General features: G+C 43.1%; 156 protein-coding genes, 4 pseudogenes and 3 riboswitches. Of the genes and pseudogenes, 63 read left to right on the plus strand and 97 right to left on the minus strand.

The features are described from left to right. Positions 1-1,013, plus strand: a pseudogene (locus AS888_RS15310) (IS1182 family transposase); the annotation flags it as partial. Between the two features lie 101 nt (positions 1,014-1,114). On the opposite strand, the gene AS888_RS15315 reads toward AS888_RS15310, so the two are convergent. After that, entirely contained in the window at positions 1,115-1,696 is a 582-nt protein-coding gene (locus AS888_RS15315; protein WP_061143023.1) for a GNAT family N-acetyltransferase, read from the minus strand. A 96-nt stretch (positions 1,697-1,792) separates the two neighbouring features. Between AS888_RS15315 and AS888_RS15320 the strand changes: the two genes are divergently transcribed. Beyond that, on the plus strand, positions 1,793-1,981 hold the full coding sequence (locus AS888_RS15320; RefSeq protein WP_061143024.1) for a hypothetical protein: 189 nt from the start codon (positions 1,793-1,795) through the stop codon (positions 1,979-1,981). Positions 1,982-2,033: 52 nt separating this feature from the next. Here AS888_RS15320 and AS888_RS15325 read toward each other — a convergent pair whose 3' ends face one another. Then, complete coding sequence (locus AS888_RS15325; RefSeq protein WP_061143025.1) at positions 2,034-3,212, minus strand: putative glycoside hydrolase; 1,179 nt, start codon at positions 3,210-3,212, stop codon at positions 2,034-2,036. A gap of 571 nt (positions 3,213-3,783) precedes the next feature. Here AS888_RS15325 and trpS point away from each other — a divergent pair. Then, positions 3,784-4,770, plus strand: a complete 987-nt coding sequence (gene trpS, locus AS888_RS15330; protein ID WP_061143026.1) for a tryptophan--tRNA ligase — start codon at positions 3,784-3,786, stop codon at positions 4,768-4,770. A 581-nt stretch (positions 4,771-5,351) separates the two neighbouring features. Here the strand turns inward: trpS and AS888_RS15335 are convergent. The 4 genes from AS888_RS15335 to AS888_RS15350 form a co-directional block, all read right to left on the minus strand. Then, positions 5,352-6,107 (minus strand): YjbA family protein, encoded by a 756-nt coding sequence (locus AS888_RS15335; RefSeq protein ID WP_061143027.1) that lies wholly within the window; start codon positions 6,105-6,107, stop codon positions 5,352-5,354. Positions 6,108-6,224: 117 nt separating this feature from the next. After that, complete coding sequence (locus AS888_RS15340; protein ID WP_081092477.1) at positions 6,225-6,983, minus strand: DUF2268 domain-containing putative Zn-dependent protease; 759 nt, start codon at positions 6,981-6,983, stop codon at positions 6,225-6,227. A 115-nt stretch (positions 6,984-7,098) separates the two neighbouring features. After that, on the minus strand, positions 7,099-8,337 hold the full coding sequence (gene fabF / locus AS888_RS15345; protein WP_061143028.1) for a beta-ketoacyl-ACP synthase II: 1,239 nt from the start codon (positions 8,335-8,337) through the stop codon (positions 7,099-7,101). Positions 8,338-8,386: 49 nt separating this feature from the next. After that, positions 8,387-9,322 (minus strand): beta-ketoacyl-ACP synthase III, encoded by a 936-nt coding sequence (locus AS888_RS15350; RefSeq protein WP_061143029.1) that lies wholly within the window; start codon positions 9,320-9,322, stop codon positions 8,387-8,389. Positions 9,323-9,646: 324 nt separating this feature from the next. Between AS888_RS15350 and AS888_RS15355 the strand changes: the two genes are divergently transcribed. Further along, on the plus strand, positions 9,647-9,886 hold the full coding sequence (locus AS888_RS15355; RefSeq protein ID WP_061143030.1) for a hypothetical protein: 240 nt from the start codon (positions 9,647-9,649) through the stop codon (positions 9,884-9,886). Between the two features lie 44 nt (positions 9,887-9,930). Here AS888_RS15355 and AS888_RS15360 read toward each other — a convergent pair whose 3' ends face one another. The 3 genes from AS888_RS15360 to AS888_RS15370 all read right to left on the minus strand — a co-directional run bounded on the left by AS888_RS15360 (position 9,931) and on the right by AS888_RS15370 (position 12,009). Beyond that, positions 9,931-10,113: a ComZ family protein gene (locus AS888_RS15360; protein ID WP_034314525.1), complete on the minus strand. Its 183-nt coding sequence runs from the start codon at positions 10,111-10,113 to the stop codon at positions 9,931-9,933. 246 nt (positions 10,114-10,359) lie between these two features. Further along, on the minus strand, positions 10,360-11,262 hold the full coding sequence (locus AS888_RS15365) for a Rossmann-fold NAD(P)-binding domain-containing protein (protein ID WP_221408610.1): 903 nt from the start codon (positions 11,260-11,262) through the stop codon (positions 10,360-10,362). Between the two features lie 24 nt (positions 11,263-11,286). After that, positions 11,287-12,009 (minus strand): alpha/beta hydrolase, encoded by a 723-nt coding sequence (locus AS888_RS15370; RefSeq protein ID WP_061143032.1) that lies wholly within the window; start codon positions 12,007-12,009, stop codon positions 11,287-11,289. Between the two features lie 295 nt (positions 12,010-12,304). Between AS888_RS15370 and AS888_RS15375 the strand changes: the two genes are divergently transcribed. Next, positions 12,305-12,499, plus strand: a complete 195-nt coding sequence (locus AS888_RS15375) for a YjzD family protein (RefSeq protein WP_061143033.1) — start codon at positions 12,305-12,307, stop codon at positions 12,497-12,499. Positions 12,500-12,579: 80 nt separating this feature from the next. On the opposite strand, the gene clpB is transcribed toward AS888_RS15375, so the two are convergent. From clpB to argC, 10 genes are all read right to left on the minus strand, one after another. Next, on the minus strand, positions 12,580-15,168 hold the full coding sequence (clpB, locus tag AS888_RS15380; RefSeq protein WP_061143034.1) for an ATP-dependent chaperone ClpB: 2,589 nt from the start codon (positions 15,166-15,168) through the stop codon (positions 12,580-12,582). A 464-nt stretch (positions 15,169-15,632) separates the two neighbouring features. Then, entirely contained in the window at positions 15,633-16,580 is a 948-nt protein-coding gene (locus AS888_RS15385; protein WP_061143035.1) for a fumarylacetoacetate hydrolase family protein, read from the minus strand. A gap of 280 nt (positions 16,581-16,860) precedes the next feature. Next, positions 16,861-17,040: a YjzC family protein gene (locus AS888_RS15390; RefSeq protein ID WP_061143036.1), complete on the minus strand. Its 180-nt coding sequence runs from the start codon at positions 17,038-17,040 to the stop codon at positions 16,861-16,863. 132 nt (positions 17,041-17,172) lie between these two features. Beyond that, positions 17,173-18,132 carry an ornithine carbamoyltransferase gene (gene argF / locus AS888_RS15395; protein ID WP_061143037.1) on the minus strand — a complete coding sequence of 320 codons (960 nt, stop codon included), beginning with the start codon at positions 18,130-18,132 and terminating at the stop codon, positions 17,173-17,175. Next, positions 18,129-21,248: a carbamoyl phosphate synthase large subunit gene (locus AS888_RS15400; protein ID WP_061143038.1), complete on the minus strand. Its 3,120-nt coding sequence runs from the start codon at positions 21,246-21,248 to the stop codon at positions 18,129-18,131. Before AS888_RS15400 ends, argF begins: the two co-directional genes overlap by 4 nt. Continuing rightward, positions 21,241-22,323, minus strand: a complete 1,083-nt coding sequence (locus AS888_RS15405; RefSeq protein WP_061143039.1) for a carbamoyl phosphate synthase small subunit — start codon at positions 22,321-22,323, stop codon at positions 21,241-21,243. The genes AS888_RS15400 and AS888_RS15405 overlap by 8 nt, the downstream gene beginning before the upstream one ends. A gap of 84 nt (positions 22,324-22,407) precedes the next feature. Then, a complete protein-coding gene (locus AS888_RS15410; protein ID WP_061143040.1) occupies positions 22,408-23,559 on the minus strand; it encodes an acetylornithine transaminase in 1,152 nt (383 codons plus the stop codon). Then, positions 23,556-24,329, minus strand: coding sequence for an acetylglutamate kinase (gene argB, locus AS888_RS15415; RefSeq protein WP_061143041.1), 774 nt, complete (start codon positions 24,327-24,329; stop codon positions 23,556-23,558). The genes AS888_RS15410 and argB overlap by 4 nt, the downstream gene beginning before the upstream one ends. 15 nt (positions 24,330-24,344) lie before the next feature. Further along, entirely contained in the window at positions 24,345-25,577 is a 1,233-nt protein-coding gene (gene argJ, locus AS888_RS15420) for a bifunctional ornithine acetyltransferase/N-acetylglutamate synthase (protein WP_061143042.1), read from the minus strand. Positions 25,578-25,593: 16 nt separating this feature from the next. Continuing rightward, on the minus strand, positions 25,594-26,640 hold the full coding sequence (gene argC, locus AS888_RS15425; RefSeq protein WP_061143043.1) for an N-acetyl-gamma-glutamyl-phosphate reductase: 1,047 nt from the start codon (positions 26,638-26,640) through the stop codon (positions 25,594-25,596). Positions 26,641-26,873: 233 nt separating this feature from the next. Here argC and AS888_RS15430 point away from each other — a divergent pair, with 233 nt between their 5' ends. Continuing rightward, positions 26,874-27,563: a Crp/Fnr family transcriptional regulator gene (locus AS888_RS15430; protein WP_061143044.1), complete on the plus strand. Its 690-nt coding sequence runs from the start codon at positions 26,874-26,876 to the stop codon at positions 27,561-27,563. A gap of 208 nt (positions 27,564-27,771) precedes the next feature. Here AS888_RS15430 and moaA read toward each other — a convergent pair whose 3' ends face one another. From moaA to AS888_RS15445, 3 genes are all read right to left on the minus strand, one after another. Then, the gene (gene moaA / locus AS888_RS15435) at positions 27,772-28,785 is read right to left on the minus strand and encodes a GTP 3',8-cyclase MoaA (protein WP_061143045.1); all 1,014 of its coding nucleotides are present in this window, start codon (positions 28,783-28,785) and stop codon (positions 27,772-27,774) included. A 106-nt stretch (positions 28,786-28,891) separates the two neighbouring features. Next, positions 28,892-29,200 carry a metal-sulfur cluster assembly factor gene (locus AS888_RS15440; protein WP_061143046.1) on the minus strand — a complete coding sequence of 103 codons (309 nt, stop codon included), beginning with the start codon at positions 29,198-29,200 and terminating at the stop codon, positions 28,892-28,894. Positions 29,201-29,324: 124 nt separating this feature from the next. After that, on the minus strand, positions 29,325-30,113 hold the full coding sequence (locus AS888_RS15445) for a prolyl oligopeptidase family serine peptidase (RefSeq protein WP_061143047.1): 789 nt from the start codon (positions 30,111-30,113) through the stop codon (positions 29,325-29,327). A 190-nt stretch (positions 30,114-30,303) separates the two neighbouring features. Here AS888_RS15445 and AS888_RS15450 point away from each other — a divergent pair, with 190 nt between their 5' ends. The 3 genes from AS888_RS15450 to AS888_RS15460 all read left to right on the plus strand — a co-directional run bounded on the left by AS888_RS15450 (position 30,304) and on the right by AS888_RS15460 (position 31,567). After that, entirely contained in the window at positions 30,304-31,119 is an 816-nt protein-coding gene (locus AS888_RS15450) for a Cof-type HAD-IIB family hydrolase (RefSeq protein ID WP_061143048.1), read from the plus strand. Positions 31,120-31,223: 104 nt separating this feature from the next. After that, positions 31,224-31,370: a hypothetical protein gene (locus AS888_RS15455; protein WP_057912450.1), complete on the plus strand. Its 147-nt coding sequence runs from the start codon at positions 31,224-31,226 to the stop codon at positions 31,368-31,370. Beyond that, a complete protein-coding gene (locus AS888_RS15460) occupies positions 31,370-31,567 on the plus strand; it encodes a DUF3813 domain-containing protein (RefSeq protein WP_061143049.1) in 198 nt (65 codons plus the stop codon). Before AS888_RS15455 ends, AS888_RS15460 begins: the two co-directional genes overlap by 1 nt. 37 nt (positions 31,568-31,604) lie before the next feature. On the opposite strand, the pseudogene AS888_RS15465 reads toward AS888_RS15460, so the two are convergent. Both AS888_RS15465 and AS888_RS15470 read right to left on the minus strand, forming a co-directional pair. Next, positions 31,605-31,856 (minus strand): annotated as a pseudogene (locus AS888_RS15465) (KGG domain-containing protein); the annotation flags it as partial. A gap of 139 nt (positions 31,857-31,995) precedes the next feature. After that, positions 31,996-32,838 carry a YitT family protein gene (locus AS888_RS15470; protein WP_061143051.1) on the minus strand — a complete coding sequence of 281 codons (843 nt, stop codon included), beginning with the start codon at positions 32,836-32,838 and terminating at the stop codon, positions 31,996-31,998. A gap of 155 nt (positions 32,839-32,993) precedes the next feature. Between AS888_RS15470 and AS888_RS15475 the strand changes: the two genes are divergently transcribed. The 5 genes and pseudogenes from AS888_RS15475 to AS888_RS15490 all read left to right on the plus strand — a co-directional run bounded on the left by AS888_RS15475 (position 32,994) and on the right by AS888_RS15490 (position 36,682). Continuing rightward, positions 32,994-33,860: a DegV family protein gene (locus AS888_RS15475; RefSeq protein ID WP_061143052.1), complete on the plus strand. Its 867-nt coding sequence runs from the start codon at positions 32,994-32,996 to the stop codon at positions 33,858-33,860. Between the two features lie 68 nt (positions 33,861-33,928). After that, positions 33,929-34,060, plus strand: coding sequence for a DUF3941 domain-containing protein (locus AS888_RS25155; protein ID WP_081092478.1), 132 nt, complete (start codon positions 33,929-33,931; stop codon positions 34,058-34,060). A gap of 117 nt (positions 34,061-34,177) precedes the next feature. Further along, a complete protein-coding gene (locus tag AS888_RS15480; RefSeq protein WP_061143053.1) occupies positions 34,178-34,669 on the plus strand; it encodes a YajQ family cyclic di-GMP-binding protein in 492 nt (163 codons plus the stop codon). 235 nt (positions 34,670-34,904) lie between these two features. Continuing rightward, a complete protein-coding gene (locus tag AS888_RS15485; protein ID WP_061143054.1) occupies positions 34,905-35,774 on the plus strand; it encodes an SDR family oxidoreductase in 870 nt (289 codons plus the stop codon). 168 nt (positions 35,775-35,942) lie between these two features. Continuing rightward, a pseudogene (locus tag AS888_RS15490) lies at positions 35,943-36,682 on the plus strand (MBL fold metallo-hydrolase). 39 nt (positions 36,683-36,721) lie between these two features. Here the strand turns inward: AS888_RS15490 and AS888_RS15495 are convergent. From AS888_RS15495 to AS888_RS15510, 4 genes are all read right to left on the minus strand, one after another. Continuing rightward, on the minus strand, positions 36,722-37,768 hold the full coding sequence (locus AS888_RS15495; RefSeq protein WP_061143055.1) for a LacI family DNA-binding transcriptional regulator: 1,047 nt from the start codon (positions 37,766-37,768) through the stop codon (positions 36,722-36,724). 319 nt (positions 37,769-38,087) lie between these two features. After that, positions 38,088-39,737 (minus strand): glycoside hydrolase family 13 protein, encoded by a 1,650-nt coding sequence (locus tag AS888_RS15500; RefSeq protein WP_061143056.1) that lies wholly within the window; start codon positions 39,735-39,737, stop codon positions 38,088-38,090. Between the two features lie 69 nt (positions 39,738-39,806). Next, the gene (locus tag AS888_RS15505; RefSeq protein ID WP_061143057.1) at positions 39,807-41,342 is read right to left on the minus strand and encodes an alpha-amylase family glycosyl hydrolase; all 1,536 of its coding nucleotides are present in this window, start codon (positions 41,340-41,342) and stop codon (positions 39,807-39,809) included. 150 nt (positions 41,343-41,492) lie between these two features. Then, positions 41,493-42,740 (minus strand): extracellular solute-binding protein, encoded by a 1,248-nt coding sequence (locus tag AS888_RS15510; protein ID WP_061143058.1) that lies wholly within the window; start codon positions 42,738-42,740, stop codon positions 41,493-41,495. Between the two features lie 378 nt (positions 42,741-43,118). Here AS888_RS15510 and AS888_RS15515 point away from each other — a divergent pair, with 378 nt between their 5' ends. Next, positions 43,119-44,870 carry a glycoside hydrolase family 13 protein gene (locus tag AS888_RS15515; protein ID WP_061143059.1) on the plus strand — a complete coding sequence of 584 codons (1,752 nt, stop codon included), beginning with the start codon at positions 43,119-43,121 and terminating at the stop codon, positions 44,868-44,870. A 42-nt stretch (positions 44,871-44,912) separates the two neighbouring features. Here the strand turns inward: AS888_RS15515 and asnB are convergent, their stop codons facing one another. After that, positions 44,913-46,760 carry an asparagine synthase (glutamine-hydrolyzing) gene (asnB, locus tag AS888_RS15520; RefSeq protein ID WP_061143060.1) on the minus strand — a complete coding sequence of 616 codons (1,848 nt, stop codon included), beginning with the start codon at positions 46,758-46,760 and terminating at the stop codon, positions 44,913-44,915. A 321-nt stretch (positions 46,761-47,081) separates the two neighbouring features. Here asnB and AS888_RS15525 point away from each other — a divergent pair, with 321 nt between their 5' ends. After that, on the plus strand, positions 47,082-47,648 hold the full coding sequence (locus AS888_RS15525; RefSeq protein ID WP_061143061.1) for a DUF2777 domain-containing protein: 567 nt from the start codon (positions 47,082-47,084) through the stop codon (positions 47,646-47,648). A 51-nt stretch (positions 47,649-47,699) separates the two neighbouring features. Here the strand turns inward: AS888_RS15525 and AS888_RS15530 are convergent, their stop codons facing one another. The 3 genes from AS888_RS15530 to AS888_RS15540 all read right to left on the minus strand — a co-directional run bounded on the left by AS888_RS15530 (position 47,700) and on the right by AS888_RS15540 (position 50,672). Beyond that, on the minus strand, positions 47,700-48,047 hold the full coding sequence (locus tag AS888_RS15530) for a YisL family protein (protein ID WP_061143062.1): 348 nt from the start codon (positions 48,045-48,047) through the stop codon (positions 47,700-47,702). Between the two features lie 134 nt (positions 48,048-48,181). Then, a complete protein-coding gene (locus AS888_RS15535) occupies positions 48,182-49,363 on the minus strand; it encodes a DUF418 domain-containing protein (RefSeq protein ID WP_061143063.1) in 1,182 nt (393 codons plus the stop codon). A gap of 34 nt (positions 49,364-49,397) precedes the next feature. Beyond that, on the minus strand, positions 49,398-50,672 hold the full coding sequence (locus AS888_RS15540; protein ID WP_061143064.1) for an MFS transporter: 1,275 nt from the start codon (positions 50,670-50,672) through the stop codon (positions 49,398-49,400). 330 nt (positions 50,673-51,002) lie between these two features. Between AS888_RS15540 and AS888_RS15550 the strand changes: the two genes are divergently transcribed. From AS888_RS15550 to AS888_RS15575, 6 genes are all read left to right on the plus strand, one after another. Beyond that, a complete protein-coding gene (locus AS888_RS15550) occupies positions 51,003-51,224 on the plus strand; it encodes a spore germination protein (protein ID WP_061143066.1) in 222 nt (73 codons plus the stop codon). A 23-nt stretch (positions 51,225-51,247) separates the two neighbouring features. Continuing rightward, a complete protein-coding gene (locus AS888_RS15555; RefSeq protein ID WP_061143067.1) occupies positions 51,248-51,460 on the plus strand; it encodes a spore germination protein GerPB in 213 nt (70 codons plus the stop codon). 76 nt (positions 51,461-51,536) lie between these two features. Beyond that, positions 51,537-52,148 carry a spore germination protein GerPC gene (gene gerPC, locus AS888_RS15560; RefSeq protein WP_061143068.1) on the plus strand — a complete coding sequence of 204 codons (612 nt, stop codon included), beginning with the start codon at positions 51,537-51,539 and terminating at the stop codon, positions 52,146-52,148. Next, positions 52,138-52,317, plus strand: a complete 180-nt coding sequence (locus AS888_RS15565) for a hypothetical protein (protein WP_057912469.1) — start codon at positions 52,138-52,140, stop codon at positions 52,315-52,317. The genes gerPC and AS888_RS15565 overlap by 11 nt, the downstream gene beginning before the upstream one ends. Before the next feature lie 5 nt (positions 52,318-52,322). After that, a complete protein-coding gene (locus AS888_RS15570) occupies positions 52,323-52,730 on the plus strand; it encodes a spore germination protein GerPE (RefSeq protein WP_061143069.1) in 408 nt (135 codons plus the stop codon). A 23-nt stretch (positions 52,731-52,753) separates the two neighbouring features. Next, positions 52,754-52,972, plus strand: a complete 219-nt coding sequence (locus tag AS888_RS15575) for a spore germination protein (RefSeq protein WP_061143070.1) — start codon at positions 52,754-52,756, stop codon at positions 52,970-52,972. A 621-nt stretch (positions 52,973-53,593) separates the two neighbouring features. On the opposite strand, the gene addA is transcribed toward AS888_RS15575, so the two are convergent. From addA to AS888_RS15595, 4 genes are all read right to left on the minus strand, one after another. Further along, positions 53,594-57,322 (minus strand): helicase-exonuclease AddAB subunit AddA, encoded by a 3,729-nt coding sequence (gene addA, locus AS888_RS15580; RefSeq protein ID WP_061143071.1) that lies wholly within the window; start codon positions 57,320-57,322, stop codon positions 53,594-53,596. Beyond that, complete coding sequence (addB, locus tag AS888_RS15585; RefSeq protein ID WP_061143072.1) at positions 57,315-60,812, minus strand: helicase-exonuclease AddAB subunit AddB; 3,498 nt, start codon at positions 60,810-60,812, stop codon at positions 57,315-57,317. The genes addA and addB overlap by 8 nt, the downstream gene beginning before the upstream one ends. Positions 60,813-61,004: 192 nt before the next feature. After that, positions 61,005-61,568, minus strand: a complete 564-nt coding sequence (gene lepB / locus AS888_RS15590; RefSeq protein WP_061143073.1) for a signal peptidase I — start codon at positions 61,566-61,568, stop codon at positions 61,005-61,007. A gap of 32 nt (positions 61,569-61,600) precedes the next feature. After that, positions 61,601-62,215 (minus strand): TVP38/TMEM64 family protein, encoded by a 615-nt coding sequence (locus tag AS888_RS15595; protein WP_061143074.1) that lies wholly within the window; start codon positions 62,213-62,215, stop codon positions 61,601-61,603. A gap of 293 nt (positions 62,216-62,508) precedes the next feature. Between AS888_RS15595 and AS888_RS15600 the strand changes: the two genes are divergently transcribed. Next, complete coding sequence (locus AS888_RS15600) at positions 62,509-62,880, plus strand: YhjD family protein (protein ID WP_061143075.1); 372 nt, start codon at positions 62,509-62,511, stop codon at positions 62,878-62,880. Between the two features lie 413 nt (positions 62,881-63,293). On the opposite strand, the gene AS888_RS15605 is transcribed toward AS888_RS15600, so the two are convergent. Further along, positions 63,294-63,854 (minus strand): competence protein ComK, encoded by a 561-nt coding sequence (locus AS888_RS15605; RefSeq protein WP_061143076.1) that lies wholly within the window; start codon positions 63,852-63,854, stop codon positions 63,294-63,296. Between the two features lie 299 nt (positions 63,855-64,153). On the opposite strand from AS888_RS15605, the gene AS888_RS15610 reads away from it, so the two are divergent. Next, complete coding sequence (locus AS888_RS15610; protein ID WP_061143077.1) at positions 64,154-64,390, plus strand: IDEAL domain-containing protein; 237 nt, start codon at positions 64,154-64,156, stop codon at positions 64,388-64,390. A 151-nt stretch (positions 64,391-64,541) separates the two neighbouring features. On the opposite strand, the gene AS888_RS15615 is transcribed toward AS888_RS15610, so the two are convergent. From AS888_RS15615 to AS888_RS15645, 7 genes are all read right to left on the minus strand, one after another. After that, positions 64,542-65,351 (minus strand): YitT family protein, encoded by an 810-nt coding sequence (locus tag AS888_RS15615; RefSeq protein ID WP_061143078.1) that lies wholly within the window; start codon positions 65,349-65,351, stop codon positions 64,542-64,544. A 144-nt stretch (positions 65,352-65,495) separates the two neighbouring features. Then, complete coding sequence (locus AS888_RS15620; protein ID WP_061143079.1) at positions 65,496-66,761, minus strand: M48 family metallopeptidase; 1,266 nt, start codon at positions 66,759-66,761, stop codon at positions 65,496-65,498. A gap of 246 nt (positions 66,762-67,007) precedes the next feature. Continuing rightward, positions 67,008-67,691, minus strand: a complete 684-nt coding sequence (locus tag AS888_RS15625) for a LuxR C-terminal-related transcriptional regulator (RefSeq protein WP_061143080.1) — start codon at positions 67,689-67,691, stop codon at positions 67,008-67,010. Between the two features lie 176 nt (positions 67,692-67,867). Further along, positions 67,868-68,395 carry an HD domain-containing protein gene (locus AS888_RS15630; RefSeq protein WP_061143081.1) on the minus strand — a complete coding sequence of 176 codons (528 nt, stop codon included), beginning with the start codon at positions 68,393-68,395 and terminating at the stop codon, positions 67,868-67,870. 174 nt (positions 68,396-68,569) lie between these two features. Next, a complete protein-coding gene (locus AS888_RS15635; RefSeq protein ID WP_061143082.1) occupies positions 68,570-70,114 on the minus strand; it encodes a fatty acid--CoA ligase family protein in 1,545 nt (514 codons plus the stop codon). A 179-nt stretch (positions 70,115-70,293) separates the two neighbouring features. Beyond that, the gene (locus tag AS888_RS15640) at positions 70,294-71,283 is read right to left on the minus strand and encodes a lipoate--protein ligase (protein ID WP_061143083.1); all 990 of its coding nucleotides are present in this window, start codon (positions 71,281-71,283) and stop codon (positions 70,294-70,296) included. A gap of 45 nt (positions 71,284-71,328) precedes the next feature. Further along, positions 71,329-72,063, minus strand: a complete 735-nt coding sequence (locus AS888_RS15645; protein WP_061143084.1) for an MBL fold metallo-hydrolase — start codon at positions 72,061-72,063, stop codon at positions 71,329-71,331. A 169-nt stretch (positions 72,064-72,232) separates the two neighbouring features. Between AS888_RS15645 and yhfH the strand changes: the two genes are divergently transcribed. Beyond that, positions 72,233-72,361 carry a protein YhfH gene (yhfH, locus tag AS888_RS25160; protein WP_081092480.1) on the plus strand — a complete coding sequence of 43 codons (129 nt, stop codon included), beginning with the start codon at positions 72,233-72,235 and terminating at the stop codon, positions 72,359-72,361. A gap of 142 nt (positions 72,362-72,503) precedes the next feature. Here yhfH and AS888_RS15650 read toward each other — a convergent pair whose 3' ends face one another. The 3 genes from AS888_RS15650 to hemE all read right to left on the minus strand — a co-directional run bounded on the left by AS888_RS15650 (position 72,504) and on the right by hemE (position 75,302). After that, positions 72,504-73,079, minus strand: coding sequence for a TetR/AcrR family transcriptional regulator (locus tag AS888_RS15650; protein ID WP_061143085.1), 576 nt, complete (start codon positions 73,077-73,079; stop codon positions 72,504-72,506). A gap of 187 nt (positions 73,080-73,266) precedes the next feature. After that, a complete protein-coding gene (gene hemH, locus AS888_RS15655; RefSeq protein WP_061143086.1) occupies positions 73,267-74,202 on the minus strand; it encodes a ferrochelatase in 936 nt (311 codons plus the stop codon). Between the two features lie 56 nt (positions 74,203-74,258). After that, on the minus strand, positions 74,259-75,302 hold the full coding sequence (gene hemE / locus AS888_RS15660; RefSeq protein WP_061143087.1) for a uroporphyrinogen decarboxylase: 1,044 nt from the start codon (positions 75,300-75,302) through the stop codon (positions 74,259-74,261). A gap of 297 nt (positions 75,303-75,599) precedes the next feature. Here hemE and AS888_RS15665 point away from each other — a divergent pair, with 297 nt between their 5' ends. Further along, positions 75,600-76,115: an antibiotic biosynthesis monooxygenase family protein gene (locus tag AS888_RS15665; RefSeq protein ID WP_061143088.1), complete on the plus strand. Its 516-nt coding sequence runs from the start codon at positions 75,600-75,602 to the stop codon at positions 76,113-76,115. A gap of 351 nt (positions 76,116-76,466) precedes the next feature. Here the strand turns inward: AS888_RS15665 and AS888_RS15675 are convergent, their stop codons facing one another. Beyond that, the gene (locus tag AS888_RS15675; protein WP_061143090.1) at positions 76,467-77,081 is read right to left on the minus strand and encodes a phosphatase PAP2 family protein; all 615 of its coding nucleotides are present in this window, start codon (positions 77,079-77,081) and stop codon (positions 76,467-76,469) included. Between the two features lie 87 nt (positions 77,082-77,168). Between AS888_RS15675 and AS888_RS15680 the strand changes: the two genes are divergently transcribed. Then, complete coding sequence (locus AS888_RS15680; RefSeq protein WP_061143091.1) at positions 77,169-78,380, plus strand: M20 family metallopeptidase; 1,212 nt, start codon at positions 77,169-77,171, stop codon at positions 78,378-78,380. A 29-nt stretch (positions 78,381-78,409) separates the two neighbouring features. On the opposite strand, the gene AS888_RS15685 is transcribed toward AS888_RS15680, so the two are convergent. The 3 genes from AS888_RS15685 to AS888_RS15695 form a co-directional block, all read right to left on the minus strand. Beyond that, the gene (locus AS888_RS15685; RefSeq protein WP_061143092.1) at positions 78,410-79,114 is read right to left on the minus strand and encodes an EcsC family protein; all 705 of its coding nucleotides are present in this window, start codon (positions 79,112-79,114) and stop codon (positions 78,410-78,412) included. A 104-nt stretch (positions 79,115-79,218) separates the two neighbouring features. After that, positions 79,219-80,427 carry an ABC transporter permease gene (locus AS888_RS15690; protein ID WP_061143093.1) on the minus strand — a complete coding sequence of 403 codons (1,209 nt, stop codon included), beginning with the start codon at positions 80,425-80,427 and terminating at the stop codon, positions 79,219-79,221. Further along, the gene (locus AS888_RS15695; RefSeq protein ID WP_061143164.1) at positions 80,420-81,163 is read right to left on the minus strand and encodes an ABC transporter ATP-binding protein; all 744 of its coding nucleotides are present in this window, start codon (positions 81,161-81,163) and stop codon (positions 80,420-80,422) included. The genes AS888_RS15690 and AS888_RS15695 overlap by 8 nt, the downstream gene beginning before the upstream one ends. A 654-nt stretch (positions 81,164-81,817) precedes the next feature. Between AS888_RS15695 and AS888_RS15700 the strand changes: the two genes are divergently transcribed. From AS888_RS15700 to AS888_RS15710, 3 genes are all read left to right on the plus strand, one after another. Beyond that, a complete protein-coding gene (locus tag AS888_RS15700) occupies positions 81,818-82,240 on the plus strand; it encodes an HIT family protein (RefSeq protein WP_061143094.1) in 423 nt (140 codons plus the stop codon). Positions 82,241-82,468: 228 nt separating this feature from the next. Beyond that, entirely contained in the window at positions 82,469-83,572 is a 1,104-nt protein-coding gene (serC, locus tag AS888_RS15705) for a 3-phosphoserine/phosphohydroxythreonine transaminase (protein ID WP_260320229.1), read from the plus strand. A 126-nt stretch (positions 83,573-83,698) separates the two neighbouring features. Further along, positions 83,699-84,217, plus strand: coding sequence for a tryptophan transporter (locus AS888_RS15710; RefSeq protein WP_061143096.1), 519 nt, complete (start codon positions 83,699-83,701; stop codon positions 84,215-84,217). A 92-nt stretch (positions 84,218-84,309) separates the two neighbouring features. Here the strand turns inward: AS888_RS15710 and AS888_RS27215 are convergent, their stop codons facing one another. Next, a complete protein-coding gene (locus AS888_RS27215; RefSeq protein ID WP_100533774.1) occupies positions 84,310-84,513 on the minus strand; it encodes a hypothetical protein in 204 nt (67 codons plus the stop codon). A gap of 293 nt (positions 84,514-84,806) precedes the next feature. Between AS888_RS27215 and AS888_RS15720 the strand changes: the two genes are divergently transcribed. Together AS888_RS15720 and AS888_RS15725 are read left to right on the plus strand one after the other, a co-directional pair. Next, entirely contained in the window at positions 84,807-85,169 is a 363-nt protein-coding gene (locus AS888_RS15720) for a YtxH domain-containing protein (RefSeq protein WP_061143098.1), read from the plus strand. 190 nt (positions 85,170-85,359) lie between these two features. Then, positions 85,360-85,938: an HTH-type transcriptional regulator Hpr gene (locus tag AS888_RS15725; protein WP_061143099.1), complete on the plus strand. Its 579-nt coding sequence runs from the start codon at positions 85,360-85,362 to the stop codon at positions 85,936-85,938. Here the strand turns inward: AS888_RS15725 and AS888_RS15730 are convergent. After that, positions 85,935-86,267, minus strand: coding sequence for a DUF1878 family protein (locus AS888_RS15730; RefSeq protein WP_061143100.1), 333 nt, complete (start codon positions 86,265-86,267; stop codon positions 85,935-85,937). The genes AS888_RS15725 and AS888_RS15730 overlap by 4 nt on opposite strands. A 394-nt stretch (positions 86,268-86,661) precedes the next feature. On the opposite strand from AS888_RS15730, the gene AS888_RS27165 reads away from it, so the two are divergent. Both AS888_RS27165 and AS888_RS26865 read left to right on the plus strand, forming a co-directional pair. Then, positions 86,662-87,048, plus strand: a complete 387-nt coding sequence (locus AS888_RS27165; protein ID WP_397251954.1) for a DUF3267 domain-containing protein — start codon at positions 86,662-86,664, stop codon at positions 87,046-87,048. An 81-nt stretch (positions 87,049-87,129) separates the two neighbouring features. Then, positions 87,130-87,339, plus strand: a complete 210-nt coding sequence (locus AS888_RS26865) for a hypothetical protein (RefSeq protein WP_397251956.1) — start codon at positions 87,130-87,132, stop codon at positions 87,337-87,339. A gap of 116 nt (positions 87,340-87,455) precedes the next feature. Here the strand turns inward: AS888_RS26865 and AS888_RS15745 are convergent, their stop codons facing one another. Both AS888_RS15745 and AS888_RS25165 read right to left on the minus strand, forming a co-directional pair. Next, the gene (locus tag AS888_RS15745; protein WP_034314699.1) at positions 87,456-87,539 is read right to left on the minus strand and encodes a YjcZ family sporulation protein; all 84 of its coding nucleotides are present in this window, start codon (positions 87,537-87,539) and stop codon (positions 87,456-87,458) included. Between the two features lie 184 nt (positions 87,540-87,723). Further along, positions 87,724-87,807 (minus strand): YjcZ family sporulation protein, encoded by an 84-nt coding sequence (locus AS888_RS25165; RefSeq protein WP_081092482.1) that lies wholly within the window; start codon positions 87,805-87,807, stop codon positions 87,724-87,726. Between the two features lie 200 nt (positions 87,808-88,007). On the opposite strand from AS888_RS25165, the gene AS888_RS15750 reads away from it, so the two are divergent. Beyond that, a complete protein-coding gene (locus AS888_RS15750) occupies positions 88,008-88,874 on the plus strand; it encodes a peptidylprolyl isomerase (protein ID WP_061143103.1) in 867 nt (288 codons plus the stop codon). Between the two features lie 46 nt (positions 88,875-88,920). Here the strand turns inward: AS888_RS15750 and AS888_RS15755 are convergent, their stop codons facing one another. The 8 genes from AS888_RS15755 to cysK all read right to left on the minus strand — a co-directional run bounded on the left by AS888_RS15755 (position 88,921) and on the right by cysK (position 97,984). Next, positions 88,921-89,103, minus strand: coding sequence for a sporulation YhaL family protein (locus tag AS888_RS15755; protein WP_053344914.1), 183 nt, complete (start codon positions 89,101-89,103; stop codon positions 88,921-88,923). 98 nt (positions 89,104-89,201) lie between these two features. Next, positions 89,202-90,140: a 3'-5' exoribonuclease YhaM gene (gene yhaM / locus AS888_RS15760; RefSeq protein WP_061143104.1), complete on the minus strand. Its 939-nt coding sequence runs from the start codon at positions 90,138-90,140 to the stop codon at positions 89,202-89,204. Positions 90,141-90,298: 158 nt separating this feature from the next. Further along, positions 90,299-90,994 (minus strand): (2Fe-2S)-binding protein, encoded by a 696-nt coding sequence (locus AS888_RS15765; protein WP_061143105.1) that lies wholly within the window; start codon positions 90,992-90,994, stop codon positions 90,299-90,301. After that, on the minus strand, positions 90,987-91,811 hold the full coding sequence (locus tag AS888_RS15770) for an ABC transporter ATP-binding protein (protein WP_061143106.1): 825 nt from the start codon (positions 91,809-91,811) through the stop codon (positions 90,987-90,989). The genes AS888_RS15765 and AS888_RS15770 overlap by 8 nt, the downstream gene beginning before the upstream one ends. A gap of 380 nt (positions 91,812-92,191) precedes the next feature. Beyond that, positions 92,192-92,599: a hypothetical protein gene (locus AS888_RS15775; protein WP_260320230.1), complete on the minus strand. Its 408-nt coding sequence runs from the start codon at positions 92,597-92,599 to the stop codon at positions 92,192-92,194. A gap of 41 nt (positions 92,600-92,640) precedes the next feature. Next, positions 92,641-95,658, minus strand: coding sequence for an ATP-binding protein (locus tag AS888_RS15780; RefSeq protein WP_061143108.1), 3,018 nt, complete (start codon positions 95,656-95,658; stop codon positions 92,641-92,643). Between the two features lie 20 nt (positions 95,659-95,678). Next, the gene (locus AS888_RS15785; RefSeq protein ID WP_061143109.1) at positions 95,679-96,887 is read right to left on the minus strand and encodes a metallophosphoesterase family protein; all 1,209 of its coding nucleotides are present in this window, start codon (positions 96,885-96,887) and stop codon (positions 95,679-95,681) included. Between the two features lie 173 nt (positions 96,888-97,060). After that, positions 97,061-97,984 carry a cysteine synthase A gene (gene cysK, locus AS888_RS15790; protein WP_061143110.1) on the minus strand — a complete coding sequence of 308 codons (924 nt, stop codon included), beginning with the start codon at positions 97,982-97,984 and terminating at the stop codon, positions 97,061-97,063. Between the two features lie 331 nt (positions 97,985-98,315). Between cysK and AS888_RS15795 the strand changes: the two genes are divergently transcribed. Then, positions 98,316-98,504, plus strand: coding sequence for a YhzD family protein (locus tag AS888_RS15795; protein ID WP_061143111.1), 189 nt, complete (start codon positions 98,316-98,318; stop codon positions 98,502-98,504). Positions 98,505-98,578: 74 nt separating this feature from the next. Here the strand turns inward: AS888_RS15795 and AS888_RS15800 are convergent, their stop codons facing one another. Both AS888_RS15800 and AS888_RS15805 read right to left on the minus strand, forming a co-directional pair. Then, the gene (locus AS888_RS15800) at positions 98,579-99,370 is read right to left on the minus strand and encodes an enoyl-CoA hydratase (protein WP_061143165.1); all 792 of its coding nucleotides are present in this window, start codon (positions 99,368-99,370) and stop codon (positions 98,579-98,581) included. Positions 99,371-99,473: 103 nt separating this feature from the next. After that, entirely contained in the window at positions 99,474-101,090 is a 1,617-nt protein-coding gene (locus AS888_RS15805) for a long-chain fatty acid--CoA ligase (RefSeq protein WP_061143112.1), read from the minus strand. A gap of 161 nt (positions 101,091-101,251) precedes the next feature. Here AS888_RS15805 and AS888_RS15810 point away from each other — a divergent pair, with 161 nt between their 5' ends. Further along, positions 101,252-102,115, plus strand: coding sequence for a dimethylarginine dimethylaminohydrolase family protein (locus AS888_RS15810; protein ID WP_185113111.1), 864 nt, complete (start codon positions 101,252-101,254; stop codon positions 102,113-102,115). A 78-nt stretch (positions 102,116-102,193) separates the two neighbouring features. On the opposite strand, the gene AS888_RS15815 is transcribed toward AS888_RS15810, so the two are convergent. Further along, a complete protein-coding gene (locus AS888_RS15815) occupies positions 102,194-102,592 on the minus strand; it encodes a hypothetical protein (RefSeq protein ID WP_061143113.1) in 399 nt (132 codons plus the stop codon). Between the two features lie 240 nt (positions 102,593-102,832). On the opposite strand from AS888_RS15815, the gene AS888_RS15820 reads away from it, so the two are divergent. Continuing rightward, positions 102,833-103,285, plus strand: a complete 453-nt coding sequence (locus AS888_RS15820) for a DinB family protein (protein WP_061143114.1) — start codon at positions 102,833-102,835, stop codon at positions 103,283-103,285. Between the two features lie 384 nt (positions 103,286-103,669). Here AS888_RS15820 and AS888_RS15825 read toward each other — a convergent pair whose 3' ends face one another. From AS888_RS15825 to AS888_RS15835, 3 genes are all read right to left on the minus strand, one after another. Beyond that, positions 103,670-103,924, minus strand: a complete 255-nt coding sequence (locus tag AS888_RS15825; RefSeq protein ID WP_057912515.1) for a transcriptional regulator SplA domain-containing protein — start codon at positions 103,922-103,924, stop codon at positions 103,670-103,672. Between the two features lie 127 nt (positions 103,925-104,051). After that, a complete protein-coding gene (locus tag AS888_RS15830; protein ID WP_061143167.1) occupies positions 104,052-104,918 on the minus strand; it encodes a Cof-type HAD-IIB family hydrolase in 867 nt (288 codons plus the stop codon). Positions 104,919-105,039: 121 nt separating this feature from the next. Then, the gene (locus AS888_RS15835) at positions 105,040-105,396 is read right to left on the minus strand and encodes a YlbF/YmcA family competence regulator (protein WP_061143115.1); all 357 of its coding nucleotides are present in this window, start codon (positions 105,394-105,396) and stop codon (positions 105,040-105,042) included. A gap of 434 nt (positions 105,397-105,830) precedes the next feature. On the opposite strand from AS888_RS15835, the gene AS888_RS15840 reads away from it, so the two are divergent. The 6 genes from AS888_RS15840 (at position 105,831) to AS888_RS15865 (ending at position 111,389) form a co-directional block, all read left to right on the plus strand. Beyond that, a complete protein-coding gene (locus AS888_RS15840; protein WP_061143116.1) occupies positions 105,831-107,192 on the plus strand; it encodes a YheC/YheD family endospore coat-associated protein in 1,362 nt (453 codons plus the stop codon). Positions 107,193-107,223: 31 nt separating this feature from the next. After that, a complete protein-coding gene (locus tag AS888_RS15845) occupies positions 107,224-108,279 on the plus strand; it encodes a YheC/YheD family endospore coat-associated protein (RefSeq protein WP_221408612.1) in 1,056 nt (351 codons plus the stop codon). Further along, a complete protein-coding gene (locus tag AS888_RS15850) occupies positions 108,276-109,649 on the plus strand; it encodes a YheC/YheD family endospore coat-associated protein (protein ID WP_260320231.1) in 1,374 nt (457 codons plus the stop codon). The genes AS888_RS15845 and AS888_RS15850 overlap by 4 nt, the downstream gene beginning before the upstream one ends. Further along, positions 109,646-110,842 carry a YheC/YheD family endospore coat-associated protein gene (locus AS888_RS15855; protein WP_061143118.1) on the plus strand — a complete coding sequence of 399 codons (1,197 nt, stop codon included), beginning with the start codon at positions 109,646-109,648 and terminating at the stop codon, positions 110,840-110,842. The genes AS888_RS15850 and AS888_RS15855 overlap by 4 nt, the downstream gene beginning before the upstream one ends. Before the next feature lie 63 nt (positions 110,843-110,905). Beyond that, the gene (locus AS888_RS15860) at positions 110,906-111,109 is read left to right on the plus strand and encodes a YheE family protein (RefSeq protein WP_061143119.1); all 204 of its coding nucleotides are present in this window, start codon (positions 110,906-110,908) and stop codon (positions 111,107-111,109) included. A 91-nt stretch (positions 111,110-111,200) separates the two neighbouring features. Next, positions 111,201-111,389: a hypothetical protein gene (locus tag AS888_RS15865; protein ID WP_061143120.1), complete on the plus strand. Its 189-nt coding sequence runs from the start codon at positions 111,201-111,203 to the stop codon at positions 111,387-111,389. A 25-nt stretch (positions 111,390-111,414) separates the two neighbouring features. Here the strand turns inward: AS888_RS15865 and AS888_RS15870 are convergent, their stop codons facing one another. The 4 genes from AS888_RS15870 to AS888_RS15885 form a co-directional block, all read right to left on the minus strand. Further along, positions 111,415-111,654 (minus strand): hypothetical protein, encoded by a 240-nt coding sequence (locus tag AS888_RS15870; protein WP_061143121.1) that lies wholly within the window; start codon positions 111,652-111,654, stop codon positions 111,415-111,417. 162 nt (positions 111,655-111,816) lie between these two features. Next, positions 111,817-112,015, minus strand: a riboswitch (cobalamin riboswitch). Positions 112,016-112,076: 61 nt separating this feature from the next. Beyond that, the gene (locus AS888_RS15875) at positions 112,077-114,164 is read right to left on the minus strand and encodes a CDP-glycerol glycerophosphotransferase family protein (RefSeq protein ID WP_061143122.1); all 2,088 of its coding nucleotides are present in this window, start codon (positions 114,162-114,164) and stop codon (positions 112,077-112,079) included. Continuing rightward, the gene (locus AS888_RS15880) at positions 114,146-117,553 is read right to left on the minus strand and encodes a CDP-glycerol glycerophosphotransferase family protein (protein WP_061143123.1); all 3,408 of its coding nucleotides are present in this window, start codon (positions 117,551-117,553) and stop codon (positions 114,146-114,148) included. Before AS888_RS15880 ends, AS888_RS15875 begins: the two co-directional genes overlap by 19 nt. Before the next feature lie 659 nt (positions 117,554-118,212). Continuing rightward, positions 118,213-119,037 carry an MBL fold metallo-hydrolase gene (locus tag AS888_RS15885; RefSeq protein WP_061143124.1) on the minus strand — a complete coding sequence of 275 codons (825 nt, stop codon included), beginning with the start codon at positions 119,035-119,037 and terminating at the stop codon, positions 118,213-118,215. A gap of 213 nt (positions 119,038-119,250) precedes the next feature. Next, positions 119,251-119,357: riboswitch (SAM riboswitch) on the plus strand. Positions 119,358-119,426: 69 nt separating this feature from the next. Between AS888_RS15885 and AS888_RS15890 the strand changes: the two genes are divergently transcribed. From AS888_RS15890 to AS888_RS15915, 6 genes are all read left to right on the plus strand, one after another. After that, positions 119,427-120,443, plus strand: coding sequence for a methionine ABC transporter ATP-binding protein (locus AS888_RS15890; RefSeq protein WP_061143125.1), 1,017 nt, complete (start codon positions 119,427-119,429; stop codon positions 120,441-120,443). Beyond that, positions 120,430-121,098, plus strand: coding sequence for a methionine ABC transporter permease (locus tag AS888_RS15895; RefSeq protein ID WP_061143126.1), 669 nt, complete (start codon positions 120,430-120,432; stop codon positions 121,096-121,098). Before AS888_RS15890 ends, AS888_RS15895 begins: the two co-directional genes overlap by 14 nt. Positions 121,099-121,155: 57 nt before the next feature. Continuing rightward, on the plus strand, positions 121,156-121,977 hold the full coding sequence (locus tag AS888_RS15900; RefSeq protein WP_061143127.1) for a MetQ/NlpA family ABC transporter substrate-binding protein: 822 nt from the start codon (positions 121,156-121,158) through the stop codon (positions 121,975-121,977). 76 nt (positions 121,978-122,053) lie between these two features. Next, a complete protein-coding gene (locus tag AS888_RS15905; protein ID WP_061143128.1) occupies positions 122,054-123,160 on the plus strand; it encodes an iron-containing alcohol dehydrogenase family protein in 1,107 nt (368 codons plus the stop codon). A gap of 325 nt (positions 123,161-123,485) precedes the next feature. Continuing rightward, on the plus strand, positions 123,486-124,373 hold the full coding sequence (locus tag AS888_RS15910) for a PucR family transcriptional regulator (protein ID WP_061143129.1): 888 nt from the start codon (positions 123,486-123,488) through the stop codon (positions 124,371-124,373). 127 nt (positions 124,374-124,500) lie between these two features. Further along, complete coding sequence (locus tag AS888_RS15915) at positions 124,501-125,646, plus strand: ABC transporter ATP-binding protein (protein ID WP_061143130.1); 1,146 nt, start codon at positions 124,501-124,503, stop codon at positions 125,644-125,646. 66 nt (positions 125,647-125,712) lie between these two features. Here the strand turns inward: AS888_RS15915 and AS888_RS15920 are convergent, their stop codons facing one another. Next, entirely contained in the window at positions 125,713-125,955 is a 243-nt protein-coding gene (locus tag AS888_RS15920) for a hypothetical protein (RefSeq protein ID WP_061143131.1), read from the minus strand. A 110-nt stretch (positions 125,956-126,065) separates the two neighbouring features. After that, a complete protein-coding gene (gene fumC, locus AS888_RS15925) occupies positions 126,066-127,448 on the minus strand; it encodes a class II fumarate hydratase (RefSeq protein ID WP_061143132.1) in 1,383 nt (460 codons plus the stop codon). Positions 127,449-127,771: 323 nt separating this feature from the next. Next, a riboswitch (SAM riboswitch) is annotated at positions 127,772-127,884 on the plus strand. Positions 127,885-127,969: 85 nt separating this feature from the next. On the opposite strand from fumC, the gene AS888_RS15930 reads away from it, so the two are divergent. Together AS888_RS15930 and metC are read left to right on the plus strand one after the other, a co-directional pair. Next, positions 127,970-129,082, plus strand: coding sequence for a methionine biosynthesis PLP-dependent protein (locus AS888_RS15930; RefSeq protein WP_061143169.1), 1,113 nt, complete (start codon positions 127,970-127,972; stop codon positions 129,080-129,082). Further along, complete coding sequence (metC, locus tag AS888_RS15935) at positions 129,079-130,260, plus strand: cystathionine beta-lyase (protein WP_061143133.1); 1,182 nt, start codon at positions 129,079-129,081, stop codon at positions 130,258-130,260. Before AS888_RS15930 ends, metC begins: the two co-directional genes overlap by 4 nt. 92 nt (positions 130,261-130,352) lie before the next feature. On the opposite strand, the gene AS888_RS15940 is transcribed toward metC, so the two are convergent. From AS888_RS15940 to AS888_RS15950, 3 genes are all read right to left on the minus strand, one after another. Then, positions 130,353-130,601, minus strand: coding sequence for a type B 50S ribosomal protein L31 (locus AS888_RS15940; RefSeq protein WP_061143134.1), 249 nt, complete (start codon positions 130,599-130,601; stop codon positions 130,353-130,355). A gap of 123 nt (positions 130,602-130,724) precedes the next feature. Next, complete coding sequence (locus AS888_RS15945; protein WP_061143135.1) at positions 130,725-132,743, minus strand: ABC transporter ATP-binding protein; 2,019 nt, start codon at positions 132,741-132,743, stop codon at positions 130,725-130,727. Continuing rightward, a complete protein-coding gene (locus AS888_RS15950; protein ID WP_061143136.1) occupies positions 132,740-134,491 on the minus strand; it encodes an ABC transporter ATP-binding protein in 1,752 nt (583 codons plus the stop codon). The genes AS888_RS15945 and AS888_RS15950 overlap by 4 nt, the downstream gene beginning before the upstream one ends. Before the next feature lie 515 nt (positions 134,492-135,006). Between AS888_RS15950 and AS888_RS25840 the strand changes: the two genes are divergently transcribed. The 4 genes from AS888_RS25840 (at position 135,007) to AS888_RS15965 (ending at position 139,230) form a co-directional block, all read left to right on the plus strand. Next, a complete protein-coding gene (locus AS888_RS25840) occupies positions 135,007-135,180 on the plus strand; it encodes a hypothetical protein (RefSeq protein ID WP_155645517.1) in 174 nt (57 codons plus the stop codon). A 103-nt stretch (positions 135,181-135,283) separates the two neighbouring features. Then, positions 135,284-136,399, plus strand: coding sequence for a DUF2515 family protein (locus tag AS888_RS15955; RefSeq protein WP_061143137.1), 1,116 nt, complete (start codon positions 135,284-135,286; stop codon positions 136,397-136,399). Positions 136,400-136,467: 68 nt separating this feature from the next. Beyond that, positions 136,468-136,830 (plus strand): hypothetical protein, encoded by a 363-nt coding sequence (locus AS888_RS15960; protein ID WP_221408613.1) that lies wholly within the window; start codon positions 136,468-136,470, stop codon positions 136,828-136,830. A 285-nt stretch (positions 136,831-137,115) separates the two neighbouring features. Beyond that, positions 137,116-139,230, plus strand: a complete 2,115-nt coding sequence (locus AS888_RS15965) for a peptidoglycan D,D-transpeptidase FtsI family protein (protein WP_061143139.1) — start codon at positions 137,116-137,118, stop codon at positions 139,228-139,230. Positions 139,231-139,279: 49 nt separating this feature from the next. Here AS888_RS15965 and AS888_RS15970 read toward each other — a convergent pair whose 3' ends face one another. Next, entirely contained in the window at positions 139,280-139,747 is a 468-nt protein-coding gene (locus tag AS888_RS15970; protein ID WP_061143140.1) for a CBS domain-containing protein, read from the minus strand. A gap of 214 nt (positions 139,748-139,961) precedes the next feature. Between AS888_RS15970 and AS888_RS15975 the strand changes: the two genes are divergently transcribed. After that, the gene (locus AS888_RS15975; protein ID WP_061143141.1) at positions 139,962-140,753 is read left to right on the plus strand and encodes a TIGR00266 family protein; all 792 of its coding nucleotides are present in this window, start codon (positions 139,962-139,964) and stop codon (positions 140,751-140,753) included. Positions 140,754-140,884: 131 nt separating this feature from the next. On the opposite strand, the gene AS888_RS26465 is transcribed toward AS888_RS15975, so the two are convergent. Together AS888_RS26465 and AS888_RS15985 are read right to left on the minus strand one after the other, a co-directional pair. Further along, positions 140,885-141,052, minus strand: coding sequence for a hypothetical protein (locus AS888_RS26465; protein ID WP_221408614.1), 168 nt, complete (start codon positions 141,050-141,052; stop codon positions 140,885-140,887). Then, positions 141,049-141,798 carry an SDR family NAD(P)-dependent oxidoreductase gene (locus tag AS888_RS15985; RefSeq protein ID WP_061143143.1) on the minus strand — a complete coding sequence of 250 codons (750 nt, stop codon included), beginning with the start codon at positions 141,796-141,798 and terminating at the stop codon, positions 141,049-141,051. Before AS888_RS15985 ends, AS888_RS26465 begins: the two co-directional genes overlap by 4 nt. A gap of 198 nt (positions 141,799-141,996) precedes the next feature. On the opposite strand from AS888_RS15985, the gene AS888_RS15990 reads away from it, so the two are divergent. Together AS888_RS15990 and AS888_RS15995 are read left to right on the plus strand one after the other, a co-directional pair. Further along, complete coding sequence (locus AS888_RS15990) at positions 141,997-142,299, plus strand: phasin family protein (protein WP_061143144.1); 303 nt, start codon at positions 141,997-141,999, stop codon at positions 142,297-142,299. Between the two features lie 15 nt (positions 142,300-142,314). Next, on the plus strand, positions 142,315-143,985 hold the full coding sequence (locus AS888_RS15995) for an ABC1 kinase family protein (RefSeq protein ID WP_061143145.1): 1,671 nt from the start codon (positions 142,315-142,317) through the stop codon (positions 143,983-143,985). Between the two features lie 50 nt (positions 143,986-144,035). Here AS888_RS15995 and AS888_RS16000 read toward each other — a convergent pair whose 3' ends face one another. From AS888_RS16000 to AS888_RS16030, 7 genes are all read right to left on the minus strand, one after another. Then, positions 144,036-144,968, minus strand: coding sequence for a catalase family peroxidase (locus AS888_RS16000; RefSeq protein ID WP_061143146.1), 933 nt, complete (start codon positions 144,966-144,968; stop codon positions 144,036-144,038). Positions 144,969-145,194: 226 nt separating this feature from the next. Continuing rightward, entirely contained in the window at positions 145,195-145,737 is a 543-nt protein-coding gene (locus AS888_RS16005; RefSeq protein ID WP_061143147.1) for a glutathione peroxidase, read from the minus strand. A gap of 110 nt (positions 145,738-145,847) precedes the next feature. Further along, positions 145,848-146,162 carry a YbjQ family protein gene (locus tag AS888_RS16010; RefSeq protein ID WP_061143148.1) on the minus strand — a complete coding sequence of 105 codons (315 nt, stop codon included), beginning with the start codon at positions 146,160-146,162 and terminating at the stop codon, positions 145,848-145,850. Next, positions 146,143-146,361 carry a hypothetical protein gene (locus AS888_RS16015; RefSeq protein ID WP_061143149.1) on the minus strand — a complete coding sequence of 73 codons (219 nt, stop codon included), beginning with the start codon at positions 146,359-146,361 and terminating at the stop codon, positions 146,143-146,145. The genes AS888_RS16010 and AS888_RS16015 overlap by 20 nt, the downstream gene beginning before the upstream one ends. Next, positions 146,354-146,701 carry a YxlC family protein gene (locus AS888_RS16020; RefSeq protein WP_061143150.1) on the minus strand — a complete coding sequence of 116 codons (348 nt, stop codon included), beginning with the start codon at positions 146,699-146,701 and terminating at the stop codon, positions 146,354-146,356. The genes AS888_RS16015 and AS888_RS16020 overlap by 8 nt, the downstream gene beginning before the upstream one ends. Continuing rightward, positions 146,655-147,218: an RNA polymerase sigma factor SigY gene (gene sigY / locus AS888_RS16025; protein WP_061143151.1), complete on the minus strand. Its 564-nt coding sequence runs from the start codon at positions 147,216-147,218 to the stop codon at positions 146,655-146,657. The genes AS888_RS16020 and sigY overlap by 47 nt, the downstream gene beginning before the upstream one ends. Positions 147,219-147,304: 86 nt before the next feature. Continuing rightward, positions 147,305-147,736: an Lrp/AsnC family transcriptional regulator gene (locus AS888_RS16030; RefSeq protein WP_061143152.1), complete on the minus strand. Its 432-nt coding sequence runs from the start codon at positions 147,734-147,736 to the stop codon at positions 147,305-147,307. Positions 147,737-147,854: 118 nt separating this feature from the next. On the opposite strand from AS888_RS16030, the pseudogene AS888_RS16035 reads away from it, so the two are divergent. Then, positions 147,855-148,252 (plus strand): annotated as a pseudogene (locus AS888_RS16035) (carboxymuconolactone decarboxylase family protein). 83 nt (positions 148,253-148,335) lie between these two features. Here AS888_RS16035 and AS888_RS16040 read toward each other — a convergent pair. Continuing rightward, entirely contained in the window at positions 148,336-148,779 is a 444-nt protein-coding gene (locus AS888_RS16040; protein ID WP_061143153.1) for an Lrp/AsnC family transcriptional regulator, read from the minus strand. A 171-nt stretch (positions 148,780-148,950) separates the two neighbouring features. Here AS888_RS16040 and hisC point away from each other — a divergent pair, with 171 nt between their 5' ends. Continuing rightward, on the plus strand, positions 148,951-150,063 hold the full coding sequence (gene hisC / locus AS888_RS16045; protein WP_061143154.1) for a histidinol-phosphate transaminase: 1,113 nt from the start codon (positions 148,951-148,953) through the stop codon (positions 150,061-150,063). A gap of 65 nt (positions 150,064-150,128) precedes the next feature. On the opposite strand, the gene AS888_RS16050 is transcribed toward hisC, so the two are convergent. From AS888_RS16050 to iadA, 6 genes are all read right to left on the minus strand, one after another. Then, positions 150,129-151,508, minus strand: a complete 1,380-nt coding sequence (locus AS888_RS16050) for an amino acid permease (RefSeq protein WP_061143155.1) — start codon at positions 151,506-151,508, stop codon at positions 150,129-150,131. 346 nt (positions 151,509-151,854) lie between these two features. After that, positions 151,855-153,279 (minus strand): dihydrolipoyl dehydrogenase, encoded by a 1,425-nt coding sequence (gene lpdA / locus AS888_RS16055; protein WP_061143156.1) that lies wholly within the window; start codon positions 153,277-153,279, stop codon positions 151,855-151,857. After that, a complete protein-coding gene (locus tag AS888_RS16060; RefSeq protein WP_061143157.1) occupies positions 153,279-154,553 on the minus strand; it encodes a dihydrolipoamide acetyltransferase family protein in 1,275 nt (424 codons plus the stop codon). The genes lpdA and AS888_RS16060 overlap by 1 nt, the downstream gene beginning before the upstream one ends. A gap of 27 nt (positions 154,554-154,580) precedes the next feature. Further along, a complete protein-coding gene (locus AS888_RS16065; RefSeq protein ID WP_061143170.1) occupies positions 154,581-155,564 on the minus strand; it encodes an alpha-ketoacid dehydrogenase subunit beta in 984 nt (327 codons plus the stop codon). Further along, positions 155,564-156,676: a pyruvate dehydrogenase (acetyl-transferring) E1 component subunit alpha gene (gene pdhA, locus AS888_RS16070; protein WP_061143158.1), complete on the minus strand. Its 1,113-nt coding sequence runs from the start codon at positions 156,674-156,676 to the stop codon at positions 155,564-155,566. The genes AS888_RS16065 and pdhA overlap by 1 nt, the downstream gene beginning before the upstream one ends. A gap of 543 nt (positions 156,677-157,219) precedes the next feature. Next, positions 157,220-158,395 (minus strand): beta-aspartyl-peptidase, encoded by a 1,176-nt coding sequence (gene iadA, locus AS888_RS16075; protein WP_061143159.1) that lies wholly within the window; start codon positions 158,393-158,395, stop codon positions 157,220-157,222. Positions 158,396-158,594: 199 nt separating this feature from the next. Between iadA and AS888_RS16080 the strand changes: the two genes are divergently transcribed. Continuing rightward, positions 158,595-158,903, plus strand: a complete 309-nt coding sequence (locus AS888_RS16080) for a hypothetical protein (RefSeq protein ID WP_061143160.1) — start codon at positions 158,595-158,597, stop codon at positions 158,901-158,903. A 226-nt stretch (positions 158,904-159,129) separates the two neighbouring features. On the opposite strand, the gene AS888_RS16085 is transcribed toward AS888_RS16080, so the two are convergent. Continuing rightward, positions 159,130-161,124, minus strand: a complete 1,995-nt coding sequence (locus AS888_RS16085; protein WP_260320232.1) for a transglycosylase domain-containing protein — start codon at positions 161,122-161,124, stop codon at positions 159,130-159,132. Between the two features lie 278 nt (positions 161,125-161,402). Here AS888_RS16085 and AS888_RS16090 point away from each other — a divergent pair, with 278 nt between their 5' ends. After that, positions 161,403-161,927 carry a universal stress protein gene (locus AS888_RS16090; RefSeq protein WP_061143162.1) on the plus strand — a complete coding sequence of 175 codons (525 nt, stop codon included), beginning with the start codon at positions 161,403-161,405 and terminating at the stop codon, positions 161,925-161,927. A 180-nt stretch (positions 161,928-162,107) separates the two neighbouring features. On the opposite strand, the gene AS888_RS25170 is transcribed toward AS888_RS16090, so the two are convergent. Beyond that, positions 162,108-162,255 (minus strand): transposase (locus tag AS888_RS25170; RefSeq protein ID WP_185113112.1); only part of this gene is annotated, 148 nt, incomplete at its 5' end.

Genomic DNA, 162,255 nt, shown 5'->3' on the forward strand with positions numbered 1-162,255 from the left:
AGATACAGACCTGTTTGAACAGATTTTCTGTCGCATTTTAATGACAGCTGCTAATAAAAAGTTAATAAGTGTAGAACACGTTTTCGTGGATTCCACACATATGAAAGCCAGTGCGAATAAACAGAAATTTGAAAAGAAAATCGTTCGTAAAGAAACACGAGCGTATCAAGGACGTCTTCAAGAAGAAATCAATCAAGATCGTGAAAACCATGGAAAGAAGCCTTTTCCACCAGATAAATTTGATAAGGAAGAAACCAAAGCAATTAAAGAAAGTACTACGGATCCTGAGAGTGGCTACTATGTGAAAGATGAACGAACAAAACAGTTTGCCTATTCATTCCATGCGGCCGCAGACGGCAACGGTTTTGTATTGGGAACGATTGTAACACCTGGTAATACACATGACAGTCATATTTTGGAGCCACTTGTTGAGCAAGTGATTGAGAAAGTTGGAAAACCAGAAGCAGTTGCCGCAGATGCAGCTTATAAAACACCAGCGATTACAAGCTACCTATTTAACAAAGAAATCACACCTGCCTTTACCCTATACACGTCCTTGTACAAAAGAAGGATTCTTTCGCAAACGTGACTATGTTTACGATGAACACTTTGATTGTTACCTTTGCCCTTCGGGAGAAACTTTAAAGTACTCAACAACAAATAAAGAGGGCTATCGCGAGTACAAATCGCCCAAACAAATTTGTGCAACATGCTCATTTTTATCACGGTGTACGGAAAGCAAAGACCATCAAAAAGTAGTGACACGGCATATCTGGCAAGCATATGTGGAAGAAGCAGATCATCTGCGTCATCATCAAGAGGTAAAACCTATATATGCGAAACGCAAAGAAACGATTGAGCGTGTATTCGCAGATGCAAAAGAAAAGCATGGTATGCGTTGGACTAATTTAAGGGGACTTAAAAAATTGTCGATGCAGGCAATGCTTACTTTCGCTGCCATGAATGTAAAGAAGATGGCCACTTGGACATGGCAAGGTCCTAAAACGGCTTAACATAGTGGCTCGAAGAGCCCAAATCTCGTAACCTTTGGTCAAAATTTCAAAGGAATTTCAAAGGAATTTCAAAAGGGCCGGTGAATGACCGGCCCTTGTTTTTATACTTCCATCTCTTTAAAAATATTCGTTTCCTGCTTGGCATTCAGGCTCAGGACGTCCTCGACATTTTGATAAGACTTGCCGTAAAGGTCGTCATCTTTGTAGGTATGGATTTCAGAATAAATTTCTTTCATGAAATCGAATACGTCTTCCTCTCCAACTGAGGGATCTGACGGCCAATATAGGATTTCCATCGGGGTATTCTCCATGGTGGCAAGCGATTTCCTGCTGTAGGTGATCGAGGAGGCATGTTCGAATCCTTCCCTTTTATAAAACCGCAGCCTTTTAAAGGAATCGTCATCATTTTCTTGGATTGGCTCGACTTCCAATAAAATCGTTTTTTCTTTCGCTTGCAGTTTTTGAATCAATTTCCTTCCCAATCCCTGCCCCCGTGAATTCTTGGATACAAATAGATAATCGATGAATATAAACTCTTCTCCTTCAACATATAATAAAACATGGTCAGGCCCTTCATCTTTTATATATATTTCTTTCTTATCCTTCAATAGGACGTCTATATGCTCTTTGGACTTCATTTCCTCGATAGGGAAATATTGATTTAATTTTTCATACCAATTCATGATTCCATCTCCTTTTCACTTGTTTTTACTTTCAATGCTTTCTCTTATCCACTACAATAGAATCAATAACAACTTGAAAATATTAGGAGGGATGTAATGATCAGTTACTTTACGGACTTTATTTTGGTCGCCGCCTGCGTTATTGGCATTACGGCAGTGAATGGCGTTGTGACGAATGCTGTCGGCGAAAAATGGTTTGGCGGGAAACGTCACTCTCATATTTTCGATCAATCGAAACGAATTCAGTCAGGGTGGAATAAAGTTGGCGGGAATAAAAAGCGGTAATCCAGAGAGAAAAAGGGATGACCGAAATGCTTTCCTTCCGGTCATCCAATTTTCATGGGGTATAGTCGACTCCCTTTGTATAGCGATTTGCTGCATTCCACAATAGATATTCATTAATACCGTTATCGTTCAATGCTTTTATTTGGGCCTCGACTTCTTCCTTGCCATACTTTTGATAATTTCCTTCTCCTAAATAGGAAGCGGTGAAATCTTGAAGCCACGGCCTTGAAGTAGGTGGGGTTTTCAATTCCTTCAGCTTCCCTTTCTCCAATTTCGCATATTCCGTAACGAGGTCATAAGGCTCCAGGTCAGGTTTATCTATGCCAAAATAAGATGTCCAATGACTTGGATAGATCATTGAGGAAATGACATCGACATTCTCGGAGATTTTCGTGAAGTTTTGGCCGATACCTGGTGCTTCAGGCAGGGTAGCGGTATATCCGAAAATATCCACCGATACCTTCACTCCATATGGCTCCAAACGCTTCTTCGCATAACTTACGAAATCCGTCACGGCCTGAACACGTTTAGCTGTATGATTCACTTTCGCCTCATCATATTCACCCATATCATACTTCAAGTCGTCTTCCTTATTCTCGAACCCTTCAGGAAACCGGACATAATCGAATTGGATTTCCTTGAAGCCTATCTTTGCCGCTTCAATGGCAATGCCGACATTATAATCCCATACCTCTTTTAGGAAAGGATTAACGAAGGCCTCGCCCCGGCCATTCTTCCATACCTCTTCACCATCTTGAAAGGACCATTCGGGCTTCTCTTTAGCCAAAAGGGAATCCTTGAAGACAACGACCCTGGCAATCGGATATATTTTTTTATCCTCAAATTTCTTCAGCATTGCCTTTGGATCTTTTATGTAGTCTTTACCAATTCCAGCATATGGAGAATCGGAATCTTTGGCTTTATACGTAATGTTACCCCAGTCATCCTTAATATCAACGACCATCGCATTCAAATCGGTTTCATCTACATATTTAATAAGTTCGTTCAGTTTACTGCCGCCCGCTGCCGGTCCGGTGACATATATTCCTCGCACTGCATCCGGATAATCGAATTTCAAACCCGAATCAAAAACAAAACGAGGTGCATTCACAGGCAATTCTTTCGTTTCTAATGCCACCTGCCTCGTTTCATTCACGCTTTGTGCATGGACAGGCTGTTGAACCAGGAAAAGGCAAACACCTGTCATCAACCATTTACTCATTGTTTTCATATCCTCCACCTCACTCGCCATCAATCTCAATTTTCTACAAAAACAAAAGACCCCTTTCTTTAATACCACAATGATTCAACATTACTCCTCTATATTATAAAAAATTAATAAAACTCTGCCATACAAAATTACCCGCCTATAAAAATCCAACCCTCCACAAGATGGAAACTTCGCATGAAATGCGTTCTCTTGTGTGTAGCCTTCCCTAAAATCATCCTGACATTGTGCAATACAGAAAACGGTTTGATTTTCCTTTAATTCTGCAAATTATCAAATCGAAATAGGATGAACATAAATTAAAACTAAAATCATTTGCCAAGATACTTCTTGCCGATTGGATTATACATTTACTATGAATAAATGCTAAAATACAGGTATAGTGGACATTTCGTAATCTCAGAAATAGCATCGATACAGGCCTAATGGCCCTCCACGAGATTTAAATGATCGTTTCCCTTCATGGACGGCCATTTCTTTCAAAGAAATGTGGATTCATTTTCTATTTATCCTTACAATAATGAAGAGCGAATATCCATTTATCAATAAACGCAATTAGAGGAGTGACTAGCAGTTGAAAAGGATTTTCTCCGGCATACAGCCATCAGGTTCGGTAACGTTAGGTAACTACATCGGAGCCATGAAACAATTCGTGAAACTACAAAATGAATATGAGTGTTTCTTTTGTATAGTTGACCAGCATGCCATAACCGTTCCACAAGATCGCCTTAAATTAAGGCAAAGCATTAAAACATTAGCTGCTTTATACTTGGCCATTGGCCTTGATCCTGAAAAGAATACGATCTTCATTCAATCAGAGGTGCCAGCACATGCTCAGGCAGGCTGGATTTTGCAAAGCATTTCCTATATCGGGGAACTGGAGAGAATGACACAATTCAAGGATAAATCATCTGGCAAGGAAGGGGTATCGGCTGCACTGCTTACATACCCGCCACTGATGGCTGCCGACATTCTCCTTTATGGCACCGATGTTGTTCCGGTCGGAGAAGATCAAAGACAGCATCTTGAATTGACACGGGATCTGGCTGAAAGATTCAACAAAAAGCACAACGAGATTTTCAAGATCCCTGAAATAAGCCTGCCTACAGAAGGGGCACGAATCATGTCGCTTCAAGAGCCATCCAAGAAAATGAGCAAATCCGATCCCAATAAAAAGGCTACAATTGCTTTATTGGACGATCCGAAGCAAATCGAAAAAAATATTAAGAGCGCAGTTACCGATTCCGAAGGTATTGTCCGCTATGATAAAGAAAACAAAGCAGGAGTTTCCAACTTGATGTCGATTTACTCCATCTTCAGCGGGAAAAGCTATGCAGAGATTGAAGGGATGTACGAAGGGAAAGGGTATGGCGACTTCAAAAGCGATTTGGCTGAAGTGGTTCTCGCCGAGATCCTTCCCATCCAAGAACGTTTTAATGAATTGATCGATTCACCTGAATTGGATGAAATCCTCGATCGCGGAGCAGAAAAAGCGAACAAGGAAGCCAATAAAATGATCAGAAAAATGTATAATGGCATGGGACTTGGCAGAAAAAGATAAAAAAACAAGACGATCGTCCCTGTCTGTAGACAAAAAGGTTTCGGAATGATATCATTCCGAAACTTTTTTGTTTTTATTAGAGAGGGTTGGTCATACACATGGTGATACTTTCGAAGAATCCTTCATTTGTTCAAAGTGGTGTATGGGGGGGCTGATCCAGCTTGAATGGAAAGGCAACAACTTTGGAATTCCAGGATTCCCAGGCACCTGTTCAACTAAAAAGAGATGCTCATCATGTGTAATTCTAGATGTTACTAACTACACTAACCCGTTGCTGTTTAGTAACGCATATAATCAAAAAGCGCATGCCTCCTGCCTAGAAATGCGGGTCTACGTGGGACCCCGCAGGCAATAAAATTGAAGTGCACCCCCATTGTTGGACACATATCTAACAATGGGGGTGTACGTCAAAAGCCGCGGGGGCTCACGGACCGCCCACGGAAAGCGAGCAACTGCAGTGCCATGAAATGCTCATTGTACAAATCACTAAAATTGTAGGCAATGACAATACTAGCTTAGTGTTCACTCAAAGTGCAATAAAAAAAAGACGATCCGCACCGGATCGTCTTCTTGAAGTATTTCTATAAAATCGATGGGCTATCGCCAGCCTCGACTTGCCAAAGCTTTTCAAAAAAAGGCTGCCCCTTCACCAAGTTCTCGCAAAGTTGAAGGTGCTTATCCGACCAGCCCTCCTTCATTTCTTCATATAACTCAAGCCACGCTAGTTGAAACTCCATCTCTTGAATGCTCTCATATTTTTCAGGAGCCCATTCTGTATACCAATAACGAATTTCAGCGGTGTTTTTCGCCGTAAATAATTGATCCATCGCCATGAAAAGTAATTGTTTCAGCTGTCTTTCCTTTCTAGTCAAACCATTCATGAATAAAGGTGACGGCGATAAAATGTGATATTCTTTTTCAGATGTAGGTTTTTCAGTAAATGTGTAATCCAGGACATCATGATTTTCTATCATGTCATAAACAATTTGTTCCTGGCGGGGAATAATTCTGCTTTTCCTGATCGGAATATGATAACCTATCGTATCAACAGCTAGAATCCCATTTCCATCAGTTACGATAAAACAATAGTCAAGCTGAATTCGTTCATGATTTTTTCTTGCATATGCTTTTTGATACACATCATTCAGCAACGGCTTAGGCAATTCTGACAAGTCATTTTCTATGTAGTCGAACAATGTTGCCGACACTTTCAACAAAGGAACTTGATCTAACAGTTCAATCCCATCATCCTTCCTCCATTCGTGAAAATGGCAAATGTTATAGCCGTTTTCTTCTCCTTCAAACCAGTTAACCCATACATCATGAAGATATAGCATCATTCATCCCTCACTTAAACAAATTTCTGTTTGTCACTCAGTATAGGCAGGAATCATACAATTTATTCCTATTCCAAAAAAACAGCTTAAAGAAAAAAGAACGGATAGATTCGTTCTTTATAAGAATTCTTCAGATTGAACGATGAATGATTTTTTCACAGAACGTTTTTCGGATTTCCCCACTAAATAAAAGCCGCTGCAGTATCCTAGCATATGCGGGTATTCTTTTTGGCCAAGCAGAAGGACATCATGCAGGGGGTCCGTGCGCTTTATCGTGTGTTTCCCTTCCAGATGCTTGCTCCAAAACCCTTGCAGTTTATCTTCCTGATATAACTTGGTCCATCTAGCTAAATACTTTGCACCCAAATATCTCTCGACTGTTCGTTCAGCGAGCCCTTCCATGATCATCGTGTCCAGAAGCGTAAATTCTTTCTGTTCCTTCTCTAAATGATGCAATCGGCAGATATGATGATATTCATGAATCAGCACAGCCTCCATTTCCTTGTCTTCTATATCTAGGTCATAAAAAAGAAACAATTTATCTTCAAATGCCAACCCTGATTTCGTTTCATTCTTTTTCTTCCACATCCCGGAAGACATCAGCGGAAAAATATATATGGGCACATCTGGCCCTCCCCACATCTTCTTATAAGTTGTAAATAGATTTTGAGTTTTTTTCCACGAATCATTATCTTGTAAAAATTCCAAGGTCGCTTTAGTCCTTTGATTTGGAGAATACATGCCGTGCTTCAATAAGTGCTGATAAATCACCTCTCCATCAATCGAATTGCGGAACGTACTTTTAAGTCTTTCCATTATCTGTATCGGGCGGTTGAAATCCTTCTTCAGCCATTCATCTGTTGAAATAACTCCCATTTTCCTGCCCTCCGCTTTTTTGACTATCTTATGATTTCAAAAAGCGGTTGACACCCCTTCGCATTTACGACTGTACAAAAAAAGAGCAGATCTAAAAAGATCCGCTCCACTTCAATTATTGATATTTCTTAAAAAGAATCGTGGCGTTATGTCCACCAAATCCAAGGGAATTACTGATTGCAGCATTAATTTCGCCTTTTCTTGCTTCATTCGGAATATAGTCCAAATCACATTCAGGGTCTGGCGTTACTATGTTGATGGTTGGCGGCAGAATGCTATCCCTGATCGCTTGAATCGTGAATATTGCCTCCACTCCACCTGCTGCCCCTAACATATGGCCCGTCATGGACTTTGTTGAGCTGATCGCAAGTTTATATGCATGATCGCCAAAGACTTCCTTGACTGCCATCGTTTCATATTTATCATTATACGGTGTACTCGTTCCATGGGCATTTACGTATTGGATGTCTTCCGGGTTCAAACCTGCATCATCAATCGCAATTTTCATCGCTCTTGCCCCGCCTTCTCCACCAGGTGCCGGAGCCGTAATATGGAAGGCATCCCCAGTGGAACCATAGCCCGCTATCTCGGCATAAATCTTCGCCCCTCTGTTCAAGGCATGTTCCAAATCTTCCAGAACGATAATGCCTGCTCCTTCACCGATTACGAATCCATCACGATTCGCATCGAATGGACGGCTAGCCGTTTGCGGATCAGGATTGGTCGATAACGCTGTGTTTGCACAGAAGCCTGCAACCGACATCTTCGTGATTGGCGCTTCCGCTCCACCTGTGATCATTGCATCGGCATCGCCCCGTTGGATGGCCTTAAATGCATCACCAATCGAGTTCGTTCCAGTTGCACAGGCTGTTACCGTACATGAATTGATTCCTTTTGCTCCAAGCAGGATAGATACCTGGCCAGCTGCCATATCCGGGATCATCATTGGTACGAAGAAGGGGCTGACACGCTTATATCCCCTGTTTATAAAGTTTTCATGCTGTGTTTCCAATGTCTCCAGTCCGCCGATGCCAGAACCGATCCATACCCCTATACGTGCAGCATTTTCATCGGTTATTTCCAGCTTACTATCATTATAAGCCATTACGGATGCGGCAATGGCATAGTGCGTGAACCGATCCATCTTGCGCGCTTCTTTACGGTTAATATAAGTTTCGATATCAAAGTCCTTGATTTCCGCTGCCACTTTAACGGGGAAATCATCAGCGTTCAAGCGTGTTAATGGCCCTACACCCGATTTTCCCTCGATTATATTCTTCCAGCCTGTTTCTGCATCATTACCAACTGGAGAAATGGCTCCAATACCTGTTACTACTACACGACGATTCGTCATTCGAAATGGCTCCTTCCAATATTAAAAAGTTCGTACGTTTATTTGTCTTTTATTTCCCCCATCTAAGGGCGATCGCTCCCCAAGTTAGGCCTCCGCCAAAACCGACCATGATGATCAGGTCATTGTCCTTGATCCTTCCCGCTTCCATTTCTTCCACAAGGGCAATCGGAATGGACGCTGAAGAGGTATTTCCATATTTATGAACCGTTTTTGTCATTTTTTCAACCGGGAGTCCAAGGCGTTCCCTTGAAGCTTCCATAATGCGGATGTTCGCTTGATGAGGGACAAGTAAATCTACATCCTCTTTTGTCAATCCCGCTTTATCCAGTACGTTCAGGCTGGATTCCCCCATTTGGCGCACAGCGAATTTAAACACTTCACGGCCATTCATGCTGAGGAATTCTCCTTCCTGCATTAAGTACTTCCCGCCAGATCCATCTGCCCCTAATTCGAAGGAAAGGATTCCTTTTCCTTCTGACACAGGTCCAACTACAGCTGCACCTGCACCATCACCAAAGAGAACGGCCGTATTGCGGTCTTCCCAATTAGTTATTTTCGAAAGTTTCTCGACTCCTACGATCAGCACATGCTTGTATGCACCCGTTTGAATGAATTGCTGTGCCATAATCATTCCATACATAAAGCCCGCACATGCAGCACTTACATCCATGGCAGCTGCCTTTTTCGCTCCTAATTTCTCTTGGATCATGCAAGCAACAGTAGGGAACGATTGATCCGGCGTCACTGTAGCTACAAGAATCAAATCTATGTCTTCAGCTGAAATTTCCGCATTTTCCAATGCAGCTTTTGCCGCTTCATAAGCCATATCAGAAGTATTTATATCATCATTGGCAATTCTTCTTTCCTCGATACCCGTCCTTGTCCGGATCCACTCGTCAGAAGTGTCCATCATTTTCTCTAAATCCGCATTTGTTAAGATTTTTTCGGGTAAGTAGCGGCCAAGCCCTAATATTCCAGCGTTCATATTGCCATCCCCTTATATTTAATGAGTTATTATAATCATCTATTATTACCTGGTACTAATTTTATATAAAAAATCACTTCCTTGCAAGAGCTAACAGTTTGAAAGTATAAAAGAAACGGATTCCGAGTTCGGTTATGAGCCTATTCCAAGGCGATTTGGGGACATACATTAATAAGGGAAGGCTCATTTCGAAAAGATTGTTGTTTTTATACGAAACGATCTAAGGTTGATTGGAGGAGAAACCAACCACACCGCTTTACGGTGAAAAGCAACAAAGGATGCGAAAACACCCTTAATAATTAATCTGGAAAGGGGGGAATGATTATGGATATCTTCAACCGCAACAATCATAGGACCGAGGATGATCATTTTTCGAATTTGATGTTCGGCAGCAGGAAAGCAGAACCGGAGAAAGATGAATTAAAAGAAGGTGAATCCAGTGTTGATTACCTGAAATTGATGCAAAGCGTCGAAACATTGATGGGTTTATACGGGCAATACAAGCCAGCCATCGAGAAACTGAACCTGAGTCCAATGATCGACAAGTTCTTGAAAAAGGAATAAAAAAAAGCAAGGCTGCCGGTAAATCCGGACAGCCTTCCTTTTAATTAACGTTGGGCATCTTGCTTGCCAAGCTCATAGGCCTCTTGCATGACGCTTTTGAAAAGCTCCATGAACGGCTCTGCCATCTCCATTGAGAAGGGAATCCCGCTCGCTTCAAGTTTCGCTTTAGCCTCAGGGAAGTACTTCATTGCTATCCCCATAAATTCAAGTGTTTTGTCTGAACTCATTTCCGTTTCCTCCTTACTTTTAAAAAATTCATTGATCGTTGTGATGCCTAAAGAAAGCTCAATATTATCATAATTCGCCATGTCCCTTTCGTAAAGGGCGTAAATTAAATATCAAAAAAAATAGAAGTTCATGGATAAGGTATCCATGAACTTCTATGGTACTCGACAAAAAGGCGTGAGGCAAATATACCGTTCGTTCCTTTACGAATAATGAAAGCCTTCGCCTCCGGGAATTGCTTTAACACTTCATTCCGCTTTTCTCCACTTTTTAAGTAAGCTTAATCGTTTATTATGTTTTCTTTGTAAGGCCACGCCTTCCTGCGGATCCGTGTTGCATTGCACCTCAACTAAGCTGCCTTTGTTGATTTCGGGTGTTGGGGCAAATGAAGAAGCGATTTCTTCATCAAAAACATGCGCCGCACATTTATTCCAGTGATCGGCTATATTGCTTGATAATTGAATGCTCCTATCCGAAGAAGCAAGTACTCCTTCCAAAGCACTCACGAAATCAGAAACGAAGAGGGCATCCCCCGTATATTCTTTAGCAATGGCCGCTTCGATGACAGACGATCCTTGTTGATTGATTCCCACTTCAAAACTCATTGCTTCCGATTGCCAAGGTCCATAAACCGTCGGTAAATATATGATTTTGGCAGAGTCGATGCCTTCTATCGCGGATATGATGGATTGAAACAAACTCTCTTCTGCTACTGGCATGAACAGAACAATATTTGGCGTTTCGCTCAGACCTTTCTTTTTGCATTTTTCAATGAACGAACCGATTTCACTTAACAGTAATTCAGTATTACCATATTTCCCGTGATAAATATCGTAACAAGATATGAACACCGTGTCCTGACGAGCAATATCCAATAACTTAAGTTTATTTACCGGAAAGTATATATAGTTGGCGCTTCTGCCTATTTCAAGTTCCTTTTCTTCCATAATATACGGGCTGTCATCCTTATCAGCCCAATCTATCCCAATAACCTCTTCACCTTGGTTCAAAAAATATTGAGTCACATAGAAACCTATGAATTGATAAGTGCCTATCACAATATATGTCTGCATCAATACAGCCTCCTCGTATGCCATCAAGCCTGCTTCATCCGGCACGTCTAGTTTTTTTAGATGCTGTATCGTATGCAAACCATTGTGTAAATATATCCAAACTCACAAATCCTCTTCATTTTGATTGAAAAATTTTTGGATTTGAGATGGGATTTTATAACGTTTTTCGGGCAATAAATACGTCAGCTGCAAGTCGGCCTTTCTGGCTAGCTGTATTTGTCTGTAAAGGGAGGCTTGCTCTTTCCGCATGCTTCCAAAAACCTGAATTACCTTCATCGGGATTTTCTCCGGGATTACAGGTTCTTCGGATTTCAGAATATAGCTTTCACATTCTGCTGGCTCGAGCTCATATGCAGCTGCCACCTCGGACAGCCATTTTTTATAGAAAAATTTATTTTCCTTTTCTTTTTCAAGCTGCGCTTTCAAGGAGAAAACCGGATCGATCAATACGACAGATCGGATATTATTGCCAAGTTCATTCATTAGCTTCAAGGCGAGGAGCGCGCCTGCACCCTCTGCCAATACATGAACCCTTTTATTGACTATTTCCTTTTTCATGAAAAGTATATATAAGTTAAGGGAAAGATCCATTGCTTTAGGACTGCCCCAGTTGGCTCCATATAGATTGGATGAAAATAACGTGTATCCGAATCCCTTTAAATATTCCAATATTTGCAGCCTGCCGGGGTGCTGAAGCCAAAAGCTGCTGTCTTTTTCGACAAAATGACTGCGATCTCCAATAACCAAAACGGAAAAACCACTGGGCCGCTCTGGATAATAGATGATATTCCATTGGTCGTCAATTTGAAAAGTTCGTTGTTCCATCGGTCTAACTCCTTTAAGGAATATTACTACTACTATATTAATTTATGACGTAAAATAGAAAGGGTCAGTGGAAACGCCTAACTTCTTAGCTTAAATTAACCAAGCAGGGAGGATTTTTTCATCCATGGACCGCAATGATTTCCGTGATGACCTTTGATATCGACCCGCTTGGCCTGGAAGGTTCCTATCAGTGAATGCACTGAATTATTTAACGGGTATTATTAAAAACCCGTTTTAACTGCATATTAATTATGGTAAGATAAAAATGAATGTAGTGGAATGAGGTGAAATTTCGATGCGTTATGCTTGGACAATTTTTTGGACATTCTTATTAGTGCATATGACTGTATATGTTGTTTCTTCCATGATGGGAGTTTCATACGATGCTGCACAGGGATCGATTCTAGGAATAGCAGCTTCTATCCTGATCTTAATCATCCCTGCTATTTTGCCTGCTGGGCCAACAGAAGAAGACTCCCATCAGCATTAAGAAGCAAAAGAGGACATCCTATTTGGATGTCCTTTTTGTTATACCGCCCTTTTCTTTCGATTAAACTGAATTTCATATATTTAAAGGAGAACCAATTCATCATCATTAAGATCGATCGTTATCCCTTCTTTTAGACCGTCCGTCCCGGCTATGATTTGACGGGCGATTTTTGTTTCCAGATGCTTTTGGATGAATCGTTTCAAAGGCCTTGCACCATATACCGGATCATATCCTTGTTCGGCAATGAATTCCTTTGCGGCTTCAGTGACATTCAATCGAATATTCTGCTCGGTTAATCTCACTTGCAATTGCTGAACCATTTTTTCTACGATTTCAACGATTTCCTGTTTTGTAAGAGGTTTGAATAAAACGATGTCGTCTACGCGATTCAAAAATTCCGGGCGGAAATGCCCTCTTAATTCTTTGAACACTTGATCTTTGATTTCCTCTTCGATGCCGCCATCATTCCTGCTGGACTGCAACAAGAAATGGGAACCTATATTTGAGGTCATGATGATCACCGTATTTTTACAGTTGATGGTTCTACCTTGGGAATCGGTAATCCTTCCATCATCGAGCAGTTGCAGCAAAATATTGAATACCTCAGGATGGGCCTTTTCGATTTCGTCCAATAATACGACTGAATATGGATTTCTCCTGATAGCCTCTGTTAGCTGGCCGCCTTCCTCAAAACCGACATATCCAGGAGGGGCTCCAACAAGACGGGAAACGGAATGTTTCTCCATATATTCGGACATATCGATTCTAATCATATGTTCTTCACTATCGAATAACGTTTCTGCCAGTGCTTTCACCAATTCGGTTTTTCCCACACCGGTCGGTCCGAGGAAAATGAACGAGCCGATGGGCCTGTTTGGATCCTTGATTCCTGCCCTTGCCCTTAGAACTGCGTCAGAAACAAGTTCAACCGCTTCCCCTTGACCAATTACACGTTCATGGAGGATATCCGATAGACGAAGCAGTTTCTCCCTTTCGCTTTCCACCAGCTTGCTGACAGGAATGCCCGTCCACCTTGCCACGATCGAAGCAATTTCTTCTTCCGTTACTTCTTGGCGAAGTAATCGTGACTCCTGTTTTTCTTGTTCCAATTCATCCTCCATCGCTTCCAATTCTTTTTGAAGCTCGGGAATCCTTCCGTGCCGGAGCTCCGCTGCCCGATTAAGGTCATAGTCATTCTCGGCCTGTTCCAATTCATGACGCAGCTTCTCCAGTTCTTCACGTTGATCCTGAACCTTTTGAAGCGCCGACTTCTCCATTTGCCATTTGGATTTCATTCCATTCGCCTGATCTTGAAGTTCCGAAAGTTCTTTTTGCAGCACTTCCAGCCTTGCGATACTTTGAGGATCTTCTTCATTCTTCAAGGCCGCTTCTTCAATCTCTAGCTGCATGATCTTTCTCGTGATTTCATCCAGCTCCGATGGCATTGAATCGATTTCCATCCGGATCATGGCACAAGCTTCATCAACAAGATCGATTGCTTTATCCGGCAGGAACCGCTCCGTTATATATCGGTTGGAGAGAACGGAGGCTGCCACGATCGCCCGGTCATGAATCCTGACACCATGGTGAATTTCAAACCGTTCCTTCAGCCCCCGCAAGATGGAAATGGTATCTTCCACATCGGGCTCTGGCACGAGTACCTGCTGGAAACGACGCTCCAGAGCTGGATCCTTTTCGATATATTTTCGATATTCATCCAAGGTAGTTGCCCCGATGCAATGAAGCTCGCCACGTGCAAGCATAGGCTTCAGCATATTACCGGCATCCAATGCCCCATCCGTTCTGCCTGCGCCGACGATGGTATGCAATTCATCTATGAATAACAAAATTTTACCATCACTTTTCTTAATTTCATTCAATACGGCTTTTAGCCGTTCCTCAAATTCGCCACGGAATTTTGCGCCTGCGACAAGCGCGCTCATATCCAGTGAAAAAACGGTCTTGTCCTTCAATCCTTCCGGGACGTCCTTCCTGACGATCCTTTGGGCCAGCCCCTCGACAATCGCGGTTTTTCCAACCCCAGGCTCACCTATCAATACGGGGTTGTTTTTTGTTTTACGTGAAAGGATTCGAATGACGTTTCGAATTTCCGTATCACGTCCTATGACAGGATCGACCTTCCCCGTTTTAACTTCAGCAACGAGGTCTCTGCCGTATTTTTTCAATACTTCATATGTGCTTTCAGGATTTTGACTAGTCACTCGCTGATTCCCCCTTATATCCTGTATGATCATTTTCGCTTTATCGTAATCCATTCCAAATGATGAAAAAAGCTTGATAACATTCGCTTTACTGCCTTTCAATACTGCAAGCAGGATATGTTCGACTGATAAATATTCATCCTCCCACACCAGCATTTCCTTTTCGGCGGCTGTCACGATCTGCTGAAGTGAAGGTGACATGTAAATCTGGGAAACACCCCCGCTTACTTCCGGCAAACGATCGAGCTCCTTATTCAGCTCCATTTCAAATTGATCAAGCGATTTATCGGATTCCGATAAAATCCTGACCAATATACTATCATCCTGCCCGAGAAGATTCTTCAATAAATGAAGCTCCGTCAACTCCGGATTCCCTCTCTCGCTGGCTACCTCTTGTCCCCCGATGAATGCTTGCTGGGTTCTTTCGGTCATTCTATTCATATCCATCCTGAATACCTCCCATCTATTACATGACCGATTTAAGTTTGACCAATTTTGACCTTTATATTTTTATTATACTTCTAATTTTCCCCATGTAAAGAAAAGTTAACATGAATCCACAATGCAAGTTAAAAAAAAGGAAAAAACCTTTCTCCATGACGAAGAAAGGTCAGACTGTAGACAAACTCGATGAAAATCGAATTTGTCAATGTTTATGAGTTGTACAATGTGGCCGTTGCTTTCCTATCGGGTCACTCGCTTTCCGCCTGCGGGATCTCCCGTTACTCGCATTCCCCTCAGGAGTCCCGTACCCTCCGTTCCAATCAACTTTGTTTTACCTTCTCGATAAATCAAGTTTGCCTAGATTCATGTTTGTTTTTAAATAGAAGGAGTAAAGCTTGCAACGAGACCCATGGAAACGTCAAATTCGGAAATTGCATGAGGTGACTTCCGAATTTCCCTAACCAGTCCTATTTCCCCTCACCAACACGCCTCACGCGGTTTTCAAGGTAGCCGATTTTATCGATTTCGATCTTGACCACATCCCCATCTTTCAGGAACACTTGCGGGCTGCGCGCAAATCCCACTCCACCAGGCGTTCCAGTGAGCACGATGTCTCCTGGTTCGAGGGTCATTAAATTCGATAAAAATTCAATTAAATATTTCACATCAAATACGAAGTTGGATGTATTCGTTTTTTGCCGTTCTTCTCCATTCACCGTTAATCGAACATGTAAACCGGATGGATCGGGCAGCTCGTCGGAAGTCACCAACCAAGGTCCCATCGGAGCGCTTCCATCTACCGTTTTGCCTTGAAGCCACTCGATTGTACGCCGTTGGATGTCGCGATACGTAACATCATTGGCAATCGTATAACCTGCTACATAATCGAGAGCATCTTCTTGTGACACTTGGCGTGTCCTTTGTCCGATGACAAATGCGAATTCAGCTTCATAATCAAGCTGTTCAGAGATCGGGAAGAAGGGAATGTCATCCTGGGGTCCGATCACTGCATTCGTGTACTTGGCGAATACAACCGGAAAAAGTGGCAATTCTCGCCCCATTTCTGCAATATGCTCACGATAGTTTTGGCCAACACAGATGATTTTTCCTGGATTTTGGACAGGTGCCTCAAGTTTTATATCCTCCATGGCATGTATCAATTTATGTCGAAATGAATCACGATTATCGATTGCATAGTCAGCCGCCTTCTTGGCAATGGCCATGCTTTCCTTGCCCCCCTGTAAAAAATCGACCATCGATGAGGGGACATACGCGTTTGCAATTTGTACACTGCGCAGTTTCCCTTCACTTTCAAGAAATGATTGATAAGCATAATTCAAGTCCACTATTTCATCATTGGGGTAAAGCGCTCCAATCCGTTTAAACCCTTCATTACTGAAAGTCACTAATTTCATATCCCATTCTCCTTTACTAATCACTTTTATTGGTGGTTGCTCATGGACGCAGCCAAACCCACTTCTTTTGTTTATGTATAAATGATTCAATATTCGGAAATTCACTTATTTTCTATATCATTATAAAACTCCCATAATCCACATGGCAAATGGATGATATGCAAGACTATCAATCTTTTTATTCGGGAATAAAAACAAGGCAGGGAAATTGCTGAGTCAAATTATATTAGGAAGATAAGGAAAAGGAGTTATTCCCTCCTTTTCCCTGCTTTAAGTTTTTTCAAGGCTTCCGCTGATAAGTCCATATCCGGTTATGATTGGATGTTTCAGGAAAGGAATCTCCTGCATCGAGTTTTACCATTTTCGGATTAACAACCGTACTGCCCGTTTCACCAATCTCTACGTAGGTCCCATTATTAGGTGCCTTCTGACCTGGCTTGAATTGACGATTTTGCCCCATAGATTTCACCCCTTTACATGCTTTCCTTGTTATTATTGCCAGGATTTTTCCTTTCATGTCTGAAAAATTAAGGACAAAAAGGAAATCCGCAAATAAAAAAGGCGTCCGCTCAGTGAGCGGACACCTCATAGGTTAAGACATTAAATCCACTAAAACCGCTTTCTGCGCATGAAGACGATTTCCAGCTTGATGGAAAACGACGGAATTAGGTCCATCGATGACTTCACCGGTTACTTCCTCTCCCCTATGTGCAGGAAGACAATGCATGAATAAATAGTCGTCTTTAGCCAGTTTGACTAGTTCATTGTTGATTTGATAATCCTTAAACGCTTCCAAGCGGATTCCATTCTCGATTTCCTGCCCCATGGACGTCCAGACATCGGAATACACGATGTCCGCATTTTGTATCGCTTCCTGGGCGGATGTCGCCACAACAATATTACTTCCCGTCTTTTCTGCCACTTTTTGCGCATAGCTGACGACTTTTTCATCAGGCTTGTAGGCCTCTGGGCATCCAATGGAAAAGTCCACACCCATTTTTGCACAGCCGACCATCAAGGAATTGGCGACATTATTGCCATCTCCGATATAACTCATCTTCAAACCTTTTAGCTTCCCTTTAATCTCGATGATGGTCAAGAAGTCAGCCAGCACCTGACACGGGTGGGCAAGATCAGTTAGTCCATTGATGACCGGAATGGACGCATTCCCCGCCAATTCCAGGATTTTTTCATGTTCGAACGTACGGATCATGATGCCATCAATATATTCCGAAAGGACTTTAGCCGTATCGGAAATGGTTTCACCGCGACCTATTTGCAGATCATTTCCACTTAAGAACAAGGCGTGTCCGCCAAGCTGCATCATGCCCACTTCAAAGGATACACGGGTTCTGGTCGATGATTTTTCAAAAATCATCCCAAGCGTCTTTCCTTTTAAAGGTGTATATTCCTCGCCAGCCTGTAATTTACCCTTAATCTCCTGAGCCAGCTTTAACAGTTCTGCTATCTCTGTAGGTGTAGACTCTTTCATCGTCAAAAAATCTTTTCCATTTAAAATCTTGGCGCGTTCCTGTACTATAATCGGGCTCATGCGTGTGACACTCCTTTCGAATAGGTTACAAGCCAATCCTGAAGCGAGGTTACTTCTAGGTCAGCATTACCTGCCGATTGCAGATATGCCTTGAAGGTCTCTTCTTCCGTAAACGCAAGCAACCGGTATTTTGCGGCCATAAGCCTTAGCTTCTTATCTTCTGCCGTTGTTCCATAAGCCAAGACGATTGCGGCATTCCCGTCTTTCAGCCATTTTTCAAAGTCCGTGTCACACAGGATCAAACCGGCTTCCGTGATTTGCTCAAGCAATCCTGCACTTAGCTGGACTGAGTTGGATTGGTAAACTCCTGAAGCATGTTTGGCTTTTTGAGCATGGAATACTTTAGCCAAAGCTTCTTTAACCGTTTTACCAACGGCAATTCCCTCACCTGTCGATTTCATTTCCGGACCTACCTTGGAGTCAAGCCCGCTTAAGGCAAACGTTGAGAATACTGGGTATTTGACGACTTTATACGGAATGTCTTCCATTAATCCCGTTTTTTCGAACACATTCGACAATAAATATTTCCCAAGCAATATTTTTGTTGCGACTTGCACTAAAGATACATCTGTGACTTTACTGATGATCGGAATTGTCCGGCTTGCACGCGGATTTACTTCCAATACATATACGCTGCTTCCTTCAATCACATATTGGATGTTCATAAGTCCTTTATAACCCAGCTCTGTAACTAGCTTTTGGGCATAAAGGGTCATTTTCGCTTTCATTTCATCACTTAAGGTTTGTGCCGGCAATAAGGCCATGCTATCTCCTGAATGGACGCCTGCCTTTTCAACATGTTCAGCAATGATTGGGATATATAGATCCACTCCATCCGCAATCAAATCAATTTCCGCTTCTTTCCCTGGTATATAGGAATCGATCAGCACGGGGTAAACGAGTGCGGCCCCATTTTTCATTCTTTGGATCAAGCCTTCCTTCGAACGGATTATTTCCATGCCTTGGCCGCCAATTACATAGGATGGGCGCAATAGGACTGGAAAGCCGATTGCCTCGGAACGCTCCATTAACTGCCGTTCATCATTCGCCATCGAACCTGGGACATGCGGGATCTCCAGCTTTTGCAGAAGTTGATAAAAACGATCGCGATCCTCCAATTGATCAAGTGTATCGAAGGTGGTGCCCAACAAGTTCACACCGTAATCTTCAAGACCCTTTGCCAAGTTTATCGCGGTCTGTCCTCCGAATTGGACGATGACATCGTCGATATCCTCCACTTCAATTACATTAAGCACATATTCCAATGTTAACGGCTCGAAGTAAAGGCGGTCTGCGGTGGCAAAATCGGTACTTACCGTTTCCGGATTATTGTTGATCATGATGGTTTCAACATTTTCATCCTGGAGTGCATAAACTCCATGCACGGAACAGTAATCGAATTCAATTCCCTGTCCGATCCGGATAGGCCCGCTGCCAATCATCAATACCTTCTTTTTATTGGTTTTCTTCTGCTCATTCTCACCGAAATATGTCGAATAATGATAGTTCGTATGTGAACTGAACTCGGCTGCACAAGTATCGACCGTTTTGTATACAGCGGTGACTCCAAGCGCTTTTCGATGTGTCCTCACTTCCATTTCACTTACATTCCACACGGACGCAAGGTAACGATCGGAGAAACCCTTTTCTTTGAATAACTGAAGTTCTTCTTTTGTTACCGATTTGATTGACTTGGACGTGATTTCAGTTTCCTTGGCGATAAGCGAAGCGAAGGAATGAAGGAAGAAATAATCAATGATCGTCGCTTCGTGGATTTCTTCAACGGTCACACCTTTACGAAGCATCTCGAATATGACGAAAATTCGTTCGTCGGATTTTTCGGCAAGTTTTTTCCACAGTTCTGGAACGGATTTATCCCTCAACGATAAAAGCTGCAGGCCATTCGTTTTTAGTTCCAATGAATCGACGGCCTTTTGAACCCCGCCCTCAAAGCTGCGGTGTAAAGCCATCACTTCACCCGTTGCCTTCATCTGTGTTCCCAATTTTCTGTTTGCGGCCGTGAATTTGTCGAATGGCCACCTTGGGAACTTCACGGCTACATAGTCAAGGGCAGGCTCAAAGCTTGAATATGTACTTTTCGTTACAGGATTGATTATTTCAGATAAATGATAGCCGACGGCGAGCTTTGCGGCGATGCGGGCAATGGGATATCCTGTTGCCTTGGAAGCCAATGCCGATGAACGGCTGACGCGCGGATTCACTTCTATCAGATAATATTGTTTGCTATGTGGATCAAGTGCGAATTGAATGTTACAACCCCCGATGATGCCTAAAGCAGAGATGATCTTGATCGATGCGGCACGCAGCATCTGAAACTCATCGTCCGATAAGGTCTGAGAAGGTGCCACGACGATGGAATCGCCTGTATGGATACCGACGGGATCGATATTTTCCATATTGCAGATGGTGATGCACGTATTGTTGCCATCGCGCATGACCTCATATTCGACTTCTTTATACCCAGCTATGCTTCTTTCAATCAAGCATTGTGTAATCGGGCTTTCTTGAAGGCCGCCCCGAACTAGTTCCTTGAATGTCTCCAAACAATCAGCAATTCCGCCACCTGTCCCGCCAAGTGTATAGGCAGGCCGGACGATGATGGGAAAACCGATTTTATCCGCGAAAGCCTGCGCCTCTTCCAATGTATGAACGATTGTACTGTCCGGGACAGGCTCATCAATTTCAAGCATCAGCTCACGGAACAATTCACGATCTTCACCCTTTTTGATCGAGTCGATCGGTGTACCTAATAGTTTCACATCATACTGCTTGAGTACTCCTGCATCATCCAATTGATAGGCAAGATTCAAACCTGTTTGGCCCCCTAAAGTAGCGAGCAGGCCATCAGGCTTTTCTTTGGCAATGATTTTTTCCAGCACATCCACTGTCAACGGTTCAAAATAGACAGCATCCGCATTCATGTCATCCGTCATGATCGTTGCCGGGTTATTGTTCACAAGAATGACCTTATATCCTTCTTCTTTTAAAGCTAGGCAGGCTTGTGTACCTGCATAATCGAATTCGGCAGCCTGCCCGATGACAATCGGCCCCGAACCAATCACTAAAATCGTCTGTATCGTGTTGTCCTTAGGCATAGGCTTTTTCTCTCCCGCTATAGTCATTTATCATTTGTAAAAAGTCATTGAATAGTTGTGAACTCTCGTTTGGTCCTGGATTTGCCTCAGGGTGGTACTGGGTAGTGAAAATTGGCAGGTCTTCATGCATAAGGCCCTCAACCGTGCTATCATTGACATTCCTGAAACGAACTTGAAGCGATGTCCCCTGTAAGCTTGTTTCATCCACCTCATAACTATGATTTTGAGAACTCATATACACCCTTTTCGTTTTCAAATCGACCACGGGCTGATTCGCACCGCGATGTCCAAACAGCATTTTTTTTGTATTCCCACCGAAGGCAAGGGCCGTTAATTGATGACCGAGGCAGATGCCCATCGTCGGGAATTTCGTAATGATCTTTTTTAAGTTCCCTAAAAGATATTCCAGCTGTTTTGGATCCCCAGGCCCATTTGAAAGCAAAATCCCATCCGGCTGCAGCTCCTTGATCTGTTCGAATCCAGTGTCAAATGGTACGACCGAGACTCTGCAGCCTTGCTCAACCAACGAGTCCAAAATGGATTTCTTATATCCGAAGTCCATCATCACTACGTGCTTGTCACCTTCTCCAAAGCTCTCTACCACCTTTGTCGATACTTCGGCGACATGGGCTGCCAAATCATTCTGGCTTGGTTTGACCGTGAATCCTTCTTCCGCTGTGATGACGGCCTGCATCGAGCCTTCCTGTCTAATGTTTTTAACGACCGCCCGTGTATCAACATGGCTTAACAGCGGAATGGCCCATTTTTCTAAATATTCCCCAAGTGAATATTTTGCCTGATAATGGGAATGGCTCATATTCCCTTCATAAACAATGACGCCAGCAACATGCGGCTTTTTGCTTTCAAAATCATTTTCATTAATTCCGTAATTTCCAATGAGGGGATAGGTGAAAATGACAATTTGGTCCTTATAGGAAGGATCGGTCAATACCTCTTGATATCCGGTCATTCCCGTAAAAAAGACAATCTCTCCACAGGTTGCTTTTTCAGTGGGTCCAGTAAGCAGTTCCCCTTCAAAAACGGAACCATTCTCTAAATATAGATAGTTTTTCATGTTCTTCACCTCTGTAGTGGACTGCGTATATTTATATATACAATAGCATAATTATTCATTTTACTCTATAAAAATTCAAGCAATTCAGACAGTTTGCTTGATTGCCAGTACTTTTTCTATTTTCTTAACCGCGATATCAATTTCTGTTTCTGTGACTGTAAGCGAAGGGAGCAGCCGAAGAACCTTAGGTCCTGCGCTCAATACAAGTAAGCCTTCTTCTTGAAGCTCAGCCAGGAATTCCTGAACATCTTGTTCACTTTCAATCCCGATCATCATTCCAAGCCCGCGGATCTCCTTCACTTTGACAGAATCCTGCAATGCCTTTGCCAATGCACTCCTAAGATATTCAGCTTTATTCACGATTTCTTTTAAAAACCCTTCTTTGAAAATTTCCTTTAAAACAGCCTCCGCTGCCGAGATGCTAACAGGGTTGCCGCCAAAAGTTGAGCCATGGCTTCCCGGATTGAAATGCTCCGAAAGCATTTCACGTCCAATCATCGCGCCGATCGGCAGGCCATTTCCCAGACCCTTTGCCGAGGTGATGATATCCGGTTGGACATTATAATGCTGAAAGGCAAATGGTTTTCCCGTCCGTCCTATCCCAGTCTGTATTTCATCAATGATTAATAGAGCCCCATGTTTTTTGCAGTGTGTCTGGATCGTGTCCAAATACGATTGGTTTATGACATGGATGCCGCCCTCTCCCTGAACGATTTCAATCATGACAGCGGCTGTCTTCTCATCAATCGCCGCTATCATGGCATCATCGTCATTAAACGGGACATATTCAAAGCACTCAAGCATCGGCCCGAATCCAGTCTTGATTTTTTCCTGTCCCGTTGCTGCCATCGTTGCAAATGTCCGTCCGTGGAAAGACTGCTGGCATGTGACGATTTTACTTTTCCCGGTAGCTTTACGTGCCAGTTTGATGGCAGCCTCATTCGCTTCCGCACCACTGTTGGCAAAAAACACCTGACTTAAACCGGAGGCATCCGCCAGCATTTTTGCCGTGCGCTCCTGAATCGAACTCTGAAACATATTCGATACATGCCAATATTTATTTAGCTGTTCCGTGACGGCCAACTTTACCGACTCATGGCAATGTCCAAGATTCAAAACCCCGATTCCCGACGTGAAATCCAGATACTCTTTACCTGTCGTACTTGTAATCTTCACTCCTATCGCTGTATCCGGCTCAATGTGCCACCTTGCATATGTAGGAAATAAATAACTCATTGAATGACCCCCTCTTCCTGAAGAAATTTCGTGCCGATGAACTGTCCAGCTTCATAAAAATGATCTTTCCCGCTAACGATCATCACTTCCCCAACCCCCTTATTGAGCACCGACAGTGCTGTATTGACCTTTGGGATCATTCCGCCATGGATGCTCCCATCCAAGATCAAGCCCAATGTTTCCGTTTCAGTCAAACTCTCAATGATTTGCTCATCCTTTAAAACCCCTTTTACATCGGTCACAAATAAACACATTTCTGCAGAGAGTGCCTTCGCTACAGAGCCTGCAGCCATATCGGCATTCACATTCAATTTGGTGCCCTCACCCGTTATCGAGATTGGTGTCAATACCGGACAATACCCCTTTTCCAATAAAATCCCCAGCAATTCCGGATTGACTTGCTGTATCTCTCCAACAGCTCCCAGTTTTTGTTCATCGATAAACCCGCCTGTAAGAATCCCGCCATCCGATCCATTCAAGCCCACTGCCCGAATTCCGTGCGTTTCCAGTTTATGAACGAGACTTCGGTTCGATTTGCCAGCCAGCATGAGTTCGACGATTCCCAATACTTCCGCGGTCGTCTTTCTTAACCCGTCCTCAAAGATTGGCTCGATCTCGAATTTTTCCATCATCGAATTGATATCAGGACCGCCGCCATGAACAAAGACAATATGATAGCCGCGATCCTGCAGCTGATTGACACTATGGAAAAAAGACTCCGATAACTCATTAATGATGCTGCCCCCGCACTTGATGACCAATATATTCATCCTTGTCAACACCCCTTAAGAACGATAGCTTCCGTTTATTTTTACGTAGTCATATGTTAAATCACAGCCCCATGCCGTTCCTATTTCCTGCCCATCCTTCAAAAAGACATGAATGATGATATTTTCATTTTCAAGGTAGGCCTTTGCTTCTTCCTCAGAAAATAGGACCGGTTCACCATCTTTAAGTACGACAATATCACCAAATACGATCGTTGCTTGATCAGGCTGGAATTCCACTCCGCTTCTTCCCATCGCCGCTATGATTCGTCCCCAGTTCGCATCAGCGCCAAACGCTGCCGTTTTCACTAGATTCGAACCCACGATCGTCTTCGCCATCATCTGGCAATCTTGCTTTGTATGCATCCCATGGACATTCACTTCTATCAGCTTCGTGGCCCCTTCCCCGTCTTTGGCGATTTGTTTGGCCAGATTTTCGGAAGTTTGTTTCAGTAATTCCAAGAAAATGGACCATTGATGATGTGTGGGTGTCAAAGGTTCATTATTCGCCTCTCCATTCGCCAGCACCAATACCATGTCATTCGTGGAACAATCGCCATCGACCGTGATTTGATTGAAGGTATCATTCGTAATGGAGGACAAGGCAAGCTGTAAGTCCGCAGATTCGATGACAGCGTCCGTTGTTATGAAACCGAGCATGGTGGCCATGTTTGGATGAATCATTCCCGACCCTTTCGCCGCTCCGCCCATTTTCACGGTTTTGCCGTCGATGACCGTTTCATAGCCGCAGCTCTTGGTTACGATATCCGTTGTTAAAATGGCAGTTCCAAAATCTTCAGCAGCCCCGGGTGTATGATTTGGCTGCAATACGTCTATGCCTTTTTTCACTTTTTCCATTTCCATGTATTCTCCGATGACACCGGTAGAAGCGACTGCGAATGCATGATCCTCCAAGCCGAATTTTTGCGCCGCCAGCTTTCTCATTTCCTTTGCATCCTTTATGCCTTGTTTTCCAGTACAAGCATTCGCACATGCACTATTGACCACGATACCGTGAAGTTTCCCTGTAGCCGCAATGCTATCCTTGGTTACATCGATTGGAGCCGCTTGAACTAAATTTTGGGTATAAACCGCAGCGGCTGAAGCTGGTGTCTCGGTAAAAATGATGCCAACGTCTTTTTTTGAGTACCGCAATCCAGCATGGACCCCTGATGCCTTGAAGCCTTGTGCAATTAAGATGTTTCCGTCTTTAATCTGTTTGATTTCTTCAACTGTCTGTAATGTATTCATTTTTCTCCTCCATATTTTAAGGATAAAGGGGACTGTTCCAAAGCCCTGCCGTTTCTTCCAGTCCCATTAATAGATTGGCATTTTGAATGGCCTGGCCTGCAGCACCCTTCATTAAATTATCAATGACCGAAACCACCGTTACTTTACCAGTTCTTTCATCATGGGCGACACCGACATCACAGAAATTCGATCCGTACACCTGTTTCGTGGATGGAAATTGAGCGAGCGGCTGTACCCGGACAAATGGATGATCCTCGTAAACTGTTTTGTATAAGTCGACCAATTCCTCCGATGAGGTTTGACGATCCACCTTTATATACATCGTTGCCATTATGCCCCTAGTCATCGGAACGAGATGGGTATTGAAGGTAATGGGTTGTATAGGCTGCATCCCCGGCGACCATCGCCCAAGCTGCTGTTCGATTTCCGGTATATGTTGATGCTGATTCACTTTATATATTTTGAAGTTCTCATTCATTTCGCTAAAATGTGTTACGGCTGAAGGGGATTTACCCGCTCCGGAAACTCCGGATTTCGCGTCGATTACCACATCTGAAGCTGCGCCAGCCAACCCTTCCGTATACAAAGGAGCAAGGCCTAGAAGTGATGCCGTAGGGTAGCACCCTGGATTGGCAACAATATTCGATTTCTTTATCGCTTTTGCATTCCATTCAGACAATCCGTATACGGCTTCTTCAATGATGGGCTTTGGCGCTGCCGGTTTCTTATACCAGTATTCATATTCACCCGGGGTTTGAAGCCTAAGATCACCGGATAAATCAATCACCTTAATATCAAGGTCTGAAAATTCGGAAATCAATCGCGAAGATACACCTGAAGGGGTGGCAAGGAATACAATATCCGAGTGTTTAGCGATCGCCTCCGGATCAATTTTTTCCAATTTGTCTTTCATATGCATTAAATGTGCATTTTCTTCATGTAAACTTCGACCAAATTGGGATGAAGTATGTAATGATTTAATTTTGAATTGCGGATGATTATTCAAAATCCTGATTAATTCCAGCCCTCCATAACCTGTGGCGCCTACAATTGATACAAACACATTAACCAACTCCTGTATTTTTTTGTCCCTGTCATTATTTGATTCTATTATTATATGACTGAATAAAAATAAAATCAAATGTATTTTTATAAAATTTCAGTCTTTAATTCCAAGAGGCAATTCCTCTTCAGCTAAATTCTACATTTATCCATATATGTTGACCGCTAGTTGTTTTTCCGTTTAAATCAAAGGTAGTAATTGGATATCCCTTCACTTGAAAGGTGGTTATTAACATGAATGGATCATCGTTATCAAAACGGTTGCATGCCCTTTTAGATAATAGACGGCACATTAAACATATGGAAAAAGGATGCTTCCTTTTTCAGGAAAGCACCCCCGCAAATGATTTATATTACATATTGAGCGGCAAAGTGGAGCTGAGCAAGGTTGTTCCAGACGGACGGGATTTAACTTTGCGCATTTGTTCGGAGAATGACTTGGTTGGAGAAACCATCCTTTTTTCTCTTAATCCAAAATATATGATGAATGCAAAAATGTTGGAAGATGGCAATGTGGCGGTTATATCAAAAGAATCGCTGGAACAGAAAATTTCCTCCGATAGCAGCCTTGCAATCGAGATGATAACTTGGTTGTCCGCTCAAAACCGCAAAAATCAGGCGAAATTCCGCGATATGCTCCTGCACGGAAAAAAAGGGGCATTTTACTCTACCCTCATCCGTTTATCAAATAGCTATGGGAAGGAAGTTGAAGATGGCAAAGTCATCAATTTTCCCTTTACAAACCAAGAACTCGCCAATTTTTGCGGGTCATCACGTGAGGTGGTCAATCGATTGCTCTCTCATTTAAGGAAAAATGATGTCGTCTCCATCAAAAAGGGGATCATTACGATTCTTGACATTGATTATTTAAAACAAGAGATCGATTGTGAAAACTGTCCAATCGAAATCTGCACGATCGATTGAAGCCGCCTCCCTAAAACAGACAATGCATAAGACCATACTCATACATCCCCACCGGGACCATGGCCTTATTTTCCTTGCTGCGGGTTCGTTAACAATATCTTTCCCCATCAAAAAAAGTTGCATAAAAATTGTATAAAAAAAGATGAATGCTATTGGCACTCATCCTCGGTGTTTCACATATACAGATTAAATTCGGGATGGCAATCGGTTAACCTCCGATGAAGGACATCTCGATTTTTTCCTGTCCTTTCAAGGTTCCCGCTGCCCGTTCATCTGAATAGCGGTCATCCCTATCATTCCACAATGAAAGGATGAGCTCGGTCAAATCCTCATCCGTCATGTCAGAACGGAGCACGGACTTCAAATCGTGGCCCTTTCCATTGAACAGGCACGTGTATAAACTTCCATTGGCAGATAAGCGGGCACGTGTACAACTGGAACAAAAAGACTCGGATACGGATGTTATGAAGCCCACTTCCGTATTCGTTCCTTTATGACGGAAGCGTTTTGCGACTTCTCCATAATACTCTTCTTCCACAGGCTCCAGGTCGAATTCAGTTTGAAGCATTTCAAGCAATTCCATTTTCGTTATCACATTCTTCAATTGCCAGCCATTTGTATGACCAACATCCATGAATTCGATAAACCGTAAGGTGATGCCCTCTTCTTTACAAAAACGGGTCATGGGAAGGATCTGAGATTCATTGGTTCCTTTTTTCACCACCATATTCACTTTAACGCCAAGACCGGCTTCTTTGGCAGCTCTTATGCCACAAATAACCGGCTCGATTCCGATCCCCCTGCCATTCATCTGCTTAAACAGTTCATCATCGAGGCTGTCCAAGCTGACATTCACTCTCTGTAAACCAGCCATCATCAACTTCTCGGCATGTTTTTTCAAATATACGCCATTCGTGGTCAATCCAATATCTTCTATCCCTTCAATGTTAACGAGCGCAGCTATCAGTATAGGAAGATCCTTCCGCAACAATGGTTCCCCGCCCGTCAATCTGAGCTTTTTAACTCCTAAGTCAGCAAATATCTGCGAAACCCTCACGATTTCCTCATAAGATAGCAGTTCACTTTTTGGGAGGAATTGAAACGAATCATCAAAAATTTCTGCTGGCATGCAATATTGGCAGCGGAAGTTACACCGATCGATGACGGATATCCTTAAATCCCTCAATGGTCTGCCCAATGAATCTTTTATAGGTTTATTCAATTAACCACCCCTAACCCAGCGTATCAGAAAAAACCAGCCCACAAAAAGTTTCACCCTTATAAAGGATTCACTATGCGACTGGTTTCCCATTTTTATTCCTTGTCGATTATTTGATACCCAATGCGATTTTGGCATATCTGGACATTTTGTCTCTGGTCCATGGCGGACTCCAGACAATCTTCACATCTGTTTCCTTAACCTCCGGGATATCTTCAAGAACCAACTTCACTTGATCGACTATCGTCCCAGCTAGCGGACAGCCCATTGCGGTCAACGTCATCGTAACTGTAGTCAGACCTGCTTCATCCATGTCCACATCATATACCAAACCTAAATTCACGATATCTATACCAAGCTCAGGGTCAATGACCTGCTCCAAAGCTCCAAGAATAACGTCTTTTGTATCTTGATCCACACCAATCACTCCTTCTATGAAAAATCTCTTCGTTTCTAAAATTTATCGGTTTCATCGCAAACTGTCCCGATTTAGACTTTACACTGCGTCTGTATTAGAATCATAACAGATTTTGCGTGAGTACTTAAGCTTTTTGCACAGTTGGCAGCAAATGTTTCTCGAACCAGCCTGCTGTCATAAGCACTCCTTCTCTGCTGACCTTATGGCCAGCCTTTGGGTCGAGGATGAACTCGATTTTCCCTTCTGCCCCATCATACCCCGCTTTGACTCCTTCAAAAAAGCGATACGCATGCTGATAAGGGACGACCGGATCTTTAGCTCCATGCCAAAAAAGAAGCGGGCGGCTGGCAAGCCTGTCTGGATTGAGACTCAAGTCGTACGGTTTAAGATATTCCATCACTTTGCCGGCTTCCTCATCCGTTACAGGGAAGGGCAATTTTCTTTTCTTAATTTCTTCGATTTGGAGCTCTGCATACGCGACATATGATGGATTCCCCATCAGACTGACTCCGGCCGTTATCCATTCATAAGCGGCAAGTGCCCCGTTCGTCACGATCCCCCCCATTGATGTACCCGCTACGCCAATCCTGTCAGGGTCAATTAATTTTCTCCTTAATAATTCATCCTTCATCTCAGATAATTCTTTTATCGTTTGTAAAACCATTTCCCAGAAAAGGGGCATCATTTCGGAATCGCTTAAACCAGAATCCCTTTCCCCATGATGATTCACATCGGGAAGAAGCACCCGGAAACCCTTTTCAGCCAATAAATAGGCATAGTGAAGATTATGTTCTTTCGCACTTTGAAAGCCATGTATAAAAATGATGAGCGGCAATTCCTGATGGAATGTGGTCTGCTCACTCAAGTGTAAGGCAGGAATTTGTCCTATTTGTTCTTTTTCGATTATTATCAAGTTAACCCCTCCGAATATTTTCACCCTAAAATGATTCCCGTTGTCTCCATACTCGCTCTAAGTATTATAATCCTGGATATAGTAATATCATACAGGAATGCATAAAGAATGAAAAAGATTTACATTTACTTTAAAATAGGCTTAACAATATTTGCATATAATGAAATCAAAAAGAACAGAAGGTGTGTACATGGCTGAGAAACATTTAATCGTATTGGATCTTGATGGAACTTTACTTACCGATAAAAAAACCATTTCTGCAAAGACTAAACAAACATTGCTTAAATTAAAAGAGGATGGACACGAAATCATGATTGCCACCGGTCGTCCGTTTCGTTCAAGCGAACTGTATTACCGCGAATTGGGCTTGACTACACCAATCGTCAATTTCAATGGAGCTTTCGTCCATCATCCATTACAGACAAGTTGGGGGGTATATCACTCTCCGCTTGATATAAGCGTTGCGAAAGATATCGTGGAGGCTTGTGATCAATTTAAATACCATAACATCATCGCTGAAGTCCGTGATGATGTCTACGTCCATCATCATGACCAGAAATTGATGGACATGTTCAATCTAGGCGATCCAACCATGACGACGGGTGACTTGCGCAATTTCCTTCAGGATTCCCCCACATCGATGCTCATCCATACAGACAGTGAATATGTAGGATCGATTCGCCAGCATTTATCCGATGTGCATGCAGAATTGGTCGATCATCGCCGCTGGGCGGAGCCTTTCCATATCATCGAAATCATTAAAAGCGGGTTAAGCAAGGCGGTCGGCCTAAAACGCGTTTCCAACTATCTAGGAATCCCCCAAGACCGGATCATTGCATTCGGGGATGAGGACAACGACTTGGAAATGCTTGATTATGCAGGAACCGGCGTTGCTATGGGAAATGCCATCTCGCCTGTTAAGACGGTGGCAAATATGACGACTTTGACGAATGAAGAGGATGGAATAGCTGTCTTCCTTGAAGAAAAATTCAATATAAAGTTCTGATGCGGCATTTTTTACCTTCATAAAATCTCCTATCGAAGCCAAACTAATATCGACAACAGATTTGCTTCTGTTGTTCACAACGCTCAGAATCGGAGGAGATAAGCATGGGTAGTAAATCTAAACGATTTGTACAGCAGGGCAAAGAAAGTGTTGCCAAGCATGCCGAAAGGATCCCTTATCACACCACGTTTGAACAGGCTGAAAAAGACAGGTTGAGAATCATGTCTGAACAAAGCTATGGTGGCTTCTAATGGGAAACAAATTATTCCAGAAAGCTAGAGAATTTGTTGAAGAAGCCCTTCACTCTGAGCATGACCATGACGGTGACCAGCACAACACCGAGGATATCGCTAAAAACGCTCTTTCATCCGCCTTTGCCAACTCGACCGAGGCTGAGAAAGAACAATTGCGGGAATTCCAGGAAGAGTTGGAAAACCACACGAAATAAGCGAAAGCCTCCAGGATATCCTGGAGGCTTTTGTTCAATTATTATCCTTTCGGGCTTTTCCGCCCTTTTCCCCAATCTCCTTATAAAATGACTTGCCATGAGAATCGGAAGTGGCCTCTCCGCCCTTCTGCCCAATTTCCTGATAAAAGTCCTTATTATGGTTATTGGATGTTGCTTTGCCGCCCTTTTGTCCAATTTCCCTGAAAAATTCCTTGTCGTGATTTTTTGAAGTGGCTTCCCCGCCTTTACGTCCTGCTTCCTGCCTGCTCATTTTTTCATCGTTAGCCATTTTTCATCACTCCTTCGGTAGATTTTTGAATTGGCGCTACACTATATGAAGTAACCGCTTTGAACAAGCAGTAAACAGGAAATGCCAACAAAACTCCCATCTGTAAACGAAGTGTAATGGTTTTAATTTGCCGTTAATATCATTCCCTCCTGAATGTGCCAACGATTCCTGAAGTTTCGATAATGTTCGTGAAGGCTTGAGGATCCACTTCTTTAATGATACGTTCCAGGTCATAAAGTTCATATCTGGTAATGACAATCAATAACATTTCCTTATTTTCATTAGTGAATGCACCTTTAGCCGGAACCCTCGTGATTCCACGGACAAGCTTGGCATGGATGGCTTGTTTAAGTTCTTCGCTTTTCTTTGTAATGATCATGGCCGTAAGCTTTTCATGGCGTGTATGTATCGCGTCCACAACACGAGTAGATGTGTATAAGGTGACCAATGTATACAAAGCTTTTTCCGGTCCGTATACCGCTCCGGCCGTTACGATGATCACACCATTGAGCAGGAATAAATAAGTGCCAACAGGTTTATCCTTTTTCCGCGACAGCAGCATGGCAATAATATCCATACCACCTGTCGATGCACCATACTTCAAGGTGATTCCGACGCCCACAGCAGCTATGACACCGCCAAACACGGCATTCAATAATATGTCAGGAGACCATCTTGTAATGGGGATCACTTCCATAAAGAGTGTCATCAAAGCAACGCTAAGAAAACTATAAAAGGTAAAGGACTTTCCAACTTTCCGCCATGCGATGATGGTTACGGGAATATTCAATAACAGCAATAAAATCCCTGTAGAAACATTAAAAGGAGCAAAGGACCCAATCATTCGCGATAGAAGCTGAGCCACTCCCGTAAAGCCGCTTGCATAAACATTTGCCGGTATTAGAAAAAAGTTCATCGCGATGGCATTCAAGAATGCCCCGACCACAACTATGATGATTTTCTTCATTTCGCCACTATACATCATAAAACCTCCATTTCACCCTTATCCTATTATCTTTTTACCCATAAATATTTATTCTATTTACGTATGGATTGAAATTTTGCGTTTACGTGCTACACTAAAAAGTGGAGTGAACTCTCATTTTCTAAAAACTGTAAAAAGAAAGCAGGTGTATTATGGCTATCACAATTCTTGCAGATAGTGCATGTGATTTGCCATTGTCTTTCTATAAGGAAAACAATGTCTCATTGATCCCTTTACAAGTCCACCTTGATGGGAAAAACTATGAAGATTTGCTTACCATTAATTCTAAAGAAGTCTATCAGGCGATGATTGACGGAAAAGCGCCGAAAACATCCCAAGCTTCCCCGGAATACTTAATAGAACTTTTCAGGCAATTTGCCAAGGAGGAAAAACAGGGGATTTATATTGCCTTTTCCTCTGAGCTATCCGGAACCTACCAAACGGCTGTGATGATCCTTAATCAGGTGAAGGAAGAATATCCTGCTCTTGATATTGAAATCGTCAACACAAAATGCGCTTCGATGGGTGTCGGCTTAATCGTCAAGCAAGCCGCCGAATTAGCGGCAAACGGTGCATCGAAAGAAGAAATCCTGGCTGATATCGAATTTCGCACCCGCCATATGGAGCATCTGTTCACGGTGGATAATCTTGAATATTTGGCACGCGGAGGCCGCATCTCCAAAACTTCTGCCCTTGTTGGCGGATTATTAAACATTAAACCGTTATTACACGTTGAAGATGGGAAACTGGTCCCACTGGAAAAGATTCGCGGCAAAAAGAAATTGATTAAACGTGTCATTGAATTAATGCATGAAAGAGGCAAAAACTTAACAACCCAAACGATTGCCATCAGTCATGGCGATGATGAAGAAACGGCATTGGAGTGGAAAGAAGCCATCCAAAATGAATTCGGGACGAGCGATTTCATGATCCACACGATCGGCTCCGTCATTGGCGCTCATGCAGGCCCTGGCACAATTGCCCTTTTCTTCTTAAACGATACCCCTGAGAAATCATAAACATACATACTTCCTCCCATCATTGTGAATCATAATATTGATCATGATTATGGAAGGGAGTTTTCAGTATGTCCAAAACCACTGATAACAATAAAAGACCGAAAGACAATCAAGCGATCAATGCCGAAAAAAATATCGCTTATCAGGAAAACCTCACTGCAGGTAAACACTCCTATTCGAAGAAAACGGATCATAAATGAAGCGTAGGGGCTTGCCCCCTCGCTTTTTTAGTCATGCAGCCATTTACGGTCAATTTGGTTGTCTTCCTTGCACACTTTCTCTATAATGAAGGAAATAAACCCTGCTGGAGGTAAGTGATGGCAAAGGAAAATTCATTTGATATAGTATCCAAAGTAGACTTTTCGGAAGTGACGAATGCAGTGACCATGGCTATGAAGGAAATTCAGACACGCTATGATTTTAAAGGGAGTGTAAGCAGCATAACCCTTGAAAAGGAAGACCTCGTTTTAGTGTCTGACGATGAATATAAGCTTGAACAATTAAAGGATGTCCTTATCAGTAAACTCGTGAAACGGGACGTACCGATCAAGAATTTGGACTATGGCAAATTGGAAGGTGCGTCTGGCGGAACTGTTCGCCAACGGGCCAAGCTAATTCAAGGCATTGATAAGGAACAAGCCAAAAAAATCAACACGATCATCAAAAATAGCGGTCTTAAGGTGAAAAGCCAAATACAAGATGACCAAATTCGCGTTACCGGGAAAAACAGGGATGATTTGCAAGGAATCATTTCAGCCATCAGGGGCGCCGATCTCTCGATTGACGTCCAATTCCTGAATTATCGCTAATTAAGATAGACCTTACCCGTCGGGGTGGGTCTTTTTTTGGCCTCTCATACAGGGCTTTACCTTCTCACTTTGAATGAATTTGCTTCATTGAACATGGTAAGACTAAGGATGTTGCATTCTTGAACTTTCAAGAAAAATTTACGGCAATTTATTATGGAATGTTTTGCCATGTTTTCTTTTTCCAAGAACAAGGAATAGAAATGGTGTAGATCATTAATCAGGAGGCGTTTTAACTTTGACTAATCAAAACGAAAGCAAACAAGGATTTCCCCCTCAGCATCAGCAACACCAACCTGGCTTGGAAACAAAAATGGAACCGAACCCAGAATCGGTTAAATCCTCTTATAAAGGCAGCGGAAAATTGAAAGGGAAAACCGCTATCATCACGGGAGGAGACAGCGGTATCGGCAAATCAGTGGCCATCTATTATGCAAAAGAAGGAGCAAATGTCACAGTCGCGTACTTGGATGAACATGAGGATGCCAAGCAGACAAAAGAATTGATTGAAAAAGAAGGGCAAAAATGCTTACTCATTTCCGGAGATATTGGTAATGAAGCCTTCTGCCAGGATGTCGTCAAAAAAACGGTGGATGAATTCGGCGGTTTGGATATTCTGGTGAACAATGCCGGTGAGCAGCATGTACAAACAAGTATCCTTGATATTTCCGCTGAACAATTGGAAAAAACGTTCCGCACCAATATCTTTTCGATGTTCCACTTAACAAAGGCTGCTTTAAAGCATCTAAAAAAAGGCAGCAGCATCATTAATACAACCTCTATCACCGCCTATCAGGGCAATCCGAAATTAATCGATTACTCTTCTACAAAAGGTGCCATTTTAGCCTTTACGAGGGCTCTTTCCAACTCCATTTTAAAAGATGGCATCAGAGTGAACGGTGTTGCACCGGGTCCAATCTGGACGCCCCTGATCCCTGCTTCATTCGGTGAAGAGGATGTTGCCAAATTCGGCCAGGATACACCAATGGGCCGCGCTGGACAGCCAGAGGAATTAGCACCAGCCTATGTCTATTTGGCCAGTGATGATTCTTCCTATGTCAGCGGACAAGTCATTCATGTAAACGGCGGAAATGTTGTAAACGGGTAAAATCATGAACTACAGCTGCAGTGGGTTTCTTTTGAAATCCGCTGTTTTTCCTTTTTCATGCAGGATATTGCCGGTCCGCACCGTATAAGACCGTAGTAAGATGGAAAGGAATGATATGATTTGAACAAGATTGCCCACCCTTGGTTCACCGTTCAGGAATTGGACGCAATGACGTTTGCGATAAGTGAATATGGTCATTGGGAGAAAGTGCATTCTTTTTTACTAATTGGCAAGACCAGGGCTGCGTTGATTGATACCGGGCTTGGCATCGATTCGATCAAGCGGATCACGAACCAACTAACGGACCTCCCGATCATCGTCTTGACCACACACGTGCATGTGGATCATATCGGGGGACATGGGGAATTCGATATGAGTTATGTTCATGGGGCGGATGCCGATTGGCTCATTAATGGCATCAAGGGCTTGTCTTTGAACCAAATAAGGAAAGACATGGCCAGGGATATAACAAAACCTTTGCCTGAATCATTCGACCCTGCAACATATAGACCATATGTAGGAACCCTGACGGACTCCTTGCAGATGGGGATACGGTCGACCTCGGGAATCGGAGTTTAAGCATCTATCACACCCCTGGACATTCACCGGGCCACATCTCCATATTGGATCATGATAGAGAGTATTTGTTTACAGGTGATTTGCTTTATTCGAATACTCCCATTTACGCATTTTATCCATCCACAAATCCTATAGACCTTGTGAATTTATTTGAAAGAATCGCCAAAATCCGCAAAGTTTCGAAAATATACGGCAGTCATAACCAGCTGGGACTGGAATCGTCCATTCTGGAGGAAGTGTTGGCAGCCGCCAAATACCTCAAAGACAATGATTTGGCCAGACATGGTACAGGCATCCATACGTTCAAGGGCTTCAGTGTCCAATTCTAGCAAAAGGGCATTGCTTATGAGCAATGCCCTCCCTTTCGTTTAATAGTTCATGGCCACCATCGCACCCTGCTTGAGTGATCTGCAAGAGTGCCTTTCCACGAAATGATGTGGAATGATGGCACCAGCAGGAGCATCTCCAGTTTGCAGCATCTGAATGATGCCCTTGGCCGCCTGATAGCCTAAATCGAAAATATTAATATCCACTGAGGTCAGGGCAGGTAAAGATAATTCCGAGAAAAGCACATTATTGAAACTGACGATGGACATTTCTTCCGGCGTGCGAATCCCCATCTCCCGAAGTGACTGCACGACGCCTAGTGCCATAAGGTCATCACTGACCACCAAGGCTGTTGGAGGCTCGTCAACGGAAAGCAGCCTTTTCGCCGCTGCCTGTCCACCTTCATGCAAGAAGTCTTCATGTAAGGTATATTCATTCCTCGGAACGATGCCAGCCCTTTTCAGCGCTCGTTCAAACCCTGACAAACGATCGAGTGTCATCACAAGGGTTGCATCTCCTCCAATGAAGCCGATTCTTTCATGTCCGAGCTGAATGAGGTAATCTGTTGCCTGTTCTGCAGCGAGGACATTATCATTATCTACATACGTTAGCTCCTCGATGAAATCGTAAGGTTTCCCGATGATGACGAAGGGAAATCCCCTTTCTCTCAAATAGGTCAGAATATGATCATTCAACCTTGAATACATCAAGATGATTCCATCAACCATCCCGCCCTGCACCATATTTACGACTCCATTGTAGATTTCGTCTTCTGTTTTCCCCGTACTAAGCAAAAGTGAATAGTGGTTTTCCTGAGCTCCCTCACTAAGGCCTTGCAATATCGTCGGAAAAAAAGGATTTTGATAAAATTCTATTGATGAGCTTGGCAGTACCAAGCCAATGATCCTCGTTGTCTGATTAGCAAGGCTGCGTGCAATGAAGTTTGGGTGATAGCCTAGTTTTTTCATTGCCTTTCGCACACGCACTTTCGTTTTTTCACTTATCCGAGGATTATTCGCGATCACCCTGGATACCGTTGAAGGTGCAACTTTCGCTAACTGTGCCACATCTTTTATCGTGATTGCCATGTCGTTCCCCTCTCCCCTCTTTAGCCTTAATTGACTTCATTTATAAATGCCCATGAATACTTCTTGAAATTATTTATATTTATACATTTGTATGTATTCATAATACACTCAGTCCAACAGTTATATCCATACTTTTTTTATGGTCATTTGCTTTTTTTCAGAAAATACTAACTATTCCTCTTTTTATCTTTTTCAAATAAAAAGAAGCTGATTTTCGGATCAGCTTCTAAAAAAAAATGTAAGGGCATTGGGGGAAGGAAAGGTCAGACGACTAACCATATGTGGATATAGAGTCACATTCAATGATTTTCCATTTGGTTCAATAACGATAAATCCTTGTTTCATATGGCCGTAAACCAATAATGGAACCTTCCGGACAATCATCATAGTTAGCAAGCAATAGCTCCATTTCCCCCCAAGGGGAAAGATCGATTTGATGGTGATTCATGCTGAAATTACATACTACCTTGACTGAATCACCATTCATACTTCTTGTATAAATATAAAGATCCGGGTGATCTTCCCATAATAATTCGTATTCTCCGTAAACTAGGACCTCATGTTTTTTTCTTAGCTGAATCATCTTTTTATAAAAATGGTAAATCGATGAAGGGTCTTCCTTCTGCCGTTCGACATTAATCGCCCGATAATTGGAATTGACCCTCATCCACGGCGTCCCATTAGTGAATCCGCCATTATCTTGTTCACTCCATTGCATCGGGGTCCTTGAATTATCACGGCCGCTATGCCATATGATGTGCATGATTTCGTCATGCGGGCGGCCTTTGGAGGTCTCAATGCGATAGAAGTTTTTCATTCCGACATCATCATAATCATCTATCGAGTCAAATCGGACATTCGTCATGCCTATTTCCTGACCTTGATAAATGAAAGGGGTCCCTTGCATGAAAAAGTATAGAGCCCCAATCATTTTTGCGCTCTCCAGCCAATATTGATGATCATTTCCCCATGTCGATACACTTCTGGGTTGATCATGGTTTTCAAAAAATAAGGCATTCCAGCCTTTATCCTTTAGGCCCTTTTGCCATTTGGTCATGGCGCGTTTAAGCCCGATTACATCCACATGCTGATTTTGTCCTCGATTCCAAAGTCCAAGGTGTTCGAATTGAAAGATCATATTGAACTTCCCATTCGCTTCCCCGACCCACTCTTCAGCCTGCTCGATCCTGACGCCATTGGCTTCCCCGACCGTCATGATATCATATTGGGAGAAAGTTTCCTCTTTAAGCTCTAGCAGGTAATCGAGTATCCCATCCTGGTTCGTGTGCATTTCAAACGCAGGTACATACTGATGCCAATAAGGGTTTGCCATATCCGGCAGGCCCTCCCGCTTATGAATGTGCGTGATCGCATCAATCCGGAAGCCATCAATCCCCTTATCAAGCCACCAATTGACCATTTTATACAGGGCTTTCCGCACATCAGCATTTTTCCAATTTAAGTCTGGCTGCTTTTCGGCAAAAAGATGTAAATAGTATTGATGGGTACCTTCATCGAATTTCCAGGCACTTCCTGAAAAAATACTTTCCCAATTATTCGGCTCGCGGCCGTCATGACCATCCCTCCATATATACCAATCGCGTTTCGGATTATCTCTGGACGACCGTGACTCAATGAACCAAGGATGCTCATCACTCGTATGGTTCAACACAAGATCGAGGATCACCTTCATGCCGCGCTGGTGAACATCTTTCAATAGTAGCTCGATATCATCGATTGATCCGAACTCTTCCGAAACTGCTTGATAATCACTAATGTCATAGCCATTATCAGCATTGGGAGATTTATAAAATGGACATATCCAAATGACGTCGATCCCTAAATCCTGGAGGTAATCGAGTTTGGAAATCACTCCTTTTAAATCTCCCACTCCATCACCATTACTATCCATGAAGCTGCGTGGATAAATTTGATAACAAACGGCTTCTTTCCACCAAGTCTTGATCATGATGAATCCCCCCGAACCTGTTTTCACAAAGCCTTAGGGACATAGTTTTCAGCCAGCTACAAGAGGTGATTATTTTGGTTGGTTCCTTTTTGACCGTTTAATGACCAAAGCAATGAATATAGCAAAAATGACAAGAACCAATCCTATAACGATCAGGTAAGGGATATTGATGATGGACTTAGGTGACAGTGTGTAGACCTCTGTCGTCTCCCTGTCGATTACAATTGTGTAACTGTTGCCCTTACTGCGCACCAGATCGCCATTCAGCATGCCTCTTAGCTCTTTGTTCTTTTCCAGTTGCTTATCGGAAAGCTTTATCGTTTGGGTCCCAGACGTATTGTTCATGACGACAACCATCGTCTCCTTGCCATGAACACGTTTGAATACCGAGGCTCCCCCCTGTTCATATAAAATTTCCATATCCCCCTTTGTCAAAGCAGGGTGCATGTCTCTAAGATCAGAAAGCTTCGTAATGTATTCCACCAGCTCCTGTTCTGTCTTAAAATTCATCAATTTATGATTGTCAGGAGCCAAATTGCCATTCAAAGCAATTTCGGAGCCATAAAATACGATTGGCACTCCTGGCATCGTATAAAGATAGGACAACGCCATTTTCCATCTGGAACCCGGATTTTCATTATGATCGGCTGCATCCTTGGTAAAACGCGGCATACTCTGGGTATCCATGAACAATGCTTGGGGGGCCTTACCGCCGAACTTCGCTTCACTGTCCTCGAATGCATTAAAAACCGGCTTCAATTCTTTGTCGGGAGCGGAAAACGCTTCCCTTAATGCACCATTTTGCGGATAGGCCATAAAGGCATCCATTCCCGTTTCCTTGTAGCTTGAAATCGTATCGGCATCACCATTTACACCGCCGATTGTATAGAAATTTGATTTTTCAGATTTGACTGCATCCACAAATTCCTTCCAAAAATCTTTTCCCACGTATTGGACTTTATTTAAACGGTACCCATCAATATCAGTTTCCGTTATCCACCATTTTGCAGCATCAAGTAGATATTCCCTTGTTGCCTCATTGTCTTGATTCAAATCGGGAAGACCGTCGTGCCAGCCTGTTTCCATTAGCTTTTGGTCGCCGTCATTGGAGATTTCTTTTTTATCATGGAACCATCCTTGTTTATCTTCCTCATTCAGCCAAGATGAATGAGGTCCCACATTATTGGCCTGAAAATCAAGAATCACTTTCATGTCAAGATCATGGGCCTCATTCACGAGCTTTTTAAATTCTTTCATTGTCCCATAGTGTTGATCCGTTTTATAAAAATCGGTCACCCAATCCCCATGATAGCCCTTATCTTCATTAGCAAAAATCGGTGAAAGGATGATAGCGGTATAACCCATGTCCTTTAAATAATTCAGTTTCTTCGTGACACCTTCAAAATCCCCGCCATTAAACGCAGAAGGGTCATTTACATTCGCATCACCATTATTTTTGGTGTTGCCATCGAAAAATCGGTCCACCATTAATGAATATACGATTTCATCCGTCCAAGTTCGTTGTTCTTTTTCAGCTGCTCCTACTGGAATGGCGTAAAAAAGAAGCAACGGAATTAAAGCGAGTGATAACACTCCATTTCTCATATCCGCTCTCCTCCTAGCTATCTCTTTACGCCTTTAAGATTAGCCTTTTGACCACTTCTCGTCAAATCCAAATTATAAAAAACTTTACACTTAAGGGACAAATTGGGCATGGGGGAGGAACGCAATGAAATCGAACAGGGAACGCGAAAATCATTCTTTTTTTATCGCCTTCACCGCTTCATCCAACGTCCTTTTCGGTTTAGCTTTTTCCATCGTTATCCGATTCATGGCAGAATCCATCGGTCTCCATACTTTGTTCATTTCCGGAATATTCGGCACAGGTTCAGCGTATTGTAATTGTATGCTTAAGGCTTGTGCCCTTTCATTTTCTTTAATCAATTTATTATGACTGAACGATTTGTTCGGCGGGACATCACCAGTTGTTTCATAACGTTGGATTGCCTGTTTGTCACTTGTCAGATACTCGACCAATTTTGTAGACCAGTAAGGATGTTTCGTGAAGGCCGTTACATGCCAGCCTTTGACTTCCAGGAATGATTTCATCGGCATGCCATTCGGCAATTCAGGCAAAGGCGCCATTCCTGTTTCCTTTTTCCCGGAAAATGAGTTTGCGTCCCCAAGGAATGAAGCCAATTCCCCTTGACTATACAGCTTTTCGATCGCAGCCCCGTCGCCTTTTGGGATCAAATTCGTTTTATACCATTTTTGGATATAGGCAGCTGCTTTGATGGCATGCTTATCATTCAAACCAATGTCCGAAGGGTTGAAATTCCCGTTTTCATCGTGGAATACGTAGCTTCCCATTCCTGCCATCACGCCATACGCATCATGAAATCCATTCCATTCGGCGTGAAAACCATAGGCGTTCTCTTTTCTTAATTTCTTCGAGATTTTATATAAGTCATTCATCGTTTCGGGAGCTTTAGACAGTATTTTTTTATTGTAAATCAATACGGAGGTGTTTACCGATTTCGGCAATCCAAATACCTTATCTTGATACATTTCAGCCCGGATCGAAGATTCATGGAAGGCATCCGTTACCTCATCCTCCACCTTCACTTCCTGAATCAGGCCTTCCTTCACGAGCTGACCGACTTGCCGATGAGAAAATGTTACGACATCCGGGGCTTTTCCGTTTCCGATTGGGCCATCACGGCGCAGGCGGTCATGCATTTCTTCAGCAATTTCCAGTTCTTCATGTACAACTTTAATGCCATATTCTTTTTCAAAGCCTTCGATAACTGGCTTTAGGGCCTCAGCTTTACCTTTTTCCTCCCAAATGACCATTTTTTCCGGTTTCGCTTCTTCGGTGGTTTCTTCCACAGTTTTCTTATTATCCTTGACGATTCTATTTTCCTTATCTGAATCAGTACCACAAGCACTTGCCATCATGATCAAAAATATGGACATGAACAAATGAAATATCTGCTTCTTCAATTTCATTCTCCTTTTTAAAATGTTTATTCTATCATGTCCAAAAGCGCCGAATTGTTTACAGTGCTTGTTTTTCAGTTCAATAAATCGGACGAAGCCCCAAGAATGAAAGCGATGCCAACTCTGTTGTTACCATTATATGAACGGCTTTCATTTTTACAACATGTTCCTCTTTGTATTTATTTCCTTGTCGAGATGAATAATTTTTGTTATTTTTTAATTAATTCCCGCTTTTTTCAATTATTATCGGGTATATAACCATATTGAAAAATACATGTTCCGGCTGTACCCAATTATACTGACTCTTCCACATTCATAGCCTGGCGTTCCCTTTTTCAATTCACTTCCTCAAATACACTTATAGAATTGGAGTGATCATTGTTGGAATTTTCTTCGATACACCATAGACCTACTGACAATTTCGCCTATACCATCGACAAAGAAACTCTACATATCCGCCTGCGTACGAAAAGACAAGATATCTCCTCAGTAGGATTGATTTTTGGGGATCCATACATATCGGATAAAGGACAATGGCTATATGAGGAGAAAGCGATGAGCCTATCCGGACGCGATGCCCATTATGATTATTGGGATGTGTATGTGTTGCCCCCATACCGAAGAATTCGCTATGGCTTCAAGATCCGTTCAGGAGATGATATGGCCATCTACACGGAAAAGGGTTTTTTCAAAGAAGTTCCAAGGGACCCAGGAAGCTATTTCGCCATTCCCTATCTGCATCAAAATGAAATATTCGGTGCTCCTGAATGGGTAAAAGATACAATTTGGTACCAAATTTTCCCAGAACGATTTGCGAACGGCAACCCTGATAACGACCCAGAAGGTGCAAAGCCTTGGGGGAGCGAAGAACCGACCGTGGATAATTTTTTTGGCGGTGACTTTGAAGGGATCATTGAACATTTAGATTATTTGGAAGGGCTTGGCATTAACGGGATCTACTTCACGCCAATCTTCGAGGCCCATTCCAATCACAAGTACGATACGATCGATTACCGGAAAATCGACCCTCAATTCGGAACCGAGGAAACATTGAAGACACTCATACAGGAGTGCCACAAGCGTGGTATCCGCGTCATGCTGGATGCCGTTTTCAACCATAGCGGCTACTACTTCCCACCTTTCCAGGATTTACTCGAGAAGGGAGAGGAATCAAAGTATAAGGACTGGTTCCACCCCCATGATTTCCCCCTTCATGGAGGGGAAAGGCCGAATTATGAAACATTCGGTTTTTTCGAATCGATGCCGAAATTGAATACAGCGAATCCGGAGGTAAAGGAATACCTGCTTGAAGTATCGACCTATTGGATCAAGGAGTATGATATAGATGCGTGGCGGCTGGACGTAGCCAATGAAGTCGACCATCCCTTCTGGCGTGATTTCCGAAAAGCGGTCAAAGAAATCAAGCCAGACCTATATATCCTTGGAGAAATCTGGCACGACTCCATGCCTTGGCTGCGCGGCGACCAGTTTGATGCCGTGATGAATTACCCGTTCACCAACCAAGTTTTTCGCCTGGTGGCTTCGCAAACCATCAATGCTCGCGAGTTCATCGAGGAAATGACAGCCATTTATCAGAGCTATCCGACCAATGTTTTTGACGTAACGTTCAATCTGCTCGGAAGTCATGATACACCGCGGATTTTCACCGATTGCGGCGAGGATTTGGCCCGAGCCAAACTAATCCACGCCATCCTGCTGACCTTCAATGGCAGCCCCTGCATTTATTATGGTGATGAGATCGGCTTGACAGGCGGCATGGATCCAGGATGCCGAAAATGCATGGTTTGGGAAGAAGAAAAACAAAACAGCGAGCTTTTAAATGAAATCAAGGAATTGATTCGGTTAAGGAAAGAAGAACGGTTATTGGCAAATGAAGGGATGTTCAAATTTTTGGATACTAGCGGAAACGAAGATATCGTTGCTTACTTAAAATATAATCAAGATCGTTCCGTGGTGGTCCTCGTTAATCCAACCGAGGCTTTCCAATCCTTCCCCCTTCCTTTTGACTTGAGGGGACGGACCGTTACGGATTTAAGAACGAAAGCAGCCATTAAGGAACGGCAAATTGAATTGGGTAACTATGAATATAAAATCTTGGCATTCGATCATTGAGGCAAGGAAAAAGGGGCAAGGAAAATTTTCCTGCCCCTTTTTTCATTCAATGATTTGGATATCATATTCTTTGAACCATACATGGGTCTGTGCCAAGTGGGCAAGTAACTGCGGACCCGACATTAATTGTCCGAACCATGGCACCTTAAATGCGGCCCCTTTGGAGTCGACAATGTCATTTAACTTCTGTTTATCGAAAAATTCGTGCAGGACGGAATTTTTGTCCCTCAGCAGCTCTTTTAGCCAACCCTGCACACGGTCTGTGTATTGAGGGTTATGAGTTTTGGGGTAGGGACTTTTCTTACGATACAATACCTCATCAGGCAACAGCCCTTCCAGCGCTTTCCTTAGTATACCCTTTTCGCGGTTCCCCTCCATTTTCATATCCCAAGGGATGTTCCACGCATATTCGACAAGGCGGTGATCGGCAAATGGTACCCGCACCTCCAGGCTTGCTCCCATGCTCATCCGGTCCTTGCGGTCAAGAAGCGTGGTCATGAACCATAATAAGTTCACATAGAATAGCTCCCGGCGCTTTGCTGCTATACCATTTTCGCCATCCAATTTAGGTGTTTCGGCAAGGGTGGTCAAATAGGCTTCCTGTGCGTATTGCTCCAGTTTCAGCTTGTCACGCCAGCCCCCCTTCAATAAAGATACTCGTTCATCCGTAGACCTCATCCAGGGGAACCCTGCCCGATTCAAATCGTCCTCGCGGTGAAACCATGGATAACCGCCGAAAATCTCGTCCGCACACTCGCCTGATAGGCCTACGACGAAATCCTGCTTGATTTCCTTACAAAACCAAAGTAAGGAAGAGTCGACGTCCGCCATGCCCGGGAGGTCCCTTACAAGCACCGCTTCCGTCAGATGATCCGTTAGCTGTTCCTGGGTGATAATCGATGAATGGTGAACCGTATTGAAGGTATCCGACATTTTTTTTATCCAATAACCATCGGAGTTGGGCTGAAAATCATTCGCCTTGAAATAGCGTTCATTATCTTCATAATCAATCGAATACGTATGGAGCCGTCCTTTTCCTTCTTTTTGATAGGAGTTGGCAGCAATGGCCGTAATGGCACTTGAATCAAGCCCCCCTGACAGGAAGGTACACAGTGGAACATCGGATACAAGCTGCCTCGTCACTGCATCCTCGACAAGAAAACGGACCTTCTCGGCCGTTTCATCGAGGGAATCCCTATGCTCTTCACTTTTCACATTCCAATAGCGCCAAATCCTGAGCCCCTTCCTCGATAATGTAAGGGCATGGGCGGGCCTTAATTCGTGAATATTACGAAACACACCCGATCCCGGCTTTCGGGAAGGACCGACACCAAAAACTTCAGACAGTCCTTCACGGTCAATCTCCGTCTTTACATCCGGGTGGGCTAATATCGCCTTCAGTTCAGATCCAAAAATGAACCCGCCATCCTTTTCCGTGTAAAATAATGGTTTTACCCCCATCCGATCTCTTGCAACGAATAATTTTTGCTCCTTTTCATCCCAGATTGCAAACGCAAAAATCCCATTGAACAAGTCAATGCATTTTTCTTTCCATTCAATATAAGAAGTTAGTAAAACTTCTGTATCAGAATGACCCTTAAAGGAATATCCTTTTAATAATAGCTGTTTACGAAGATCTTCGGTGTTATATAGCTCCCCATTGTAGCTTAGCGTATATCTGCCGTCTTGTTGATTTTTCGTCATCGGCTGTTTTCCGCCTTCCGCATCTACAACCGTCAATCGTTTATGGCCAAAGGCGACATGGGCTTCGCTCCAGACATTATCCTCGTCAGGCCCCCGCTTTGCCAATGTTTTCGTCATGCTTTCCAGTGTTTTCGTTTCAGTTCGTAAATCTTTTCGAAAATGCACCCAGCCTGTTATCCCACACATTTTACACTTCATCCTTTCCATCGGGACTACTACAGAATATTGGCTCCTGTCTAAAAAAGATTTACCGTCCCTTATTTCCTAATTCGAAGACATGCACAACAAAGTTTAAGTATCGATCAGCGTCATTCGTAGGATCCCTGCCCTCGAAACGCCCCCCTTTATTGATTACGAAGTGGTGAGCAAAGCATCCCGTGTTTAAACATAGCCTATGCAAAGACGGAAAGATGGTTATTTGTCCATAATATTTTAAAATATACCGTTATATTTTCATTGGATTTTGACTAAAAAGTAGGTGAGGATTCCACTATTGGAGGTATATGTATGAGTCAGCAACAACGAACCAAACTAATGAACAGGCAAACGAGAGCTTTTACCGAAGGAACAGTGGAAAATATCAATCAACAATGGATTTTCTTCGATGATGAAACAGATGAGGCCTGCTCCATCGAAGACCATGTTGATAGCGTCATTGAAGTATACAGGGGTGGGCGTTGGCAGCAAGGAGTGGTCGAGGAAGAGGGAAAAATCCTGCTTCACCGGGAGATCACCTTCCTAAAGGAAAACGAACCCATCCGGATTCGCAAAAAGCTGCTCTACTCTTTTGAGCGTTTGTTGGAAGAATTGAACGATGATTCGTTTTTCCAATTTGTAACGACCTTGAATTCTCTTGATTTTTCCATTTATGATTGTATATATAGCTATAATCAGCTCACGTTTTTAAGGACCGTCCCGAACCAGTCCGGCGTGAATTTCTTCACCTTCGATAACGAGAATCAAATATGTCTCGTCCAGCACCATTTTTCTTATGGGAAAAAGGATCATGATCGCTTCGAATTCACCTTGAACACCGGGAAAAGGATCGTCATTGAAAAAGTGAATTCCCAATAGCAGGAAAAAAGCGGGTAAATGAGATCAGCTCATTTACCCGCTTTTCCATTCCTATTTAAAGAGGTAAAGTCCTTGTGGCAGGGAAAGTCCCAAATACACGACGAACACTAATGCAACGGCGAATAAGATCCACATGGCACTCGTGCCTTTTCTTTTTTTCGTACGGACCAATACCATTTCCATCGCAGCAATCACGATGATGCCGACGATCATTTTAACGGCATAGGCACCAAAATCCGTGATCAGCATTCCGCCAGTCAAAATAATTAATAGATAGAATAACCTTGTAATCATATGTAGCATTTTCGCTTTCGGATTTCCACTTTTATACATCGAATATGTGACAAAGAAAAGGATGATTCCGATTACCCACGCTGTAATATGCAAGTGTGTAGTCATTTTATTGCCCCCTCGTTCAGTTTCTCTCTCATCATATCATAGGCTTTTATATAAAAACAAAGCTAAGATGCCACCTGGGTGGGGAAAAATCAACAATTTAATGAACATCATGTACCATTCCCCTCCACTGTGCCCTACCTACGCATAAGCGGCCTTTTTCCATATGTAACAAAACGCCAGATATATTCAACCGGGCCATATTTATACAGGCTCATCCATAAGCGGGATAACAGGAGTTGCAAGCAAAACAGAGCGATTAGCAAAATGAACCCTGTCGTGTAAGAAATCGATCCGTATAAACCAAGGCCGTATGAATAGAAAATCGAGGTGCAGACAATCGATTGGAATAAGTAATTGCTCATCGACATCCTGCCAACATGGGAAAGGGGCATCAACAACCGGGAAAATCCATTTTTTTCCACAATAAGCGTGACGGCTGTAATATAAAATATCGTCAATAACGGCCCGCCAAAATAATCCTGTACGAAAATCGTGCCAAAATGGTATACCGCCACATATGGTAGAGTTTTGATCGCCAGACCCAATAGCAGGCTTACGATCATGATTGCTTTCAATTTCTTCCTATATTGCACCGGGTTTAGCAAATAGCCTTGCTTGGCAACACCTGCCCCGATCAAGAAAAACGGAAAAATCGATAAAAAAAGGATGCCGGAATTCGCGAGATTATTCACCTTATACCAATCTAGCGCCCTCTGATTGACGATTTGCAGAAATGTGCTTGATTGATAAATTTCCAAAGACCGCTTCATCATCGTCGAATCTGTCTGTATCGCCAGCCCCTCGCTATCGATGCTGCCCATAACCAGGAGAAGCGCACCCAATATGGCAAAGGGCAGAACATAACACACCGTGCCCACTAAAATTAACGTCTTTCCCTTCATCTGATAAAAAAACAATAAGGCAAACCCGAACACAGCATAATTAATAAGGATATCGCCATGCCAGATGAAAAAAGCATGAATGCACCCAAGAACCAGCAGGAAGGATAGCCTTTTCGTAAACAGGACAGGAAAGGCTATCCCCTTTTCTTCACTCCTGATGGCCAGGATAATCGCACCGAAACCGAATAAAAATGCAAATAACGGATAAAAGCTGGCCTGGGCCATGACATCACTGAGCCTGTATAATATCCCGTCCCAGCCCCCGGGCCATCGCCTTGCACCATCGATGTACAAGAGCGGGGAGTGGAAAGCAGGCATATTCACTAAAAAAATCCCTAAAATGGCCAAGCCTCGTAATATATCGATGCTAACGATCCGTTTATTTTCCTGCAATGATATCATCGTTCCGTTCAAGAATGTCCCCCCTTTCCGCTACAGAATTTCTTCTTTATGGACTCACTGCACCATTTTCCACAATGGAAACCGCTTTTTTCCTCTTTATCAATATGACGAACAAGCTTCCCAATAAGCAGAAGATCCCCGCAAGGAAAAATGCCCATGTATAGGAGTTGAAAACCTTGAAAATCAGGCCACCGCCGTATGCCGCCACCGCAGCACCGGCCTGGTGGGAAGCGAATATCCACCCATAGACAATCCCGCTTTTCTCCACCCCGAAGACTTGCCTTGAAATGCTGATGGTCGGGGGAACCGTCGCTATCCAATCCAATCCGTAAAATACGGAGAAGAGGATCAACAGGGTGATCGTACCCTCTTTGAGGGCAAAAGGAAGCAATACTAGGGAAGCTCCCCTTAAGCCGTAATACCAAAACAGCAGCCAGCGGTTATCAAAACGGTCCGATAACCAGCCCGATAAGGTTGTGCCAATCAAATCGAAGATACCCATGAAAGAGAGCAATGATGCTGCCATAACGACCGGCAAACCGAAACTGATGCAGTAAGAAATGAAATGTGTCCCGATCAACCCGTTCGTTGAAAGTCCGCATATGAAAAAGCTACCTGCCAATAACCAGAATTCCTTGACCCGCACCGCTTCATTTAAAGATCGAAAAGCCATGCCAATGGGATTCTTCTTTTGAACCGCAGCTTCCTCCTTGATTTCTTCTTCCGTCCCATACGGAAGGAGGCCAACTTCCTTCGGCGTATTTTTCATGAAAAACAGGATCATCAGCAGCATGATCAAGCTCAGGAAAACGATCAATCCAAGCGCCCATTTAAAAGAGTAATTCTCTATGATGATGGCTAAAGCCGGCAGCAAAATGAGCTGACCTGTAGCCGTGCTGGCTGTTAATATCCCGACTGCGAGCCCCCGCCGCTTTTCGAACCAACGATTCGCCACATACGGGCTCAATACAGTCAAAAACACGCCCGAACCCAGTCCTATGATCATCCCCCAGATAAGCATCAGCTGCCACTCATGCTCCATGAAAAATGTGAGGCATATGCCTGCCAATAAAGTCGACATGCCAAGTACCATCATTTTCTTTAATCCAAGCACTTCAATCAAGGCAGCCATGAAGGGCCCCGATAATCCATAAAGAAATAGACTTACCGCAAATGCCAAGGAAATGATGGAACGGTCCCACCCATATTCATTTTCAAATGGTACGATGAATACGCCGGATGAGGACCTAATGATCCCTGCTACAATAATTGAAAAAAATGTAAGGATTAAGATGACCCAGCTATAATGAATTCGTTTCAATGCCCTCCCCCACTTCTACTAATCATGAAATACGCCATGAAAAAAAGAAAAGTATCATGATGTGAAATATTTTATAATCGTACCACTTATTATTAAAATCCGTAGCCCTTTTATTGAAAAATTCCGTTATTTCCTCTTTCTTCCTCCGCACACTTCCGGCTTCCTTAAAAACAGGGCCATCAATTGGAAAATGAAAAATCTTCAATGCCAGATTCTTTTTGATCAATCACATCGATCCTGGGTAAACATACAATACGATGAAACTCCCTACTGCAGCAGGCCCGTCGCCTCTGTCCCAGGGAAAAACCGAATGAAAAAAGGGTGATTTTCTTGCCGGCCATTGTAGGTATCGTTCAAGTCATTAACGTCGGTAGCAGTGGCGTTGTCCATATTGGTGACGTCTTTAAAATTAATCCATACTCCACTTCAAAAACATTTGCAGGTGCTGGTTCGTTCAATACAGGTGAATCCATTTCACTTTATAATGCCTATAGCACCACAAATACAAATGATACAGATGGTGTTGACCAGCCAATGGTCTTAAATCTCTAATGGTTGTATAGAAAGGAGTCATCATGATTTTCAATATTCACCAAACCATCCAAATCAATATGATCAAAATTGAAAGCATCGCAAACTCCTCCGTTTTTCAAATCGGGAGTGCAGGCGTGATCAAACCATATTCCACATTGGCCAATACCGGCGGCTTCACTGAGCCAGCACCGGAAATCGAAACTGATATAGCACCATTGTCCACCATCGTTCCATTTACTCCTCCTAGTTCATAGGCATTCACCTACCGCAAACTTTTTCATATACTGTCATATATGAAAATATATCTTGGTGAAGGTGAGGTGTTGAATCGTGAATCAGGATCTTTATTCGTACTCCATGCAAATGCAGCGTTATCTAGAAGCCCAGGATAAGCGGATCATGAAACTTGAACACGAACTCAAACGCCTGACGGATGAACTTGCCGAGCTGAAAAATAGGCCGCCAATCCATGTTGATAGAATTGAATATAAATTCGATCAATTAAAAGTCGAATCACTGGACGGTACGTTGAATATCGGTTTAAATCCGAATGATCTAAACAACATTGATGAATTCGCCGTTAATAACCAACCCGTTCAGCCTGCTCCAAATTTATTTCCAGGCCGGGAACTCGTTGTCCAGGAAATTCATAACGACATTCTTTCAGACTTGGAAAATATGATTCACGATACGGAAAGCCAGCTGAAAATTTCATTGGAGCCTTCTTATCATGACTTCATTAAACAAGACGTTGAACGTCAGCTCCATCAACGGATCAATATGTATTACGATAACCTCTCTTACCCGGAACGTGCACCGCAGCAACGTGATAACGTTAAGGAAAAGGTCAAGGAAAGGGTGAAATCCGATATTCAAGCGGCATTGTTTCAATTCATCACACATTCACAAGCAGAAACAGGAGGAAATGTAAATGGAGTTTAACGTAACCAATCACCAGCTTTGTGTAGGTGATATAAAAATCACCGGTGTAGCCAGCTCTGCTTTATTTCTCATCGGGGATGTCCAAACGGTGCAACTATCTTCCGCATTCGATACCCCGCCAGAATCCCTTATCATCGGTCCATTCGTACCGGTTTCCCCGGAAGGGTAACCAACATGTTCTCTCGAATATCGAAAGTGAAATCCATATTATCCGATACGGTCTCATTCTGCTCGACCATGCAAATCGGGGACACTTCCTATATAGACGGAAATGCCCTTGCATTAGCCGTTCAAAAGAAAAGCGAGACTTTTGGTTCAGTGGACATTCAATTCAAAGACTATGACATTTTTAAGCGGCCCATTTATATTCCGAGATTGTATGAACCGGTCTACTCAACATTTGCAAATTCGAATCCCTTCATACGTGTCGGCCATATCAATATCATCGGGATATCATCCTCTTCCGTGGTTGGCGTGGGCAATGTCGGCCACATACGTATGGAATCCAGGGTGAAGCACATTCGGCAGGTCCCTAAAAAGGTCGAAGAAACATCCGTTGAGGATTCAACAAACAATACTTGATTTTTTAAGAAGGAGGAGTTCATATGCCAGCCATAGTCGGCCCAATTCAAATATTCAATGTAGGGGAAGGAAATCTATTATTCGGTGATGCAGCGGTCATTTCTCCAAAGTCATCCTCCAAATCGGTCACAGGATCAGGTTCAGCGAACACAGGTGCCATCGTTTTTACCGCCAACGGACTGAATGGAAGCAATGTCCTTGATATCAATGGAATCGACCAACCCATTGCAGGGAATAATTAACGAAGGAAAAGGCTCCCGCTTCTTATATGTGCCCTATAGAGTAGACACGAAAAGTCTACCCTATTGGGCACATTTGTTTAAAATAAAAAAACGTCGGATGAACCAGTGGAAAACTGCCGGTTTTTATTAACTCCAGGTTTGAAAATGCAGATGAAATTTCGACTGTCCACAACTTTGGAGAGGTCGGACTTCGGCCTTTGCTTTTCGCGGGCGGTCCGGGAGCCGCCTTGGCGCTTTATGACTCAAATAGAATAGATAAAACGAAGATTTTTTTTAATTATGAATGATGGATGAGGCAGCCTTACAATTAAGCTGGTTGATGCGTGAGTCAGGATCATCCAAGTCACATGGGGAAACTGTAGAGATATACCCGACAAGAACCATTCTTCCGTCATTTTATAAAATTTGGACGGGTACGATAAAATTGGAGGATTGATTACAACCTCTATCGTGGACAGTAAAACCATAAAAAATGCCGCCTGTAAAATACAGACGGCCTTCCCTTCAAGCTGCGTAGCTTTATTTTCAATACCCTTTACGAAACTTACACTTTACTTCAGAGATACTTTCAAATTCATCCAGGTTTCCCAGCAGGCTTGCTCGATTGATCCTACCTACCCCTTAAACTTCCAATAAATGTGACCCATCAAAGAAAAACAAGTAGCGGTTGGTTACTTTCTTATTCAGTATCCCTTCAACAGCCCTCGTATAAAGCTGGAGCTGCATCCGGTATCGATCGGCAAGGATTTCTTTAGCTCCTTCAAACCCATTGGCAAATCGGCCGTTTATCGTATCCGTTTTATAATCCAGCAGGACAAGGCCCCGTTCATCCTCAAAAATACAATCAATCACACCTTGAATCAGGATTTCCTCTTCACCGGAAGCCCAATCGGCGTAAGCTTCCTTTGCCGGCAATGACATCGTGAATGGCACTTCCCGGCGAATGTTCAGCGACTTTTGCATTCTTCGCCCGATTTCACTGTCAAAGAAAACGACAATCGTCTCCGGGTCCACAGCTTCTTTCTGTTCCTCTGTCAACAGTTCACGTTGTATCAAATCCACCATCAATTCTTGGACCGCTTGAACGGTAATCTGCTGGGATAAATTAATATGCTGCATCACTAGATGGGTAATCGTCCCCCTTTCCGCAGGGGTAAGTGATTTTTCCTGCATGAAAGTCGGGCGCTTCGTGATGGGACGCTGAAATTTACGCAATAATTCCGTGGAGCCCGTTTCGTCCTTCAATTCATATTGACGCTTCAGCTCAGAAACGGATTGCTTCGAACGATGCACGGAAGCCTCATATTCCGGGTACTCCCATTCAAGCTGTGCTTTAATATCTTCATAAAACTCGGAAACGATTCCGACCTTCTCCGATTTCTGGACATGTTCAAGTAATTGCTCCTGTACAATTGCCTCTTCTTCATCCAGAACGGCAAGCTCCTCACTTGGAACGATCGAAATCGACCAGTTCGATGGATGCGACTCCATTTCCAGGCCTTGGCCTTCCATAAGTGAATCGCGATGGCGGACAAGGGCTGGGCCAATCCAATCAAGATAGCTTTTGGCACCTGCCCGTACATAGTCCTTTAATAACCATTCTCCATGCGCCGCATTGCTTGCCCAGTCTTGCTGCGTTTTTTCCGCATCATTGATGCTGGCAATCAAATAAAGCTTTTCCTTAGCTCTTGTCAGTGCCACGTAGAGGACCCGCATCTCCTCGGCAATCAGTTCAAGCTGCTTCTTTTTCTTAAATGCCAACTGGGGCAGGGATGGATAAGTGATCCGCAATTCGGGATTGACGTACTTAGCTGCGAATCCATAATCCTTATCAAGTAAATACGATTTGCGGATATCCATCCTATTGAATTGTTTGGAAAGTCCGGCAATAAACACGATCGGGAATTCCAAGCCCTTTGAGGAGTGGATCGTCATCAAGCGGACTACATCTTCCTGTTCGCCTAAAGCCCGAGCCGCCCCTAAATCATCTCCGCGCTCCTGCATCCTTTCGATGAACCGCAGGAAACGGAACAATCCGCGAAAGGAGCTTGCTTCATATTGCCTTGCCCTGTCATACAATGCCCTCAAATTGGCCTGACGCTGTTTGCCGCCAGGCATCCCCCCTGCAAAATCGTAGAACTGGGTTTCGCGGTATAACAGCCAAATTAAATCTGATAATGCTTCCTGCCTGGCAAGCTTTCTCCACTTGACCAGTTTTTTATAAAAAGCCGAAGCCTTATCATAAAGCGCTGGGTACTCTTCCCGATCACTCTTCCTGTAAAAATCAGCTAATGCTTCGTAATAACTCCCGGTATGGAATAATCGTACCTGTGACATTTCTTCTTCATCCAACCCGACGATGGGGGAACGAAGAACGGATGCCAAGGGGATATCCTGCTGCGGATTATCAATCACCTTCAACAGGGAAATCATGATCGCAACTTCTGTCGCTTCAAAATACCCTGTCGATAAATTGGCATAGACTGGAATCCCTTGCTTTTTAAATTCTTCCATGATTTGCGGTGCCCATGGCATCGAACGCAGCAGGATGACCATATCCCGATAAGTGGCCGAACGGTACTGTTTGGTCTTCGTATCATATATCGGATGCTTTTCACTTATGGCCTTTTTAATGAGCTTGGCCATCTGCCTTGCTTCTAGCTGCGCTTTCTCAAGCTCCTCTGCCTCAAATCCGTCCTCCGCCGCCGTATCCGCATGTGCATTTGGATCAGCTGCCCCATCAATCAAATGGAGTTCAATCGGATTGGGGACGTCTTCGGGATAAGGCGCACCTTTTTTCAATTGAGCATCCTCATCATAATCAATCTCACCGACTGTGATGCCCATCAACTGCTGAAACAAGAAATTCGTTCCATCCAGAACCTCTTTACGGCTTCGGAAATTGCGGTTCAAATCAATTTTCAGCCCAGAATCAATTCCATCATGAGTAAAGCGGGTGTACTTTCCAAGGAAGAGATTCGGTTCGGCAAGCCTGAACCGGTAAATGGACTGCTTGACATCACCAACCATGAAAAGATTTCCATCATATTCACCATCGGCCGTCACCAGTTTTAAAATCGATTCCTGAACAAGGTTCGTATCCTGATACTCATCGACAAGCACCTCTTTGAACTGGTTCCTGTATTCGATGGCAGCCTCCGATGGTTTTCGTTCACCCGCTACGGTTTCACCAGTCAGGATTTGCAGGCAATAATGTTCCAAATCAGCGAAGTCGACCAAGTTCTTTTCTGCTTTGGCCGCGAAGAATCGTGCATCGAATCGTTTCACCAGCAGGATGAGTGTGTCTACATATCCCTTGAGCTCCCTTATGTCGCGCAGGTAGCTTTCCGGCTTACGGGAAAACAACTCTTCCTGTAACGCTTTGATGATTTTCTTCGCCTTATCACGATATTTCGTGGCCTCATCCGATATTTCCTTGATGAAATCTGCACCAGTGCAGCGTTTTGCCGTTCCGAATTTCACGTTTTGGATTTCTTCGTAAAGCGCATCCCAGGATTGCTCTTTCACTTCCGACAGTTTGGCAACCATGGCAAGGTCAGCCAAATAGTTTTCAGCCCTTGGCGCCGGTCCCCCCGGCACTTTTGTCAACGCAAGCGAGCGTTCCAACAAATCCCTTGCCGTGTCCAGCTGCAACCCAATATCAAATTTCAATGAAGCGATGAACGAAAGGTCGTCAATGCCCTCACCATCAGCCAACTCATACATGCTGGCGGCCCCATCGAGCCATCGATCGGGATCAGGGTTCGATTGCGAAAAATCGTGGAGCGATCGAACGATATCCTGAAGTGCATCATCGTTTCGATCGCTCGTGAATGCATCAACCAATTGAAAGAACGTTTCATTATCACTTTGTCCGTACTGCTCCTCGAAAAGCTCTTCCATTACTTCATCACGAAGCAGCTGGACTTCTGTAGAATCGGCTATCCTGAAAGCCGGGTCGATATCCGTCAGATAGTAATACTTCCGGATCACCTCTAAACAAAAGGAATGCAGGGTCGATATCGAGGCACGATTAATCAAGCTCAGCTGCTTACGAAGATGCTGTGACTGCGGATTATCAGAAATCGCTTGTTCCAATGCCTCACCTACCCTATGACGCATCTCGGCAGCCGAAGCATTGGTGAATGTTACGACGAGCAGTTCATCAACATCGATCGGCTCATCTTCCGATATCACTTTTTGAATGATCCGATTGACAAGCACTGCCGTTTTCCCGGAACCGGCAGCGGCCGCAACCAAAATGTCCTGATCCTTGGCCCATATCGCCTTCCATTGGTCTTCGGTCCAGGTCACATCTGCTGGAAGAGCAGGTATTATCGTTTTACTCATCGCTCTCCCCCTCCCCTCTCAATAGATCAAGAACATCATTTTGTTTCTTTTGTGCTAAATTCCTAAATTGATTTTCCTCTAGGGACTGGTCGAATTGGCATACCGATTTAAAGGAACAGAAGGTACAAGGCGTTTTTTCCTTTAATTTATATGGCGTTATATCCACATCACCATCAACCATGCGATCACCAGCTTCCTGATAAATGCGGCGAACGTGGCGATTCAGCAATGAAAACTCTTCCCTGCTGGCAACTTTGGAAGCGGCGAGGAGCGATCCATCCTTTTTGAATCCTGCCGGAATGATATCGGACTTACCCGAGCTTTCGATATCAAGCGATTGATCCATCATCTGGATGACATTCGAATGATCCAGTACAAGGCCATTCATTTTAAAGCTTTTATATATCTCTTCCTCAATTTTATCCAAACTGAGCATGCCTTTTGATTTGACCACCGGGTTATGCACATGAAAATACAAAACGCCGGCCGGAATCGCTTCCTTGCCAATCAGCGAATTCGAATGAGTAACGACGATATCAAGGTAGGTCAGCATTTGCAGGGCAAGTCCATAATATACTTCACTCATGTTCAGTTCCTTTTCACTCGACTTATAATCGAGCACACGCAAATAGACTCCTTCCCCTTCCTCCGCTTTATCCACGCGATCGATCCGGCCGATCAATTCCATCTTCGTACCGTTCTTCAAGGTGAAAGTTAGCGGCGGCAGCTCTCCACTTTTCCCGAACCCAAGTTCCAAACCAACCGGAGCAAAACCGCTCACCTTGGCATGCTCGCTTAAAACCATCGAGGCACGTCCGATCACATGCTCCAATTTCCTGCGTAAATAGTGATGCCGGTTCGTACTTAACAAAATTTGATTTTGCAATTTAGGAGCGAGTCTTTCCACTGCCATTCTGGCAAGTTCCAGGCATTGTTCAGTCGTCAATGCAGACCAAGCGATATCATGCTCCTTTAAAAAATCCGAAATCATTTTCAACGCTCCATGGAACATCTCTCCGATATCCGGTGCATCCAAACGGAAAATTTGCCTTTCCCTCAATTTCAAGCCATGGGCTGCATAATGGGAAAACGGGCAGCTATTGAACATTTCCATTCGCGAAACACTCGTAAGTATGCTTTCTCCATACAATTGCTTACTGGTTTCTTCGGATAATTTCTTCGTTTTGTTCTGGTAAAAAAGGCTTGATAACACCTTAGTCGCAAAAGGTCCGGCCATTTCATCCTCTATGATGATATTATATACATCCCACCATAGCGGATGAATTGGATAGTTCCTTTTTTTGAGCTGTAATTGGGCAGCCAGATACGAGAGGGCCACATCATTATTCGCGGCATATTTCAACTGTTCCCCAGCAGGCAGATCGGATGGACCATTCATGTAATGCACATCGGAAACGTTAGGCAGCACATCCCTCACCCGCTTTAAGTAGGAAGATGGCAGCAGAGCCTTTCCTTCCTCATCGGCAAGCGGATATGATAAATAGAGGGACTCTGCAGGTGTCGTGAAAGCTTTGTACGCGGTGAACTCCTCATCAAGGAGGCGCACCTTGGAGCTTGGGGCGACGTCAAATCCACCAGCCAAAAGAACCTCGCGATCACTATCGGAAAAGACCCCCTCGGAAACAGCCTTGCCCGGCAGGACCCCTTCATTCAGGCCGATAACAAAAGCCGTCTTCACATCGTCAAGCCGGGATAGATCGAGATTGGCGACAAGAACTTGGTCAATGGCAGGCGGCACTAAAGAGAACTCAAGCGATTCCAGCCCGGCTTCAATGATTGTCGCAAATTGCTTCATGGAAAGCTGTTCCTCGCTTAAAAGCTCGACGAATTGGTCCAATAGGTCGACAATCGCATTCCATGCTTGTTCATGCTCTCTTGCCGAAACCAAATCGCCGGCATCTTCCGCGTCCTGTTTCAGCTTTTCCAACTTTTCCGATACATGCAATTCTTCAAGATATAAATAAAGGGCTTCGCATAATTCCCTCCCATTTTCAGCCTTCTTAACACGCTTGGAAAGCTTCAAGATGGGCTCGGTAAATAATTGCTTCATCTCATTCAGCTCTTGCTCAAGCTTCATTTCCTTATCCGTTTGGTTCCGGTCCTCCAGTTCCAGACCACGGAAGCGCCTGTACGTCCAACGATCTTTTGAAGTCCATCTGCTCCCTTTGATCCCACGGGACAATACATAGTTCTCCAGCTTATCCACCTGCTCGCGCATCCTGTCATGATTATTTTGCAGCGGAAAGAGCAGCTCCGTCTTGATTGCGCGAAATACCGGTTCATAACGCCAATATCCAGTGATGATCTCCAATGTGGATCGAATCAATTCGATTAAAGGATGATTCAGCATCGTCCGTTTCGAATCGACGAACAAGGGAATTTGATAATCGCGGAAAACGGTTTGTAAAATATCAGAGTACGCTTCACCGTTCCGGACTAAAATCGCAATATCACGGAAACGGTGCCCCTTCTGCCTGACAAGCATCAAGATATCCCGGGCAACACCTTCAATTTCTGCCCTGCGGTTAACGGCCTGTGCAATCGCTACATCCGGTAAGTGCTCAAACGTCCGTACAGGACGAATTGCAAAATAAGTTTCGAGATGATCCAGTGCCGGACTCTTCCCAAACCTTTCCGTTCCCGTTAAGATCTTATCGTCTGAAATTGGGATGTCATTCCTCAACCCTGCTTGATAAAGATGATGATACAGGTTTCCCGTTTGCCTGAACAATTGCAGGTCATCCGGTGCATATTGCCTATAGGGCCGATCCAAGGTAAGTGAAACCGTCACATTCTTGCACAGCTTCATCATTTCTTCGACAATCAATAATTCCTGGGGCGTCAAGCTATAAAAGCCATCGATATAGATCTCCGCATTCTTTATATATGAAGACTCAGCCATTTTTTCGATCAGTAAAGTGAAATAGTCTTCGGAGTCGAGATATTTGCCGACCATTTCATCCTCAAACGCCTGATAGATCAATTCAAGGTCATGAAGTTTATCCTGGATGCCGCTTGCTGCCTTTGATGCTTCAGTCAAGTAGTTTTGAATATCCCGCGGCTCGATGCAATACTGCTTGAACTCAGCCAGCATTAGTTCCATCTGGGCAATGAAACCCTGCTTATCTGCAGACCGGCGAAACAGCTTGAACTCCTCTTTTTTATCATCCATTATTTTCCTTATCAGCATATTCACGCCAACACTATCCAAATGGAGGCGGCTCATTCCCCCGGTTTCCTGTAGAACCCGCCAAGCCAGCCTGCTAAAACTGAAAACCTGTGTCCGGATCATGCCGGCAAGACCTGGCGTTTTAATTAATTTATATTCAGATAGAAACGTCATCTGATCAGGAACGAGATAGATGATCGGATTGCCTTCGGGATCTTCTGCCAGTTTGGAGCGGATTTCGCCCAATACATTCGAGGTTTTCCCTGTACCTGATCTTCCCAGTAAAAAACGGAGTGACATCTCTTTTTCCCCCTTATACACCAACATTATGTCTAGATCTATCATACCAGAAAATCCTTCAACTTTTTGATGAGGATCCTTTCCAGTCAAGGACCACTTTCTATCATTTTACTGTTTCCCAATCCAAAACACCAATCGTACGTTCGCGTTTCCCCAAAAGAAAAAGCCCTCTGCTTTCTCGGGCTTTGCCAGTCATTCACCTGTAAATCTATAATTGAATTCTTTGAGCGGCCAATATCGAACATCCACCTTACCGACGACATTTTCCACTGGTATAAAGCCAAAGTGGCGGCTGTCCGCACTCTCAAGACGATTGTCACCCATGACAAAAAGCTTTCCCTTCGGAACGGTGGTCTCGTCCGTCAATTCCTTTAATGTGAAATCCCCCGTAAAATCCTGATCTGGGAATCCTTCCTTCCATTTCTCGAGATAAGGCTCATCCACTTTCCTGCCATTTACGTAAAGCCAATCATCCTTGTAACGGATGCGGTCACCTGCAATCCCGATCACTCGTTTAACATAATCTTCTTGTGAATTCGCATGAAAAACAATAATGTCAAACCGGTGAATATCGTGAATCTGATAATTGATTTTATTCACAACAAGTTTGTTGCCATCTTCTAGGGTCGGCTGCATCGACTTCCCTTCAACGTCATAGCTTGAAAAGAAAAATGTACGGATCAAGATGTAAATAACAAAAGCTATCATGGCTGCTTTTATCCAATCGGATAAAGAATTCTTGTTTGTTTTTCCCATCTCGTCAACCCCTACTACATTTATATTCTAACTTATTGTCCTTCTTCCCTCTTCATGCTTTTATTTAATCGGACTTCCAGTCTTTTTCCTACATACCAAAGGACGAATATGACGACCCCGATAATGATCGTGCGTATTGGCTTATGTATTAATGATACTAAATCGTAGCCTACGAAGCTAATCGTGAAAATCATCACCGCTTTTCCTCCTACGACCGCAAGTCCATATTGCAACGGACTGACCTTTGACAATCCCGCCACGATATTCACGATGGCCGAAGGTGTAAAAGGGAAGCAGAGCAGGATGAACAAAGGTCCGAATCCATGACTTTCCACCCAAACCATCAAACGCTGAACCTGCTTATGTTTTTGTAAAAACCGAAAAAACCTCATTTGACCATATCTTCTAATGACTAAAAAGATCAAAAATGACCCCGCTACCGCACCAATCCAGGAAAATAAAAATCCCCACCAAAGGCCAAAAGCGGTTGCATTAGCCAACACGAACACCACTAAAGGTAAAAAGGGCAAGAACGCTTCCAGCATCGGCAGTAAGATACCGGGAATCGGGCCGAATGAGCGATATTGCTGAATAAGCCCCGAAATATGATCAAGTGTAAACCACTCACGTATTGTCTCCAAGTCCATAATTATCTCCCTCGACATGCTGCCGTCAAAGCAGCATAAACTTATTAAAAAGATGTTTATTTTAGATATATCACTTTCTTCTGAAATTGCAAGAATTATTATCCATATATCTTCATACTTTCCCTATCTCAGGAAATCATAATCTTGTTAATGAAATTTTCACCATTTTTTAAAACAGCTTGCATATCGATTGAAAATACATTAGGATAATCAAACAAGAACAAATGTTCTATGTGTTATAAATGTTACATATTCATAGTAAAAAAGTGTTTTGTCAGAAAGGGGCGGTCATGATGACCCGCATTCCAGAGGATGACCGGAATATGATCGAAAAAGCCATCTACCTACCGATGGTGATTACAGTCTTAAACCGGGATCTCAAAGTCATCGAAATCAGTCCGTTTAAATTAAGAAGGCCCTATTCCGAGCTAGTCGAGCACATCCTAAAAATCGTTCAGGACGATTTTGCCGAGGTTCGTCGATATCTGCGCAAGGAAAATATTAAGGTAAGTGAAATCAAACGCGATGAATCCTTCACGATGTATTGTTTTTTATACAAAGGATACGAGGAACATCATAATTATTTCAATCCGCGCCTTCGCAACAAAACCGAAGACCTGTTATGTTATTACTTTTTCGAGAGAAGCCACCGTTCTACGAATTAGCGGGTTACAGACATACCTATCCTGTAGATGCCGAATATTTAGGGTGGAGGAAATGAATGTAAGTAAATAGTATCATAAATAACTCCCTTATCTTTTTCTGATAAGGGAGTTCATTTTGATGATTATAATCTATTCACTTCACACGCCTCCATCGCCGATTTAAAAATGACCTAGAAATAAAATCCATTAAATGATAGATTTCCCAATCCGATATCGGTGACTTATTCACGTATAAGCATGGGTCTGGATAAACCCACTTGAACGGGGGGGACCTGATATGATAAAACGGCAGTTTCAATGGAACCGTACCCCATTTAGCACTGTAGCGATTAATAGTAAGAAACTTGTTCCATTCATTTTCATCCATTTTCTTTACATTCGATTAGCCTTTCCTTACATTCACTTTTCCTCCTCTAACGTGGAATATACTTTGAATTCAACTCTGAAGCCTTGGCTCCATTGGCATCGGTGAATAAATAGAAAGACTTTCTCTTGGTTTCCTCAATCCTCTGGATCAGTTTCGTTTTTAAAAAGGATGTCCGGTGCAGCTGATTTTCGAACGAGCTGTACGATACCTCTAAGTCGATCGATTGTTTATTCCGGAATGTAACGGTTGTATGTTTGGAGTCCAGGCGATCATAGGCTACGACATGCTCATGTGATAACCAGATGCATGGTAGACGCAGCGGAGATGTAGTTGGAAAGAAGAAAATCGAACTGGTCGGATCAATCGCGATCGGTGCTTTATGCGTGATGTTTATGAGCTGCTTAGTGCCTTGTCTACGCCCTTCGTAGCTGGATCCGAAGAATTCACAGCTTCTCTTGATAATTTCCAACGGCTTGAAAGGGGATATGAACTCGTCCTCCATTTCAACGATACGGGCATAAATTTTACTGCCATAGTTGAGCGGTGCAACCATAAGTGTTTGGGGCGTTATTTCATATTCCTCTATGATTCCCTCGTTGTGTTGCATCAATTTTAACCCACCTCTTCCTCATTGCATTAGGATTCAACGTTTTACTAAAGGCATTCGTCCCCTTTCACCGACAATTGGTGAAGAGTACCAGTCCATATAAGTAAATTTCCTCACTATAATAGCACAATAAATTATGAGAAATTTAAAGTTCACAAAAAATTAAAAATTCTTTCAAAAAGCGGTCGTTCCGCCATCTATATGACACATTTTCTATTAATATTAGAATTTTTTAAATTTTCAGTTGATTTTATCCGCGCAAATCCATATACTAATAAAAAGGGTCAGGGGTGGTAACTTTGAAAAATGAAAAATCTTATTCAGAGTCAGTGAAGTCCTTATCAATGAGCGAGATGAAAAACGATGCCGTGGTTCAGGAAATGTTGATTGATATGATTATTCTGGAAGCCGTCCTTACTACCAAAAAGAATATCCTTGCGAAGCAAATTGATGAAGCCTTGGATATGAAAAACAAACCTTTATTTCTGAAACTTAGTTCTGAAATGAACGTTTTACTAGAACAATTTGGAAATTAACACCCGCGATTAAATGACAACCGAATCATCAAAAAAGCCTCCCTTCATGAGGGAGGCTTCAGTTTGTAGACAAAAGTGGTCCTACTCACGTGTTTGTAACAATGTGACACCGGGAGCGCCGGCACATGGGAAACGTCAAGGGCTTTGCTGATCATTCCTTATGAAACATTCCCATGACCTCGGCTGTTTCCGTTATATTGACAAAGGCATTTGGGTCCACTTCTTTTATCATCGTTTTGACGTCGGTTAATTGGTAACGGGTGATGACCGTCATCATCACTTTACTCTTTTCCCCCGAGTATGCACCTTCACCATCCATGACTGTAATCCCGCGATATAAGTTGGTCAGGAGCTTCGTTTTCATCTCATCACTCTTTTTCGTAACGATCATCAAAGTTAATTTTATGTGGTTGGAGTGAATCGTATCGATAACTTTTCCAGCTGCATATATGGAAATCAATGTATATAGTGCAGCATCCCAGCCAAAAATGAAGCCTGAAATGACCACCACGACTGCATTCATCACCGATAGTAATGAACCAAGCGGGAAGTCGCTCTTCTTAGCCAAAAGCATGGCGATGATATCAAACCCGCCGGAGGAGCCTGAAGCACGGAAGATGATCCCGATACCGAACCCGGAAATGATTCCGCCGAATAAAGAGGACAAAATCGGTTCAGTGGATACTCCATGAATGGGGATCAGGTATAAACTGATGGAAATTACGACAACTGACAATATCGTATATGTGATGAACCGCCTTCCCAATTTGAGGTATCCGAGAATCAGCAATGGCAGGTTCAACAGAAAATTCAATATACCTGTATTCACTGGAGTGATGATTCCCAGCATGATCGCAATTCCACTAAGTCCGCTGCTTAAAATTAAATGAGGTATCAAAAATAAGTTATAGGCAACTGCAACAAGCACTGAGCCTAAGGTGATGAGAAGTACATTATACATAACCGATCTCCTTAATCGAGCTGAGAATTTAATTAATTATAGTGGAGAACATCAGCATTTATAAAATAAAAGTTTTTTCTGATAAATCCCGGCTATCCGTATCCTCAGATCATATAAAAAAACCAGCTGTTCTTCAGCTGGCTTTCAATCACCCTTTGCATTTGCCTTTTCGATTGTGGAAATCCGTTCGAGCATGGTTGGATGTGAATACCGCAGCCATTTCACCAAAAATGGCGGGTTCACCTGACTTAACCCAGATCTGGTGAGTTCCTGAAATGTGGTAATTGCCGATTCTTTATCCCCGGTCATTTCGATGGCATACCGGTCTGCCCTCGTTTCTTCGTATCTGGACACGAAATTCGAGAGCGGACTGGAAATAAAAAGCAGCATGGCCGTGATCAAAAGAAATAAGGGCAATGAAGAAATGCTGCCTACCGAATGCACCTTTAACAGATGACCCCAGCGCTTAATGACATAATTCATGATTCTCGAGGTCAGCCACAGCCCGATCAAGGTCATTCCTAGATAACCGGCAATGCCGAAATAGATATGCTTTTCTACATAATGAGCCATTTCATGTGCCATGATGAAAAGGATTTCGTCTTCCTTCAGTTTGTTCAAGGTCGTATCCCAAAGGACGATTCTTGAGTTGGAACCTATACCTGTCACATAGGCATTCAATGAATTCGTCTTTTCCGCCATATTAACTTCATACACGTGCTCAGCCGGAATTTCCGCCTGTGCGGCGAGTGACAATATTTCCGTTTCCAACTCTTTATTTTTGAGCGGATAAAATTCATTGTACAGAGGATCGATCAATACAGGCTGAACAAACATCAAGAACAGCGTAAATGGGATCGATAGCATCCAAGCATAGAGCCACCACTTTTTTGCACTTTTCTTCATTAACCAATATAGGACGGATACAATGATGAACATCATTCCGAAATTCACCCAGAATTCAATGATTCCATCCTTCATCCATGAGGTGAAGCTTTGTGTACTGATATGGTAGTTCTTACTAAGCCAATAGCCAATGAAGCTTATTGGAAAAAGTGCCAAATAAGAAATGATGGAAAGCCAGAATAAATAAATGCCTGTTTGGATCACTTTTCGCTTTGTAACGGCCGATGCCGACTTTTCAAATGCCCTGGATATGCCAAATAATAAAACGAAAAAATACAGCAGCCATTCATATGGTGTGGAAACGAAAAATATGAAATTCCGCAATCCTGAATATTCTTCGCTAAGCTTTAATTCCCTTGCATTCAGGAATGTAGCAGGATCTGCTGCAGTACCTCGCAATGCATCGGGAATCGCAGTATTTGCCCCATAAAAAATATACCAATACATCACTGCTACATAAAGGATATATACTAGAATAGCTCTCCCAGCCCATTTTCTAACCATGATGCCCCTCCTTCGAATCTCTCCCTCATAATAGTTTAATCCAAAACGGACAGGTTAGAACCGCATTTCCATCCAATATTATTCATTCCGTCAAGCCTTATTGCCGTTAACCATCTCTGGACCATTCGACAATGACATACAGCATTAAACACATATGAGTGCAAATGAGCGGGGTGCAGTAAAGCTCCGGCAGCTAACAAGCATGGCACAGGCCCTTGTTGATCAAAGTTTTGACTGGTCAGCCCTTCATGTCCTATTTTGAAATTTATACAAAAGCGCCATAAGTTCCGGACGATTGCTCACATTCATTTTTTTATAAAGCCGGCTGATATAATTTTTGACCGTTCCTATGGATAAATATAGTTTTTTGGAAATCTGCTGATTCGTTTGTCCTTCGGTGAGGAGAATGAGCAGTTCATACTCACGTTTGGAAAAGGAGCCCAATTTTTCGATTGCCTTTTCCAAGGCCGCATTCCCCTGCCCCACCCCTTCCTGCTGAAGCTTCTTCATCAAAAAAGATTTAACAGTGGCAGGATAGACGATTTGCCCGTTGGCGCATTGCCGGATCGCTGCCACTACTTGCTCCATTCCGCCATCCTGTAACACGTAACCTGCTGCGCCATGGGATATCGCTTCAATGAGATAGTGATTCTCGGGATAGGCAGCACGGATGACTATCGGGATGGAAGGATGTTTTTCCTTCAGCATCACCATCATTTCCTGTCCATGTGTCCATGATGAGCGGACATCAAAAAGAATGACATCAGGCATGACTGCCGCAGTAACATCAAGGCTGCGCAATTCCCTTTCAGTTTCAGTGGCTCCAATGACCGTAATGTCTTCCTCCTTTTCGATGATTCCCTTAAGCCCCCCTTGTTTACTGACTAACAATAGCTTAATCAACTTCATATCTTCACCTGTTCTTTTCATTATTGGCTACATTTTTTCATGGTTTCATCAAGTAGTTCATTTGAACTATATTTTACTTCTTAATTCACTTGATAACAATATAAGTCAATTATATGTAAAATCCAAATTTAAACTGTAAGAACACGTAAAAAAAGATAGTTCCCTGAATATAAATAATGCTATCAACCCGTTTGCCTTCAGGATGATAGCCTTTTTCTTTGTTCCTCATCAATAAGTTTGTCAAGGTTCATGATGCTTTCCTTTGCCCTGAGGAAATCAATTTTGCGGTAATGGTGCTTTCCGCCCTCTTCTTCATCTTTTTCGTCTGCCCATTTGACGACCTGCTGCAGTGGGGTCCGGATAATATCATTTGAAGGTAAGAATGAATCGGTGTGAAATAATATGGCGAGGGAAATGGTCTTTGCCTTGATCGGATTTTCACCGAGGCGGATTAACAATTTATGTGCTCTTTCCGCGCCTTTAATCGGATGGATATCATTTTGCTTGTACAGGTCATAATCCCATTTTCCATTGCGGTACCAGGTGAAGTGACCCATATCATGCAAAAGACCTGCCTTGGCCGCAATATCCGGATCGATGTTATATTCGTTGGCAAGGTGAAACGAGTGGTATGCCACCGCAATCGCATGGGCAAGTCCTGAGCGGTTCAAGTATTTTTGAGCAATGGGATGTGTAAAAACATCTAACAGCTTTACATCTCTCATCTAACCCCTCCTTACAATTATGTGGAAATTTTTAATGTCAATCATAACTCTTTTAGAATAAAGAATCAATACTTAAAGCTTACCTCATATATATTTTATGCAGCGCATTACGCTTTGTTTGTACAAAAAGACGACCATCGCCGGTTTGGCAATGGTCGCCCTTGATCGATCCTTTTAGTTTTGGGTAACATGGGTTTTTAAAGATCGCCTTAAAATTTTTCCTGTTGTGTTTTTTGGCAGTTCATCCAAAAATTCAATCTTTGCAGGAACCTTATATTTAGCCAAGTGCTCCAGGCAATAATCCAGGAGATCTTCCTCTGTCAATGCTTCGTTTTTCTTGACCACGAAGCATTGAACCACCTCTCCCTGATTTGGATCGGGAACGCCAATCGCTGCTGCCTCAACTACTTCAGGGTGGGCATACAGAACTTCTTCGACTTCCCGTGGATATACGTTATATCCACCGACAATGATCAGTTCTTTTTTGCGATCTACGATGAAAAAGTACCCTTCATCATCCATCCGGGCTAAATCACCTGTATATAACCAGCCATCTTTCAACACAGCTGCCGACTCTTCAGGCATCTTATAATACCCCTTCATGACATTAGGACCCCTGACAATCAATTCTCCGACCCCATTTGGCGGCACCTCTTCACCCAGCTCCGTGACGACCTTGTTTTCCACTCTGAGGATGGATGTTCCTATCGATCCCGCTTTCCTAGGGCGATCAAGAGGATTGAAGCATGTAACAGGAGAAGCTTCGGAGAGGCCATAGCCCTCTGAAACCCTAACATTGAATTTTTGCTCGAATGATTCAAGCAGAGATATCGGCATGGCTGATCCGCCTGAAATACAGATACGCAATGACCTTAAATCGTCTTTGTGCCCCTCCGGATATTGGAACAGGAAATTATACATGGTAGGCACGCCAGCAAAAACGGTTGCATCATATTTTTTGACTTGCCTGAATATTTCCTTCGGACTGAATTGCGGCACAATTAAAAGCGTACCTCCTTGCAGCAATGGTGCATTCACGACGACCGTCAAACTGAAAACATGGAACATGGGCAAGGTGGTAATGACACGGTCATTTTCGGAAATCTTCAAGTATTCGCCTACATCATTTGCATTGGAGTAGATATTGGTGTGTGAGAGCATCGCCCCTTTAGGTTTTCCTGTTGTACCGGAAGTATAGAGGATGATGGCCGTATCGTCGGAATCCAATTCCGGGCCTTGGAAGCTCGCATCCCCCGCTCCAACCATTTTTGTAAACGATTTCATTTTTTGATAAATGCTCAGTTCACCACGATCCCCTTTATCGGGCTCAGTCTCACATATAACATAGTAATCTACATTTGAAAGAATTGGGTCCATTTTCTCAAATAAGGGTATCAGTTTATCCAATGCCACGACAACCTTTACATCGCCGCTGTTCAGGATGTATCCAATTTCATCAGGTGTGTAAATTGGATTTACGGGTATTACGGTAGCTCCTGCTCGTATGGCTCCATACAATGAAATGATGAAATGTGGAGAATTCCCTAAAACCAGCGCAACATTATCACCTTTCGAAACACCAAGCTTATGTAGTTCATCGGCAAACTTTGTAACGGCGCTGTCCAATTCCCCATACGAGGTTGATTGGTCCATAAAATAATAAGCTGGCTTTTCAGCCTGCCTTAAAGCCGTTTGATGAAGCTTTTCGGATAAATTCATCGTTCTCCCTCCCCAGTTTACACCATGAATGAATAGTCATTCATTTTTATATTAAACTAAATACCTTTTTATTATATTAAAAGAAAATGATTACAGCAACAATTTTATCCATATTCAAGCAATTACTGTCATTATCAGACACAAAAGCCGTCCTATTAAGACAGGACGGCTTTTCAGGCTTAATAGATTAAAGCCAATATTTCCTCTTTCGTTACATTGCCAAAATAATGTTGAACATCTACCTCATCCAAAACCTCACTGATGGCGTCCCTTTCATAGCGTATCCCCGTAAGTTTTCGTTCTATATCCGCAACCTCTCCGACCCCAAAGAAATCACCGTAGATTTTACAATTTTCAATGATCCCCCTGTTCACTTCCAGACGGATATCAACTGACCCCACAGGAAATCTATGCGAATTCTGCAAGTTGAATTTCGGCGATTTTCCATAGTTCCATTCCCAGCTTTGATACCGTTCTTCCGAAATCTTATGGATTTGCTCCCAATCTTCCTCCGTTAGAACATACTCGGTGACCTCACCGCTATCCTTGAATATATTTTGCAGAAGGAATGAACGAAATTCCTCTATAGACATTGGTTCTTTGAGGAATTCAGCAATATTGGCGACTCGGCTTCTTATCGATTTAATACCTTTAGACTCGATTTTATCTTTTTTCACTTTTAAAGCGGATACAATATGGTCCATTTCCGATTGGAACAACAAGGTTCCATGACTGAACATTCTGCCCTTCGTCGAAAACATCGCGTTACCCGAAATTTTCTTCCCTTCAGCCAGGATATCATTACGGCCGCTTAGCTCAGCATGGATTCCCAGTTTCTCAAGGGTTTCCACGACAGGCTGGGTGAATTTCTTAAAATTGTGGAAACTGTCACCATCATCCTTCGTGATGAAACTGAAATTGAGATTACCTAAATCATGATAAACCGCACCGCCTCCGGAAAGCCTTCGAACAACAGTAATGCCATTTCCATCTACATAATCGGCATTGATTTCTTCAATCGTATTTTGATTTCTCCCGATGATGATTGAAGGCCGATTAATGTAGAATAGAAGATAGGTTTCATCAATATTCAGATGTTTAAGCGCATATTCTTCAATGGCAAGATTAATTCTCGGATCCGTAATTCCCTTATTATCAATAAAAAGCACAGTTGTTCCTCCTTGTATGCTTCATTCGCATCATTAATTTTCCCATCATAGCTGGAATTCGAGATTGGTTTTCGCCACAGCTATTTCCCGTTTGAATACCTCTGATGCTTCTTTCTTCAATTGATTGATATCTCCGTAATGGGGGAGATGAGTTAACAGCAAAAGCTGCACGTCTGCCCTATCTGCTAGCATGCCCGCTTCCCTAGCCGTCATATGTCCCGCCTTTGAACCATCCATATCACTGTAAAAATTGCTTTCGCACAATAAAACATTTGCATCCTTTGCGAAGTCCGCCAGCTCATCCATATAAGAACTGTCACCTGTGTAAACGATCGAATGATTTTCAGCTTCTATCCTCATCGCAAAACAAGGGACTGGATGCTTCGTTTTCATGAATGTAAAGGTGCACGGTCCAATGGTCAAGGGTTCATCGGCAGAATAAGCAATTCCCTTTGTCACATCTTTATACGTTAACTTTCCAAATTCGGCTTCATCTAAATCATGGCCATAGATGGGAATGGCCCTTTTTTCGCTGCCCAAAATCTGCTGGATGAGTGCAGCGTGCTGCAGGACACCGACATCCGCTACATGATCCGGATGATAGTGGGATAAAACGACTGCACCGAGGTCTTCGGGCTTCATATGATTTTGGAGCTGTGATAGTACACCGCTGCCACAATCAAGCAAAATGCGAAAATCTTCATATTCAAGCAAATAGCCAGAGCTTGCCTCATTTTTAGCTGGATATCCGCCCCAGCAGCCAATTACGGTGATTTTCATGCATCGGCACTCCTTTTTATCTCTCAATGACTTCCCCATTAATATAAACTATTCCCGCCTTTATTTCACCTTTTTTACTTATGTTATAAAACATAATTGACAATTATAATCTGTTATAATACAATACAGATACAGAAAAAAACATAAAAAATTTCAGGAGATGATGTTCATGATTCAAAGTAGCGTCGAGTTCTTCAAAAACCTGCCTCCTAAACAATGTGTGGAATGCGGAAAAAAAATCGATGAACAGCACGAATGTTATGGAATGCACTGTGACCATTGCCTTTCTGGAGAGTAATCAGTAAGTGTTGCACCATCCGCTTCCCCAAGAGCAGGATGATCTCATAGTCGCACAGCTTGAAACACATCGCCATATAAAAAGAAGAGATGCCGTTGAACGAACGGCATCTCTTCTTTTTATATGATCTGGTTCACTGTAGTTAGAAAACGGATAAACCTTTGAATAAGTATATCTTGAATAGTTCAGCAATTTCTTCTTTCCCTAATGGATCATGATTCCTCTCCCAATCAAAGATAAGGGCGAGGTACATTTTCAGCATCAGGAAAGCTGTTATCTCTGGATCGCAAGGCTGGATATATTTCTTGTCGATCGCTATTTTTAGTTTTTCCTTAATGTAGGATACGATGGCCTCTTCCATTTCATTGACCATTTCCTGAACGGCCGGGGTACCAATCTCCCGCTCTTCTTGAAGGAGCTTTAAAGATAATTGATGCTCCTGCCTGAACTCGAGGATTCGATAGACGGCCCTGTGCAGATTTTCAAAAAAGGAAAATTGCTCGTCCAAAGATTGTTCAGCCTCATATTTCATTTCCTCGATCATCCGCTGAACGATTTCCTTAAACAGCTCTTCCTTATTTTTATAAAAAGTGTAAATGGTCCCTTTACCCACATTGGCAATTTTAGCGACTTGATCCATCGTCGTTGCCTTGTAGCCAAAAAGTGAAAAAGATTTGGTCGCAGCTTCCAAAATTAATTTTTTACGATCAACAGACATTTCCCACCCCGATTCTGACCAAACGGACAAAATAGTCAATAATATCTTACCAAAAATATTCAGTCTTTTCAATCATTTTTTCGTTATCTGCAGAAAAAGATGGCTGCCCAATATCTGGGCAGCCATCTTTTCCAAACCAAGTATTCAATTTAAGCCATTAAGCCCCGTTGTTAAATGAACAGACTAATCAATTTTCCTGCAGGCGGTTCAAGACGATTGTCGCCAACGCATCGATGAATTCCGGCTTTACATTAGGCATATCCGGACGATAGTATGCCGCACCGATATCATCCGTCACCACTTTACATTCATAATCATTATCATAAAGAACTTCAAGATGCTCAGCTACAAATCCAACCGGAATATATATGAAGGCTTCATAGCCTTTCGCTTGATGAAGGTTTCTCGTTAAATCCTGCACGTCTGGTCCTAACCATGGTTCTGGCGTTTGTCCCGCGCTTTGCCAGCCAACTGCATAATGGGAAACTCCTGCATCTTTTGCAATCATCTCAGCCGTTTCCTTCAGTTGATCTGGATAAGGATCACCCAGTTGCAATATCTTTTCTGGAAGGCTATGCGCCGACACGATCAAAGCATAATTATCGCGTTCTTTTGAAGTCATCCTTCCAATCACTGCTTTTACTTGGTCCACCCAATATTGAATGAATTTGGGCTCATCATACCAGCTCTCGACGGAAGTGATCGTCATATCACCGAATTTAGCGGCCTCGTCCTGTGCACGTCCATTATAAGACTTGACACTGAAGGTTGAAAAATGCGGAGCCAATACAATACTGACCGCTTCCTTGATGCCATCATCATGCATCTGTTTCACTGCATCTTCAACAAAGGGTTCAATATGTTTCAATCCTAAGTATGCTTTGAATTCGATTTCTTCTTGAATCGAATTCAATTGCTTTTCAAGCGCTTCAGCTTGCCCAGCCGTTATTTTTGCCAGTGGGGACAAACCGCCAATCGCCTCGTAACGCCCTCTCAAATCGGCAATCAATTCGTCGCTCGGCCTTCTTCCATGACGAATATGTGTATAATACCTTTCAATATCCTCTTCTGTGTATGGAGTCCCGTAAGCCATGACGAGGAGGCCCATTTTTTTTCTTGACATGAATTTACACCTCATTTAAAAATTTCGTATTTTCCACCCATTAAAGGTTTTTTCGGTTACTTCATTTTTGATGAATATTCATGAATGAAGGAAGTCAACCTCTTCAGTGTTTCCGGATTTACGGAAGGGAAAACCCCATGTCCTAGATTGAAGATGTAGCCGTCCTGTTCCATGCCCTGATCAAGGATCCGTTTCGTCCGCTCTTCAATGACATCCCATGATGATAATAGCAGGGCAGGATCAAGATTGCCTTGCACCGGCTTTTGGATACCCATCTGTCTTGCTTCAGCGATTGGAAGCCTCCAATCCAGTCCGACTACATCGATCGGCAGGTCATTCCATTCAAGTGCCAAGTGACTTGCACCGACACCGAACATGATTAGGGGCACATTCTCTTCACGCAATGAAGAAAAGATGCGATTCATGACCGGCTTGATGAATACACGATAATCTTCAACGTTCAATGCCCCGACCCATGAATCAAAAATTTGGATGGCCTTGACACCTGCTTTAATTTGGGACTTTACATAAACAATGATCATATCCGCTAATTTATCCATCAGTGCAAACCATGCCACAGGCTCGGAGTACATGAAGGCTTTTGTCCGATTGTAGTTTTTCGAAGGGCCCCCTTCGATCATATAGGAAGCGATCGTGAATGGTGCGCCAGAAAATCCGATCAAAGGCACGGACAACTGCTCCGTGGTCAATAATTTGATCGTGTCAAGTACGTAAGGAATGTCCGCTTCTGGGTTCAATTCCCCCAATTTCTCAACATCTTTGATTGATTGGATCGGGTTCGAGATGACTGGACCGATTCCCGACTTAATCTCTACATCCACACCGATGGCTGGTAGCGGTGTCATTATATCTTTATATAAAATGGCTGCATCCACGTCATATTGCTCTACGGGCAATCTAGTCACATAAGCACATAATTCGGGCTGATGGGTAATTTCAAAAAGGGAGTACTTCTCTTTCAATTTACGATATTCCGGCTGTGATCGGCCAGCCTGACGCATATACCAAACAGGCACATGATCCGTTTTTTCTCCTCTAGCAGCTTTTAGAAATGTATCATTCGTAATTTCCTTAGACATTAATATCCACCTTTCAAGCAATCACGTTTCTATTTTCATTCATTCCTTAAATAGAATATCAGAAGGATGTTGAATTTCAAATTGAATCACCTTCAACTATAGCTTTTTCTATAATGGAAGTATAGCCAACCTATATATTTGTCAGAAATTCGACTTTTTTGTCTAGTTGCAAAAACGAATTTCCACCTAGTCTGGATAATGGACTTGAAAATATTCAGTAAAATGCAAATGGTAAAAGCGCTATTCATTGGGTAAAATGGGTATACAGGTACTATATAGGAATTGGAGGGGAAATAAATGAATGTATACATCACGTCCGGCACTTACGAATTTATGAAAAATAAGAAAGAGAAGCATCCGGATGAAAAGATATTACTGATGCAAAATTTTGAATCTACCGTCCTTTTACATGAAACTACAGGTAAAACGCTCTTTAGCTCCCCACGAAAGTATGAAGTCGTCGATGGGAAGGGAAATCTTCAGGATCGTGGTTATGTAGTCATGAACAATATCCCGGTCAGTGAAGAAGGACAGCCTGTATTTGAACATCAGTTTAAAAACAGGGCAGGGCTCATAGAAAATGAACCAGGTTTCGTCGCTCTGCGCATCCTGCGGCCGCTAAATTCCGAAACGTATGTCATTTTGACGATTTGGGAGAAACAGGCTGATTTTACGAACTGGAAGAAGTCCGCTTCCTTCCAGAAAGCGCATGACAGCGGGGTTAAACCTGCCGTTACGAACTCCAGTCAGAAGCTGTTTACTGGTGATGCCTATGTAACACAATATACATTGGTACAAGATTCGGAAGAATAGTTCCTTTCGATGCAGAATGAGGCCCGTTCTATTAAGAACGGGCCTCATTCTGCATGACTTGAAGAAATTCAAAGATCATCTGCAGTTTTTCTGGTTCTAGAATTGCCCGTTTCTTTCCACTTCGAACACTCGCTTATCAAGTGGCGGTCTGCCCTCGGAGCTTTTTCCGCTGGATTTCCTAGGATTTCATTTAAAAAGCAGGAGTCTTGCACTCCGTTCCAATCATGTTGGTTATGATTTTCTAAAGTCTTCATCGTTTTAGGTGAATGTATCATCCATCCGACAAATTCCTTGTTTATTTCCAGGGAAATGCAACGGATGTTTACAAATATTTCAGTTTGTGATCCATTTTTAAATGAATCTCCCCAGCAGCTTATATAAGTTACACCAGATTAGGGTGAATGCGATACCCAATGAATACCCAGCCAATATATCTGTTGGAAAATGGACATTCATGGCAATCCGACTGAGTCCTATCAAAAGGATGAGGAAAAAGAAGCCGATTCCCACCACCCATTTCAATGAGTTTCGCTTAACTTCTATTATGATGAAATAAGCCAAGAGACTGAAGAATATCAGCCCAACCATGGCATGGCCGCTTGGAAAACTGAATCCGGATGCATCCACAAGCTGATCGTCAGGCCGTTCTCTTTTGACTTGATTTTTTATCCTCCTATTTATTATATCGGCTCCCCCCATTCCGATCGAGAATAGGGCCATCTTTAAGTAATCCTTCTTAACGATCCATAAATAGAGAACAACCAGTATGCTTCCAAAACCAATGACCATGGACTTCCCAAGATAGGTGATGTACCTTAAAAACGAGAACGACAATGTATGTTCAGCAACGGCAAAGTCCAAGTATGTATCAAGCGCCAAGGTCCGCTCACCCAGAACCTCATGCACTAGCAAAAAGAATAGCAATAAGCACAGCAAAACTATTGCAATCCATGAGTGTTTAATCATACAAAACTCTCCTCAGCGACTATTTTACTCTGATTATTCAGAATATGATATACTATTCAACATTAAACCAAGCATGGGAGGTACAATATGATACACCAATTACACGCCCTTCTGGAAGGTTCTTACGATGAAATGGTTTCCATCAGAAGGTATCTTCATCAGCATCCCGAGCTTTCGTTTCATGAAACAAAAACTGCCGGCTTCATCGCTAACTATTATGAAAAACTGGGAATCGAGCACAAAACCAATATAGGCGGAAATGGGATCATCGCAACGATCACTGGCAGCAAACCCGGTAAAACGGTGGCATTGCGTGCTGATTTCGATGCCTTACCCATTCAAGATGAAAAAGAGGTTTCCTACAAATCCACCGTACCAGGCGTCATGCATGCCTGTGGACACGATGGCCATACTGCGGCACTCCTTGTCCTAGCTAAAAACCTGAATGAGCTGAAGGATGAGCTCGAAGGCCGCTATGTATTCATCCACCAGCATGCTGAAGAATATGCTCCAGGTGGCGCCAAGCCAATGATCGAGGCTGGCTGCCTTGATGGGGTGGATGTCATTTTCGGTACCCACTTATGGGCTACGGTGCCGACTGGAACTGTTCAATACACCTACGGACCGCTTATGGCTGCTGCTGACCGTTTTGAAATCCTCATTCAAGGACAAGGCGGACATGGAGCACAGCCACATAAAACCCGTGATGCAATCGTCGCCGGCTCCCAGCTAGTCACGAACTTGCAGCAAATCGTAAGCCGCCGCCTTAATCCGATAGATTCTGCAGTCATCACCATCGGTTCCTTTGTAGCTGATAATGCCTTTAATGTCATTGCTGATAAAGCCAGAATAATCGGGACAGTCCGGACCTTCAAGGAGGACGTCCGTTCATTTATCAGCGAAGAGATAGAGCGGGTTGTTAAAGGAACCTGCATGGCTGCGGACTGTACCTACGATTATCAGTACTTCCAAGGGTATCCGGCTGTTATCCCGCATGACGAGGAAACGAAATTCCTTATCGAGAGCACCAAGGCCATCAAGGAAGTATCGGTTACGGAACAAATTGATCCGGATATGACAGGAGAAGATTTTTCTTATTATTTACAAAAGGTGAAGGGAACATTCTTTTTTACAGGTGCCAGGCCAAATGATGCACAAACGTACCCCCATCATCATCCCTTATTTGATATGGATGAAAAGGCCATGCTCATTGCTGCAAAAATTTTAGGCACGGCAGCGGTAACTTATCATACTAAGGATCAATCAGCACTCAATGCGAACGAATCTTTATTACGGTAAGGGAAAAGGGACGGGTTACTCCCGTCCCTTCAATCTTTAAGCAGCCTGATTCGATAACAATTGACAGCCGTCTCCCCGAGCTGCTCCAGTAAATGATGGTTAGCATATGCACCGACAGCGGCGCCCAATCCCGGCACGAGCTGGAACATCTTGATGACATCGATATGATCGCGATATTCCTGCTGAAGCTCTTGCCAATTAATTTCAGGTACATCACCCAACCCCCATTCTTCTATCACATGTAATATCTCCAACCGTTTCTGCTCGCTTGAGAATGCCATCTGGAAAATATGGAGGATAAACAAACGTTCCTCATATTTATTGGGATCGAAACCATATAAACGGGATATTTCAAATAGTAACTTCATCTTGATGCTTAACAGTAAAGGGAAATCAGCCAGACCTATCAAGAGCCCTGCCGCACCTGTTCCCACACCCTCTATAATCGCCGTTTTGCGATGTGCCGCGACCGTTTCCGTAATCCATTCTTCTTTTTGCTGTAAGGAAAGGAGCATTACATTCTTCTCTTTGGACATATATTTAGATCCTGATAATACTGCCTCGATCATGCTCTTAATGCTATCTGCAATCATTTTGTGCACACGGTCCGGAATGAAACCATTCACTTTCGTTTGCGCCTTTTTTGACATGCGTTCGAACTTGCCTGATTTCTTGGTCATCTTCTTTTTCCATGTAACTAGCTCCGCTAAGGCCCTTTGTTCATACTCATTCATTTAAGCACCCCCGTTATGTATGTATATACTTTTCTCAAGGTTTTTAGTGTTCATTTCCTTTTCTTATACGAAAAAGCTGATTTTATGAAAAATCAGCTCCCCGTTCAAAAGTTTTTAATTTTCCTTGTTGCGTAAATTTTAAAGCCGACCAAGAAAACAAGACCTAGCACCAAAGCGGCCAAAGCAGACATCCATTCCCCATTCACAAGCAGGACGATACTAAAGACAAGGTCCTCAAATAATAAGAAATATGAAATGATCTTAATGACTGCAGACTCTCTCATTTTTGCCGGCAATGGATACAGCGAAACCCACACTTTCCATTCATGAATCTTCCAGACCGGCAGCAGCTGCAGGGCTGTCATGAATAGGAACAAAAAAACGACGATCAAGTGGGCCCAGATATTCATGAATACGCTTAAGATGACCGATCCTATGATGGTTAAACGCAAACAAAGCCCCACGTAATCATTGGACCGCAGCAGGGTGCGGGCATATAGAAAGGTATAAGTGGACTTTTCACCATATGGAATGAATGATAAGAGCCAGTCCATCCATTTCCTTCTTGCCACCTTCCCTTTTAGATGGGGAACATCCGTAAACATGTTTGCTATTCGATAAAACGAATTCATCCGTTTATTTTCCAGTTCAACAAGACGCTCCCACTTCAAGACAAAATCTTTGGCTGCGCTTCGGTAATACATGTAGAGCCCGATCAATATGAGCATCGTAATGAGCGCAAAAAGGATATTTGCCCCTGAACAGACGAAATAGAGCATCACTCCATTAAGTATAAAGCGGATAAGTGAGTCCCAATGGCTGACTGAAGGATCCTGATATTTCAATACGTTCCAGCGAATGATTAAATTAACAAACTTCAAAATCAGCAAAACAGCGAGAATGATTCCAAAATCCCTGCCGCCGGCATCGGTGACCTTCGTATACATCGGTATGAATGCAATTAGGACAACAAGCAGGATAAAGCCTTGCATAACCCAACTCAAGCGCAGCGAATTGTTAAAATAACTTTTCAGCTTCGTTTCAAGCGGTAGCAAAAATACGGTATCGGGTTCTTTCAAAAAGGTATTTATCGGACTTCTTGTGACAAGGATCGAAAAAACAACGGCCATGATCCATTCGGCCGGGAAGTCACCGTCCAGCGTCTTCACCCAATCACTGTAATAATAAGCCAGACCACCTAAAACCAATACCATCACAAAAACCAGATGTCCGTTAAAAATATAACGAAGGTATTTTTGCGTTTCATTTATATAGCCCAGATATCTTTCCTTCCAGAGATTTTGACTATTCATGTCCGATTTCTTCTTTCGTCAATTGAATGTACAAATCGTCTAGCGTCGCTCCCGGCATCGCAAATTGCTCGCGAAGCTGCTCAAGGTTGCCCTTTGCACGGATTTCTCCATTATGCAGGATGATGAAGGAATCACAATACCGCTCCGCAGTTGCCAATATGTGGGTGGACATTAATATCCCCGCTCCGCTTTCCTTCATTTTCCTCATTAAATCAAGCAATGATTGGATGCCCAATGGATCCAGGCCCACGAATGGTTCATCCACGATATATAAGGAGGGCTGCACCAAAAAAGCGCACATGATCATGACTTTTTGTTTCATCCCTTTGGAGAAGTGGGCCGGAAACCATTTAAGTCTTTTCTCCATACGGAACTCCTTAAGCAAGGCATCCATTCTTTCTTTGTATGTCGCTTCCGCCAAACCATGCGCCATGGCCGTCAGCTTTAAATGCTCCTCAAGTGTCAGCTCATCATATAAGATGGGCGTTTCAGGAACATATGTGAATTGTTTTCGATATGTATCAGGGTCCTGCGCAAGCGTTTTACCGTGTATCGATACACTCCCGCCCTTTGGCTCCATCAGTCCGATGATATGCTTGATCGTCGTACTTTTCCCAGCGCCATTGAGCCCGATCAACCCCACCAGCTCATTGGGTTGAATGTCAAAACTTATCCCTTTCAAAACGGGCGTTTTCGTGTATCCGCCTACTAATTGCTTTATTTCCAATAAGGACATATTAACGATCCTTTCTATTATAGAGGTTCTTATTTCCATTTTAACAAATTCTCCTGCATTTATATAGTCGAGTGTTCCCTGAAGAAAATTACCAAAAATAACTAATTATATTTTTCCTGCTTAGTGGCTATCATAAATAAGGAAGAAGGGGTTAGTCATTACGTGTGATTCACATCATAATGTAAATGAGGTGTCAGTTAAAGACGTATTACACTGAAATGCCCAAATGTTTTATTACAAATGATTCATATCATCTTGTAAATGAGGTGTCAGTTAAAGACGTATAACTGAATTAAACCAGAAGCTTCATAAAAAATCGTTTCGAGCAAGGAGATGGTTCTCTTGCACGTAAAAGCAGAAAAATCATTCAATGATTATCAATTATGCTTTATAAGTTGATGAAACTTTAAAGATATAGGAGATGGTTGCTTTGAATGGAAAAACTCTAACCAGATAACCGTATTTTACTTTATTGTAGATGAGGTGTTTGTCGCAGAGAATTTATGCTAATGCGAATTTTGAAGCAAAACCCCCTTTTTCTAGGACAGGGTGCAACTCAATGTTGCATCCTGTTTTTATGATTTTTTCTTTTCGCAACGATTGATGCTATGGTACGATTAACCAAATACACTAACTACCAAAGGAGCGGTTTTGATGAGCGATTGCATTTTTTGCAAAATAATCGATGGGGAAATTCCGAGCACCAAAGTATTTGAAAATGAACATGTATTGGCCTTTCTCGATATCAGTCAAGTAACGAAAGGGCACACGCTGGTAATTCCTAAAGTACATAAGGAAAATCTTTATGAATTGACACCGGAAATTGCGAAGAATTTATTTGAAGTCGTACCGGAGATCTCCCGAGCGATGAAACAGGAATTCAACCCCGTTGGCCTTAACCTCTTGAATAATAACGGCGAAGCGGCAGGACAATCCGTTTTCCATTTTCATATGCATCTAATTCCGCGACATGGAGAAGGTGATGGCTTTGGGGCAGTCTGGAAAACGAATGCCAGCGCTTATTCGCCTGATGACCTGAAGCAGATTGCCGATTCCATTGCCCAGCATATTGAATGAAGGGATAACCTCTGTTCGGAAGGCATCCAGAGATCGTGTTGCAGTGAATAAAATGAATATCGATCGGGTCCACACTTAAAAGGTGCTGGGCCGTTTTTCTTTTGTGATTCATTTCAGCGGAATCATCACTTAAAATTCTAAAAATTCCTCCAATTGAATTTCAATTTCTGTTAGGATAGATAAATAGATGTAATGACTTTAACACACTATCGTATAGGAGGAAAAAAATTGAAACGTGCACGCAATTTTAACGCTGGGCCGGCTGCCCTGCCCTTGGAAGTTTTACAAAGAGCCCAAAACGAATGGTTGAATATCGAGGATTCCGGCATGTCCGTCATGGAATTAAGCCACCGGAGTGCAGAGTTCGAAAAAATCCATAACCGTGCCATCCAATCATTAAAAGAGCTTATGGACATTCCTGAAAATTATGAGGTCCTTCTGCTGCAAGGCGGGGCAAGTCTTCAATTCTCCATGATACCGATGAACCTCTTGCCTGAGGGAAAAAGGGCTGATTATGTCCTCACTGGCTCTTGGTCGGAAAAAGCATTAAAAGAAGCCAAAAAAGTTGGAGAAACGGCAGTGGTAGCTTCATCAAAAGCAGATAAGTATACATTCATCCCTAAAGTGGAAGATATCGAATTGAATGAGGATTCTGCTTATCTTCATATTACAAGCAATAATACGATCTATGGAACTCAATGGAAGGAATTCCCTGAAACAGGTAACGTTCCTTTAGTGGCGGATATGTCCAGTGATATACTCAGCAAAAAAATCGATGTAAGTAAATTCGGCCTCATCTATGCAGGAGCACAAAAAAATCTTGGCCCATCAGGAATCACGTTAGTCATCATCCGTAAAGATTTAATAAAGGATATGGACAGCATTCCATCCATGTTGAACTATTCCATTCATGCAAAAAATAATTCTTTATACAATACGCCACCGACATTGGCCATTTATTTATTGTCGCTTGTATTGGATTGGGCAAAAGAACAAGGCGGAGTCGAGAAGATCGCTGAAAACAACGAGGCAAAAGCAAAAGTCATTTACGATGCCATCGACGGAAGCGATGGTTTTTATAAAGGCCATGCCAAACCTGACAGCCGCTCTTTCATGAACATAACATTCACACTTCCATCTGAAGAAGCTGAGGCACAATTTCTAAAAGAACTGAAGCTGGCCGGTTTCGTCGGATTGAATGGTCACCGTTCCATCGGTGGCTGCAGGGCTTCCATTTATAATGCCGTGCCCCTATCCCATTGCCAGGAACTTGCGGCTTTCATGAAAAAATTCCAGCAAGCACATCACGCGAAGGAAGCTCATACTCTTTAATTGTGTACAAATATTACTTCTAAAAAAATAGGTCTTATGGTATACTATCTTATACTTCTTGCAACAAGCAACAGTGCATTGTTGAAGAAAAGATGTTAGTCGAGATGAGAATAGGAGAGATGAGTAATGAAAACGAAAACCCTTGTATCACTGTCCCTATTAATTGGGATCGGGGCTGCCCTGCATTTTATCGTTCCAGGCTTCTTCCTTGGAATGAAACCGGATATGATGCTGTTGATGATGTTTTTGGCGATTACCCTGTTTCCTGAGAAAAAGAATGTATTCATTGTTGCCTTGGCTGCTGGAGCCATCTCTGCCATGACAACCACATTTCCTGGAGGACAGATTCCAAATATCATAGATAAATTGGCAACAGCCTTTCTGTTTTACCTTTTATTCATCAGTCTTAAGAAGTTTTCAACATCCGTTGTGACGGTAAGTGTCTTGACTGCCGTAGGAACAATCATTTCCGGCGCTGTCTTCCTTGGATCGGCATATTATCTCGTATCCCTTCCAGGTCCTTTCGTTGCCCTTTTCGGAGCTGTTGTGCTTCCTGCCGTACTGCTAAATACAGTAGCGATGGTCATCATTTATCCAATCGTGAACGGCATCGTCAAAAAATCGAATGTAACCATTAATGCTTAAACCAGCTAAATCATCATACTTAAAAAGCACCGGAGCAGAGTCCGGTGCTTTTTTTTCCACACTATGGATCTGGAATAAGCCGCCCTCTGCAATCAATGAATGAACAGCCACATCAACCAAATGAAAAGCAGCAAGCCCCCGGGCAAGGCAAAAGCGTAGGCTCTAGCCTGGAGCACCCTCTTAGGCGGATAGATTCCTGGAGTCTTTGCTTTTCTTAGGAAATACCCCATCCCGCACAGGCATACCAGGCCTAACAAAAAAATGATTTTCATTAATAACCCACCAGTGCCATCCATATTCCGACAGCTTGTTTTTACTATCTATATGCTCCTCTTTCCTTTATATGAAGCGTTTTCTATAAAACTCCAAGTTATTTTTAAATATTATATATTGACTGCTTAAGTTTAAGAAAATATTTTTGTGATATAAAGATAAAATGGTAGATACTCTTCCATAGGAAAGAAAATTATGGTATTTTGTTATCAATAGCATTTACAACCCTATTTATCAAAATTTCCAATTGAGTTTTTTTTCAGCAGGGAATCAGACCATGTAACGCGAAAACAATATTATTAATGAGGTGATCCTAATGAAAGCAAAATCATTACTAATTGGCTTTTTAACCGGAACAGTCGTAGCGGGTGCCGCAACTTTGCTTGCAGCGCCGAGCTCTGGCAAGGACTTGCGGAATCGCATCAAAACGAATGCGGAAGAAATGAAGACTACCATTGATGAACTGAAGGTAAAGATGCAAAATATTAAAGATGACTCGCTGGAAGCCACTCAAATCAGCAAAGAAACGGTAAAAACCTTCATTTCTGACGTGCAGGTGGTCATCGAGAACTGGAAGCAGGAAATCGAACCGAATAAGAATGAATTACTGAAGAACGTTCAAGAAATTGAAACTTCATTAAAACAGTTAGAAACGGCCATCCCTGCTTCTAAAAAATAATAGCTAAACGTGGTTGCACAAGTCGAATTCTCCATTTTTCCCAATAAATAACATTATATACAAAGGGAAAATGGAGAATCGATTAAAAAAACTAAAATTTTCTAAAAATTTTGCAAATATTATCTTTATTAATTTTTATTTTATTGTCATAATAAATATACAGAATCTTATAAGTAGGTGAGCCCATAATATGCAGAATAAAAATTATTCTATGAAAGAAGCAATGATTTTTAGTCAAAGAATTGCACAATTAAGCAAAGCATTATGGAAATCGATTGAAAAAGATTGGCAGCAATGGATTAAGCCCTATGATTTAAATATCAATGAGCACCATATACTTTGGATTGCCTATCATCTTAATGGCTCTTCCATTTCAGACGTTGCAAAATTTGGGGTCATGCATGTTTCTACGGCATTTAACTTTTCAAAGAAATTAGAGGAACGCGGGTTTTTGACATTTTCAAAGAAAGAAAATGACAAGAGGAATACGTATATTGAGATCACAGCTGAAGGAGAAAAGATTCTTCTTGATCTGATGGAGACTTATGACCCCAGTAAAAATTCAGCTTTCTCAGGTGCACTTCCACTTCGTGAGCTTTATGGTAAGTTCCCCGATATGATAGAAATGATGGCCGTCATCCGTAATATATACGGGGAAGATTTCATGCAAATCTTTGAGAGGTCCTTCGATAATATTGATCAGGAGTTTACTGATGTGGAGGGTAAAATCACAAAAAAAAAGATAGAGAAAGAAACTGAGCCAGTTTAGCCCCACACTCTATCCATTTCCCTCATGAAGGATACATATAAACCTTGTGAGAGGCATGCGTCAATGCATTCCTTTGTCGTTATTTTTGGATTGACCTTTCTTTCAAATTGGTTAAAAAGCGGTCGAAAGTTCATGTATCCTTCCGCTTTTTCTATTTCATAGCGTTTGCTCAAAATATCACATAACTCCAGCAGCGCTTCCGCCTCCTGCTTCGTGAAATTTTTTTCCACAAACAAAAAGTCCAATCTTGCCTCTGGATTGCGTATCAGGTTCAGTAAAAGCCCCTGATGAAAACGGAGTATGTCTATTTCTTCATTTATATTTCTCATACAGCATTAGTCCCCAATCAATCATTCATATTTAACCTTAATCGCGCAAAAACGTTAGTGATTTCTCATTCAGAAATTGTCCTCCCAGTGGACAGTCGCCGCCAATCATCACCTTTAGTCTTTGTCCATTCTGTGGTAATTATTATCTTATAACTAAATCCCAGAATTCTATTGCTTTTTCCATCCATTCATCGTAATGTATGTAAGTAAATTCAACGGTCTTTGGAGGGCTGATTTCAAAATGAACTCGTGGAAAACAATTGACGTGGCAAAACAATATGGGAATTGCCGTCTGATCTTTTTTTCAGTTTTTACTATATTGATGTCTTTTGTTTTGATCTATACATTATTAAGTGCCGTTTCATCCCGGGTTGTTTTGTATGACGATCAAACAATGCTTTTTTTTAGCCTATTAGTCTTATTATATCCTGTTCACAAACTATTACACTATTTACCTTTACGATTATTATGCAAAAAAGTAAAAACTTCTTGGTCCATTAAGTGGAAACTTGTGCTTACCTGCAATGTAAATGTGCATTATCCGATACGAAAGCATCTATATCTCTTGACCCTTGTCCTACCCTTCTTCATTATGTCGGTCTTATTAATCGGTTGTGCACTTGGTTTTCCGCATTATATCCATTATTTTACCATTTTATTATCCCTGCATACCGGATTATGTGTATCGGATTTCATTTATATAAAGAACCTGGTTGGTTCACCAGGACATTCATTTATTGAAGAACATCGGGAAGGATACGACATCCTTATCCAAAAGTAATTCCATTTCATTTCGCAAAGGTGACTGAAAAGATTTTTAAGTATCTTTTTTCATTATAATTTGGTATCGTATTTATACATGATGTTTTGCAAGGAGGGATTTTCAGTTTTGATCTCATTCTGGTTTATTGTCGTTGCCATTTTGATTCTTTATAATATTAATAGAATGACCAACTCTTTATGTATCCAAAAAGAAATTGCTGAAGACCGGCAGCCTAAAGTATTCAGGACCATTAATGTATTAATTACTATTATGTTATTATCCTCCTATATTGAAATTTTGTATACGTAGAGATGAGCAACAAATGATCGACCATCATTTGTTACATACATTGGTGATAACCGGCGCATTATTCAAATAATAAAGAAAAAGGGCGAAGCGATAAGCTTCGCCTTTTGTTTATGCATTTATAACCAAGAAGCTCCAATGATGACTAACAGGATGAAAAGAACGACAATTAGAGCAAAGCCTCCACCTATTCCTCCAGACATTGATCTTCCTCCTTTCCATTCTTAAGTAATAGCAGTTTCATGCACACTCTTATATCCGCCAAAAGGAATTCATCCCTTTCGTAGCTTGATAAACACTATATTCTTTATTGTTGAGCGGCTACCCTATCCTATTCAACTCCATGGCAAAAGGAGTGGGCACTTTCCATTATAATTTTGCAATTGTTTAGCAATAGGCTGCTCCCACAATTATTAATAAAATGAATAACACTACTAACAAGGCGAAACCTCCGTTAAATCCATTACTCATTATACTACCTCCTTTTGGTGTCCTCGATTTATCATATGTAGATGTTCATGATCTGGGTAGGTATCTGCCCATTTTTCAAAAAATTCTTATTCATACATCAATATATTATTTTTTGTAAAGTAACCAGAATATGTTATAGTTAATTTTGTGGAAATACGAAGATTAGTAAACCAGAAACTTAAAATTAGGAGTTGTTCTCAATGAGGAAATGGGCATTATCAATTGCTGTGACTGCAGGGCTGATTGGACTTACAGCATGCAACAGCGACAAAGAGGCAGTCGTGGAAACGAAAGCGGGGGATATATCGAAAGAAGAATTTTACAATGTCATGAAGGACCGTTATGGTGACACCGTTCTTCAGGAACTTGTTTATGAAAAAGTTCTTTCTGAAAAATATACAGTAACGGATAAAGAAGTTAAGGCTAAAACGGCAGAACTTAAAGAGCAAATGGGTGATAATTTCCAAACGGCCCTAGCCTCTTCCGGATATAAGAGCGAAGATGATCTTAAGCGTGCACTTAGGATCGGCATGCTTCAAGAAAAAGCTGCCGTTGCTGATATTACAGTCAAAGAAGCTGATGTGAAAAAAGCATATGAAGACTACAAACCACAAATCAAAGCTAGGCATATTCTGGTAAAAGACCAAAAAACAGCTGATGAAGTGAAAGCTAAATTGGATAAAGGTGAAGACTTCGCCAAACTTGCTAAAGAATATTCAACAGACACTGGGTCTGCTGAAAAAGGCGGCGAACTTGGCTGGTTCGGAAAAGGTGAAATGGTTCCTGCATTCGAAGAGCAAGCCTACAAGATGAAGAAAGACGAAATCAGTAAACCGGTTAAATCGGATTATGGCTACCACATCATCCAACTTGAAGATATGAAAGAAAAGAAATCGTACAAGGATATGAAAAAAGATCTAGAATATGATTTGAAAGTCGCGCAAATCGACCAAACCAAGGTTCAAGATATTTTGAATGCTGAAGTGAAAAAAGCTGACGTGAAAATTAAAGATAAAGACCTTAAAGACGCCATCACTTCTGGTGACGCAACCAAAGCCGAAAAATAATCGGATAAGCAAAAGCGACAGGACTTGGTCCTGTCGCTTTTTTTAGTTAAGCTCCCTGATTGATATCCTTTTTACGCCTCTCACGCTCTTCTTCCATACGTTCAATGTACTTCTGGCCTTCCTTCTCTATCCAAGCATCATCTATGAGGCGCTCCTGCCTAGCTGTCCAAATTGACATGACTGCACTGACAATTATTCCAATAAACACGAACCAGATCCAAATTGGCATGTCCATTACCTCCCAAAAAATCTACTATTCATTTACTAGAGAATATGCGTGAACAAAAAAAATATGCTTCTTTCTCCAACGGAAAGAAGCATATTTTTTTAAAATGTAGGTTTATAAAATGAGCGATTATCGAGCGCGAAGACTCTTTCCGTGAATTCACCCGGCTTCACTTTCTCCAAGGCCCGGTCCATCATATTGATCTTGGCATCCATGTTATCGATGTAATGCAGCACTTCAGCTTCCCTCACCATTGGCGGTTTGGGGCTGCCCCACTCCGCTTTGCCATGGTGGCTTAATATCAAGTGCTTGAGGATCATGATTTCTTCTGCTTCAATCCCTAACTCCTCTGCTGCTTTACCGATTTCATTCACCATGATGGTTATATGGCCCAATAAGTTCCCTTCCACCGTGTAAACGGTCGACACAGGTCCAGATAGCTCATGTACCTTCCCTAGATCATGCAGTATGACTCCTGCATACAAAAGGTCACGATCGAGCGATGGGTAAAGGGTTGATATCGCTTTGGCCAGACCCAGCATCGATACTACGTGATAAGCGAGACCCGACATATACTCATGATGGTTCTTCGTCGCTGCAGGAAACGTCAAGAATTCATTCTGATATTTCTTAATAAGATGTCTAGTCACCCTTTGGATATTCGGATTCCTCATTTCAAAAATGAATTGAGTGATCGTTTCCATCATTTCTTCCTGACTTAAAGGTGCCGTTTGAATCAGATCGGCTTTTGTTACGCCATCAGCATCAGATGTGATTCTTATATTGCGGATTTTCAATTGGCTTCTGCCCCGGTAATTCTGGACTTCACCTTGAACTTTCACGGTAGCTTCGGCACTGTACGTTTTCTCATCAGCCTCGGAGACATCCCACAGCTTCGCCTCGATCTCCCCGGTTTTATCACACAAAATCAATGTTAGAAACGGCTTTCCATTACTTGCAACCGCCTTTGTACTCGTTTTTATATACATATATATATCTACAACTTCACCAATTCCATAGTGAATGATCCCATTTCCCATGCGACTGCCCCCGTTCGATTAAATATCAACATTATAACATATGAACCCTTTCAGTGCGTTTAGTTTTATCAATCGTGCTGGACATATTAAGGAAACGAAGCTATGTACAAGCAAAAAAAGCCAGCCTCTTACCAAGCCTGGCTTTCCATTCCATCTGATTAACTGTTTTTATTCGGACAATACGCGCATTTTTCCTGTCCATCAATCCGGTAATATAAACAGCATGTCATTCGTTTATAAGGATTCATCGACTCGGGGATCGTTTTCCCCCCTAAAAATCGCTTAAATGGTGAACGCCTTTCAATATTCAGCCATATTTCATCTTCCAGCAGACAATTTATGTCCGTTTCAACACGTGCCTTTATATCAGGCAGTTTCAATAACTCGCTGTACATCCATACCGCATAGCTCCAAATCGTTTCCCACAGTACATGTTTCGATATTTTTGTGGTTTTGGAAACCGGGGCGATGGCATCCGCACCAAACCTGCTTAATATCGTCTGGAGGGCAGCGGAGCTTTCCTTCTCCGGGACAATTCCCCACCGGTTTGTTTTCAATAAAAAATCCGGCAGCCAATGTTCATCTTCCGGATCATCCAAAACTCCCATGTCCCCCAGTGTGCCCTCCCAGGCAAGCCGATGCTTGCTGACCATGTACAATTGTGCCGTAACAAAAAAAGCATATCGTCTGAACCACATCGACATGGCTATTTTTGACGTCTCCGCTCCTGTCCGGGCTTGTGCATACGAAATTAGCTCTTCAACATTACGAATGGTCTTTGAGTCTTCGTTTCCACGTATCGATACGCGAAAGCCTTGCAGCTCTTTTTCCATGGTTGGTGTGAGCTTAACCATTGGCCATCGCTTTCATCCGGCTTTGTGCGTAACGCCCCTTCCCATACGGGATGCACATGGGACTGCCGAAAATCGGATCAAAGGAGATATGGCATTCCATCCCGAATACTTGTTGAACCAACCCGGGCGTGATGATTTCCTCTGGTCGTCCTTCTGCATGTATCGACCCGTCTTTAACCGCAACCAAATTATCCGCATAACGGCATGCCAAATTCAAATCATGAAGAACCATAACGATCGTTCGATTCTCAAACTCATTCAAATCGAACAATAAGTCAAGAATCTCGATTTGATGGGTCATATCGAGATATGTAGTCGGTTCATCCAGCAATATGATGTCCGTATCTTGTGCCAACGTCATCGCGATCCATGCCCGCTGCCTCTGCCCTCCCGATAATTCGTCGACAGCACGTTCCTTCAATTCAGACAGGTTCGTTGCTTCGATCGCCTTCTGAACTTTCTCTTCATCCTCGGTACTCCACTGTTTCAACCAACTTTGATACGGATACCTTCCTTGTTTCACGAGCTGATAGACGGTAAGACCTTCAGGAGCTGTCGGCGATTGTGGAAGAATCGCCATTTTTCTTGCTACCTCCTTGGATGACAAAGACGATATCGCCTTGCCTTCAAGCACGATCGAACCCGCTTGCGGCTTCAACAAGCGTGCGACCGATCGCAGTAGTGTTGACTTCCCACAACCATTGGCACCGATGAAAACAGTGATCTCCCCTTTGGGTATATCCAAATTCATATCATTTATTATTAATTTATCACCATATCCGAGCGATAAAGACTGTGTGTTAATAACTGGTCGCATAAAAATACTCCCCTTATTATGTTAATAATCTAAGTTTAATGAAAATGATTATCACTGTCAATCTTAATGAGCATATTGAACCAAAAACATCCTGCAAATAAGTCACTCATTGGCGGACATTCAAGTAAAGATATCAAGTGCTTTTTTTCCGATACATGAAAAATATGGTATCCACACTTCACCCTGATGCTTTTTGCTCGGCTGTTCAAATACGTGGAGTGGAGCGGAAGACGCGTGACTATACGGGAAAGACGTTTCAAGGGCAAACAAGTGCCTGCATTGGCAAGCAACGTACAAAGGGAAAACACAAAAACTGCAGACAAACTCCCTCATTATCGAGAGTTTATCTACAGTATGTCAGCCCTCCCTATGAAAGGACGTTAACCTACGAGCAGGCGTTTCGTACAATGTGCCAGAGATTCATCTTTGATGAAAGTAAATAAATCCCGATTGACCAAAGGCATTATTTCAGCTGCGATATTCCAGGCGTTGACCTCAATTTGATAAAGGATTTCCGAGCTGCCCGTATTCCAAAGCTCCTCACTCAGCATAGCTAGCTCTGTATCCAGCGCATGCCCCATTTCATGCGCAAGGATGACCCATGTATATTCCTCAAGCGCATCAAGCGAACCTAGAAAACGCTCACACTGAATTTCGATATCTTTCTTATATAAAGTGATCGTATGATCTTCGGCAGAATATTTCCCCCCCACACATCGTATTCCAGGGAACTCGTTTTCGACGATTAATCGTAATGACGAATCATGCCGGCTTACAAACTCATTCATATCCAATGCCTTCACTCTCTTTATTCATAGTTTTCACTCGATTATATTCCTCGGATGATCAAATCATTATCTTTTTTCAATATGGAATTGGATAGATGAATCACTTGCTTCTCCGTGAAATCCTCCATTACATGTCGATGGCAGGTAAAAAAGAAGATTTGCCGTTTGAGAGAAATTTTTTTCAATAATTCAAGCATCCTTTTTGTCCTTGTTGCATCAAAATTGACAAAACCATCATCGATGATAAGCGGGAAAGAATCATTTTCAAAAGTATGATCGGCAAGGGCGAGCCTTAGGGAAACATAAATTTGCTCGGCTGTCCCGCGGCTTACCTCTTCCACCCCGAATCTCAAGCCGTCACTTCGCTGTACAAAAATCCCTTCTCCTGAATGATCAAGGATGATTTTCGAATAGCGCCCATTCGTCAAAAAGGCAAAGTGTCGCTCGGCATCTGCGATGACCTTGGGCAGACGTTCCCTTTTATATCGATCCAAAGTTTTATTCAATAAGCGTTTGGCTATGGCCAATTTCGCCCATTCTTTCGCTTCTTCATTGAACGCCGCTTTTTCTTCATAAAACTTATTAAGTAAATCGTCATAAACACCTGATGATTCAAGACGTTTTATCTGATGCTTCGTGTCAGTCAGTTTTTCCAGTAATGCTGATTTCACTTTTACAGCATCCTTTTGTTTGCGCTCTAAATCTTCAAATGCATAAGTGGTGATCCGTTGTTTAACATACGTTTGTATTCGTTCAGGGAGCATTCTCGATTGCTCAATTTGAATCGCAATCAACCCGAGTTGATTTTGCAGGGAGCCTTTCTTTTCGGACAAGGCAGCGTGATGTCTGAACTCTTCCTCAGCATTGACCTTCGCTAATCCAAAAAGCTGCTCGATTTCGGCATCAAGATACTCTTTTTCCATCGTCAGCTGCTCGATTTCATTCCGCAAACGGATTCGTTCCTGCAGCCACTGCGTGCGCTGGACGGATACCTCCAAAGCATTGTTCAATTCCCGCTTTAAAAGGCCGATCGCTTCACGCCAAGTAGATGGCTCAACATCAAGGCTGTGGGCAAAATGTAATAAAACCTTCGCTTTGCTATCAAATTCTTCATTTAAATATTGATGCCGCTTGATCGCTTCATATTTCCTTTCAACGGCAGTTTTCCAATCTTCAAGCATTTCAAATACAGACTCAAGATTGATTTCCATGCCAGGAAAGGACATGCCCCATCCGTTCAGGATGCTTTTCATTTCTTTATCCAATTCGTCCCTTCCAGCTTCCCAAGCCGCATACTCCTGAATGGTCGCTTCGAAAGCCTCCTCCCGTTCCCCATACTTGAACCTTTCCGTTTCCAACTGCCTTTGGAGACGGTCATCCAATTCCAGCAATTGTCCCATCGACTCTCCATCATGATCCAGATTGGCTTCACTGCCAAGTGCCGACCTTTTTCGTTTCATGTCATCCAATTGCCGGATATGCCCTGATAATATCATTTCTCCTTTGGAAAGATATCTGGAAACCACAAACAGGACCGCCGCGGCCAGAAGTATCATGGAAAGCAGCAACTGTTCACTGAAATAACAGCTGATCGCACCTAAACATAGCAGTGCTACTATACTTCCATTCATGATTAGGGAACGTTTGCGATCCTGAGCCTCCTGCTTCTCCTGTAGGGCCAATTGCTTCTCGAGTTCAAGTATTTGCTCATCAAGAATGAGCCTTTTGACCGTGTTAAATTCACGGTTATGTTGCTTGTTGTATAAAGATTCAAGCTTGCTTCGTTTTTCCACGGACATTACCTGGGATGCTATCTCCTTCAAGCGGGCTTCTGCCGTCTCCAAACTGACCTTTTGCAGCCCATATTTCTCATCCAGCTGTTTTTTAGCATTTTGGAGTTGATGCTTATCCCTCTCCATCCGCTTGACCTTTTCCTTCATGAATGCACTGATATCGAGATTGCTCAATTCATCATCGGGTTCATCGAGGAATAGGTCCTGCTTCACCTTTTCGATATACTTTTCTTCCATCAGGCATTCGTGTTCCGCCCTCCGAAGGTCCAGCTCGAGCTTCTCCAATAAAGTGCCTTGGTTGACTGCAAGTTCGATCTGCTCTTTGTGCACCTTGATGAACGGTTTTATTTCGAATTCAACGAGATTCCCTTCAAGTTTGTTCAGTTTTTCTGTCAATGCTGCTAATTGCGCCTTCATCGGCATTGCCACTGCTTGGAGCTGCTCAAGTCTTTTTAAACCATCAACAGGAAAACTTACATCCTTGATATTGCTTATCTCCGATTCAATTTTCGCCTGCTCCTCAATCAAGGGCTTGATTCTCAGGAACGTACCCACATCCATAAGATCGTTTTCTATCTCTTGGATAGCTTCCGTAATTTCAGCAAGCCTCTCCTTAAGTTCTTTCTCTTCCTGCAAAAATGCGGTATATGACTGCTGCTCCTGTTCTGATGCCTTAACCTTTTTCTGCAATTCCTTAAGTTCTTTTATTTTTACATTCAAAAGGGGTTTTTGGCCTGATGGCTTGAATAGCCGATCGAGTTCTTTTTGCAATTTCGTCTCTGCTTCAAGAAGCTTATCATTCCCGACCAGTCCAGCTGACAACAGATACTTGCTCATGGTTCCTTCACTTAGCGTATGTAAACCTTGAAGTCCTTGAAGGTCGAAAGAAAAAATGGCTTGGTAGTAGTTTTTATCTACGCCATGGAGAATTTCATTAAGCTCCTTTTCACCCGCGACCCTCCCATCTTCGAAGGTGATCGATACATCCCCAGTTGCCTTTCCCTTCACTCGCTCAATAACGATTTCCCCATGTTTTTTTGTTAAAAGAGTGAGCCTTCCCCCATATTTGGCATGCATCTTAGGCTCGTAGCGCGGTTCATTTTGAACTCTTGTCGGAAACCCAAATAAAATACTATGCATGAAAGACATGATGGTCGACTTGCCAGATTCATTTTCGCCAAAGAATACCTGCATCCGGCCCAGTTCCGGGAAATGCTGGTTTTCCAGTTTGCCATAACCATAAACATGGAGGTCCTTTATGATCAACGCTTCTCCTCCTCCCTTACCTATTCGTTCGTTTCAAACACCTTCAAAAGCCATCTTTCCGCTTCATCCAAAAGTGACTTCTGCTCTTTTGGTTCCATCGAATCAAGAAACCTTCTTGCAATCGGGTGATGATAAAGAGCGGCAGAGGCCGCCTCCGTATCCTCAAACTCGGAAGCAAGCTCTGAAATCTCAGCCACAAATGGAGATACCTTGCTTGACCTTATCATCGGCATTGTCTGGATGAGCTTGATTTTATACACCCAGACAAACGCTTCCGCTTGCTCTTCTTCTTGTAAAATCCGGGTCAATTCGTCAAGATATTCCGCAATTTCCCCTGCATATGCCCCGGCATCCAACTTTAGTTCCAAAAGATAGCTTCTTCCATCCAGGCATTTTTGCTCAATGAGTTCCTGGCATTGCTTGAAGATTGCATCAAAACCCCCATCTGCTGTTACTTGGATTGTTTCACTATGCCATATCACCCCAGAGGTCCCTATGAATAAATGTCGTCTCAAGTCACCATCGAGTTCGATCAGCATGCATCCCTTTTCTCCAGATTCCTTGCGGTTCCTGCCTTGGATATTTCCGGAGTAAATCACCAGGGGGTCCTCTGAAACCACCTGATGCTTATGGATATGCCCCAGCGCCCAATAATCGAAATCCTTGTCAGCCAGTTCCTTCAGGGAAAAAGGGGAGTAGGGGTTATGTTCCGCGTTGCCTTCCAAATTTCCGTGAAGCAGCCCTATATGATAATCCGCGCCTTCAGCTTTCATGTAGGTTTCAATCATCCTCTCCTTTACGTGGCGGCGAGGATAACTGAACCCATACAAGTGGACGCTTGTCCCATCCGCTTTTTCGAACAGTTTCACTTCCGTTTGCCCTGAAAATATGTGGACATTTTCCGGGAGCTCCACAGTAATCCATGTTCCGCTGAGATGATCATGATTTCCGTGAATGATATAGGCAGGTATCTGATGTTGCCGTAACTTTTCCATTTCAGTCCGAAAGCGCACCTGTGTCCGGAGACTGCGATTTTCACCATCAAACAAATCACCAGACAGGACGATGAAGTCAACCTGATGGAAAATGGCCTCATGAATGATCTTTTGAAAGGCTTTGAATGGACTTTCTCTTAATTCCTTTACTATCCTTGACGGCAAATCCTTCAGCCCTGTATATGGGCTATCCAGATGGAGATCCGCCGCATGAATGAATTTCACGCTGCTCATTGCTTCACCTCGGTATTTCATTTCTTTCACTTTAACATAAACAGAACATACTTTCCCGCCAAATATCAGAATTGTCGCGTCGATTTATGTTATAAACAGTATCGCCACAATCTTAAATAAAAAGACCGAATGGCTGGTACATTGTCGCATGCACCGCGTTCGGCCTTCTACTTTTATTGGAAAATATCCATGCTTAAATAGCGTTCACCATTATCAGGGGCAATGCATAGGACACGTTTACCTGCACCAAGGCGCCGTGCCTCCTTGAGCGCAGCCCAGACAGAAGCGCCGCCTGATGGTCCAATTAGAATCCCTTCCTTTGCCGCCATATCCTTCATCGTTGAAATCGCATCCTCATCGGCTGCTTGGACAATTTCATCGAACACATCCGTGTTTAAAATGCTTGGCACAAAACCGGGACTGGTTCCGACCAACTTATGCGGACCAGGCTTCCCGCCTGAAAGAACCGGCGAGCCTTTAGGCTCGACCACGACGACCCTTAAATGCGGCAGCTGTTCTTTTAAGACTTCACCTGTTCCTGTTATCGTCCCACCTGTACCGGCAGTCGCCACAAACACATCCAGCTTTCGATCCATCTGTTCCAAAATCTCGACAGCAGTCGTCACTCTATGAATATCAGGATTGGCTTTATTTTCGAATTGTTGAGGGATAAAGCTGTTCGGAATCTTTGCAGCCAGTTCCTGAGCTTTGCGAATGGCACCTGGCATCCGCTCCGCAGCTGGAGTGAGGACAACTTCCGCGCCATACGCCTTTAAAATATTGATTCTTTCCTTTGACATATTATCCGGCATGACCATGATGGCCCTGTAGCCTTTTGCCGCTGCATTCATCGCAAGTCCGATGCCTGTATTGCCTGAAGTCGGCTCGATGATCGTGGAATCAGATTGAATGACCCCATCCAGCTCCGCTTGCTTTATCAAGTTAAACGCAGCCCGATCCTTCACACTTCGGCTCGGATTGAAATACTCAAGCTTTACAAAGACTTCCGCATCATCCCTCCCTGTTAAATGATGAATCCTTACAACTGGTGTATCTCCTATCAATTCCGTTATATTATTCACGATTTTCACCGTCATTCCATCTAACTCCCTTCGGCCTATACACACACTTCATATACTTTTCTCCTACTCTATTATATCATTTATGAATTTCTATTTTAATGATGGGATTCCGCTCGTTACAATCGTTTTTTTTAAACTTCCACGCTAAAGAAAACAACACTTAAAGTTTGTTCGATATAATTTTTCCCGATCCTATTCTTATAAAATCCCGCTATACTTCAATATCTTTTAGTTTCCTATATTTCTTTCAGATAATAATAGTCAAAATTGACAGATAATGATAGAATTTTCTTAGCCGTTTCTATCATGATCAACTATACAAATTCGAAAAGGGAGTTTTTTGAACATGAGCAAACTATACAAGCTAACCGTATTTGAACCTTCGGGGGAAAAATTATTGGATGAATCGTTTACCGCCGAAAATGATGAAAATGCAAAAGAATTAGGTCAAAAGCTTTTGATCGAAAAAAACTATCAAGACCAAACACACCGATGCGTATCCCCAGCAGGAGCACTCTTGCTTTTTCACCGCTGACAATATTGGAAGCGCACTCATATAATTGAAGAGGCCGTCACAATGGCGTGACGGCCTCTTCTGATTCATATTTGTCATTTACCGGTGAAATTCGGTTTTCTTTTCTCGACGAAAGCTTTTATTCCTTCTTGATGATCCGCCGTTTGACGCATTTTCATTTGTGCCGCTTTTTCTATCTCAAGCATTTTAATCAATAATGGCCGATTTTTTTCACTAAGGATTTTTTTCGTTTTAATCATGGCAGTAATCGGGCTTTGCAGCCAAGCTTGCACTTTTCTCTCCACCGCCTGTTCCAAGGTTTCGTCTGCCACCTCATGAATGAGGCCCTTTTCTTTAGCCTCGAGCGCCGTAAGCACCTTGCCTTCCCAAATCAATTCCTTTGCGCCCACTTCACCAAGACGGCGCTCAAGGAAGAAATGTCCTCCGCCGTCCGGAATCAGTCCGATTCCGATAAAATTCATCGCAACCTTGCTTTCCGAATCTGCAATAAGGTGATCCGTTGCAAGAGCTATACTCAAACCGAGCCCTGCTGCAGCTCCATGAATGGCGCTAATCGTCAATTTAGGCATGAAATATAATGTGGTCACCAATTCACTGATGCCATCCATCAAATTGTCGAAAGCGTTTTCCTTTCCGGGAGAGAGCATCATCTTGATATCTCCGCCCGCGGAAAAGGCTTTCCCATTCCCTTTTAAAATGACGACGTCCACTGCTTCATTATCACTTACCTCCTTAAGCGCGGTAATGAAATCATGCAGCATTTCCGGATTTAACGCGTTCATCGCCTCTGGGCGATTCATGGAAACTGTAGCTATCCGGTCTGAATAAGTGACTAATACAGTACCTGCAGCTGATGTCGAATCTATACTCAATTTTTCTTCCTCCTTCTTCTTATCCCATGAATTAATTATATATCCCCAACAATTATCGGAATAGGGCGAAAAGTTATAATTATATGAAATCAGTTCATTAATTCTTTATATATTTATCCTGAAGCTGATCTCGCAAGGCCCGCTTCAGAAACTTTCCAACCCCCGTTTTTGGAATCTCATCCAAAAAGACCACTTCATCCGGCAGCCACCATTTTGCAAACTGCGGCTTTAAAAATTCGATGATGTTTTCCTCGGTCACTTGCCCTTTATATGCATCTTTCAAAACAACGCAGGCAATCGGGCGCTCCTGCCATTTTTCATGAGGAACCGCAATGACCGCCGCCTCAAAAATCCCTTCATGGGCCATTAATGCATTCTCCAGATCGACCGAAGAAATCCATTCCCCGCCGCTCTTGATCAGGTCTTTGGTCCGATCGACGATCTTCACGAATCCCTCCTCATCTATCGTGACGACATCACCTGTATATAGCCATCCATCCTTGAACGTATCCTCTGTACGTTCATCTTGAAAATACTCGTCTGCAATCCAAGGTCCCCTTATCAGCAATTCGCCCATTTCTTTTCCATCAGGTGATACTTCCCCGTCAGGACCGACCACTTTAATTTCGATCATTGGCGCGACAAGGCCTTGCTTAGCCTTCAATTCATAAAGCTCATCTTCAGGCAGGCCTTCCTGATAGCTTTTTGGTTTGGAAATGAAAACGAGCGGGCTTGTCTCCGTCATCCCATAGGCATGCAGAAACGGAATTCCAAGTTTTTGTTCAAATGCCTTAATCATGCTTTTTGGTGCAGCCGAACCTCCGCATAACACGGCGCGAATGCTGCTCGTGTCATGGCTGGTTTCTTCAAGCTCCTTCAACAACCCAAGCCAGATCGTCGGTACCCCGGCCGCAATGGTGACCTTCTCCGCTTCTATCAGCTCCGCCAATATCTTCGGTGTGAAATACGGTCCAGGCAAAACCATCTTTGTCCCGAACCATACACTGGCAAAAGGCATGCCCCAAGCATTGACATGAAACATGGGCACGACTGGAAGGGCGACATCCCTTTCACTGATGGCAGTGGAATCGGCCAGCCCCAGTGCAATCGCATGCAGCAATATCCCGCGATGTGAATAAACCACACCTTTTGGGTTCCCTGTCGTGGCGGAAGTGTAGCATATGCCCGCAGGAGCGTTTTCATCCAAATCCTCGATGAATGGCTGTTTTGGATTCCCTTCGGCCAATAATGTTTCGTAATGGTATAAAGGTGACAGGGATGTTTCGGGAAGCTCCGCTTTATCGGTCATAACGATATATCCTTCCACGGTCGGCAGCTCATCTTTAATCGCTTCCAATAAAGGAATCACATCGGGATCAATCAATAATAACCGATCTTTTGCACTATTAACGATATAAGAAACGTGTTGAGGAGAAAGGCGCATATTAATGGTATGGAGGACAGCTCCAGAGCAGGGAATAGCAAAGTAAGCCTCCAGATGCCTATGATGATTCCAGGCAAGCGTCCCGACACGATCGCCCGTCTTTATTCCGAATTTGCCCAATACACTTGCAAGTCTTCTTGTGCGTGCTGCAATCTCGGCATATGTAAAAGTATGGATTCCACCATCCGTACGCGAAACTACTTCTTTTTTCGAAAAATATTTTTCCGCTCTTTCAATGATTTGAGTCATGATCAACGGAGTATCCATCATTACAATCTCCCCCTTATATGAAAACGCCTTCATTTATATATTCGACCAGAAAAAAAATAATCCTTTTTCCCTAGAGGTTTATTTTGAATGAATTTTTATGTTTCTTTGTAGAAAAAAAAGGTAATAGTAAAGATACAATTATATTTAGAGGGAGCTCACTGATGGTAAATAGAATAAACGAAGAATTAGAGGCGTATTGTGCGAGTGAATATTCAAAGCTATCACGGGTGATTGTCTGTGAACCTCGTCATATGGCGATTCGTGACATCATTAATGAAACGCAAAAGGAGTTCATGGAGGAAAATATAGATCAAGCACGCGCCGTGGAGCAGCATGCCAATTTTACCAAGGCACTTGAACGAGAAGGAATTGAGGTCATTAAACTGCCTCCAGAAAGTACATATCCAGAACAAGTCTTTACAAGAGACATCGGATTCACTCTCGGCAACACAGTTTACGTAGCAGAAATGGCTACAACTATCAGACAGGGCGAAGAACTTATCTTGAAATCCTGGCTCGAAACGAATGATATTCCGTTTTTCAACCTTCACAAAAATCATATTGAAGGCGGCGATGTCATCATTGATGGCCGAACGATCTATATCGGGGTCAGTGATCGGACGGACGAAACATCCATCCAGCACCTTCAGTCCTTGTTACCGGAATATGATATTATCGCCATTCCCTTCATTGAGAAGTTCCTTCACTTAGACTGTGTTTTCAATGTGATTTCACCGACAGAGGCCCTGATTTTTCCTGAAGCCCACACAAAAAAAGAGTTGGATTTATTAGCTTCGCGCTATGACTTAATTGAAGTGACAAAAGAAGAACAATTCACATTGGGAACCAACGTACTTTCCATTGGAAATAAAAAATTATTCAGTCTGCCTTGTAATGAACAAGTCAATCGTCAGCTACGTCAACGAGGATATGAAATCATTGAAGTCGATATAAGTGAAATCATCAAGTCAGGAGGCTCTTTCCGCTGCTGTACCATGCCTCTACTGCGGACAACGAAAAAATGACAGGACTTGCCTAGCATGAAACCCTGCTCTTCACCGGACATCCCAATCAGGAAGTCCGGTTTTCCTTTTGCGGGCCATTCATTCGTTTAGCAAATCTAATATGGTTTTTGAATCATCACGATTCAATTTAACGTGTTTTTTATGCTGATCCCGCGTCAATTCAGTTACATGATCATCGGGATTAACCCAAACATAATACACCGCTATATTCCCTTCATTTTTATCATCATTAAAATAAAAGATAAAATCCGCCTTAGGATGGTCTTTCTCCAACACGTATTCACGCCAATCCGCATTCTTCAAAATTCCCTTTGCTTTTTCTGCATCTCTCGTTTCTATTTCTTGTTTATAGGCCTCGAAATGGTAGGTTTTGTTTTCAAGTTTTTGGATCGAAATATGTTCCTCCTTTGTTGAACACCCTGTCACTAACACCATGAGCAATAAGCTAAGTGCTAGTATAAATGGCTTCTTTTTCATCCATGTCATCTCCCTATACAGTAGTGGATTAATTATCCATATTATTTTTCATTATACTATTCCTCACACATTAGCAATAGGCGGAGTTAGCGGGACGGAATAAATTCGGGCTTTTCGCTTTGGATTTAGCCCAACCTGCAATCCGACATGGTTTCCAAGGAAGGAAAATTGATTATGTACCAATAACCTTGTTATACTTCTATAAGTTACCTAGAAAATAGATTGAAAGGGGAATGTAAAATGAATTATGTAAAAAACCAACTGACAATGATGCGCAAAAGTCTTTTGAAAGAAATCGAGGGAGTCACTCCAGAGCTTATGGATGTACAGCCTGAAGGTTTTAATAATACCATCCACTGGCATCTAGGACACGTTCTTACCGCAGCGGAAAAGTTCCTATTGGATGATAGCAGCACTTTGCCTGCCAATTACAGCCAGCTATTCGGATATGGCTCAAAACCTGCCGCTTGGACCGGCGATGTACCTTCAGTCGATACACTGACACAACAATTACAAGAACAATTTGGCCGCCTGCTTGAAATTCCCGAAGAACGCCTGACAGAAAAAGCAGCACAACCTTTCATGGGAATGGAAACTATAGGCGAATTCATTAATTTCGTAGTCCAGCACGAAGTTAATCACGTTGGCCAAATTCACGCAATGAAGCGCATCATTCAATCAACTAATCAATAATTCTACCAGCTGTCACTCCTTTTCTTTAAATGGATGACAGCTTTTTTATTATTTTCCTCGCGAGTTTTGGGGTTTTACCCGCGAGTTTGGCCCTTTTACTCGACAGTTCCGGAATTTCACTCGTGAATTTCGGGCTTTTTCTCACGAGTTACAGGCTTTTATTCGCGAGTTAGGCCCTTTTACTCGTGAATTTTGGGCTTTTACCCGCGAGTTAGGCCCTTTTACTCGTGAATTTTGGGCTTTTACCCGCGAGTTTGGCCCTTTTACTCGACAGTTTTGGGCTTTCACTCGTGAGTTTGGGCTTTCATTCATGAGTTTGGCATTTGCGAGGAAATTCAAAAGCAGCCCCCGCTAAGGAAGCGGGGGCTACTTTTGGGTGAGTCTTTACGTTAACTGATCCTGGTTTTCAATAAAGTCATTATATGCTTGTTCGGCTGCGGCTTCGGAGGAGAATAAGGCATCATCGTCCTCGATTGTATGGAATGTATCGTTAAGGAATAAAGCGACAGCATTAGGGTCCTTTGGATGGGGAACGATTTCCGCGGCCCTTATATTGGAAACGGTTGGGACATGGGGATTATTATAGATCACAAATACCTCGTCTCCTACTTGTACTTCTTTCGCGTTGATTACTCCCATTTTATCCTTCCTTTCCTTTGCTGGTTTTCTATAGTTTACGGAAAGATGCGGAGAATTATTTATGAAATGATGCTAAGTCCCAAAAATCGTGAGGCTCCCTCTTTAATGAATGAAGGAGCCTCATGTTTCATTTAAGCATATTCATCTTCTGCAAAAATTCGATGGGATGCTGCTTGCGGAAAAATTCCTTCAGCATATATGCAACGCCGTCTTGGTCATTGGAGCGAGTGATCCATTTGGCCACATTCTTCACTTCCGCATCCGCGTTGCCCATGGCAACTCCCAGCCCGGATCCGGCAATCATCTCCATATCATCCAATCCATCTCCTATCGAGACGATTTCCGTCCTTTTCACCTCTAAACGGTCGGCTAAATAAAGCACGCCACTCCATTTCGAAACCCCCTTCGGAACAATCGTCATCTTTTGGCCCGGGTGTAGAACCGCGTCCACCTCAGGGAACATTTCCTTTATCAATTTCAGCATATCGCCTCGATCACTTTGTTCTGAAAATATAATATCCATTTTCGTTGGTGCCATTGGCTTATCAATCAGCTCTTCACTGATATCATCCACATAATTTTGAGCATAGAAGTTTTGATCATTCAAATACATGACCGTTTTGCCAAGCAAATTCTCGGGGAGGTTCACCCGATTGCCAAGCGAGTATTTTTCATGAATGAGCATAATTTGACACACGGTTTTTTCAAGCATTTGCACGAGCTCTGCGGTCAGTTCTTCTGAGATTCTTTTTACCATCATGGGCTTCTCGATGGAAGCTCCCACAAAAGCTCCTTGTTGGGCAACGATCATCGGATTTATTTTTAGGGCTTTGGCCACTTTTTTTGCTGAGTGATAGTTTCTTGACGTCACTAGTGCAACATGGACACCCTTTTGGTGCACATAGTCGATTGCTTCTTTAGTCGATTTATTTAAACGGCCATTAGACTGGAGCAACGTCCCGTCGATATTGACCGCAAGTAGACGATATACCATGCTGATCTCCCCCATCTGTAATATCCTCTTTAAAATTTATGACTAAAATTTACAGAGTAGAACAAATAGTGGTCCATATAAAAAAACTCCCAACCACTTTGAGGCTGGGAGTAACAGTAGCTTATTGCTCTTGTTCAGGCAAGCCGTATAAATCTTCAAGCGGCTTCATGATTATTTTATTGAGGTCGGCGATGACCATGCTCATCCGTTGCTCAGCTTCCATCAATTGAGAGATGGTTGGGTTTTGTTGGACTAGCTGTACCGTCTTTTGTGCTTGTTCCACTTCTTCAGGAGCGATCTCCTGGCCCATCATTTGTTTTTGCTGCAATGACATTTGCAGATTGCGGAAGTTTTCAAACATTCCTTTTGTTGCTTCATCGGAATTGACAAGATCATATAATCGTTGCAAGTCAGCATATTCATTGCTTGCCCGAATTGCCTTTTCCATTTCATACGCTGCATCATATACGTTACTCATGTATTTCCCCTCCCGGTATCATTGTATTCCTACACCTTTTCCACTATAACAAATCCGCTTGCGAAATACACGTCTTCCTTATCAAACAGTTTGATAATCGTGGAATTCGACATTATCTAAGCAGCAGCCACTTGAATATTCAAGAATATCGAACGAGTTTTTTTCTCGATTGATGGCATTGCTTCAACCATCATTAAGAGGGATTTTTTTCTGTTGTAACCGTTCTTTACTTCTGTCTGAACGGAAATTTTCATATTCTGTAAGTAACACCGCTACTTGATAACATACATTGAATGACTGACATGTGATTTATATTGTATGAAACGATGGCATCATGACACCTTCTACTCTCAAAAACATAGAATGTGTTATCCACTTTTGCCCATCATTTAATTGGAAAGGGTTAACAAACTTAGTGCAAACGGGGAATTGATATGAATATTAACCATCAGAAGGTTTTCATTACGGTAAACCCTGCAGTGACTAGAAAGAAGGCGCTCCTGTTTATCGAAGAAAAGCTATTTGGGGAATGGGGCCTTCATTTCGGAGAACCCGTTACGATCATGGCTGGATGCCGATCCGTCCCTGTCCTTGTGCAGCCATTCCCTTCATCAGGGCCTACATTGAAACTTTCATATGATATGAATCAATTTTTATCACTGCCTGCCTTTTCAGATCCGATATCCGTTTTTTTTCATCCGGAAGAAAGGAACATTCAAATAGGCCCTTCCTTCGCTGCTCTCATCAATCAATCTCCTTTGCAAGACGGAACATTCGGGGAGATGGAAAAATTCTATCAGGAAATGACATCATATTGTAATCAGCAAGGCATCCCCTTCTATTTAGTGAAAGTGCAGTCTCTTCAAGAAGGGATAATCGAAGCATTTGTCGGGGAACAAAAAGGCTGGCAAACCTTGACTATCCCGATTCCTGATGTGTTTTATAACCGGATACATTCACGAAAGCTTGAAGCATCGCCATCATTCGAGCTGTTTAAAACCGAACTCAAGACACAATCCATACCGATGTTCAACGGTAGGTTCCTTTCCAAATATGATGTTCATCAGCTTCTGAGCTTAGAAAATGAGCTGTTGCCAAATTTGCCTGATACGATACTTTTTGGCGAACAGGAGGCATTCTTGACCTTCATAGAAAGACATTCGATTATCTATTTCAAACCTGTATCAGGCAGTCAAGGTAAAAATATATGCAGATTAACGCAAGTATCTGGAAAATGGAAAATCGAGCCCTCCGGAAAAAAACAGGAACTGCTTTTTGCCGACTCAGATGAGCAATTGTTCCATACATTAAAAAAACTATCCAGAAAGCAAGCCTTCATTCTGCAACAAGGGATTTCCTTATACGAAACCGATCAAAGAAAGGTGGACTTCCGCATCCTTCTTCACCAAAACGAACTGCTAAACTGGAAGGTTTCATCAATGGTTGCACGGATAGGAGAACAAGGTGCCATCGTTTCCAATCTTGCACAAGGCGGTTTGATGAAAAACGGCTCGGATTTCCTCAAGGAAGCATTCGATTACCCCGATTCTGGTCGTTTGTATCAAAAACTGATACGACTGGCTAAAAACACGGCAAAGGCAATTGTTGAACACCATGACGAATCTTTCGGGGAGCTGGGCATCGATTTAGCACTTGATGTCGATACAAATCCATGGATCATCGAGGTGAATTCCAAACCTTCGAAAAAATTTCAGGGCAATTATGAAACCTTTCGCCCATCAGTAAAATCCATCATAGATTTCATGCTGACCCTCAACAGCGAAAAACATCGATAAAAGGAGTTGCTAGCACGTGTTAATCGGATTAATGGCAACGTCGGATTCACATGAAAACCACTACTTCACCGAAATAGCTAAAACGGCAAAACCCTTCAATATGAACGTTTGTAAATTCACGCCCGAAAATATTGATAGTGACCTTAAGAAAGTGCGGGGCGAACGGTTTGATCAAGAAAAGGAGACGTGGATTGCTGCATCTTTTAATATACCTGATTATATTTATGATCGCTGTTTCCATGGGCTATCGCGTCAACCATCGGAAACACGAAATAAAATCAATTGGTTAAAAGAACATTCTAGCTTCTTAGGGCTCGGGCTTCCTGGTAAGTGGGAAGTTTATCAAACCCTGAAAAAACACCCCCTTCTTCAAGCTTTTTTCCCAGAGACCGTCCAAGTATCCACATCTGAAGATATTATCGGTCATTTGGAGCGCCTGGATCGAATCATCATCAAGCCTGAATTCGGTGCAGGCGGTACGGGAATTTACCTTCTTTCCAAAAACGATGACGGCACTTTGGTATCCATGACAAAAAAAGGCAACAAATATGACCGCCAATTCACTTCTACATCACAGCTGAACAAATGGCTGCAGCATTTATTGAATCGATACAAATACCTTTGCCAGCCATATTTGGAACTTTGCAACCAAGAACATGAACCGTTCGATTTACGCATCCTGCTGCAAAAAAATGAGAGGAACCAATGGGTGGAACGGGGCCGTGGGATTCGTACCGGCCAAAAGGATGGAATCACCTCAAATTTGGCAACAGGCGGAGAAGCCATAACATTGGATGCCTTCATCAAAAAAAATCCGGAAACCATTTCGATTGCCGTCGAACAAAAGATCCAGCATATACTCCGTACCCTGCCTGCCGAAATCGAGGCTGTGTTTGAAAGACTATTCGAATTGGGCATCGATCTGGGCATCGATAAAAAAGGCCAGTTATGGATAATGGACATTAATTCAAAACCCGGAAGGAAAATCATCCAGGCACTGCAGCCGGAGAACATGAAGGATATTCATCGGGCACCGCTGCAATATAGCCAATATTTAGCCAATCATCTTCAGAAGGCAGGTGAATGAAAGTGAGAAAGACTTTTCCTGTCGAAATCGCCGTCATCCCTGGCAACGTTCTCTTTTACCCTTCAGAACTTGGAGATCTGGAAGAAATCGAATTGATCTATTTCGGACAGCATTCATGTCCTGCCAGTGTGAAACAAAACCCGGCCATCAATCAATCCATCGTCCTATCGGAAAGTCTCGCGGAATCGTTAAAATTCGATTTGACCGATATCCCCCTTCATTTATTCATATACGGCAAGACCATCCATATCGGCCCTTTGGTAGGTATTTTTTCTTCAGGTTTCACTGGCCTGTCAAACAAACCTCTAGGTGAAAGATCGCCATTTTTCTCAAAGCTTCTTTCCCTTAGCCGGACTACAGGCTGCATCCCCTTCATTTTTGGGGAGAATGTCATCAATTGGGATGAAGAAACAATCAAGGGCTATGTGTTCGAGAATGATAATTGGCACATTCAGGAATTCCCATTTCCTAACGTCATTTATGATCGGCTTCCCAACCGGCTGACCGAAAATCGCGACGGCCCTAAAGAAGTGAAGCAGAAATTCCAAAAAGACTATACCATTCCTTGGTTCAATCCGGGGTTTTTCAATAAATGGGACGTAAATGAAAGATTATGTGCAGATGAGCAGGCACTGCCATATCTGCCTGAAACTTATCCATTTCAATCCATATCCGTGGTAGAGACGCTTCTTTCCCATTATCGTCAGGTTTATATCAAGCCCATTCATGGCAGCCTCGGCCTCGGCATTCACCAGATCCTTTATGATAAGCATGAGAATGTTTACTATTGCCGCTATACAAATGAAGCAAGGGAGAATAAATTACAAAAATTCTCCACACTGGAATCAATCGTTAAACACCTATTTCATGACCGACCGCTAGAGAATCTTATCGTCCAGCAGGGCATCTCACTCATCCGTTCCGAAAAAAGACCAGTCGATTTCCGGGTTCATACTAACAAGGACAGTAATGGCGTATGGCAAGTAACCGCAATTGCTGCCAAAATTGCCGGCGCAGGCAGTGTTACAACCCATATTAAAAGCGGCGGGGTCATCAAAACGGTTGCCGAACTGTTTGGAGATGACGATGAGGCAAAAGAAGTGGAACGCAAACTATCTGAAGCAGCACTGTTATTAAGCGAAAGCATGGAAAAGCATCTGGATGGCATCATAGCGGAAATCGGATTTGATTTTGGGTTGGATAAGAAAGGGCAGGTTTGGATGTTTGAAGCGAATTCCAAGCCAGGACGCTCCATCTTCTCCCATCCCAAACTGAAGGAATTCGAATTGTTGACCAGAAAGCTCAGCCTCGACTATGCCATTTATTTGACTGAACAGACGATTACAAACGCCATTAGTGTGCAGCGATGAATATTTTTTATGATAGCGTTTCGGAATCTTGGTGCCATGATCAAAAGGATACAGTACTTTTTGCAGGTGCTGCAGATGAAGAGATAAACTATAGCAATGAGCTTTCAGGTCAAAGACTCTTCCCGATCACCGAATTTCCCGGAAGCCGGCTGCTCCTTGTTGGAATAATGACTTCGTTCAATCCGAAAAAGGAAACAGGGTTGGGCGGTAACTTGGCCCTTTTTCAGGATTTATCATTGTATCTTTTCCAACATGGGATTTTACCCTATGCATTCACGGGAAAGGACTTTGCTTCCGGTTCAATGAGAGGTTATGTATTTTCATCCGATACAAACAAGTGGATCGAGTGTAAGGTGCCGCTTCCTGATATCGTTTATAATCGTATACCCTCCAGGGGCTATGAGGCTTCGGCAGAATTCCAATCACTCATGAGCCATTTCAATGAGCACCATGTGAACATTTTCAATCCAGGTTTCCTGGATAAATATTTAATGTTCGAAGCTTTGATGGGTGATGGTTCCCTCACCAATCACCTGCCGGCAACAGCGCGCCTGCAAAATCGCGAATGTTTGGAGTCATTCCTTGATACACATCGGCACATCTACTTAAAACCTTGTAAAGGAAGCCAGGGAAAAGGCATTTACACCCTCCGCAAAAATCCTGATGATACACTTTTGTTCAACAGCCTGAAATACAGCGAGACTTTCTCGAATTTCGCTTCTTTCTGGGAAACGAAAAAAAAGGACTTAATAAAAAGAAATTACCTGGCTCAGCGGGCGGTCGTACCAAAAAAACTCCTTGGTCACCGTTACGACTACAGGGTTCTCGTCCATTATGAAAAAGGATTTTATAAAGTAACGGGCAAAGCTGTACGAATGTCACAACTGCAGGAAATCACTACACACACTCCTCGAGGCGGTAAGCTTTATCCCTATCAAAACCTGCAATCAAAAAGGCTGAATCTAACATTGGCTAGAATCGCCCAAAAATGCGGAGAAATTCTTTCAAAAAAAATAGGCTTTCTCGGCGAATTTTCGATTGATATCGGTGAAGACGAATCGGGCTCGCTCTTCATTTACGAAGTGAACTCCAAGCCCATGCAGTTCGACGAAGAGGAAATCGAAGCTAATCGGCTTTTACATTTAAAAAACCTTTTCATAGAATTAACTTTTTCCAACAGGAAAATAAAATAACACCTCCTGCTGCCGTTTTCCATTATAATGTAATGTGAGACAGCATATATGGAGGTAATACATATGATCAGTCATTTTCAATGGGCACCGCTGCATAAGAATCTGCCAGGGTGGAAAATTTCCTTTTATTACAATAGACAATCCATCCAGGCTTTCTATCATAAAGATGGAACCATCGAATGGACAGCCAACCCACCTGCAACGGAAGATGAAATGAAACTCAAAACCATGATACATGACTTGATGGTCTATCATGTTTATGAATAAACCGTATCGTCCAATTGCTTTTAGGAAAGCTTGAAAAGAATAAAAATCCCTCTAATGCCTATACTAATGAAAAGGTTAGGAGGGATTTATTTTGGACAAAGAAAAAATGACTTTTTTAAAGGATAGCGAGTATGATGGACGGGATTCCGCCTTCCTTGACATCGATCGCTACATCAATGAAGGTTTGGCAGGCGGCAATGTATATGAGGCCGCTGATCTTCGGAACATTGAAGAAGCCCATGATTTCTATGACGAGACCGATCCTAACATCAATAAATAGACGACCTTATTGCCAGGGCTCTCTTTTAGGAGAGCTCTTTTTGGAGCAGGACTGTTTCCCCGAACATTTCTCGAACCACACTCTCATAGGCGACTTCCAGATTACGGGAAAACAATTCCTTTTCAGCGGAACTTATTGCTTGCCCATTGATTTCCTCTGTAAGTTTTTCACGATTTCCGCTTAAAGAAATCGTTTCCCCTCCCGAAAAATTGTACATAACCTGGGTTTTAAGATGATCCGTGAAATATTTAACCGTTCCAAACATTTGTATTCCCCCTTAAAAAATAAAAAAACAACTTCCCGGAAGGAAGCTGTTTGAATGCATAACGAAGCATAACAAAAATAAACATGTTTTTTCATTTTTAAAAATGAAAGCATGCTTTTGCCAATTTTCGCACGTAACATCCCCTATCCTCGTAGGCATTTGATGATGTGCTAAAAACAGGCAGGTATCCTGGCTCATGGTCAACGCTTTTCGAACCTTCCCATTCCCTTTTGCAGAAAACAGTGGCATCACTCGAATCGCTCACATATACAGTTGCGGGACAGCGCCGGATTCCAACCGGCTTCCCTTTTAAGCGGATAAATCGATGTTTCATATCCGCACCCGTTTCTAGACTTATTTAGTTTTCCATTTAAATGTATCAAATTATTTCCTGGATTACAATCCGCTCACGCGATGAACGATCATCTCGCTTTCAGCCTTATGGTTTCCGCCATTCCCTTAACGAAGTTGAAACCGTTGAATTTTCTCCAAAGTGAACGTACAAAAGGGTTATTCGAAATCCTTGTAATCAGCTGCTTGCGTTTAATTTTTTTCAACAGACCTTGCTTTGCATGAATTTGCTCATAGACCCGGCGGCTATTGGAATGATCGATATATGGAAGATATGTTTTCCTTAACTGGCCAAATGCTTCTTTTTCCGCAAAACCGGTTTCGGCATAGGCGTTAATCGTCGAAATCAACTTTTCTGTAGTGAAAACCTGATCACCAAATAATTGATTATCCATATTCATATAACTTCCTTGATACTTATTGTACGTCTCGAGATCGAATTGGTAAAAAACAACAGGTTTTTTTTGGTAAAACATATCCCAGGCGACACTCGAGTAATCCGTAATCAACATGGATGCCTCCATCAATAAGGCATTCAAGTCTTCTTCATTGGAAATCGTGAACCGCTGATTATCAATGGAAAAATGTTCGATAAAGTCCTTGAATTTTGGATGCAAATAAAAATGCAGCGTCAAATCATGCTGCTCCAATAGCCTGCTCAATTCTTTTGATTGTAAAAAAGTCTTGAATACTTGTACATACTCACTCTTTTCCACTTCCTCAAAAGGTAAGTTTTCAAGCCATACGCGCCATGTCGGCATCACTAAAATCCGTTTTCCGTTCGATCTATTTTCAATGACATCCCAGCGGGGAAGGCCGCTGACAATCAGTTCGTTTTTGTTATAGCCGAAATGATTCTGGATGATCTTGCCTTCCTCGGGTGAGGAAACGACAAAAAGGCTTGGTGCGTTAATGCTGGATTTTTTAAAGATGCTGTTAAGTTTTTTTAATCCGATAACGCCATGCTGCAAAAAGACAAGCGGCTTATAATTCATCGCTTTTCTAATCCTGCCCTTTTGAATTCTTATGTCGTATGCATGCCCTTTAGTTTCGGAGGATACCAATAGCTGTGCGGCAAACATGAACACCATATATTTAAAGCTCATGAATTCAACGACTCTATTTTTCATGTTTTCCAATTTCGGGTAATCTTCCGAATCAGGTTTAATGATGTAATATGCTTGTTGACGGTTATGATTTTCATAGATGTATTTAAAGAAGTAGTATCCGTTATCTTGGGCCCTGTCAGCGGTTTTCTCGTAAATCAGCCAAATGTTTTTCTTTTTATAATAGGGGAGCAGCAGTCTATAAACCCATGAAGCCAGAACTTCTTTAAAAAAGTGCTTGTTCGTCTCGTACTCGGTTCTTTCCTTATAAGTCAGTGCCACAGTGCCTGATGCGGTCAAATATGGATACACCCAATATCCGTTATCAAAGGTGTACGACATGCCAAATAGTCGTTTATTCAACTTTCTCAAGGCCATGCACGTAGGGTTCTTCAAACGAATATAGTGGTCCTTCCCCCCAACCCTGACCATTAAATAGAAATCATAATAAAAAGGACGCCATTCCATCGACTTAACATCGATTGTAAAAGACAGTTTATGACCCTTTCCTTTAACAGGGAATATATACTGCGTGTTATCCGAAACATCCCTCTGCTTTAGGACCATACCAACCAGTTCATATTCCTCTTTCAATTCAAGGCGTACGGAACCCGTCAGGATAGTACCTTTAAAACGCAAGGATTTCAGTGTTAGTTTTGCTGACAGTACCTCATCCGACAGGTGGATCGGTTGTTTGATGACAATGCTCAGCCCGCCTGATGCCGTAATATAAGGGGTGATCACTTGAACGCCAATAGAGGGGATCGAATGGAAATACTCATTCTTTCCCCCGCTAATTTGTATTCGATGCAGTTCGCCACTTGCTTCCATATACAAATCCCATCTGGATGCCGCTTGATAATATTCCTCGGAAAAATTTTTCAGGTGGATGACGATCTTGGAATCGATCATTTCCGTATCGAAGGTCCATCTGATTTTCATGGTTTTTTCAATGCCGATGATTTTCAGTGATTTCGGGTCCTTGCATTGAAAGGAAATTTTTTCGTCTTCACTTATGAGATTATCCACCGTGATTATCTTCTTCTGTTCCATAGGCCGCGTGTCCCCCTTCCATTCAGATTCATTAAATGATCTCTTAATGAAAAAGCCAGCTTCCTAGTTACTTTCCCGCGCTTCGCCAAGCGCCACAATTTTCTCAGCACGGTCACCTTTGAGAGTTTTTTATAGAAGGAAACTCTCCTTGGCCTCAATCTTTTTTCATTTTTAACAATATTATCATATATACGTTCGCTATTTTTATTGTCGATATTAGCAAAATAATGGCTTCTTTTCTCCTTGAAGATATCTTGTTCCTCAAAGTTGTTACGCACACTATTTTCAATCGAAGTGATCAATTCATCCGGATCAAGTGCCTGATCACCGAATAACTCCTTGTTCATATCCATGTAGCTTCCTTGTAATTCCGTATATTCTTCAAGATCGAACTGATAAAAAATTGTCGGTTTTTCAAGATAGTACATATCCCAAGCTACACTTGAGTAGTCTGTGATCAAAAGCGCCGATTCACGAATCAACTTGCTGATATTGACATCCCCGAACTTGATGATCTCGATCTGGTCACAAGTTGTATGGAATTGATCGATAAATGGCTGGAATTTGGGATGGACATAAAACTTCAATTCGACATCGTGCATCCGAAGTAAATCCATCAATTTCTCGGAATTCAATAAACCGATATAATTTTTAAAGTAATTCGATTCGATGAATTCTTCGTTTGACACTTCATTAAGCCAATTTCTCCAAGTAGGCATCAAGAATATTTGGCGTTTTATCGGAGTTTCTTCTTTGTTTACGTCATCCCAGCGACTCAAACCGGTGACGATGATATCCTTCTCATTATATCCAAAATAGTTTTTCACGATTTCTTTTTCGAAATCTGAAGACGTAACGAACAAATCCACTTCCTCTGAAGATCCCTTATTTAACGTACTGTCTATTTTCTTTAAACCAAGAACTCCGTGTTGCAGGAAGACAATCCGCTTTCTTCTCAGATACTCCATCACTTTGCCCTTTTGTACACGCCACACATAGGAATGGCCCTTGGTTTCAGAAGCGATGAGCAATTTGGAAGCGAATAAGTACACCAAGTGTTTAACGCTCATGAAATGGATTACACGGTCCTCGAACCCTTTAAGATTGGCCAGATCAGGAGAATCTTTCTTAATGATATAAAAGACATTTCTTTCCGGTTTTTCGTTGTAGCAATATTTAAAGAAGTGGTAGCCATTATCTTGTGCAGTTTCGGACATCTTCTCGTACACAAGCCAGATATTTTTATGATCATAATACCTATTAAGCATTTGATAAATGATGTAGGAAAATTTTTCTTTCCACTTGTAGATTGGCGCTTCATATAAGCTTTTCATTCTATATGTTAACGCAAGGGAGTTGCTCCTTGTAATGTAAGGGTATACGACATGATCGGCATCCTTTTGGTATGAATGATCCCTGATTGTCCCATTCAATTTTTTCCGGACATGGTCTGTTGGACGCTTAAGCTTAATTTCGTAGTCCTCGCCTTCAACGTCGACCAATACGTAGAAATCCCAATAAAATTGTTCAAATTCATGTTCGGCCAAATTGACTTTGGCTAGTATGCTCTTCTTCTTTACAGTCACCGGGATCTGCGCAAATGCTTCATTATTACGATGCCTCAGTAGCATTCCCTTCACTTGATAACTTTCAGCGTCTGGCAAGGAAAGCGTTATTTCGATTTCAAGTATCGATTTTTTTAGAGACACATTCTTAATTAGAATTTTTGACTTTAATTTTTCATGCCGAAGCGCAAACTCTGTACCGATAACAAAAGAGAGTTCATTCCGTGCTGTTAAATACGGTGTAAAAACATTCTCCTCATCGACCTCGACCGAACGTAAATACCTTTCTTCCATCGGAAGTTTCTTTTGATCGTAAAAACCAACCCGATTCACTTCCATAATATTCGCATACGTTATCTCAATGGAAACGTCCCACCTAGATGGGGTGATTCCGCATCTAATGAACGATTCCAAATTTGAGTAGATTCCAATATTCCGGGAGCTTTTGTTCACGGTAGCCGGCACCCGATGAATTTCACCGCTTTGTCTATTTTTCATCACAATCTGCACGGAGTTTATATCGGCATCTTGGATATTTTCTATCGAAAAAGACAATTCATATTTATGAAAGCTTAAGTCATGCATGGGCAGCCTATTTTTCGTAATATAGAAACTCGCATTATTGATTTTTTCTTCACTTTTTCCTAATAATATTCCCAACTCTGCTTTAGGCGATATATAAGCCATTGCCTGGGTTTTTATGTCTTCAAGAGGCACCTGTCCCATTTGAGGAGCTTTAGGTGCTGAAAAGTGCTTTAATTTCCTTACCTGCACTTCCCCGGCCACAACCTCTTTGACATAAACCTTCCACTTTTGACCCTCTTTAAAGAAACGATCATTAAATATTTTTTTCAAATCAATGATCAATCGTTGCCCATCCTGTTTGAATTCGTGCGTTTGTATCCACTCCGCCGATGTACTCTTTTCAAAAACGACGGAAGCGGACTGACAGGAAGGTTCCATCAAACGAACTTGAAGATGGTCACCCATTATTTCAAATTCATCAAAGTACAGCGTCTTTTGGCTTTCGGTCGCATCACTTAGAGAATCCATTTCGTAAAAGGAGAGCTCACGATGGGTCTGAACAAGGTTTGGATGGAACAGAAGCTTAAATGACTTCAACACCTTGCCGACTTTCGCTTCCACATACACATCGGCAGCCGTAGGAATTTCAGCCAGCTTGGATACATCCACTTCCAGTGAATTCTTTTCGCCCTGCACTGCTCCAATCGCTGAGGTATGCTTGGTGACCGGATCATATATAGTGAGTAATGCCTTACCTAACTCCCCTTCTTCATGGAAAAACCTTGCCTTAACTCCTGCCACTTCCATCTCTGTAATATGTAAAGTATCTGAAACCACTTTACAGGAGGCACGGAATACGCTTGCTGAATTACCGTACATTATACTTAGGGTATTTTTTTTGTTCAGGAAGATGGTCGCAGTTTCCGTTTGTGAAATTTGATAATAAGAGCGGGCGAACAATCGATTCTTCAATCTTTTAATTGTAGGCTTTGTCAGTCTGAACAACTCTTCGTTCATTTTAAGCAAAATGGTATACGTTGTCCTATGGACATCTGGCCAGTTCATATTATCAAGTGTGATGGTCAAACGGGTTTCTTCGTTCAAACTTTCACAATTTACATGCTCGTAAATATGTTCTTCCTTTGTATCATTATTTCGAAATATCAAGTTGGCTGATTCTATAATTCCATTCAGGATTATTTCAATCTTTGAGCCATTTAAATTAAAATCGGTTGCATGAATCGCTTCCACTAGTTGATCACCTTTTTTTCCATGTAATGTAGCACTTTGTTTGTTCATTCTCTTTGACTAACATCCCATAAGAGAACAGTCGTTATTTTTATTGTACATGACAATCCCTTGCTTAAAATATATTCTAATAATTCCATAAATTAAGATATTGTGGTTCTTTTTATTATTTAGTAGATTGCATGCTTCTAAACATAAAATTATACCAAATCATGCGAATAACATCAAAACTTCATGAGACCAAAGTGGGTGTTTTTTCCTTATTTTAGAAAATCAATTTTGTTCACCTGATTAATTTTCACTCCCCTTCTTTTAGGTGATTATTCCTGATCCATATGCTTCAACCCCCTATAATAAAGGGACTCGGACCTACTACCTTCTGTACTTGTCCCTAACCAGCTTACATGCACTCACACAAATTCTTAGATCCGTTCGCGCAAAAAAATATTTTTATCGAGTTGAAAACAGCTAGGAACGGACCGCTCGCGGATAAGCGAGTGCATGAAGCGGAAAGGAACGATCGCAGTCCAACCTCTTAATCATGATTACGGCCTCATCAACAAAAATAACTGTAAGCAGCCTCCATTATTTGCGAGTTTGCCTACAGTCTAAATGGCTTATTACGCTTTTTACAAGCATGAAAACCTCTCACTCTTCCTTCCATCAGTCAATTGTCAGGAACTGATTACGTATTCTCTTGACAATATACCCTACTTCCTTGTTTTCTCACTTGCATCCAGAACATTTTCTTTCAATATCGATGTAATGATATGCTCCGAATCCCATTCATGCTCCGATATTTCGATAAGGGGGTATCGATGGGGTAAAACGAGATGCTGAATCTCACGCACCGTTCGTCCTTGTTCATGCAAAAGCAAAATTTCACCACGGAGGTTTTCCAAATAATCGAGTTTTTTTCTGAACATATCCTTTCCATTCGGAACATGCCCGGCATGGCAACAAAACATCTCCCCAAAGTCATAGTGAAGCAATCTTTTTATGGAATTAATGATTACCGGAACGGACTCTTCCCGCAGAACAAGTTTTGTTTTTGGAGTGACGAAAAGATCGCCTGAAAAAAGCATGCCGGTATTGCGATTCAAATACACCATATGGTCATGCGCATGACCGGGGGTGTAAATCGGCTCCCATGCTTGGCTTCGGGAATGAACGGCCTCCCCAAGCGGCTCAGCTTTGAAAGCATCCCTCCTTCCCCAAAACATTTTACGATAAGCGGGATATTCTGCATCTTTCGCACAAGCCTCAACCGACATCGTATGAATGAATATCGGAACCTTTTTATGTTCCTGAATCCAGGCGGCTCCTCCCGTATGGTCTTCATGATAATGCGTAAGGGCCACCGAATCGAAGTCGGCTGACTCAAAGAAAGGAATGAGTCCATCCATTAAAATCTGGGCGCCCGTATCAATCAGAAGACCGTCCGTTAGAAACACATAAACGCTCATCCCCGACCTGGCTCCCCCCGGAATTCCGTGCACACAAACCACATCATTTACCGTCTTAACCTCTATCATGAACCTGCACACCCTTCATATTATAAGATAGCTACACTCCACGTTTTTTCTATTTATTACAATAAATGTATTACCATCCCCCCCCATTTGACAAGGAATTAATGGAACAAGCAAAAAAAATTATTCTAAAATCACAGAATTCATTGACAATGAGGTGATTAACAAATACTATAGAATATATTAAAAAAATTGAAATATTCCAAAATAATAATTTACTTATCAAGAGTGACGGAGGGATCAGGCCCTGTGATGTCCGGCAACCGCCCCAATCGGGAACGGTGCCACTTCCTGCAGAATGATTGCATTCTGAAAGATAAGACGAGATATAATTTCGCTGCCTCTTTCTGAATGATAGAGACAGTTTTTTTTATGCTTAAGGGGGTTGGCTCATGATTGAAATCCGTTCAGTCAGGAAGGAATACATATCGAAGAAAAACCGAGTTATCGGAGTGGATAACGTATCTTTAACCATTCAAAAAGGGGAAGTATATGGAATTGTCGGCTACAGCGGAGCAGGCAAAAGCTCATTACTTCGCTGCTTGAATTTGCTTGAACGTCCGACAGCAGGAAATATCATCATTGACGGAACTGACTTAACCTCTTTATCTAGCAAGGAGCTGCGTAAGCAACGTCAAAAAATCGGAATGATCTTTCAGCACTTTTCCCTGGTCAGTTCCAAAACCGTTTTTGAAAATGTGGCTTTTGCCTTGAAGGCAGCGCATCAATCGAAGGGAGCCATTACGTTACGTGTTTTACAACTGTTGGATATCGTAGGACTCAGCGACAAAAAGGATGTTTATCCCGCCCAACTTAGCGGCGGCCAGAAGCAGCGGGTCGGAATCGCTCGTGCATTAGCCAATGATCCCACTGTATTGTTATGTGATGAGGCGACTTCAGCCCTTGATCCCACCACGACTAAAGCCATCTTACAGCTACTGAAGAAAATCAGTCGCGAACTTGGCATCACCATCGTATTGATTACACATGAAATGGAAGTGGTCAAGGAACTATGCCATCGGGTCGCGGTCATGCAGGATGGGCGGGTGATAGAAGAAGGTTCTGTTTATGAAATATTTTCACAGCCTAAAGAGGAGTTAACGAAAAAATTCATTAGCAGTGTACTGGATTTTGAGCTTCCCTCACATTTGATTGAGGAAAGTGAAGGCACGATCATAAAAATTCAATTCGAAGGGCAAACGGCAGGTGAATCGATTCTCTCCGATACCCTACAATCTTATTCGGTAAAGGGTAATATCCTGCACGGGAAAATCGAGTATATTCAGGATATACCTTTAGGGATATTGATCATCGAATTGAATGGCGATGCTGCTGAAATCCATTCGGCATTAGCCTATATAAAGAATCGTACCAGCTCTGTGGAGGTGCTAAAACATGTCACTGCTTGATTCCATCATCAATATCCTGCCTGACCTTAATAAAGCATTCATTGAAACGATTTATATGGTGGGTGTCTCACTGGCGGTTGCCCTTCTTATCGGCTTGCCGCTTGGCGTATTACTGTTTACGACAACGAGGAACTTGTTCTTCGAAAATAGTGTCTTGAATCGTTCTCTCGGCTTCGTAGTCAATATTGTCCGTTCCATCCCATTCATCATTCTCTTGGTCGCCCTCCTTCCTTTAACGAATTTGCTTACGGGATCGACGATAGGACCAAAGGCTGCTTCCGTATCCCTCTCCGTTTCCGCGATACCTTTTTTTGCAAGGATCGTTGAATCGGCATTGCGCGAAATAGACAAAGGGGTGATTGAGGCGGCAATCGCCGTCGGTGCCACGCCGTGGATGATCATAAAAGATGTACTTCTGCCTGAGGCAAAACCGGGTATCATCCAAGGACTTACATTAACGACCATTTCCCTTATCGGTTATTCCGCCATGGCAGGAACGATTGGGGGAGGCGGAATTGGTGACCTGGCCATCAGGTTCGGATATTACCGCTATGATAATACGGTCATGATCACGACGATCGTCGTCTTGATCTGCCTTGTACAAATCATCCAAATGCTTGGTGACAAGGCGTCATATTTAGTCAACAAACGATAGAATCTTTCTTTTACCCATGATTCAAACCATACATAACATTTTTAGGAGGAAGTTTATATGAAGAAAATAGCTTCGTTATTATCGGTATGTGCCCTTGCCCTTGGGTTGACGGCTTGCGGAAGCGACAATGCATCCCCAAAAACCGAAGACAAAAAAGAATTGAAGATCGGGGCGACCACCGGCCCATACGCCGATATGGTCAATGAAGCCATCAAACCAGGTCTGGAGGATCTCGGCTACAAGGTGGAAATCGTTGAATTCACTGATTATATCCAGCCGAATAAGTCGCTTGGCAACGACTCGATCGACGCAAACCTATTCCAGCATAAAGTGTATATGGAAAACTTCGCTAAAGAAAATAATCTAAAGCTCTCTGACCTTATCATCGTTCCTACAGCACCGATGGGGATTTACTCGAACAATTATAAATCGTTAAAAGACATTAAAGACGGCGCATCCTTGGCTTTGCCAAATGATCCGGTCAACCTTGCACGTGCACTTAAAGTATTGGTCGATGAAAAGTTGATTGAAGTCGATCCAGATGTCGATCCTTTAAAAATTTCTGAAAAAGACGTAACGAAAAACCCTAAAAATATCCAATTCAAGCCATTGGAATCCGCCCAATTGCCTCGGGCAACGGAAAGTGTCGATCTATCCGCGGTGCCAGGCAATTTCGCGCTTGCAGCAAAAATGAAGCTTGAGGACGCCCTTGTATTGGAAAATATGCCAGATATGTATCGAAACGTCGTCGCTGTGAATACAAAAGATGTAGACGCTCAATATGCCAAGGATATTAAAAAAGTGGTAGAGTCCTCCGAGTTTGAAAAAGTGATCGATAGCCATTTCGTCGGTTTCGGAAAACCTGATTGGATGAAGTGATCGACCAAAAAACTTAAATTCGAGGCCTGCGTCCCTTTTTGTGGAACAGGCCTTTACATGAAGGAGAAAAAAAACGATGAATACCCTACTGGAAGTCCGCAGCGGTCCCTCCTACTATGCCTGCATGGCTAATATTCTCGATACGCTGGAAACAAAACTAAATAAAGCGAACATGCGTAAAGTGCTTGTTATTCACGGAGACAAATCGTGGGAAGTGGCTGAACCCTTCTTTCCTGCATTAGAAAATGTCGAAACGAAACTTTTAAAATATAATGGGGAGTGCAGTGATCTTGAGATTGAGCGTGTGGTTAAGTACGCACAGGAAGAAAACGTGGATGTCTTAATCGGAATTGGCGGAGGCAAGCTGCTCGACCTTGCCAAATCAGCGGGAAACTCCATTGGAAAGGAAATCATCCTCATTCCGACCCTCGCTTCCACTTGTGCCGCTTGGACACCATTAAGCGTCATTTATGATCGTAACGGTTCATATGTGCGGTTCGATATTCATGAAAAAAGCGCCTGGATGTTACTGATCGAGCCAGGAATACTGCTGGACTCGCCTATTGCCTATCTCCGGGCAGGAATCGGTGATACATTGGCGAAATGGTATGAGGGCAATGCACTCGTAGAAAAAATTGCGACCAAGTCCACCTGCATTGAATTGGCACACATAGCCGCGAAGCAATGCCAGGAAGTTTTATTGACACATGGAGAAGAAGCCCTGGCGGATTTGACAAAGGGAAAATGGACGGATTCCCTTCAGCGTGTAATGGAAACGAATATCGTCACGAGTGGCCTAGTGGGAGGCTTTGGTGACCAGTTCCTGCGAATTGCAGGTGCCCACTCCATTCATAATGGCATGACCTCCCTTGAACAAACTCATCATTTACTGCATGGGGAAAAAGTGGCATATGGCATTTTAGTGCAGTTATTGCTAGAAGGAAAATTCTCGGATATCAAACAGCTGCTCCCCATCTACGAATCTCTTAAGCTGCCGAGGACTTTATCCGAAATTGGCCTTACCTTGGAGCATAAAGCGGAACTGGAGCAAATGGCCGCCCTATCTGTAATGGAGGGTGAAGCCATCCACCTCCTTTTCCCTGATATAACCATGGAGAAAGTGGCAGCTGCCATGCAAAACCTTGAAGTCCTTACAAACCCCGCGAGCAAATCCATGAACTAATAGGAGATCCACGACCCACATCGTAAAAGCCATAAAAATAAAGGGTGAGGCATATTATGATTGCAAAATATGCCTCACCCTTTTACTTCTTGTACATTCATTTATTAAAAACGGCCCCAGCCAAAATGATGACGAGCCAAAGCACAATCACTAAACACAGCATAGTGGGCAAGATAGGAATAAACGTTACGAATATTTGTAATTTTTCTTTGAACTCCCTTTTAGAACCATGAGTTTCCTTTTTTGAAAAACATCTGTTACATCCTATTCTTTTGAACTTTATTTTTTTTCGCTATAATGATAGGGAGAAAGAAGGTGAAGAAAAGTGCTTGAAAATCTTAAACAAAAGTTCCCCAACGCGATTTATAATAAAGCCGATACAGATGACATCTCTGAATTTGTTTGGTTCGAGGACTCAATGGGAAGCATTCTCGGCATCCCCCGCTTTGAAATCACAGCCGAGGAAACCCGTTTATTGGAGCTGCTTTTTCCGTCTTCCTTGGACCATACCCCTTTCACCACGTTTTCGGAACCATCTTGGAATGCTTTTTTAACCGAACCTAATGCACCCCTGCCTTTGACAAGCTGGGAAAACGTGCGCTTCATTCACTTCAAGCTGAGTCATGCCGATTTTTCCCGGCCTGATTTTGAAGATGCCTGCCTTGCTTTCGTGCCATCCGACGCAGCCTTGATCTGGGACAATGAGACGGAGGGAATCCTGATTGAAACGGACAAGGGTGAGGCATTATCGAATAACGACCTGCTCGCCATCTCCTCTACACTGGAAAGTGATTTTTATGTAAAGACGCGGATGTTCACCGGGCGCTTTCACCTTGTCAGCCAAGACCTTCATAACCACAGGCTTCGGGAGAAAAAATGTTTTGCCTTGGCACAAGCTGAGTTGCCGGATTTGAAGGTGACCGATTTGGCCGATATCATCCCCTACATACTATTGAATCGGCAATCTGATGCGAATACGCAGTGGTATATCAATCAGATTCTTGGCAAGACCAGGAAGGATACGGAGCTTATCAATACGATCAAAACCTATATCGAGTGTAATTCCAATGCCACACATGCCGCCAAACAGCTTTATATACACCGGAACAGCCTGCAGTACCGGATAGACAAATTCACCGAGAGGACAGGACTCGATATAAGAAACTTTCGGCACGCATTGACTGCTTACTTGCTTATGTTATTGAATGATTGACTTTCCGTTTGCAAGAAAAGGATCATTATCCATTTTTGTGCAATGTGCACATACTTTTTTCTAAACTGATAGCTTAGACTATAGTTAATTGGTACAAGTAATCAGTAGTGTAAAAGGGGGATTTTTCATGGCAGAGCTAGTATTGGATCATATTTTCAAGATTTATGATAAAAAGGTGACGGCTGTTAAGGATTTTAACCTTCATGTTGCCGATAAGGAATTCATTGTGTTTGTAGGACCTTCCGGCTGCGGGAAATCGACGACTTTACGGATGATTGCCGGCCTTGAGGACATCTCACAGGGTGATTTATATATCGACGGCAAACGAGTCAATGATGTACCGCCAAAAGATCGTGATATCGCTATGGTTTTCCAAAACTACGCATTATATCCCCATATGTCCGTCTATGACAATATGGCATTCGGATTAAAACTGAGGAAAACGCCAAAAGCGGAAATTAAGCAAAGGGTCACTGAAGCGGCAAGGATCCTTGGTCTTGAAGAATATCTAAACAGAAAACCTAAAGCGCTTTCAGGCGGGCAGCGCCAACGTGTGGCACTTGGCCGTGCAATAGTAAGGGACGCAAAAGTTTTCTTGATGGATGAGCCGTTATCCAATCTTGACGCAAAACTCCGGGTCCAAATGCGCGCGGAAATAGCCAAGCTACATAAACGACTTGATACAACGACGATATATGTCACACATGACCAAACGGAAGCGATGACGATGGCGACAAGGCTTGTCGTCATGAAGGATGGCATCATCCAACAGGTCGGTGCCCCAAAAGACGTCTATGAGAAACCGATCAACGTTTTCGTCGGAGGTTTTATTGGATCACCTGCCATGAACTTTTTCAACGGGACATTAAAAGAAGGCTTCATCAAAATGGGTGAGCAAACGTTTGAGATACCTGCAGCGAAAATGAGAATGTTGCGTGATCAAGGCTATGTTGGAAAAGATATCATCCTTGGCATCCGGCCGGAGGATTTCCATAATGAAGGTGAATACTTCACGGATTCCCCGAATGCCCTATTCAAAACCCACATCGATGTGGCAGAACTCATGGGGGCGGAAATCATGCTTTACTCCACGCTTGAAGGACAGGACTTCGTTGCACGGGTAGATGCCAAAAATATCATTCATGCAGGCGAAAAAATCGAGCTTGCCCTCGATATGAATAAAGCCCACTTTTTCGATAAAGGAAGCGAACACCGCATTTTTGTCGAAGAGGACGAACAGATGCAGGAAGGTTTGAAATTGTCTGCTAACTAAACATAAAAAAAATACCCGTTCATGAACGGGTATTTTTTTATGTTTAGCCGGGATTCAAGGACTCTCCTATTCCTGAACCAATACCACTTCATCATGTCCGCATTCAGGGCATTTCATAAGGTGTGGACATTGGCCTTTTTGTAAGGATTGGGGGTAGCCGTCATTTAGCTTAAGTGTATCGATATCCATATAAGCACTGTATTCATCAGCGTAATCCATGAATTTCCCTTTATCGTCAAGATCATTGCCGCATTCGGGGCAATTCACATGGATTTTTCTCAGACCGTTGCAAAGCGGGCATAAAGACATTGTGTTTCCTCCTTTTCCAGCCTTTGATCCTTAGTATTTGTTGATAGGATGATTTTAACACATTGAAACACCCTCCCCAAAGAAACCAGCGGGAGGGCATTCTTCTGCTATTATTTATTGACCATGTTAGCTGGGTCGACCCATGCATTGAATTCATCTTCCGTCAGGAATTCCAATTTCAACGCCGCTTCTTTAAGGGTTGAGTTGTCCTTGAATGCAGTTTTGGCAATTTTGGCCGCTTTTTCATAACCTATGTGCGGGTTCAACGCCGTAACAAGCATTAGCGAACGATCTACATTTTCTTTGATTTTATCTTCATTGGCAGTGATGCCGACTGCACAGTTATCGTTGAAGGAATGAATGCCGTCCGTCAATAATTTAACCGTTTGCAGGAAGTTGTAGATGATGACCGGTTTGAATACGTTCAATTCGAAGTTCCCTTGGCTGGCTGCAAAACCAATCGTGGCATCGTTACCGACAATTTGTGTTGCAATCATGGTAAGCGCTTCACTTTGGGTTGGATTCACCTTCCCTGGCATGATGGAGCTTCCTGGTTCATTTTCCGGGATGGCAATTTCACCAATTCCGCTTCTTGGGCCACTTGCCAGCCATCTGACATCGTTGGCAATTTTCATTAAATCCGCTGCCAAGGCTTTCAGTGCGCCATGGGCGTACACGATTTCATTATGGCTTGTCAGGGCATGGAACTTATTATCCGATGTGACAAAAGGATGTCCTGTATCCGCAGCGATTTGTTTTGCGGAAAGTCCAGGGAATTCTTTTTTTGTATTGATTCCGGTTCCAACAGCCGTTCCGCCCAGCGCTAGGTTCAATAATTTTTGGCTGCTTTCCTCAATCATCTCCAGGTCTTTATCAAGCATCGCTTTCCAACCGGATATTTCTTGTCCTAAAGTTAACGGGGTTGCATCTTGAAGATGTGTACGGCCAATTTTCACGACATCCCAAAATTCTTTTTCTTTTGCATCGAATGTATCTCTTAGTACTTTGATGGCAGGGACCAGCTTTTCAGCAACTTCCATGAAGGCCGCAATATGCATGGCAGTAGGGAATGTATCATTGGAGCTTTGGGCTTTGTTAACGTCATCATTCGGATGCAGGGCAACGGATTCCCCTATTTCTTTTAACCATTCATTTCCTTTGTTAGCGACCACTTCATTCACGTTCATATTACTTTGCGTGCCGCTCCCCGTTTGCCAGACAACAAGCGGGAAATGTTCATCAAGCGTACCTTCGAGGATCTCACCGCATATCTTGACGATGGCATTCTTTTTCACTTCCGATAAATCACCAAGATCATAGTTCACCTTCGCTGCAGCCTGCTTAACGTATGCAAACGCACGCACCAATTCAATCGGCATTCTTTCGTTACCGATTTTGAAATTGTTCCGGCTTCTCTCGGTCTGTGCTCCCCAATATTTATCAGCAGGCACTTTCACTTCACCCATCGTATCTCGTTCGATTCTGTATTCCATGTGTTCTCCTCCTATGGTTGCACTATTCATCGAAGATCTTATGTATTAATAAATGAATAATGTCGTAATATTCTTTCTCTCCATCCATTGTACAAACATTATTATTTTAAAGCAAAAAAAACCGGTCAGGCCTGCTCTTTTTTCTAAAGGGATCATTCAGGGTTCACTTGAAGGCTACTTCCCCTACATTTCCAGTTTTTTTTATTAACGTAAAACGTTGCCGCGCTGGGTTTCAATAGGTACATCCATGCAATCCCTTACCAAATTCTCCTTGACAGTATTTTGTATATATAGTAAATTCAAAAGAAATTTAATAATCTAAACTCTTATCGAGAGAGGTAGAGGGAATGGCCCGATGACACCTCAGCAACCTTCATTTGTTCCAACGAATGAAAAGGTGCTAATTCCACAAGTTTTTGAACTTGGAAGATAAGAAGAATGACTCGTCCCCATTTAATCAAAGTCTTCTTCTTAAAGAAGACTTTTTTTTATTTTTATTACGCAAAGGAGCAGTGAAAATTATGTACAAAACCGAAACATCTCTTGCTCAATTAGGAAATCGCAGTGAAACGGCGACAGGAACGGTCAATCCTCCCGTCTACTTCTCGACAGCCTTTCGTCACGAAGGGATTGGCCAATCGACTGGCTTCGATTATACAAGGACAGGTAATCCCACACGCCAACTATTGGAACGTTCGATCGCCGATCTCGAAAAAGGCGATCAAGGTTATGCCTGCAGCTCGGGGATGGCCGCCATTTCTACGATACTGGCGCTTTTCAAATCGGGGGATGCTTGGATTGTCAGCGAAGACCTTTATGGCGGTACATATCGTCTCTTGGAACAAGGCTTTAAGAAATGGGGATTGAAGTGTGACTATGTAAACACATGTTGTTTGGAGGATATCGAGAATGCCATCACTCCTCACACGAAAGCCATCTTCATCGAAACTCCCACTAATCCCCTTATGCAGCAAACGGATATTGGCGCCATTGCCGCATTGGCCAAACGATTCAATGTATTGCTGATCGTCGATAATACTTTTTACACGCCTCTCATTCAACAGCCCATCCTGCTTGGCGCCGATATCGTGATTCACAGCGCAACCAAGTATCTCGGCGGCCATAACGATGTACTCGCCGGACTGATCGTGGCTAGCGGCGCGGAATTATGCGAATCACTAGCCTTCCATCATAATGGCACAGGAGCTGTGTTGAGCCCCTTTGATTCATGGTTGTTGATGCGCGGAATGAAAACTCTTGCACTTCGGATGGAACGCCATGAAAAGAATGCGAAAATACTTGTAGATTACTTGTCGGAGCATGATTGTGTATCGGACGTATTGTATCCCGGAAGAGGCGGCATGATTTCATTCCGGATCATCGATGAAGACGCTGTCAACCCATTTTTACAATCGCTCTCCCTGATTTCGTTTGCGGAAAGCCTTGGCGGTGTTGAAAGCTTCATCACGTACCCGGCCACACAAACACATGCCGATATACCTCTTGAGGTCAGGACGGCGAACGGGGTTTGTAATCGCCTCCTCCGCTTTTCCGTAGGTATCGAAGACAGCGGAGATTTGATTTCCGACTTGCAGCAAGCATTCGCGCATGTAAAAAGGGAGGCCCTCCGATGACAGATCATGATTTTAGCTTTGAAACCAAATTGCTTCATAATCAACATAAATTCGATGCAACGACTGGCGGTGTGAGCGTTCCGATTCAGCACGCCTCCACTTTCCATCAATCCGATATCGATCAATTCGGCAAATATGATTACAGCCGAAGCGGGAACCCGACTCGCGAGGCGTTGGAAGAAATCATTGCCGAACTTGAAGAAGGCACACATGGCTTCGCCTTTTCCTCAGGTATGGCGGCCATTTCAACAGCTTTTCTGCTGTTATCTGCCGGGGACCATATCATCATTTCCGAAGATGTGTACGGGGGAACGTTCAGGATGGTGACCACAGTCCTGACCCGTTTCAAAATTGAACATACTTTCGTTGATATGACGGACCTCGAAAGCATCGAAGCGGCCGTTAAGCCAAATACGAGGGCCATTTACGTCGAAACGCCTTCAAACCCATTGCTGAAAGTGACCGATATTTCCGCCGTATGTGATATCGCCAAAAAAATTGGTGCCTTAAGCTTTGTCGATAATACATTCTTGACGCCAGCGCTGCAAAAGCCTTTAACACTTGGCGCTGATGTTGTCCTTCATAGTGCGACGAAGTTCTTGTCCGGGCATAGTGATGTAGTAGCTGGGCTTGCAGTGGTAAAGGACCCTATATTGGCGCAAAGGCTCGGTGCCCTCCAAAACTCCTTCGGGGCCGTTCTTGGTGTTCAGGACGCCTGGCTTGTGATGAGGGGGCTGAAAACCTTGTCCGTAAGAATGGATCACTCCCAAAAAGGGGCTGAAAAAATGGCCGCCTACTTGAAGAATCATCACTTGGTGAAAAAGGTTTATTATCCTGGACTTGCGGATCATCCCCAGCATGCCATCCAGAAAGGTCAATCGCTTGGGGCGGGAGCGGTCCTTTCCTTTGAATTGGCAAGCGAGGAAATTTTCCGTTCGTTCGTGAACACCGTTGAACTCCCTGTCTTTGCCGTAAGCCTAGGCGCGGTGGAATCGATATTATCCTATCCCGCTAAAATGTCACATGCTGCGATGCCTGCTGATGAAAGGGATAAACGGGGCATCACCAACAGCCTGCTACGTCTCTCCGTGGGACTTGAAAATCCGGATGATCTAATCAAGGACTTCGATGCTGCACTAATCAATATCGCCAAAGGGGAAGTTCTAGCTGCAAAATGATGAAAGGTCGCTCCCCCATATTTCAATGGGGCACCCTTTATTTCATTCCATAACAATGGATAAGGACCATCGATCGCTCGATGGTCCTGCTATCATTTCTTCATATTATATTTTTCAAGAAAGCGATCGACTCTTCCGCCTTTTTCAGCGAACTTTTGCTTTCCTGTATAAAAAGGATGCGTATCTGAGCTTATCTCCACTTTTAATAATGGATACGTTTGACCGTCTTCCCACTCGATTGTTTCGTTCGACTTTTTCGTTGAACCCGTCAAAAATTTATATCCGCTGTTCGTATCCATAAATACTACTTGTTGATAATCAGGATGAATATTTTGTTTCACTATTATCACCTCATTGTTAGGATAACTATATCTTAAACGTAATGATTACTATTATCAAGTGATATGCTTGAGTGTGCCAAATTGGCACACTCATTATTATTTGTACATTCGTTAATGATTACTTCATCCTGCCATCCCTTTATGGGGACCAACCTGCAGTTCATACATTTGATAATATTTCCCTTGCAATCCCATTAGCTCCTCGTGTGTCCCCTTCTCGGCAATCCGCCCTTTATCGAGGACGAGGATTTGATCGGCATTTTTGATCGTGGAAAGTCTATGGGCAATGATGAAGGTCGTTCTGCCTTTTTTCAGCACTTCCATCCCCTGCTGGATAATCGCCTCTGTTTCGGTATCGATGCTTGCCGTTGCCTCATCCAAAATTAAAATCGCTGGATTGAATGCCAGGGCTCTGGCGAAGGAGATTAGCTGACGCTGTCCGGAAGACAGTGTTCCGCCTTTTTCGATTACCGGTTCATCCAGTCCTAAAGGAAGATGCTTCAGCACTTTGTCCCCGCCCACATCCTTTAATGCCTTTTCGACCATTTCCCTCGTGATGCCATCATGATCGAGGCTGATATTGGAAGCGATGGTGCCCGTGAACAAATAAGGATCTTGAAGGACGATTCCCATATGCTCCCTAAGGGTTTGATGCGGAATATCCAAAATATCCTTTCCATCTATTTTGATTTTCCCTTCACTGCTGTCATAAAAACGGAACAATAAATTCATGATCGAGCTTTTTCCTGAACCTGTGTGACCCACCAAGGCGACAGTTTCCCCTTGTTTAGCCGAAAAGGTAATGTCTTTTAACACATATTCATTTTCCTTATAACCGAAAGAAACGTGTTCGAAATCTACATTTCCTTTGTATCTGGCTCTGCTTTCATCACGGACAGCCACCCCCTGCTCATCCAATAAGCTGAATGTCCGTTCTCCTGCAACGAGCGCCTGTTCGAGGCTGGCGAATTGATTGACGATGCCATGAAGTGGATGGAGCAGGCGGCTGATCAAATCGACAATCGCATACATCACCCCTAAGGAAATCGCCGAGCTCGCTGTCATGGATATCCCACCGAAATACCAGACGAATGCGATTAATGCCGAAACCTTAATGACTCCGATCAAATTCCCGCCCGTCAATGAATTTAAATGCAACATTTTATTTTGATAGGAATAATGCTCCCGGTTCAAATCCTCAAACGATTGCTTCGTTTCCTTTTCACGTCCAAATGCCTGGATGATGCTCATTCCGGAAATGGATTCGTTGATCATCCCATTGATATCACTAATCCGCTCCCGGATGATATGATTATATTTCGAAGCGAATTTACGGTATACCTTGGTCCAGATAACGATGATCGGTATAAGCAAAAGGCCCATCGCCCCTGCACGTGAATCCAGGATGAACAAAGCGATGAGAACGCCAATGATGTTGATCGTACTCGAAAAGAAACTGGCGAGCACCGTGACATACAATTCCCTGATCGCCTCTGTATCATTCGTTACCCTGGCCACCACTTTCCCCGCTGGCATATTATCGAAATACCTGATCGGCAAACGGGATATATGCGTAAAAATATCGTTTCGCATTCGTTGAATGATCCTGTTTGCCGCTTTCTGCAAATAAAAGCTTTGCCCATATTGAAAAATCGATGAAAGGATGACAAGCCCAAAGTAAAAAGCGACTAGCTTAATGATGCGTGGGATTTCAGGCTGGTAAAATCCCATCACTTCCTGACTCTTCAATCTCTCTATCTGAGCTTGGTGCTCCTTCCCGTTTTTATTGATGATTAATGTTTGGCCTTCCAAGGTCCTGCGCCCATCCATAGGTACTGCTTCATTTACGAAGACAAATTGATTACCCACCTGGAAAACGTGAACCTCCCTGCCTTTTTTCTCACCTTCAGTAAAGTAATCTGCACGTTTGTACCAATGATCATCATACTTAACAGCATCTTTTCCTTTTTCCGTTTCATACCAGGACGTTTCGATGCCGAGTATATGTGAATCGATGATTTTCTTTGCGACAAACGGACCCGTTAAATCTGCCGCTACAGATAGTGCCAGCATGATCAATGCACAAATGATCAATTTTTTATAAAGGGCTGCATAATGAAATAGTTTTTTCACGACCGTCATGCCCTCACCCCCGTTCCTTCGTCAACCTGCTGCCGCTCGTATTGCTCCCTATACCAGCCATGTTGTTGCAGTAAATTTTCGTGTGTACCTTCTTCGATGATTTCCCCGCTATCCAAAACGATGATCACGTCGGCGTGCTGGACGGCTGATAAACGATGCGTCGTGATGATGGTCGTTTTCCCTGCCCGTTCTTTTTGAATGTTTTCGATGATCGTCGTTTCCGTTTTTGCATCCACGGCAGATAACGAATCATCCAAGATAAGGATCTCCGGATTTTTAATCAAAGCCCTGGCAATAGATATCCTTTGCTTTTGACCTCCAGAAAGAGCCACCCCCTTTTCACCAACAAGTGTCTCAAGCCGATCGGGAAGCATCATCAAGTCCTTCTCAAAGTCGGCAAGCCTGATTGCTTCAGCCAGTTCTTCTTCAGTTGCATCCATCTTACCGAATAAGATATTTTCCCGCACAGACCTTGAGAATAAAAAATGGTCCTGTGGAACATAGCCGATCCACTTGCGGATTTCTTCAAGATCCAATTGCTCCAACGGTATGCCGGAAAAAGCGATTTCACCTTTACCTAAAGGATATTCCCTGAGCAATTGCTTCACGAAAGTCGTTTTTCCGCTTCCTGTTTTTCCAACGATCCCTAACGTTTGCCCACGTTCAAGTTGCACGGAAACATTGGCTAGATTCATGACCGATGAAGATGGATATGTAAAAGACACTTTTTGAAAATGAATATCTTCCGGGTTCGGAATACTCTCCAACCCCAATGGATTTGTCACATCCCTTTCATATGAAAGCGTATCTTGAACACGGTCAAGCGAGGCATTTCCCCGTTGCATGACATTGATCAGTTCACCCACTGCGATCATCGGCCAGATTAGCATGCCAAGGTACACATTGAACGATACAAGCCCGCCAAGAGTTATCGACTGCTGGAAAACAAGATAGGCTCCATATCCCAAACCGATTAAATAGCTGATGCCGATGATGATTGAAATCGTCGGATCGAAGAGGGCGTCGATCCTTGCCACGGCAAGGTTTTTACGATAGACATCCTCGGTCATTTCATCGAATCTCTTTTCATCCTGCCGCTCCTGGACGTAAGCCCGGATGACGCGGACACCAGAAATCGATTCCAGAACCTTGTCATTCAACGTACCAAAGGCTGCCTGTGCATCGGTAAAGCGCTTATATATTTTCTTCACGTAGATTTGCATCATCACTGCCATGATCGGCAGCGGCAGCACCGCCGCAATCGTCAATTCCCAGCTGATGGTTGCGCCCATCATGACGACGACCGTTATGGTGAAAAGCACCGAGTCGACAAGGGTCAATATTCCAAAACCAGCTGTAAGCGATATTGCCTTTAAATCATTCGTAGCCCTGGCCATTAAATCCCCTGTCCGGTTTTTCTCATAAAAAGTCGGCGTCATTTTCAGTAAATGGCCCATGAACCCAGACCTTAGTTTTCGTTCAACCAAGTTCCCGCCGCCGAATAACAGATAACTCCATAAGTACCCAAACAGGTAGCTGCCGCACAGTACCAGCAGCAAATAAATCACGTATTTCATGATTGCTTCTTGCGTCATATCGCCGTTATTCATATCATCGATGGCGTTCCCGACGAGCTTTGGCGGGATAACCTCCAAAATATTCACCAGGCACAAAAATAAAATGGCCCAGGTATAGCGCTGCCATTGTTCTTTAAAGAACCAGGACAGTTTCTTAAAAATTGCAAACATGAATTCCCCTCCCTTTTGTTCAAAACCTTTTTCGTAGCTAACCGCTTTCCGGATCTCCTGGCTGCTGCATGACTCCCAAACTATTTTGTCTCATCGTGCTTCCCCCTATCTATCAAATGGAAAGGATGCTTATGCTCCTTAATTCCCCAATGCCAAAAAGCCTCCGCCTTTTAGCGGAAGCTTTTTTAGATGCGTAAGAACACATATAAAGGCGCAGGCCGCGAAAAATCCACAACCTGCGCTTTGGAATGATCAATGGTTTTCATTTTGAGCTTTGCCTAGAAAGGCATTTGATCAAGGCAGGCGGACGTATGAACATATTCAATTGAAGTTTTTATTTGCTTAACTGATTTAGTCATGACGTTCGCCTCCTTTTCCATAAATAATGGTAATTTCCAACTCGTGTTTAAAGATTACTACGGGAGTATATTTTTGTCAATTGTGACTTTTCTAGATTATTGCGGTATTATCCTTTATTCTTATAAGAATGACATAACGTAAGGAGGTTTAAGCATATGGATTGGAGAAAATATATACTCTTGGCGGTACCGTTTTTATTTCTATCCATTTTCATCTTGTTTGCCGTACCGGTCCAATATAGGACGTTATCTTTTATCCCCGTGTTACTTTTCTGGATAGTTTATTATATTTTATTGAGCAGGGAAAAGAAGAAGAAAAATAAAAAATGAAGGAAAATTTTCATCACCAATCAATTTGAAGGGCGTTGCAAATGCAAAGCCCCTTTCTTGACCTCTCTGCATATAATGGCTGAAAAACACGAGTGGTGATCGCATGTTTTCCCAACTTGCACAAAAGCTGTTAGGCACATCCCCTGTCAAGACCAAGCCTCTCATCGATTCTGAAAGATTCGTCCTGCTAAAAACTCAATTACGAAAAGAGCTATTTCAGCCTGACGAGGAGTCTAAGGCATTTTTCCCCGAGGAAACCGCTCTTGTAAAAAGGATCCGAACCGAAACGGCAGCCTTGAACCGTAATAATATGACGAGAACGCATGCTTATCTTGCCTATTACCGCCGTAACCCCGAGGTTCATTGGGCCCTTTTGGCACATATGGTTTCGAGGAATGGCGGATACCATATGACCGACCTGAAAAGCTCGTCCATGACCCAACTGCTCAGCCAAGAAGAACGGCGGAAATTCTTCCTTTTCCTGGAGCGCGCCAATTCAGCCATTTTTGCCGATGCCTTTCCTCAGCTCCTTTTATATGAACATTCTAAACATAAGGAACTTCGCTTAAGAAAGTATTTCCCCATTTTCCATATATCAAGATTCATGGCCCCGATTTGGGAATCTTTCATCCAAGAACCCCATTCCCCCCTTTTGACGACAGCCCTTATCATCAATGAGCAAAGCATGATTCAAGAACGGGTGTTGAAACGTACCCGTCATGGTGAAATCCTCCTAAGGCTTGATTTTCAGCTGCAGGAATTTTTAGGCTTCACGAACGTAATCTTCCCTTTTGTAAATAAGCAAGACGGAATCCGTTCCTTAACCGGCCTTACCGTTGAACGCTTTGCCGATCCAAAACGGCGAATTGAAACGGGAAAATTCCTGTATGAGCTCCTTTTTGAGCACCCTGATGTTTTTCATGGCGTTGGAGAGTTCACGAACGCGGTTCCACACACGGGCTCAAGGATGGATTACTGGGAAAGCATTTATACCTCCGATCCGTTTGCAAATAATGACAAAGTCTATAGCCCTTCCCTTCTAGATGCATGGGCAGATCATCCTTTCTTTCCTCCCCCACCGATCGATTGGTATACAAATGAAAGCTTCATCGGGCATTTACAAGACTCCCCACTCATTAAAAAGGTGGATTTGACCAAAAAAGTGCTTGAAAATGTCAAACATCTCAAAGCCATCAACGAACTGAAAAGCCTATTCTAGCAGGACGAAGCCTCTTATTCTGAATATCCCATCCTCCATTTGGCAAGAATGGATAGCAAAAAGAATGGGTGAAGCCAATGAGAGGCATCGTACTATTGAATCCGAACTATTCGATCGGGGAATTACATATGAAGGATAGCTTTACAATCCAACAGATCGTGACGAACAAGTATATGGAAGAAAACAATATTTCCCCGGTCATACTAAATCCTTATCAGCTCAATCTCCATTACACGATCCCGCATGAACTGCTATACAATTTACAGAATAAGAAAATCGATCAAATCGATTGCCTGGTCCTGCACTCCATGGAAACGTTGGAGCGGTTCATCTATATCTACCCTGAAAAATGGCTCGCGTTATCCGGATATTTCAAAGAGATCATCCCCGTTACCACTCAGACGCCCGTCAAGAAATATGAAGCCCATTAATTTTTGGAATCCGTTGGCGCGGATCATTCATTTCACCTACAAAAGCCCCCTTTTAAGTGTCTGCCGCGCTTATCGAATCCATCAGTATCTTTCCACATCTTCAGACATTACAATTATAGTAATTTTCCCAATCATAAGATTACGAGGTATTTTCTAACTATATAACAATCTTTTGGAAATATAGATAAAATTACGGATAAAGCATAGAAAAATAAGTTAATTTTATATATCATTGGAGATAGGAATTTTCTTATTTTTTACTTTTACTAGAAAGGAATGTTACTGATGGCCAAAGAGAAAAAGAAAAAAACCCCAATTCCTTTCCGACTGAACTTCATGTTCTTTTTAATATTCATTTTATTTTCAAGCTTAATAATCCGGCTTGGCATCGTCCAAATCGTATATGGAGATGATTACCTTCGCGAAGTCGACCGGACGGAAAACGATGTGGCCAATACCCCTGTTCCACGTGGGAAGATGTATGACCGCAACTTCAATCCCGTCGTCGATAATGAGCCGCGCAATGCCATTACTTATACGAAATACCCAAATACAAAAACCGCCGATATGGTGAAGACGGCGGAGATTCTTGCTACCTTGATCGAAAAAGATACGAAAAAGGTAACGATTCCGGATAAAAAGGATTTTTGGATCTTAAAGCATCCGAAAGAAGCCGAGGCGTTGATCACCAAGGCCGAGAGGCAGAAGATTGCCGAAAAGAAATTAGAGCAAAAGGATTTATACAAGCTTCAGTTGGAGCGTGTCACCGAGGAGAATATCAAGGAGTTCACCAAGGATGAATTGGAAGTGATAGCCATATTCCGGGAATTCAATAGCGGCTATGCCCTCACTCCGTCGATCGTGAAGAACAAAGATGTCTCCACAAAAGAATTCGCGAGGGTTAGTGAGCATTTGGATGAAATGCCGGGCTTGGACGTCACGACGGACTGGGAAAGGACCTATAAGTATGACGAAACCCTTCGCTCGGTCCTTGGCAAGGTCTCTTCCTCCGAAGAAGGAATTCCCAGTGAGAATATCGACTATTACCTGGCACGCGATTACACCAGAAATGATAGGGTCGGTAAAAGTTATATTGAAAAGCAATATGAAGATGTGCTGCGTGGTCATAAGACGCGGGTTGAAAATGTGATGAGCAAAGGGGAAGTCATCCAAACGAATACCCTCACGGAAGGGCAAAGCGGAAAAGACTTGATCCTGTCAATTGATATGGAATTGCAGCAAAAGGTCGAAAAAATCATCGAGCACGAATTAAGGCGGGCGAAGGCCAGGGGGAATACCTACCTTTTGGATCGCGCCTTCGTCGTCTTGATGGACCCGAACACAGGCGAGGTGCTCACGATGGCCGGCCGGCAATATGGACCTAACAGTAAAACAGGCTTGACTGAAATGAACGATTTCGCCCTCGGGAACATTACGACCTCCTATACGATAGGATCATCCGTTAAAGGGGCCACGGTATACACGGGCTACCAGACGGGAGCCATTTCACCGGGGTCTGCTTTTTTTGACAGAAAACTCCATTTAGCAGGGGCCCCACCGAAAGGCTCTTATAGTGATTTAGGGTATGTAACGGATGTCTCCGCGTTAAAGAAATCGTCGAATGTCTATATGTTCATGACCGCCATCAAGATTGCCGGCGGCCATTATATTCCCAATCGGCCGCTCGGGATCAACCGGGAAGCTTATGCGATCATGCGCAACCATTATGCCCAATTCGGATTGGGCGTCCGTACCGGCATCGATCTGCCGAATGAATCGGTCGGGTTTAAAGGAGTCGATATGTCAAAAGACGGATTGCTGCTGGATTTATCGATCGGGCAGTATGATACGTATACGCCGATGCAGTTGGCACAATACGCATCGACGATTGCAAACGGCGGGAAAAGGCTGGAGCCGAGGATGGTCAAGGAAATCCGGAACCCTTCCGACGAGCACAATCAGTTGGGCAGCGTCTTTAAATCGATGAGCCCGAAAGTGCTGAACGAATTAGGCGGTAAGGATGTTTGGATTCAGCGTGTCCAGGAAGGTTTCCGGCAGGTTGCCCAGGAGCCAGGTGGGACGGCGTATAAGTATTTTGGCGGGAAACCGTATCGGGCTGCAGCGAAAACGGGAACAGCCGAGGCCTTTTACGACGGACCGCGGAGGAGTCAATATAGTGCTCCCGTCCCGACCATCAATCTGACGCTTGCAGGGTACGCACCTAACAATAATCCGGAAGTGGCATTCTCTGTCGTCGTGCCATGGGTATATCAAGGCAAGCCAGCTGACGATATCAACAAACGGATCGGAGAGCAAGTAATGGACGCCTACTTTAAATTAAAGGAAGATCGAGCAAAAGGTAAGTCCGATTCAGACAAGAAAGCAGAAGACACTCAATAATCTAGCTGGGCCTGCTCGATTTCGAGCAGGCCTTTTCATGCAAATTGCCCTATTCCAGCTTGTGAACGAACTCCTTATATAGGGCCCTTAGTGCATCTCCCCTGCTGATGATGCCGACGACTTTATCATCTTTGTCGACGACCGGGATTTTCTTGAAATGATGCTTGGAAAGCACCTTTATCATTTCATCTAAAGGATCTTCCATAGACAGCTTTGTGATCCTTTTATTTCTTATGATTTGTGAGGCTTTATCGTTCATTTTGGATCGCACCTTTTCATCCAGTTCCTCACCTGGAATGACTGTGATATATGTGAAATATCCCTTGATGGCTTCTTCTGCAGGTGTCAGATAACGAAGGATGTCCCCATCCGTCACCATTCCCAGTAGCTTATCGTGTTCATCGACGACCGGTACCCCGCCCACTTTATTTTCGATCAAGGTTCGCAAAATTTCCTTCAAGGTAAAATCAGGACGGGCAACGTAGACTTCCCGGATCATGAAATCCTTCACTAACATATTAAACACCCCTTTTTTAAGTTTGTTCCTATATCCATCTCTTCTTTCTATTAATACCCTACCTTATTCTATTTAAAAACCCTTGAGTTCTGAACTGCCTTTTACCAGCCTTGAGATGGATTTCATTTATAATCTTGCGGGTAAACTTGAAAAATATTGGCAGGTTGCAAGATTATCTTTTACAATGAAACAAGAATGATGGGAGGAATGGCCAATGAATAATCATGAAATCGATTTTAAAATATATGGTGACGACATGCAATTCGTCGAGGTGGAATTGGATCCACAGGAAACGGTGGTGGCCGAAGCTGGAAGCTTGATGATGATGGAAGATCAAATCAAGATGGAAACCATCTTTGGTGATGGGTCACGAAATAGTGACGGCGGGATGATGGGCAAATTATTTGGTGCGGGCAAAAGGCTTCTTACCGGGGAGAGCCTGTTCATGACGGCGTTCACGAATGAAGGAAGAGATAAACGGCATGCCTCCTTCGCCTCACCCTACCCGGGAAAAATCATTCCATTGGACTTAAGCGAACTGGGCGGTAAAGTCATTTGCCAAAAGGATGCCTTTCTGGCGGCAGCCAAAGGAGTATCGATTGGAATCGAGTTTCAGAGAAAAATAGGAACGGGCTTTTTTGGCGGCGAAGGCTTCATCATGCAAAAGCTCGAAGGGGACGGAATGACCTTCGTCCATGCTGGGGGCACGATCCATAAAAAAGAATTGGCTCCAGGTGAGATCCTCCGGGTCGATACGGGGTGTTTAGTCGCCATGACGGGCGGGGTAGATTATAATATCGAATTCGTAAAAGGCGTGAAGACCGCTTTATTCGGGGGCGAAGGGTTATTCTTCGCCACATTGAAAGGACCTGGAACCGTCTGGGTGCAATCATTGCCTTTCAGCCGCCTTGCAAGCCGCGTCTTTGCAGCAGCGCCGCAAAACGGGGGATCTTCTGAAGAAGGCAGCGTAGCTAAGGGTTTATTCAATTTATTCAACGATAAATAAGGTCCGATCGATGGCTGCCATCAAGGCAGCCATCGATCGATTCCGTAAAAGGAGTTGTCTATTTGCAGCTTGTTAAATGGTCCTACATGCGACGATATAATATCAAGGCAACTTTTGATCGATTCCCGAACTCACCCGTCATTTTCCGAAAGATAAGAGATTACTATTTTGTTTACACCATTCACTGGACAGCGGCCGATGACCCAATCGGCATTGAAGAGCTCGAAGAAATGGAACGGCTGCTCAACAGGGAGCTTGGCACTGAACTGCAATATCTCTACCGGAGAAAATGAACTCACTCTTCGTACATCATTTTTCTTGTCATCCCACCATCGACGATAAGATTAACCCCAGTAACGAAATCATTTTCAGCTGCCGTCAAATAAAGACAGGCCCTTGCTATATCTTCCGGTTTACCGACCCGATTGGAAAAATGCTGTTGATGATCCTTCTCCCTAAGCGCATCATAATGGTCCGTTTCAATCCATCCGGGGGAAATCGAATTAACGGTAATTTTCTCGTTGCTTAAAGAGGCGGCAAGTGCATGGGTCAGGGAAACGATTCCTCCTTTCGTCGCAGCATAAGATTCAGAATCAGGCTCTGACATGAGGGCTCTCGTGGAAGCTAAATTGATGATCGCCCCGCCCGTTTCATTTTCCCGCATCGCTTTAGCCGCTTCCCTGGAGCAAAGAAAAACACTGCGTAAATTCGTATTCATCATATCGTCCCATTCCGCAAGCGTCAGTTCATATACTGGTTTGAATAAAGCCTTTCCGGCATTGTTGATTAATATATCTATGGTCTTATAGGCTTTTAGCGTCACATCCATCAAATGACGGATCTCAGCCTCATTCCGAACATCGGTTTTAACGAACATAGCTTCATGCCCGTTACCTTTAAGCTCCTCTGCATACCGAAGGCCCTCCTGCTCGTCCGTATCCGCCAGAACGACCGATGCACCACTTTGTGCATATCCCTTTGCCACGCCCCTCCCTATTCCATTTGAAGCGCCTGTGACGATCACTGTTTTATTTGAGAAGCCCATACTTTCATCCTTCCTTTCGCTAACTTACTTTTCCCTATCATAATATCCAATCCCCTTCACTTCAAACGCTGGCTTCCGTGGTTCTCTACAATCTGGGGACCCATTATATTTTTGAAGTGGCCTTGAATGATGTATGATAAAAGAAACGACAAGAATGAATCAGGCCCGCAAAGTAAACAATTCACGGAGGGATGAAAAATGGACTTATTAAAAAATGTGTTCTCTTTAGGTTTGGGAGCTGCCGCTGCTACGAAGGAACAAATTGAAAAAGCAGTGGACTCGCTTGTGAAAAAAGGCGATATCAGTAAAGAAGACTCCAAGGTTCTGATTAAGCAGTGGGTGGAAAAAGGGGAACAAGCACAAAAACAACTGGATGAATCCGTCAAGCTTAAAGTCAATCAAGCAATCAACGGACTAAACTTAGCAACGAAAGAAGAAGTTCGGGAATTGGAGCGTCGCATTACCATTTTAGAGCAACAAAACCAAAAGACACAACCATGACCTGGAGGTACTTGAATGTTTGGCAAACGACTGAAACACGCACATCGTTACCAAGAAATCATTAATGCCTTTTTGAAAAATGGCTTTGGATACTTCATCTACCGTCTCGGGTTATCGGAAAGCAAGGCAGCATCGAACCTCCAGCCCGATGAAAACCTGAACCTCCGCTCGATTGGTGAGCGGTTGCAGACGATATTACAAAGCCTTGGTCCCACTTTCATTAAACTTGGACAGATTGCAAGCACTCGGCGTGATTTCGTTCCGGAAGAAATTGTCCGCGAACTGGAAAAACTGCAGGACCAGGTTACCCCCTTTCCTTTTGATAAGGTACGCAAAATAGTTGAAGCAGAATTGGGTGACTCTTTGGAAAACCTTTTTCTTGAATTCCAACAAAAACCGCTTGCAACCGCATCGATTGGACAGGTACATGCTGCACGGCTTCCGTCACAGGAAGTCGTAGCGATCAAAGTCCAGCGTCCCGATATTTTGCCGAAAGTGGAAACGGATTTGGAAATCCTCGATGATTTGGCAAGACTGATGGAAGCGCGCATTTCCTGGGCAAGGCGCTACCAAATCAGGAAAATGATTGATGAATTCGCTAAATCACTTCGCGCAGAACTCGATTATAATGCAGAGGGCCGCAATGGGGAGAGAATAGCCAAGCAATTCAATCATGATCAAGGCCTGAAGATACCAAGAATTCATTGGGAGTATTCGACGAAAAGAATCCTGACGATGGATTTCATCCAGGGAATTAAGATCAATCACTATAAACAGCTTGATGAGGAAGGGTATGATCGACGGATAATCGCTGAAAGATTAGCGAATTCACTGCTTCAGCAAATTTTGATCGATGGTTTTTACCACGGTGATCCCCACCCTGGCAATATCATCATTTTGCCAGGGAATGTCGTCACACTCATGGATTTTGGAATGGTGGGACGATTGGAGGACGATATGAAGTATCAATTTGCCTCGCTTGTCATCAATCTGAAACGAGGAAGCACCAATGGACTGATCAAAACGCTTGCCGACATGGGGCTTCTGACGGACGAAACCGATATGGCTTCATTAAGGGCGGATATCGATGAACTGCGAAATAAATATTACGATATCCCATTAAGTCAAATCAGCTTAGGCGGAGCGGTCAATGATCTGTTCACTGTTGCCAATCGGCATCATATCCAAATCCCCCCGGAATTCACCATGCTCGGTAAGGCTTTACTTACGATGGAGGCCATAGTCGAGGAGCTGGATCCGCATTTCAGCATCATGAAAGCAGCCGAACCTTTTGGACAAAGGCTTTTCAAGGAACGCTACAATCCAAAAAACATCGCAAGGAATACGTGGAACCAATTCATCGAATCGGCTGAGGCGATGGCTGAACTTCCGAAGGATATCAAGGAAGTAACGGGGATCATCAAAAAAGGAAAATTGCGCTTGGATATCAACATACCTGAGCTTCAGGTTTTTTTACATAAGCTTGATCAAATCTCGAACCGCCTTTCCTTCAGTATTATCCTGCTTGCCTTCAGCATCATCATGGTCGGTCTTATCATCGGTTCGGCGATAGGCGGGGAAACGCTGCTACTCTGGAAAATCCCGGTGATCGAAATTGGATTTGTCGTTGCCACCTTGATGTTTTTGCTCATGCTTTACACCATTTTCAGATCGGGGAAAATGTAATCGTACAAAAAAAGAGCAAAACCCTTGATTTTGGGTTTTGCTTTTTCCATTCATTGGCCATGTGTGCGCCGCTCATACGAAACGGCATAAGCGCGATGGCGAAAATGCAGGATCGGATCATTCGAACACTCAATTCCTTCAGGGGTATTGGTTGGATCGAACAGCAAATGATCTGCAGTCGTGTCCACCTTATCAGTGATCATTAAATGCCCGACCGTGATTACCTGTGTGCCTTCCGACCAAGCGATGGTCGGATCGTCAGCTGGGTCATTTTCGCCTCCAATTTGAATGTTCAATTTAAAACCTACTGGTCCCTGCTTAAGCCTTTCTTCCATTTCTTCTTTCAAATAATCTGCAGGGTGCTCGGCTGCCTCCTTTTTCTCCAGCATGCTGAGTCCGGAATCCGGCACCCATTCATACTTGATGGCCTGACGCCTTCCTTCTGCGTTCATGAGGTAGAAAGCATGTATCGAGTAATATTGACACGTTGCGAAACTTGCCGGAGAACGCATTTCCTTAAGCATTTGCAGGCCTGCCTTACTCTCCGGGTATTTCAACAAAATACCCCCCAATTCTTTCAGATTGGGAAAACCGTCTTTTGCAGATTTGATGAAGTGAGCAATCTCGACGAAAGCTTCAGGTGTTTTCGCAAAGAAGAGCGGAATGGTCACCGCAATGAGGTCAGTTTCCTCTCCACCTGGCAATCGAAACTTGACGGCCATGCCCTTTACAGGTGAATCGGCATCAGGATGGGTCGGGACCGGTGAGCTATTCGAAAACCGAATGACCGCAGGCACGGCTTCATCCTGAAGATGGGCAGCCACCGTTAACGGCGAAGCTTTTCCGTTCGGGGTAAAAACCCCCTTATACACATATCCCCTCGCATGTGCCCGACGGTAGCCTGGATATGTTCCAACTACTTTTTCAATCGCATCCACTGCTTCACTGGCTAGTTCAGGTTTTAAGCTCTCGTTTCCCTCCATTACATGTCACCCCATCTTTTTAAATTCATTATTACCTGTACCCATTAATTCATAAGCCTATTCAAGGAAAACTTGCATTCAAATGATTTTCACGGAGGAACGGACAATTTCCAACCTAAAAAAATATCCCGTTCATGTTGGTTTTGTACCTGACATGTACGGGATATTTCTAGTTTATCTTTAGCTTGTCGTCGTATAAAATCCAGATTCAGTTACATACCAAGGTCTATAAAAGCGTTTCAATATCCCGTTCCATTTCAAAAGGTGCTTCGATTGATTCAAAGCGCTTCACGACATTACCATCACGATCGATCAAAAATTTAGTGAAGTTCCACTTAATTGAATCATCTATCAAGAATTCCGGATGTTCCGTTTGCAGCATCGCCTGCAGCATTTTCCCGCCAGGTTTATTGTCAAGTCCAGTAAATGGGGCTTGATCGGTTAAATATTGAAATAAAGGGTGTGCCTGGCTTCCTCTTACATCGACTTTATTGAACAGAGGGAAGCTAACGCCATAATTCAATTGGCAAAACGTCTCTACTTCTTCATTTTGCCCAGGTTCTTGACCACCGAACTGATTGCATGGAAAGCCTAAAATATTGAGGCCTTTATCTTTATATCGATCATAAAGCTTTTGAAGATCTTCATATTGCGGAGTGAAACCACATTCACTTGCCGTATTGACCACAATGAGAACCTGTCCTTTATATTGTTCCAAAGAAACTTCCTTGCCATTGATCCGCTCTGCTGAAAAATCATATATGCCCACGCTTCATTCCTCCTTATGTCTTGCTCAGGAATTATACGGTAAATAATTAGCGAAAAAAAGGAATATGCTCAATGAACCAAGACTTATGACCCTGTTTTGATCATTTCATGTCAATCCACATGAACGGCAGTGCCATAGGCGATGATTTCACAAGTGTTCTGCATGATAGCTGAAGTTTCCAAACGCATGGCCACAATGGCATTCGCCCCTCTTTCCTTCGCTTCTTCCACCATCCTGCCAATTGCTTTTTGCCTCGCCTCTTTCATCATTTCGGTATACTCATTGATTTCGCCACCGACAATGGTTCTTAATCCAGCAAGGATATCTTTTCCGATATGTTTGGATTGAACACAGTTTCCCTTAACAAGCCCCTTTAAATCTTTGATTTCTTTACCAGGAACAGTATTAGTAGTCACGATAATCATATAGTTCATCCTCTTCCTTTTTTCTGATTTTCTTAACGATCATATAAAAAATGATCGGGAACGGGGCTTGAATCAACCCAAGAATCCCCCACATCCATTGGTTGAAGCCATTCTTCCTGGCATCGATGAATAGAAAAATGCTTTGGGTCAGTAAAATCAGCCCACAGACCATCAAGGCAAATATCTCAAGATTACTCATGACTCACCTTCACCTTCCTTTTCACATGTACCGTATAGCAACAAATGAACACCACGGTCAGCACCTGGAGCATTATGAACATTACCGGCTGAAGGTACAGCGCCAAAAACAGGAAAGATAGGATGACTGCAGCGGTTATTGTAAAGATAAGCAGTTCTCGCAGCCGCCTATTTTTAGTCTCTGCACGCTGAATTTTAATTTTCTCTTCAAAAAACGACGGATGTGGAATCTCAAAAGATATCGACTCATCAAAATTCTCCAGGCTCCTATTCAATTGGTCGACAACAACAAGATCATTCTTGGCTGAGTGTTTTGGATATCCTGACTGATCCTTCTTCATTCGGTGCCAGCTCCTTTCTTATGGTTTTGATGCCCTTATGGACACGGGATTTTACCGTCCCTTCCGGAATGCTGATTATCGCGCCTATTTCTTCGTAAGAAAAACCATAGTAATGCTTCAATATGACAGGAACCCGTAAACCATCGTTCAACTGTCCTAACGCTTCCAACACATCATCCCATACTTGGTTATTGCTTTGTGCCTCCCATTTCAGCTTGCGTAGTGACTGCTCTTGTTTCAACCAATTCAATTCACGTTTCCTCCTGCGTTGCTGATCCAAATATAGCCGTGTTGCTATGGAAATCAACCAAGTGGAAAATTTGGAAGTCCCCTTGAACCTTGAAAGATTCTCGATGGCCTTCGAATAGGTCTCCTGAACCAAGTCCTCTGCATTTTGGCGATTATAGGTCAATTTCAATAAATATTTAAGCAGAAAAGGATAGGAACTTTGAAACAATTCCGCCAAAGCTCCGTCATCCCCATTTTTTGCCGCTTTAACCAGATTTTTTTCGCCCATCCATTGATCACCCACTCTCATTTCCCAACCTTTATATTTATTTGACGTTTGGAATGAAGGATTCGTTCACAAGCGATGAAAAAAATCTATCTTTCATGCTTCCGCTCAACTTCAGAGAGGATCACATGTGTCACCGTTGCTGCAAAGGGAATGGTTTGATTAATGAATTCCTCCACTTTTTCCAGACTCTCACTGCGAATTTTGAGCATAAAGCAGGCTTGCCCGGCAATTCGATAGCAAAAATTAACATTCGGCAGCTTGGAAATATACATTTTGAATTTTTCATATTCCCCATTTTTTATCGTTGCTTCCACGATACACTCAATCGGAAAACCGATCTTTTTGTGGTCAATTTCGGCAACGTATCCCTTAATGATGCCGAACGACTCCATTTGCCGGACCCGTTCGGTAACAGTGGGAGCGGAAAGTCCTACCTTCTTTGCCAATTCCCTCATTGAGACCCGGCTATTCAACGTTAATTCAGCAAGGATGTCCCTATCTTTATCATCAATTTTCATTCGAATAACATTCTCCTTCTTTTCCTTACATTCAATAAACATTGAATAGATATACTTTGCGAACGCAATTAAAAATGCTCGTTTTTTATATTAAGATTATCTCAAAGGAGTAATGAACATGACAAGAATAAAAAATTCGGAGCTTGGGTCCAGTCCCTTTCAGCGGTTATTTCATTCCGAAGAGATTTTGCAAAAATGGTCAGACCTTTCAGAGAGTGTGTGTGCAGATGGGAAACTATCGAAGGAATTAAAGGAAAATGTCAGGAGGGTCCTGGCCTTGGGCAACGGCTGTTCTTACTGTCAGGCAAAAGGTACTCCACTAAAGCCAAGCGAAGTAAAAGAAAGCTATGCGATTGGGTTTGCAGAAGTATTCCTAACCCAGCGTGAAAAACGGGGGATCCATTTTTCCACGTTTTGAAAGAAGCGCTTACGGATGAAGAAATTTCGGAACTATTGGCCTTCATTTGTTTTACTACCGCCCAGCAATATTTCGGGGCACTGATGAACTTGAAGTGACACCAAAAAGGAACAGTGGACCTGCACTGTTCCTTTTTGACGTCTTTCTTACGCCAAGTGCTGCATCATGGCTGGCGACCTTATCATTCACTGACCTTTGGAAGGATGGAACGCGAAGGTACAGGGGATGTCAAGACTATGGAAGTATTCAGGTGGCCATAGGGTATCAATCGATCGATAAGTAATCTCATGCTGTCCATATCAGCTAAAGCCGCCTTAAGAAAATACCCCACTGTCCCCGTTACGCGATGGCATTCGATAATATCCAAATCATTTATCACTAATTGCTCGAAATCGGAAACGGAAACCTTAAGTTCACTCACTTGAATGAACACGAGCACCGCTCTTCCGATTGCGGTCGGTGAAACCCTTGCACTGAAACCCTCGATGATTCCCTTTTCCTGGAGGCGATACATGCGTTCAGAAATGCTTGGTCGACTTAAGGCCAATTTCTTTGATAGTTCACTTATCGTCATCCTTCCATTCATTTGTAAAAGCTCCAGTAAACTGACATCTATTTCATCCATGAAACGACCGCCTTTCATAATGAAGGATTATAAGGCTATATTTCTTTAATATGGTGGATGGAAAGCTGTAAATACGTTCTTTTTTGTATGTAATTTTGACAGTTAATATTCTATCATTAAAATTACCATAGAAAAAGAAAATTCAGAATCATATAAAAGGAGGAACCTGCATTGACCTATAGTAAAATCCCGGTGCGAAAAAAGATTGAGGAATTAAGTCCTTATGTATCCGGTAAACCGATTGAAGAAGTGCAACGCGAATTAGGCCTGGAAACAATCGTCAAATTGGCCTCCAATGAGAATCCATACGGCTGCTCATCTCTAGCAAAGGAAGCCATGATCGTCGAAATGGAGCAAGCATCTCTTTACCCTGAAGGGATGGCCCCTTCATTAGCGGCAAAGCTAGCCAGGAAATTATCCATTAAACAAGATCAAATCATCTTGGGGAATGGATCGGATGAAGTGATTCGCCTATTGACAAGAACGTATATCCAAGCAAAGGATGAGGTCATCATGGCTGATGTTACCTTTCCGCGCTATGAAACGAATGTTTTGATCGACGGCGGTACGCCTGTCAAGATCCCTCTCATGAATGGCGTGCATGACCTTCAGCGGATGTATGACGCCATAACGGAAAATACGAAAATGATTTTTATTTGTAATCCCAATAATCCGACAGGGACGATCGTTCAAAAGGAAAGGTTAAGAGCCTTTATCGAAAAAGTACCGAAACATATTTTACTGATCGTTGACGAAGCTTACTATGAGTATGTCAATGATGAAGACTATTTGGAAACCTTGCCCCTTTTAAATGACCATGCAAATCTTGTCATCTTACGTACGTTTTCAAAAATTCATGGCTTGGCTGCATTAAGGATCGGATACGGTATAATGAACGCCTCCATCATCCAAGAGCTCGTAAAAGTGAAAGAACCATTCAATACGAACCGGCTTGCACAGGCTGCAGCCTTCGCCTCATTGGACGACGATGCTTTCGTGGAGCAATGTGCCCGCAGGAACGAGGAAGGAAGAAGATATTTGGAAAACGAACTGAGCAGGATGGGTTTGGCATTCTTCCCTTCACATGCCAATTTCTTAATGATCAAGCTGAACCAGCCTGGCAAGGTTGTTTTCGAGAAGCTATTGACTTCCGGGGTCATCACCCGTTCCGGTCATTTGCTTGGGTATGCGGATACGATCCGTGTGACCATCGGCACTCCGCTTGAAAATGAAAAGTTCATAACCTGCTTGCAAAATGCAACCAATGAAACGGCTGGCGTTTGACCTAAAAGGAAGGATAAAAAGATACGGCATGGTCGTTGTCGCCCATGCCGTATCTTTTAGTGGATTCATTTAATGATATCCTTTTTTATGATGGTTGGTTCCTGACCATCCACCCTTTTGAATTTGAAGATCGAAATGACGGTTAAAGCAGCCAACACGAGAAGACAGGTTATGATACTGATTCGATTTTGTTCACTGAACACGAAGCTGAGGCTAATGATGCTTAAAATGATGGCTGCAAATGTCGTTACATATGGGAAACCCCACACTTTAAAGCTCGGAACCTCAGTATATGAACGGCGAAGTTTTAGCTGTGCAAAACAAATGCTGATCCATACTAGTGAAACGACAAAGCCCGGTATCGCCATTAACAAAAGAAATGCTTCGTCCTGTGCAACGTAGGTGATCATCGAACCGGCCACCAAAACAACGGCACTAAGCACCAAACTGTACATCGGAACGCCATTTTTAGAAACATATGAAAACGCTTTTGGCGCTTCCCCTTCTGTAGCCAATGAATGTAACATCCGGGTACACCCATATATTCCGGAATTAGCCGCAGATAAGACAGCCGTTATTAGGATGAAGTTCATGATGTGGGCAGACCCTTGAAAGCCGGACATCGATAGAACTTGGACAAAAGGACTCGATTGGTCGGTAATCTCGTTCCATGGAATCAAGCCGCAGATAACAAGTATCGGCAAAGTGAAGAATAAAATGATTCTCCAAATATAGCTTTTGATGACCTTTGGCAAGATGCGCTCTGCATCCTTTGCCTCCGTTACCGTCAATCCGATTAGCTCGGAACCGCCATATGAGAACATCACGATCAATAATGCGGAAAAGATGGACATCCAGCCATTAGGAAAGAAACCGCCATGTCCTGTAAAGTTTTGCAGATAATTGGATCCGCCGCTCGGGATGATGCCAAATAAAATACAGGCCCCCAAGATAATGAATAAGATGATCATGGTAATTTTTATGCCGGCAAACCAAAATTCGAATTCACCATAATTTTTCACATTCATCATGTTGACCCCGATGATCAAGGCTGTACACGCCAAGCTTAATACCCATAGCGGGATTGCCGGGAGCCAGTATTGCAAGAAGCTGCCTGCCACCACTACCTCGATGACACAGACGGACAGCCACATGAAACAATACATCCAGCCAATAATGAAGGAACTGCGCTTGCCGAAGGCTTTCTGGATGAAGCCTTTCATATTCGTATTTGGGTAGGCGATTGCCATTTCTGCTATGGCCCCCATGACGACAAGAAGTAATAATCCTGCAAAAATATAAGTAAAAATAACGCCTGGTCCTGCTAATGATATGGTTTCGGCACTTCCTTGAAAAATCCCGGTACCGATTGCCCCTCCCATTGCCATCATGCTAATATGTCGCGGCAGCAATCTTCTTTGAAGTGACCCGCCATTTGAATCCATTTGCATCTGCCTCCTTCATTCCATAATGTCCAGTATAAAAAGTCAAATTCTCCATTCAACAGGCGAATGGCGAATTGATAGGTTAAATTCTCATCAACCGTTATGGAAAAAGCGTGGAAGCATGCCTTGCTTGCTTGAAAAACCACTTCTTCACCAAGATAAAAATATATCAATATGCGGGTAGTTTTACAAGAGGAAACAATGTAAACTCTTACAGTTCCTGTATGCCCAAGCATCGTTTTTTGGTGGTGATTTCCCCAATAAAACAGGTTCAAAACCCCGCTGTCATTAGTATTGCACTATAATTAGGGGACTACATTGGTAATCCCCATGAATTAAGAATATTTTAATTATTCACGATGTGAATCGCATGTCCCAACGCAGCCTCCGCCGCTTCCATCCACCCTTCCGATAAAGTTGGATGCGGATGGATGCTAAGGGCTATATCTTCGACCCGTGCTGCCAACTCAAGGGCTAGGACGCCTTCGCCTATCAGGTTGGAGGCATCAGGTCCGACCATATGCATCCCTAGCAATATGTGGCTTTTCTCATCCACGATCACTTCAGCAAACCCCCTCATTTCATTCGTCGCAAGCGCCCTGCCGTTCGCGCTGAAAGGGAATTTGCCCGTCTTGACGCTGTAGCCCTGTCGCTCCGCTTCTTCACGAGTGATCCCGACTCCTGCTATTTGCGGCTCGGAGAAGATGACATATGGCACATAGGCTGAATCATGGGCACTTGGCAGCCCACAGATCACTTCCGCCGCCACCACCCCCTGCTTCGACGCCCGATGAGCGAGAGCCGGACCCGGCGTAATGTCCCCGATGGCAAAGATGTGCGGCACATTCGTTCGGCATTCCATATCCACTGTGATATGGCCTTTTTCGCCTATCATGACCCCAGCCCGATTCAGGCCTATCTCTTCCGTATTGGGAATTCTGCCGATTGTAACAAGCGACTTTTCGCTGACGATCACTTCCGTACCCAGTTTTTCCGAGTGAATATGAAGATGCACTTGACCCTCCACCACCATCGCCTTTTCCACCCTTGCCGAGGTTATTAGATTCATTCCAAGCTTCTTCGCATTATGGATAACCTCCTTGACCAGGTTTTCGGCAATCTGCGGGAGGATGCGGTCGGCCATCTCGATGATGGTCACTTTAGTCCCTAGCTTTGCAAAGGCCATGCCCAATTCGATTCCGATATAGCCCCCGCCGATGATCGACAAGCTGGCTGGAACTCCCTGCAGCTGTAATGAGGCTGTCGAATCCAGTATAAACTCTCCATCCACTTCAATGAATGAAGGAATGAAGGGCCTCGATCCCGTCGCAATAATTGCATGTTCAAACTTGTAGGTTTCAAAGTCTCCAGCGGTTTCCACACCGATCCGGCCATCAGATAAAAAGGTCGCTTGACCTTGAACAACCGTTACTCCATTTTCTTTACATAAATGGGCTATCCCCTGAGTCAACTGGGAAATGACTCCTCCCTTCCAATCCTGCCAAACATTAAGATCCATCGTGATCCTTTCCTGGGGAAGCTTGATTCCCATTTCCCCCAAATCGCCAAGCTTCCGGAATTGGTCAGCCGTGTGTATCAGAGCCTTCGAAGGGATGCACCCCCTATTGAGACAAACTCCGCCAAGCCTATCTTTTTCAACCAGGACGACCGTTTTCCCTAGCTGTCCGAGACGGATTGCCGCAGCATACCCTCCCGGACCGCCTCCCATGATCAAAACATCGGTTTCTACAGCAACTTCCCCTACTACCATTATCTCATCTCCACAACTAAACGAATTGGATTCTCCAGCAGTTCCTTGATCCGATTGGTGAACTGCACAGCTGTAACACCATCAATTAAGCGGTGATCGAAGGATAAGGACATATTCATCATCAAGCGGATAACACCCTCCAAATCGCGAACGACCATACGCGGCTCCATTTTATGCAGCGACAATATCGCCGCTTCCGGATAGTTGATGATCGGGGTCGCGTGCATCCCTCCAATCGGACCTACATTGCTGATGGTGAATGTACTTCCTGTAATTTGCTCCAGGCTCAGCTTCCCCTCTCTTGCTTGGGTGGCCAACTGCCTGATTTCATCAGCCAATTGAAAAATCGTTTTTTGATCTGCATGTTTTATGACGGGAACAATCAGGCCCTCGTTCGTATTCGTTGCAATTCCAATATGATAATAGTGTTTCAAGATGATTTCATTGCTCTTATCATCTATTGAAGCGTTTAAAGTTTGGAACTCCTTTAAAGCAATGACGATGGCCTTGACGAAAAACGGTAAAAAAGTCAATTTGATTTCTTTGTCTTCGGAATATACCTTTAATTGATCCTTCAATTCCTTCAATGCATTCATTTCCAATTCATCCACATGGGTCACATGAGGAATGGAGGAAACCGACTTTACCATATGTTCAGCGATTTTCTTACGGATCCCCTTGAGCAGGATGCGCTCCTCCGGCTCAGCTTCCGCACTCTTTGACTGTTTGGCTTTCTTTTTCGGCTCCCGCTCCGGAAGGATCGTGTCATTGTTGTGATCGGGGTGTTCCTGCAAGACCGAACTGATTTCTACGAACTGCTGCAGGTCACTCTCGATTATTCGTCCAGCTGGTCCAGTACCTTTAACCTGATGGAGATCAATCTTCATTTCCCTCGCCATTTGACGCACGAACGGTGTTGCCAATACGCGTCCTGCATCAAGTTGCCCATGACTTGTCACTCGATTTGTTTCTTCATAACCAGGTTGCTCCTGGCGGCCACCACTTTCATTACGGTCTTCGTCCTTTAATGACACTTCGTTCTCTTCTTGAATGGTGAATATGGTGGTCCCCACTTCCACAGTATCGCCTGCCGAAAAAAATATGTTCTTGACCACACCTGTTATGGGGGCAGTCAATTCGGCATTGACTTTATCCGTCTGCACTTCAACGATGGGTTGATCCTGCTTCACCGCATCCCCTTCTTTAATGAGCCATTGGATGATTTCTCCTTCATGCATCCCTTCCCCTACATCAGGAAGTTTGAATTCAATCATGCATCTTCCTCCCCTTCCTAATGACAATTAGAATGAAATCGTTTCGACTATCCCCTGTTTAACACGTTCGACAGTTGGCAGATAATGATCTTCTATTGAAAACGGCGGCACCGGCACATCAAATCCAGTCACACGTTTAATCGGCGCTTTCAGGTAAATAAGCGCTTCATCATTAATGATGGAGATGATTTCCGCACCTAATCCAGCTGTCTTATGGGCTTCATGGACGATCAGTGCGCGCCCCGTCTTTTTAATGGATTGTACGATCGTATCGCGATCCAAGGGGTACAATGTACGAAGGTCGACCACTTCACATTTCCAACCCTTTTCTTTTTCAATTTTCCTTGCGGCACTCACTGCTTCCCTCAACATGGCCCCCCAGGCAAAAATGGTCAGATCACTTCCCTCCTGGACCACTTTTGCCTGACCGATTGGTACTCGGTACATTTCTTCCGGTACTTCTTCCTTAAAAGCCCGATACAATTTAGTCGGTTCCAGGAAGATGACCGGATCCGGATCTTCAATGGCAGATATGAGCAGCCCTTTCGCGTCGTATGGATTGCTTGGTGCCACCACCTTTAATCCAGGGGTATGCGCAAAGAAGGTTTCGACACTCTCGGAATGAAGTTCAGGACCTCTTATTCCAGCTCCATATGGTGTACGAATCACCAGGGGCACCCCGAATTGCCCGCGGGTCCGATATCTCATACGTGCTGCATGTGAAACGAGCTGTTCGAACCCAGGATAAATAAAGGCAAGGAATTGAATCTCCACTATCGGCAGCATCCCATTAAGGGATAAACCGATGGCAGAACCGATGATTCCTGACTCAGCCAACGGAGTATCGACAACGCGATTCCCTCCATACTTCTCATGAAGCCCTTCCGTCGATCTAAAAACCCCTCCATTCACCCCAATGTCCTCACCCAAAATCATGACACGATCATCTTGATCAAGCTTTTGATCCATCGCCTCCGTAATGGCCTGGAGCATCGTTACACTTTTACCCATCATTTCTTCACACCTTTCTTCAGGATTTGCCTCAATTCTTGCTGCTGTTCCTTTAGATGCCATGACTCCCCTGCATATACATGATTGAACATTTCAAGAGGGGACGATTTCGGGTAAGCTTCCGCTTTTTGAAGGTGGGAATCTATCAATTCATTGAACTGCTTGATGATCTTTTCTTCGTGTTCCTCATTCCAGTGACCTTCTTTTTGCAGATACTTTTTAAGACGGTCGATCGGATCGCGATTTTCCCTCCAAAATGTTGAAACTTCGTCTTGATTCCGATATATATTCGGGTTATCTGCCGTAGTATGGGCACCATAGCGGAAAGTAATCGCTTCGATCAGAGTGGGTCCCAGGCCGCTAAGCGCTCTTTCGACAGCCTCCCTCACGGTCAGCCAAACTGCAAAAATATCGTTTCCATCCACTCGTACACCATGAATGTCATATGCGGAGGCTCGCTGGGAAATCGTTTTAGAGGAGGATTGCTTTTCAAACGGCACACTGATCGCGTAGCCATTGTTTTGGCAGAAAAAGATTGTAGGAGTTTTATAGACACCCGCAAAATTAAGCGCCTCATGAAAGTCTCCTTCAGAAGTGGCGCCATCACCAAAATAAGCAATGCTCACATTCTCTTCCCCTTTCAGCTTACTTGCCCAAGCCGTTCCTACCGCATGAACCATTTGAGTGGCAATGGGGACGCTAGGAGGCAGTATCCTCTTTCCTTCCGGGCAGACCGAGCCCTCCAAATGCGCCATCCAGTACAGGAAAACGCGGTACAATTCCTGCCCGTGGATGATTGCCGCTCCATGATCACGGTATGTGGGAAACATCCAATCCCCTGCCGACAACGCTAATGCACTCCCTACCTGGGCTGCCTCCTGCCCTTCGAATGGCGCATACGTCCCCATTCTTCCTTGACGTTGGAGATTCACTGATTTACGGTCAAAAGTTCTGAGTAAAAGCATGCTTTCATACATCTTCAGCATCAGTGATTTATCGATTTTTCCATCAATGGATTCAATGATTTCTCCATCAGCACTCAATACACGATACATGTCTGGTTCACCTTCATTTGAATGCGCTTTCATAACTGGGTTTCCCGTCTTTTCCATTATATTTCTCCCCTTAAGTTAGATTTATTTCACAAACTTACCAAGGATTCGAACGGTCATGAAATGATAGCCCAAAACGTTTTTCCGGGCTTTTATGCTGTGAATAATTGCTTTTTCATAAACTTCATTTACTTATATAAAAGGATAATACATCGGTGATTTTAATAACATGTTAAATAGAATGAATTTTCCGTATTTTGCCTTTTTTTAGCTTGTGTTTTCCGATGCTTCGCCTTCATTTTGAAAATATGCTAAATTAATGGAAAAACTTCGTAAACTTTCCTTGATAGTTCATCATTTCAGTTATGCTATCTGGGTTCAATCGTTTAACGAATCAGTCAAAAATCGTTTGGGATATAAGAACCGTTTTTTTATGAGAAAGGGGGAAGATCTTCTGTATAATCAGCGTCAAAATGGTACAAGCCATAAAAAATAGACAAACTCGATTTTTACCGAGTTTGTCTGCAGTCTGTAGGCAACACCACGAATATAGATTGGTGATCTTGCTTATATATCACTTGTTTTTTATAAGCGGGGGAAACCCTATCTTTCAAATATTCCTTTCACCACCGCCGCTCCATCTTTGACCATGATTTGTCCCATTGCAATGACGATATCGATTTCGAACGTTTCCTTATCCATTATGATTATATCGGCATCATTCCCTGCTTTAAGCCGGCCCTTTTTTGCGAGTTTTAGGATATTCGCCGGATTTTCCGTCACGACTCGCATGGCATCGGCCGTTGTTACTCCATCCACCAAAATCGCATCGACCACGGAGTCATAGAGGGACATGCATGTACCTATGCCCAATCCTCTCAGTTTCCCGTCATCATCAAAGTCAGGAAGACTTGCTTGCCCATCTGAAGTTAAGGTGATCTGATTGATATCGACTCCTCCCTCGATGGCCATTTTTATTGCTGTACTTGCTTTCACTTCCCCTTCCTCCAGGAACTTCTTGACCGTACTCGTCGTAAAATCGATATAGCCGCCTTTTTTTGCATATAACAACCCCGCTTTGAAAACATGCGGATTTCGATTAATATGCGTCGGGTAAAACTGAGTGATCGGAATATCCGTTGTCTCGACGACTTCTTCGATCACCTTCAATTGATTTAGGCTATCGCCCACATGCATGTTCACGATTCCGCCTTTCCCGGACAGCAGGCCTCCATTACGGGCCTGCGAGGCAAGTTTGGCAAGTTCTGCCGCAGTCGGTTGCGAAGATCGGTGATCTGCGATGGCAATTTCACCGACACCGATGATTTTATCGATAAGGATCAAATCGTCCTCGACCTTCCCTGTCAATGTCTTGACTGGAACATGATAGGAGCCGGTATGGACGAAGCAGCTTATCCCTTCCTCTTCAAGAGCTTTCGCTTTAGCTATCAGTGCCGGCATCGTCCTTGTCGTTCCATCCGTTCCGATAACACCGACCAATGTCGTTATTCCTGCCAGCGTCGCATCCGTCAATTGGATTTCAGGTGTCCTCGTCTTGAAGCCTCCTTCCCCGCCTCCGCCGATAATATGTACATGAGCATCGATAAACCCCGGAACTACGATTTGACCGCTCGCATCTATCACTTCCATTTCAACGAAATTGGCAGGTGCATCAATCGTATCCTCAAGGAATCCTATTTGCCTTCCAACCAGAAGGATATCTTTTTGACCCATATATTCCGGGCCATAAATCTCCCCATTTTTAATAAGTGTTAGCATCATTCCTTCTCCCTTCAAAATTGTATATGCCAAAAAGGTTTCAAATACTTTTACACGGGTAAATATACAACATAACTCGCTAACAATTACATAAATAAGACCGAATATGCTTGTTCATCTTTTTAAAAATTGTAGCTCAATCGACATCTTGATTATGCTTTTTATTGAAAAAGTATAAAAACCAAAGGAGTAAACGACAATGAATAAAGTAATTTCTTCTGACATTAAAACGAATAAAAGATTATCCATGCGTCAAATCATGAACCTATATCAAGTTACAAAAGAATTTAAAGGAAATATATATTTTATCTGCAACCATAAATTGGTGGATGCCAAAAAGCTTTCCACCTTCGTATCTTTTGTGCTCATCCTTCAGGAATGTGCAAACATGAAAGTCATCCTCGAAGGCGAGAATATACATGCCATGCTCCAAAAAGTACAGGATATTTGTAATGAAAATGATGAAAATTCACTAAGTTTTCATATGAACCAAACCGTCAATATTTAAATGAATCCAACTATTCTATATAAAGAAGAAGGTGTTTTTACAATGAGAACAATCTTAATGGTGATTGGCGCGATCGTCGTGATCGGCATAATAGTAAATTTCATATTTTAATGATGAAGAGCCTGAAGGCAAACTCGATGATGATTGAGCTTGCCTTCAGGCTTTTTTTGAGCTGTATGGCATGGAGGAAAAACATCCCTGTGAACGATGCCTCCATGTCCTGAAATTACCATGGCAATTCCCAGTTCCTCCATTTGTTCCAGCCCTCCTTTATTTCATTCCCTTTATCAATCCAATATCGCTTACGTTTCTCTTCTTTTTCCTTTTCCTTTTGCTCTGCCAAGATTGCCTGTTGTTCAGCTATGAACGGCCCGATGTCTTCGGTTTTAAAAGATTGGGACGCTTGGTTCTGGAGCGCTTTTGCCATGATCTTTTGAAAAATGAGCGCACTTCCCTCGCTGCTATGTGTCGTTAAGTAATGCTTTTCATCCGTCTTATCGTATCCAGCCCATACGGCCCCGACCAACGAAGGTGTATATCCTATGAACCACTGATCTTTAACTCCTGATATTCCCTCTATCGGAACTTGCGTTGACCCGGTTTTACCTGCAATTTCATAACCGGAAACCGCCGCGTTTTTCGCTGTGCCATATTCCACAGTTCCGAGCAGCATGGTATTCATTTTATCGACGACATCTTTAGAGGTCACTTTCGTTACTTTCGTGCCCTTTTCCGTCAAGGAGGCGACTTCCTTTCCCTCGAAATTTTCTATTTTTAGTATGGCATGCGGCTCGATCCTTTCACCGTTGTTTGCAAATGCCGAAAAAGCATCAGCCATCTGCAACGGGGACACACCCTTTCTCATTCCGCCTAATGCGAGCGTTAAATTCCGATCCTCCTTTTCATACGGTATTCCAAACCGCTTAAGCGAATCAAGTCCCTTATCGATGCCAATCTCATTCAATAACCAAACGGTTGGTACATTCAGGGAGTTCATCACGGCTTCATACATCGGTACTTCCCCTTTATATACACCGCTCAAGTTAGTTGGCTCATATTCACCGAAGCTCATTTTTTCATCCTTTAAAGGAGAGGTGATTTCATATCCCTCTTCCACCGCGGGCATGTACACAACAAGGGGCTTTATGGCAGAACCGGGGGACCTCGTCAGCTGAGTGGCCCGGTTATAGCCCATGAATTGATGCTTTCCTCTCCCGCCGACAAGTGCGCTTATTCCTCCTGTTTTCGGGTCCAAAAGGACTGAACCGCTCTGGACCAGCTCCTCCGTACTCGTTCCGACGGGGAAATTGGCATCATTCCCATAAACGGTTTCTGTCGCCTGCTGCATGGATTGGTCCAGCGTCGTATATATTTTATAGCCTTTGGTAAGTAAATCCTCAAGCTTTATCCCATATTTACTGGATGCCTCCGACAAAACATGATCGACGAAATAGGGGTATTTACCCTTTAACGGATCCGTTTGCTTCTCCCCCCTAATGAGTGTCACGGTATCTTTTTTTGCGGCAGACTCCTCGTCCTTCGTCAAATAACCATGCTCCGCCATTCTTGAAAGAACCAGATCTCGCCGCTTCATTGCCCCTTCCAAATTCTTGTATGGATCAAGTTTGGAGGGCAGGTTAATGACGCCAGCCAGTAAAGCACTCTCCGAAACGCTCAATTCGGAAACCTCTTTGGAAAAATATACATTGGCGGCCTTTTTGATGCCCCATGCCCCATGGCCAAAATAGACTTGATTCAAATACATTTCCATAATCTCATCTTTTGTATATTCATCCTCGACTTCCTGGGCGAGAAAGAATTCTTCTATCTTCCTCTTCAAGGTTCGATCCGACTCAAGCATCGTGATCTTCACAAGCTGCTGCGTAAGCGTACTTCCTCCTTCAACAATACTGCCAGCCTTCGCATTTTTGACCAAGGCCCGCAAAATGCCTTGATAATCTATGCCATGATGTTCATAAAAGCGGTGATCCTCAATGGAAACCACCGCCTGTTTCATGTGTTCCGGTATTTCGGCTATCGCAACGCCTTGAGATTTATTGGCAGTGATCGTGCTGGCCAGATTCCCATCCAGATCATAAATTCCCGTTGGCTGCTGAAGATGATTTTCCAGATGACTGATGTCTGCACCCTGTCTGAAATAAATTAGAAAACCGGCACCCACAACCACCACTGCCAATATTAATAGTAGACCTAATTTCACTAACCCTCTCATTTGAACCCCCATTTTCCCGTCTTCGTCATATTCATTGAAAATATTTTACCCTTTTTATGAAAGAAAACTCGCTGATTAATTAAATAACAGAAGCTCATTCGCCTTTCGTGTTGCAATCTGGCCGGGATCCGGCATGAAAAATAACGAATGCTCGTATCTATCCTTTACCCACAAATGACAATCAATATACTGGTTAAAAGGCTTAATGCTTGTGAAAGTGGGTATAAAACCTCTAAAGACATTTAAAATGGGGAGAGATGATATTCATGAAAGACTTCAAGCATATTGTCGTCGCTTTTGATGGAAATGAGGAGAGTAAGCGTGCCGTCGAGTATGGGGCAACTCTGAAAAAGGCCTTTCCGGAAACGGAACTCACCGTAGTTCATGTCTTAATTGATAAGGTGGAACAGCGCATCATGGGAAATGCATCGGCTCCAGGGTTCGTACCTGCTGCTGGCTTTTATGTGGATCCCGTCCAAAATCATCCTGTCATGGAAGTTGAACATCATGAAAAAACGAAAGGAAATACCTCCCATTCGGTCGTCGAGAATAGTGTCCAAAACGCAGAAAGCAATACATTGAGACTGCTCAGTGAGTTTCAAGTGAAAGGTAATTTCGAAATATTGGAAGGGCATGCGCCTGATAGCATATGTGAATATGCGGAAAGGACCGGCGCTGACCTCATCGTTGTGGGCAATAGCGATAAAAGCGGGCTCGAAAAATTCTTTCTGGGCAGCACAAGCAGTTCCATTGCGAAAAATGCCCCTTGTTCGGTATTCATAGCCAAATGAAGATGGCGGCTTCAAGAGATTCAAATTGCCAAGATCTTCGAAAAAAGCAGGATTCCATAGAGAATCCTGCTCAGTTTGTAGACAAAAGGGGTTCGGAATTAAAAAATTCCGAACCCCTTTTGAAATTCCTTTGAAATTTTGACCAAAGGTTACGAGATTTGGGCTCTTCGAGCCGCTTTGTTAAGCCGTTTTAGGACCTTGCCATGTCCAAGTGGCCATCTTCTTTATATTCATGGCAGCGAAAGTAAGCATCGCCTGCATCGACAATTTTTTAAGTCCCCTTAAAGTAGTCCAACGCATACCATGCTTTTCTTTTGCATCTGCGAAT

This window comes from Peribacillus simplex, from assembly GCF_001542915.1.
Lineage (GTDB): Bacteria > Bacillota > Bacilli > Bacillales > DSM-1321 > Peribacillus > Peribacillus simplex_B.

Bases quoted from the DNA above. Each gene is read 5' to 3' on its own strand.
- AS888_RS15795 (WP_061143111.1), top strand. From the start codon at position 98,316: ATGAGCAAACTATACAAGCTAACCGTATTTGAACCTTCGGGGGAAAAA.
- fabF (WP_061143028.1), bottom strand. From the start codon at position 8,337: ATGACGAATCGTCGTGTAGTAGTAACAGGTATTGGAGCCATTTCTCCA.
- AS888_RS15405 (WP_061143039.1), bottom strand. From the start codon at position 22,323: ATGAAAAACTATCTATATTTAGAGAATGGTTCCGTTTTTGAAGGGGAA.
- hemH (WP_061143086.1), bottom strand. From the start codon at position 74,202: ATGTCAAGAAAAAAAATGGGCCTCCTCGTCATGGCTTACGGGACTCCA.
- AS888_RS27165 (WP_397251954.1), top strand. From the start codon at position 86,662: ATGCTTTTTTTTAGCCTATTAGTCTTATTATATCCTGTTCACAAACTA.
- AS888_RS15860 (WP_061143119.1), top strand. From the start codon at position 110,906: ATGATCAGTCATTTTCAATGGGCACCGCTGCATAAGAATCTGCCAGGG.
- AS888_RS15855 (WP_061143118.1), top strand. From the start codon at position 109,646: ATGAATATTTTTTATGATAGCGTTTCGGAATCTTGGTGCCATGATCAA.
- argB (WP_061143041.1), bottom strand. From the start codon at position 24,329: ATGAATATATTGGTCATCAAGTGCGGGGGCAGCATCATTAATGAGTTA.
- AS888_RS15915 (WP_061143130.1), top strand. From the start codon at position 124,501: ATGGCAGAGCTAGTATTGGATCATATTTTCAAGATTTATGATAAAAAG.
- AS888_RS15665 (WP_061143088.1), top strand. From the start codon at position 75,600: ATGAATGTATACATCACGTCCGGCACTTACGAATTTATGAAAAATAAG.
- AS888_RS16065 (WP_061143170.1), bottom strand. From the start codon at position 155,564: ATGGGTAAAAGTGTAACGATGCTCCAGGCCATTACGGAGGCGATGGAT.
- AS888_RS15885 (WP_061143124.1), bottom strand. From the start codon at position 119,037: ATGATAGAGGTTAAGACGGTAAATGATGTGGTTTGTGTGCACGGAATT.
- AS888_RS15360 (WP_034314525.1), bottom strand. From the start codon at position 10,113: ATGAGTTCAGACAAAACACTTGAATTTATGGGGATAGCAATGAAGTAC.
- metC (WP_061143133.1), top strand. From the start codon at position 129,079: ATGACAGATCATGATTTTAGCTTTGAAACCAAATTGCTTCATAATCAA.
- AS888_RS15730 (WP_061143100.1), bottom strand. From the start codon at position 86,267: ATGAGAAATATAAATGAAGAAATAGACATACTCCGTTTTCATCAGGGG.
- AS888_RS15950 (WP_061143136.1), bottom strand. From the start codon at position 134,491: ATGTTTGCAATTTTTAAGAAACTGTCCTGGTTCTTTAAAGAACAATGG.
- yhaM (WP_061143104.1), bottom strand. From the start codon at position 90,140: ATGGGAAATGGGATCATTCACTATGGAATTGGTGAAGTTGTAGATATA.
- AS888_RS15460 (WP_061143049.1), top strand. From the start codon at position 31,370: ATGGGAAACAAATTATTCCAGAAAGCTAGAGAATTTGTTGAAGAAGCC.
- AS888_RS15650 (WP_061143085.1), bottom strand. From the start codon at position 73,079: ATGTCTGTTGATCGTAAAAAATTAATTTTGGAAGCTGCGACCAAATCT.
- AS888_RS15825 (WP_057912515.1), bottom strand. From the start codon at position 103,924: ATGGGAGTAATCAACGCGAAAGAAGTACAAGTAGGAGACGAGGTATTT.
- AS888_RS15325 (WP_061143025.1), bottom strand. From the start codon at position 3,212: ATGAAAACAATGAGTAAATGGTTGATGACAGGTGTTTGCCTTTTCCTG.
- AS888_RS15920 (WP_061143131.1), bottom strand. From the start codon at position 125,955: ATGTCTTTATGCCCGCTTTGCAACGGTCTGAGAAAAATCCATGTGAAT.
- AS888_RS15595 (WP_061143074.1), bottom strand. From the start codon at position 62,215: ATGGACTTGGAGACAATACGTGAGTGGTTTACACTTGATCATATTTCG.
- AS888_RS15690 (WP_061143093.1), bottom strand. From the start codon at position 80,427: ATGAATAGTCAAAATCTCTGGAAGGAAAGATATCTGGGCTATATAAAT.
- fumC (WP_061143132.1), bottom strand. From the start codon at position 127,448: ATGGAATACAGAATCGAACGAGATACGATGGGTGAAGTGAAAGTGCCT.
- AS888_RS25155 (WP_081092478.1), top strand. From the start codon at position 33,929: ATGTCCAAAACCACTGATAACAATAAAAGACCGAAAGACAATCAAGCG.
- AS888_RS15475 (WP_061143052.1), top strand. From the start codon at position 32,994: ATGGCTATCACAATTCTTGCAGATAGTGCATGTGATTTGCCATTGTCT.
- AS888_RS15725 (WP_061143099.1), top strand. From the start codon at position 85,360: ATGCAGAATAAAAATTATTCTATGAAAGAAGCAATGATTTTTAGTCAA.
- AS888_RS15375 (WP_061143033.1), top strand. From the start codon at position 12,305: ATGCGTTATGCTTGGACAATTTTTTGGACATTCTTATTAGTGCATATG.
- AS888_RS25165 (WP_081092482.1), bottom strand. From the start codon at position 87,807: ATGAGTAATGGATTTAACGGAGGTTTCGCCTTGTTAGTAGTGTTATTC.
- AS888_RS15695 (WP_061143164.1), bottom strand. From the start codon at position 81,163: ATGTCCTTATTGGAAATAAAGCAATTAGTAGGCGGATACACGAAAACG.
- AS888_RS15390 (WP_061143036.1), bottom strand. From the start codon at position 17,040: ATGGGGCAAAATCGTCAATTCAAGCCAGGTCAGAAGGCACCTAATAAT.
- AS888_RS15840 (WP_061143116.1), top strand. From the start codon at position 105,831: ATGAATATTAACCATCAGAAGGTTTTCATTACGGTAAACCCTGCAGTG.
- AS888_RS15880 (WP_061143123.1), bottom strand. From the start codon at position 117,553: ATGAACAAACAAAGTGCTACATTACATGGAAAAAAAGGTGATCAACTA.
- AS888_RS16050 (WP_061143155.1), bottom strand. From the start codon at position 151,508: ATGGATTCAAATGGCGGGTCACTTCAAAGAAGATTGCTGCCGCGACAT.
- AS888_RS16020 (WP_061143150.1), bottom strand. From the start codon at position 146,701: ATGAAGAAGGATCAGTCAGGATATCCAAAACACTCAGCCAAGAATGAT.
- AS888_RS15870 (WP_061143121.1), bottom strand. From the start codon at position 111,654: ATGTTTGGAACGGTTAAATATTTCACGGATCATCTTAAAACCCAGGTT.
- argJ (WP_061143042.1), bottom strand. From the start codon at position 25,577: ATGAATACATTACAGACAGTTGAAGAAATCAAACAGATTAAAGACGGA.
- AS888_RS15975 (WP_061143141.1), top strand. From the start codon at position 139,962: ATGAATAATCATGAAATCGATTTTAAAATATATGGTGACGACATGCAA.
- AS888_RS15340 (WP_081092477.1), bottom strand. From the start codon at position 6,983: ATGGGAGTTATTTCAACAGATGAATGGCTGAAGAAGGATTTCAACCGC.
- AS888_RS15315 (WP_061143023.1), bottom strand. From the start codon at position 1,696: ATGAATTGGTATGAAAAATTAAATCAATATTTCCCTATCGAGGAAATG.
- yhfH (WP_081092480.1), top strand. From the start codon at position 72,233: ATGATTCAAAGTAGCGTCGAGTTCTTCAAAAACCTGCCTCCTAAACAA.
- AS888_RS15815 (WP_061143113.1), bottom strand. From the start codon at position 102,592: ATGAAAAAGAAGCCATTTATACTAGCACTTAGCTTATTGCTCATGGTG.
- AS888_RS15575 (WP_061143070.1), top strand. From the start codon at position 52,754: ATGCCAGCCATAGTCGGCCCAATTCAAATATTCAATGTAGGGGAAGGA.
- AS888_RS15990 (WP_061143144.1), top strand. From the start codon at position 141,997: ATGGACTTATTAAAAAATGTGTTCTCTTTAGGTTTGGGAGCTGCCGCT.
- AS888_RS15765 (WP_061143105.1), bottom strand. From the start codon at position 90,994: ATGGTTAAGCTCACACCAACCATGGAAAAAGAGCTGCAAGGCTTTCGC.
- AS888_RS15895 (WP_061143126.1), top strand. From the start codon at position 120,430: ATGTCACTGCTTGATTCCATCATCAATATCCTGCCTGACCTTAATAAA.
- AS888_RS15830 (WP_061143167.1), bottom strand. From the start codon at position 104,918: ATGGTATATCGTCTACTTGCGGTCAATATCGACGGGACGTTGCTCCAG.
- AS888_RS15525 (WP_061143061.1), top strand. From the start codon at position 47,082: ATGAGTCAGCAACAACGAACCAAACTAATGAACAGGCAAACGAGAGCT.
- AS888_RS16030 (WP_061143152.1), bottom strand. From the start codon at position 147,736: ATGAAAATTGATGATAAAGATAGGGACATCCTTGCTGAATTAACGTTG.
- hemE (WP_061143087.1), bottom strand. From the start codon at position 75,302: ATGTCTAAGGAAATTACGAATGATACATTTCTAAAAGCTGCTAGAGGA.
- AS888_RS15775 (WP_260320230.1), bottom strand. From the start codon at position 92,599: ATGAATGAGTTTGTAAGCCGGCATGATTCGTCATTACGATTAATCGTC.
- AS888_RS16000 (WP_061143146.1), bottom strand. From the start codon at position 144,968: ATGGAGGGAAACGAGAGCTTAAAACCTGAACTAGCCAGTGAAGCAGTG.
- AS888_RS16060 (WP_061143157.1), bottom strand. From the start codon at position 154,553: ATGATTGAATTCAAACTTCCTGATGTAGGGGAAGGGATGCATGAAGGA.
- clpB (WP_061143034.1), bottom strand. From the start codon at position 15,168: ATGGATATGAATAGAATGACCGAAAGAACCCAGCAAGCATTCATCGGG.
- AS888_RS15835 (WP_061143115.1), bottom strand. From the start codon at position 105,396: ATGAGTAACGTATATGATGCAGCGTATGAAATGGAAAAGGCAATTCGG.
- AS888_RS15500 (WP_061143056.1), bottom strand. From the start codon at position 39,737: ATGATCAAGACTTGGTGGAAAGAAGCCGTTTGTTATCAAATTTATCCA.
- AS888_RS15680 (WP_061143091.1), top strand. From the start codon at position 77,169: ATGATACACCAATTACACGCCCTTCTGGAAGGTTCTTACGATGAAATG.
- AS888_RS15745 (WP_034314699.1), bottom strand. From the start codon at position 87,539: ATGTCTGGAGGAATAGGTGGAGGCTTTGCTCTAATTGTCGTTCTTTTC.
- AS888_RS15810 (WP_185113111.1), top strand. From the start codon at position 101,252: ATGGTAAATAGAATAAACGAAGAATTAGAGGCGTATTGTGCGAGTGAA.
- AS888_RS15905 (WP_061143128.1), top strand. From the start codon at position 122,054: ATGAATACCCTACTGGAAGTCCGCAGCGGTCCCTCCTACTATGCCTGC.
- AS888_RS15890 (WP_061143125.1), top strand. From the start codon at position 119,427: ATGATTGAAATCCGTTCAGTCAGGAAGGAATACATATCGAAGAAAAAC.
- AS888_RS15635 (WP_061143082.1), bottom strand. From the start codon at position 70,114: ATGAATTTATCCGAAAAGCTTCATCAAACGGCTTTAAGGCAGGCTGAA.
- AS888_RS15850 (WP_260320231.1), top strand. From the start codon at position 108,276: ATGAAAGTGAGAAAGACTTTTCCTGTCGAAATCGCCGTCATCCCTGGC.
- AS888_RS15370 (WP_061143032.1), bottom strand. From the start codon at position 12,009: ATGGAACAACGAACTTTTCAAATTGACGACCAATGGAATATCATCTAT.
- AS888_RS15785 (WP_061143109.1), bottom strand. From the start codon at position 96,887: ATGAGCAGCGTGAAATTCATTCATGCGGCGGATCTCCATCTGGATAGC.
- AS888_RS16015 (WP_061143149.1), bottom strand. From the start codon at position 146,361: ATGAGTAATCTTGAGATATTTGCCTTGATGGTCTGTGGGCTGATTTTA.
- asnB (WP_061143060.1), bottom strand. From the start codon at position 46,760: ATGTGTGGGATAACAGGCTGGGTGCATTTTCGAAAAGATTTACGAACT.
- AS888_RS15605 (WP_061143076.1), bottom strand. From the start codon at position 63,854: ATGCAACACAACGAGGGAATCATAGAGGAATATGAAATAACGCCCCAA.
- AS888_RS15995 (WP_061143145.1), top strand. From the start codon at position 142,315: ATGTTTGGCAAACGACTGAAACACGCACATCGTTACCAAGAAATCATT.
- AS888_RS16040 (WP_061143153.1), bottom strand. From the start codon at position 148,779: ATGGATGAAATAGATGTCAGTTTACTGGAGCTTTTACAAATGAATGGA.
- AS888_RS15945 (WP_061143135.1), bottom strand. From the start codon at position 132,743: ATGACGGTCGTGAAAAAACTATTTCATTATGCAGCCCTTTATAAAAAA.
- AS888_RS15710 (WP_061143096.1), top strand. From the start codon at position 83,699: ATGAAAACGAAAACCCTTGTATCACTGTCCCTATTAATTGGGATCGGG.
- AS888_RS15770 (WP_061143106.1), bottom strand. From the start codon at position 91,811: ATGCGACCAGTTATTAACACACAGTCTTTATCGCTCGGATATGGTGAT.
- AS888_RS15965 (WP_061143139.1), top strand. From the start codon at position 137,116: ATGGCCAAAGAGAAAAAGAAAAAAACCCCAATTCCTTTCCGACTGAAC.
- AS888_RS15455 (WP_057912450.1), top strand. From the start codon at position 31,224: ATGGGTAGTAAATCTAAACGATTTGTACAGCAGGGCAAAGAAAGTGTT.
- AS888_RS15875 (WP_061143122.1), bottom strand. From the start codon at position 114,164: ATGGAACAGAAGAAGATAATCACGGTGGATAATCTCATAAGTGAAGAC.
- argF (WP_061143037.1), bottom strand. From the start codon at position 18,132: ATGAGCCCGATTATAGTACAGGAACGCGCCAAGATTTTAAATGGAAAA.
- lepB (WP_061143073.1), bottom strand. From the start codon at position 61,568: ATGGGAAAAACAAACAAGAATTCTTTATCCGATTGGATAAAAGCAGCC.
- AS888_RS15470 (WP_061143051.1), bottom strand. From the start codon at position 32,838: ATGTATAGTGGCGAAATGAAGAAAATCATCATAGTTGTGGTCGGGGCA.
- lpdA (WP_061143156.1), bottom strand. From the start codon at position 153,279: ATGGTAGTAGGGGAAGTTGCTGTAGAAACCGATGTTTTGATCATGGGA.
- AS888_RS15410 (WP_061143040.1), bottom strand. From the start codon at position 23,559: ATGAGTTATTTATTTCCTACATATGCAAGGTGGCACATTGAGCCGGAT.
- AS888_RS15450 (WP_061143048.1), top strand. From the start codon at position 30,304: ATGGCTGAGAAACATTTAATCGTATTGGATCTTGATGGAACTTTACTT.
- AS888_RS15385 (WP_061143035.1), bottom strand. From the start codon at position 16,580: ATGAAATTAGTGACTTTCAGTAATGAAGGGTTTAAACGGATTGGAGCG.
- pdhA (WP_061143158.1), bottom strand. From the start codon at position 156,676: ATGGAAAAGACGGGAAACCCAGTTATGAAAGCGCATTCAAATGAAGGT.
- AS888_RS15400 (WP_061143038.1), bottom strand. From the start codon at position 21,248: ATGCCTAAGGACAACACGATACAGACGATTTTAGTGATTGGTTCGGGG.
- AS888_RS15820 (WP_061143114.1), top strand. From the start codon at position 102,833: ATGAATTATGTAAAAAACCAACTGACAATGATGCGCAAAAGTCTTTTG.
- AS888_RS15985 (WP_061143143.1), bottom strand. From the start codon at position 141,798: ATGGGCTTCTCAAATAAAACAGTGATCGTCACAGGCGCTTCAAATGGA.
- AS888_RS15845 (WP_221408612.1), top strand. From the start codon at position 107,224: ATGGCAACGTCGGATTCACATGAAAACCACTACTTCACCGAAATAGCT.
- addB (WP_061143072.1), bottom strand. From the start codon at position 60,812: ATGTCACTCCGTTTTTTACTGGGAAGATCAGGTACAGGGAAAACCTCG.
- addA (WP_061143071.1), bottom strand. From the start codon at position 57,322: ATGAGTAAAACGATAATACCTGCTCTTCCAGCAGATGTGACCTGGACC.
- AS888_RS16010 (WP_061143148.1), bottom strand. From the start codon at position 146,162: ATGATTATCGTGACTACTAATACTGTTCCTGGTAAAGAAATCAAAGAT.
- AS888_RS15630 (WP_061143081.1), bottom strand. From the start codon at position 68,395: ATGAGAGATGTAAAGCTGTTAGATGTTTTTACACATCCCATTGCTCAA.
- AS888_RS15700 (WP_061143094.1), top strand. From the start codon at position 81,818: ATGAGCGATTGCATTTTTTGCAAAATAATCGATGGGGAAATTCCGAGC.
- AS888_RS15675 (WP_061143090.1), bottom strand. From the start codon at position 77,081: ATGATTAAACACTCATGGATTGCAATAGTTTTGCTGTGCTTATTGCTA.
- AS888_RS15685 (WP_061143092.1), bottom strand. From the start codon at position 79,114: ATGAATGAGTATGAACAAAGGGCCTTAGCGGAGCTAGTTACATGGAAA.
- AS888_RS15620 (WP_061143079.1), bottom strand. From the start codon at position 66,761: ATGGTTAGAAAATGGGCTGGGAGAGCTATTCTAGTATATATCCTTTAT.
- AS888_RS15750 (WP_061143103.1), top strand. From the start codon at position 88,008: ATGAGGAAATGGGCATTATCAATTGCTGTGACTGCAGGGCTGATTGGA.
- AS888_RS15955 (WP_061143137.1), top strand. From the start codon at position 135,284: ATGTTTTCCCAACTTGCACAAAAGCTGTTAGGCACATCCCCTGTCAAG.
- AS888_RS26865 (WP_397251956.1), top strand. From the start codon at position 87,130: ATGTTTTGCAAGGAGGGATTTTCAGTTTTGATCTCATTCTGGTTTATT.
- iadA (WP_061143159.1), bottom strand. From the start codon at position 158,395: ATGCTAACACTTATTAAAAATGGGGAGATTTATGGCCCGGAATATATG.
- sigY (WP_061143151.1), bottom strand. From the start codon at position 147,218: ATGGGCGAAAAAAATCTGGTTAAAGCGGCAAAAAATGGGGATGACGGA.
- AS888_RS15565 (WP_057912469.1), top strand. From the start codon at position 52,138: ATGGAGTTTAACGTAACCAATCACCAGCTTTGTGTAGGTGATATAAAA.
- AS888_RS15805 (WP_061143112.1), bottom strand. From the start codon at position 101,090: ATGATGGATACTCCGTTGATCATGACTCAAATCATTGAAAGAGCGGAA.
- AS888_RS25840 (WP_155645517.1), top strand. From the start codon at position 135,007: ATGGATTGGAGAAAATATATACTCTTGGCGGTACCGTTTTTATTTCTA.
- AS888_RS15615 (WP_061143078.1), bottom strand. From the start codon at position 65,351: ATGTATAATGTACTTCTCATCACCTTAGGCTCAGTGCTTGTTGCAGTT.
- AS888_RS15335 (WP_061143027.1), bottom strand. From the start codon at position 6,107: ATGCTATATCTTCATGATGTATGGGTTAACTGGTTTGAAGGAGAAGAA.
- AS888_RS15495 (WP_061143055.1), bottom strand. From the start codon at position 37,768: ATGGCAATCACGATAAAAGATGTGGCACAGTTAGCGAAAGTTGCACCT.
- AS888_RS15645 (WP_061143084.1), bottom strand. From the start codon at position 72,063: ATGAAAATCACCGTAATTGGCTGCTGGGGCGGATATCCAGCTAAAAAT.
- AS888_RS15970 (WP_061143140.1), bottom strand. From the start codon at position 139,747: ATGTTAGTGAAGGATTTCATGATCCGGGAAGTCTACGTTGCCCGTCCT.
- AS888_RS16090 (WP_061143162.1), top strand. From the start codon at position 161,403: ATGAAAGACTTCAAGCATATTGTCGTCGCTTTTGATGGAAATGAGGAG.
- AS888_RS15480 (WP_061143053.1), top strand. From the start codon at position 34,178: ATGGCAAAGGAAAATTCATTTGATATAGTATCCAAAGTAGACTTTTCG.
- AS888_RS15505 (WP_061143057.1), bottom strand. From the start codon at position 41,342: ATGAGAAATGGAGTGTTATCACTCGCTTTAATTCCGTTGCTTCTTTTT.
- AS888_RS15625 (WP_061143080.1), bottom strand. From the start codon at position 67,691: ATGAAAAGAACAGGTGAAGATATGAAGTTGATTAAGCTATTGTTAGTC.
- AS888_RS15930 (WP_061143169.1), top strand. From the start codon at position 127,970: ATGTACAAAACCGAAACATCTCTTGCTCAATTAGGAAATCGCAGTGAA.
- AS888_RS16080 (WP_061143160.1), top strand. From the start codon at position 158,595: ATGAATAAAGTAATTTCTTCTGACATTAAAACGAATAAAAGATTATCC.
- AS888_RS15430 (WP_061143044.1), top strand. From the start codon at position 26,874: ATGAATGGATCATCGTTATCAAAACGGTTGCATGCCCTTTTAGATAAT.
- AS888_RS27215 (WP_100533774.1), bottom strand. From the start codon at position 84,513: ATGGATGGCACTGGTGGGTTATTAATGAAAATCATTTTTTTGTTAGGC.
- AS888_RS15355 (WP_061143030.1), top strand. From the start codon at position 9,647: ATGGATATCTTCAACCGCAACAATCATAGGACCGAGGATGATCATTTT.
- AS888_RS15570 (WP_061143069.1), top strand. From the start codon at position 52,323: ATGTTCTCTCGAATATCGAAAGTGAAATCCATATTATCCGATACGGTC.
- AS888_RS15555 (WP_061143067.1), top strand. From the start codon at position 51,248: ATGATTTTCAATATTCACCAAACCATCCAAATCAATATGATCAAAATT.
- AS888_RS15320 (WP_061143024.1), top strand. From the start codon at position 1,793: ATGATCAGTTACTTTACGGACTTTATTTTGGTCGCCGCCTGCGTTATT.
- AS888_RS15755 (WP_053344914.1), bottom strand. From the start codon at position 89,103: ATGCCAATTTGGATCTGGTTCGTGTTTATTGGAATAATTGTCAGTGCA.
- AS888_RS15720 (WP_061143098.1), top strand. From the start codon at position 84,807: ATGAAAGCAAAATCATTACTAATTGGCTTTTTAACCGGAACAGTCGTA.
- AS888_RS15350 (WP_061143029.1), bottom strand. From the start codon at position 9,322: ATGAACGCTGGAATATTAGGGCTTGGCCGCTACTTACCCGAAAAAATC.
- AS888_RS15530 (WP_061143062.1), bottom strand. From the start codon at position 48,047: ATGACTACACACTTGCATATTACAGCGTGGGTAATCGGAATCATCCTT.
- cysK (WP_061143110.1), bottom strand. From the start codon at position 97,984: ATGACGGTGAAAATCGTGAATAATATAACGGAATTGATAGGAGATACA.
- AS888_RS15600 (WP_061143075.1), top strand. From the start codon at position 62,509: ATGACCCGCATTCCAGAGGATGACCGGAATATGATCGAAAAAGCCATC.
- AS888_RS15900 (WP_061143127.1), top strand. From the start codon at position 121,156: ATGAAGAAAATAGCTTCGTTATTATCGGTATGTGCCCTTGCCCTTGGG.